The organism is Streptomyces sp. NPDC046862 (genome assembly GCF_040704615.1).
Classification (GTDB): Bacteria; Actinomycetota; Actinomycetes; order Streptomycetales; family Streptomycetaceae; genus Streptomyces.
Map to the genome: position 1 here is coordinate 1 of NZ_JBEYXP010000006.1, position 230,686 is coordinate 230,686.

Genomic DNA, 230,686 nt, shown 5'->3' on the forward strand with positions numbered 1-230,686 from the left:
TCGACGCCGCCCTCCACCCCCTCCTCCACACCACCCTCAACAACCCCAAACCCACCCACACCCCCCTCCCCTTCACCTTCACCGACATCAGCCTGTACCGGGCGGCGCCGTCGAACGGCCTCGTGGAGGCCTGCGTGGACTCCGGCACGGGCAGCGTGACGCTGGTCGACGCGGACGGCGAGGTGTTCGCGCACATCGGGGGCGTGGTGCTGCGCCCGGCGGCCCTGGAAAACCCGGGCCTGCACACGGTGGCGTGGACGCCGGTGACCGTCGACGCGGCCGAACCTGATCACTCCGACTGGGCACTCGTGGAACCCGAGGACGGCGGGGGCCTGCTCGCGGAGCCGTACTCCCTCCACTCAGACCTGACCTCCGTGCCCAGCGCGGACCCGATCACGACCGTGCAGGCCCTCAGCGCGCCGCCGTACGACGAGTCGTTCTCCACCGGTCACCTCCATCGGCTCCTCACCACCGTGCGGAGCTGGCTGACCGGCCCCACCCACCCCGCGAGCCGGCTGGTCCTGGTCACGCGGGAAGCGGTGGCAGCAGGTGAGGGCGAGCACGTGAACCCGGCGCTGGCCGCCGCGCGCGGCCTGGTACGCAGTGCGCAGACGGAGAACCCCGGACGGATCGTCCTCGTGGACACCGACGGCCACGATGACTCCGTGCGGGCGCTGCGGGCGGCCGTCGCCTCGGGCGAGCCGGACGTGGCGCTCCGTGAAGGAGCGGTGCTGGTGCCCCGGATCGTCAGGGCGGCTCTGTCCGAACCCGCGCTGCCGGACGGGACGGAGCCGTGGCGGCTGGTGCCGGGTGCGCACCGGGCCCCGGACGACCTGGAGGTGGTGCCGTGGCCACAGGGTTCGGCGCCGCTGGCCGAGGGGCAGGTGCGGATCGCCGTACGGGCGGCCGGGCTGAACTTCAGAGATGTGCTGATCGCCCTGGGCATGGTTCCCGAACGGAACGTCACCATGGGCGCCGAGGGCGCGGGCGTGGTGGTCGAGACCGGGCCGGGGGTCACGGACCTGGCGGTGGGTGACCGGGTGATGGGCTACTTCGACGGGGCGTTCGGGGCGCGGGCGGTCGCGGATCGCCGGCTGGTGGCACGGATGCCGAAGGGCTGGTCGTTCGCACAGGCCGCGGCCGTTCCCGTGGTGTTCCTGACGGCGTACTACGGGCTGGTGGACCTGGGCCGGGTACGCCCCGGTGAGAAGGTGCTGATCCACGCGGCGGCCGGCGGTGTCGGGATGGCCGCGCTCCAGCTGGCCCGGCATCTGGGCGCCGAGGTGTTCGCGACGGCCGGCCCCGGCAAGTGGGAGACGCTGCGGGCCCTGGGCGTGCCGCGGGAGCGGATCGCCCATTCGCGGACCACCGCTTTCGAGGCGGAGTTCCTTCAGGCCACAGGGGGCGGCGGCGTGGATGTGGTGCTGAACTCGCTGACGGGTGAGTTCATCGACGCATCACTGCGGCTGCTGGGGGCCGGTGGGCGGTTCCTGGAGATGGGCAAGACGGACATCCGCGACAAGGAGCGGGTCGAGGCCGCCCACCCGGGTGTCGGCTACCACGTGTACGACCTGACGACACTCGCGCGCACGGAGCCCGGGGTGCCGGGTGCCGACCCGGAGCGGATGCGGGAGATCCTGGCCGAGGTGCTGGCGCTGTTCGACCGGGGTGTGCTGACGCCGCTGCCGCTGACCGTACGCGACATACGCCGGGCCAAGGAGGCGTTCCGGTTCCTGGCGCAGGCGAGGAACATCGGCAAGGTCGTCCTGACGATTCCCGCGCCGCTGGATCCGGGCGGGACCGTGCTCATCACCGGTGGGACCGGTGCGCTCGGCGCGGAGGCGGCACGTCATCTGGTGCGTGAGCACGGAGCCCGCCATCTGGTACTGGCCAGCCGCCGCGGTGCGCGAGCGCCGTCCGCCGGGGAACTCGCCGGTGAGCTGCGGGCCATGGGGGCCACGGTGACCGTCGCGGCGTGCGACGTGTCGGAGCGGGAGCAGTTGGCCGGACTGCTCGCGGGAGTTCCCGAGGAGCATCCGCTGACGGCCGTGGTGCACACCGCCGGCGTGCTCGACGACGGCGTCATCACGTCGATGACGCCGGAGCAACTGGACCGGGTACTGCGGCCGAAGGTGGACGCGGCCCTGAACCTGCACGAGCTGACGCGGGACCTGGATCTGGCCGAATTCGTCCTGTACTCCTCGTACGCCGGGGTGACCGGTGCGCCGGGGCAGGCGAACTACGCGGCGGCGAACTGCTTCCTCGACGCGCTCGCCCAGGAGCGGACCGCGCTGGGGCTTCCGGCGGTGTCGCTTGCGTGGGGGCTGTGGGAGCAGGAGAGCGGGATGACCGGTCACCTCGGCGCGGCGGACCTGGAGCGGATGGCCCGCAGTGGCCTGGTGCCGCTGAGCACCGAGCGGGGCATGGAGCTCTTCGACAGGGGACGGGCGCTGGCCGAACCTTTGGTGGTCGCGACGCCGTTCGACGAGCGGGCCCTGCGCGACCGGGGCGAGCGGCTGCCGACGCTGCTGCGGGCGCTGGTCCGGGCGCCCGAACGGTCGCAGCGGGAGCCGGTCGCGGCGGCGGTCGAGCAGGCGGGCCCCGAAGAACTGCGCGATCAGCTGGACCCGCTGTCGGAGGAGGATCGGACGCGGATGCTGACGGATCTGGTGCGCACCCATCTCAGCGCGGTGCTGGGGCACGCCGATCCGGGGACGGTCGGCGAGGACCGTGCCTTCGAGCAGCTGGGGCTCGACTCGCTGATGGGGGTGGAGCTGCGCAACCGGCTCAACATGGCGACCGGGCTGCGGCTTCCGTCGACAGCGGTGTTCGACCATCCGACGGCGGCGGAGCTGGCGGTGCGGCTGCGCAGCGATCTGCTGTCGGACGAGCGGGACGGCACCCCGGCGCCGAGCTGACCGACCGCTGGACCGCGTTCGGCCGAGAGGGCGGTGCCTCCCCTTCCGATGGGACCGGGAGCCGTCCCGCCCTCCCTCTCTCCCCCCCCGGGTGACCCGGCCGCTCCCCTCAGGCGGTGGCGAGTTCCTCGGCGACGGCCATGACGTACTGACCGTAGGAGGAGTGGCCGATACGGGCACCCAGCCGGTGGCATTGGCTGCTGGTGATGAAGCCCATCCGCAGCGCGATCTCCTCGATGCAAGCGATACGGACGCCCTGTCGTTCCTGCAGAGCGCACACGTAGGCCCCGGCCTGGAGCAGCGATTCCGGGGTGCCTGCGTCGAGCCACGCGAAGCCGCGGCCCAGGTTCACGAGGTGGGCCCGGTCGCGCTCGACGTACCAGCGGTTGAGGTCGGTGATCTCCAGCTCACCACGGGCGGAGGGGCGCAGGTTCTTGGCTATGTCGACGACGGCGTTGTCGTAGAAGTAGAGCCCGGTGACAGCCTGGTTGGAGCGGGGGTGCTCGGGCTTTTCCTCAAGGGAGAGCAGTCGGCCGGTTTCGTCGACCTCACTGACGGCATAGCGGCTGGGGTCGCCGACCCGGTAACCGAACAGAACGCAGCCGTCGAGGGTGGCGCGGGCATCGGCGAGGACCTGGTAGAAGCTGGGGCCGTGGTAGATGTTGTCACCGAGGACGAGGGCCGCGGTGTCGTCACCGACGTGCGAGGCGCCGATGAGGAACGCCTCTGCGATGCCGTTGGGTTCGGGCTGTTCGCGGTAGGTGAGGTTGAGTCCGTAGTCGGATCCGTCGCCGAGCAGCCGCGGGAACTGCGGCAGGTCGGTGGGGGTCGAGATGATGAGGATGTCGCGGATGTCCGCGAGCATCAGCACACTCAGCGGGTAGTAGATCATCGGCTTGTCGCCGACCGGCAGCAGTTGCTTCGACGTGGCAAGCGTGAGCGGGTGAAGCCGGGTTCCGGATCCGCCCGCAAGAATGATGCCTTTCACAGATTTTCCTGCCCTTACCTCCGGGGGTGGCACGCGACGCCGGAAATCTATCCGGGCCGCTGTCGATCCCCGCTAGACGGTGGGTCGACCGGTGGAGGCTTTTCCAGCGTCCTTCTAGCTTCCTTCGAGAGACGGCGGACAGGATCCTCCGCATGACTGCATGCCGTATCTGCCAGGGCTCGGTGCACCAGTTCTTCGACTTCGGCAGCCAGCCGCTGTCCGACGGTTTTCTCCGTCCCGAGAACACCGAGGGGGAGTTCTTCTACCGGCTCGCGGTGGGCGTGTGCCGGAGCTGCACGATGGTGCAGCTGCTCGACGAGGTGCCGCGCGAGCGGATGTTCCGCGCGGACTACCCCTATCACTCCTCGATGTCGGTGAAGATGCGTGAGCACTTCACCCGCACTGCCCACCACCTGCTGGACACCGAGTGCCGCGACGGCGACCCGCTCGTGGTGGAGATCGGGTGCAACGACGGGGTGATGCTCGGCACGGTGGCCGCGCGGGGCGTGCGGCACCTGGGCGTCGACCCGTCCCGCGACGTCGCCGAGGTGGCCAAGGGGAAGGGCGTCCGGGTACGGGTCGACTTCTTCGAGGAGTCGCTGGCCAGGGAGATCGCCGCCGCGGAGGGTCCGGCTCAGGTGATCTACGCGGCCAACACGATGTGCCACATCCCGTACCTGGACTCGGTGTTCCAGGGTGTGGACGCACTGCTCGCCCCCAACGGCGTGTTCGTCTTCGAGGACCCCTACCTGGGGGACGTGGTGGAGCGGACCAGCTTCGACCAGATCTACGACGAGCACTTCTATCTGTTCTCGGCGACGTCTGTGCGGGCCGCGGCCCGCCGCTACGGCTTCGACCTGGTCGAGGTGGAACATCTGCCGGTGCACGGCGGGGAGGTCCGCTACACGCTGGCCCGCCAGGCTGCGCGGACGCCGTCGAAGCAGGTGGAAGCGCTGGTCCAGGAGGAGGAGCGGCAGCGGATCGCGGAGATCTCGACTCTGGAGCAGTTCGCCACGCAGGTGAAGCGGAACGTCGAGGAACTCGCCTCACTGCTGCGCCGGCTGCGCGAGGAGGGCGCCCGGGTGGCGGCCTACGGGGCGACCGCCAAGAGCGCCACGGTCACCAACTACGGTGGTTTCGGCCCGGACCTGATCCCGGCCGTTTACGACTCCACCCCTGCCAAACAGGGACTGCTGACGCCTGGCGCGCACATTCCGGTACGGCCGCTCGAGGAATTCTCTCAGCCGTATCCCGAGTACGCGGTGCTGTTCGCCTGGAATCACGCGCAGGAAATCATCGAGAAGGAGCGCGCGTTCCGCGAACAGGGCGGGAAATGGATTCTGTACGTCCCCGAACTCCACATCCTGTGACGGCCGTGCGCACCCGCCTTCTGGTGACCGGCGGGGCCGGGTTCATCGGTTCGCACTATGTGCGGTCGGTGCTCGGCGGAACGTCCTCCGGCGAGGTGGCCGGGGTGTCGGTGACCGTCCTGGACAAGCTGACGTACGCCGGCAACCTGGCCAATCTGGCAACGGTCGCGGACCATCCCCGCCTCCGCTTCGTGCCGGGCGACATCTGTGACCCGGATCTGGTCGGCGAACTCGTGAAGGACGCCGACCAGATCGTCCACTTCGCCGCCGAGTCCCACGTGGACCGTTCGATCGCCGGGGGTGACGAGTTCGTCCGCACGAACGTGCTCGGCACCCAGACACTGCTGGCCGCGGCGCTGCGGCACGGGGTGGAACGAGTCGTGCACGTGTCGACGGACGAGGTGTACGGCTCGATCGCCGAGGGATCGTGGCCGGAGAGCCATCCCCTCGCGCCGAACTCCCCTTACGCGGCGTCGAAGGCCGCCTCGGACCTGGTGGCACTGTCGTACCACCGGACCCACGGCCTGGACGTCCGGGTGACGCGCTGCTCGAACAACTACGGCCCTTACCAGTTCCCGGAGAAGGTCATACCGCTGTTCGTGACCCGCCTGCTGAGGGGCGGCACCGTGCCGCTGTACGGCGACGGGTCCCAGGTGCGCGAATGGCTGCACGTCGACGACCACATCCGGGGCGTGGAGCTGGTCCGCACGGCCGGTTCACCGGGCGAGATCTACAACATCGGCGGCGGCACCGAACTCACCAACCGCGAGCTGACCGCCCTGCTGCTGGAGTCGTGCGAGGCCGGCTGGAACCGGGTCGAGCACGTCACCGACCGGCTGGGCCACGATCAGCGGTACTCGGTGGACTGGTCGAAGATCCGCGACCGGCTTGGGTACCGCCCCCAGCAGGACTTCACCGCCGGGCTGGCGCGGACGGTGGGGTGGTACCGGGAGAATCCCGGGTGGTGGCAGTCGGCTTCCCCTGATCTCCCCGTGGGCGGCTAGCGCCGCGACACTAGTGCGCCGGTAGTCCGTCGTCGGATCCCGCATGAGTTCTTCTGCCCGGATGCCCAGCGGAGCGGGCCGACGAAGCACTCCGCCCAGCAGTCACTCGGCGTGCGCTCCGCGGAGCGGGTTGGGCAGGGGCAGGTAGCGGGCGTCCGCGCCGTCCGCGCCCGTCCAGCGCAGCAGCAGGTTGGTCTTGCCGGGGAGGGTGGGCGCGTCGAGCAGGCCGGCGATCTCGGGGATCTCGCGGTGGCGGGCCAGCTCCCGGCGTGCGGCGGGCCAGAGGTCGGCGCCCGGGTGGCGTTCGGCGACGGCGTCCGCGATCTCCATCAGGTTGTTGACCACCAGGCAGTACACCAGGCGCTCCCAGCCCGCGTCGCGCGTCACGTCCGGCAGGAGCTTCACGCCCTCCGCGTCGCGGAACAGTGCCTGGACGGGGGTGCCGGCGGCGTCGACGGCGACCACCGTGTTCTGGAGGTGGGCTTCGAGGACGACGCCGTGGTGGTGGAAGGCGGCCAGGGCCGGGGGCACGACCGCGCGCAGGTACGCCTGCCACCAGGCGCCCGGGTCGGCCGTCCGGTCGAGCGGGTTGCCGTCGAAGTCCTCGGTGAGGGCGGCGGCGAGGAGGGGCGTCGCGCCGGGGACGAGGTGCGGGCGCAGGCCGTCCCGGACGATGACGGCGAGTTCCTCGAAGGCGAAGTCGGCGGTCCGGTAGCCGCGGTCGCTCAGCCAGGCTGCCGGCAGCTCCGCGAACGCCGTGGTGACCGCCGCGTCCGTGCGGCGCAGTTTCAGCAGGTCGTGGCGCCACAGCCGGCGCACGTCGTTGGTGATGCGCACGTCCAGGCTGAACTTGAGGAAGAGGTCGTCCTCAGGGCCGTACTCGGTGGCGTACACCGTGCGGATAGCCGCCGTGGGCGCGACCCGGCCGGGTGTGCGGCCCAGCCGGACGAGCCGGCCGTCCGCGAAGGCGGGCGCCAGTTCCCGTGCGACGAGGTCGAGTTGCCAGGGGTGGGCGGGCAGCAGACGGTAGCCGCGCGGGGCGGTCCCGTACGCGTCCAGGGCCGTGGTGTCGCCCTCCTCCACCACCGCGTCCTCGCGGACACCCAGCAGCGTCAGCGGGAAGGCGGCGTACGCCTCGGGCGCGTACGGCAGCCAGGCCGTGACGGGGCCGCCGCCGCGGGCCTTCGGGGCCGGGTGGTAGGGGTGTCCGGTGACGAGGGACTGTTCGGAGCGCAGGTACGGGTCGGCGGGAGCCGTGGCGTGGGCGCGGGCCGTGAGGAGGGCGGCCACCGCGTCCCGGCTGTCGAGCATGTCGGCGGGCAGCTCGGAGTTGGACAGGCCGGTGTGGCGGCGCAGTTCCTCGGCGGTGAGTTTGACCAGGTCGGTGTGGGTGAGCGGGTACCAGGAGCCGTCCGCGTGGACCTCGGGGGCGGTGGGACGGCGGCTGCCGCGCACCCGCAGCAGACGTCCGCCGGCCCGCAGCCGGTACACGTCCGGCCCGACGCGTATCCCCACCTCCCGCAGCAGACAGTTGAGCAGCGGCGCGACGGCGTAGGCGTCGGCCGCCGCGGCGACGTCGTCCCTGGGATCCTGGGCGTCCACGGGGTCCATTCGTTCCATACGGTGCTCTGGTGATCAGTATGTCGGTCGCCGTACGTCGGCGCGATGCCGTCCCGGCCGTCGTACGCCGCCCCGCACCGTTCCCGTACCCGAGGAGCACGCCCGTGCACCGTCTTCCCCCGCCCGAGGCCGAGGCCGCGCTCGCCGACGAGATCGCCGGCGTGCGCCCCGACCTCACGCCGCCGTACGCGGACGCGCTTCCCGGTGCCCGCGCGGCCGTCCTGACGCGGTTGTGGCGCGCGCTCGTGCACGAGCCGCTGCCGTGGATCACCCGCCGCGAGCCGGGACGCGACGGACTCACGCTGCATCTGACCGACGGGCGCCGGCTGCACGGCCCGTACGCGGACCCGTACGCGACCGCCGCGTACGTCACCGAAGTCCGGCTCGACGGCGCGCCGTACGACCGGCCGGCGCGGCTCATGAGGGACCTGGCCGTCCCGCACGGCCCGTCCTTCGCGGCCGAACTCGACGACAGTGTCGCCTCGTTGGCGCTGTCCCGGGCGAACCAGCCGGCCGACGCCCCCGCGCCGGCCACGAGCTGGGAGTGGGAACAGCGCGTCGTCGACGGTCATCCCTTCCACCCGAACTGCCGTTCCCGGCCCGGCTTCTCGGCGGCCGAGCAGCTCGCGTTCGGGCCGGAGCACCGGCCTGTCGTACGGCTCGGGATGGCGGAGGCGGAGGCGGACGACTGTCTGGTCGTCGGCGCCTGGCCGGAGCGGTTCCGTGCGGGGGGCCGGGTGCTGATTCCCGTGCACCCCTGGCAGGCCGAGCACGTACTCAAGTGCCCGGTGCGGGACGGCGTCCCGGCGCACCCCCTGATGTCGCTGCGCACCCTCGCGCCCGCCGACGGCGGCCCGCACGTCAAGACCGCGCTGAGCGCCCGGCTGACGTCGTCGGTGCGGGACATCTCGGTGTACTCGATCGAGACGTCGGCCACGGTCTCGGCCTTCATGGAGGACGTCGCCGCCCGCACCGGGGGCCTGCTGCACGTCACCCCCACCCTCGGCGCGGTGACCAGCGGCTCACCGGATCTGGCGGCGGTCCTGCGCGAGTCGCCGGACGTGTACGTGGAAGCGGGCAGCGGTGAGCGGGTCGTCCCCGTGGCCGCGCTCGCGGGGACCGGTCTGCCGCGCTCCCCCGCCTGGACGGCCGGCTTCGCCCGGCTCTCGCTGACGGTCTGCCTCCGGTTGCTCGATCTGGGCGTCGCCCTGGAGGCGCACGGCCAGAACCTGCTCGTGATCCTGTCCTCGACGGGCGACCCGCTCCGCCTCGTGTACCGCGATCTCGCCGACATCCGGGTCAGCCCCACGCGACTGGCCCGGCACGGCATCGCGCCTCCGCGGCTCACCGGGCGGATCGTGACGGACGACGTGACCGCGCTGCGGCGCAAGCTGTTCGGGTCGCTGGTGGCGGGCTCGCTGGCGGCCGTGGCGGGGTCGGGCGGAGCCCTGCGAGAGGCGTTGGAGGCGGCGGTGCCGCATCTGCCGCGCACCCCGGATCTTTTCGCCCTGCTCGAAGATCCACTGCCCGTCAAGGCGTTGACGCTGATGAGGCTGTCCCCCGAGCGGCCCGGAGACATCTGGGCCACCCTCGGCAACCCGCTCCACTGAGTGAGCGTCGCCCCGACGCCGCGCAGTGATGGCGACCAGCAGGAGGGTCAAGATCCAGCCCCTGGTCCCGTAGAAGCATCCTGGAGAAGCCACTGGCAGACGCATCGTTTTGTTGCACGCGCACTCCGCTCCATAAGATCCGCTGATGATCACAAGACAACGGCTGGCGGCGGGCGTCTGTGCCCTGCTCGCCGCCCTGGCGGCCGGGATCGCCGTCCCGTCCGTGGCCCTGGCCGACGAGACGACGGCCGCGGACGCGCCCAAGGTCGACCTCGTGCTCGACGTCAGCGGTTCCATGCGGGCGCGGGACATCGACGGCGGCTCGCGGATGGCCGCGGCGAAGCAGGCGTTCAACGAGGTGCTGGACGCGACCCCCGAGGAGGTTCAGCTCGGCATCCGCACCCTGGGCGCCGACTACCCCGGCGACGACCGGAAGACGGGCTGCAAGGACACCGCGCAGCTCTACCCGGTCGGCCCGCTCGACCGCACCGAGGCCAAGACCGCGGTCGCGACGCTCACGCCCACCGGCTGGACCCCGATCGGTCCCGCGCTGCTCAAGGCGGCCGACGACCTGAAGGGCGGCAACGGCTCCAAGCGCATCGTGCTGATCAGCGACGGCGAGGACACCTGCGCCCCGCTCGACCCGTGCGAGGTGGCCCGCGAGATAGCCGCGAAGGGCATCGGCCTCACCATCGACACCCTGGGACTCGTTCCCACGGTCAAGCTGAGCCGGCAGCTGAGCTGTATCGCCGAGGCGACCGGCGGCACCTACACCTCGGTGGAGCACCAGGACGAACTCACCGACCGCGTCAACCAGTTGGTGGACCGCGCGGCGGACCCGGTCGTGACGCCCGTCGCCACCGAGGGCGCCGGGGCGTGCGCGAAGGCGCCGACGCTGAAGTCCGGTCTCTACACCGACCGCGAGGAGTTCGGGCAGCAGCGCTGGTACCGGGTGGACGTCCAGCCCGGTCAGGAACTGCGCGCCTCGGTGAGCGTGTCGGCCGACCGGGCCGTGAACCCCTCCTACGGCGTGCTGCTGCGGGCGGTGACCGTGCACGGGCGGGAGATCGTGCGCGGCGAGGCGGCGGGCAACGGCCGCACGGACGTCGTGTCGGCCGGTCTGCGCTACCCGAAGGCAGAGAGCGACGACGACGAGGAAGACACGGCGACGGCCGAGTCCGTGTGTCTCCAGGTCACCCATTCCTTCTCGGCGTCCTCCGGGGTGAAGACCACTCCAGGTCTGCCGCTTGAGCTGACCGTCGACGTCGTGGACGGGCCGAGCCAGGCGAGCGACGTGGCCGCCTTCGGCCTGGGGCGCGGCTGGTGGCTGCTCGGCGTGCTCATCCTCACCGGCTTCCTCGCCGGTCTCGTCTGGGGCTGGCTGTCACGCTGGCGGGTCGCGGTCTGGAGGACCAACTGATGCGGATCACACGTGTGCTGAGCGCCGGCGCGCTCCTGCTCGGGCTGGCCGTCGCCCCCTCGGTCTCCCCCGCGGTCTCCCCCGCGGTCGCCGACTCCTCGCCGTCGCCGAGCGCGTCGGGGGACGACGGGGCGCCGACCGAGGCGGGCACCTCGTTCCGTACGGCGACCGAGATCGAGCAGGGGCAGAAGGCGACCGCGAGCGGCTCGGCGGGCGACTACCTGTACTGGTCGTTCCCCGCGGACGCCGGTCAGCGTCCCACCGTCAGGGCGACGGTGAAGCTGCCGGACACGCACGCCTCCGAGACCTGGCAGATCGACGTGTACGACGGTCTGCGGCGCCGCCAGTCCTGTCAGTACGGGGCCCAGACGCGCACCGCCGCGGCGGACGCGGCCTCGGTCGAGCTGGCCTGCACCCTGCGCACGGTACGTGCCTGGTCGGAGCAGTGGGCGAACGACCCGCTGCCGGGTACGTACTACGTCCGGCTGACGGTCGTGGACCTGGCGACGTCCGACCTGGGCCTCGCGGTCGACGCCGAGGTGCGGGTGGACTCCAGGGACATCGGCGGTTCGGCGGCGGTGGACGGCTCCCTGGCGAAGCCGCTGGTACCGGGGATCGCCGTGAACGCCGAGGAGAGTGACGGCGACGAGAGCGACGGCGAGTCGGCGACGGCCGTGCTCTCCTCGGTCGAACCCGAGGGCGGCTGGACGTCGGGCTGGTGGTCCGACCGCTGGGTGTGGACCGCGGTCGGGGGCGTGCTCGCCGCGCTCGCTGGTGTGGGCGGGTATGCGCTGACTCGGGGGGCGGGGCGGCCTTCGCGGGTACCGCCGCCGGGAGTCTGACCGTCGGTGTCTTTCTGGGGCTGCGCCCCAGAACCCCGATCAGCATGAGCCCCGTCATGCCGTAGAAGAACTGCGGGTTGCCTGTGGCTGGTCGCGCCCACGCGGAGGAGCCGCACATTGACACAGCCCCGCGCCCCTTTCGGGGCGCGGGTCACGCCTCCCGCAGCTCCTTCGCCAGCGCCCCGTCCCCCCACACCTCGACACGTCCCGCGCGCACCGCGTCCCTGAGGCTCAACTCCCCCCGGCTCACCGCCACGCAGGTCTCCGCGTCGAACGACAGCCGGGCGCCGGGCTCCTCCGGCGCCGGCCCGTCGCCGTACACCGGTCCCTCCTCGGCGCCGGCCCACAGGTGGAACTGCCCCTCCTCCAGCCGGACTTCGACGAGACCCGAACCCGCGCCTCCCTCGCGCAGCGCCCGCGACAGCGGCAGGGCGAACCAGTGTGCCCGTACGGCGTCGGTGGCCCGCCGCTCCTCCAGCAGGGGTGCGCCCCACTCGCCGAGCGCCTGGAGCACGGCCAGCAACTCCCGCCCGCGGGCGGTGAGTTCGTACACGTACGCCGCGCCGGGCGGCGGCAGGCGGCGCCGGGTCGTCAGGCCGTCCCGCTCCATGTCCTTCAGCCGTGAGGCGAGTACGTCCGTGCTGACACCCGGCAGGTCCGCGTGGAGGTCGGTGTAGCGGCGGGGACCGGCCAGCAACTCCCGGACGATCAGGAGGGTCCAGCGGTCACCGACGACGTCGAGCGCCCGGGCGGCGGAACAGTACTGGTCGTAGCTTCGGCGAGGTGACATGCGACGCAGTCTAGACATGTTGTTGGACTTTCCAAGCTGTTACTTGGTAAAACCAAGCAACACCACGTACCGGAGGGCGAGAGCGCATGGAGTTCCGGCAGTCGAGCAAGCTCAGCGAGGTCTGTTACGAGATCCGGGGCACGGTGATCGAGCACGCCAACGCGCTGGAGGAGGCGGGCCACAGCGTGCTGCGCCTCAACACCGGCAATCCCGCGCTGTTCGGCTTCGAGGCGCCGGAGGAGATCATCCAGGACATGGTCCGGATGCTCCCCCAGGCGCACGGCTACACGGACTCGCGCGGCATCCTCTCCGCCCGACGCGCCGTCGCCCAGCGCTACCAGAACCTGGGCCTGGAGGTGGGCGTCGACGACGTCTTCCTCGGCAACGGCGTCTCGGAGCTGGTCTCGATGGCCGTACAGGCGCTGGTCGAGGACGGCGACGAGATCCTGATCCCCGCCCCGGACTTCCCCCTGTGGACCGCCGTGACGACCCTCGCGGGCGGCAGGGCGGTCCACTACCTGTGCGACGAACAGGCCGACTGGTACCCGGACCTGGACGACATGGCGGCGAAGATCACCGACCGGACGAAGGCCGTCGTGATCATCAACCCGAACAACCCCACCGGCGCGGTCTACCCGAAGGAGATCATCGAGGGCATCCTCGACCTGGCCCGCCGCCACGGCCTGATGGTCTTCGCCGACGAGATCTACGACCAGATCCTGTACGACGGCGCCGTCCACCACTCGGTCGCCTCCCTCGCCCCCGACCTGGTGGTCCTCACCTTCTGCGGCCTGTCCAAGACGTACCGGGTGGCGGGTTTCCGCTCCGGCTGGCTGGTCGTCACCGGTCCCCGGCAGCACGCGAAGGACTACCTGGAGGGCCTGACGATGCTGGCCTCCATGAGGCTGTGCGCCAACGCCCCCGCCCAGTACGCCATCCAGGCCGCGCTCGGCGGCCGCCAGTCCATCCGTGACCTCACCGAGCCCGGCGGCCGCCTGCGAGAGCAGCGCGACCGTGCCTGGGAGAAGCTCAACGAGATCCCGGGTGTGTCGTGCGTGAAACCCATGGGCGCGCTGTACGCGTTCCCGCGCATCGACCCCAAGGTGCACCCGATCCACGACGACGAGAAGTTCGTCCTGGACCTGCTGCTGCGGGAGAAGATCCAGGTCGTGCAGGGCACCGGCTTCAACTGGCCGACCCCCGACCACTTCCGCATCCTCACACTCCCCCACGTGGACGACCTGGACGCGGCGATCAGCCGGATCGGGCGGTTCCTGAGCGGGTACCGGCAGTAGACGGCTCGCAGGGAATGCGGGTACCCGGCAACCTGTTGGCGATCATGGGTCGATCACCGACCCGAGTGCGACAGGAAAGGGTGCGACCATGGGTGACCTGCTCCTCGTGCGGCACGGAGAGACCGAGTGGTCACGGTCCGGGCAGCACACCAGCTGGACGGATCTCCCGCTCACCGACAGGGGCCGGGCCCAGGCGCGCGAGGTGGTGCCGCTCCTGCGCGCGGAGCGGATCGACACCGTCTTCGTCAGCCCGTTGAAGCGGGCCCGGGAGACCGCCGAGCTCGCGGGTCTGGCGGAGCGGCACGACGTACGGATCGACGCCGATCTGAGCGAGTGGGACTACGGCGCGTACGAGGGTGTCACGACCGCCGAGATCCACCGCACCCGGCCCGACTGGTTCCTGTTCACGGACGGCGTCGCGCCGGGGCCGCCCGAGCACCCCGGGGAGAGCCCGGAGGAGATCGGGGCACGGGCCGACCGGATGCTGGCCAGGGTGAGGGCCGCGGCGGCGGACGCCGAGGGCGGCGTGGCGCTGGTGGCCCACGGGCACTTCCTGCGGGTGCTGACCGCGCGGTGGCTGGGGCTTCCGGCGTCCGGCGGCGCGTTCTTCCAGCTCGGGACGGGCACGGTCAGCCGGCTCGGCACGGAGCACGAGCGGCCGGTCGTCGCCGCGTGGAATGTCAGAGCCTCCTCGTAGTCTTCGAAGAGGACTGGTCGGAGGGTTCGCAGCCGGTGGGCTCCGACCGTCCGGAAGACCGCTGCCCGGGGAGGAGTGTGCCGTGACACGACCGCCGACCGCGGCCCAGCGCCGGGTCATCGACGCCGCGGACCCCGTGACGGGCCGGCTGACGGGTACTGAGGCGCAGCTCGCCGCGCTGGTCAAGCGGGGCCTCGCCTTCCGGCACCCACGCCCGCCGCACGACCACTTCCTCACTCCGGCCGGGCACCGCGTCCGGGAGGCGCCCTCCGAGCCCGATGCGCCCTTGTCCGCCCCCACCCCGGCGCCCACCGACAGCGGGGTGTTCACGGCGCGGATCGGCGGCGAGGAGACACCCCCGCCCGGCCCGGCTCGCACGCGTGAGGTGCACAGTGCCTGGCAGGGGCTGCTGGAGCTGCGCCGGATGACCAACCCGGGCAGCGCCACGGAACGGCCCTGCGGCTGGGAGCGCACCCATCTGGTGCAGGCCGCCGCGCTCGCGCTGGAGGCGGCGGGCCACAGACCGGCGGCGGGCACGGGCGAGACCGGTTACCGGGTCCGGGCGACTCCGCAACCGGAGGCCGTCGCCGTGCGCGACCCCGACGTCACCGCGCTGCGGGCCTGCGCGGCCACGCTGGAGAAGGCCGGCTGGCAGGTCAGCGAGCACGGGGAGCCACGCGCCTCGGCGCGGTACCTCCTGGCCTCGCCGCGCCGGGCATGAGGCTCCCCCGGCGGTCGGCTCGACGGTGAAAGGGCTTACGGTACTGGGGAGTTGGAGTGGCCTAGTGCAGCACCCGAACCACTCCTGTCCGTCGTAGAAGGGGGCTCAGTGACCGAGCCGTATGCCGTCAAGGTGACCGTCCGCGGGTACGAGACCGATATCCTCGGGCACCTCAACCAGAGCGTCTACCTGCAGTACGCGGAGCACGCCCGCTGGTCGATGCTGCAGGAAGCCGGCCTCGGCCCGGGCGAACTGCTCGCCAAGGGCGTCGGCCCCGTGGTGCTGGAGCAGACCATCCGCTACCGGCGGGAGCTGCGCGCGGGCGACGAGACCGAGGTGACGTGCTCGTTCGCCTGGTCCGAGGGCAAGACGTACCGGATCGAGCAGACGATACGGAAGACGGACGGCACGGTGGCCGCCGAGATCTCGGTGCTGTGCGGGCTGATGGACCTCAAGGAGCGCAGGCTTGTCGCCGACCCACGTGGGGCCTTCGAGGCGATGACGACCGACGCGAAGGCCTTCGGCCTCTGACCCCCGCCGTCCGCGTGGTCCACGCGCTGCGCGGCGGGCGGGTCCTCACCACTGGACAGCTCTGCTCCCTGATCCCGGATGCGTCCAAGGCCACGGTCTGCCGGCACGTCGGCGCGATGCGAGCGGCCATCGCCCCCTCCTCGCCAACGAACCCGAGCCGGAACGGGCCCGCCACCTCCTCAGCCCGATCTTGTTTCCTGCCGAACAGCAAGAGGATCGGATGGCCCACGACATAGTGTTCTTCCTCGCCCCCGACGACGAGACGGCTGCTGCGACGCGCCTGCGGGGACCTGGTGAGGCCTTTGAGTCTGTGACGTGCCGTTTTATTGAGCCGGACAGTGCCATCGTCGAGTGGGACATGTACTTCGAGGAGCCTTCGGCCGAGGCCCCGCCGCTTGAGCAGTTCCTTGGGTGGGCGTGGCCGGAGTGGGTCACCGCCCCCTTGAACGATGGTGCTGAGGTGTTCGCTCTGCCGAAGCGGCTGACTCGAGCGCTGGCCGACGCGAGCTCCGCCGAACTCGAAGAGCTCGCAGGCCGCTGGACCACGCGACTCTGGTCCGAGGACGGGGACGACATGACCGACGATGATCTACTGGCGGTCCTGCGGGGAGTCGCCCGGCTCGCGGCGTCCGCGGTGAACACGGGTGGCGGCCTCTACAGCTGGAGCTTCTGACCGCTCACCTTCGAAGGCGGCTCGCGTTTGACGCCGCTGCACGCCAAGAGCTCGATTCCGGTGGCGTTGAGGTACAGCGTGAAGTGCCACGACCGGTCTGCTGCGTCGATGATGCCGGTGCGCAACCGCTCTTCACGGTGCTGAGCCAGGATCGCAACGGTCTCGTCGAGGCCGAGGGTCGTCAGACCGATTTTCAACGACCGTCTCAGCCTCGCCGCAGCGATGCCGGCGACCATCCAATGGGGCACCTCGTTGTCCCAGACCACCACCCGGCCGCCGGCTGCGATGGCGTCGCGTGCGGCCTTGCAGGCGCCGGTCTGGTCGCTGAGCATCGCGGCGATGTCGGGCTGACCTGGGTTCTCGTCCTCGGTGGCCATGCGGTGACTGTAGGGGGCGAACGCGGGCGTTGCGACAGGATTCGGCGGAGCCTGAAATCCGGATGCGCAGCCCACCGCCCGCGCGCCATCCTCACCCCATGGCACCAACCAGACCGAAGCCCGGCCTCTACATCTCCGTCGACATCGAGGCCGACGGCCCGATCCCCGGCCCGTACTCGATGCTCAGCCTCGGGGCTGCCGTCGCAGGCCGTCAGGACGCCGACGGGTTCACTCCGGCCGACCCGGAAGAGCTGACCTTCTACCGCGAACTCCGCCCCATCAGCGAGGAGTTCGTGCCGGAGGCGCTGGCCGTGAGCGGCCTCGACCGTGCGGGGCTCATCGAGGAGGGCGCCGAACCGGCCGTCGCCCTCGCCGAGTTCAGCGCCTGGGTGCGTGACGTGAGCGTGGGCGCCCAGCCGGTGGTGTGCGGCTATCCGGTGGCGTACGACTGGATGTTCCTCTACTGGTATCTGATCCGCTTCACGGGCGAGAGCCCCTTCGGTCACTCGGGCTGCCTGGACATGAAGACGCTGTACGCGACGAAGGCCGGGGTGCCGCTGCGGGCGGTCGCCAAGCGCACCATGCCGCGCGAGCTGCTCCCCCACCGGCGGCACACCCACCATGCCCTCGACGACGCCATCGAGCAGGCCGAACTGCTGGCGAACCTGATGGCCTGGGAGGGCGCACCCACGTAGCGCGAGGAGAGTTCATGAGGTCGCACATTCAGCCGTTCACGCCAGGTTCTCCCCCTTGTGGCCGTGTGTCCGGACACAGGTGGTGTCTCGCCGGGTACGCCTCCGACGGCGTTCCCCCCACCCGCGACCCCGGAGACACCATGCCGCTCCCCCGCCGTGCCCTTCTGACCGCCCTCACCGCCGGTTCGGCCGGAGCCGCCGTCGCCTGTACCTCGGCCGGTGCGATCCCGGCGGACGACGGCGCGCCCGGGAAGGAGCCCGCCGGGACGGCCGCCGGGGCGTCCGCGGCGACGGCGGCCGCCCGGCGGCTGCTGCCCCGCCACTGGCAGCAGATCACCTTCCGTACGGAGGGGCAGCGCGACACCTTCCGCCTGTCGGGAGACAAGAGCCGCATCACGGTCTCCGGTGACACCCCCGCGACCCAGCTCACCGGCCTCAACTGGTACCTGCGGCACGTCGCGTACGCCGACATCAACTGGGCGGGCGAGCAGACCGACCTCCTCCCCACCGATCTCCCGGGCCTCGACGGCACCGTCACCCGCCGCGCCAACGTCCCGCACCGCTTCGCGCTCAACGACACGAACGACGGCTACACGGGCGCGTACCTCGACTGGACGTACTGGGAACGCGAGCTCGACGTCCTGGCCCTGCACGGCTACAACGAGATCCTCGTCTACGCGGGCGCGGACGCTCTCTACCACCGGCTGTTCCAGCAGTTCGGGTACGAGGACGAGGAGCTGAGAGCCTGGATTCCGGGGCCGGCCCATCAGCCCTGGTGGCTGCTGCAGAACCTCTCCGGTTTCCCGCACCCCGTTTCGCGTCAGCTGCTCGACGCGCGCGCCGCCCTCGGGCGGCGGATCGTGGACCGGGTGCGGGAGCTGGGCATGAGCCCCGTGTTCCCCGGGTACTTCGGGACGGTCCCGCCCGGTTTCGCCAAGCGCAACCAGGGGGCGCGCACGGTTCCGCAGGGGAACTGGATGGGCCTCGCACGCCCCGACTGGCTGGACCCGCGCACCGACCACTTCGCCCGGGTGGCGGACGCCTTCTACCGGATGCAGGGCGAGATGTTCGGCGGTCCGTCGACGCTGTACAAGATGGATCTGCTGCACGAGGGCGGTGACCCCGGTGACGTGCCCGTCGGGGACGCGGCGAAGGGAGTCGAGCGGGCCCTGCAGAAGGCCCGCCCCGGCGCCACCTGGGTGATCATCGGCTGGCAGCGCAATCCCCCGCGCGCGCTCGTCGACGCCGTCGACAAGCGGTACATGCTCGTCGTGGACGGCCTCTCCGACCGCTTCCCCACGGTCACCGACCGGGAGGCGGACTGGGGCGGCACGCCGTACGCCTTCGGCTCGATCTGGAACTTCGGCGGTCACACCGCGCTCGGCGCGAACACCTCCGACTGGGCCTCGCTGTACGAGAAGTGGCGCACGAAGGACGGCAGCCGGCTGCGTGGCGTCGCACTGATGCCGGAGGCCGCGGACAACAACCCGGCCGCCTTCACCCTGTTCTCCGAACTCGCCTGGCGCGAGGGCGAGTTGGATCTGAAGAAGTGGTTCAGCGAATGGGCCCGCGCCCGGTACGGCGCCCGCGATCCGCACGCCGAGGCCGCCTGGGACATCCTGCGCCGCACCGCGTACGGCACCACGCGCGCCGACCGGTGGAGCGAGCCCGCGGACGGTCTGTTCGGCGCCCGTCCGTCGCTGAACGTGGTCAGGGCGGCCCGCTGGTCCCCCAAACAACTCCGGTACGACGCGGCCGACTTCGAGCCCGCGCTCACCGAACTGCTCAAGGTGCGCCCGGAGCTGCGGAAGTCCTCCGCGTACCGCCGCGACCTCCTCGACGTGGCCCGCCAGGCCGTGTCCAACCGCAGCCGCGTCCTCCTCCCCGACATCAAGAAGGCGTACGACACCGGGAACGAGGCGCGCCTCGGCGAGCTGGCCGAGGCATGGCTGTCCCTGATGGACCTCCTCGACCGGCTGCTCGCCACCGACTTCCGCCACCTGCTGGGCCGTTGGGTTGCGGACGCGCGTTCCTGGGGTGCGAGCGCCGAGGAGCGTGAGCAGCTCGCGTACGACAACCTCTCGCTGCTGACCGTGTGGGGCACCCGTGCGGGTGCGGCCGCCGGCCTGCGGGACTACGCCAACCGTGAGTGGGCGGGGCTGGTGGGCGGGCTGTACCGGCTGCGCTGGTCGACGTACTTCACCGAGTTGAAGACCGCCCTGCGGGAGGAGCGGGACCCGAAGGAGACCGACTGGTTCGCGCTGGAGGACCGCTGGATCCGCGACCCGGGCCCGCTCACCACCCGGCCGACCGGCGACACGTACCAGCTCGCCACCCTGGTCCGGGACCGGCTCACAGCACTCTCCTGACTCGCCGCCCCCTGTTCCGGGACCGGCTCACAGCCCTCTCCTGACAGGTCACAGCGACCTGCTACCGCACACCCACGGCATTCCCACCCCGGCACGCGACCCTCGACCACCCCTGAGAACACTCTCCTTGGAGACGTCGTGCCGTTGCTGCCCACCCGACCCGCGTCCCGCCGCCTGCTGCTGGCGGCGCTGGGTGCCTCCCTGTTCGCCGCCCCCTCCCTGGTGGACCAGGCGGCGGACGCGGCGACGACCGCCACCGGGCTCGACGACCCGGAGAAGAAGGACACAGCGATGCGGCTGGTGTCGAGTGCGGAGAACTCGTCGCTGAGCTGGGAGGACCAGTACGCGTACATCGAGGACATCGGCGACGGGCGCGGTTACACGGGTGGGATCATCGGTTTCTGCTCCGGTACGAGCGACATGCTGGCCCTGGTCGAGCTCTACACCGAGCGCGTCCCGGGCAACGCGCTGGCCGGCTACCTTCCCGCCCTGAGCGCGGTGTACGGCTCGGACTCGCACGAGGGCCTGGACCCCGGTCTGCCCACCGCCTGGAAGAAGGCCGCCGCGACCGCCGCCTTCCGCAGAGCCCAGCGCGACGAGCGGGACCGGGTGTACTTCGGCCCGGCGGTCGCCCGCGGCCGGGAGGACGGCGTCGGCGCCCTCGGCCAGTTCATCTACTACGACGCCCTGGTCATGCACGGCCCCGGAACCGACACCCTCAGCTTCGGCGGCATCCGCACCCGCGCCCTGAAGGAGGCCGCCACGCCCGCGCGGGGCGGCGACGAGACGACGTATCTGCGCGCCTTCCTCGACGCCCGGGTGTGGGCCATGGAGCAGGAGCCCGCCCACACGGACACCTCCCGCGTGGACACGGCCCAGCGCGTCTTCCTGGACGAGGGGAACCTCAACCTGGATCTGCCCCTCAAGTGGCAGGTGTACGGGGACAGTTACGAGATCACCTGAGGGAGGAGGCGACTCAGCCCCTCGCGGTGATGCCGGCGATGTCGGCGAGACGCCGTGCCTCGGCGCGGGTGGAGCGGGCGACGGCGTCCTCGTCGACGTACAGCAGCCGGCCGTTCTCCACGATCTGCTCGCCGTTCACGAAGGACGCGGTGACGGGTGCGGCCGCGCCGAGGACGAGCGCGGCCACCGGATCGGCGATCGACGCGTGGGCCAGGGTGTCCATCCGCCACAGCACCAGGTCGGCGAGCTTGCCCGGCTCCAGGGAGCCCAACTCCCGTGCCCGGCCCAGGACCTGGGCTCCGCCGTACGTGCCGAGCCGCAGGGCCTGGCGGGCGGTCAGCGCCGCCTCCCGGTGCGGACCCAGACGGTTGACCAGCAGGGCGTTGCGCAGCTCTGTGTGCAGTTCGCCGGACTCGTTGGACGCGGTGCCGTCCACGCCGAGGCCGACGGGGATGCCGGACGCCAGCATGTCGGGGACCCGCGCGATGCCCGCCGCCAGCCGGGCGTTGGACGAGGGACAGTGGGCCACACCCGTCTTCGTACGGGCGAAGGCGGCGATGTCGGAGTCGTTCATGTGGACGCAGTGCGCCATCCACACGTCCTCGCCGAGCCAGCCGGTGGACTCGAAGTAGTCGGTCGGGCCCATGCCGAACTGCTCGTGGCAGAACTTCTCCTCCTCCACGGTCTCCGAGCCGTGGGTGTGCAGCCGGACGCCGAGTCGACGCGCCAACTCGGCACCCTCACGCATGAGTTCGGTGGAGACGGAGAAGGGCGAGCAGGGGGCGACGGCCACCTGGGTCATGGCGCCGAAGGCGGCGTCGTGGTGTTCGTCAACGGTGGCCTCGGTGGCGGCGAGGGCGTCTTCGAGGGTCTCGACGGCGAAGTCCGGGGGCAGGCCGCCGTCCTTCTCCCCGCGGTCCATCGAGCCCCGGGCGAGGGTGAAGCGGACGCCCGTCTCGCGGGCGGCGCGGATGATGGAGCCCGACAGGTCGCCGGAGCCCTCCGGGAAGACGTAGTGGTGGTCCATCGCGGTGGTGACACCGCCCCGGGCCATCATCGCCAGCGAGCCCTGCGCCGCCGCGTAGGTCATCGGCTCGTCGATGCGCGCCCAGATCGGATACAGCGTGACGAGCCAGTTGAACAGGTTGTGGTCCGTGGCCAGGCCCCGGGTGATCCACTGGTAGAAGTGGTGGTGGGTGTTGACCAGTCCCGGTGTCACCAGGTGACCGGTGGCGTCGATGCGGCGTACGACGTCGTCCAGTCCCTCGGGGGCCCTGCCCTCGCCGAGCGACTCGATCAGGTTGTCCGCCACGACCACGTGGCCCGAGGCGTGCTCGGTGTCGTTCGCGTCCACGGTCGCGATCGCCGCGTTCTCGATGACGATGCGCTGAGCCATCGTTCGTCCGTCCTCTTCTCGCCGAGTGTTCTCTCCGGATCGTGCTGTCCGTGTCCCGCGGGTACCCCGTCAGAGGGTGGTGAGATCGGCCGGGATCCGCGCCTCGCGGCCGTCCCGCAGGACGGTGGCCTCGATCAGGCCGTACGGCCGGTCGGCGGCGAAGTACACCGCTGAGTCGGCGGTGTCGTTCTTCAGGCCGAACGGCTCCAGGTCCACCAGGAAGTGGTGCTTGTTCGGGAGCGAGAAGCGGACCTCGTCGATCTCGGGGCGGTTGTCGATGATCCGCGCGCCCATGGCGTAGAGGGTCTGCTGCAGCGAGAGCGAGTACGTCTCGGCGAAGGCCTGGAGCATGTGGGTCCTGACCTGCTCGTAGGACGCGTTCCAGTCGGGCGCCGGCTCGTCGTCGCCCGCCCAGGCGAAGCGCCAGCGGCCGGAGACGTCGGTGGCGAGGACGCGGTCGTACGCCTCGGGGAGCGTCGTGTACTTGTCCTTGACGTAGCCCCAGAACTCGGAGTTCGTCGAGTTCATCACCGTCAGGTCCTTGAGGCCGGAGACGACCTCCCACGTCTCGCCGTCGTACGTGATCTGGGCGAGCCGGGTCTCCTGGCCCTTGCGGACGAAGGAGTGCGCTCCCTCGCCGCCGTGATCGATGCGCTCCCAGGCGTACTCCTCGATCCGTATACGGGCCCGGTGGATCGCCGGCTGGGAGGTCACGAAGTGGCGGGCGAGGTGGATGCCGAACTGTTCGGCGGATTCGATGCCGTACTGCTTGGCGAAGGCGTACACCGTGTTCTTGGTGGTGTCCGTCGGCAGGACGTGCGCGTTCGAGCCGGAGTAGTGGACCTCGTCCATGTCGCCGCTGAGCGACACCGACACGTTCAGGTCCTTGATGTGGTGGGTGGCGCCGTCCCGCGTGATCCTGACGACCCGGTTCTCGGCCTTGCCGTACTGGTTCTGTCCAAGGACGGGCATGTCAGCTCCCTCGGTACACGGAGTAGCCGAACGGGTTGAGCAGGAGCGGTACGTGGTAATGCTCACCCGGCACGACGGCGAAGGTGACGGTCACCTCCGGGAAGAACGCACCGCTGTCCCGGTGCGCGGAGAGGTACGCCTCGGTGTCGAAAGCGAGCCGTACGTGGGTGGTGCCCTCCGGCGGCTCCGGGAGGTCCCGGCACCGTCCGTCGGAGTCCGTGGCGGAGGTGCCGAGCGCCGTCCACTCGGTGTCTCCGTCGCGTGCTGACAGTGAGACGGGCACGCCCCGTGCGGGACGGCCGACGCTGGTGTCCAGGATGTGGGTGGACACGGAACTCCTCGGCCGGGCAGCGCTGCTGGTGCTCATGCGGAGGTGCCCCCTTCGCCCTCTTCGCCCTCATCGCCCTCATCGCCCTCATCAACGAGTCGGGTGAGCCGGATGCGGTTGATCTTGCCCAGTTCCGCGCGGACGATCTCACGCTCCCGCTCGGGCGGGTTGCCGATCCGTTCCTTGACGGCGTCGCGCATCTGCTCGCCGGTGAGCCCGGTCGCGCAGATCAGGAAGACATGGCCGAACCGGTCCTGGTAGGCCAGGTTCAACTCCAGCATCTCGGCCCTGAGCTCGTCGGAGGCGCCGGCCATGCCGCGCTGTTCCCGGGCCGAGGCCGGGTCGCCGGGCTTGGGACGGCCGATGGGCGGGTGCCCGGACACGGCCTCCTGAAGGTCCTCGGTGCTCAGTTCCGCCATCGCCGCGTCGCTGGCGAGCAGGAGGTCGTCGGTCGTGGCGTACGGCCGCCCCGCGAGCAGTCTGCGCCCCCACTCCGCCGAGGCGCACGCCTCACGCAGCGCCGCGTCGGCCGCGTGCCGCTCCAGGGCGTTGAACCGGCCGAGGCCCGGCGGGGAAGAGCTCGGACTCACGGGGCCTCCGTGGCGTGTCGCTGGACGGGCTGTGCGAACAGCTAACGCTCTCCGGCGACACGACGTCAACAGTTTGTTGAAAAATCGGGCCTCACGCGCGCATGCCCAGCAGACGCAGGGCGTTCTCCCGGTTGATCCCCTGGAGCTGCTGGTCGGAGATGACCGGGTCGTTGTCCAGGGCGGGTGTCGTGACATCGGTGACGACGCGTCCGGGGGTGGGCGGCCAGTCCGTGCCGAAGAGGATGCGGCTGGGGTCCACGGTGGCCATCAGGGTGGGTGTGGCCGAGGGCGACATGGGGCCGGCCGTGTCGTAGTAGAAGCGGTGCAGGTAGTCACGGACCTGGCCCGGCTCGATCTCGGGGGTGAGACGTCCGCCGAAGAGTTCGAGCCGGGTGGCGATGTAGGGAAGGAAGCCTCCGCCGTGAGGGAGGATGAAGGTGAGGTTCGGATAGCGGTCCAGGGTGCCGTTCTTGATGAGGTTGATGGCGGCGCGCGTGGTGTCCACGAGGAAGTCGCAGATGAAGGGCGGCACTCCCGGCAGGCCCATGGTGGGGTCGTTGCCCGCCGGTACTTCCATGGGGTGGGTGCTGACGATCGCGGACCGTTCGTTCAGTTCCTTCAGCAGGCGGTCGTGCGCCTCGTCGCCCAGGTAGACGCCGTTCATGCTCGTTCTCGTGCTCACTCCGACGGCACCGAGTTCGTCGAGGCCGTGGCGGAGGCTCCACGTGGAGAGTTCCAGGTCGTCGAGGAACACGGGCGTGAAGAACCTGAAGCGTGTGGGATGGCTCTCGACGACGTCGGCCGCCGCCCGCAGGGCGACCCGCGCGCTGTCCTGGCGCTCCGCACGCTCCCGAAGCCGGCCGAGCATCGCCACCGTCATGACGGCCGTGCCGATGCCCGCCTTGTCCATGACGTCCAGGGCCGCGCTCAGGTCCCAGCGCGTCCACCAGGGCAGTTTCTCACGGTTGACGATGCCGCGTTCCTCCGCCCAGTCCAGCCAGGCCGGTGCGGTGAAGTGGTGATGGACGTCCACGCGGCCGTCCTCGAACCGGGGTTCTCCCACGAGCGTCATCGCGATGCCCTCTTCTCTGCGCTTTCCCTGCGCGTTCTCTGCGCCTTCTCTGCGTCTTCTCTGCGCCTTCTCTGGGTCTTCTCTGCGTCTTCTCTGCGACGGTGACCCGCGGCGATGCGGCGCTCAGTCGCGGCCGAGCAGCGTCCGCAGCACATGAGTCAGCAGGCGGTCGGCATGCGGCATGTCGGCATGCGCCCGCCATGCGACGTAGCCGTCCGGGCGTACGAGAACGGCGCCGTCCTCGGCCGCGCCGTGCCACTTCGCCCAGTCGGCGTCCGGCTCGGGCACGAGGTCGCAGTCATCGCCGTTCCCCACGACATACGCCTCGAGGGGAACGCCGAGGGCGTCGGAGGCCTTTTCCGCCGCGTTCCGCCACGCCTGGCCCCTGGGCCCGGAGAGGACGACGAAGGAACGCTCGTACAGATCCAGCGTGGAGATCCTGACGCCGTTCCGCGTGACCCACATGTGCGGTGCGCGGGTGCCCGGTTCACCGCCGAGCTCGAAGACGTCCGGGACCACCGGACGCCGCGGGGAGACACCCACGACAGCGTTCGACGCGTACCGGTAGCAGAGCGCGACGGTCATGAGGTCCGCCGGGTCGTCGTTCCGTCCCGCCGCGGGGCTGAATCCCGGGTGCTGTTCCTCGACGGCCTGCAGACAGGCCCGCTCGATGGTCGCGACGGCGGTGGGCCGTCGCTCCTGCTGGTAGCTGTCCAGCAACGGCATGTCCGCCCATCCGCGGAGCACCGCGGCCAGTTTCCAGGCGAGATTGTGCGCGTCCTGAATTCCGGTGTTGGAACCGAACGCCCCGGTGGGAGGCATTTCGTGTGCCGAGTCACCGGCCAGGAAGACCCGGCCTTTTCCGTAGCTGTCCGCGACGCGGCTGGAGGCGTGCCAGGGTGCTCTTCCCGTGATCTCCACGTCGATATCCGGAACGCCGGCGGCGGCGCGGATGTGTGCCGCACACCGCTCGTCGGCGAAGTCCTCCAGGGTTTCGCCGCTGTCGGGAGACCAGGGAACATGGATCACCCACTGTTCCTCGTTGTCCACCGGAAGCAGAGCGCCCTCACCCTGGGGATCGGTGATGTAGCAGACGACGAAGCGTTTCTCTCCGAGGCAGTCCTTCAGCTTCTTGCTGCGGAACGTGACGCTGACATTGTGGAAGAGCTCACCGGGCCCCGACTGACCGATCTCCAGGCTTTTCCGGACGGGGCTCCTGGGCCCGTCGGCGGCCACCAGGAAGTCGGCGTTCACGGTGTACGTCTCACCGGTGTCCCGGTGCCTCATCTCGGCCCGGACTCCGTCCTGGTCCTGTGTGAAGGACAGCATCTCCGTGCCGAAGCGGATGTCGCCGCCCTGGCCGCGGGCGTGGGCCAGCAGTACCGGCTCCAGGTCGTTCTGGCTGCACAGGCACCAGTTCGACGAACTGACCTGGGAGATGTCCATGCCGGCGGAGATGTCCCGGATGATCCAGCGGCGCTGCTGTCCGGACAGGGTGGACACCTGAAGAACGCCTTCGTTTCCGGCGAGCGCTGCAGCGGCCTGACGGATACGCGGCTCCAGTCCGGCGGTCCGGAAGATCTCCATGGTCCGTACGTTGTTCCCGCGGCCGCGCGGGTGCATCGACGTCCCCGCGTGCCGCTCCACGAGCATGTGCTCGATTCCCAGGCGCCCCAGGAACACGGAGGTGGAAAGACCCACCAGAGACCCGCCCACGATGAGAACCGGTACAGATGTCGTCGCGCGTCCGCTCACTGATTTTCCATCCATCGGCGGGCCGGCCCGGAAGTCGAGGACCGGTACGGGCTGTCCATCCGTGTCTACCAATGGGCACCCACGCACGCGACCGGAGCGGTCCCGCGATGGCCCGACCGGGGCAAAGGAGCGGCCCGCGCACCGCGGACGGCCATTCGGCCCATATGGCCCAGCGACGTTTACTTCGCGGTGCCGCACGGGAAACCGTGGCGTTGACCGGTGGAAAAAGCCCCTGCGGTCGGGGGTGTTTCCGGTGGAACACCGGACCTCACAGTCACCGCCGGCACCTCGAACCCTGGGAAAAGCCATGACGGAAGCGTTCGCATCTGAGGAAATGTCGTCCGATGAGGCCGCCGCCGCGGCCTCGTCCTGCGGTCGGGAGTTCCGCGCCAACCCTTATCCCGTCTATGCCACGCTCAGGGAGACGGCACCGGTGTGTCCGCTGTCGCCTCCCCACGGGGTCGACACGTACCTCATCACCCGGTACGACGACGCCCGTGCCGCCCTGGCCGACCCCCGTCTGAGCAAGGACATGTACGGCGCCATCGACGCCTACCACCGCATCTTCGGCGACTCGTCGATCGCCCTCGACGACAACATGCTCTTCTCGGACCCTCCGAAGCACACCAGGCTCCGCAGGATCGTCGGCAGCACCTTCACTCCGAAGAGGGTGGAATCACTGCGGCCACGCGTCCAGGAGATCACCGAGGAACTGCTGGACCGCTGCCCCGCCTCGGAACCCATGGACCTGCTGCCGGAGTTCTGCTTCCCGCTGCCGCTCGTGGTGATCTGCGAGCTTCTGGGCGTCCCCGAGAACGAGCGCAAGCAGGCCCACGCGTGGTCCAGCACCGTCGCCCGGACAGGTTTCGGTCCGGAGGCGAGAAAGGCGCTGGAAGTGGCCGAGGGCAATCTGCGCGACTATCTGGTGGACCTCATCGCGCGGAAGCGGCAGGAGCCGGACGGCGGCCTGCTCAGCGCGCTGGTCACGGCGCAGGACCAGGACGGCGCGCTCACCGACCACGAACTGGTCTCCACCGCATGGGTGTTGCTCTTCGCCGGCCACAAGTCGACGGCGTACCAGATCGGCAACGGCGTCTACCACCTGCTCTCCCAACCGGAGCAGAAGCGCGTGGCGCTCCGGGACGCGAGCGGCATGAACTCGGCCATCGAGGAGATCTTCCGGTTCGAGACCTCCGTGGAGAACTCGACGTTCCGCTACGCGAAGGAAGACGTCGTCATCCGCGACACGCTCATCCCCAAGGGCGCGCTCGTCCAGATCTCGATCGCCGCGGCCAACCGTGACCCCGAGGCCTTCCCCGAGCCGGACCGGATGGACGTCAGGCGCCCGAACGTGCAGGCGGACCACCTGACGTTCGGCGTCGGCCCCCACTACTGCATCGGCGCCCCGCTGGCACGGCTGGAGATGCAGATCGCCCTCACCACGCTGTTCGAGCGGTACCCGCACATGGCCCTCGCCGAGGCACCGGAGGACGCACGCTGGCTGACGGTGCCGTTCCCCGCGTTCCGCGGGCTGGCGGAGCTTCCGGTGGTGCTCGACCCGTCCTGACCGGGCGTGCGGGGCGCCTTCGGTGGTCGCCGCGTTGCCGCGTCGCGTCAGTCGTCCTGCCGCGGCCGCGCGCCGCTCTCCCTGGCCTTGGCCTTGGCGCGCTGCTCGCCCGCGTAGTTGATGTAGTTGTAGACGGTGAAGCGGCTGACGCCCAGCGCGCCGGCCACGGTCTCCACACCGTGCCGCACGAAGAAGGCGCCGCGGGCCTCCAGGGTCTTCACGACCTGCTGCTTGGCCTTGCGGTCCAGCTCGGCCAGCGGCCTGCCCTGCTTGCGCTCCATGGCGGCCAGGATGTGGTCCAGCGAGTCGGCGAGCTGCGGCAGCCGTACGGCGACGACGTCGGTGCCCTCCCAGGAGAGCACCACGTCGTCGGGGCCGGCCTCGCCGGGCGGCAGCAGCTCGCCGCCCATGGCGTCGACCAGCGGCTTCACGGCCGCGACGAAGGGGTCGTCCCCGGTAGCGGTCACCTGCCGCTCTCCTCGGCCTTGTCGACCTCGTCGATCAGGTCGATGACGTTGACCTGCAACGACACACGGGTGGCACCGGCCTCCAGGGCCCTGCGCAGCACGGCGTCGACGGTGCTGAGCACCGCGTCGGACCGGCCCTCCGCCGTGTTGCCGAAGGGCCCGACCTCCACGGCGTCGAGGTCGGCCGTCTCCATCACCTCGCGGGCCACCAGCGCGTGCGCGGGCGCCTCGTCGAGATCGAAGGGCTCGGTGGTGAACTCCACTCTCAGTCGCACTGTGCCCCCATGGCGTCGGTGTGCCCCAGTCGCTCCGGCACGACCTTAACGGACTCTCCAGTGGGACTATTCGGGGCGCACCAGGCCGCTCTGATAGGCGATGACAACGAGCTGGGCGCGGTCGCGGGCGCCGAGCTTGGTCAGGGCCCGCTGCACGTGGGTGCGCACGGTCAGGACGCTCAGGACGAGTTCTTCGGCGATCTCGTCATTGGACTTGCCCCGAGCTGCCAGCACGGTGACTTCCTGCTCGCGGGGAGTGAGGGAGCCCAGGCGTTCCACGGGAGCGAGGGGTGTTCCTGAGGAGGGAGCGGTGAGGAAGCGGGTGATCAAAGCCTGGGTGGCTCCCGGCGACAGAAGGGCCTCGCCGGCGGCGACGGTGCGGATTCCCGCCAGCAGCGCGTCCGTGGTGACGTACTTGCCCAGGAAGCCACTGGCACCCATGCGCAGTGCCTGGGCGACGTACTCCTCGGTCTCGAACATGGTGAGGACGAGGACGCGGGTGCCCGCCAGGTCGGGGTCCTCGCAGATGGCGGCCGTGGCGGTCAGGCCGTCCGTGCCGGGCATGCGGATGTCCATGAGCACGACGTCGGGCTGAAGGGCGCGGGTGAGCTCCACCGCCTCCTGTCCGTCGGCCGCCTCGCCGACCACCTCCATGTCCTCGCAGGAGTCGATCAGCAGCCGGAACGTGCCACGCAGCAGGGCCTGGTCGTCGGCGAGCAGGACACGGGTGGTCAACGGGGTTCCTCTTGTCGTGCGGCCAGGGCTTCCGCCTGGGGCTGGGGTTGGGGCTGGGGTTGGGGTTGGGGCTGGGGCTGGAGGGGCAGGGCGGTGGTGACTTCGAAGCCGCCCTCGGGCCGCGGTCCGGCGCTCAGGTCGCCGCCGACGGAGTGGGCGCGCTCGCGCATGCCCATCAGGCCGTAGCCGCCACCGGGAACCGACGGGGTGACGGCCGTGCCTTCGTTGGTGACGGTGATGAGCAGGCGTGAGTCCGAGTAGGCGAGCCGGACACGGGCCGCGTGGTCGGACGCGTGTTTCGTGGCGTTGGTGAGGGCTTCCTGGATGATCCGGTACGCCGTCAGGTCCACCCCCGGAGACAGGGGCTGGACCTCTCCCTCGGTGGTGACCGTGACGGTGAGACCGGCCGACTCGCAGGACGCCACCAGTTGCGGCAGGCGGTCCAGACCCGGAGTCGGCTCCAGCGGGTCGGTCTCGGGGTCGCCGGTCTGACGCAGCACCCCCACCGTGGCCCGCAGTTCCAGCAACGCGGAGGAGGTGGTGCCGACCAGCTCGGTGAGGATCTTCCGGGCCTGCTCCGGCTGGGTGGGCGCGAGGTGGGCGGCGGTGCCGGCCTGGGCGTTGGCGACGGCCATGTGGTGGGCGACGGCGTCGTGGAGTTCCCGGGCGATGCGCATGCGTTCCTCCGCGACGCGCAGCCGGGCCTCCTCCTCGCGGGTGCGTTCGGCGTGCGCGGCGCGGGCCTGCACGGACTCGATGTAGGCGCGCCTGAAGCGGCTCATGCCGCCCAGGGACAGGGCCAGCAGCAGCCACAGGACCGTACCCGCGGACCGGAGCATGAAGTTGTCCCCGAGCGGGGCGGCGGACAGCGAGGTGGCCACCAGCACGGCAATGGTCGTGTAGCCGTAGATCCCGGTTGTCCGGGAGTCGGTGAGAGCGGCGAGCCAGTAGAGGGCAGCGATGACGGGAGCCAGCAGCAGCGGGCTGGGCAGGTAGTCCAGGCCGGTCATGACGGCGGTGGCCGCCGCGGTCACGGCGAGTGCGGCGCGCGGGTGGCTTCGGGACTTCAGCACGGCGGCGCCGCAGACGACGGCGAGGATCCGGGCGGGCCACACGCTCTCCGGAGGCGTGGATTCGGATGTGCTGATCTGGGCTCCGAAGATCGTGAGGGCACACAGCGCCGCCGCCATCACGAGGTCCGCGGCCCGGGCGTGGCGCTCCGCGTACCGTTCGAGGTTGCTCGTCATCGTGTTTCTCCGGGTGGGAGTGCTGGGTCCATGGTCGCCGATGGTTCAGGTGGACGGCCGTGGGGGCCGCCCGGGACCTTGCCCCGGGCGGCCCTGGGGTGGGCGGAGCCGGTCAGACGCGCACCTCGACCGGCTCGTCCGGGGCCGGGTGGGGGCCCGCCGGGTCAGGGCCAGGGGCCTGGTTCTCGGCCGGTCGGCGGCTGAGGGCCTCGCCCTCCACGTCGACGCGCGGCAGGATCCGGTCCAGCCACTTCGGCACCCACCAGGCCTTGTCGCCGAGCAGGGCGAGGACGGCGGGCACGATCGCCATACGGACGACGAAGGCGTCGAAGAGGACCGCTGCGGCCAGGCCGAACCCGATCATCTTGATCATCGCCGAGTCCTCCATGATGAATCCGGAGAAGACCGCGATCATGATCAGTGCGGCGGCCACCACCACGCGGGCGCTGTGGCGGAACCCGGAGACGACTGCCTGCCCGGCCGCCTCGCCGTGGGTGTACGCCTCCCGCATCCGGGAGACGAGGAAGACCTCGTAGTCCATGGCCAGTCCGAAGACGATGCCCACCATGAAGATCGGCATCAGGCTCATGATCGGCCCGGTCTGCTCCACGCCGAAGAAGCCGGCGGCGTGCCCCTGCTGGAAGACCAGCACCACCACGCCGAGCGCCGCGAGCACCGAGAGCAGGAAGCCGAGCGCCGCCTTGACCGGCACGAGTACGGACCGGAAGACCATCAGCAGCAGCACGACCGCCAGGCCGACCACCACCATCATGTAGGGCACCAGCGCGGACTGGACCTTGGCCGCGACATCGATGTTCAGCGCGGTGGTACCCGTGACCTCGAAGGTCGCGGACGTGTCCGACTCGAGTGCCGGACGTTCGGCGCGGATGGTCTTGACCAGGGTCCTGGTCTTCTCGTCGGTGGGGCTGGTGGACGGGGTGGCCTGGAAGACCGCCGTGTCACCGGCCTTGTTGAAGCTGGCCCGCGAGACCGACACGATCCCCTTCGTGTCGCCGATCTTCTCGCTGATCGTGCTGACGGCGGCCTTGGCGTCGGTCGCTCCCTCGGCGTCCACGACGATGGTCAGCGGGCCGTTGAAGCCCGGGCCGAAGCCCTCCGCGAGGGCGTCGTAGGCGCGCCGCTCGGTGGTGGAGGTGGACTTGGCCTCGTCGCCCGGCATGCCCAGTTGCAGGGACGTCATCGGCACGGCGAGGCCACCGAGGCCGACAACACCGAGGAGCAGTACGGGGAGGGGGTGGCGCAGGACGAAGCGGGCCCAGCGGGTGCCGAGATTGTTCGTGTCGCTCTTCTCTGCCGCGACGTTCTTCTCCGCCTCGACGTTCTTCTCCGCCTCGACGTTCTTCTCCGTCTCGACGTTCTTCACTGGCGTGGCATGGGCATCGAGACTTGTCACGGACGCGCCCTCGGCCTTCACCTCGGCCTTGGCCTCGGCCTTGACCTGCTTTCGGACCAGGAGCTTCCTTCCGGACAGAAGCCGCCTGCTGGACGTGATGCGCCTGGTCACGGGGGCGGAGCCCCTGGATCCCCTGCGCACCCCGCGCGCCAGCACCGCGTTCGGCCAGAACCCGAGGAACGCCGGGACGAAGGTCAGAGCGACCAGGACGGCGACCACGACCGCCCCTGCGGCGGCCAGGCCCATCTTCGTCAGCAGCGGAATCCCGACCACCGACAGGCCGGCCAGCGCGATCACCACGGTGAGCCCGGCGAAGACGACGGCCGAGCCGGCGGTGCCCACAGCCAGACCGACCGCCTCGTCCGGCCCACGGCCCCGCGCGCGCTCCTCGCGATAGCGGGAGACGACGAAGAGGGCGTAGTCGATACCGACCGCCAGGCCCAGCATCATCGCGAGGGTCATGGTGTTCGAGGACAGCCCCAGCGGGTCGGCCAGGAGCAAGATGCCGAACAGGCTCACGGCGACACCGACGATCGCGGTCAGCAGCGGCAGGCCGGCCGCCGCCAGCGACCCGAAGGTGAACAGCAGCACCACAGCCGCAACCGAGAGGGCGATGATCTCGGCGACCCCGCTGGGTCCGCCGCCGCTGTCCATCGCGGAGCCGCCGGTCTCGACGGTCAGGCCGTTCTCGCGCGCCTGGTCGGCGGCCTTCTCCACCGCCGCACGGCTGGCGTCGGTGACGTCGGAGGACTTCACCTTGTAGGTGACGGTCGCGTAAGCCGTCGAGCCGTCCTTGCTGACCGCCTGCGACGCGAACGGGTCCGCGACGCCGACCACCTGCGAGCCGTCGGCCAGGGAGACCACCGTGTCCTCGACGGCCTCCCTGTTGTCGGTCGCGGTCACCTTCTCCCCGTGGGGGGCGACGAAGACGACCTGGGCGGTGGCGCCGTCGGCGGCCGCTCCGGGAAAGCGCTTCTGCATGAGGTCGAACGCCTTCTGCGACTCGATCCCCGGCATCGAGAACCCGTCGTCGGAGGTTCCCGGCGCCTGCACTGCGCTCAGACCCACGGCGGCCACGATGGCCAGCCACATCAGGACGACGTAACGTCGTCGCCGGAAGGCCATGCGGCCCAGTCGACTGAGAAAAGTTGCCATGTCAGGGCACTCCAGATTCGTTCTCGATTGCCCATCAGCCTGGCCGGGGAAGGCCTGTCCCGTCGTCGTGCGGCTACTGGCACTGCCGGCTACCGAAACCGCAGGACCGGCTACTGAAATCGCAGTAGGAGCCGGTGCCGCCGACTCCTACGTCGGTCCGGCGTCGCCCGTGTCAGCGCAGGCGTCATGTCGCCGTGGTGGCAAGCGAGTTGACGGGGCTCAGGTGGACGATCCCGGCTCCGTCCGGCCCTTGCGCAGGAAGCGTCGCAGCCGGGCCTCCGGCCAGGTGTTGATCACGTCGTCCTTGGTGAGCCAGCCGCGTTGCGCCGTTCCCACGCCGTAGCGCATCTCGGCGAGGTGGACGGTGGCGTGGGCGTCGCTGTCGACGGCGAACTTCACACCGTGCCGCCTGGCCCGCAGGATATCCTCGTCGCGCAGGTCGAGCCGGTCGGGATGGGCGTTGATCTCCAGGGCCGTACCCGTGCGCGCGCAGGCGGCGAAGATCGCGTCGAGGTCCGCGTCGAGGCCCGGCCGCTTGCCGATGATGCGGGTGGTGGGGTGGCCGATGAGGGTGACGTACGGGTTCTCGCAGGCCCGTACGATCCGCCGGGTCAGCGCCTCACGCCCCTGGTTGAAGTGCGAGTGCACCGAGGCCACGCACAGGTCGAAGCCGGCCAGGAAGTCGTCCGGCCAGTCCACACCGCCGTCGGGGTCGATGTTCAGCTCGGCGCCGTGCAGCAGCCTCATGCCTCCGCGCCTGCCGTGCGTGTCGTACGTGCGGTCGAGTTCCCGGACGCGCTCGCGCTGGGCGAGCATCCGCTCGTCGGTCATCCGCTGCATGGACAGATCCGGTCCGTGGTCGGTGATCGCGTAGTAGGCGTATCCGCGGTCGGCGGCCACCCGGACCATGTCCTCCAGCGGGGCGAGACCGTCGGTGAGGTCGGTGTGGGTGTGCAGATCGCCCCTGATGTCGCTCTCCTCGACCAGTTCGGGCAGTTCGCCGCGCAGCCCCGCCTCGATCTCGCCGCGGTCCTCGCGCAGCGTCGGCGGGATCCACGGCAGGCCGAGCCGGGCGTATACGTCCTCCTCCGTCTCGGAGACGATCTTCTCTCCCGTCTCGACGTCGAACAGTCCGTACTCGGAGAGCTTCAGGCCCTGGTGGACGGCCCGTTCCCGGGTGCGGATGTTGTGCGCCTTGGAGCCGGTGAAGTACTGCAGCGCCGCTCCCCAGGAGTCCGGCGGTACGACGCGGAGGTCGGCCGAGAGGCCCTTGTCGGTGCGGACGGACGTCTTGGTCCCGCCCCGGGCGATGACCTCCGTGACGTACGGCAGCTCGGTGAACGCCCGCATGAGCGGGCCCGACTCCTCCGCCGCGGCCAGGATGTCGATGTCGCCGATCGTCTCGCGCAGGCGCCGCAGCGACCCGGCGTACGCGCAGCGCCGGCAGCCGGTCACCCGCGACAGCGCGGAGACGATGTCCTCGGCGAGGTCCATGGCGACGTCGAGCAGGACACGGTCTCCGGAGGACTGCAGGAGGCCGATGCCGTGGAGGAGCTTCTCCTCCGTCCTCGGCCCGAAGCCCTTCAGGTCGCGCAACCGCTCCGCGTGGATGGCGCCGACCAGTTCATCGATCGTGGAGATGCCCAGCTCCTCGTACAGCGCATGCGCCTTCTTCGGGCCGAGCGTGGGGATCGCCGTCAGCCGCCGCACACCGGCGGGGATCTTGGACCGCAGCTCCTCGACCGCGGACACCCGGCCGGTGCGGAAGTACTCGAGGACCTTCCCGGCGATGGACTTGCCGACGTTGGGGATCTCCTGGAGGCCCTTGAGGTCGAGCGTGGCCACGTCGGCGTGGTGACCGCCGATCGCCCGGGCGGCCTTCTCGTAGACGCGCACCCTGAACGCGTCTCCTCCGGTGATCGAGATCAGGTCCGCGTACTCCTGGAGCAACGCGGCGACCTCGTCGTTGGACCGAGCCACCTCTCCAGGTTAGGCACGGCGGGCGGGCCTTTCCGAGCCGAGGCGGTCGAGACGGTCGAGACCGCCGCGTCTGTCGCGTCTGCCTCGTCTGCCTCGTCTGCCGATCCGCCGCGACGGACGCGCCGACCCGCCGCGTAGAGCGGATGAGGGGATGAGCGGACACGAGGTCCGCTCGGACGACCGGGGAGGGGCCCACGTGACAGGGCGGAGAAGGGCGACGGGTACGAAGACGGGTACGAAGGGGACGGTGATCGCGGTGGCGGCCATGGTCGCCCTGACCGCGTCGCAGGCGCCGGGGGCGGTGGCGGCGCGGGCCGCCGAACCGGGCCGGACGGCGCCCGCCGAGCGAGGGCCGAGCGTGTCCGGCGACGCTCCCTACCGCACCGTCCTGCCGCCCCTGCCGCCCCTGTCGCCCCTGCGTCCCCGGACCGGCTCGGCGACGGCGGCGGCCACGGTGACGGTCGGCGGCGCGCTGCCGGAGACCGTGTTCGCCGCCTACCGGCGGGCCGAAGCGGAGCTCGCGCGGACCGTGCCCCGGTGCCGGCTGCGCCGGCAGCTGCTGGCCGCGATCGGGCAGGTGGAGTCCGGGCAGGCTCGCGGGGGCCGGGTGGCGCCGGACGGTACGACCGTGACTCCGATCCTCGGGCCACGGCTCGACGGCGGCCCCTTCGCCGTCATCCGCGACAGCGACGGGGGCGCGTACGACGGGGACACCGTGTACGACCGCGTGGTCGGCCCGATGCAGTTCGTCCCGTCGACCTGGGCCGTCTGGGGCGCGGACGGCAACGGCGACGGGCGCGCCGACCCGCACAACGTGTACGACGCGGCACTCGCCGCGGGGCGCTACCTGTGCGCGGGCGGCCGGGACCTGTCCGACCCCGGCGACCTGGACCGGGCGATCCTCGGCTACAACCACTCGCAGGCGTATCTGCGGACGGTCAGGGCGTGGTTCGCGTACTTCCTGGAAGGGCTCCGGGTGGTGCCCGACGCCTTCGCCGCTCCCGGGGCGGCGAGCGGCACGGCGCCGGACAGCTCTCCTCCTGGCCCCCGTCTGTCCCGTGGGCCCCGGCCCGACGCGTCCGCGGGACCGACGGCCGACGCGAACGGTAGCGGTGGCCGTGGCGGATCCGGCTCCCCGTCCCCGTCGTCCACGCCGTCGCCGTCGCCGTCGCCGTCGCCGACACAAGGCAGCGCGGCCCCCACGTCGTCGGCGATCCCCCAACTCCCCCTGCCCGAGCCGGACATCGACCTGCCGGACGAGGGGCTGCCGCCGGCCACGGGCCCGCTGACCGGCGCCGACGCGAGCCCGATGCCGATTCGATAGGCGCCCGCCCCTCCACAACCGCGACTACCGGGCGGTAATGTCGCCACCCGCCGGACGGCACGATTCCGGCCGGTGAACGCGAGGGGGTCCTCGATGGCGACGGACACGCCCGGTCGGGCGGGGGCTGCCGACGACCGTTGGCAGCACATGTGGAGCCACCGCGAGCAGTTGCTCAAGGTGGCGAGGCGCAGGTCGATGAGCCTGGAGGACGCCGAGGACGCCGTGCACGAGGCGATGCTGCGCGCCGCGGAGCGCCCGGACCTCGACGACGAGCGTCTCGGTGCCTGGCTGACGACCGTCACGATGCGGTTGTGCGTCGACCGCTACCGGCAGGTCAACCGCGAGGCCGAGGTGCGCACCAGCCCCACGCTCATCGCCCCCGGACCGGTTCCCGTCGAGGAGGCGGTGTGCGACCGGGCGGAGGCCCGGTGGCTGGCCGTGCGCAGCGGGGAACTGCCCGCGCGGCAGGCGGAGGCACTGCGGCTGAAGTCCGAGGAGCTGGACGTCGGCCAAGTCGCCGTGCGGATGGGGCTGAGCTACCGCACCGTCGAGTCGCTGCTCGCCCGGGCACGGCGGACGCTGCGTGCCTCGCTGGCCGGAACGCTCGGGGGCGTCCTGTTCCTGCTCGGGCGCGGGCGCCCGCGCGGCGGCGGCAAGGCCCACGTCGTGGTGGCCGCGTCCACCGCGGCGACGCTCGCGGTGGCGGTGTTCGTGCTGCCGTACGCACTCGACGGTGGCGGGGGCGGTCCGTCTCCGGCGCCCTCCGTGTCGGGCCCCGCGACGGTCCTCCGGACGGGTGACGATGACCGGGCGAGGGCGTCCGGGGAACCGGGCGCGACACCTCCGGCGGCGGTCGGGCGCGGGGCGGGGGCCTCGCCGGGTGACGGCTCGCTCGTTCCCCTGTCCGTTCCGCCCCTGCCGGAGGTGTCGCTGCCGGCTCCGGGGGTCTCCGACCTGCCGCGGTTGCCGGACGTACCCAACGTGCCCGACGTGCCGGGTGTACCTGACGTGCCGGGTGTACCCGATGTGCCGGGTGTACCCGATGTGCCGCTCGAGTCCGTCCTCCCCACGGTCCTGGAAGTGCCGGACGCCCCGTCGACCGAGGTCGAGTTGCCGACCGGGAGCGCGCTGCCGTAGGCCCGGTCTCGTCTGCCGGGTGCGGCTTCGGTGGGCGGGTGCGGGTCCGTTGTGGCTGGTCGCGCAGTTCCCCGCGCCCCTTAAAAGCGCGGGCGCGTCCGGCGTCACAGCGCAAGGCTTCCAGCGCGCACCGGACGCCTGAGCGTTTGTTCGTGGGTCGGGGGCGCGCCGCGAGGTCTCCGTCCTCGGTCCGGCGGTGCTGTGGGTGAGTGAAGTGCTCGGCGGCGGACGCCGGCCGCTGCGGGCGGACACCTCCCGGCACACCCCCTGCCGCACGTACGCGGGTCCCGGTGCGTGGTGGTGACGGTACGTCGTGATCCCGGGCGCGGGCACGTGTTTTTCAGGGGCGCGGGGAACTGCGCGAACAGCCCCCACGAACCCGCAGCCGCCCACACACAGAACCCGGCAGACGATGCGGGCGGTGCAGCACGGTCGCGGTACGCCATGATCCCGGGCGCGGGCACGTGCTTTTCAGGGGCGCGGGGAACTGCGCGAACAGCCGCGACGCACCCGCAGCCAAGCCCAAGCAGAACCCGCCGAAAAAAATCCGCACTCGCCGCGACGGACCCCCCGCCCCTCCCCGTAGAGCAGATGTCGGGAGCCAGGACGGACGAAGGCGAAGGGTGGGGCGGATGGGTGTGGAGATCTGTGTGGAAGGGCTGACCAAGTCCTTCGGTCACCAGGTCGTCTGGCAGGACGTCTCCTTGACGCTGCCCGCCGGGGAGGTCTCGGTCATGCTCGGCCCCTCGGGCACGGGGAAGTCGGTGTTCCTCAAGACGCTCGTCGGGCTCCTCAAGCCGGACCGGGGTTCCGTGACGGTCGCGGGGCGGGACATCACCAAGCTGCGCGAGCACGAGCTGTACGAGGTGCGGAAGCTCTTCGGCGTGCTGTTCCAGGACGGCGCGCTGTTCGGCTCGATGAACCTGTACGACAACATCGCCTTCCCGCTGCGCGAGCACACCCGCAGGTCCGAGAGCGAGATCCGGCGCGTCGTGCTGGAGAAGATGGACATGGTCGGGCTGATCGGGGCCGAGGGCAAGCTGCCCGGCGAGATCTCCGGCGGGATGCGGAAACGGGCCGGTCTCGCGCGGGCCCTGGTGCTGGACCCCGAGATCATCCTGTTCGACGAGCCCGACTCCGGTCTCGACCCGGTCCGCGTCGCCTACCTCAACCAGCTCATCGTCGACCTCAACGCCCAGATCGACGCGACCTTCCTGATCGTCACGCACGACATCGCCTCGGCGCGCCAGGTCCCGGACAACATCGGGCTGCTGTTCCGCCGTGAGCTGGTCGTGTTCGGGCCCCGCGAGAAGCTCCTGAGCAGCGACGAACCGGTCGTACGGCAGTTCCTGGGCGGCCGGATGCAGGGCCCGATCGGCATGGCGGAGGAGAAGGACGCCGCTCAGGTCCAGCAGGAACTCGCGCAGTTGGACGACCGCCCCTCCCAGACACCCGGCAGTCAGGAACTTCCTCCCCGCCTGCTGCCGGGGCCGGGCATCACCCGCCCGCCCCGCTGGCAGGCGATCGCGAGACGCGAAGCGGAACCCCAGAAGGAGGTGGCCGGCTCGTGAGCCTGTCCCCCACGGGCGCGCTGCGGCAGTCGGGCAACCTGTTCGCGATGGCGCTGGACGTCGTCCGGACCATGCCCCGACGGCCCTTCCAAGCACGGGAGTTCATCCAGCAGGCGTGGTTCGTCGCGAGTGTCACCATCCTGCCGACCGCCCTGGTCTCCATCCCCTTCGGCGCGGTCATCGCCCTGCAGATCGGCAGCCTGACGCGGCAGCTCGGCGCCCAGTCGTTCTCCGGGGCCGCCTCCGTCCTGGCCGTGCTGCGGGAGGCCTCGCCGATCGTCACCGCGCTGCTCATCGCGGGCGCGGGCGGCACGGCGATCTGCGCGGACCTCGGGGCGCGGAAGATCCGGGACGAGATCGACGCGATGCGGGTGCTCGGCATCGATCCCGTCCACCGTCTCGTCGTTCCCCGCGTGCTCGCCTCGATGGTGGTGGCCGTGCTGCTCAACGGCCTGGTGTCGGTGGTCGGTGTCGCGGGCGGCTACTTCTTCAACGTCGTCCTCCAGAACGGCACCCCGGGTGCCTATCTCGCCTCCTTCACCACGCTCGCCCAGCTCTCCGACCTGTGGGCGGCGGAGATCAAGGCGCTGGTGTTCGGGGCGATCTCGGCGATCGTCGCCTCGTACAAGGGGCTTACCGCCGAGGGCGGTCCGAAGGGCGTCGGTGACGCCGTGAACCAGTCGGTGGTGATCACCTTCATGTTGCTGTTCGTGACGAACTTCGTGATGACCGCGGTGTACTTCCAAGTCGTCCCGCAGAGGGGCTGAGGCATGGCACTGTCGAATCGTCTGGAGGAGCTGGGTGCCCAGCTGACCTTCTACGGGCGGTCCCTGGCCTGGACCGGCCGCACCCTGCGCCGCTACAAGAAGGAGATCCTGCGGCTCCTCGCCGAGGTGAGCTTCGGCCGCGGCGCCCTCGCGGTCGTGGGCGGCACGGTCGGCGTGATCGCCTTCCTGTCGTTCTTCACGGGCACCGAGGTCGGCCTCCAGGGCTACGCGGCCCTCAACCAGCTCGGCACCTCGAACTTCGTGGCGTTCCTGTCGGCATACTTCAACACCCGGGAGATCGCGCCACTGGTGGCCGGGCTTGCCCTGTCCGCCACCGTGGGCGCGGGGTTCACCGCGCAGCTCGGCGCGATGCGGATCAGCGAGGAGACCGACGCGCTGGAAGTGATGGGCGTGCCCTCGCTGCCGTTCCTGGTGACGACCCGGATGATCGCCGGTTTCGTCGCCGTGATCCCGCTGTACGTGATCGGGCTGCTCTCCTCGTACCTGGCCGCCCGCACCATCACCACCGTCTACTACGGGCAGTCGACGGGCACTTACGACCACTACTTCCACCAGTACCTGCCGCCGGTCGACGTGCTGTGGTCCTTCGGCAAGGTGATCGTCTTCGCCGTCCTGATCATCCTGGTGCACTGCTACTACGGCTACCACGCGAGCGGCGGCCCGGCCGGCGTCGGTGTCGCGGTGGGCCGCGCCGTGCGCACGTCCATCGTGGCGATCAACGTCCTGGACTTCTTCCTCAGCCTCGCCATCTGGGGCGCCAACACGACCGTACGGATCGCGGGATGAGGCCGGTGCGAAGGATCAGACTGCGGTTGTACGGCGTCGTCTTCCTCGTCGTACTCGCCCTGCTGCTGTCGCTCGCCGTGGCCGTCTACCAGCAGGCGTTCACCTCCGTCGTACGGATCACCCTGGAGGCCGACACCCTCGGCAACCAGCTCGATCCGCGCGCCGACGTCAAGCTGCGCGGGCTCCTGGTCGGCGAGGTGCGCGAGGTGCACGCGGACGGGAGGAAGGCGACGCTCGACATCGCCCTCAAGCCGGAGTACGTCACGTACATCCCGGCGGACGTGCACGCGCGGCTGCTGCCCAAGACGCTGTTCGGTGAGAAGTACGTCGACCTGGTCGCACCGCGCGGGGCTTCGGCCCGGCCCATCCGTGCAGGGGACGTCATCACGCAGGACCGCACCAGGGCCGGCATCGAGGTGCAGCAGCTGATGAACGACCTGCTGCCGCTGCTGCGCGCCGTCAGGCCGGGTGAACTCAACGCCACGCTCTCGGCGTTCGCCACCGCGCTCGAGGGCCGCGGCGACCGGATCGGCGACAACCTCACCCGGGTCGAGGGATATCTGCGCCGCCTCAACCCGCATCTGCCGTCCCTCAAGGAGGACATCTCGCGCTTCGCCGACGTGGCGGAGGTGTACGGGGACGCCGCGCCCGACCTGTTGAGGATCCTGCGGAACACGGTCACCACCAGCCGCACGCTCGTCGAGAAGAAGGACCGGCTGGCCGCCGCCCTCCGCTCCACGACCACCACCGCGGGCACCGCGGAGGACTTCCTCGACGAGAACGGCGACCGGCTGATCACCCTCGGCCGGGTCTCCCGCCCCACGCTGGAGCTCTTCGCCCGCTACTCCCCCGAGTACCCCTGTCTGCTCGACGGACTGGTCCGGCAGGAGCAGGCGTCGGAGGACGCGTTCCGGGGCGGCACGATGCACATCACCCTCGAAGTCGTCCGTCCGCAGGGGGCGTACGAGCCCGGTGAGGAACCGCGCTACGGGGAGCGGTCGGGGCCGGACTGCCGGGGGCTGCCGCATCCGGGGGTGCCCGCTCCGCACACCGACCTCAAGGACGGGACGGCGTCGGGGAGTTCGGGCGGCGGCGGACTGCCCGGCGGGCTCGGTGTGTCCGCCACCGGGGCAGAGCAGCGGGCCGTGGGCTCGCTCGTGGCTCCCGTCATGGGCGTACCCGCGGACGAGGTGCCGCCCGTGGCGACCCTGCTGTTCGGTCCGCTGGTCCGTGGGACGGCGGTGAGCGTGGCATGAGGACGAGGGGAGCGCGCCAAGCGATGGCGCCGTTGGTGAAGTTCAGTCTGTTCGCGCTGGTCACGATGGTGGCTACGGCCCTGCTCGCCGCCACCATCGTCAACGTCGACTTCACTCCGAAGCACACGTACCACGCGGTGTTCAGCGATGTGACCGGGCTGGAGAAGGGCGACGACATCCGTGTCGCCGGAGTGCGGGTCGGCGAGGTCGAGGGCATCCGGATCAAGGACCGGACACTGGCCGAGGTCACGTTCACCGTCACCGCGGACCGGCCGCTGCCGGCCGGCACCGGCGCGGTCGTCCGCTACCGCAACCTGGTGGGACAGCGGTACGTCGCGCTGACCGAGGGCACGGGCGACGGCACCCGGCTCCGGCCCGGCGGCACCATCCCGCTGTCCAGGACCCGGCCCGCGCTGGACCTCAACGCGCTGCTGAACGGCTTCAAGCCGTTGTTCGCCGCGCTCAGCCCGCACGACGTCAACCAGCTGGCCACCGAGATCATCCGGACGCTCCAGGGAGAGGGCGGCACGGTGAACAGCCTGCTCGCGCACACGGCTTCGCTCACGACCACGCTCGCCGACCGCGACGAGCTGATCGGCTCCGTGATCGACAACCTCAACACCGTGCTGGACACGCTCGACCGGCGCGGCGCCCGTTTCTCCGCGCTGCTGACGCAGCTGCGGCGGGTGGTCTCCGGGCTGGCCGCCGACCGCAAGCCCATCGGGGCGTCCCTGGCGGGCATCGCGGACCTCACGGACGCCACGTCGGGGCTGCTGAAGGACGCGCGTCCGCCGCTGAAGGACGACATCGCCGGGCTGAACGAGCTCACCGGAACGCTGAACGACAACGAGAAGACCGTGGAGGGAGTGCTGAAGCGGCTGCCGAACAAGCTGAACGAGCTGACAGGGACGGCGTCCTACGGCTCGTGGTTCAACTTCTACCTCTGCGACTTCGACGGCCGGATCGTGCTGCCGAAGACCAAGCAGGTGCTCACCCCCGAACTCCACGTGGCGCGGGCGAGGTGCGGCGGATGAGCGGGCGACAGATGAACGGGCGACGCATGGTGCCGCGCCGGAAGCGGCGGCCGGAGCCTTTGGTGAAGGTGCGGATCCTGCCACCGAAGCTGCCCCGGCTGCCCAAGCTGCAGCGGCTGCCGCGGCCTTCTCGGCCGCGCCTGCTCCCGCGCGGAAAGCAGCGGCCGGAGCCCCTGGTGAAGGTGCGCATCCTGCCACCGAAGCTGCCTCGGCCGCCCATGCGGCCCAAGCGGCCCGATCTGCCCAAGCCGCCCGGACCGAGCCCGCTCACGCGCCGACGGCAACGGCCCGAGCCGCTCGTCAAGGTGCGCATCCTGCCACCCGAACTGCCCGGTCTGCCCCGGCTGTTGCCCCGCAGGGGACACCGTCCGACGCCTTTCCGTGACCGCAACCCCGTGGTCATCGGCGCCGTCGGTCTCACCGTCCTGGCGCTGCTGGCCGTCGCCGCGTTCAACGCCGACCGGCTGCCGCTCATCGGCGACGGCGAGACGTACAGCGCCGCCTTCTCGGAGGCGGGCGGTCTCAAGCCGGGCGACGAGGTGCGGATCGCCGGGGTCAAGGTCGGCAAGGTCGAGGAGGTCGACCTGGACGGCGACCACGTCAAGGTGACCTTCAAGGTCAAGGGCGAGCCGGAGTTCGGCACCGACACCGGCGCGTCGATCCGGGTGAAGACGATCCTTGGCGCGAAGTACCTGGCACTGCACCCGAAGGGCCCGGGCCGGTTGAAGCCCGGAGTTGAGATCCCGCTGCGGCGGACGGTGTCGGCGTACGACGTCGTGCAGGCGTTCAGCGATCTGACGACCACGACGGAGAAGGTCGACACGGACCGGCTCGCGAGGGCGCTGGACACGATCTCCACCACCTTCCAGGACTCGCCCGCGGAGGTACGGGCGTCCGTCGAGGGACTGTCGAGGATCTCCCGGACGATCGCCTCACGCGACAAGGCGCTGCGCGGGCTCCTCGACCACGCCCAGGGAGTCACCAAGGTGCTGGCCGAGCGCTCGAAGGACTTCTCCGCGCTGGTGAAGGACGGCGACGAACTGTTGCGGGAGATCAGCAGGCGGCGGGAGGCGATCCACCAACTCCTCAAGAGCTCGGCCCTGTTGGGCGTCGAGCTGTCCGGCCTGGTCGAGGACAACCGCAAGCAGATCGGTCCCGCTCTCAAGAACCTCGACACGTTCGTCAGCATGCTCGAACGCAACCAGGCGAGCCTCGACCGGAGTGTCGAGCTGCTCGCTCCGTACGTGCGGGTCTTCACCAACACCCTCGGAAACGGCCACTGGTTCGACTCCTACGTCCAGAACCTGGTCGCGGCTCCGGTGGTTCCCAGGACGGGAGGCACACGATGACTGGACGCTTCCCCGTACGGCGAGGCCTTGGCCTGCTCACGGCGCTCGCCGTCGTCGCCGCGCTCGCCGTCGTGCTGTGGCCGCGCTCCGAGAAGGTCCACGTCACGGCGTACTTCCCGCGCACCGTCGGTATCTACCCCGGCTCGGACGTCCGCGTCCTCGGCGTCCGCGTCGGCGAGGTCGAGGACATCACTCCGGAGGGCGGCCGGGTGCGGGTGGAGCTGGAGTACGACCAGGGCCGCCGGATCCCCGCGGACGCGCAGGCCGCCATCATCAACTCCTCGGTGGTGAGCGACCGTTACGTGCAGCTGCTGCCGGTGTACCGGAAGGGGCCGGTGCTGCGGGACGGCGACGTCATCCCCGAGTCGCGCACGGCCGTCCCCGTCGAGCTGGACCGGATCTTCGACAGCCTGCACACCACCTCCGAGGCACTCGGCCCGAAGGGCGCCAACAAGGACGGCTCCCTGTCGCGCCTGCTGGGCGTGAGCGCGGACAACCTCGACGGGCAGGGCGAGAACCTCAACCGGACGGTGGAGGACCTCTCGCAGGCGGTCACCACGCTGTCCGACGGCCGCGAGGACCTGTTCGGCACCGTACGCAACCTTCAGGTGTTCACCGCCGCGCTGGCGGCCGACGACAAGAGCGTGCGGTCCTTCAACAGCGACCTCGCCGAGGTGGCGGGGCAGCTCGCCGGGGAGCGTGAGGACCTCGCGGCGGCGCTGAAGCACCTGGGCGCGGCCCTCGGAGACGTGTCCGGCTTCGTGAAGGGCAACAAGAAGGAGCTGACCTCCGACGTGCGGTCCCTCAGCAAGGTCACCAAGGTCCTCGTCACCCAACGGGCCGCACTGCAGGAGCTGTTGGAGGTAGCTCCGACGGGGCTGTCGAACCAGCAGAACACGTACAACGCCTCCGCCGGCACCCTCGACACCCGCAACAACGCACAGCAGGCGCAGGATCCGGCCGCCCTGCTCTGCTCCCTCCTGAGGACGACCGGCGACGAGGGCGGCAGGAATCCCGACTGCAAGGAGCTGAAGAAACTGTTCGACTCCCTGCCCGAGGTGCCGTCGGCCCCGGCCGGGACGGGCACGGTCGACCGGACGCTGGGCGGGATCCTGGGGGCCGGCGCATGAGTGTCTCCCGCAGGACGAGGGTGGCCGCGTGGGCGGCGGCCGGTTCGGTGCTGCTGTCGGGGCTGCTGACGGGCTGCGAGTTCAACGGCTGGTACGACGTCCCGCTCCCCGGGGGAGCCGCGGCGGACGGGCACGCCTACCACGTCACGGTCGAGTTCCGGGACGTGCTGGACCTGGTCCCGCAGTCGGCCGTCAAGGTGAACAACGTGACCGTGGGCGCCGTCGAGAAGGTGGAGCTGGACGGCTGGCACGCCCGGGTGCGGCTGCGGGTGGCCGACTCGGTGAGGCTGCCCGGCAACGCGGTCGCGGAGCTGCGGCAGACCAGCATGCTCGGCGAGAAGTACGTGGCCCTGTCCCGGCCGACCGGTGTCGAGCCCGTGGGGCGGCTGCGCGACGGCGACCGGATCCCGCTGTCCCGCAGCGGCCGGGACCCGGAGATCGAGGAGGTGCTGTCCGCCCTCTCCGCGCTCCTCAACGGCGGCGGGGTCGCCCAGCTCAAGACGATCACCGTGGAGCTCGACAAGGCCCTGGACGGCCGGGAGAACCGGGTCAGGTCGCTTCTGAAGGAACTCGACACGTTCCTGGGCGGGCTCGACGACCAACGCGCGGAGATCGTCCGCGCGCTCAAGGGCGTCGACCGGCTGGCGAAGCGGCTGCGGACGGAGAAGAAGACGATCGCCGTGGCCGTCGACACGTTGCCGCCCGCGCTGAAGGTCCTCGCCGACCAGCGCCAGGACCTGACGCGCATGCTCACCGCCCTGTCGAAGCTCGGCGAGACCGGCACCAGGGTCGTCAACGCCTCGCGGGACGACACCGTCGCCAACCTCAGGCACCTGAGGCCGATCCTCGCTCAGTTGAACAAGGCGGGCAGCGATCTGCCCAACTCCCTTGAGTTGCTGACCACTTACCCGTTCCCGCGCAACGCGGCGGATGCCATCAAGGGCGACTACGTCAACCTCCACCTCACGGCCGACCTCGACCTGGCGGGCCTCTACGGCAACCTCACCGACGACGGGAAGGGGTCGGGCGGTGGAGACGGCGACAGCGACTCGGGCGGGAACGGCGCACCGGACGTGCCGGGCCTCCCGGACGTGCCCGGCGTCCCGACGCCGACCTCGCTGCCCGGCACCCCGGACACGCCTGACACGCCTGACGTGCCCGTCGAGCCGTCGGCGCCCGGGGACGGCGGCGACCCGCTGTGCCCGCCGGTGTGCACCGCGAGTTACGGCAGCGCGGGCTACGGCACCACGGGTTACGGCACCACGGGCTCCGGGACCGGAGCCGCCTCCGGCCGTCTCCCACAGGGCGTCGACCTCGCTCTCGCCGAGCTCCTGCTGAAGGGGATGCAGCCGTGATCACACGTACGGTCAAGGCCCAGTTGCTCGCCTTCGCCACGGTCACCGCCGTCGGGGTGTCGTACGTCGGCGCCGAGTACACCGGCCTGGTGGACGACGTGCTCGACCGCGGCTACACCGTGCGGGCCGACTTCGCCGACTCCGGGGGCGTCTTCTCCGGCTCCGAGGTCACCTACCGCGGGGTGCCGGTGGGCCGGGTGGGCGCGCTGCGGCTGACCGGTGACGGCGTGTCCGTGGCCCTGAAGATCGAGGACGACGCGCCGCGCATCCCGGCCGACACGCTGGCGGTGGTGGCCAACCGGTCGGCGGTGGGCGAGCAGTACGTGGACCTGCAACCGCGGCGGCGGGGCGGTCCGTACCTGATCGACGGCAGCCCGATCCCACGCGACCGCACCCGCCTGCCGCTGCCCACCACCGACCTCGTGCTCGGTCTGGACCGGCTGGTGAACTCGGTGGGCAAGGACGATCTGCACACCACCGTCGACGAGTTGGGCAAGGCCTTCTCCGGCACCGGACCGGCGCTGAGCAGGCTGGTGGACTCGGGCAACGAACTCGTCGAGGAGGCCTCGCGGAATCTCCCGGAGACGGTCTCGCTGATAGAGGACTCGCGGACGGTGCTGAGGACGCAGGCCGATCAGGGGTCGGCCATCAGGTCGTTCTCGCGCGATCTGGCCTCGCTCACGGCGCAGTTGAAGTCGAGCGACCCGGACCTGCGCCGGCTGGTCGGCAACGCGGCCCCGGCCGCGCAGGAGGTCGACTCACTGCTGAGGTCCACCCGGCCGGACCTGCCGGTCCTGCTGGCCAACCTGATCAGCGGCGGCCAGGTCACCGTGGCCCGGCTGCCCGGTGTCGAACAGGCCCTGGTCACCTTCCCGGTGGTCGTCGCCGGCAGCTACACCGTGGTCCCCGGCGACGGCACCACCCACTTCGGTCTCGTCCTGAACGCGGACGACCCGCCGCCCTGCACCCGGGGTTACGGCGGAACGCGGCGGCGCGACCCCGACGACACCAGCACGCGGACGGCGAACACCGGCGCCCGCTGCACGGCACCGCGCGGCAGCGGCACGTCCGTGCGCGGCGCGCAGAACGCTCCCGGCGCGTCGGCCGGTTCGGGCGATGCCGACCGGGCCGCGTACGTGACCCCGTACGACCCGGAGACCGGCACCGCCGCCGGCCCGGACGGGACGCCCGTCGAGATCGGCTCGACGGGCGGCCAACAGACCCTGTTCGGAAAGGAGTCGTGGCAATGGCTGCTCGTCGGACCGATGGCATGAGCAGGGCCCGCATCAACAGGACCCCCGTGAGCGGGGCCCGCATGAGCAGGGCCCGCACCGTGGGGCTGGTGGTGGCGACCGTCCTCACCACCGTCCTGGCGATCTGGCTGAGCCTCCAGCTCCACGAACAGCGAGGGGCGGAGCAGCGGCGTCAGGACATCCTCGCCGCGGCCCGCCAGTCGGCGCTGAACTTCACCTCGCTCGACTACCGGCACTACGACCGGGACAGCGGGAACGTGCTGGAGGGCGCCACGGGCGACTTCAAGAAGCAGTTCGCCGCGCAGACCCGGCAGTTGACCGAGCTCGTCGCCCGGAACAAGTCCGTGTCCGAGGGGCAGGTCCTCGACGCGGGCATCGTGCGGTCCGACGGACGCTCGGCCCGGGTCCTGGTCGTCGCCGACAGCGAGGTGACCAACACCGCCGTGCCCAAGGGCGAGGCACGCACGTACCGGCTCCAGCTGGACCTCGTACGCCAGGGCGGTCGCTGGCTGACGTCCGACGTCGAGTTCGTCGGCTGATGTCACCAGAGCTGAGGAGGACGACCATGGCGAGGACGACCACCCGGGGCACCATGACGGCGGCCGCGCGCGCCGCGGCCAAGCGCGCCCGGCGCGCGGAATCCGTGAAAGAGGCGCCCGGGCAGGACCAGGAGGAGCACTCCGGACGCACCGTGCTCATCGAGGTCCCGGACGGCTGGGAGGACCCGCCGGAACCGGCGGCGGAGTCCGAGGAGGAGCCGGCGGCGGAGTCCGAGGAGGAACCGGCGGAGGGCACACCCCGGCGCCTGCCGCTGCTCGCCCTCGCCCTCTGCGGCGTTCTCGTGGCCGGGCTGGTCGCCGTCGGCGTGCTCGGGTGGCAGTACCGGGAGGGGCGGCAGACGCAGCAGGCCCGTGTCGAGGCCCTGGCGGCCGCGCGGAAGGCGGCGCCGGTCGTGCTGTCGTACGACTATCGGCGGCTGGACCGGGACTTCGCCCGGGCCAGCGCCCAGCTGACCGGGAAGTTCCGTGACGAGTACGCGAGGACGACGAAAACGGTCGTCGGGCCGACGGCCAGGAAGTACCACGGGGTGGTGAAGGCGACGGTGGCGGCGCCCGCGGACGGCGGCGTCCCGGCGGCCTCCGTCGTGTCGGCCGCACCGGACCGGGTCGTGGTCCTGCTGTTCGTCAACCAGGTCACCGAGAGCACCCGGGTGGCGGGACCCCGGGTGGATCTGAACCGGGTGCGGATGACGCTCACCCGTACCTCCGGCGGCTGGAAGGTGAGTGCCGTGGACGCGCTCTGAGCGATGCCCTGGAATCCCCGGAAGTGCCCCCGCGCGGCTCGCGCGGGGGCACATTTCGTGCGCGGCTCTTGACAGCCGCCTCCACCTCTCGGCAGTCTTCCATTGAGCAGAAACTAGTTTCCGCGATACGGAATTCGCAACCGGAATGAGGCTCAGCGCCGATGGGATTCGCAGACCAGCGCTTCAACGTCAACCTGTCGATCCTCTTCACGGAACTCCCGCTCCTGGAGCGCCCCGCGGCCGCCGCAGCGGCGGGCTTCACCGCGGTCGAGCTGTGGTGGCCCTGGGTCGACTCCCCCACCCCCGGGCGGTCCGAGCTCGACGCGCTGAGGAAGGCGATCGAGGACGCGGGCGTCCGGCTCACGGGGCTGAACTTCTACGCGGGACAGCTGCCGGGCCCGGACCGCGGCGCCCTCTCGGTCCCCGGTGAGGAGTCGGAGCGGTTCCGCGCGAACATCGACGTGGCCGCCGACTTCGCCGCCTCCCTCGGCTGCACGGCGCTCAACGCCCTGTACGGCAACCGGGTCGAGGGTGTCGACCCCGCCGAGCAGGACGAACTCGCCCTGGAGAACCTGGTGCTCGCGGCCCGGGCCGCCGACCGGATCGGCGCGATCCTGCTGGTGGAGGCCCTCAACGCACCGGAGTCCCCGCGCTACCCGCTGGTGTCGGCACCGGCGGCCGTAGAGGTCGTCGACAAGGTCAACCGGGCGTCGGGCCTCGGCAACGCGCGGTTCCTGATGGACCTCTACCACCTGTCCATGAACGGCGAGGACCTGCGGCGGGTGATCGACACGTACGCGGACAGGACCGGGCACGTCCAGATCGCCGACAACCCCGGCCGTGGCGCACCGGGCACGGGCGCGCTTCCGCTGGAGGAGTTGCTCGACCAGCTCCACAAGGCCGGTTACGCGGGCTGGGTCGGCCTGGAGTACAAGCCGGGCGACCGGCCGAGCGCCGAGGCCTTCGAGTGGCTGCCCCGCTGACCCCCGTACCGAAAGGCACCCCCGACATGAGCAACGCACTCCCCAAGGTCGCCTGGATAGGCCTCGGCATCATGGGCTCCCCCATGTCCGAGAACCTGATCAAGGCGGGTTACGACGTCACCGGGTTCACGCTGGAGCAGGAGAAGCTGGACCGACTGGCCGCCGCCGGAGGCTCCGTGGCCGGGTCCGTCGCCGAGGCCGTGCGGGACGCCGACGTGATCATCACGATGGTGCCCGCCTCCCCGCAGGTCGAGGCGATCGTGTACGGCCCGGACGGCATCCTGGAGAACGCCGGGCGGGGCGCCCTCCTGATCGACATGTCCTCCATCACCCCACAGACCTCCATCGACCTGGCGTCGGCCGCCAAGGCCAAGGGCATCCGCGTCCTGGACGCCCCCGTGTCCGGCGGTGAGGCCGGTGCGATCGAGGCCGTGCTGTCCATCATGGCCGGCGGGGAACAGGCCGACTTCGACGCCGCACGGCCGGTCTTCGAGGCGCTCGGCAGGACGATCGTGCTGTGCGGCCCGCACGGCTCGGGCCAGACCGTGAAGGCCGCGAACCAGCTGATCGTCGCCGTGAACATCCAGGCGTGCGCCGAGGCCGTGGTGTTCCTGGAGAAGTCCGGCGTGGACCTGAGGGCCGCGCTGGACGTGCTGGGCGGCGGCCTGGCCGGGTCCACGGTGCTGACCCGCAAGAAGGACAACTTCCTGAACCGCGACTTCAAGCCCGGCTTCCGCATCGACCTGCACCACAAGGACATGGGCATCGTGACGGACGCGGCCCGCTCCGTGGGCGCCGCCCTCCCCGTGGGCGCCCTGGTCGCCCAGCTCGTCGCCGGCCTCCGCGCCCAGGGCGACGGCGGCCTGGACCACTCGGCCCTGCTGCGCTCGGTGGAACGCCTCTCCGGCGCCCGGGTCTGACCCCCTCGAACCCCGGGCGGCGCCGGTTGCTGACATCTGTCCTGTCGCGCCCAAGCGCCGGCGCCGCCCGGACCCACGTGTCGCGCCTACGTCTCCGTACGTAGGCCGTCTACGGCACCCTCAAATCAAGCTCTGAACCGGCACCAACAGGCTTCAACTCCCCCCGCCCCCGGGCACATTCTCGTCACACGGAGCCCGTCGGCACGGGGGCGGCGGGCCCCGGCACGGGGGTGATGTGATGGGCGACGTGGTGACGGTGCGGCTCGAACCGCACGAGATCGCGCTCCTGCGGGGCGGTCCCCGCGTCGCCGTCACGGTCGCCGTGGTGGGCCTGCACCTGCGGGGCGCGGTGGAAGCCGGTCGGCCGGGGACGCTGCGAACCGTGGAGGCGGTGCCCGAGGACGCGGTCCCGGGGCTCCCGGGGCAGTCCCCGCCTCCGCTCCCGCCGCTGGAGAGCGCTGTGCGCGCGTCCCTCAACGAGCCGTGCGGGCTGCGGAAGTTGGTGAAACGGCCTGACATCCGTCTTGCGGTGGCCCTGATGCGCGTTCCCCTGGCGGAGGCCGGTCTCCTGCGCTACCCACTGCTCGGCCCCACCCGCGCCGCCCGCCGCCATGTGCGGGCCCTGCGGGAGCTGCACCCCTTGCCCACGAGCAGGCGTGACCTGACGGCCCACGACCAACTGCTCGCCGTCGCTCTGCACGGCGAGGCGGCCCTACGGGCGCTCGCGCCGCGCTTCGCCCTTCGGGCGGGACTTCTCCCCCGGGCCGAGGTGGCGGACAAGGGTTTCCACGGCTCTTCCCGGGGCGGCGGCACGGGCGGTGTCGGGCACTACGGCTGCGGCAGCGGGGGCGGCGGCTCGGACTGAGCGACCATCCCCGTGGCCTACGGGATCCCCGGCCACGGCACGGCCCGGATCAGCTACGCCGGGACGGACGGACAGCCGCACACGGTCAGCGCCCAGCTGCCCCGGCGCGGCAGCGCCCCGGCGGCCGCCTCCGTCGTCCTGGGCAAGGAGGGCGGCAAGGCCACCTGCTCGGTCAGCCTGCACGGCGAGGTCGTGCAGCAGGCCACGGCGTACGGCCGTACGGACGCGCCGAATGCCGGGCGGGACGGGGGGCGCTGACGGGGCGCTGACCGGGGGCTGACGCCGCCTCACCCGGTCCCCCGACTCCGCCGGAGGCCGGTCCTCTAGACGATCTCCTCGAACTCGACCACGTCGCTGATGTCGTTGGTCGTCGACATGGAGATGTTGGTGACGCGCTCCAGGATCGCCTCGACGACGACCGGCACCCGGTACTCGGCGGCGAGCTTCTTCGCCTGCTCGAAGGCGGAACGGAGCTCGTTCGGATCGGTCACCCGGATCGCCTTGCAGCCGAGGCCCTCGGCGACCTTGACGTGATCGACGCCGTAGACGCCCAGTTCGGGCGCGTTGATGTTCTCGAACTCCAGGTTGACCTCGAAGTCGATGCCGAAGGCGCGCTGTGCCTGGCGGATCAGCCCCAAGTAGGCGTTGTTGACGAGGACATGGACGTAGGGGATCCGGTGCTGCGCCCCCACGGCGAGTTCCTCGATCATGAACTGGAAGTCGTAGTCGCCGGAGAGCGCGACGACGGATGCCTCGGGGTCGGCCTTGGCGACGCCGAGCGCGGCCGGGACGGTCCAGCCGAGGGGGCCCGCCTGGCCGCAGTTGATCCAGTGACGGGGCCGGTAGACATGCAGCATCTGGGCGCCGGCGATCTGCGAGAGGCCGATGGTGGTGACGTACCGGGTCTCCGGCCCGAACGCCCTGTTCATCTCCTCGTACACGCGCTGCGGTTTGATGGGGATGTCGTCGAAGTGCGTACGGCGCTGGAGGCGGGCCTTCCTCTCCTGTGCGGCGGCGGCCCAGCCGGACCGGTCGGGCAGCCGGCCGGACTCCTTCAACTCCCGTGCCACCTCGACGAACAGCTTGAGCGCGGCCCTGGCGTCGGACGCGATGCCGTAGTCGGGGGCGAAGATCCTGCCGATCTGGGTGGGCTCGATGTCGACGTGCACGAACGTCCGGCCGGCCGTGTAGACGTCGATCCGGCCGGTGTGGCGGTTGGCCCAGCGGTTGCCGATGCCGAGGACGAAGTCGGACTCCAGGAAGGTCGCGTTGCCGTAGCGGTGCGACGTCTGCAGGCCGACCATGCCGGCGTTCAGCTCGTGGTCGTCGGGGATGACGCCCCAGCCCATGAGGGTGGGGACGACCGGAACGCCGGTCAACTCCGCGAATTCCACCAGCAGTTCGGAGGCGTCGGCGTTGATGACGCCTCCGCCGGCGACGATGAGCGGCCGTTCGGAGTCGCAGAGGAGGGTGAGGGCCTTCTCGATCTGGGCCCGGGTTGCGGCCGGCTTGTAGACCGGCAGCGGCTCGTACGTCTCCGGGTCGAACTCGATCTCGGTGAGCTGGACGTCGACGGGCAGGTCGATGAGAACGGGTCCGGGGCGGCCCGAGCGCATGAGGTGGAAGGCCTGCTGGAAGACACCGGGAACCTGCGCCGCCTCCAGCACGGTGACGGCCATCTTGGTGACCGGCCTGGCGATGGACGCGATGTCGACGGCCTGGAAGTCCTCCTTGTGGAGCACGGCGGTGGGGGCCTGGCCGGTGACGCAGAGGATCGGGACGGAGTCACCGGTCGCGGAGTACAGCCCGGTGATCATGTCGGTGCCGGCCGGTCCTGACGTACCGATGCAGACACCGATGTTGCCCGGGTGGGTGCGGGTGTAGCCCTCGGCCATGTGCGAGGCGCCCTCGACGTGGCGGGCGAGGGTGTGGGTGATGCCGCCGGAGGCCTTGAGCGCGGCGTAGAACGGGTTGATCGCCGCGCCAGGGACACCGAACGCGTCACGGACGCCCTCGCGCTTCAGGATCTCGACTGCCGCGCGGGCAGCGGTCATACGAGCCATGGAGTACTCCTGCTTCGGCTGTCGGACTCGCGCCTCCGTCGCGCCCCGCGGAGTCGCTTTCCGCATAACGGAAAGTTTTTTCTGCTATCTGAAAGCAATGTAGAAGGCGAGGTAGGGGCCGTCAAGGGGTGCGGTGCCGAGTGCGACGGGTGGGGGCGGCGGCGGACGCGGTCGGCGAATCAGGGCTGCCTCTCCGGGCGTTCCGGTGTCGGCGCGGCCCTCGCTGGAGGACGATGGAGGGGGTTGCAGGGGCTGTTGCGGCGCCGAGGGCGCAGTGGTGGGGTGAGCGATGGGCGAGAGCGTCGTGGTGCGGTGCCCGGACTGCCGGCGCGATCACCGGTATGCGGCGCCGGCCTATCCGTGCAGGTGCGGGGCGCCCGTCAGTCCGCCGCTGAACCCTTTCGTCACCCCGACCGTCGTCACCCACCGCACCTGGGACGAGGACTGGGTCGCCGTCCGCTGCGGGGCCTGCGGCCGCGAGGACCAGTGGCCACATCCCGAACTGGGCTGCCCCTGCGGGACGGTGGTACGCGTCCCGGTCGCGGGAACCTTACGGCCGCTGCGTCCACGAGAGCGGTACGCCGGGGACGACGGCACCGGTCTCGTCGACGGCCTCCTCGCCCCGCGGACCGAGACCAGACCGCCGGGTGATCCCCACGTCGACGCAGGGGCAACCGCTACGGGCTCCGGCCCGGACGGCACTCCGGAGCAGGACACCGGGGTCGCGCCGGCGGACAACCTCCCCGGCACGGACACCAGGGTCGCCCGCCCGGGCAAGCATCCGGGCCCGGACACCGAGTTCACACCCCCGGGCAACCACCTCGACCCGAACACCGGGACCCCACGCCCAACCAACCACCCGCACCCGAACACCGAGTTCACACCCCCGGGCAACCACCCGGACCCGGACATCGGGACCACCCACCCCGACAACCACCCCAACCCGAACACCGGGACCCCACGCCCAACCAACCACCCGCACCCGAACACCGAGTTCACACCCCCGGGCAACCACCCGGACCCGGACATCGGGACCACCCACCCCGACAACCACCCCAACCCGAACACCGGGACCCCACGCCCAACCAACCACCCGCACCCGAACACCGAGTTCACACCCCCGGGCAACCACCCGGACCCGGACGCCGCGCCCACGGCCGGTGCGTGCGGTTTCCGCACCGACACCGCGCCCGCCCCCGACCGCAACGACACCACACCGGACGCCAGCCGGTCTGGCGCGCACGCCGGCGAAGGCCAAGACGTGGGCCCCGGCCACCGGTCCGCCCATGCTTCGGCCGACCAGTCCGCCGGCCACCGGGGCAGCGGGGCCTCGGACGCCCCCGCCCGGCCCTCCGGTCCTCACGGGCCCGGGTCCCCGGGCGGCTCGCCCGGCCCCGACCACGTGCCGCCGCCCCCTCGCCCCGCCTTCCAGCCCCTCACGATCCGTTCGGCGCGGGATGCCGTCACCACGGCCGCGCTCTACCTCCGGTGGCTCGGATACCGGGACGTGCGCCGGGCGGACCAGCGGCCACCCTCGGGGGTCGGGCTGGCCGCACGCGGGGTCCTCGCCCAGGTTGATCCGACGGTCCACCCCGCGTCGCTGCGCGACGTCGAGTGCCTGTGGCTGACGGCCATGACGGAGTCCGTGGTCTGTGTGTACTTCTCGCTCGCGGGGTTCGCGCCCGAGGCACGCGGCAGGGCCGACGGTCTCGGAATCCCGCTCTTCGTCCTCGACCTCACCGGGACGCCCCGGCCGGTGAACGCCCCCGCGCGTGAACTGGTCGCGACGGGCGCCTGAGAAAGATCGCGGGGGCGCTCAAAGGGCCTGCCCCGCCCTCCCCGCGTACTTCTCCCGCAACTCGACCTTCCGCACCTTCCCGGACACCGTCATGGGAAAGGCGTCCAGCACCTGCAGCCGGCTCGGGATCTTGTAGTGCGCCAACTGGCCGTCACAGAAGGCGTGGAGCTCCTCCAGGGTCAGCGGGTGCGCCGGATCCCGCGGGATCACACACGCGAGCACCTCCTCCCCGTACCGCTCGTGCGGCACCCCCACCACCTGCACGTCGGCGATCTTGGGGTGCGCGTACAGGAACTCCTCGATCTCGCGTGGGTAGATGTTCTCCCCGCCCCGGATGATCATGTCCTTGATGCGGCCGACGATCTCGACGTACCCGTCCTCCCGCATCACGGCCAGATCCCCCGTGTGCATCCAGCGCCCGGAATCGATGGACTCCGCGGTCTTCTCGGGCTCCTCCCAGTAGCCGAGCATCACGCTGTAGCCCCTGGTGCACAGCTCCCCCGCCGTGCCGCGCGGCTGGGTGACACCACTCACCGGGTCGACGACCTTCACCTCGACGTGCGGGAGGACCCGGCCGACCGTGCCCGTGCGGTGCTCCAGGTCGTCGTCGCGCCGGGTCTGCGTGGAGACCGGCGAGGTCTCCGTCATGCCGTAGCAGATCGAGACCTCGGCCATGTTCATCTCGCCGACCACCCGCTTCATCACCTCCACCGGGCAGGGCGAGCCCGCCATGATGCCGGTGCGCAGGGAGGAGAGGTCGTACGACGCGAAGTCGGGGTGGTTCAACTCCGCGATGAACATGGTGGGTACGCCGTACAGGGACGTGCAGCGCTCCTGCTGGACGGCCTCCAGCGTGGCCCCGGGGTCGAAGGACGGGGCCGGGATCACGATGCAGGCGCCGTGGGACGTGGCGGCCAGATTGCCCATGACCATGCCGAAGCAGTGGTAGAAGGGCACGGGAACGCACACCCGGTCCTGCTCACTGTAGGCGATCATCTCGCCCACGAAGTAGCCGTTGTTGAGGATGTTGTGGTGGGAGAGGGTGGCCCCCTTGGGGAAGCCCGTGGTCCCCGACGTGTACTGGATGTTGATCGGGTCGTCGCAGGAGAGGTCCTCGTACGGAACAGGCGTTCCGCGCGCGATCAGCGCCTCCCAGCTCGGGTCCCCGATGAACACGGTCTCCCGGAGCCGCGGGCACTTTCCCCGCACCTGCTCGATCATCGCCCGGTAGTCGCTCGTCTTGTGGCTGACGGAGGCGAAGAGGAAGGAGATGCCGGCCTGGCCCAGGACGTACTGGACCTCGTGGGTGCGGTAGGCCGGGTTGATGTTGACCATGATCGCGCCGATACGGGCCGTGGCGTACTGGACGAGGACCCATTCCGGACAGTTGACCGCCCAGATGCCCACCCGGTCACCCTTGGCGACCCCGCTCGCGAGCAGCGCGTACGCCAGCTCGTCGACGTCGGCGGCGAACCGGGCATAGGTCCAGCGCCGTCCCGACTCCACGTCGACCAGCGCCTCACGGTCCGGCCAGGCCGCGACGGCCCGGTCCAGGTTGGCCCCGATCGTGTCCCCGAGCAGGGCCGTGCCGCTCGTCCCGTGCGTGTACGACAGCGGTGGGGTCACAGTCACCGTCATCGGAAGTCCTCCTCGCGGTACTCGGCGTCGGAGCCCGCGGCCGTGGCCTCGCGGAGCTCGATGCGGCGGATCTTGCCCGACACGGTCTTCGGGAGCGGGGCGAACTCCAGGCGGCGCACGCGCTTGAAGGGCGCGAGGGTCTCGCGCGAGTGCTCGAAGAGGACCTTGGCCGTGTCCGGACCCGGCTCCCAGCCCTCGGCCAGCACGATGTACGCCTTCGGCACCGCGAGCCGTACCTCGTCCGGGGCCGGCACCACGGCCGCCTCCGCCACGGCCTCGTGCTCCAGCAGCGCGCTCTCCAGCTCGAACGGGGAGATCTTGTAGTCGGAGGCCTTGAACACGTCGTCGGCGCGGCCCACGTAGGTGATGTAGCCGTCGGCGTCCCGGGTTCCGATGTCGCCGGTGCGGTAGTAGCCGCCGGCCATCGCCTCGGCCGTACGATCCGGGTCGCCGTGGTAGCCGGTCATCACGCCCACGGGCCGGCCGTGCAGGTCGAGCGCGATCTCGCCCTCGTCGGCTCCCGGCGCCCCCGAGACGGGGTCGAGGAGCACGACCTTGAAGCCGGGGCTGGGCCGTCCCATCGAGCCGATCCTCAGCTCCTGTCCGGGGCTGTTGGAGACCTGCACGGCCGTCTCCGTCTGCCCGAAGCCGTCGCGGATGGTCACGCCCCAGGCGCGGCGCACCTGTTCGATGACCTCGGGGTTGAGGGGTTCGCCGGCGGCGAGGGCCTCGCGGGGCGGGGTGCGCAGCGCGGTGAGGTCGGACTGGATGAGCATGCGCCACACGGTCGGCGGGGCGCAGAAGGTGGTGACGCCGGCGCGGTCCATCTCCGCCATCAGCCGGGCCGCGTCGAAGCGTGTGTAGTTGTGGATGAAGACGGTCGCCTCGGCGTTCCAGGGGGCGAAGAGGTTGGACCAGGCGTGCTTGGCCCAGCCGGGTGAGGAGATGTTCAGGTGGACGTCGCCGGGCTTCAGACCGATCCAGTACATGGTCGCCAGGTGGCCGATGGGGTACGACACATGGGTGTGCTCGACGAGCTTCGGGCGGGCGGTGGTGCCCGAGGTGAAGTAGAGCATCAGCGGGTCGCCGGCGTTGGTGGGTCCGAGAGGGGTGAAGTCGGGCGACGCGTCGTACGCGCCCTCGTACGCCTGCCAGCCGTCCGGTGCTCCGCCGACCGCGATCCGCGTGTACCGGCCGGGCACCTCGGCGAACTTGCCGGTGTCCTCGGAGCGGGCGATGACGTGCCGTACGCGGCCGCGCTCGACCCGGTCGGTGAGGTCGGCCGTGCCGAGCAGGGGTGTGGCGGGGATGACGACGGCGCCCAGCTTCATCGCGGCCAGGGCGGTCTCCCACAGCTCCACCTGGTTGCCGAGCATGACGAGGACGCGGTGGTCGGGGCGTACGCCCCGGGCGCGCAGCCAGGTGGCGGTACGGGAGGAGCGTTCGGACATCTCGGCGAAGGAGACACGGGTCTCGGAGCCGTCCTCCTCGACGATGTGCAGCGCCGTGCGGTCGTTCCCGCGCGCGATCACGTCGAACCAGTCGAGCGCCCAGTTGAAGTAGTCGGGGCGGGGCCAGACGAAGTCCCGGTAGGCCGTGGCGTAGTCCTCGCGGTGCGCCAGCAGGAAGTCCCGTGCTGCCCGGAACCCGTTCGTGGCGCTCGTCTTCGTCGCCATGTGTCCTCCTCATTGCCGGACAGTCCTCTGACATCGTGTAATGCGTGATGCAGGTCTCACTACCCCCGAACGGGGGTGTGGAGCGGCGTTGAAGGGGCGATCGGGTGGTGACGGACGCGGTTGGGGCGCGTGAGATGCGTGGTGCGCTGGTTCGGCTGCGGCACGCGACGGGTGTGCCGGTGGCGTTCGGCGGCCTGGTCGAGTCGGCGCACCGGCAGCTGCGCATCAGCGAACTCAACGGCAACCTGACCACCGCGCTGCAGGCCCTGGCCGTCTCGTCGGGCAACGGCCTCGGCGGCAAGGCGGTGGCGCTCGCCCGGCCGTGCGCGGTGACGGACTACTCGTCGTCGCGCCAGATCAGCCACGAGTACGACGCTGCGGTCGCGGCGGAGGGGATCAAGTCCGTGGTGGCCGTGCCCGTGGTCGTACGGCGCCGGGTGCGGGGCGTTCTCTACGGCGCTCTGCGGACGGCGCAGCCGTTGGGGGACCGCATGCTGACGGCGGCGGTGGACGCGGCGCGGGACGTGGAGCACGCGCTGGTCGTCCAGGACGAGGCGCGGAGCCTGCTGGCCGCGTCCCGGGGGCCGGAGGAGGCCTCGGGGGCTGCCTGCGGTGCGGGCTCCGGTGCCGGCTCCGTCGCGGCCTGGGAGGACGTACGTGAGGCGCACGGGGCGCTGCGGGCGCTGGCGTCGCGGATCGTGGATCCCGGGTTGCGGGAGGAGTTGCTGGCGGCGTGCGGGCGGCTGGCGCGGGCGGTCTCGGCCGAGCCGTCGGCGCGGGAGGTCGGGCTGACGCCTCGCGAGGTGGACGTCCTGGCATGTGTCGCCCTCGGGGCCACCAACGCGGTGGCCGCGGAGCGGTTGGGGCTGCGGCCGGAGACGGTGAAGGGGTATCTGCGATCGGCGATGCGCAAGCTGTGCGCTCATACACGGATGGAGGCGGTGGTGGCTGCGCGTCGGGCGGGTCTGCTGCCGTAGCCTCCGGCGGTTGGGCGGGATACGGCGTCTGCCCCGTGGGGGTGGTGGGTGCGTGCGGGATTGTTGTGGCTGGGCGTGCAGTTCCCCGCGCCCCTTGCAGGGGCGTTGCCGTCGAGGATTATTCATTGGTGATGGCAGTGAATTGGTCTCTGCGTGGGAGGATCTTGGGGCTCTGGTTGCCCTCCTGTTATTTCCCTCACCACGTCTAGGGTCCGAAATTCAAAGATTCGTTGCCTAATATTGGCCCGGACACGACCAGAGGGGAGCGGTGGACCGTGCGACGGGACTTCAAGGAGCCTGGCAGACCGCGCCCCGACCTGGTCGTCGGGCGGGACGAGATACTCGTCGCCGCACGTGAGCAGCTCGCGCGCGGCGGCAGCGTGCTGGTGCACGGGCCCGCGGGGATCGGGAAATCGACCATTCTGCGGACATTGGCCGCGGAATACGCCGAATCGGCACGTACCGTATTGCGCTGCTCGGCCACCGAGTCCGAATCCCATCTGCCCTTCCTCGCGCTGGCCGACCTGCTGGGCCTGGTCATCGACGAGGTGTCCGACCGGCTTCCCGCCCCGCAGCGCGACGCCCTGGAGTCGGCGCTCACCGGCCGCGGTGAGTCCACCCTCCAGCGGGACGGCCTCGCCCTGCGGCTCGCCGTGCTGTCGGTCCTGCGGGCGCTGGCCGCCAAGGGACCCGTCCTGATCGTCGCCGACGACCTCCAGTGGCTGGATTCGGCCAGTGCCGAACTACTCGGGTTCGCGGCCCGCCGACTGGGCGAGATGCCGGTCCGCATGCTGGGAGCGGTGCGAACCGCGACGGACCCGCAGAGCCAGGAGCAGGACCGCCATCTACGCGCGTTGCCACCCGAGACCCTGGCCGTACGCGTCAGCCCGCTCACCAAGGCCCAGGTGGCCGAGCTCCTCGGGCACCGCGGCTACACCGGGCTGCCCCGCTCGACCGTGCGGGACATCCACAGCACCAGTGGCGGCAATCCCCTGTTCGCGCTGGAGCTCGGCCGCGCCCTCGACGAGAGCCCGACCCCGCCGCGCCCCGGGGAGCCGCTGCCCGTGCCGACCTCGCTGCGCGCCCTGGTGCTGAACCGGCTGGAGATGCTCCCCGTCGAGGCCCGCCGCACCCTGCTCGTCGCCAGTGCCGGGGCCCGGCCCACGCTGGCGCTGCTGCACGCCGCCGGGCGCGACAACGCCGAGGCGGAGACCGCGCAGGCCGTGGCACTCGGGCTGCTCGCACCCGAGCGGGAGGGCCCGGGCGTACGGTTCGCGCACCCCCTCGTGTCCGCCGCGCTGTACGCCGAGGCGGGCGCCCAGGAGCGGCGCGCCGCCCACGCCGCGCTGTCCACCGCGGCCTCCGACCCCATCGAGCGCGCCCGCCATCTGGCCCTCGCCACCACCGGCACGGACCCGGCGGTCGCCGAACGCCTCGGTGAGGCCGCGGCCGTGGCCCGGGACCGGGGCGCTCCCTCGGTCGCCGCGGAGCTGGGGCTGCTCGCGGCCCGGCACACCCCGGCCGACGCCGAGCCGGGTCCGGACGAGCGGCGGCTGCGGTCGGCCGAGGACGCGGTGACCGCCGGGGAGAACGACCTCGCCCGAGACATCGCCCGCGAGGTGCTGGGCCGGGTCACCGAGCCCGCCGACCGGGTGCGCGCCTGGATCGTGGTGATCGAGGCGGCCGGGCAGTCCATCGCCGAGGTCGACGCCGCCTACCCGCAGGCGCTGGCCGACGCGGGCGACGCCCCCGGACTCCTCGCCCTGGTCCGCTACCAACTGGCGTGGCGGGCGCTGGTCGTGGAGGGCGACTTCGCCGAGGGCCGCGAGGAGGCGGCCCACGCGGCGCGGCTGGCCGAACGGGCCGGCGACCGGCGCACCGAGCTCCTCGCCCTGGCCTTCCAGGCCCATATCGAGACGCTGATGGGCCACCCGGACGCGCCCGCGACCATCAAGCGCGCCCTGAAGGAGCCGCAGGACCCCCAGGTGGCCTCCCACCACAACGGCGCCGGCGCGGCCCGGTTCCGCTGGCTGCTCATGAGCGACCAGCTCCCCGAGGCCCGCAAGACGGTCACCGCCCTGCTGCGCGAGGCCCGCCGGCGCGGCATGGTCGAGAGCGAGGTGCACTTCCTGCGCTTCCTCGCCGAGACCGAACTGCGCTCCGGCCACTGCGGCCGTGCGCTCGACCTCGCCCGGGAGAGCCTGCGTCTGGCCCGGGACACCGGGATCGGCGAGGGCGCCTCCGCCATGCTCACCGCGCTCGCCGAGGCCTCGGGCGGCGAGGTCGACCGCGGGCTCGCGCTGGCCCGGGAGGCGGCGGAGCACGCCGAGGCGGACGGCGACCTGGTGTACCTCTCCCGCGCCCTGGGCTCCCTCGGGTACGCCCAGCTGGTGGCGGGGGACGCGGCGGGCACGGTTCAGTCCCTGCGGCGCGTACGGGAGTTGGAGGAGAGCCTCGGCGTCACCGATCCCGCGCGCGGGCGCTGGCACGGCGACCTGGCGGAGGCGCTGGTGCGGGTGGGCGAGTACGCCGAGGCGCAGGACTTCATCGTCGCCACGCGGGAACGCGCGCTGCGGCTGGGGCGTGAGAGCGTGCTCGCCGTGCTCGACCGGTCCGAGGCGCTGGTGCGCGCCGCCCGCGGCGACCAGGAGGCGGCCGTACGGCAGTTGACGTCCGTGCAGGACCGGCTGGCCAAGCTGGGCTACGGCCTGGAGGAGGCGCGGGCCGCGTACGCCCTGGCGGGGCTGCGCACCTCCCGGCCCGGGCCGACGTCGTACGACGAGGCGACCCGGCTCTTCCGCCGCTGCCGTGCCCTGCCCTGGCTGCGGCAGGCCGAGCAGGCGACGGCCGCTCCGGCCCCGCAGCCGCCCACCGCCCCGGCTCCCGCTCCGGCCGCGCTGGACGCCCTCGCCGTCCTCGCCACGACGGAGCGTCAGGTCGCCGAACTCGTCATGGAGGGCGCGACGAACCGCGAGATCGCGGGACGGCTGTTCATCAGCGTCAAGACGGTCGAGGCGACGCTCACGCGGGTCTACCGGAAGCTGGGCATCCGGTCGCGCGTGGACATCGTGCGGCTGGCGGCGGGACACCGTACGAACTGACCTCCCCGAGACGTACGAGCAGAGACGTACGAACCGGCATCCACGACCGGGTACCTACGCCCCTGTACCTACGAATCGATACCTACGAACCGATACGTACAAGCTCCCCCCGGGTGCCAGCCTACGTTCCCGCTCGCGTGCGGTCATCGAGGGTTTTCCCTCCCCAACTCCCCTAGGGGGTTCCCCAATTGGGGGCCGATCGCTGCCACTTCTAGCTTGAGGGCGTGCCGCTCGCCAGGGCACACCGAGCCGGTCCGCCGGCCCGGTGCACCTCCCCCCACCCGCGCGTCCCCCACCGGCAACCCCCTCGAAGGAGCCCCCCTTGTTCGGGTTCAAGCGTGCCAACATGCGTGCCAAGAAGACCGCGGCTCTCGGCGCGGCCGCCGCTGCCGCAGCCGCGTCCGCGCTGCTGATCGCCCCCTCCGCCGTCGCCGCCCCCAACCCCATCGTCGGCGGCACGACGACCACCGCGAGCGCGTACCCGTACGTCATGCAGATCACGGACTCGTCGCAGAACCAGTTCTGCGGCGGCACCCTGGTCTCGGCCACCAAGGTGGTCACCGCCGCGCACTGCATGGTCGACGAGACCACGAGCAGCGTGCGTGTCGTGGGCGGCCGCACCTACCTCAACGGCACCAACGGCACCGTCAGCAGAGTCACGGACATCTGGGTCCACCCCGACTACACGGACGCCACCGAGGGCAACGACGTGGCCGTGCTGACCCTGGCGACCTCGATGCCGTACACCACGGCGTCGTACGTCGACTCGTCCGACACCTCCGTGTACGCGACCGGCGCCACGGCCCGCATCCTCGGCTGGGGCACCACGTCCTCGAACGGCTCCTCCTCCAACCAGCTGCGCACCGCCACCGTGCCGATCGTCTCCAACTCCAGCTGCGGCAGTTCCTACGGCTCGTCCTTCATAGCGAGCGACATGGTGTGCGCCGGATACACCTCCGGCGGCGTGGACACCTGCCAGGGCGACAGCGGCGGTCCCCTGATGATCGGGGGCGTCCTGGCAGGTATCACTTCCTGGGGCGAGGGCTGCGCCCAGGCCGGGTATCCGGGTGTCTACACCCGGCTGACGACCTTCTCGGACGAGGTGACCGAGCAGATCGAGTCGTAGACCGCGGCGGTGAACCGCAGCGGTGCGACACCCGATGGACTCCTGAGGCACCCCCTCAGGTGATTGCCGGGGGGCGTTGCGGACCGGCCACGAGCGGTCCGCAACGCCCCCTATCCATGTGCCCCCTATCCATGCGCCCGGGATCCCCGCGCCCTGGAGGGCTGGTTCACCACGGTGCCGAAGCGGATGTCGTACGAGGTGCCTCCGTGCGGCGAGGAGCCGCCGTACAACACCGTGAGCGTGCGCTCGGCCTCCTGGACGAGTTCCTCCCGCTGCGCCGTGCCGAGCGTGCCGAAGGGTTCGAGGGTGAGGACATCGTCGTCGAACTTCCAGACACCCGCGAGGAATCCGTCGACGAGGAACGTGCGGTACGCCTGATTCCCCTGCCAGCTACGGCCCTTGAGTTCCGGGGGCACGACCCGCGAGCGGTCGGCGTGGGAGAGGAGCAGGTTGTCGAACTCCGGCAGGAGGCGCGGCGGGGCCGGGGTGCCGGGGTCTGGCCGAGGCGCGTCGGGGAGGTCGAAGAGCTCGACACCGTTCTCGTCTCGGAAGGTGACCAACTCGGGCCGCAGCCGCTCGAAGGCCTCGCGCAGCCGGGTGAGCCCGGCCCAGGTCTGCATGTCCTTGACGGACGCGGGCCCGAAGGCACCGAGATAGCGGAGCACGGTGGCATCCGGCTGCGAGGGGGGTTCCGCGGTCCGGCCCAGCCAGTGCTCCGCGGTGGTCAGCGCGACCCGGCCGCTCCTCCCCCACAGCCCGCGCGGGGTGACCTGGACGAGCGGCAGCCGGCACCGCGCGGCGATGGACAGGGCCTGAGGGTCGGCGTCGGGCCACTCGGCGAGCAGCGCCTCGCGCAACTGCGCCATGGTGCGCGGCTCGGCCTCGACCAGTTCCCGGCTGATCGCGGCGAGCCGGTCCAGATCCACGCCGACGAGCCCCTCGCGGAAGTACCCGAGCTCCCGTTCGCGGGCCGGCTGCACCAGAGGGCGCAGGGCCAGGCAGTCGTCGGCGGTATGGGTGTGGATGGTGGACCGCAGCGTGACGATGCGTACGACGGCACGGTCCGCCATGAGCCGCGACAGTTCCTCGGGCTCGAAGCCCTCCAGGCGGGCGGCGAGCGCGTGGTAGGGCGGTTTGACGTTCTGCGCCTGGAGCCCGACGAGGTGCTCGACGGCGGCGTACGCGGTGAGGCCGGAGCGGCGCAGGAGAAGCTGGCGGTCGAGGGTGGCGCGGTTGAGGGCGCGGGCGGAGAGGAGGGGAGCCGCGGCTGTCGCCTTGGCCTTCGCCTTGGCCTTGGTGTTGGTCCGGGCCTTGGCTATGGGGGCCGTCTCCTTGGCCGTCCGCGTCGCCTTCGCCGTCCGCCCCGCTGTCGCCGGCGTCGTCGCCTTTGGCGTCTGTGGCGTCTTTGGCGTCTTCGTCATGCGGGCACGCTAACGGGACGAGCGGACACCCTTTGTCCGCAACACTCACCGGCTTCATGCCGTCCCCACACGCTCACGTCGTTTGCCCCGTATATCCTGCCGATCGATCCGGCCGATCACGCACACGCGCCACGCAGACGCGCACGCGCACGCCACATACACAGGGAGGTGCCCCATCGCCTCGAAGGACCCGAAGGGGAGCCGGGGCGCCAGGAGGTCCGTCTGGCGCCGTGCCCTGCCGTCGCCGCCCGCACCACCGGCGCAGCCCTCGCCCGCGCCCGCCGACCCCGCACCGCAACCGGGGGCGCCGGCCAGCGTGGTCCAGGCCGTCCTCTATCAGGACGGCGTACGCGTCTCCTCCCCCGCGACGCTGGCCGACACCTTCCACGAACTGCGTGACACGCCCAACGGCATGGCATGGATCGGCCTGGCCGGCCCGACCGAGGAAGAACTCCTCTCCCTGGCCGCCGAGTTCGACCTCCACCCGCTGGCCGTCGAGGACGCGATGGAGGCCCACCAGCGCCCGAAGCTGGAACGCTACGGCACGACCCTCTTCGTCGTCCTGCGCGCCGCCCGCTATCTCGACGCCCCGGAGGAGGTCGACTTCGGCGAGCTGCACGTCTTCGTGGGCCCGGACTTCGTGATCACGGTGCGCCACGGCGCCGCACCCGACCTCTCCGCCGTCCGTCATCGCATGGAGGAGACCCCGGACCTGTTGAAGCGGGGCCCGGAGGCGGTCCTGTACGCGATCCTGGACGCGGTGGTCGACGGCTACGCCCCGGTGGTCGCGGGCGTCCAGAACGACATCGACGAGATCGAGACCGAGGTCTTCAGCGGCGACCCCGAGGTCTCGCGTCGCATCTACGAACTCTCCCGCGAAATGGTCGAGTTCCAGCGCGCCACCCGCCCTCTCGTCGGCATGCTGCACGGCCTGATGGCGGGCTTCGCCAAGTACGGCACGGACGAGGAACTCCAGCGCTACCTCCGCGACGTCGCCGACCACGTCACCCAGACCAGCGAGCGCGTCGACGGCTTCCGCCAAGCTCTCACCGAGATCCTCACGGTGAACGCCACCCTGGTCACGCAACAGCAGAACGCGGAGATGCGAGCGCTCGCGGAGGCGGGGTTCGAGCAGAACGAGGAGATCAAGAAGATTTCCTCCTGGGCGGCCATTTTGTTCGCTCCGACGCTGGTCGGGACGGTCTACGGGATGAACTTCGATCACATGCCGGAGTTGCACTGGGTATTCGGATACCCCTTCGCGATCACCCTGATGGCTGCGGTTTGTATCAGTTTGTACATCATCTTCAAGCGGCGCGACTGGCTCTGAGCAACCATCGACGGAGCGACCTCTCCAGGGTCGAAGGCGTCCGGTCGCGGGCGTCCGGAGCGCCTCGAAAGGCGCTGGGGAGAATCTGGGGAGAATCAAACGCGCTCCGCGTCGTGACTCTCTCCACCCAGCGGAGCCTCACCCTCGATCACCCTTGCCTCAAGCTCGCCGATCGAGACCACCGATTGTCACGCAGAGTAGGCGCCCTGCCGGGCAGCGGAACGCCAAGGAGGGGCGCAGCAGAGTTGCGCCCCTCCGCCTCGCGGGTTTCGAGGAAATCGCTTCTTCTATGTGCCCGAAGCTGCCTCGGAAGGTCGGCCCAGAAGGGCATCGATGGCGCCACGTCCCTTACCGCCGGCCTCGGGCATGAAGTTGGGCGTAATAGTGCAGAGTGATGGTCGGGCTCGAGTGAACGAGCCAGCGGCCAAGGTGACAACGGACTCGCCCGCTTCGAGGATGATCGAGGCGTACGTATGGCGAAGCGCATGGAAGCCGTCCTTCGGGACTCCTTCCAGCGCTCGTCCTTATTCCGCATGGGGATGACGTCGGCGGCCGCCAGGGCGGGCTTCCACACCTCGACGTTGAAGATGTTCGCGCGGATGGCGTTGCCATACGTCGTGGTGAGGATGAGCGGGAACTTCTTCTTCTCCCGATCCGGCTCCGGGCGGCCCAACTCGACCTCGACAGCCGGGTACTCCATGAAGTACTCGGCCAGCGCCGAGGCAACCGACGGAGGCATGTCGACGACGCGCGTCCTGCCTCCCTTGGGAAGCGTGAAGTACAGGCGGCCATGCGGACTTCCCCTGCCTCAGGCCGCAACCCAGCGCGACCACAGCAGCAATGCGGTAGCGCGCGCTGATTGCGTCGCGCACCCGAAGCGCAGTCTCCAGCGACCGGCCTTCACGCTGATCCTCCGGCGCCTTCGGCCAGCGCACCGACTTGGCCCGCACCGGGTTGCGCACCAGACGCTTGTCGTCGATGGCTGTCTCGAAGATGTTCGAGAGGTACCACGACGTCGTCATCGACGACGCCGAGGTCTTCAACGACAAGCTGCGCGAGTGGGAGGACTACTACAACTACCATCGCCCCCCACGGCGGCCTCGGCGGCCAGACCACCTACGAACGCCTCAAGCAGAAGGCCGCGGCCCAGGCGTCATCAGTGATCGTCAGTGGCACAAGTGGCTATGATCCTGTGTCCTGTCTCGGTTGTTGGTTGGCACTCCGGCTTCACAGCGACAGCAGCTCAGGCACGTGTCCACGCTCCACGAGCGGGGCAGTCTGAGACAGCGCGTTCGGAGTGTACGGATGCTTGGGGGGCTTATGAACGTAGCAGCACTGCTCGTCTCGGTTGTTGCTCTGTTGGTGTCAGGCGCAGCTTCGTATCGTCAAATGAGCCTGGCTAAGCATGCGAATACTCTGCCCGTTTTGGTCGACCTATTTCGGGAGCACAGAAGCGACTATCTGGCGGAAGCCCGCCGATTTGTGCATCAGGAACTGCCTGGTCGCGATGTTTCGGAAGGTCTGGACACTCTGTCTCCTGAAGAGCTCAAGCAGGTACGCGATTTGGCATGGTTCTACGACAATTTGGGAGCTCTGGTAGCTCACGAGATAGTCGATATTGGGCCTGTCTCTGGGTACCTGGGCGGTTCCGTGATCTCTACCTGGGAGAGTATGGCGCCACTTGTGGCTGCCCATCGCGCTCGAAGGCGGGCGCTCGGACGGGACGATGGCACTTTGTGGCAGGGTTACTATGAGAATCTTTATCACCTGGTCAAACAGAATCCACCCGCCACTGTACGCAACCGGCTGGATAGATGGTCCCTGAGCGCGTCAGTTCCCCCTCTGAATTGAGTGCAGAGAAACATCAGGAGTCGACCGACCACAGTGGAGCCGTGCACTGTTCCGGGCGGGTGCTGATGAGCAGTTGGCGCAGGTCCTCGCGCAGGGAGCCGTTCAGGTTCCAGGCCTCGGTGATACGGCGGAACGTCGTGTGGGTGATTCCGCGGCTCCGGACCTCGGCTTCGAACTGGTCGAGTTGGGGCAGCACGGCCTGGGGGTCGAGCTTCACCGGTGGCTGGTCTTTGAGCCATGCGGCCTTGTTGCGCTCGTAGTCGATCTCGGAGTCGCCGCAGACTTCGCGGCTGTGTGCCTCTACCTCGTCCAGGGTGGTGGTCGCCGTGATGGCGCGGGCCAGCTGGTTGCGGCTCTTGGCCGTGAACGTGTGGACAAGCGGGCCAAGCATTCCGCGCAGGCCGGCCGGTTCTACCGGTCGGCGTTGTATCCCTTCCCCAGTTCTTCGGACCGTCCGGGTGTGCGATGCCCTGACACTCCTGCCGAGCCACGGGTGGTGGCTGCCCACGGCCACCGGCCCGGCCACCCGGGCGGCGGAGTGCCGCGGCGCCCCCGGGCACCGCCCCGCGGCTACCCCGCAGCACGCCACTTGCGGGCATTGCCCCGGGGGACGACAGCCATCGCCGCGGCAACCAGCAGGACCACGGCCAGGCCCCCGCCGGCGATCAGCAGCGTACGGAACCGGATCCGAGACGAGGCCGACGGCGCAACGTGCACCGCAGCCGCCCCGGGCTCGGCGGCCCCCGCCGTGGCGAGGACCGCCGTGAGCCCGGCATAGGTGTCCAGCCGGGCAACCGCGTCGGGATACCCGGCCTCCACCAGCCGGCGCGAGACCTCCACCGCCGACAGGTCGGGCTGATACGAGCGGATCAGCGCCGCCGCCCCCGCGACATGCGCGGCCGCCAGCGAGGACCCGGAACCCAGAAAATGGCCCGTCCCCCTGGGCCCGATACCCACCACGGCGTCACCAGGCGCGGCAAGGTCGGGGTCCAACGCGGAGGGCGCACCCTCCGGCCGGCCACCGTCCGGCCCGTAGTCGACCACCGACAACACCTCCGGGACGCGGGCAGGGAAGTACGCGCGGGCGCGCGTGTCAGACGTGCCGTCCGCACCCTCGGGAGCCGTGTCCGGTGCCGCGGGAGCGACGACGAGCACGTCCTTCGCGGACGCGTGCGCGACCGCGCCCGCGATCCGCCCCCCGCTGTCGCCGGCCACGACCTGACCGACATACACCACGTCCGCACCCCCGCCGACGACGGCCTCGATGCCCTGCGCGATCAACTCGGCGCTCGGACTGCCCTGTTGGTCCGTGCCGCGCACGGCGAGGACCCGCGCGGACGGGGCGACCCCGGCGACGACGCCGTACTCCCCGGTGGGCGCACCGGCAATCAGACCGGCCACGAAACTGCCGTGCCCGACACAGTCCTCGCCCGCGCCGCCCACGGCGGTGACCCGGCCGCGGAGCGCGGGTGCCGAGCCGCCGACCCCGGTGTCCACCACGCCCACGGTCACTCCGGCGCCCCGGGACAACTGCCACGACCGGGACAGCTGCAGCGCCTGCCAGGTCCAGGGCCGGGTCTCGGCCGACGTGGCGGAGGCTCCGGTGCATCCGTCGTCGCCCACCCGCAGCCGCAGTACGGGCAGGCTCACCGGGTCGCCCTCGGCGGCGTGGGCGGCGGGGGCCGTCAGCGTGGACAACAACAGGGCAGGAAGTGCGGCGACCGCCGCGAGCTTCGCCGCACGGCGACAACGGCAGCACCGCATACGGCAGACGATATGCATGCGGCTCACGATAGAGGACCCCCAGCCCAGCCCAGCCCTCGCCCAGGCCGTCGCGCTGGGCCGCGAGGCGGCGGCGCTGGACCCGCTACCGCGATGGATCCGTGCCAACGCGGCGGAGACCACGGCACGCCACGAGAAGCGACCGAGCCATCGGACGCCGTAACACACCGCAGCCATCGGCGAGGCACTGGCCCAACTCGCAGTGGGCGAGACCCCCTACACCGACGTGGGCTTTCTCCGCCCCAACCACTTTCTCCGCCGAACGTTCGCTCGGCCATCCGACGCCGGGCAGTCACCCTGAGCCCTTTGAACCCGGGGGCGGGGTGAATGCCGGCGGCGTTGTCCCGATCGCCTCCAGCGGGGGCACCTCCGACTCCGGGTAACGTCGCATGGCCCAGAAGGAGTGCTTGTCGGCGCGTGCCGAGCGAGTTCCGTGCAAGGACGCCAGAAGCTGGAGCCGGTCCGCGTCGGGGCTGCCCGGTTCGACGGTGAAGGCCAGCATGACCGGGCCGGGCTTGCCGGGCAGCGGACAGGTGTCCCAGTCCCGGACGATGTCCCCGACCTCGGGGATCCGGAAGGTCTTGGAGCCGCTGACCGACGCGCGTACGTCGTGCCGGGGCCCACAGCCGGCGGAACTCGGCACTGCGGATGCTCAGCTCACCCACGATCGCGGTGGCGGATCCAGCGGCGTCTCACCACGCAGGACCTCGATCGGTCGGAGTGTGCCATGAGGCGAGGTCTTTTCGTGATGTGAATTCCTTGTGTTCGCCCACCTCTTGGCGTTACCGATAACGGTCGCCGAGGCACCCCCGTACGTACGGTGTGCGCACGAAGTGCCATTCCTCTTGGTGGATGGACGCGCTTCATCCGGAGATCCTTGTGATGGTGGCTGGTCAGGCCTGATACACGCCAGGACCGGAGAGGTCCGGGCAGCTCGTACTCGTCGCAGCCTAGGCAGGGGATGCAGCACACGCTTGAACCAGAGCGTCATCCGTGTGGAATATGAGCGCCACCAGAAAGTCCCGGAGCAACAACTGCAGATGAACTGACGCTGCAGCAGCACCTGGCACAGGACAGGTCCGAAAACGTATGGCTAGACTGCGGCGATGTCGACGGCACTGATGCCGTAGCGCAGTGAATTCCACGGCACCCGACAGGCAGCAGAAGCACGCCATCCACGTATGTGGCGACCGCCCGACGGATAAGACGCCGCACCCCGAAACCCCATGCGGACCCCCCCGAAAACGGCGTGACATCGTTCGCATTCCCAACAGCCGTCAAGAGCCCACATCCTCACCAGTCTTCAGAGAGGCCCTGACCGATGCCGATAGAGGAACTGAGCGGTGCCGTCCAGTACATGATGGATCTCTTGGGTATCTTCGCCTTCGCACTCTCGGGGGCGTTCCTCGCGGTACGCAAGGATTACGACATCTTCGGGACGGTCATCCTCAGCGAGGCTGCGGGCCTTGGCGGCGGCCTTTTCCGCGACCTGGTACTCAGGGTCACGCCAGTCGCCTTCACCGATCTCGGCTACTTCTTCACGCCCTGCGCCGCAGCGGCGATCGTGTACTTCGGGCATCGGCTGCGCCACGACGACAAAGCGGGTCAGAGCAGGCTGTTCGACGTCTCCGACGCTGCGGCGCTCGGGCTCTTCAGCGTCACCGGCACCATCAAAGCGCTCTCCCACGGTCTCAACATCCCCGCCGCGGTCACGCTCGGCAGCGCCAGCGCCGTCGGCGGCGGCGTGCTCGCCCAACTCCTCGCCCTCGAACAGCCGACGTTACTCCGCTGGAACCGCGATCTGTACGCACTGCCCGCCCTCGCAGGCGCCACCTCGGCCGCTCTGCTGTACTACACCGGACGGCTGAACGTCGCCACCGCCATCGGCACCTCACTGTTCGCCTTCGGACTACGGCTCCTGGCCCTGCGCTACAACTGGCGAACCCCGCGTGCCCGCTTCTGGCGCAATCCGTTCGCAGGCTTGCGGCAGCAGCCGCCAACGGTGAAACCGGCCGCGGGCTACGCACCGTCACCATTCACAGAAGCAGATACGGTCATGCTGCCCTCCCCCGAATGGGACACGAGCGCACCGCCCCCCTCAACAACCGAAACAACGGTCAGACTGCCGCACATCGATGCCCGGCAGCTCCCCCAGCGCAGCAACCGCCCCCCTGCTCAGCCCCCGCACCCCGGCCGCGACCCGCGGCTCCTCCTCCGTCAGTCCACGCGACAAGAGCGGAGTGGACAAGACCAGAACACAAGGGGTGACCAGACCGTGTGAGGCACGCGGACTACGAATGCCGCCCCCCCCGTCAGCGAGGAAGACGCGACGTAGGCCAGGAGCTGCGGCACAACAGCCGCCCGCACGACTACGGCCGATACGACGCCGACCTGGCTCATCGCCGCTGCCGTGAGCGAGCCGGACGCACCGGTGCGCGGTCGATTTCACCGCCAGGGCCGCGGCGAGCAAGCCAGTGGGCTGCTCAGACCTGCTGCTCGAACTCCAGGCCTCCGTACCGGCGCCCAACGATGTCCTCGCGGGTGCCGACGATCAGGGTCTGGGTGTAGACGTCGAGGTCGATCGACTGACCGTGTATTTGTGCCAGGAGAACGAGGTCGCCCTCGTCCGGTGCCGACTGCCAAGGGCGGGAGAAACCGCCCAGTTGGACGGAGACTCCGTGTGAGGCGCCGCCCGCTGCCGCTTCCCGTACGGCGTCCTCGAAACGGTCCAGGACGTCGTCCCGGTCGGGGCCGCCATCCCGGAACGCACTGGTCGCGGGTGCGCCGCGCCAATCGGGCGCGACGGTCAGTCCCTTGACCGGATACAGGACGCCTGGTTCGTAGACCGTGGCCTGCCCCGGCTCGCCCCCGAGTTCGTACGTCGCCGTACGCTCCGTGGTCCGCGCGTCGGCGGGGACGTGGAGCACCACCGACGACTCCGGCTCGTACTCGATCTCGGTGAAGAACAACAGGCTTCCTTCGGGCGGCAGTTCGATGTCCAGGACTTCGTGAGGGAGGGCCGCACAGTCGACGGTCAGCACCAGGGGTTCGCGTCCGTCGGGCCAGTCGACGCCGTCCGGCAGGGCGGGGAGGCCGCCCGTGCGCGCGGCGGGACGGGCCTCTTCCCGCTGGGCGAGGGTCAGGTTCCGGAAGGGGACCAGGTGGAGGCACGGCCGGGAGCCGATGAGCATCTCCTGTGCGACCGGCCCGGGGACGCCGTGCCTTTCGGCCGTCCGGAGGACGAGCTCTTCCACTATCGAAGTAGTCATGACCGCGATCATGCCAAGGCCCACTGACACTGAGTGGCGCCCAATTCCTGTTCAGCAGGCAGCAGTTACCACAGCTGCGGTGTGGCCATGGCCGCGTTGTCGCCCGGTGGGCACCGCTTCGGCCCCACCGCGGCGCCTGATCAGAAGGTTGACGATCACGTGGTGCCCGCGCGTTCCGAGCAGTTGACCTCGGTGACCTACCAGATGCTGCTGCTCAGCGCCCCTCCTTTTCGCCCGCACCGAGCGTGGCTCGTCCAGCATCGCCCGGCGCGGCCATCGCCACAGGCCCGCCTTGGTCCGGGCGGTGCTCCGCCGGTGCGCGGTGGCCGACGAGACACCGAACGCCGGCGGCAGATGCCGCCGCGCTCATCGGGTTCGTCGCCCGGCCGGCCGAGCGAGCGCTGCGACTCGTCGACGTCGACGTGCACAATGGCGAACTGCTCGTCGCTGGTCCACGATCACCAGCACGGTGCCGAACTTCGCAGTCAGCTTGTCGAAGACGGCCCGCAGTTTCGGCTCGCTGTTCCTGCGCGGCCATCGCCTGAAGTAGCCCCCGATCCGCAGGTCACTTCGGCCTGCGGGCGTATTCGGCGGGGGTCTGGCCGTACTCCTTCTTGAAGGCGCGGACGAAGTGGCTGCTGTCGGCGAACTGCCAGTGTGCGGCTATTTCCGAGACGTTCGGGCGGGGGCCCGGCGCCGTCAGTTCGAGGCGGGACTGCTCCAGGCGTCTGCGGCGGATGTACGCGGCCACCGAGTCGTCGGTCTCGGCGAAGGCCCGGTGCAGCGTCCGTACGGAGACGTTGAGTTCGCGGGCCAGAGTCGCAGGGGAGAGGCCGGGGTCGGTGAGGCGGCTGTCCGCGATGTCCCTGGCCGCCTGGGCCAACGCGGGGGCCAGCAGGGGTTCGGTGTCGTCGAATGTCTGCGTGAGCACCCCTTTGGCCAGTTCGAGCAGGGAGTTGCGGGCGGCTCGTGCACCGGCGGGGGTCAGGTCGTCGAGCGTCGCCTCGACTATCTCGATGTACGCCATGAGCAGTCGTAGCTCGGGCGAGTCGGCCGGGCCGACGGTCGCCCGGTCGCGGATCAGCGGACTGAGCGGAGTGGCCGGCAGGATCAGTACCTTCGCGGTCGAATGCGGTGCCACCTCGAAGCGGGCCGGAGGACCGTTGTGGCGCACGATGAACTGCCCAGCCGGTACGGCGGTCTCGTCCCGGTTGCGCGGAGAGACGAAGCGCCACTCGCCGCGTCCCATCACATGCACCAGGACCCGGTCCTCAAGGTGGTGGGAGGCGCCCCGGGTGCCGCCGGCCATCAACTCGCCGTAGACGCCCGAGATCACCGTGTCGTGCACCGTGGACGCACGGACCCGGACCCGGAACTCACCCGATCCGACCGGCTCCCAGGGCGGCAGCGGAAGCGCCTCTCCGATCTGCGACTCCCACGCACGCCGGAAGACGTCGAAGCCGTTCCGCACGGTAAACGGTGTAGTCGCGGTAGTCGGGGCCGTCGTGTCGACGAAGAACTTCCTTCCCGGTGCCGGTCCGCCGGGTTGAGGTTCGGTGTGTTCCGTGTCGTTCATCTCAACGCCTCGCCTCGTCCTGCCGACGTCCGCCGCACCCTCGCGGCCTGATTCCACCACGGCATTCCGCCACGGCCCGCATCGCCCGGCGCCGACGTTCCATCAGAGTGACGCTGTCGTACAAGCGCACGCCGCTGCGGTCTCCCTACGGTGAGCAATGCGGACATCGATGTCGCAACGCGCGGAGACAGAGACAGCGCGCTTGCTTGCATGCTTCCGCCTCATGGTGAGTACTGAAGGGTTCTAGCTGTCATGTCTGACACCAATCTCGGCACCGACGTTTCGTCGAGCGATCCGGCTGCCGATGCCGGCGCTGTCTTCGACCTGCTGATCGGCCTCGTCCGCGCCCAGGTGCTGAGGGGCATAGCGGCGCTGCACATCGCCGACCACCTCTCCGACGGAGCGATGACGGCCGAGGAGGTGGCCGAGCGCGAGGGCAGTCATCCGCAGGCCACCTACCGTCTGATGCGCGCGGCCTCCTCGATCGGCCTGCTGAGCTACGAGGGGGACCGTCGCTTCGGTCTCACCGGCCGGGGCCGCCTGCTGCGTTCCGGGGTCCCAGGCTCCATGCGCTCCCTGGTGCTGGCCCAGACCGGCCAGGCGCTCTGGCAGTCCTATGCGACCTTCTCCGAGGCCGTGCGGGAAGGCAGGACCCAGACCAAGAAGGCGCTGGGGATGGAGATCTTCGAGTACTACGCGCAGCCGGAGAACGCCGAGGAAGCGGCCCTCTTCGCCCAGGCGATGGGAGACCTGTCGGGCCTGGTGACGCAGGGCGCCGTGGCCGCCGTGTCCACCGCCGGTGTGTCCACCGTCGTCGACGTCGGCGGTTCGAACGGTGACTTCGTCCTGGCGCTGCTGGAGGCCGACCCCGGGCTGAGCGGGCAGGTCCTCGACCTGCCGCACGTCGTCGAGGCCGCCCGTGGCGAGGCCGACAAGCGCGGTCTGTCCGGCCGTTTCTCCGCAGTGGGCGGCGACTTCTTCGTGGAGGTTCCCCCGGCCGACCTCTACCTGGTGAAGACGATCCTGCACGACTGGGACGACGACCAGTGCACGACCATCCTGCGCAACTGCCGGTCCGCCGTGCACGAGGGAGGACGCGCGGTGGTCGTCGAGATGGTCGTCGGCGAGATCGGCAAGCCCGACCTGGCCACCCTGTCGGACATGGCCATGCTCACCACGACGAACGGCATGGAACGCGACCTGGCCGAGTTCGACGCCCTGTTCGCGGCCTCGGGATGGCGCCGGTCGAAGACGTACCCCGTGGGTAACGGCTACTTCGGCCTGGAACTCGTCGCCGTCTGATCCAGCAGGCGGCTCGATTGCCGGGTCGCTCCCCCGGGGCCGTAGCCCCATTCACACCGCGACTTCACTGCGTGGCACGCGGGTTGGTCACGCCGGCACGGACACTGTGAGGTGCGGCGAGGGGAGCGACCCTGTGGTTCACCCCGGCAGATGATGGCCGCCCAACGGGCGGAGGGGCACTGAGCGGTGTTCCTCGGCGAGGGCGTCCAGTTCGCTCAGGCGAGCGGTGATCCACTGCCGCTCCTGCATCCACCGCGCCCTCCCGCGTTCTCACGGCGCCGACCTGCTGACGGACCGTAGGCGGGGACCGGTCGTGGGCGCAGCCGAACCCGGCATCCCGCCGGAGCCGGACCTGCCCGATGATCTACGCCATGGTCATCGGCCGCCGACCAGCACAAGTACCCAACTCGCCCTTCACACCAGACCCATGACCTGCGACTTCACGACGCACGCCGCTCATTGAGCGCACGATGTCGTGGCTGTCCGGCCATCGCGGGCTCAGAGGGCGGTATGAGACTTGATGCCCGATTCTCTGCTTCGTCCGGGGTGAGTGGGCAGGTCGCGGCGACGCCGGGCGGGCTTACGGCCGCGGCTGGGTGAAAGGCCCTGCTCGGTCTCGACCAGGATCCCGCGCTCGACAAGCCGCTTGAGCTTCAGGCGGGCGTTGTTGACGGTGTTGGGTGCGATCGGCACGTCCGTCGCCTCGCACACCTGCCGGGCCCGCGACGGCCGTCGGCCACGGTTCATCATGGTCGCGGTCTTCGGCGGCTTCGTCTTCAAACACGGCCTGATCATCAAGTCCATCGGCTTCGCCCTCGCCTTCGGCGTCCTCGCCGTCGCCTTCGTGGCCCCATGACCCTCGTACTGGCCGTCATGGTTCTGCTCGGCCGCCGCGCCTGGGGACTGCCCAGCTGGATCGACAGGATCACGCCGGACATCGACAGCAAGAGGGCGAGGCTTCCGGAGCGCACGGTTTCCGAGCAGGAGCGGTCCGCCGAGGCCAGGCAGGAGAAGCGAGGACGAGCAGGCGTCCGAGCCGTACTACCTCCCTTGCGACCCCTACAGGTTCTGCACCTGCCGCCGTGATCCCCGAGCACCCGCGGCACGTGCGGCCGTGATCCAGATCACGGGTCGCAGGTGCATCGCGGGAGTCGGGTCAGAGCCTTTTCCAAGGTGTAGGCAACTGGCGGGAGCGCGGACAGTGAGGACGGATCAGGATCGGGCGGGTGAGTTCGACACCTTCGTGGCGGCCCGCTGGTCGGTGTTGCTCCACCTCGCCCGTCTGCTCGTCGGAGGCGACCGGCATCGAGCTGAGGACCTGGTGCAGGAGTCCCTGGTCAAGCTCTGGTTCGTCTGGCCCAAGGTCGCTCAGGACGCGCCGGAGGCGTACGTCCGCAAGGTGATGGTGCGCGCGGCGGCACGTTCGGGCCGGCGTCGTTGGTGGGGTGAACGCCCTGTCGAGCAGCTGCCCGAGGTGGCGGTGGTCGGCGATGTGTCCGCCGACGTGGCGGAGCGCTCCCGGCTGGAGTCCGCGCTGGCCCAGTTGTCACCGCGGCAGCGCGTGGCCGTCGTACTGCGCTACTACCAGGACCTGCCCGAGGGGCAGGTGGCGGAGGCGCTCGGGTGCCCGGTGGGCACGGCCCGCTCCCATGCCGCGCGCGGCGTGGCACGGCTGCGGCAGATCCTGGCCGATGTCATCGAGCCGGTGCTGTGAAGGAAGACCCCATGGATCACTTTGAGCGGCAGCTGGCGCAGATGATGCGCACAACGCACGAGCCCGCGTCCTTCGAGCCGAGGCATCAGGAACGTCTCCGGGAAGGGGTACGTGCCCGTCGCCGCACCCGGGTCGTGCAGAGGGCCGTCGGCTCCGTCCTGGCCGTCGCCGGCCTGACCCTCGGCCTGTTTCTGCTGCCGGACGGCCCGACCCGGGTCGAGCCCACCGACTCCGGCCCGCAGCCCGCGACGAGCCCGTCGCCCTCTGCCCCGACCACGACGCCGAGCGCGCCCTCCTCCTCGGACACCTCCACTTCCCTGCCCTCCCATGACGACCGGACGTCCGGCAATGCCTCCGCGCCGTCGGCCACCACGGGTGCGGCCACGGCCTCCGAGACCGCGAGAGGGAGCACGGCCTTCACACCACCGCCCACGACCTCGCCACCGCATTCGGAGGCGGCGACCGAGCAGGGCGAGCCGATGTCCGACGCGTCGTCACTCTTCACTTCGCCCGGATCCGGATAACGGCCCCGGTAGGCCCGTAACTCCCGAACTCCCGAGCGCACCGCCGGCCCCGAGTGCCATCGGCATGCCCTGCGCCAGAGCACAGACAAGGACAAATCATGAGAAAAAACGGCTCGCTCGAGCCTGAGGCTCTCAACCGCCTGCCGCGCCGCGCACCGGTGCCGACGCATCACCCGGACCCCGTCGTGGACGTGGTAGTCCCGGTGTTCAACGAGGAGACGGATCTGGAGCCGAGCGTACGGCGGCTCCACGCGCACCTGCGGGGGACCTTCCCCTATCCGTTCCGGATCACCGTCGTCGACAACGCCAGCACGGACCGCACCCCGCAGATCGCCGCCCGGCTGGCCGCCGAACTGCCCGAAACCGAGTGGCTGCGACTGCCCGAGAAGGGCCGAGGCCGGGCGCTGCGTGCCGCCTGGTCGCTGTCGCCGGCCCCGGTGCTCGCGTACCTGGACGTCGACCTGTCCACGGAACTGACGGCACTCTTACCGCTCGTCGCCCCGCTGATCTCCGGGCACTCCGACATCGCCATCGGCACCCGCCTGGCCCCGGCCTCCCGGGTGGTGCGCGGACCCAGACGGGAGATCACCTCCCGCTGCTACAACGCCCTCCTGCGCTCCACTCTCGCCGTCGGCTTCTCCGACGCGCAGTGCGGCTTCAAGGCGGTACGGAGTGATGTGGCCGAGCGGCTGCTGCCCCTGGTGCGGGACACCGGATGGTTCTTCGACACCGAACTGCTGGTCATCGCCGAGCGCGCCGGACTACGCATCCACGAGGTGCCCGTCGACTGGGTCGACGACCCCGACAGCCGGGTCGACCTCCTCGCCACGGCGCTGGCCGACCTGCGCGGCATCGCCCGGATCGGCGGGGCGCTGGCACGCGGCACCCTGCCGCCGGCCCCGCTGCACCGCCGTGATGGTGCGGAACCGCCGGGCGGGCTGGTCACCCAACTCGTGCGATTCGCCGCCGTAGGAGCGGTGAGCACCCTCGGACACCTGCTGCTGTACGCGGCGTTGCGCCCGGCGGCGGGATCACAGGTGGCCAACGCGCTCGCGCTGCTGGTGTGCGCCGTCGCCAACACGGCCGCGAACAGGCGCCTCACCTTCGGGCTGCGCGGCCGCGGCGGTGTACTGCGCCACCAGGGCAGAGGTCTGGTGGTCTTCCTGATCGGACTGGCCCTCACCAGCGGATCGCTAGCCGTCCTGCACCACGCGGTGCCCGCGGCCACGCACGGCACCGAACTCGCCGTACTGCTCGGCGCCAACCTGGTCGCGACCCTGCTGCGATTCCTGCTCTTCCGGGCGTGGGTGTTCCGCGCATGAACACAACCGTCACCGGCGCGAGCGCCTGGAACGCGAGACTGCCGAAACTGCCGGAACAGCCCGTCGCCGAAGACCCCGACCGGCGGCGGCGGTTGGCGCGCACCGCCGAACGTGTCGGTCCAGTGCTGGCCCTGTACGGCGCACTGAAGCTCATAGGCTTCGGCGCCTTCATGTACCTGCTGCACTCCGCAGGGGACTACCGGTCGAAGAACCCGCGCTTTGGCGGAGGCGACCGCCCGTGGGACGTACTGGCCTCTTGGGACGGCTGGTGGTATCAGCAGGTCGCCGCGCACGGGTACCGCCCCGAGCTGGTCCCGCTGCCCGGAGCCAGTGGCCCGATCACGCTCGAAGGGAACTCGGCGGCGTTCTTCCCGCTCTACCCGGCGCTGATGCGGCTGGTCTCGGAGGCCACCGGCCTCGGCCTGTACGGCGCCGGCCTGCTGGTCTCCGTCGTAGCCTCCTTCGTCGCCGCCCTGGGCGTGTACGCCGTCACCGAACGCCTCAGCAGCCGGCGGGCCGGGCTCGCCGCGGCCGGACTGTGGGCCGTGTGGCCCGGTTCCGGCGTGGAGTGGGCGGTCTACTCCGACTCCCTCTACGTGGCCCTGGCCGTCTGGACCTGCCATGCCGTCATGAGCCGTCGCTGGCTGACCGCCGGTCTGCTCGCCTGTGCCGCCGGGCTCAACCGGCCCACCGCCGCGGCGCTGATCGCCGCCGTCGCCGTAGCGGCCCTGCTCGCGCTCCACCGGCGACAGGACGGCGTCCTGCGTCCGGTGACCGCGATGGCCGTCGCCCCACTCGGCCTCATCGCCTACCTCGGCTGGGTGGGCCACCGGATGGGCGACTACGGCGGCTACTTCAAGCTCCAGTCCGGCGCCTGGGCCCACGAGTGGGACTACGGCCGGCAGACCCTCGACATCCTCACCTCCGTCCCGGTGGGCCACTTCGACTACCTCTTCGCCTGGCGCTTCGCGGACATGATCGGCACCGGTGTCGTCCTGCTGACCCTCGCGCTGCTCCCGCTGCTGATCCGGCTGCGGCCCCCGGCCGTCCTGGTGGTCCACACCGTCCTCACCGTCGTGCTCGTCCTGGGCAGCCAGCAGATCTTCAGCAACGTCTCGCGCTATCTGCTCCCCCTCTTCCCGCTCTTCATCCCGCTCGCTCTCGCCCTGCGCCGCCTCAGCCTCGCCCACCAGTTCACGCTGCTCGGCATCGCGGCCCTGGCCTCGGGCTCGTACGCGGGCTACGCCCTCTTCGAACTCGGCGTCCCGTAACCAGCGGACCCAGGATTGGATGGCCATGACCGCGACCCTGCCCACTGCGGGACGGAACGTCGTACGTCCCGAACGGAACGTCGCAAGACCCCCGGGGAAGAAGACCCCTGGTGCCCCGCCACGCCGACGACTGCTCGGCCGGCTGACCCCTGCGGATGTCCGCGTACTGCGGCTCTATCTCTTCACGCGCCTTGGCCTGTGGCTCGTCGCCTACTGCACCGCATGGCTGTCGCCCTCTGACGCCAAGGAGCCCGCATCCTGGTTGTCCCGCTGGGAGCAGTGGGACTGGGCGCACTACCAACACATAGCCCAGTACGGCTACTTCGGCTCCTTCCCCGGAGTCGAGCCCGAGTCCGACACGCGGGCGGCGTTCTTCCCCGGCTTTCCACTCACGCTGCGCGCCGTCCACACCGTCATCCCCGACTGGACCGTGGCCGGCCTGTTGATCTCCCTGGCGAGCGGCGCGGTGGCGGTCGTGGCCATGGCCAGGATCGCCGGACTCGGCCGGCCGGACAGTGCCCTGGCCGGCCGACGGGCCACCGCCTTCCTCCTCCTCTCGCCCGCTGCGGTCTTCCTCGCCGCGGGCTACACCGAATCCCTGTTCCTGGCGTTCGCTCTGCCGGCCTGGCTCGCCGCGAAGAACCGCAACTGGCCCCTCGCCGGACTCCTCACCGCCGCGGCCACCACCACGCGGATCAGCGGCCTGTTCCTGGCCGCCGCGATCATCGTCGAATTCCTGCTGGCCCGCGACGACCACCGAGGACACCGCCGTCTGCGCGCCCTGCCGTGGTGCGCGCTACCCGCGGTGCCTGCCGCCGCCTATACCGTCTACCTGCGCGCGCACACCGGCGACTGGATGGCCTGGAAGCATGCCCAGGAACGTGGCTGGCACCGCACCTTCCACACCCCCGCCGAAGCGTTCCGCAACACCTGGCGGAACGCCTTCGACCATATCCAGAAGACCGGCTACGCCTGGGAGTTCCAGCTGGAACTGGCTGCCATGGCGGTCGGGATCCTGCTCCTGGCCCTCCTGTTGTACCGTCGCCGCTGGCCGGAGGCCCTCTACATCGCGCTCAACCTGTGGGCCCTGGGGACGTCGTACTGGTACCTGTCCATCCCCCGCGCCACCCTGCTCTGGTGGCCCCTGTGGACCGGTCTGGCTCACTGGAGCCTGCGGCGGGGGTGGGTGAAGGAGGCATACGTCGGCGCGGTGGCCCCGCTCATGGTGGTGCTCGCGGTGACCTTCACCTCGGGCCACTGGTCGGGCTGACCTGTACCGAGCCGCCGGTGGCGCGGCCGCCTACCCATGCCCGACAGGGCAAGTCCGCGGGACGGCGTCGACGCGGACGACAACATCCCCGGCCTGCGGGAGTGGGCCGGCCTGGGCCACCGGGTAGGGCGTCAAGATCGTGGCTCAGCTCAATCACGGAGGCCGGCAGGTCGCCCTGCCGGCGCCGGGCGCCGACCGCGTCTCGGCTTCGGACGTGCGGGAGCGCCTGTTCGGGACGAAGTCGTCCCCGCTGAGCATGGACGAGCTAGCGGGGTGGTCGAGTTGTTCGTGGCAGCGGGGAGCGGACCCGCGGGGCGGGTTCGACGGGGTGCAGATCCACGCCGCCCACGGCTTCCTGCTCAGCCAGTTCCTCACCCCGCACACCGACCGTCGTACCGACGCCTATGGCGGCACCCTCGACAACCGCGCCCGGCTGCTGGTCGAGATACTGCGGGGATTGCGCTCGCGGCTGGGCGACGACTACCCGGTCCTCGTAAAGATGAACGGCACCGACGACCTCCCCTTCGGCAAGGGAGCGACGACCGAGGAACTCGTCCGAGTCGCCGTACGGCTGCGGGACGAGGAGAGATCGACGCCGTCGAGATCTCCCGCGGCCCGTACGAATCGTGGCCCGGCATGATCCAGGGCCGGCGGGCCGGGCAGCACGGCTCGGCTCTGCGCAAGGCCGCCACACTGGCCGTCGCATCGGTCGTCGAACGCATCGCGGAGCGCCTCCGCCCGCCGCTGGCGGGCTTCAACCGCCCCAAGCAGAACTGGTCACCCGCCGATAACAGGCGCCGCCCCGCGCGGAAGGGCCAGTGCCACGGCCGACAACTGGCCCTCAAATGCGCCGCCCACCGCGTTGCAGACCGCCCACGTGTTCCGGCCCTCACCGGCATTGGCGCCACTGAACCAAAACGCGTCAAGCGAACCCCAAACCAAAGCCCTGAGTTACCGGTATGGAGGGTAAACAGAATGCGTCCTCTGTAGGGCGGCTCGTACCTTCGCTGCCGATGCGGCGGCGCCTTGGAGTCGCCGCATGCGACGAAGAACAGGGCTGGCGATAGCTGGGGCCGCGGCCCTGGCCTGGGGCGTGGGCGACGACCACCGGCTCGTCGGCACCCTGTGCCCGGACATGAAGTTGACGCTGGAGCGGCCGGACCCGGCCGTCGCCACCGCGATGACCCGGTCGGCGGACCTGCTGCGTGAGGGGCGTGAGCTCCTGCTCGACCTCGTCGACCGCGCGGAGGTCCGCGACGCCGCGGCCGCGTGGACCGGACGGGTCAACACCGTCACCGCCCGCACGGACCTGGTGGACGTCGACGCGTTGCTCATCCGGCCCGACGGCTGTGTCGCCCCGGCCTTGCCCACCGGGCAGGACCTCGACGCCACCACGCTGGTGCGTGCGCCGGGCACATGGTTCGGCCAACCGGCCTGAGCACCGCTTTAACAGTCGTCCAAGGTTCGCTCGGTACGAAGTAGGCGTCCAGAGAAGCGATGCAACCCGTATGTAGGAGGCTAGTGATGGCAGTCAACGCAGCGCCGTCCGGGGAAGCGCCGGCCGGTCGGTTGGCAGGCCGGTGGGTGCCGTGGTTAGTGATTGGCTTGTGGCTGGTGCTGGCGGCGGGCATGGTGCCGCTGAGCGGAAAGTTGAGCTCGGTCACCACCGACAGCGCCGTAGACACCCTGCCGGCCAGTGCCGAGTCCACCAAGGTGGCGGTGCTGGACGACAGTCTCCCCGAGGGTGACAACAACACGTTCGTCTTCGTGTACCACCGCGCCGGCGGCATGACCGACGCCGACCGCGCGACGGTCGAGCGCCACTACAACACCCTTGCCAAGCGTTACCCGCCGAAGGCGACGGCGGCGGCCGGCGAGGACGACGAGGGCTCACCGACGAGCCCCTCCACCGACCGCAAGGCGATGATGTTCACCCTCGAGGTGAGCACGGCCTACGGCGCACCGGAGGACATCGTCGGCCCGTTGCGTGACGCCACGAAGGACCGCCCCTCCGGCCTGGAACTCGACGTGACCGGCCCGGGCGCGATCGACGGCGACATGGATGCCGTCTTCGACGGCATCGACGTACAGGTCCTCCTCACCACCATCGTCGTCGTCACGCTCCTGCTCATCCTCACCTACCGCAGCCCGGTGTTGTGGATCATCCCGCTGGTGGCCGTCGGCGCGGCCGCACTGACCTCGATGGGGACCGTCTACCTGCTCGTCAAGGGCTTCGGCATCGTGGTCAACGACCAGAACTCGGCGCTGCTGACGATCCTGGTGTTCGGCGTCGGCACGGACTACGCGCTGTTGCTCATCGCTCGATATCGGGAGGCACTGCACCACCATGAGAACGTCCGGGTCGCGATGGTCCACGCGTTACGCGGCGCGGCGCCGGCCATCGTCGCGTCCGCGGCCACCGTGGTCGCCGGCCTGCTCTGCCTGCTCGTCGCGGACCTGAACAGCACCAGCGGGTTGGGCCCGATCGGTGCGGCCGGCATCCTGTGCGCGCTGGTGGCCATGCTGACGCTGTTCCCGGCGGTGCTCGTGGTGCTCGGCCGGCGGATCTTCTGGCCGGCCATCCCGCGGTTCAGCACGGCCGTGGAGGAGAAGCCGGGGCTGTGGGGACGGCTCGGCACCGCCATCAGCCGCCGCCGGTGGGTGGCGACGCTCGGCTCGCTCGGAGTCCTCGGCGTGCTCGCCCTCGGGCTGGCGGGCAACACCGGCGCCCTGCGGGAGCAGGACCAGTTCCTGTCCGCGCCTGAGTCGGTCACCGGCTTCAACGTTCTCCGCCAGCACTTCCCGGAGCTCGGCGGCCAGCCGATGACGATCTTCACGCGGCCGGCGCACCAGGAGCGGGTGCTCGACGTCGTCAAGGACACTCGCGGTGTGGCCCTGGCCGTCCCGGAGCAGACCAGCGGTGGCTGGGCCAACATCTCCGTGTTCCCGAAGGACGCGCCGGACACCGTCGCGGAGTACGACACGATCAAGCGGGTGCGCACCGCCGTGCACGCGGTGAGCGGGGCGGAGGCGATCGTCGGCGGGCCGAGTGCGGAGAACCTGGACACCGAGGTGACCACCAAGCGCGACGAGAAGCTGGTGATCCCGCTGGTGCTCGTGGTCGTCCTGATCGTCCTCGGGCTGCTGCTGCGCGCGATCCTGGCCCCGCTGGTCCTGATGACCACCGTGATCGTCTCATTCGCCGCAGCCTTCGGCGGCAGCGTGTTCGTCTTCGACACGATCCTCGGGTTCAAGGGTGTCGACTATTCGGTGCCGCTGCTGGCATTCCTGTTCCTGGTGGCGCTCGGCGTCGACTACAACATCTTCCTGGCCAGCCGGGCCCGGGAGGAGACCGTGCGTCTCGGCACCAGAGAGGGCATGCTCAAAGCCCTCTCGGCCACCGGTGGCGTCATCACCTCGGCAGGCCTGGTCCTGGCGGCCACGTTCGCGGTCCTCGCCACACTTCCGCTGGTGATGCTGATCGAGGTCGGGTTCCTGGTGGCCTTCGGCGTGCTGCTCGACGCCCTGCTGGTGCGGTCGGTCCTGGTGCCCGCCCTCACCTTGCTGATCGGCCGGCGGATGTGGTGGCCGAGCCGGCTGTCCCGGCCGGCGGCGGAGCTGCCGGACGGTCAGCAGCCGCTCGCCGACGACAAGGAGCCCGCGCTGCAACGGTGAGCGCGGCGGCACGGACGAGATCCGGGACGGGCCCCAGGCCCGTCCCGGATTTTTTTCATGGGCCCGACGGCCGCCGCCCTTTGGTCCTGCGCCATACGCCGGGGCTGGGGTCGGCGCATCGCGGTGTCCTGCCCCGACGGTGAGCCGCGCGGGGCCAGGCCCGAGGGCCGCCGTCCCTTGTCCTGCGCCGCGCCGCCGGGGCCGGGTCAGCGCGCCGCGGTGTCCTCCCCGGCGGTGAGCCGCGCGATCGGGGCGGGCGGGGCCGCGGTCGGAAGGTCGACCCGAAGCAGCGCGCCACCGCGTGCGGAGCGGGCGACGGTGGCCCGGCCGCCGTGGGCGTCGGCGACCCGCTGCACGATCGACAGCCCCAGACCGGATCCCGGCAACGCCCGGGCGCTGTCGGCACGGTAGAACCGGTCGAACACCCGCGGTACGTCGGCGGCATCGATGCCCGGCCCGGCGTCGTCGACCTCGAGCACCGCCGACGCGCCCTCGGAACGGAGCCGGACCTGGACCGGCTGGTCCGCGGGGGACCACTTGCCGGCGTTGTCGATGAGGTTGAGCACCGCCCGCTCGAGCGCGGCGGGACGCCCGCTCACCCACACAGAGGTCACGTCGAGCGCGACCTCGATGTCGGGCACGCGGGAACGCGCCCGGGTCGCGGCGGCCCCCACCACATCGGCGAGGTCGAGCACCTCGGTGCTCTCGTCGCTGATGTCACCGCGCGCCAGGTCGGTCAGCTCCGCGGCAAGGGTGCCCAACTCGGCCACCTGGGCGCCGAGATCGTTGAGCAGCCGGGTCCGGCTCTCCGCCGGCAGTGCGCTGTCCAGGGTGCCGCGCCGATCGAGCCGGATCAGCAGCTCGACGTTGAGGCGCAGGCTGGTGAGCGGGGTCTTGAGCTCGTGGGCGGCGTCCTCGGCGAGCAGTCGCTGGGCCCGCCGGGAGTCCCGGAGCGCGGCGAGCATGTCGTTGATCGACCGGATCAGCCGCCGGATCTCCCCACCGCCCTCATCCGGGATGTCGGCGTCGAGATCCCGGGTGTGCGCGACACGTACCGCGGCGGCGGTCAGCCGGTCGACCGGTGCCAGTCCGGTCCGCGCCACGGTCCGCCCGACAAGAGCGCCGCCGACCACGCAGAGCAGCCCGATCAGCAGCATGCCGAACCCGAACCGATTGATCGGGCTGTCGTCGGCGGCCTGGGCCACCTGAACCGCGCCGTCGCCCGCGCGCAGCGTGTAGATGAGGTAGCCCTCCTCGTCGCTGTCGTTCGACTCCATCAGGTCGGCCGACGCGCCCCGCGCCACGCGCTCGGCGTGCTCGCTGACCGGGGGCAGCGCGGGTTGGCCGGCCGGCGTCCGGGTCGAGCCGTCGGGCAGGATGACCCGCACCAGCCGACCGGATCCGGGATACGGCGGTAGCTGGACCTGCGCCAGACCGGCGCGCTCCGCGTTCGTCGCCAGGACGCGGGAGTCGGCGCGCAGCTGGTTCTCGGCGGTGTCCCGCAGCTCCCCGTCCAGGAGTTCGCTGGCCACCTGGAAGGCCACGAACACGCTGACCGCGATGGCCGTCGCCGCGATCACCGTCAGCCTGGTCCGCAGGGACCGCCGACGCCACCATCGGGTCAGACGGCGCGGTTCCCGGCCGGCGGGCCTGCTCACGGAGGAGTCTCCCGCAGCACGTAACCCAGGCCGCGCAGCGTGTAGATCAATCGCGGCTCACCCTCGGCCTCCATCTTGCGGCGCAGGTAACTCACGTACACCTGGAGGTTGTTGGCGGTGGCGCTCATGTCGAAGCCCCAGATCGCCTCGAACAGCGCGTCGCGGGTCAAGACCCGGGTCGCGCTGCACATGAGGACCTGCAGGAGGGAGAACTCGGTCCGGGTCAGGCGCAGCGGCCGCTCGCCCCGCCACGCCTCGAACCTGTCGGGATCGAGCCGGACGTCGGCGAACGACAGGATCTGTGACTCCTCGTCGGTCGGCGTGCGCCGGCGTAGCAGGGCCCGCACCCGGGCCAGTAACTCCTCGGTGGCGAACGGCTTGGGCAGGTAGTCGTCGGCGCCCGCGTCCAGCCCCGTGACCCGGTCGGAGACCTGGTCACGGGCGGTCAGCATCAGCACCGGCAGATCCCGACCCGCGGCCCGTAACCGCCTGCAGGTCTCCAACCCGCCGAGGCGGGGCATCATCACGTCGAGGATCAGCAGATCCAGCGTGTCACCGCCGGCCCCACCGACCCCGTCGAGCACGGCGAAACCGTTGGCGACGGTGCTGGTGTCGTACCCCTCGACCTGGAGCACCCGCTCCAGCGACTCACGGATGGCCGCCTCGTCATCCGCGATCATGATCCGCACGCCGGCCCGCCCCCTTCCAGTCGATGTTTTTGCCGCTCATTGTCCCCGACCAACCTGAGGCCAGGATTAGAGCGTCGCTGGGGACCGCGCTCTGATGGCGGCGGCCGGCCTGGGGCGAACCGCACTCGTGGCATGTGAGGCCGGAGCCCGGTCAGTACAGCAGACGCTACCCGTTCCGGGGTGAGTACACCCCCATCGGTCGGCCCGCCTGCTTGATCGTGGCGCAGGGCCGCAGTTCCTAGCGTGGTGGTCATGTCAGGGCAGTGGCCTGAACGAACGCAAGGAGTCCGTGACTGATGAAGACCAGACCTGTCTCCCGTGTGGTGACCGCGACACTGGCGACCGCGCTGGCCGGTATCGCCCTGGCCGTTCCCGCCGCGGGCGCGACCGCGGCCGTTCCGGTGCGCGGCGCGACGCACCACGCGTCAGACAGCACGGCGCTGAAGAACGCGTGGACGCCGTCATGAAGACGGGTACCGTCGGGGTGGTGGTCCGGTCGAGCGGACCACACGGTACCCGGAACGCCGCCGGCGGGGTGGCCGACAAGGCCACGGGGGACCGTGCACGCCCCGGCGACCGGTTCCGGATCGCCAGTACCGCCAAGACGTTCGTCGCCACGGTGGTGCTGCAACTCGTCGGCGAGGGACGCCTTTCGCTGGACGACACCGTGGAGCACTGGCTGCCCGCAGTGGTCTCCGGCAACGGCAACGACGGCAGCAAGATCACCGTCAGGCAGCTGCTCCAGCACACCAGCGGGCTGTTCGACTACGCGGCGGACTTCCCCGTGCTCACCAGCAAGTCCGGCTACCTGGCCGACCGCTACACCGCCTGGACCGCCGAGCAGCTGGCCGCCATCGGCATGCGGCACGCCCCGAATTTCCAGCCCGGTACGAGCTGGAGCTACTCCAACACCAACTACATCCTCGCCGGAATGATCATCAAGAAGATCACCGGGCGCGACTGGACCCAGGAGGTCACCGCGCGGATCGTCCGCCCGCTGGGCCTGCACGACACCCTCGCCCCGACGACGGACCCGCGGATCCCCGGCCGCCATCTGCGCGGCTACTCCGCCTTCGACGAGACCGGGCCGGAGATCGACGTCACCCCGCTCAACCCGTCCGCCGGGGGTGCGGCGGGCGCCATGATCAGTACCACAGCCGATCTGAGCCGCTTCTACCAGGCGCTCCTGGGCGGCAAGCTGCTGCGCCCCGCGCAACTGGCGGCGATGAAGACGACGGTACGGGCCTCGGAGTTGGATCCCGCGTGGGCCGGCATACGCTACGGCCTTGGCCTGATGGAGGTCCCGCTGTCCTGCGGCGGTTCCTACTACGGTCACGGCGGCGACATCGCCGGCTACACGACCCGCAACGGATTCACCGCTGACGGCCGCCGTGGCGTGGTCCTGAACGCGTCCGGCGACGGCTCCTCGGACTCCTCCAGCCAGCAGACCCAGAACGACCTGATCGACGACGAGCTGTGTGGGTGAGGACCGGCTGACGCGCGAGAACCACCCATGTGAGAACGGCTGATCAGGCTGTGACGGCACCCGCTTGGGAGCCGTCACGGCCATTCCCGCCCGCAACGGGTCCGGTGTGCTGTCGGCACCGTGACCCGAGGCCGGGCCCGGCACACTGCCGGGCCCGGCCTTTCGTCGTCCCCTGTATCCGCTCGTCGTCCACGACCGGCTCGACCAGGCTGCAAGGCCACGGCGTACGGGTGATAGCCCGAGTCCCGGGGTAGCGCCTGCTGCACCGCGGGATGGGCAGCACATGGGTTGGTGACCGACCCTGTGCGCACGGAAATCTATGGGCATGACGCGACGCAAGGCATTAATCATCCCCTCGGTCCTCCTCTCGCTCAGCGCTCTGACGGTCGCCACGCCTGCCATGGGCGCCATGGCACACGGTTCGCCGACTCCGGCCTCGAAGGCATCCGCCTCCTGGCAGCCCGGCGAGAGCGTGGTGGCCGGCATCGACCGCAGCTCCCACCCTCTGCGGAGCACGAACCCCACGGGCAGTCTGCGGGACCTCGACGCGCTGGGCCGCATGCTCAAGGGCGCCGAGGTGGTGGGACTGGGCGAGGCCACCCACGGTTCGCGGGACTTCTTCCGCATGAAGCACCGGGTCTTCCGCTATCTGGTCGAGGAGAAGGGCTTTCGGACCTTCAGCCTGGAACTCCCCTGGAGCAGCGGTGTGCGGATCGACGAGTACGTGGTGCAGGGCAAGGGCAACCTCAAGGACATCGCCCGGGAGGAGTTCCAGGGTTCCTACCGGATCTGGAACAACCAGGACTACATCGACCTCATCACGTGGATGCGCACCTACAACCTCCACCACCCCGGCGACCCGGTCCGTTTCATGGGCAACGACATGGGCTACGCCGGCCCGGAACTGTACGCACGGGTCATCGACCACGTATCCCAGAAGTACCCGCAACTGCTGGAGCAGGTAACCGAGTTGTACCGCGGTCTGGCCCCGACCACCGACGCCGGCACCTTCGCCGAGGAGTACCCCAAGCTGCCGCTCGCCGAGCGCCAGGAGCGGGCGGAGCGGACCCGGAAGGTCTACGACCTCCTGCGCGCACAGCGCCCCGGCCCCGGCCCCGGCCCCGGCGACAAGCAGGACCATCTGTGGATGACACAGCACGCCCTGGCCATCCACCAGATGGCCAGGGGCTTTGCCTTCGACATCACCGACGAGGACCAGATCGCCCAGATGATGAAGCTCCGCGACCAGGTGATGGCCGAGAACGTGGAGTGGTGGCGCCAGTACACCGGGAACAAGATTCTGCTGTCGGGCCACAACACCCACGTGTCCTACGACTCGTTCGACTCGCGGTACCCCAAGACCCAGGGCTCCTTTCTCCGCGACGCGCTGGGCAGCCGCTACGCCAGCATCGGCTTCTCGTTCTACAAGGGTTCCTTCAACGCGTTCGGCACCGACGACGACGTGATGCGCAGCTACCACGTGGACGCCGCGAAGCCGGGCTCCAACGAACAGACCCTGGACAAGGCCCGCCGGGACGACTACATCCTCGACATGCGCACGGCCCCCGAACCGGCGCGCACATGGCTGGACAAGGAGCGTGTCACCTGGAACATCGGCGCCGGATGGCCCGACCCCGTGGAATACACGGCCGCACTCGGCAAGGCCCACGACATCCTCATCCACCTGCACGACATCCAGGCCACCACATACCTTGGCGCACCCTGACACCCCACCAGCACTCCTGGCGGAGGGCCGCAACGGCCCGGTTCGCCAGGACGCGTGTCGAACCGGGCCGTTGCGGCAGCCAGGAACGTCTCCGAGTAGCGTTCACACGGCACGCCAGTACGTCACCGCGCCGTCATACACGCCGGCCCCACGGCAGGAAGCCGCCCTGCACCTGTCGTCCTATGTGACAGCGGTGCCGTCCCCGCGCAGCACAGCTCACGGGTATCGCAGTGCTTGCCCTGCCCGACCCAGTGCGGAAACTTGTCGCGACGGCAGCCGGACATCAACGCTTGGGCGGCACCGAGCCGGGCGGCTGGTCCGCCATCTCCGTGCGCCCGGATGCGCGCCTACGTCCATGGCCTGCTCGGCCCGGTCGGCCGCAAGAATGGCTGGCAACTGGCCGAGTTTGCCGGACACCGCACCCCCGACGGCCTTCAGCGCCTGCTCAACGGGGCCCGCTGGGACGAGAGCTACCTCGCCGGCCTCGAACTCCGTGCCTCGATGATCCGGCTCGAAGATCTATTGCGAGCGGCCGATTGATCACGACATCACACAGGCCCTGGTGAAGAGCACGGTGCCGGGCTTGACCAGGCCGTCGTCGGGGCGCGATTGCACAACTGTCCTGCCGGTTGACCGCTCCCGTTCGAGCAACTACTTTCCTTACAGGAAACTGGTTCTGTTGAAGCACACCCCAAGCTCCTGGAGGTACCCCATGTCCGACCCCGTGACCCCGGCCGCCGAGGCCGCCCGCGCGCTCCGTGACGTCGAGCGGCGCCGCGAACAAGCCGCCCGCACGTCGCAGCAGGAATCCCGCTGGGTCAGTGTCGTGTTCGCCGTCCTCATCTGCGCCCAGCTGTCGGCGCCGGACTTCTTCGGCGACGACGTCCGCCCCTGGTTCTCCTGGATGGTCTTCGCGCTGGTCGCGGTGTACATGGTGATGCTGCGGACCCGCCGCGGCGCCGCCCTGCTGGGCCGGCCCACCCGCGTGCCCACCCGCGAACTCTCCATGCGTTTCGAAGTGGGCGCCCGGCTGGTGCTCATCGCCGCGATGGTGATCGCCCTCATCGCCTCGAGCCTGGTGGACGACGTGTTCCCGTACGCGGGGACGGCCCTGGGGGTGCTGGTAGGCGGCACCCTGATCGTCTTCGGCCCCCGCCTCCAGGAAGCTCTGGGCTCCGTCACCGTGCGCGGTATCGGACGTGGACACAGCGGCGGTCTGGACGGTAGCAGTCGTGGATCCCGCTGACTTCGACTCCGCCCTGCTCGACCCGACGCGGCTGTCCATCGTGTCGCTGCTGACGGGCGTGGACTGGGCCGAGTTCGGCTGGGTGCGCGAGACGGTGGGCCTGTCTCCCTCCGCCCTCTCCAAGCAGGTCGGCACGCTCGAAGCCCGCGGCTACGTCGAGGTGAAGAAGGGGTACGTGGGCAAGCGCCCCCGCACCTGGCTCAACCTCACCCAGGCCGGACGGAACGCCCTCGAAGGGCATGTGGCGGCGCTGCGCCGGGTCGTCGAGGAGTCCCAGCGGGCCGCGGAGCGGCGCGAGGCCCAGAGCGGGGAGTGAGCCCGTGCGGGACCTTGACCCCGATTCCTGGACACGGGTTATGCGGCTGGTGTCAGCGTAGTTGATGTTGTTTCGGACGCCGTCTCGTAGGCGATCGGGCTGCGTTGTCCGAGGCGGGAGTGACGGTGTCGGGTGTTGTAGCGGTTGAGCCGGCGGAACGCGTCGAGGCGGGCCTCGCGTCGCCCCGGACGCGTGACAGTTCCGCGAACGGTTCCTGCCGGACAGCAGAGAGCAACAGACTCATTCCCACGGCCTTCGTGCAGGGTGTGTGGCCACTTCGGGCCGGTCACCATCCTGGTGAACAACGCGGGAGTCCAGAACCCGGCGGCCCCTACCGAGCACACCGAACTCCGCACCTGGGAGCACACCTTCAGCGTCAACGTCACCGGCCAGTTCCTCGGCATCAGGGCCGCGGCTCCGTCGATGCGCAGGGGCGGTGGCGGAACCATCGTCAACATCGCCTCGACCATGGCCCACGTCGGCACGGCCTTCTACGCCCCATACACCCCGGCGTCGTCTCCACACCGCTGACCAACGAACCCACCATCGCAGGCCAGCCGGCCATCGCCGACCTCTACTCGCCCGACCCCTTCACCATCCCCCGCCTCGCCGAACCCTCCGACATCACCCGCCTGTTACTCTTCATCACCTCCCAGGACACATCCTTCGCCACGGGCTCGGAATTCGTCCTGGACGGGGGCCTGCTGCTCGGCCCCGCACTCCAACCCGAAGCCGACATCGCAGCTTGAGTCGGCATCGCAGCGATCGAGCCCGAGCAGGGGTTGTTCACCCAGCCACGGCCGTAGCCGCCCGGAGAGGCCACCACCAGCCCGACAGCTCCAGCCGCAAGCACGAAACGGGCAAAACTTTACATACCGCCCTCTGGCATTGCCCCTCAAAGATCATTACGGGACAGCCCTTATAGAGAGCGACCGCTCATTCTTATTCTCGGAGGACCGCTTTGAAGCTTGGTTTCGGAATCCCCGTCTTAGGACCCGCCGTCGGCAGCGCTCACGGCCTGAGCGCCTTCTGCCGTGGGATCGAAGACCTCGGTTATGACTCGCTGTGGGTGGCCGATCGGCTGGTCGCGCCGGTCGCACCGCACACGCCTTACCCCGGCGAGCAGCAGCCGTTCCCCCCGGAGATGACCCGCTCCCTCGATCCTCTGTTGCTCTGGACCGTGGCCGCGACAGCGACCAGGCGGGTGCGGCTGAACGCCAGCACGCTCAACACGTTCTACTACGAGCCACCACACCTCGCCCGGCTTCTCACCACGCTCGATGTGCTCAGTGAAGGTCGCCTCGAAGTCGGCGTGGGGCTGGGGTGGATGAAGGACGAGCACGATATCGCCCGCAGCGCGGATTGGCATCAGCGCGGCAAGATTCTCGACGACATGCTGGCATTCCTGCAGGCGTGGTGGACGACCAATCCGGTGGCCTGGGAAAGCCCCTTCTTCACTCTGCCGCCGACCCACGCCGATCTGCGCCCGGTCCAGGCCGGCGGGCCGCCCATCTGGATCGGTGGTGCCAGCGCCGCCGCGATGCGCCGGGTCGGCCGCAGTGGCGTCGGCTGGCTCGCGTTCGAAGGGCTGCCGGACGACGTGATGGATGCTTGGTGGTCGATAGCGCGCCGCGCGGCCGAAGACGCGGGCCGCGATCCCGACACGCTGAAGACAGCCATGCGAATCAACCTCGAACCGAACACATCCGTTGACTCGCTCGCCGCCAAGCTCACACGCCATGCCGAGTCCGGTGTGGACGAGGCGTTCGTGGACGCCTTCGCCGCGTTCTCCACCCTCGACCAGACCCTGGACTTCGCCGACCGATTGATTGCGCGCACCGGTCAGCTGTGACCACTGCCACGGGGACGAAGAACGAGATCGTCGTCAATCTGAGGAACCCCGGTTCCAGTACGTGCGGCATGCATGGCCTTGCGGGCGTGCGGCTTGTGGGCCCGGAGGGTCTGGGTGACACCGGGCTGAATGCCGCCCGCACCGATGCCTCGGCGTCCAGCATCCCCATCGGGACCGGTGACGCCCGCTAACGCCCTCGTCCATGCCGTCTGGCTCGTCCGAAATCGGGCGAGCCAGACGGCATCCCCGGACCCATGACCGCCCGATCGCCCAGGCACAGTGCAACAGCAGCACCGACGACGACTTGCAGGGCCCCGGCGGGACGCCCCTCTTCCAGATCCGCAACGTCAAGGACTCCAAGTGCCTGGATCCCGGCGGCTACGGAGGCAGTTCGAGCGGCACGAAGGTGCAGGAGTTCCCGTGCGACGGCACGACCGCGGACAACCGGCTGTGGTGGCTGGACGAGCGGGCGGACGGCACGTACTGGATCCGCAACTTCGCCAGCGACAGCCAGTGCCTGGACACCTACGTAAAGAACGACGACAACAGGCACCTGATCATCTCGCCCTGCACGCCGGAGAACCGCAACAACCACGCGTGGTTCTTCACCCGCAAGTGACACCGTCACCAGCGAGCCCGTGAGCCCTCACCGCGCGGCCCCGGCGGCTTCCCGCCGGGGCCGCCGTCGTGGCATCAGGCCCCTTCCTCGGTTCCCGGGGCCGTCCCGCCCTCGGCCGTCGCGATATCGGGCAGGTCGGTGATGAGGCCCGGCCGGTGCCCGGCGGTTTCGGGCTCGGGCCAGTCACTGAACGTGCCGGGCACGGGCCACTCGTCCGCGGCCTGTGTCTCGTACCACTCCAGATCGGCCTTGCTCTGCCGCAGCGCACTCACCTCGACAAGGTGCGCCACCGGCGCGGAGGAGCTGAGGAACAGCACTTCCTTCCCCTCGGGCATCCGTTCCAGGAGATCGGGCACCGACATGACCTCGTGCGGGGGCAGTTTGTCCTCCTCCAGCTCCGGTGACGCGGAGAAGACCGGCACCGCGGACGTGCCGTCGGACGCCTCGGTCACCGCCGGTTCCCCGCCCTCATCGACGACTACGGCCACTTCGGCGTCCGCGAGGACCAGGGCGAACAGTTCCTCCGATCCATAGCCGGTGGCGACCAGTTGCACGGCGGCGTCCGCGGGGCTGACCGGCCGGCCCCAGCCGAGCGCGTCCGGGGAGGGACGGTACTCGGTGTTCTCCTCCCACTCGACGATCTCCCCCTGTTCGTCGCTGCGCCACCGCCCGAGCATGGCCCAGGAGGGGGGAGCCTCGCCCTCGTCGCCGTTCCAGTGCCGGTCGACGACCGACAGCCAGTGGTTGGGAGCCACTCGGGCCGCCTTTATGAAGTCCTCTGGCGGCTGCCGGAAGCCGTCCTGGCCCTTCAGCACCGCGCCGGGACCACCCTGGGCTCCGGGTGTGCCTGAGCTCCCGCCGCCGGGCCGGCCCTCCGTGTGCTCGTCGGCGGTCTGTGCGGGCCCGTCGCCCGGTATTTCGGATGAACTCGGCATGGGTGCGTACTCCATAGGTGTGCTGCGATGCTGCGTCATGTCACTCGGGTCGGGTTGTCGCCTGGGGTCGTTCAAGATGTGCGGGGCCTTCTCGGCCCGGGAACCGGCGGACTCCAGGCCTGCGCGGATGCAGTCGTCGACCAGGCGCTCCAGCGCGTCAGAGGCCCCGGGAAGCCGCGGCGCGCCGGGGCCCGTCACCCTGCGCGGAGGGCGGCGTGGCCTCGCGGCGGGTCACAGAAGGGCTTGCGCCGTCTCCGAGGACACGTCCTCAACCGCTCCCCTTCGTCCGGAGGAACGGCGCCGGGTGTCGGCCGGGCCGCCCTCGGTCGCGGGGCGCGCGGGGACGTCCTGGACGGCCTCGTCCCCACCTGTCTCGTCCCCACCTGTCGCGGTGGCGGTGTCCGCGGCGAGCGCCTCGCGCAACGCGTCGGTCTCCACGGTCATGCTCACGGGCGCCGACGGGTTGAGGTAGAGAAGGTGACCTTCGGGCAACCGGTCCAGCACGTCGGAGACGGGCATCAGCTCGAACGCCAGGCGGCCCGAGGTGTGCAGATAGACCGGCGAGGTGAACAACGGCACGACGGGGGTCTCGCCGTCCGGGGCGGTGGCGGGCAGCGGGTCGCCGCCGGGGGTGACGAACACCGCCGCCTCCGGCAGCTCCGCCAGCGCCTCGGTCACGGCCTCGCCCGGCCCGTACCCGGTCGCGGCCAGTTGCACCGCCGCGTCCACGTCATCAGCGGGATCGGGCCAGCCGAGCGCCTTGGGGGACGGACGGTACTCCTTGTTGTCCTGCCACTCCACGATCTCGCCGTCCAGACCGGACCGCCACTGACCGACCACGGCCCACGCGGGGGGCGCCCCCTCGCCCTTCCAGGTCGGGTCCACCATGCCGAGCCAGTGGTCGGGGGCCAGCCGGGCCGCCTCGCGGATCTCGTCCGGGATGGCCGGCATGTTCTCGGTGGCGCCCTCGACCTGCTCGGCCCCGGCGGCGTCGCCGTCATCCACGGCCTCGGGCGTCTCCGCGGCCGCGGCGGGCTCGATTGCCGCGGCCTGGGCGTCGATGTCCGACTGCTTGGTCGCGTTGCCGCGCTCTGCCGACTTGCTCACTGAGTTTCCTTACTCGCTGACTTGATGATGACGGGGTAGGTGATGGTGCGGTCATGGGCACCCCTTCAGAGATCACTCCCTGCTCTGAGGCCTGCCGGACGGCACGTCGACAAGGGACATCGGGTTCTCGGCCCGCGGCGGCGAGAGGCGCTCGCCGAGCGCCTGCTACGTGCTCTCGCCCGTGACATCGGGCTCCAGCGGCTGCCCGAGGGGATCCGCTACGCCGGCCAGGTACTTGTCACCGTCGTGAACCAGCAGAACGGGCCGCTCAGCGGACGAGCCGTACACGCTCAGCACACCGTCCGGTCCGACGACGGCGATGGGGACGCTGCCCAGCTCCCGGGCGACAGCCGTGGCGAGGGCCGCGTTCACCGCGACCGAGGTTGCGGCCGGGTCGATGGAGAGGCCGGCCGAACCGGCCAGCAGACGGAAGTGCTCGACCGGCGTGAGCTTGAGCCCACGGGCCGACACCACCCCTTCGCGCAGGGCCGCCTCCAACTCCTGGCTGGGCCTCGGCCGGAGACCCACGGAATCCGCGGTCAGGACCGCGAGCTCGATGTCGCGGGCGGGGTCCAACGGCGGCAGGCCGGCGTCCGGCAGATCGGCCTCGGTCACCCGTCCGACGGCCCAGCCACGCAGGTCCCCTTCGGTCCCCGGCGGCGCCACGCCGGCCTCCTTCAGGGCCCGGCCCAGCGCCTCGCCGAAGGCGTCGCCGGGGCCCTCGACGGCGTGGAGGGTGAAGGCCGTGCCATGGAGCTCGGCGGTGGCCGGTCCGGTGCGCTGGTGAGGTGGCGCGGGCTCCCCCGGAGCGGTGGGCTCGGAGGACGCCCGGGCCTCGCTCCGCGCCACCGGCGTCGTGGGCACCGTCCGCGCGACAAAGGTTGGAGGCTCCTCGGACGTGCCGAGTGCCTGCGGCTCCGAGGCCGGCTCAGGTTCCGCGGGCACCGTGGTCTCGTCATCCCCAGGGTCGCCCGTGCGGACGTCGTGGGCCGAGCCCGCGTTCCCGGACCACGCGTCGTGGCCCGTCGCGGGCTGCGAGCCGCCGGCATCGGGGTGGGTGTGCGGAACGGTGGTGCCGGCCCCCTGCGACGCGGTGCCATCCCACGTGAGGTGGGCGTACCAGTCAATGGGGTCGAACCGGATCAGGGGCTCGCCACCGGGGGCGTGCTTAGCGATGATCTTTCGCTGGACGGACTCACTGAAAGGCGACGGTGGGCTCCAGAACTTGAGGGCGCCATGCATGACGGCCGTGCCCGCCGCCATCATCAACCAGACGATCTCGTCATGGACCTGAAGGGAGACGCGGGTTCCGTCGGGGTGGGTGAGGTCGTAGATGTCCACGTCGCCGGTCATAGGGATGGCCCGGCCGTCCTCGATGCCGTATACGACGCCGTCCCGTACGGAGATGACGCCCGCCTCCGACAGGCGCCGCATCACCGGTGAGAGCTGATCGTACTCGTACCGGCGCTCGTTGTGGCGGGCGAGGATCGCCTCCCACGTGTCGTCGTCCTGGTCGTCCCGGCTGGGCAGTCGGGGTTCGAAGAAGCCGACGAAGCCGTCGGTCTGCGGGTCGGCGCCCAGAAGGACGTCGATCTCGTTGATGGTCTTGGCCTTTACGGCCGACGGCTTGGGCAGGGCCCCCTGAGCGAGCCGCGGCGGGACGGCCGGGTTGCCGGCGCGTAGGGTGATCACCTTGTTCCAGGATTGGGAGATCCGGCGGAACTTGGGGTAGTCCCCCTTGGGGATGCCGTACATGTCCTGCGCGATGTTCGGGTCCACCTGCATCGGCGAGAGAGGCGGCTCGGAGTCCGTCGACGAGCCGCGTGGCGACTGGTCGGGGCGGTGCGGGAGAAGCTCGCCCGCGTCCGTGCCCAGCACCGGCGGGACCCCGATGCCGGCGGTGGTGGCGGGCAGGCCGGAGTTCCAGTCGGCGTCACTGGGGTAACGGGTGCCCTCAGGCACCGCCTTCAGTTCGGCGACCGGCTTGTACACCTGCTTTATGGGGCCTCCGTTGACGCTGTACAGCATGCTCGAGGGATCGCCGTCGGCGTCCTCTCGCAAGTGGATCTGCGCCGAATTGCCATCGGGGGACTTCGTGACGGCCGTCTGATGCGAAGGCCACCACACCGTCTTGCCCAGTTCCTTGGCCACGAGCTGGTTGCGCTTCGCCCGCTCACGGACCGTCGTATCCGCCATGTCCGACGAGCCCACGTTCGTGCCGCACTCCAGCAGAAGGACGTGGTCGACCGAGCCCAACTCCAGGTTCTTGCGCATCATGGCCAGGTCATGCGGCTCGTCGCGTCCGTGGCGTACGGAGAACGCCACAGGGCCGCCGATGACCTTCTCCATGGGCAACTGGCGGGTTGAACGACCCGACTCGTCCGTCCTCCACAAAACGACGCTCGGCGACCCGTCCGCCAACCGTCGGAGGGCCGGCTCCCGTTGTTTCCAGTCGTCCGGCGTGAACTGGGCCAGCACCACTCCGGCACCGCTGGCGTTCTTGACCCGGTACCACTTCACGGACGGCGCGGTGTCCGAGGGAACCGTGTCCGTCGACGGCTTGGAGGGTGTCGCGCCCTCAGGCGCCTTGGACGACGACCCCTCACCCTTCGACGACGGACCCGCACTCGTGGCCGGCGGAGCCGCCTGCTTACTCGTGGACGCGGGCGCCGTACCCGAAGGCGCCGTACCCGTGGCCGTAGTGGCCGGTGCCGTGGGCTCACGACGGTCCCGCCACGGCCGGTCCGCCGGCAGCTCGTCCACCTCGCTCAGGACCACATGCTCGTACAGCGTGCGGTCGCCATCCTCGTTCTCGTACGCGCGAATCTCGCGGGAGCGCACCTCGAGCAGGGTCTCCTGCCTGAAGAACGTCTGCCCCACGGAGGGGTTCCACGCGATCGGCGACACGTCCACCGCGTAACGGGCACTCTCGACCTCGAAGACCCGGATCCGGCCGCTCCCCGTCTCCACTCCGGACATGGCGAAGTCCTGTCGTAGCGACGCTCCGTGAAGTTCCGGCACCCACACCGAGTGCAGCTCTCCCGAGGGTCGCTCGCCCTCCGCCCCGGTCAGCGGCGCGGAATCACGGACCGCCCAGAACACACTCCTGCCCACCGAGGGCAGCCTCTTCAGCCCCTGGGAAGCGACCGCGATGTGCAGCGGCATGTCCTCGTACACCATGTCGACCACATCGTCGACGGCGCTGAGCAGCCTGGCCCTGTGCTGGGCGAGCACACGGCTCCTGTTCGTCAACGGCCTGGGTTCGTCCATCGTGCGGAAGTGGCTCATAGCCGCACGGGCAACGCTCCGGAACCTGGGCGCCCCCATCATCATCCACGGAAAGCTCCCGCGGCCGTCGAACACCGACTCCACGATGGCGCGAAGCCCCTGGCGCAGCTCGGCCCTGGTCAGCGCCCCCGCGTTCCGCCAGAAGTCGAAGACCGGTCCGTCCGGTCCGCTCAGCAGGTGCAGCGCGGTGATGTGCTCGTCTCCCAGCAGGGTCAACAGGTTCTCCCGGTGGCGCCCCCGCCAGTTCGCCAGGGCGTCCATCCGGCCGCTCAGCCCACTACGGGGCACATCGCCGTCGGTCACATCGTCGTGGTCGACCGCCTTGCTCTGGAGCACGCGGACGATGCCTTCCGGGATCCGGCCGTCACCGGTGACCGGCGGCGTCAAGAGGTCCTCGGTGAGGTCGAGGTAGAAGGTGTTCATCGGCAGGGTCGGTCCGACACGCGTCTCGCCGGCGGGCGCGAAGGCATGGTCCGCCCACAGGTACAGGTGCGCTCCGTCGCCTGCCACGGCGATGGTGTCCGCTATGTCATCGAAACCGACCCCGGCCCTCGTCGAGGCGCGCACCACTTCGTGCAGCGAGTACGCGTACCGCATGGGCGTACCGACCAGCCACGCCACCACGGCCTTACGGAAGGCCAGCAACTGCGGGTACGTGGGATTGGCCCGTCCCGCGTACTCCTGGAACAGCAGCCCGGGCAGTTCGTGATCTTTCTCGGTGATCCGCACTCCGCGCAGGAAGTACTCGTCCCTGACCGCGCTCGGGGACGGAAGCTTCTCTTCGAAGTCCCCCAACCGGCGCTTGGGGAACGCCCTCGTGAAGAACTCGATCATCACGTCTCTGAGGGCTGTTGCTGTCGGCCGGGTTCCACCGACGGCCTCCACCGCGTGCCGCGCGGCATCGAGCGCTTCACGATCGGCGGCGAGCTTACGGGCCAGAGCGGCTTCGTAGGCCCGGGCGTGGCTCTTCCACTTCCCCCGGGTGTACAGGCCCTCGGCCCAGGCGCCCTGCTGGGCGAGCGACTCGGGGCCCACCGTTTCGACCAGCGGCCGGGGCGTGAACCGGGTGAACCGAGGCGCCGGGTAGTCGGCGGTGGACTCCAAGAGCAGGTCATCCGTAAGGGGCTTTCCGCTCTCGGACGTCACGGACGCTCCGGTCCTCACGTACCCGAGCGTGGTGGGGCCGGCGAAACCGGTGTTCTTGCTCCAGTCGGCGGCGGACTGTGCCAGCACAGCGCTGACGGCGTGTTGCCGCCCGGCCGAGCAGGAGGCGTACACGATCGGGATGTCCGGTACCCCGAAGGAGCGCAGAAGCTGCTTCGCGTGGACGCCGACCTGGGCGCCGCTCGCCCGCTTCGAGCCGTACCGCGACGCCACGACGAGGCTCTTGCCGGAGCCGTGCGCGGAGTGCCAGCCCACGTGTCCGGGCTTCCAGAGGACCGGATGCTCCTGATCGCTGTACGTCCCACCCTGGAACGTGCGGTATGTGCTCGCCGCCGCGCCCTGGGCGGCGGCGTTCGCGCGGACGAGCTCGTCGCTGGAGCCCATGAGAGTGATGCCGGTCTGTGCGCCGTCCCGCCCACGGATCGTGCGGCTCTGGAACTCCCGGTCCCACACCTCGGGCGACAGCGGCCGGCGAAGCTCCTTCAGGGTGGCCACGACGTAACTCTGGTTGTGCCGCTCGTCCCGCTCGATGCGGTAGCCGATGTACCGGTACGACACCTCACGGGGGTACATCGCCTTGCCCCGGTCGGTGTGAGCGACCTTGGGCAGGAACGGAGCGACCTCACGCGCCGAGGACTTCAGCACCTCGTACAACACCAGGTGCTCACCCTCGCGGTTCTCACCGGAACCGAGCAACTCATCGAGCAGAGCCTGCCTGTCGACCGACACGATGTGCAGCGACCGCGTACGGACGTCTTTCTTCTCGTTCCCGAAGGTGTGGGGGCCGTCCACCGACCCGGCGGCCCACCTGCCGAAATACGCCCGACGATGCACCGGAATGAGCCGCTCGGCCGCCTCCGACGCCAGCTCCGCATACGCGCTCAGGGCCTGATACCCGCTCAGGGCCTGCGCGGTCTCCCCCTTGATCACCTCCACGGCCCGCTCGACCAACTTCTCGACCTGGTCCCACTGTTCGCTCTCGCTCCGATCGTTTGTCCTGGCCCGCTCAGCCCGAGCCAGCCGCCGACGGAACGTCTCATCGATCCGGAACAGCGCCGGGTACTCGTCCTTGCCTTTCCATGCCTGAACGACCAGTTCCTTCGCCGTCTCTTCCAGCGACGGATGCGGGTCCTCGCCCTGGGGGGAATCAGTGCTCTGCGCCGGACGCAGCTGGAGCAGACGCCGGTCGGGACCGGCGGCCAGATACAGACCGAGCACATGCCCGGCCTTGAGGTTGTTCACCCCGTCCAGCATGCCCTGGCGTTCCCACAGCTCCATCAGAGCCATACGACGCCAGAAAGACGGGGTGCCTGCCACCACGGCCGGGGTTCGCGCGCCCTCCAGATCGGCCATCGTGGCGATGCGCTCGAGTTCCGCGCGGGTCTCGGCGTCGAAGGCGTCCCACACCTCATGGAACCACCGCTCATGCGGCTGCCTCAGTGCGTTCCAGACGGGGCTGCCGTATCCGTACTCCTTCCGGAACGACTCGATGATTGATTTGTCGATGGCCCGACGGGGATCGAGCTGGGAGTCGCTCCAGGCGTACAGCCGCGCCGCGTCCACCAGTCGAGAGGGCGCTACTTCATCGCGGACGCCGGCCTTCTGCGTCGCCGCCAGCACCTCGGCCAGCGAGTGGGTCCTGAGGCCCCAAGCGATCAGGGCGTCACGGAAGTACATCAGGTTGCCGCCGGGCACCTTCAGAACGCGCCGCACCCGCATCAGGTGCGTGACCGCCTCGGCCGGCCCCATCGCGAACCGGTAACCGAGCTCACGTGCCCGCTCACGAACCTCAGGAGCGTACGGGACCACGACGTCGGGCACGCCCGACCGCCCCGTCGGATTCAGCTCCTTCTGCTTCAGGGCCCACAGCCTGCCCAGCGCCTTCGGATAGTCCGGATTGTCGAACACCGCATCCGCGATGGCGCTCATCCGGTCATCCAGAGTGGCGTGGGTCTTCTCATCCATGAGCCACTGGAACTGCATCTCCGCGGCCTGCTGACTCTTCCCGCGCGCGAACAGCTTGAACGTGTCGAGGCCGATGTGCTGTTCGTAATACGCGAACAGAGCGTCGAGGGTTTTGATCAGTTCAGAATTCAGCTCCTTGTGGACGGAGAACACCATCCTGAGCGACGTCTCGTACTCCAGGCCCAGCTCTTCGTACCGGCTGGGCACACCAGCGGCCTTACGAGCGTAGAGATGCGGGAAACGCGGCTCCACGCTCCAACTCTGCGGCGTGTTGTTCCAGTACGCGTCGGGCGGGTAGTCGCCGAACGGCAGGGTCTCCTGCCCGACCCGTGCTCCGGGCGCGGAAACGGGGCGGGCGTACGGGCGCAGGCTGACGAAGCCGGCGGGCCCGCCCTGGCTGTCCACGTCAACATGGAGCCGGTCCGGCCGGCCGTCCCGGCCCGGCACGAGCGCGATCCGAGCGGGCACCAGGTGAATCGCCAGCCGCGTGCTGTCCACCAGCGGCTGCAGCTTCCCCACCGAGGTTTCCGGCGCCGACTGCGTGGAGCACGCGACCACCGTGATCGAGGTCAGGCCCGACTCGACCACCCGGTCCGCGAACTTCCCGAACTCGGCCATGTCCTCGGTCGGGTCACCGTGCCCGAACCAGAACGCGCTGCTGCCGTCCGTCACCGGCATGCGGCGCTGAACGCCGGACAGGCCCCCGGAGGGGACCGAATTCCACTGGGTGTACTCCGTGAGGTCCGCGGCCCGGCCCAGCGCCGGGGCACGCAGTTCGTAGTCCGCCCGGTTGAAGGCCGCCTCACCGATCCAGCGGCCGTGCCGGTCGGTGACGGGCCGGGCCACCACACTGGCCCCGTCGGGCGTGGTCCACCGCGCCGGCGGCGCGTCCACCGGATCGGCGTCGCTCCCGCCGTCCACCGGATCCTCAACCGAACCGGCATCCTCCGCGCCGAGGTCCGGTTTGCCCTCCGTCCGGCGAGCGGTGTCCAGCGTGTCGACGAGGCCCGGCAGCCGGCCCCACTCGCGGGCGTGGGTGGACCCGTGGCTCCGCAGCTCCCGCCGGACGGCGTTCAGGTCCTGCTCGATGTCGCGGATCTGGTCCCGGACCGCGTTGTGCGCCCGGGCCCCGCGGGCCAGTTCGCGGGCCGACCGCCGCAGCTCTTCCTGGGCCAGGTCCGCGGCGTCCTGGGCACGTTCGAGTTCCCCGGTGAGGGCGTCCTCCCGCTCGCGTGCCTCCTCGATGTCGCTTCGGATCCCGCTGCTCGCCTCACGCGCGGCCGTCAACGCCTCCAGGTGCCCCTGACGCTGCTGGAGGACGGCGGTCATCGTGGTGTGGGCTTCGTCGGCGTCCTGCCGGGCCTGCCGGGCTTCCGTGAGGGTCAGCTCCCGGGCGGTGGCCTCGGCGGGATCGGTCGCCGGTGACGTGGAGATGAGCCGCTCGAGGCGCTCCGCTTCGTCCTGTGCCGCTCGCCACTGCTCGCGCGCCTGCCGCTCCGCCTCCGGAGCGGCGTCGTACAGCCGCTGCGCCTCACGCACGGCCTGCTCCAGCCGGGCGAGTTCCTGCTCCGCATCCGCTATCCGGGACCGGACTCCTTGGAGCGCCGTGCGTACGGACTCGGCGGTCCGGACGGCATCGCGGTGGGCCTGGTCGGCCGTCCGGTGCGCGGTGGTGGCGGTGTCGAGCGCGCGCTGGGTCGTGTCCAGGGCCTGCGTCGCACCGGGTTGCCGGCGCAAAAGCTCCGCCTCGAAGTGACGCGCCGTCGCCTCACCGTGGACCGCGCGACCGTACGCGGCGATCGCGTCCCGCACCCGTCCCCACGCGCCGTCGGTGGCCGCGGTGGCATCGGCGAGGGTGCCGTCCGCGTCGAAGGACCAGTGGCGCAGCCCCTCTGCGGTCCGCACCACAAGTTCGACCGGCTTGCCGGATACGGCCGCGGTCCGCGACGCGACGAACACGGCACGAGCCAGCCGCGCCCCGTCCGGGTCGTCGCCCAGCGCGAGCCAGAGCTGCGCCGTGTCGTCCTGCTCGTCGATTCCGTCGGCCAGCACGTCCGGCAGGTCGGTGACCGTATGCCGCGCCCAGTCCCGCAGATCGTCCGCGTTCTGGTCGGCGAGCATCGCGGGCAGATCATAGATCCGGGGCGCCGGGCGGGCCAGCGTGACGCCGAAGCCGAGCACGTCGCGTTCCCACAGCCGTACGGTGGAGCTTCCGGTGACGTACCGGGTGCCCTCGGGGCCGCTGACCGTGATGACCGTGTCGACCAGGGTCTCGTAGCTGCGCGTGCCGCGCCGGTCCGCGGGCTCGCTGCTCTGCCCGACCCTGAAGCGGTCGTATCGGGTACCGGTCACACCGGTGCCGGAAGCGGCGGTGTGCGGCTGCTGGGCCGCCAGGGGGAAGCTGAGGGCCAGCAGTTGCACGTTGCCGGTCTGAAGGCTGTGCGTGCCCATAGCGCTGAGAGAGAAGGAGTTGCCCGCCGCCGAGGACGACGACGACGTGCGGGTCAGGGTGCGTATCCGGTCCACGGCCATGTCACTCGTGTCCGTGGCGGACCGCGGGTTGTGCAGGGACACCGCCACGGTGGGTGGGGCACCGGGGGTGTCCAGGGGCCAGCTGCCGGGCATCCGGTCGGTGAGGCCCGCCGCCGCACTCGGCGGGTCCACGCTGATCTCCCCGGACTGGATCAGCTCGCCCAGACGGGTCGCGGCGGCCTCCGCGGAGGCGCTGGCGGGCAGCCCCCATGAGTCGGCCAGGTCCGGGGCGACGGTGTGCAGGGCCCGCGTCAGCTGCGGGAAGGCGTTGAATTCGTAGACCGGGGTCGATCCGGTCGGCACCAGACGGGAGTTCGCCGGGAACGGAGGGACGCCCAGCGCCATCGCCCGCTGCGGCGTCATCGTCAGCGGGTCCTGCTCCAGCAGCGCCGGAGGCCGGGGCCCCGCGTACGCGCGCGGGGTGACGGCCTCGGAGCCGGTGAACCGCAGCAACGTGGCGGCCGGCACCGTGACCGAGCGTTCCGGGCGGGCGGAGAGCATTCGGCGGGCCGCGCCCAGCAGCCGGGCGACCAGGTTTCCGTCCAGCTCCGAGAAGGACAGCAGCCCGGCCTGGATGATTCCGCCGGGGAGGTTCGCCGGCCAGTCCGGCACCAGCTCGGAGCGGACCGAGGCGGTGAAGAGGTAGTCGACACCGTCGAAGTCGGCCGCGCTGTCCGTGCGCTCCTTGTTCCGGTCGTCCGCGGAGCTGCCGGAGCGTACCGCGCGGGACCGCGTGTTGGTGAGCGCGACGGCCAGACCCTCGCGGTCCGTGCGGTCGGTGAAGCCGGGGCGCGGATAGCGCGAGATCACGTTGGCCGCCGCCTGGTGCGTCCAACTGGTGGTGGAGGCGTCCGACCTCGCCAGGGCGGTGTGCGCCTGCTCCTGCTCCAGGCCACTGCCCTGGCCGGCCGGACGGCCGAGCACACCGCGCAGTGCGGGAGTCTGCATGACGGGCTCGGCCCCCAGCGTCACCTCGACCAGCCGCGCACCGCCGGACGCCACATGCAGGAAATGAAACCGCACGAACCCACCCGGACCGCGCCCCGGCAGAGCCCGCAGCGCCGACGGCTCGGTCATGTCAGCGAGCTTGGACTCCACACCGGAAAGGTAGGACGAGTGCCCCGGCCGCACCGCGCCCGGCGCCTCGTTCTCCACCAGCTTGGTCAGCTCCCGGTGCAACCGGTCCCGGATCTCGCGGCGGTTGACCAGGTCATCGAGTTGAGTGACCGACAGCACACTCGCCACAATCAGCTCACGCGTCCGCGCGAACGAGTCCGGCAACGGCACACTCGGCTGAGGCAGCGTCAAGGACGGCAGCCCGGCCATCCCCGCGAACCACCGGCCGTACCGGGCCAGCGCCTCCTCGGGAGACAGGAACGTCGCCGGCAGATCGATCGCCACCGTCACCGGGGCGTGAGCACCCAGCCCGACCATGTTCCCGACCGCGTTGCGCACCCCCCACCTGACCGTCACCAGCAACGTGGCATCGACGCCGATCCAAAAGTGGGCCCCGTCCTGGGTGGGAGTCCGGGTCACCTTCGTACTGGACTTCACCGCGCGCGATGCCTCGGTGCTCCGCGCGAACCTGTACCCCAGGCTCGGATTGAACTGGTGCACCAGCCTCGCGGGGTCGTCCGGGGGCATCTGGAGCCCAGTGAACGCGAAGTTGCCCTGCCGGGTCAGGAGGGTGCCCCACTGCAGGCCCGCCGAGTCCGCCGAGAGCACGTTGTGCTCGGTCGTCATGTTCTCGGTGCCCAGATGCCGGGGATTGCGCAGATAGCCCTCGATCGTCAACACCATGACGCGGTCCGCCGCCATGCCCGGCAGGGTCAGGCCGTCCATCACATACTGGCCCCCGAAAGTCTGCCCGGCCCGGGAGATGAGCGGGGCGGGCCGGATCCCGGCGTGCCGAGCCTGGGCCGCGTGGGTGCCCGGATCGTTCTTGGCCGCGCCCAGGACGGAGGTCGACACGCGCTTGTAGGTGAGGGTCGACCAGGTGAAAGGCAGGCGTACCGCCCGTGCGACGGGGGAGCCCACTCGGCCCGCCAACGTGGCGGCCCGGTTCACGTGACCGGCGAACCGGGCCGGGACCAGGCTCTTCCCGGCGACGGCGGTCTTGTGCGCGGCACTGGTGATCAGGCCCGCGGCGCCGGTGGCCACGCCGGAGACACCGGCGGCGGTCCGCCGCACGGCCCGGGTGAGCACTCCGGCTTCCGGACGGCCCGGGTAGGTCCCCGCGATGATCTGGCGGAGGGCCTCCATCAGCGCGCCGGTGGCGGGGAAGGTGTCCATGACCGCGCCGTGCGGAAGCCGGGTGATGCCGGGCAGCGGGCGGCCGTTCGCGTCGTACATGTCCAGGCGCGCATAGTCGTCGTCCGGGCCGCCGTCGGTGACCGGCTCGCGGATCACATACCCCGGCCGGGGCCCGGCGGGCACGAGACCGGTGCGGGCGCTCGGCGGGCGGGTGCGGTAATGCGGCACCAGCAGCGAGACGGTGCCGGGCACGGTGCCCGGGGTGGCCGTCGGGTTCCGCAGCACTACGGCATCCCGGGCACCGCCGGTGCCCGCCGGAGCCACCGCGTCATCCGTCTCCTCGTCCGGCTCCTCATCGGCGAAGCGCACGCTCGGTACGTCGTCGGATCCCTCGTACAGGTCCAGGGCGTGCCTGGCCGGTATCCGGAAGACCTCGCTGCCGTTCTCCGTCGTGACGGCCTTCTGCTCGAGACCGGTCGCGGTACCGACGCTCGCGGTGGAGGAGATCTGGCCGGCGCCGGTGTAGTCGGGGCCGGTTTTCAGCGTCCAGTCGCCGCCCAGGAGCGGGATGTTGAAACCGCCGCCGAACCCCAGGGCGCCGCCCAGCGCCGTACCGCGCTGACGTCCGCCGCCGGACTCGTACGAGCTGATCCCGACGTGGTGGACATCGGGCAGCCTCCGGGTGTGCTTGATCGGCCGGTCCGCGTCACGGGTGACGGAGAACCGCAGCTGCACCCGGCGGGTCCCGGTGGCGGTGCCGGGCTTCTCGAACCAGCGGGGACTCCCGCCGTCCACCGCCTCCGGCATCGAGGCGGCCAGGCCCAATCGGTTGCGCATCTCCCCCAACCGCACCACATTCGCCAACTGCGCCTGGCGGAGCGGCTCGTCCACCGGGAGGAACGACTGCTGGTGCTCGGCGGGCGGCAGGAAGCCCTCCCGCCTCAGCCATGCCTCCGCCCGGTCGAAGAGCTCATCGGCCCCCTCAACCTTGAAGGGCGTATCGGAAGACCCGATGCTCTCCAGGTTCTCCAGGTGTTCGGGCGGCTCACGGAGCTCGTCGGGGCCGGGCCGGTGCCCCGTCAGCGTGCCGCTTTGAGGCGTCAGCAGCCGCAGGGCGTCGTCCCACGGGCCGAAGGTATCGGTGATCGTGCCGCCCCCAGCGAGGTGGAGCGTCACCTGGTACGTGACCCGGCTGGGCGTGAGCAGGTTGCTGCTCGACGTGTGGACGCCGTGCGTGAGCGTCGCGCTGTTCTCGGTGCTCAGCCCTTCGTTCACCTGCCAGTTCACGTTCGCCTTGCCGACGAGGTTGCCGCCGAACGACCTCGCTGCGTGCGGGTAGCCTCCCGTGCGGTCGGTGGAGAACGTCGGCCCGCCCGTGCCCTCGACGCAGAACCCGCTGCTCCGCCTCCCCGACTGCTCCACGGTGGAGCCGTGCGTGAGGTAGGTCTCCAGGGAGGACTTGCCGTCGCGGCTCTTCGCCGTCGGCCGGCCCGGTTCGATATCGGCGACGGAGAGCTGGAGGACGCCGATCGCGTTGCCGCTGCCGTCCAGCAGGATCGGCGAGTACACGCCCCCGCCGACCTGCATGTGCGCGGTGCCGCGCAGCATCCGCTCGGCCAGGAAGGCCTCCAGCTCCGAGGCGTCGTGCATCTCGTTCAGCGGACCGAAGTGCTCGTGCGCGCGGAGTTCGTCGAGCAGCCGCCGCGGCTCCCCCACGCTCTCCACACCCCACAGCGGGATGTCGTCCACGTCCGCCGGCTCGGGCATGTCCGCCGGGTCGGTACCGTCGTCGAAGGCGCGGTGCTCGGGGATCCATGCGGTGATCGGGCCGTGCGACTGCTGCGGCTGCCAGTTGCCGGTCGTCTCACGCGCGGTGTCCACCCGGACCTGCCACAGCGCGCCGAAGTCCATCGGGTGCGCCGGGTCCTTGGCGATCTGCCTGCTCGTGACCGTGAGCGTGTCACCCACGGTGACGGACTGCGCGAACTGGTTGTGCATCACGGACACCGCGACCGTGACGTCACCCCAGCGCACCGGCCCCGGACCGTTGGCCGGCCGGATCAAGGTCCAGGGCACGGAGGCGCTGCGCACGTTCCCCGAACTCTCGCTGACGGAGGACGACTGGCCTCCCTCGGCGCGGCGCTCCACCTGGACGTCGGGCAGCCCCACGGCGTTCGGGCCGTACTTCGTCGAGAGCACGCCGCCCGCGTGGGCCAGCCGCACGTCGACGGTGTGCTCCAGGCGATCGTGCTGGACGGTGATCCGGTGGCCCTGCGAACTGCGCAGGTCGGGCCGGTTCAGCTCGATCTCCTCGGCGCTCAGCACGTCGCTCAACTGAGTGCGCAGGGTGTAGCCGTCGGGGCTGTCCGGGTCGACCCCGAGCTCCTGGATGATCTGCCGGTACAGCCCGTCGAGGACGGATTCGGGGGTCCGCTCGTGCAGGACCAGGCCGACGTGTCCGTCGTGAAGGGAGCCGTAGCTCCGCACGAACTCCGACAGCTCGCCGGGAACGGACGGCGAGGTCTGCGGTGCGGCGACCACGTCCTGCGGTGCGGTGACCACGTCCTGCGCGGAGCCCTGCGTTCCGCCGGGACCCGCCTCGTCCGGGCTCCGGTCACCGGCCGCCGGCGGCGGCAGGGCGTAGTCCGTCGCGGCAGTGCTCGCCGAGGCGGTCGGAGGCCGTGCGGGTGTCCGGTCCGGGGTGGGCTCCGGATCTGCGGGCGACATGGGAGTCGTGCTACGGCCGTCGTGGGCGTCTGCGGACGCCTTGGGCGCGGGTGTCAGCGCCCGCACGGGGATGTGGACCGCCCACGGGCCGTCGGCCTCCGCAGTCTCCTTCGTCTCGAGGGGCACCAGATACAGCCCCGAGTCGCCCGGCACGAGCCGATAGGGCTCGACTGCCACCTGTTCCGAGCCGATCTTCTCCAGCAGGGTGTCCGGGTCGTCCACACGGCCGATCCACCCGCTGTCCCCATACAGCACCGCACCCGTCGACAGGTGAACGAAGTCGTCGCCCAGACCGGATTCGTCAACGACCCTGAACCAGCCGTCCGGCGACAGCCGTCCCCAGCGCAGCCTGACCTCGCCCGAAGCATCGACCTGATACCCGACCGGCATCGGGCTCTGCGACGCCAGCTGATACGTGAACCTGCCCTTCCGCCGCACCGCGCCAGGCACGCTCCCCACCGCGACACGCGCCAGACCGCGGCCCCGACGCGGACCCTCGACCGGCACCCGCCGGCCGATCTCCCACCCCTCCGGCAACGGATCCTCGACCATGCCCGGCGCACCGCCCGGCAGACCGCCTTCGCGTACCGTCGGCGCGCCGGCGTAGCGCGTGTACGCGGTCCCGGCGGGCCAGGCACGGTCCGCTCCTGTGCCACCGATCCGCAGCCACGAGTCTCCCGGCAACGCCGCCGTGAAGCCGTCGTCTTCGACCGTACCGCCGCCCCGCCGGAACACCTCGGTACCCGCCAGCTGGCCCGACGGCATCTCGATCTCCCCGGAGAGGTACTCATCGGTGACGGTGAGGTGAACCGGCTGCCCGATGACGGCGGCCACACCGGTCGCCCACTTGAACACGGCGGGAGGGATGTCCGCCCCGGGGTAGACGATGACGAGCGGCTTCTCCGGCGACCAGCCCAGATGGGACAGCAGCGCGCTGAACTCCGGAGCACGCAGGGGTTGGTTGCCTTCGAGGCCGAAGACGGCCGGAACACCCCGCGCACCCGGCACGGCCCTGACGACGAAGGCGTCGTCACGCCCGAAGCGTTCGCGAACCCCTGCGGCGTCCCAGTCCGTCGCCGATCCGCCGACATCCTTGAGGAACGCCACAGCGTCCGGCTGCCGCGCCACGAAGATTCGCCCCAGCGACGCCAACGGCTCCAGCTCCGGCACACCGTCCGGAACGGGCCAGCCGACACTCCCGTGGGCGCCCGGCTGCGCGCCCTGGCCACCGAACCATGCCTTGACGGCGAACGCGGCCAGGGCCTGCTCCCGGTCGGCCTTCCGCCAGAAGATCGTGTCCAGCATCGCGCGCGGGCGGGCCGTGTTCCTGGGCGTATCAGCTTCGAACACGACGACGTCGCCGGGCTGTCGCACCCCGTCGGCGGGGTGTCGCACCCGCTGCACCAATTCGGCGTGCGCGTCGATCGGGTCGTAGCTGGGCGGTTGCCAGGCGGGGTCGTCCGCCAGTCGCAGAGCGGCGTGCACCAACCCGAGCGCGGTCTTGACCCCGACCTGGATCTCAGCCTCGTCCAGACTTCCGTCCGGCAGCCGGAACTCGACGTGATCCGAGCCGACGCCCACGACATTCTCGAAGTTGAGGGCGTCGTAGTGCTCGGTGGGGAGCCAGTTGTGTGGAACAGCCCCGTTGGGGGCGGCCCCCTCGGTCCCCTCGGATGTCTTTGGAGGCAGGGCCGCGGCGTAGGTCAGGCCGCGGTGGGCCTGGGCACGCGGGTTCATCGCGAGCCTGCCCAACGCGCTCTGGTAGCCACGGAACAGGTCGGTCAACGCGAGACGCTGTCGCGTACCGGTGCCGAACTGACGCGTGCTCACGTGGACATGCGCCCCCGCAGCCGGCGTGATGATCCCCCCGTGGTCGCGGATGATGCCCAACGCGGTCGCCAGGTCCTCCCATGTCCGCCGGCTGTCGCGCAGCAGCGGAGAGACCAACTCGGCGCCGATCGATGCGTCGCCCTCCAGGACCCAGCCGTTCCTGGTCTCCTGATAGCCCCCTTCCTGTGTCTGGGCGGCGTGGTGACTCCCGAACTCCTGCTGCGTGGTGAGCCCGGCGGTACGGAGTTTGTCGGTGATCGCCCTGAGCGCGGAGAACCTCTGCTCCCGCGTGAGGCTTTCCGGGAAGGTGAACTCGATCTCGACGCCGAACACCAGACCGCCGCGGTCCGGGTCGGCCAGACCGCCGGTGGCGTCCTCCAGCATGTAGGGGATGGGCGACTCATCACGTTCCCGCCGTGCGACGACCTGATCGGTCACCTCGTCGACCAACTCGGGACCCGACGCGGGCGCGACCGGCGTGCGCGACCACCACTCCCGCGCGTGATCCCGAACAACGGAGTCCGGAATCCAGACCGTCGGGGCACTGTCGGTGCCAGGGGCCGGCGTTTCTGCGGGCAGGCGATGGCGTACGACGTCGTACAGCGCCGCGTCGGCTTCCACGAGGGACGGGTGCCCGTCCGGGTGCGGTGCGGCGGCGTTCAGCGAGGGATCGAGCGGAATGCGGATGGCCGGGGCGTCCTCCTGCCCGTCCGGCCGGAGATACATCCCCTCCCATCCCGCGACCAGCGTGTACGGCGTGCTCTCGGAGTCCAGGAAGGCAGCGGACTTCCGCAGCGTGTCCAGGTTGGCGACCTGCCCGATCCACCCGCTGTCCCCCCGCAGGAACGCACCTGTCGGATGGATGAAGTCGTCGCCGAACCGCACCCACCCCTTCGACGAGAGCGCCTGCCCACCAGGCCGGCCGGGGATCTTGATCCGGCCCCGGTCACTGACCTCGTACCTGAAGGGGACGCTGCGGGACGAGGACGGACGTACATACCGGAACCACTGTTCCGGGGTGTCACCCGTACGCGTCGGCACGTCCTGCGCCTGAACCTTGACGACACCACCGCGACGTGGCTCCGACACGGTCACCGCACGGCCGAGCGGCCATCCCAGCTGCGACGGATCCGCACCCGTGTCCGGCGATCCGCCCCTCAGACCGCCGTGGTGACTCACCGCCGCACTCGTCGTGGAGGCCGTGGTGTTCGGCGTGGTGACGGCCGGGGTGGCCCGGGCGTTATCCGTGGCCGGGCCCGATGGGGTGAGAGCGGTGGTGGGCGTGACGGTCGCTGCGGACGGTGCCGTCGGCGTTCTCAGGGGCTCGTGGGGCGCCTCGACCGGATTGATCGGGCCCTGATCCGTCGCCTGTGGACCGTGGGCGTACGGCCGCCGTGCCTCCGCAGCCGCCCGTATTTCGGCGAGGGCCGCCTCTGTCTCCTGCGGGGTCGGCGTCAGCAGAACGGTGTGGTCCGGCTCGGCGGGATCGATGGCGTTGATGTCCACGCCCACGCCCAGGTCCTGAAGGGGGGAGCCGCCTGGAATTCGCGGCAGCAGATCCCAGGGCGAGGTGGACTTCCACAGGGTGGCCGGAGCCGGTAGCGGAGCCGGCGGCAGCGGAGGGGCCTGCATCGTGCCGATCGCATGCATGCCGTTCAGGGGGGCGAGCATGGCGAGACCGGGGAAGGACCAGAACCTCCGGCCGGTCGTCGTCGTGAGGGCGTCCCCGAGTCCGTTCACGTCCCCGCCGACAATCACGGCATCCGCCTTCAGATCCATGCCGCCGAACAGCGGGTCGTGCGACGCCAGGGCGGCGGCGTCCCCAACGGGCACCGTCCGCATGACACCGTCGCCGAAGTCGACGGTGACATGTCCGTGCTGCGAAGAGGGACTCAGGCTCAGGACGAGCGCTCCGCGCCTACCCGGCTGTACCCAGGGGCTCTCGTACACGCCGATGGACCGGAAACTACCCGGTGTGCCGACAACGCCGAGGGCCTGGCCGGTGTGCACGCGCAGCGTCTGCGCGGTGCTCCCGGCCCAGTTCCGGCCCGCCGCCCGAGTTCCGTCCGCATTGGCGATCAGCGTCCGCGGGCCGAACGCGCCCAGCGTCTCCAGATGGAAGGCCGCCAGTTCGACGGGGTTGTGGATGTCGCGCCCCAAGGCAGCGGCCTGATTGACGAGCAGACGGAGGTGAGCCCGGTCGGCCTCTTCGACCTGGTGGTTGGCCGGCAGGTACAGGACCCGCCGCGCTACGGCATCTATGTCGGTAACGCTTGTCTGCCATTCGGCGCCCTTGACCATCGCCCAGAACGCGTCGGAGATCTCGTTCTCGCCCACCACTGGCCGCGGTCCCGAGAGGCGCAGCACACGGGCCACGAGCTCCTCGAACCTGGTCTGCCCCTGCCGCTGCCGGTAGGTGTGCAGATTCTGCCCCAGTGTCCTCAACGGACCAAGACCGGGGTGGTCGGTGAGCGGCCGGGTTACGCCACCCGGCCCGGTCGCCTCGCGGGCCGCCCATCGCAGCAGGTTCCGGTAGTCGTCCCTGTTCGGCGGAGCGTTGTGGTCCATCGCGGCTGACGCGCCCCCGGCGGCCGACCGGGACCGCTCCGCACGGGCCGCCCGCTCGAACAGGTCCATGTGGAAGGGGGTTTGGGCGGCGAGCAGCGGATCGGCCTGCCGCATCCGCTCCAGCGCGCCGGCGCCCTCCAGCAGTTCGTCATAGCCGGGTTTGTGGTCGATGTCGTGTCCGAAGACGTGCCGCAGCGCATGCACCAGCCGCCCGGTGGCCTCGCGCACCTCGGGCGTGGCCCGGCCGGCATCGGTGTGCAGCTTCGCCGTGCGCGCCCGCTTGTCCAGCTCCGCGCCCTCCGGCAGGGCTTCGAGGTCCACCCAGGACTCGGGCCCGGCGCTCCCGCCGTGGATGTCCGTGTTGACGACGTAGAAGTACTTTTTCCGGCCGTTCTCGACGACAAACGACATCCCTATGGGCCGCTTGTTGACGCGTACCTTGGCCGCCCGCACTCGGTTGGCGCTCGACTGGCCCACGGAGAAGGTGCGCAGCACGTCGGGGACGAACGGCGGCCGGGCGCCCTGGTGCAGCGCGTCGAGGCGGGCGGTGGGAGTGCCGCCCCAGCACACGGCCTCGTTGACCGAGGCCTCTTCCGGGTGCTGTTCCCGCAGGTCCTGCCAGCTCCGCCGACGGCCGATCCAGTCCCCGAGCTCCTCACCCGTCCGCTCGTCGGGCGAACCGCTCTCCAGAGGGAAGTCCGCTTGCCCCGGCTGGGCGTGGCCTATGTAGTTGTAGACGGTGTTCGGGGAGCCGAGCGGCGCCAGGGTCTCTTCGGGCCCGACCTCGTCGGTCGCCGGGTTCCGCGCCCGGTACGTCGTGATCTCGTCGAGATGGCCATACTCGTCCTCGCGCCTGCCGGCGAATTCCTGCGGCGTAAACGCCGCCCGGCCGGACGGCCGGCCTTGATTGTTCGTGAGGGGTTGACTGACGATCCGACGGTCCTCGGCTGTCACCGGATCGGCGGGCCGGCTCGCCGGACGGGGGGACGTGTGGATCCAGGTCCCGCGCGGCACGGGCGCGCCTTCGAGGTGGACCAGGGCGACGGTGTGCGGGGCGGAGGCGTTGGTGGCCTTCAGGTGCAGCGTGCCGCTGGTCGAGTGCAGGTGCCGCTGAAGGCGGTCACTCACGTGGCCCGGCAGTTCGACGTAGCCGCCGCCACCGTCGTTGACGAGCAGCAGGACCCGGACGTTCTGCGGCTTACCGGCCAGGAGCGAGTCCAGCGCCAGCAGTTCGGCCAAGACGCCCTTGGACGCCTCATGGACCATGCTGTGGCGGTCCTTGACCTGGACGTTGTTCCGGTCGCCAGTGGCGTGGACGACGTACGGCCGGTGGCCGTTCACCCGGGCCGACCAGGGCGCGGAGCCCCCCATGTCACGCTTCCCCATGACGATGTCACGCTTACCCACGACGCTGACCTGCTTGTACTGAACACCGACCTGGTCCAGATCCAGGTCCTGGATCTGCTCCTCTGTCCAGTTCCACCCGTAGTCCGTGCCGTCCGGGGCGGTGAGCGCGTACCTGGCGTCGAAGACGCCCAGATTCCTGAGGTGGACCGCCCTCAGTGTGTCCAGACCGCCCGTCTGCTCGGCGTGCCCGCCGGCCGGGTCGGTGGCCGCCGCGAACAGCGCGGTGTACTGGTCGGGGCTGACGGCCGCGTCCGGCGCCAGGCCCAGCACCCGTCGCGCCACCGCGGACAGGTCGAACGGCCCGTCACGCAACGCCGGGTCCGCGTCCGCCGAGCGCAGCGCGTCCAGCCGCCGCACCGCGTCCGCCTGCGCCACAGAGCCCGAAGGCGACTGCCCCGGGACAGTGCCCTTCAGCGGGATCCTCACCGCCTTGGCATCCCGCTCCCCGGCCGACGACTCCGGCACCAGGTACATCGCCGAGTCCTCCGCGACCACCACAAGCCGGTACCGCGCGGTCCCGTCAGCCGGGAAATCCGGGTGCGCCCGCAACGTATCCGCATCGGCCACACCACCGAGCCAGCCGTCACCGTAGAGCAACCCGTCCAGCCCGTCCGCCGACTCGTGGACGAAACGCGAACCGAACCTGATCCACCCGTCCGACGACAGAACCTTGCCGGGCGCCGGCTCGACCTCGCCCGCCTCACCGACCCTGTACCCGACCGGCCGCGATGCCTCCCCAACTTTACGCTCATAAGCGAACGACCACTTCAGGGCCACCGGAGCCTTGCCCTTACCCTTGCCCGTACCACCAAGACCGGGCACCTCGGATACGGGCACCTCGTCCAAGTCCCCGACAACATCCGGCCCCCCGACCGTCACCGAACGACCGATCGGCCACCGATTCTCGTACGGAGTCCCGACCGAGTCGGGCGAACCGCCGACCAGACCGCCGGCCCAGGGCTGGCCGGTTCCGACGGCGCCGCGCAGGGCCAACTGGCGCGGGCCGCCGCGGCGGTCGTCGAACACGATCGTCACCGTGTCGCGGACCGCCTCGCTACCGGAGGAGTCCTCGTCGAACTCGATGGTGAAGTTGTCGGCGGTGATGTGCTGCCCCGGCGAACCGAGCTGGAGCTCCTTCAGTTGTGCGTTCAAGAGCTTCCGGAACAAGGCCTCGACCGCCTCAGCACGCTGCCGGCCAGGACCGCGGCGCTTCACCCCGCCAAGACCGCGGCGCTCCCCTCCATGGATGAGCCTGAGTTTGGGCAGCTGCAGCAGATGGTCGGCGTTCCACAGCCCGGTCCTGGCCACGGTCCTGACCAGGCGGGCCTCGAGAATCGTGGCCGCGTCGTCAGGCAGCTCCGTCTCGTTCCTGGTGAACGTGATGGACGTCGGATACGAATGGTGGCCGCTGAGCACGACGCTGGTGAGCGGGTTGACCACTCGCGCGGGGTCCTCGCTCAGCAACTTCGCGTTGACGTCGTGCACCGACTCGCCGGGACGCTGCGAGTACATCCGCATGTACCACAGGTGCTTGCCCGGGATAACCGATTCGATCTTCTTGAGCACGGATATCGCCGCTTTGACAGCACCTTCCAGCTGCCGCTCCGCACCCTCGCGTTCCTCTGAGCCCTCGGGCGACGCGAGTATCTCCTGGGCCGACTTCGCCTTGATCAGGAGCACCACCAGGTCACGGTAGACGCGCGCCTCCTCCAGGAGCTCATCGCTTCCGGCCTCCTCCCGCCGCTCGATCTCCCGGTCCAGCTCCGACGCCATCTCCCGCAGCCGGTCAAGGCCGTAGAAGAACAGGTTCGCCAGCACGGTCCCGCGCCGCCGGGCCGTCCGCGGGATTTCCCGCGCCTCGTTCTCCAAAGAAATCTGATGAGTACCGTCCTCGCTTGCGAGGACGACGGTCAGGAGGTGGTAGCCGAAAGACGAACCTCCTGACTCGACGTCAGGTTTGGCGTAGTTGCGTTCCAGACTCGGCTGTCCCTGCGCTCCGGGTGCGGCAATGGACTGCACCAGGTATCCCTCGCCGATGTCGGCCAACGCGTACTCGTTGATCCGCAGACGACGAGCCGCGTCCGACAGGGCGTCACGCCGCGAAGCGTCGGGTTCGGAAAGACTCAGCGCACTGCCGTACGACTGGCCGGGCAGGGGACCACCCTCGCCCGTGAGCCGGTCGTTCTGACGAACACCCGTGAGCCGGTCGTCCTGACGAACAAAGGAGGCCGCCCACTTCGGAGTCACGTCATCCAGTGAGATGTCACCGTTCGCCACATCGGCCAGGGCAGCGGCGAGGTAGTGCGTCCCGGTTACCTCCACGCTGTCGGAGACATTGACCGGCGCGGTGACCGCCTGACCCTCCGGGGAAGCGGAGAAGACCAAATGCGAGGCACGGTTGATGCCGGACACCATATTGGCGAAGTCTCGGGACGCCTCCTCTTCGGAGGCTCCCGAACGGGTCAGGAACACGGGAGTAACCCGGAAAAGCTGCCTGGTCCCCCCGTCAGCGGTGGGCAGGGTGACACTCAGGTCCTCATCGATCTCCAGCCGCACCCCACTGCCGGCGCGTACCAGCTTGACCGACGCCCTGTCGACAGCCTCGGCCGTCGCGAAGACCTGCTGTCCCAGAACACCGTTCTCCACGGCGAGCGTACGGTCCGAGGAGATTTGAAGTCTGGGACGATCGGCGATGAGTGTCTCGGCATAATCCAGCGTCGACAGCAGAAACTTCGGGGCGTTCTGGTTCCCCGCCATCGCGCGGGGAGAGTACTCCTCACCCCGCGGGGCACTCCATGGCCGGCGGAACAGCACACCGTCGCCGCGGTTGTCCACGACGCCGTAGTTCACCGTCGCCAGCGGCCTGGCACGCCGCGCCTCGATGTCCTGACGGCCGGTCTCCGGGACGGCCCCTTCGCCGACCGACTCATCGTCTTCCGGCCCGACGGAAATATCGCCGTCACCGCCCGCGGCATCCCCGACAGCAGCACCATCAATTTCGTTGTCCGAATCCGAATCCGACTCGAATTCAGTTTCAGTGTCTCCCCCATACCTATCAGCGTAGCCCGGCCGAGGGGACGTGAGCCTCGCCAGGAGATCAGCATCACCAACTCTACCACCCGAATCCGAATCCGAATCGGACTCGAATTCAGTTTCAGTGTCACCCCCATACCTATCAGCGTAGCCCGGCCGAGGGGACGTGAGCCTCGCCAGGAGATCAGCATCACCAACTCCACCACCCGAATCCGAATCGGACTCGAATTCAGTTTCAGTGTCACCCCCATACCTATCAGCGTAGCCCGGCCGAGGGGACGTGAGCCTCGCCAGCAGGGCCGACTGATAGGACATGAGAGCCGCTTCGGTCGCCAACTCCTCCGGAGACGCGGAAAGAGCCAGCGCACCCAGACGACGAACATCCCCGCGGCTCACCTCACCGGGACCCAGGCCCAAGACCCGCCGAGCCAGATCTTGAATGCCCTCAGGTATCCCCTCGAACGTGACCGGCTCCTCCGCCCTCAGCCGAGCAAGCCGCCGCAACGCCTCGGCCTTCCCCAAAAGCACATCCGCCCCATAGGCGTCACTCGCCTGGGGACTTGACGGCCGGCCGGGGGGACCAAAGAACAACTGCTGCAACGCATCAGCCTCGAAACCCGGCCGCGGCCGCGCCCCAGTACCGGTCCCCGGGGAGCTCGCATACAATTCATAAATTCCGTCGACCGAATCAGTGTCTTCCAGCCCAACGGGAATATCACCGTAAGTCTCACCCGGCGCGTCACCCGCGGCATCCAGGCGGCTGACCACATCCGAGGGCGCGTTCTCAGCCATCCGCTGCAGAGCCGACAGCATCACGACGTAGGCCTCGGCAGTCATCACCCCCGGGTCCCGCCGCACAGCAGACTTCCCGGAAACCTCCGGCAGCACACCCCCCGGCTCCGCAACCCCCCACCTGACAGCCGCCGCCTCCGCCTCCAGCCCCGGCGCAACAGACTCGCCCGGCTGCGTGCCGACCACAGCCACACCCGTCTCAGGCAACCGGAAAATCCCGGACAGACCATCAAAGGTCCAGCCCGCCAGACCGGTCTCCCTCGCCAGCGCGGCCTTGAACCGCTTCGCCTCCTCAACCCCCACACCAGAGGCCACGACACCCGCCCACGGACCCCCGCCACCCAGCAACGGATCACGCGAGACCAGCAGCACAGCCTCCGCAGAAGTCACCTCCCGCAGAACACTCCCACCGAAATGGCCGGCCACATACCCGAGCCGCGGAGAGGGAGACAGGCCCACCACATACGCTCCAGGCCCGCCCTTCTGCACCCAGGGCCCCCCGTACACACCGATCTGATACGAATCCAAAGGCACAACAACCTGATACGTGTTCAGGCGCGTCCGCTCCCCAGCCGGCTCCCCCCAGTTCCGGCCCACCACCGCCCCGCCCGACAGACCGACAAACTCCGTCCTTGAGTCGTACGCACCCAGCTCCTGCAGATGAAGAACCCCCAGCTCAGTCAGATCACCCGGATCACGCCCCACTGAGACAGCCTTGACGACCAACCCGACAAGCTCATCCCGCTCCCTCTGCGAAACCGGATAACCCTCCGGCAGATGCAGAACTTGCCTCACAGCAGAGTCAAACCCGACACCCCGAAGCCTCCACTCAGACGCGGCACCGGACGTCACCCAGAAATCGTCAGAAACCCCAGGCTCGTCCACCACACGCGCGAACAACTCCTGGTACTCATACGCACGGACGGCACGCTCCGCCACCACCCCCAGCATCACCCGCGCCAGCACAGCCAGATCAAACGCCCCACCACGCAACCGCGGATCCAGCTCACGCATCTCATCCAGCCGCCGCGCCGCACCCTTAAGAACCGCATACTCATCCTCAAACGCCCTCAGCAAACCCTCCCCGAACGCGTCCACCAACGCCTCATGCAAAACATCAACATCCGAACCGTCCATCACCTCCTCCCAGAACCCGTCAGAAACCGGATCCTGATCGTCCTGCACCGTCCTGAACAACCTCCTGTAATCACCCACACTCACATCCCGCCCCGGCGCCACATCCAGCAACTTCCGCGCCAGCACGGACAAATCAAACACCCCACCACGCAATCGCGGATCCAGCTGACGCATCAAATCCAGCCGCCGCGCCGCACGATGAAGAGCCCCATAACCCGCCGGATCCGACCGCTCGACATCTCCGACAACATCCCCGAACGCACGAACCAGCGCCCCACGATAAACATCCCCACGAGCCGCCCCCGCCGCCGACGACTCACCAGCATTCAAAGGACCAGCCGACTCCTCATCCCCAGAACCGCCACGCGCCCCACCCGACAGACCACCACTCCACGTACGTCCTCCGGTGCCAGAGCTGTCGGCTTCCTCGGCCTCCGAGGCGGAACTGGCGATGGATGACGAACTGCTGGCAGTGGGGGACAATGGCTCGGTGGGATACCACCGCGGGGCCCCCGGCTGCGACCTTCCGTCCATCGGCTCCGCACCGATCACGATCGTGTCGCCCTGCCGGACGAACTCAGACGGACCGGGATACGTCCAGCTCCTCAGGCCAGTCGCGTCGGCCAGCTCGTTCCCGAACCCCACGGCCTGCCTGCCCGAACCGACGGCCACGACGCCCGATGGCCGGCTCCCGTTGGCCAACAGCGGGTCGAACGAGGCCAGTGCGGCAACCTCCTCGGTAAACACCGCCCGCAGCACGCCGTCGCCGAAGTCGCCGACGACTCGGGCATCCTGCGAGGAGGGAAGCAGGCCATAGACATGCGGTTTGAGGCCGTCCCGCTGTACCCAGGGGCTGTCGTACCAGCGAGGGAACTCGTGAACGCCCTGAGAAGACGTACTGGCGAAGCCCAGAACCCGATCGGTGTTCAGGATCATCGGCGCTTCGGTGGCCCCCGTCCAGTTCCACCCCGCCACATTGCCTGACGGATCCCTGATCTCCGACTGCGGGCCGAAAGCACCGAGCGACTTCAGATGGAGAGCCGCCAGCCTCGTGGGGTCGCCGACGTCGAGGCCCATGGAGTCGGCCTCACTGACAAGATCTGCGAGACGAAGCCAGTCAGCCTGCGTGACCTGGTGATCCGCCGGCAGGTGCAGGAGCCGCCGGGCTGCGGCGGCAAGGTCAGTGGCACCGTCCCTCTCCCACGACGGAGCGGCCGCGGCAGCCGCCCAGAACGTGTTGGAGATCTGGTTCGTATCGACCACCAAGCCGAACAGCTCTCGGTACCTGTCCGCACCCTGAGCGTCGCTCACCTTCAGGCTCAGCAGGTCGAACTCCCCATCAGCCAGCTGCGGAACGTTCGAACGCATCACGTCCAGCCCCTGCGCCGCAGAGTAAATGACCGGATAGTCCGGATGCGTCAGTACGCTCTCCCCGAACGCACGCACCAGCTCCGCATGGTGAATATCCTCGCGACCGGCCACAGCCGCCGACGACTCACCAGCATCCGATTCGTCAGGCTCCTCACTGGCCAAAGGCGCCTGCACGTCCTTCGGCTCCGTGGACGGCCACAGAGCCGCCTCCGACGCCGGCCGGCCAGGGGGCACGGTCTCCACCGTGACGATCACGTTCTTCTCGCCCAGTTGGATAAGCCCGGACAGGCCGTCAGAAGCCCAGCTCTTCAGGCGGGTCGCCTTCGTCATCGCGGTCCTGACCGGGTCCGCGGCACTGCCCGTACCGACAGCCAGGACACCCGCCTTCGGGTTCCCGTCGGCCATCAGCGGGTCGCGCGAGGTCAGTAGCGCAACCTCTTCGGAAGGCACCGTCCACTGGCGGCCGTTGCCGAACTCGACGACGACATGGTTGGGCCGCGGGGAGGGAAGCAGGCTCAAGACATGCAGCCGCCCGTCCTGTTGCGCCTGTTGTGCCCAGGGGCCGTCGTACCAGCCCTCGAGCAGAGGAAGCAGGGCCTCGTCCGTGTAGCCGAGAACCTGATCGGTGTCCAGGCGCAAGGGTTTCGCCCCCGCCCAGTTCCGGCCCACCACATTGCCCGAGAGATCCCTGATCTCCGTCTCCGGGCCAAAGGCACCCTGCGTCTCCAGATGGAAAAGGGCCAGCCCGGTAATGTCGCGGAGGCCATGCCCCGCCGAAATGGCCCGAGTGATCAGGTCTACAAGATCATCCCAGTCCTTCGACGTGAGCCGGTGGCCCTCCGGCAGGTGCAGAACCCGCCGGACGACAGAGCCAAGGTCACTACCAGCAGGAACCTGCCACTCAGCCCGGGCCTTGGCTACCACCCAGAACGCGTCAGAAAAGTCCTCGTCCATCACCGCCGAGAACAACGCCTTGTAATCTTCCACGCCGATCGGCCGCGTCCACGACGGGTCCAGCATCTCGCGCGCCATCACGGACAAGTTCAGCATTCGGCGATCCGGCCCGCGCCACGCGTTCAGCTTCTGCGCCGCACGATAAAGCGCTGGGAAGTGCGGGTGCGCGCTCACACCCTCCCCGAACACATCCGCCAACGCCTGGCCGTAAACATCATGCGCTGGGATCGCTGGATCGGAGGACCTGTCTGACGCCCGAGTGGCCAAACTGTCAGCCCGCTGCTGCACGGCTTGGGAAGCTGAAGCCGTGGGAACCGTCACCCGGAGGGGGATCCTTACCGCCTTGGGGTTCTCCGCATCGTCCGGGGCGACATCCGGCACCAGGTACATCGCGGACTCGTCCGGTACCAGCGTGTACGACACGGCGTCAGTCGCCGTCACGGCGCGTTCCAGCGCCTCCGGATCGGTGATCCGGCCGATCCACCCGCTGTCCCCGAACAGCCGCGCACCCGTCTCCGCCTGGACGAAGTCGTCGCCGTAACGCACCCAGCCCGTCGGCCGCAGATCACCCCACGGCATCGGCATCCTCAGCACGCCGTCCGGCCTCACGTCGTAACCCAGCACCTCCGGTTCCGAACCGGACGAGACAACCTTCCGCTCGTACCTGTAAGGCTGCTGCGGCGCCTTACCCTTGCCCGCCGCGCCTTCAACGGAGGCCGTCGAAGGAATGTCCCCGAGCGGTATCTCGTCCAGCCCGCCGTCCGCCAAGCGCGGCGCCCCGAGGTCCACCTCCCGCCCGATCGGCCATCCTGCCCGCACAGGTTCGGCCTCCGCACCGGGTCCGGCGCCGAGCAGACCGCCGGCCCATTGGCCACCGCCGGACTGTTCCACCGACTGGTCGTTGTAATGCGCCGCGACATATGCGTTCGCGTTCTGGATTTCCGCGATCTCTTGCGCCGTCGGCTCGTGGAGCCGCCAGGCGAGCGGCCTCAGGTGATGCACCTGAGAAATGAGCCTATCGTGATCTTGTCGCACAATCACGGCAGGGGCGGGAACTCGACCGTAGTAACGGACCTCGGCGACGTGTCCGGGAAGACTGATCCCCACATCCGGATCCAGGAACAAGTTGATGCTCGTGACATCGTTGAGCCCGGTCCGCGGGGCATATCCGACGATCAGACCGCTGGAAAGAAAATCACGGATCCGATAGCCGTTCTCCAGCCGATCCACATCCAATATCGGCATTAGTGATCCCTGGTGCCACTCCATGACCTCGCTGTAAAGATCATCCAGATCCGGAATCCGCGCACGAATCCGCTGCTCAGCCATCGCCATGAAAACAGAGGCATCGGTGCCCAGGAAATCGCGCGCGTCTCCCGGAAGGGAGGCGAGCAGATCGTGGGGATCACGCCGCACCAACGCCGCCGCATGAGCCTTGTCCGGACCGGCGACAACTTCGGCGGTGGCCAGAGTGGCGAACACGGTGTAAAGGGTGGCGGCATGGTCCCGCAGGCTCTGAACCGCCAGGTCGCGTATGTCGAGGAAGGGACGCACGGGCCCGAGATCGTCCGGGAAATATCCCAGGGCACGCCAAGCAATGAACCGGGCCGCGACGTCATCGGCGAAATCCAGGGCGTCGCTCAGGTGATCACGGGCGTAACGGTGGTTCTGGTCGCTCCAGGTACCCTCAAGCACGTGCCTCAGGAAGGGATGAAGCACGCCCACGGGCACACGAACGTTGTGCTGCAGGCTCCGCGCGCCTGGCACATCGCCCACCGGCGGGGGCCCGATCTTCCAGCCTTCCGCTTCCTCCGTCAGATGCCAACCGCGCTCCGGCGTCAGCACATGTTCAATCGGAATGGACGGGGCGCTGCCCGACTCCCCCGGAATCTGCTGGAAAGCATGCTCAGCAGACTCATAAAGAGCGAAAACACTGTCGGGATGAGGACGTTGCTCACCCTGTTCGTTCGCCATTACCCCGGGAATTACCTCGGGAACCAGAAGCGTCACCGCGTCGCCGGTACCGCCCGCGTCCATGGCGTCCTTCTGCACACGGTAATAACGGCCGCCCGGCCCGAGGTAGTACTCCTTGGACTCGAAAACGATCGCGGCGCCATTAGGACCGAGCGCCAGCGCCACGCCTTCCATCTCTTCGGGATCAGGATCGTCGTCGTGCGCCAGAGGATACGGGAACTCCCCCTCCACGCTCGATCCCCCACCAAGGAGCCCGGCAACGGACATCGGCCCAGGAGTCCCAGCGGCCTGTGACGCCGGCCGAGGCGTGCCGAAGGAAGCGTCGAGGGCCGTCTGACGTCCGGCCTGCCCGGAAGATGCCGGGTAGGCGGGGGGCTCGGGCCGGTCGGTGACGGTCGTGACGGAGGCCGGTTCCGTGTGCGGGTGCGGTTCCGTGTGCGGGTACGGGATGTACGCCGCGACGGTGTTCGGTCCGGTGTCCACCAGGCTGTTGTCGGGTACGAGGTACAGGCCGGTCTCGCCCGACAGCAGCGTGTACGGCTGTGTCGTCGCCGGGCCCATCGCGTCCAGGCGGCGCTCCAACGCGCCCTTGTCTGCGACCAGGCCGACCCAGCCGGTGTCGCCGCGCAGGAAGGCGCCCGTTCGCGGGTGGACGAAGTCGTATCCGTGCCTGACCCATCCCTCCGCGGAGATCACGGCACCGGACGGCAGCTCGATCCAGCCCGCCCGGCCCACGGTGTACGTGTCGGAGTTGGTGCCCACGTGGATGTCCCGGTCGGCGGGGCGTACCTTGTGCGGCGGAACCGTGCTCGGCCCCCGGCCGACCCGGCGCGGTTCCTCGACCGCCACTGGGCTGCCGACGGGCCGTCCCTCGGCGTACGGCTCGCTGTCGGTGCCGGGGAACTCGGCCAGTCTGTCACCGCTCACGATCATCAGCGCGATGCGCTCGCCGCGCGCCTTGGCGGTCTCCCTCCGCTTCCACACCCCAGGAAGCAGATCGTGCATCCGTGCCACCGTGGCATCGTCCACAGGCCGGTCCACATGCCACGCCCTCAACTGCTCCACGGCAGCCGCACGAACGAACTGCAACTCCTCCAACGACAGGCCACCGGACGGACCGGCAGACGAAACAGGCCGCTCGGACGACGCAGGGGCCGTGGTGTTGGTGAGCGCCGTGGCATCCGTGGCCGACTCGGCCTCGAGGTCCGACACGTCGGCATTCGTAAGCGTCTGCTCGGCCTCCGCGACCTCCGAGACCTCCGAGACTTCCGCTGCCTCAGCGGTCTCCTCAGCCGAGGTGGTCGGGGTGCCCGGGTCCGTCGTGACGGGGGCGGTGTCCACAGGAACGGGGGTCGGCTGGTCGGTCGAAGTGGGCTGGGGGCGGTGGCGTCGCGGCTCCCCCACGCCCTCCACACCCCACAGCGGGATGTCGTCCACGTCCACCGGCTCGGGCAGGTCCGCCGGGTCGGTGCCGTCGTCGTGCGGCTGCGGACTGCGGGCGTCGGCGGCCTGCGTATCGCGAGCGCCGTCCACGGGGCTGCTCGATGTGGTCACCACGGGGCTGGGCGACGCCCCGGGCGGGGTGGTCAGCGCGTGGTCGGCGACGACCGGGCCGGAGTCGGTCAGGTCCTCGACGGTCTGAAGGTACGCCAGCGGTACGGCAGGGCCGGGGGGCAGCGTCGCCGGGTCCACGTCGATACCGGCGTAGCGCAGGATCTGGCGGAGGGCTGTCGCGTTGTTCTGGGCCTGGCGGCGGGCGCGCTCGGCGGTGCTGAGCGACGGGTCTTCGGAGGACAGCCGGATGTGGAACTGGTCGGAAGGGGCCGGGATGTCCGCCGCCGTCAGCTCGATGGCCTCGGGATGCCGGGCGTCCTGGACCAGGTTGAGGTCGATGTTGAGCTGGTCGCCGGAGCGCGGCAGTTGGAGCCCGGTGTTGACCTGGTCCTCCAGCAGCCCGCGCATCCGCTCCTGGAACTGCTGGAACTGGTCGTTGGAGAACCCGTCGCCGAGCCGGACCGGGAGGTCCAGCGTCAGGTTGCGGACGACGCGGCCGTCCTCGGCCTCGACACGCTGGACCGTCGTGCGGACGGCCGTCTCCTCCTCGGGCGAAGTCGCGGGGTCGAGGGACGGGTCCGCCGCCTGGTCCTGGGCGGCCGGGGCCGCGATCTGCGTGTGCACCTGCGTGACGGGGGCCTGGTACTGCTTCGGCCGCCACTGCTCGGGGCGTACGGGATCCCGGGCCGGCTCCACCGTCGCCGGGTGGTGCGCCGGGACGGGCTGCGCCATCTCGTCGACGGGGGAAACGGTGGTGTCCTGAGCGGCCGGAGCTGCCTCGGGGGCGGTGGCCGTCGTCTCGGGGGTGGCGGCGCGGTCGACGCCGGTCGGCGCGGACGACGACGCGGCGCCGGCGGGGGCGTGGGGCGTCGCGGCACCGGTCGAGGTGGCCGTCGGGGTCTGCCCCTGTGCGCCCTCCGGTTGCGGCTGCCCGTCGGGGACGTTCGGCAGCTCTTCCTGGACGGGCGACGAGTCCGCCCGGGCCGAAGTGACGGGCTGCTCGTTCTCGTCCGGGACGGTGATCTCCGTCCCCGCGACGCTGTCCGAGGCATCGGTCGGGTCCGCGTACGAACTCGTGCTGGACGAGGGCAGGTTCGCGTTCCCAGGCGTTCCCACCGTGCCGGGCTCGGTGACCTCGCCGGAGGGTGCGGGCATGGCCGTCCCGCCTGCCGAAGTGTCCTGCCACGTTCCCGTCTCCACCGGAAGCGGGTCCTGGAGGGGCGGCGCACCGTCGGGGACGTTCTGCAGCCAGTCCGTGATGGACAGCGGGTCGGTGGTGTCCGGCAGCGGCTTGGGGATGTCGAGGACGCGGTCCGTCGTCGGCACGGGGTTCAGGGCGTCGGCGACGCGTTCCTCGTTCACCGTCGGCGGGGTGGCCACCGAGTCAGCGTCGCCCCCCGCGTTGTCGAACACCGGGTCCACGTCCGTGCTCACGCTGGACGAGTCCGGGTCTGCGGGCATGTCGACGGACGAGGTCGTCTGGGTGAGGGTGACGTCGGGTATCCGGTCGGTGGTCTCCGGCGACGGGGGCGGAGTGAGGTCCGTGGTGGTCGGGACGGGCCTGGGCGACAACTTCGTGGTCGGGTCGGGCGTGGACGTCGTGTTGTCGGAACCACCGCCGCCGCCCAGAACGGAGTTGGGGCCCGGCAGGACGTTCAGGTTGGTGAATTTGTCGACGTCGAAGAACTTGTTGCCCAGCTTGTTCGCGATGTTTTCGAGAGCGGTGCTGAGGACGACCTCCGAGACGGCGCTGACGGAGCCGCCCGCGAAGGACATCGGATCGAACCTCCACTTGTCGTAGAAGATTCCGTTGGTCAGCACGTCCGCCACGCTCTCGGCGGGACCCTCGCTCGCCGCCCCCGTGAATATGTTGGTGTAGAAATTCCCCCACTTGTTGTCGTGGAAGTCCTTGAAGTTGCTCTTGAAGAAACTCGTGAGGTTCTTGGCGACCACGTCTCCGACAACGCCTGCCACGAAGCCGGCGAAGCTACTGATGAGGACCTCGTCCCAGTTGATACTGGTGGGACGGCGGTCGCCGCGGGTGATCGCGATCGTCATGAGCTGCGCGGCGAAGTTGGTGAGCGCTTCCTGGAGCGCCTCCAGAAGCGGAGAGAACGGCCCAGGGACCCCACCCAGCAGGTTCGTGAGAATCGTCAGAAGAGAAACAGTGGTACGGGCCTTCGCTATCGCGGTGTCGAGTAACGACAACCCGCCCGTGAACCATGACAGCCCGGCGATGGCGGCAAGTTCGAACACCAATGCGGCAAGTTCGATCTGCAGCTCGATCTTGGACGTCATGATGTTGTTCGACTGCCTGGTGAGTTCGTCCCCCTGCCCTCCCGCCTGCTCGGAGAGCTGGTCCACCATGTCCAGCAGTTTCGACGTCGCCCCCCTGAACTCCTCCACCACGTCGGGCGGCAGAGCACCCTCCGCCATGGACGACAACTTTGCGATGCGTGAGCGATACCCCTGCAGACGCCGCGCCAGCGCGTCGTGCGGCGCCTTGTTCTCGTACGCCATGTCGGAGGACGCCTCGAGGGGTTGCTCACCGATCAGGACGAAATACCACCACCTCTCCGCTGCCGTGAAGTCCATGAAATCTCTGAGCATGATTCAGCGCCTGCCGCCGGCCCCGAAGTCGAAGTTCTCCGTGGCATCCAGACCCTGCGCGATCTCGCCGTTGGCCCAGCCCTGGGCATCCGTGACCTCGTACTGCGCCTCTCCAAGGGCCGCCTTGATCGCGTTGAAGGCGGCCGCAGCGGCCAGCAGCGCTTCCGTGAACTGCTCCTGGGCACGCCGGAAGCCAGGTCCGGTCTCGCGGGCGTATGAATCCGTGAATCCGAACCAGTTCCAGATTCCCTCCATTTCATCTTGATACGCCTTCAGCGTGCCCCTCATGCCATCCGCGATTTCTTCCGCCAAATCCGCGAGGGCTTTGATCCCGGCGAGGTCAGCCTCAAAATTGTTTCCGGAAACCATCCGCCCCTACCCCTTCCTCTCCGGGTCCTCGGTGATCTCGTCGCGCAAGTGGTCGCTGGCCCCGCCCCGTGCGGCTGCCCCGCGCCTCACCGTGTCCATGAGCGGGCCGAAGATGCCCTCCCAGTCCGTGTCCACTCCCTCGCTGCGGGGCAGGAGATCCCGAGGGGTGTCGGAGAACGGCCGGAAGGCGTCCATCACCGTTCGCGCCATCTGGGCGTGGGCCTCCCGGGATGCCTCCAGGACAGAGGCCGCCAGTTGCGTTGCGCCCATGTTCCGGTACTTGCCGTCCAGGAACTTCACCTCGCCGAGGTGCCCCTGGGCATTCACGGTGACCTCGACGCTGCGGTCCCGCGACCGCACCGTGGCCGATGCCGTGCTCAGGTGTGCCTTCGCGTCGGCCACGGCCTTCTGGGTCTGCTCCAGATGTGCCCTGGCCCTGTCCAACCGCTCCTGCATCGACTCTGTCATCGCTCGCTCCTTCCTCGGCCGCTCATCGCCCGATGACGGCCGGCGCGCCGCCCTGGTCCGTGCCCCAGACGTCCTCGTCCTCGTCCAGCCACGCGGTCCTCTCCCGGTCGGTGCTCTCGGTCTGCGGCTGACCGCCGCCCATGCCGCCCATCGGCGGGGCGAAGGGCATGCCGCCCGCCGTGGCCATACCGCCGCGCTGCGCCGCGACCTCCTCCTGGTCCTGGCCGGAGCGGTTCACGCGGGAGCCGCCGCGTGTGATGGGCTGGCTGCTGTCGTCCATCACGGCGCGGACCCGCTCGCCCCCGGAGCCACCGCTGACGTTGCCGTTGATGCTCGTGCCCATGGGCAGCATCGGCATCCCGCCCGGCATGCCGCCGGACAAGCCGCTTCCCGAGCCTGATTCCGCGTCGTAACCGTTGCCGGGCGGGGCGTCGTTGTACGGCGTGTCGTCGTACAACGCCTCCTCATAACCGGAGTCGTACGAGCCATAGGAACCACTCGGGCTGTCCGAGCCGCCTCCGTACGACGGCGAGGGGAGGTCCTGCCCGCCGCCGAGGTTGCTGGGCAGCGTCTGGCCCGACTCGATCTCGGTGGTGGTGGTCGACCCATCGGGCTGGCGGCTGGTGACCGTGCCCGTGTCCGGGTCGATCCGGCTGCTGCTGCCGTCGGGGAATTCGGTGGTGAGGGTGCCGTCGCGGTTGAGGGTGGTGGTGCTGCCGTCGCTGTTGGTGATCGACTCCCCGGCGGGGAGGGAGCCGACGTCCGTCGAGCCGTCCGACTCGACTGTGGTGAAGTCGCCGCTCTGCGGGTCGAAGGTCCGCGTCGTCCCGTCCGGGAACTCCATGGTGACCGACTGGTCGGGGTTGAGCGTCGTGGTGGCGCCACTGGTGTCGAGCGAGGATCCGCCGGGGAGGTCCGCGCCGGAGGGCCACGGGCTTTCCGCGCTGCCGTTTCCGCCGCCGAGTGCTTGGGTCTGTTCCTCGTAGCGCTTCTCGGCCTCGGCCTGCTTTGCCTCCTGCTCCTTCTGCAGTTGCTCCTGCCTGGCCTCCTGCTCCGCCTGCTTCTGCTCGGCCTTCTGCTCCTGCGCCGCCTGCTTCTGCTCGGCCTCCTTCTCCTTCTCCTCCTGCTTCTGTTCCTGCTCGGCCTGCTTCTGTTCAGCCTTCTGTTCCTGCTCGGCCTGCTTCTGCTCCTGTTCCTGCTGCAGCTGCTCCTGCTTGGCCTCAGCCTCCTGCTGTTTCTTCTCCTGCTCCGCCTCCTGCTCCGCCTGCTTGGCCTCGAACTCGCTCTCGGTCTGGATGCGTTGCTGTTCCTGGTCCTTCTGGAGCTCCTCCTGTTTCCTCTCCTGTTCGGCCTGCTTCTGCTCGGCCTCCTGCTCCTGCTCGGCCTGCTTCTGCTCCTGCTCCTGCTCCTTCTTCTCTTGTTGCTTCTTCTGCTCCTCCCGATCCGCGCGGGCCAAATTAGTGGCAGCCAGTTGCTGTTCTTCCTGTCGTTTGAGCTGCTCCTCCTGCTTCTGTTCCTGCTCGGCCTGCTTCTGCTCGGCCTTCTGCTCCTGCTCGTCCTGCTTCCGCTCCTGCTCTGCCTCCTTCTCCGCCTGCTTCCGCTCCTGCTCCGCCTGCTTCTGCTCGGCCTTCTGTTCCTGCTCGTCCTGCTTCTGTTCTTGCTCTGCCTGCTTCTCGTCCGCCTTCTGCTGGGCCTCGTCCTGCTTCCTGTCCTGCTCCGCCTGCCTCTCGTCCGCCTTCTTCTCCTGGTCCGCCTGCTTCTCGTCCGCCTTCCGCTGGGCCTCGTCCTGCTTCCTGTCCTGCTCCGCCTGCCTCTCGTCCGCCTTCCGCTCGGCCTCGTCCTGCTTCCTGTCCTGCTCCGCCTGCCTCTCGTCCTGCTTCTTCTCCTGGTCCGCCTGCCTCTCGTCCGCCTTCCGCTCGGCCTCGTCCTGCTTCCTGTCCTGCTCCGCCTGCCTCTCGTCCTGCTTCTTCTCCTGGTCCGCCTGCCTCTCGTCCGCCTTCCGCTCGGCCTCGTCCTGCTTCTTCTCCTGGTCCGCCTTCTCCTTCTCTCCCTGGTCCTGGGTGAACTCCTGGCTCAGACTGGTGGTCTTGGTCTCGATCTTCTCCGGCAGTTTCTGGTCATTGACGGTGTTCTGGATGTCGAGGACAGCCTGCATCCCCGCCGTCCCGAGCGTGTCCACAACAGATTGCTGCCAGCGCTTGATCGCCTCCTCGCCGATCTTCTTCCACGTCGACTTCTCCTCCAGCAGCCCGAAATCCTTGTAGTCGGCACTGAAGCCCTTGTACTTCACCTTGTGGTGGTCGTCTAGGGAGCTGCCATCGGTGCTGCCGAGGACGTAGCGGACCTTGGTGATGTTGTTGTCCCAGATCCAATTCGTAACCTCCAGGAGAACGTCATGCAGGTGACGCAGGGGGTTCCCTTCCGTCCCGTGCCACAGGTTCCATACTTGATGAAGGCGGTCTGCTGCGTCGTAGATATCCTTCTGATACCGGCGGAGTTGATTGCCGTACGTCGAACCGAGGCCTTCGAGCGGGATCTGTTCGCTGTACGACTCGTAATTGCGGGTGATCCCATGGATCATGTCCCGGAAGACGCCGGCGGCCATGCCCTTCCAGGCCGCTTCCTCGGTCCCCAGGTCGAACTCCCAGTCCTTGAGCGCCTCGTGCCCGCTCGCGAAGAAGCGCGCGACCCGGTCAACGGCCTCGGCCGCCCTGCCGAACGATTCGAGGTCGACCGCGTCATCCTCATTGACTGTGAGGCCGTGCCAGTTGAAACCGGGGGTCTTGTACGTGGTCAGCAACTGCTCCAGGGCTTTACCACCGCCGTAGCTGTAGTGCGCCACACCGACGTTGTTCCACTGGGTGTCCTTGGGCTGGTTCTGGAAGTCCTTGCCGAGGTGACTTCCCCAGCTGCCACCCACGAAAAGCTCGTCCTCCGTCAGGCTCATCGGGCCGAGCATGGTGATACGAGCCTGCTTCATCACGACCTTCGTGGGGGGATCGGCCTTACCGATCGGTCCGTGTTTCCCTGAGTAGAAGGGGACGACGAAGTCCGTGTTGTTGATGCGATACCCGGAGTTCTCAGTGCGCCAGGACATGGCGTCCACCGCGTCCAGGATCGCGTTGGAGGGCTCGCCGTCGAAGTCGGAGAACTCCAGGCGCATCAGCGGGATGCCGTCGTTCCCGATGAGCGCGTCGAACAAGTCCGCCCGCTCCGGAATCTTGACCCCGGTGAACACGCGAACCGCCCGGGACCACCAGTCGTCGTCGGAGGTCGCGACGGGGACGTTTTTGGACATGGCGGAGGACCTCCGGCGAGCTGTGGATCAGTAGAGGTGGGACGGTGGTGGTGTGGCGAGGCGGCAACGGGTGGTCAGTCGCTAGTCATCGCCCTCGCCGGCGCCCTGACCGCCACCCATGTCCTCGTCCACGTCCTCGAAGATGTCCAGGAACTTCTGGCCGTCGATCGATGTCAGGTTGGTGTTCTGCGTCGCGAATAGGGACTTCAAGGTGGCGTCCAGGTTGCTCTCGATGTCCTCGAAGAGCGTGATCTGCTCGCCGAAGATGGTCTGGAGCTCGTCGAACATCTTCGCGAGGCCCGTATTGAGCTTCCCCACCTGACCGTCGACCTCGTCGTTCCGCATCATCCAGCCGAGCGCCAGTGGCTTCCCCGCCAGGTAGGAGTCGAAGTCCTCGAACTTGATGTCCTCTTTGCCGATGAGCGTGCCCACGGCCGGGCCGAAATTGGGGTCGTCCACCAGCATCTTGCCGATCTCCTCCCGGAACGGCCGCACGCGGTCGTCGCGGAAGCTCTCGAGCCCCGCCTTGTCCAGGGCGAGCTTGGTGGTGTCGGAGTTCGGGTCGGTCTGTTCGGTCTGGTCCACGGCGGGTCCTTTACGCTCAGGAGTCTGAAAACGGGCCGCCCGCCGCTCTCGTCGGCGACGGTGAGCGAGACCTGCCGATCGAAGGCGGGCGGCCCCGGGCACGCGGACGCGGCGGCCGCGGGGGTGTACGGCCGCCGTGGAGCGTCAGCGGCCGATCTTCACCGAGCCCCACCTCTCCGCCAGCACATTCCCGCTGGCCTTGTAGTTCTCGGAGACCGACTCCAGCAGGCGGGAGTGCTGGGTCAGCAGGTGCGCCATCGCATCGACCGCCTTGTTCCAGATCTCCTGCTTCTGGGCGTAGATGTCCTTGTCGTCACCGATCCACGAGTTCATGAGCCCCTGGATCTGCATCTCCAGCTCGGAGAGTATGGTCCTGATGGCGTTCGTCTGCGCGTTCAGCTCCTCCGAGGCGTTGCTCATCTGCGAGTGGTCGACGTAGATGTGGCCGTCGGTGAAGTCGCTCATAACTGTCCTCGTCTCGCTCCGGGTACGGCGGGGGCACTGGGGTGGAACGTGGGGCGTACCGCTCGGTGTGTGTCAGCCCTGCAGGGCGTCGAAGATCCGGTCCGACTCCTGGTACTCCCGCTCGATCTGCTCGTTCGCGGAACCCTGCTGCTTGCCGTTCTCCCTGAGCGTTTCGTTGAGCTCATCGATCACGGCCTGCAGGTTGGTCATGATGACCTCCGCCTTGTCATCCCAGGCGTCGACCAGCCCCTTGAATCCCCCACCGTCACTGCCCCTGTAGTGGGTCATCAGGTTGATCTTGATGCCCTCGACATCCTCACGGCGCTTCAAGATGCCGTTGAAGGCCACCTCCAGGGCCTGGATGCCGTTCCGTGTCGCTGACTCCTCGAACTCCCGCATGCCGTTCTGAAACACACTCACCGATGCCCCTCTCGTCGTTCGGTCCGTGGCGTGGCGATGTTACGAGCGGCTGTTTGATTCCCCGGAGATCTGATGTGTCGTCAGTTTGATTCTGGTGTGTCGCGCTGTTCCCGCCAGGTGCACCGCGGTGCCGTGACGTCGGTGCGGCCGGTCTCCGCGGCCCCCGGGGACAGGTCGGGGCCGGACGGCAGCATCGCCAGCATCAACGCGGGCATCTCCTCCGGTGACATGTCCTGGTAGCCCAGCGCCGCGACGGCGTCCTGGGTGGAGAGGCGGTACTTCACACCGGCCTCGGTGACCAGGTAGAGCGTGGAGCCGACCTTGCCTCCGCCCGCGCCCACGGCCCGGACCAGGGCGCCGCGGCCCGGTGGCACGGTGATCCGGTCCACAGGCAGACACGGCGCGGCGGCCGCTGGGGAGGAGTGCTGGGCCACCGGACCGAGGTCGCCGTTGGCCGCCAGCGCCACGCCCACGCGGGTGCCCTTGGACTGCGGGGTGACTCGCGCGCAGAGCGTCTGGTCCTGCGGGACCGTCACCGGCTTCGGTGGGTTCTCCGGCGACTCTCCGGGGCCCTTGGTCTTCCCCGCACCGGGCGCCAGATGGCTCTTGAGTGCCTCGGAGGTCAGCGTGACGGGGGCCGGGGAGGTGCCACCGTATGCCTTCTGGCGAGTGTGCGGATCGCCGAGGACCAAGGCCACCTCGGTGGCGGTGAGCGGGGTCAGGCCGTCCTCGCGCAGCAGGTAGTAGCGCGCGCTGGAGCCCGGCACGGCCAGCTGGAAGATCTGCCCGACCCTCGTCGACCGGTCCCCCAACCGGGGCCCGGGGTCACCGAGGCCGGGGATGTCGGGCGGAGCCAGGTCGGGGCCGGTGGGCAGGGCGTTGAGGAACGCCGCCGAGACCGGCACGGGGGTGACGGAGGCGTAGCCGAGGGCCTCCTGGGCGGCGGAGCCGCGGTCCAGCCGCAGGCGGCTGCCCTGCCAGAGGAGGTATTCGGTACCCCCGGGCCCCACCACCAGAACCCCCTGCCCCTTGCCGAGGGGGTCACCACCGGCGCCGTTGCCCACCGCCAGTGTGGTGAGGGAACCGGTCCTGGCCGTGGCGTCCTTCGTGGGTGTGGCGCACACCTGCCAGGGGTCGCCGGACAGGTCACCGGCGCCGGGAACCTCGTCCGGCGCCCCCTCGATGCCGACCGGGGTCCCGTGCGGTGTGCCCATGAGGGACTTCGCTCCCACGGTGGTCGTGGCCAGGTCTCCTCCGGTGAGGAGCTTGGCGGACGCGTAGTTGCGCACGGGGCGGAGCCGGCCGTCGAGGAAGAGGTAGCGGGCCCCGGTGTTCTTGTCGACGATGAGATCGCCGGAGGAGCGCCAGGAGTCCGTCGTACCGGGGCTGACGAGGCCGAGGACGAAGGCTCCGGCGGCCAGCAGGATGGCGACGATGACGCCGACGGCTATGCCTCGGTTGGTGCGGCCCTGCGGGCTTTCCGGCGCGTCCGGATCGGAGCGCAGCATGCTGGAGGTGAGCCGGCCCATGAGGAACATGTGGGCCTGGACCTGGTCGCGTTTGTTCTGCATGAGGAACTCGTCCTTGGGGGTTATCCGTTGAGGGCGCGCAGCCAGCCGTAGACGCCGAGCACCCACAGCGACAGGGGCAGCAGGCTGATGGCCATGGCGAAGTGCAGGATCTCGGCGAAGCGGCCCCAGTAGGGGACCAGTCGCCGGCCGGGCACCGTCCAGGAGGCGATGGCGAGGGCGGCCGCGGCCGCCAGCACCCCCGCGACCAGCAGCAGCCGCCCGCCCGGAGTGGTGGAGAGGGCGACGTCGTAGGCCAGCAGTCCGGCACCCCACACGCCCGCGGCGACCAGTGACAGGCGCTGGAGCGAGTTGCCCAGGCTGCGGCTGTGCAGCAGCAGGAGCAGCGACAGGGCCACGACGGTGAGCGTGGTGGGAAGCGTGGGGCCGTGGGCGAGACCGTACAGGCAGGTGGCGCAGATGGCGGCGGTGGCGCCGTACAGGCCGGTCATCCAACCGTCGGCGACGACCGCGCGAGCGGCCACGGTGGACGGCAGGTGCGGCTCGATGCCCTCCTGGAGCTGCTGGGCGTTGGTCGGCAGGGGCGGCATCCGCAGTCCGGCGAGCCGGAATGACATCGAGGGTACGAAGGCTCCGAAGATGACCGCGGCCAGGGCGAGGAGCCCGGCCGTGTGGCCCGGGCCCAGGTCGGCGGTCATCATCAACGCCCCTGCCAGGACCGCGGCCACGGCGACCGCGACCAGGGCCAGGAACAGCGCGGCGAACGCGACCACCACCGCGACCGCGAGCATCGCACCGCCCGCCGCCGCGGCACCGGCGGCCAGGAGCCGGCTGCCCAGCGTCTCGTAGTGGTGCGGACCGCTGAGGGCGCCGCCGGGGAGCAGCCAGCCGGCCAGGCCGAAGTACGGTACGGCGGCCAGGCCCAGCACCGCGCCGGCCTCCGCGTCGCCGACGGCGCGACTGGCCGAGCCGGCTCCCCCGAGCAGCAGCATCCCGGCGACGGCGGCGGCCAGTGCCCGCAGCTCGCCGGAGGCCCCCGGCAGGGCGAGGGTGGCCAGTCCGGCCGCGAGGGTGAGCAGGAGAACACCCAGGAGCGTTCTGCGGCTGGTCTTCGCGGCCCACCCGAAGGGGCGGTCCTGCATGGTCTCGGCGATGCCGTCCACCAGGTCGTCCAGCACCACTTCGGGCAGGACGTCGGTGCGCGGGCGCAGGTAGAGGGTCTCGCCGTCGTGCAATCCGATGGATTCCAGGCTGCGTTCCTCCTCCAGCGGCTGCCCGCCCAGCCGCTGGAGGACCCAGCCGCTGTGTTCCAGCCCCTTTTCGGCGAGATCTTCGCCGGCGTAACTCGCCAGGGTGGGGAGCAGATCCGCCACGGGTACGTCGGCGGGCACCGCCAGGTCGATGGATACGGCGGGCGTGCGCACGGTGACGCGGCACAGGCCTGCCGTTGTGCTCTCAGGCATGGGAAAACTCACGCTTCGTCGGGAGACCTGGAGTCTCCGGGAGGGACGTACGGTGGACTCGCGCGTGGGATGTGCGCGGGGGTGCGTGGTGAACGCACGTGTCGGGCCTACGCGTTGGACGTACGCGTGGTTGCCCTGCACACTACTGAGCTGAACCGCCTACTCGTCTGCGTCCCGCTCAGTGAACCGTAGAGACGGATCGTAGACTCTTCCCGTCCGGCCGGGGTTCCTGCCCCCGGACCGGCCGCGAACTCAGCGCGCTGCCTGCCGCGCCTTCACGCGTTCCTCTCGCGTCGCCGTTGCCCTGCTCGTCCGGGGCGGCGTCCACACCATCCCGCGTCGCCACCGAGTCGTCCTCGGGTGCGGCCGCCTGGGCAGCACCCTCCGAAGGAGACCAACCGCTTGAGTACCGTCCTGTTCCGCAGGCCCGCGCGTCGGCGCGGACCGGACATGCCCGAAGGAGAGTTGAGCCTCCAGGAGCCGCCCACGCTCCCCGAGGTCACCGCCGACTCCTCGGCCATCTGGAACTACCTCCCCATGGCGCTGATGTCGGTGTCCATGATGCTCATGTACATGCGGCCCGGAGGCTCCAGGAGCGGCGCCTTCATCTACCTGGCCCTGGGCATGATGGTCGTCTCCGCCGCCGCCATGATCCTGGGACAGTTCATGCGCCGGGCCAGCGAACGCAAGCAGAAACTCAAGGGCGAGCGCCGGGACTACCTGCGCTACCTGCGCCAGATCCGGCGCAAGGTGCGCGCCGCGGTGGCCGACCAGCAGCGGGCCCTGGCGTGGCGCCACCCGGAGCCGGCCGGCCTGTCGTGGCTTGTGGGCACCACCCGGCTGTGGGAACGCCGCCCCTCGGATCACGACTTCGGCGAGGTGCGGGTCGCGGTCGGCGACCAGAAGCTGGGGCTACGGCTGGCGCCGCTGTCCACCAAGCCGGTCGAGGACCTGGAACCGCTCAGCGCGCACGCGCTGCGCAGCTTCATCCGTGCCTATTCCACCGTGCCCGAGCAGCCCATCGCCGTCTACCTGCGGACCTGGGCCCGGGTACTGTTCCGCGGCGACGAGGAACGCGTCCGCGCGCTGGGGCGGGCGATGGTGGCCCAGCTGGCCGTCTCCCACTCCCCCGAGGATCTGTGGATCGCCGTCTGCGTGTCGGACGAGCGGCGGGGCGCGTGGGAATGGGTGAAGTGGCTCCCCCACAGCCTGCACCAGCAGGACTCCGACGGCGCCGGCCCCGTGCGCAGGGTGGTCTGCTCCGTCAACGAGCTCGACGAAGTCCTCGGCGCCGAGTTCACCGAACGCCCCTCGTTCGACGCCGACGCCGTGGCCGGGCGCGAGGAGCCGTACACGCTCGTCGTCCTGGACGGGGCCACCGTCCCGGGCGGCCATCGGATGGACGGTTCCGGCTTCCGTAACGCGGTCGTCCTCGACCTGGACGGCTCGCTCACCTGGCGGCCCGGCCGGGCCACGCTCCGGCTCGACCTCGCCGAGGAGGTCATGCGGCTGGTGCGCACCGACCGGGAGCGCAAGGAGCAGCACACTGCGCTGGGGCTGCCGGACCGGATGGGTGTCGTCACGGCGACGGCGCTGGCCAAGCAGCTCGCCCCGTACCGCATGGGCGTGGCCACGGACTCCGCCCAGCCCCTGGCCACCGACGTCGAGCTGACGTCCCTGCTGGGCATCCCCGACCTGCACCGGCATGAGCCGGCCACACTGTGGCAGCGGCATACGGGGGCGCGGCGGTTGCGGGTGCCGATCGCGGTGGGACCTGACGGGGCCCCGGTGGAGCTGGACATCAAGGAGTCCGCGCAAGGAGGCACCGGCCCGCACGGAATGCTGATCGGCGCGACTGGGTCGGGCAAGAGTGAGCTGCTGCGTACGCTGGTGCTGGGGCTGGCGCTGGCCAACTCCTCGGAGACGCTGAACTTCGTGCTGGTGGACTTCAAGGGTGGCGCCACGTTCCTGGGGCTGGACGAGCTGCCGCACACCTCCGCGGTCATCACCAACCTCGCGGACGAGGTGGCGCTCGTCTCCCGTATGCAGGACGCCCTGCACGGTGAGCTCATCCGCCGCCAGGAACTCCTGCGTGCCGCCGGCAACTACACCTCCGCCCTCGACTACGAGAAGGCACGGGCCGACGGGACACCGCTCGCGCCGCTGCCGAGCCTGTTCGTCGTGGTCGACGAGTTCAGCGAACTGCTCGCCGCACACCGGGAGTTCATGGAGCTGTTCGTCATGATCGGCCGGCTCGGACGCAGCCTCGGGGTGCACCTGCTGCTCGCCTCGCAGCGCCTCGACGAAGGCCGGATGCACCAGCTGGAGTCCCACCTGTCCTACCGCATCGGTCTGCGGACGTTCTCCGCGATGGAGAGCCGGGGCGTGCTGGGGGTGCCGGACGCCTACGAGCTGCCGCCGACACCGGGCAGTGGCTTCATCAAGACGGGTGTGGAGGCGCTGACCCGGTTCCGGGCCGCGTACGTCTCCGGACCGTACCGCCGGCGGAGCGGGTCGGCCCATCAGGCCCGCGTCGCCAGCCAGGTGGTGCCGTGGACCGCGGGCTGGGTCGTGCCCCGGCAGCTGCCGGACTCGCCGGAGAACGAGCCGGAGCAGCCGGACGAGGAGGAGGACGGTGACTCGCTGCTGTCGGTCGCCGTGGAGCGGCTGCGCGACGCCGGGCCGCCCGCCCATCAGGTGTGGCTGCCGCCGCTGAACGAGCCGTCCACGGTGGATGAACTGCTGGGGCCGCTGGCGCCGGACGTCACGTACGGGCTGACTTGCGACCGCGCCCGGCGGGGGCGGCTCACCGCGCCGGTGGGCATCATCGACCGGCCCTTCGACCAGCGCCGGGACAAGATGATGGTCGACCTGTCCGCTGCCGGTGGCCACGTGGCCATCGCGGGCGGGCCGCAGAGCGGCAAGTCCACTCTGATCCGCACCCTGATCGTCTCCCTCGCGCTCACCCACACCCCCCGCGAGGTGCAGTTCTACTGCCTCGACTTCGGCGGCGGAACCCTGGCCGGGCTCGCCCAGCTCCCCCACGTCGGCGGCGTCGCCGCCCGCATGGACAAGGAGCGCGTCGGCCGCGTCATCGCCGAGATCACCTCGCTCCTCGCCCACCGGGAGAAGTTCTTCCTCGAACACGGCATCGACTCCATGGCCGCCTACCGTCGCCGCCGCGCGGCGGGTGAGTTCCCGGAGGAGACGCATGGCGACGCCTTCCTCGTCATCGACGGCTGGCCCACCGTCCGCCAGGACTACGACCAGCACATCCAGACCTTCAACGCCATCGCCCAACGCGGCCTCAACTACGGAATCCACCTCGTCACCAGCACCGCCCGCTGGGTCGAGCTCGCCGCCGCCATCCGCGACCAGTCCGGCACCCGCCTGGAACTGCGGATGGGTGACCCGATGGACTCCGGCATCGACCCCCGCAAAGCCGCCGGCGTCCCCCGCGTCCCCGGCCGCGGCCTGACCCGCGAATCCAAGCTCCACTACCTCGCCGCCCTGCCCCGCATCGACGGAAAGCCGGAAGCCGACGATCTCTCCGAGGGCGTCGCGGACCTGGTGGCCCGCGTGCGCGAGCACTGGACAGGCCCGCCCGCTCCCCAGGTGCGGATGCTGCCCACGCTTCTGCCCGCCGCCGAACTCCCGCCCGCCGAAGGCGACCTGCGTGTGCCGCTGGGCGTGGAGGAAGACCGGATGGAGCCCCTCTGGCACGACTTCGCGGCCAATCCCCACCTCGTCGTCGTCGGCGACACCGAGAGCGGCAAGACCAACCTGCTGCGCCTGATGGCCAAGGCCATCACCGACCGGTACACGCCCGCCGAGGCCCAGATCATCGTCGTGGACTACCGCCGCGAACTCGTCGAAGCCGTCCCCGACGACCACCGTCTCGGCCACGCCGTCTCCACCGACGCCCTCAAGGAACTCGTCGAGGGAGCGGCACGCGCCATCCGCTCCCGGCTCCCGGGCCCCGACATCGCCCCCTCCCGTATGCGGCTGTGCGACTGGTGGACCGGCCCCCGCCTGTTCATCCTGGTCGACGACTACGACATGGTCGGCGGTGGCGGGCCGCTCAACCAGCCCTTCTCCGCCCTGATGGACCACCTCGCCCTCGGCTACGAGGTCGGTGCCCACCTCATCGTGGCCCGCGCGGCGGCCGGCGCGGGGCGTGGACTCAACGACCCCCTGCTGCGGCGCCTGCTGGAGGTCAACTCCCCCGGCATTCTGCTGTCCTGCCCGCCCACCGAGGGCTATGTCTTCGGCAACGTGAAGGGCCGCAACCTCGTTCCGGGGCGCGGTACACACATCACCCGCCGCAAGAAGACGGAGCTCCAGACCGCCCTCCTCGGCCCCGAGTCGGCGTAGTGGACGGGCGGCCGGAGGGCCGGACAGGCCGTCCGGCCTGCGGCACATGACATGGGATGGCAGAGGGGGAACGGGCCTGGCCCCGTTCCGCCACACAATCAGGAGGGCGTGGCGTGGCACGGCAGGTACTGACGGTCGGTCCGGAAGGGCCGGACGGGTTCCGGACGATCGGTGAGGCGCTGGCCGCGGCACGTACGGGCGCGGTCCTCCACGTCCGTCCCGGCCGGTATGCCGAGAACCTCACGGTCCGGACCCGGGTGACGATCGTCGCCGAGGGCGAACCGGGAAGTGTGGAGATCTGTCCGCGGCGGGGCACGGCGCTCACGCTGGTGGGGGAAGCGGTGATGCTGACCGACCTCGTGCTGCGCGGCGGCAGCGAGGACGTGGCCGTGGTGGACGCGCCGCGCGGCCAGGTGGCGCTGGAGCGGTGCACGGTCGTCGGGTCGGGATGGACGGCGGTACTGGTACGGCAGACGGGATCGCTGGCGATGCGTGGCTGCCGGGTCACCAACCGCGAGGGCGCCGGAATCGTGGACACGTCCGAGACCGGCAGCGTCATCGAGGACTGCGTACTGGAGAACCTGGGCAGTTCCGCGATCGTGCTCAGCGAGAACGCCCGCTCCACCGTCCGTGACTGCCGCATGCGCGACGCGCGCGGCAACGGTGTCCTGGCCAACGGCGAGGCCCAGGGGTCGATCGAGTCGTGTGACATCACCGGGACGGACAAACCCGCGATCGCGTTGGAGGGCAACAGTACGACGCGGGTCCTGCGCACGACCGTCCGTGACTCCGCCATCGGTGTCTACCTGACCAGTTCCTCACGTCCCACGCTGGAGCAGGTGTCGGTGTCCGGTACGACCGGACCGGGGATCGCCCTGTCGGCCGGCGCCGATCCCCTGCTGCGGCGGTGTGACACGTCCCGGACGAAGGGTCAGGGGCTGGTGGTCACGGAACGTTCGCGCGGCACCTTCGAGGACTGCGAGTTCCGTTCCGCCGGCGGGGCGGCGATCCGGGTGGCCGACTCCAGTTCGCCGTCGTTCTTCCGCACGGTGGTGCGTGACTGTGCCGACCCCGAAGCCGCGGTGCTTCTCGTGGAGGAGTCGACCGCGGAGTTCGACCGGCTGGAGGTGGCGGACGCCAAGGGCAGCGCCATCGCGATCCGCTCGCACGCCAACCCGTTGATCCGGCACGCCCACATCACGGCACCTGGCCGGTTCGGCGTCGAGGTGGGTGAGCAGGGACGCGGCCGACTGGAGTTCTGCATCGTCGAACGGGCGACCGGGCACGGCGTACGCATCGCCGACGGCGGCAACGCCCAACTGGACGACTGTGTACTGCGCGCCTCCGGTGAAGCCGCCGTCTCCGTCGGCCGCGAGGGCTACGCCACCGTGCGCGACGTCGAGTTCGACGGCAGCGGCGCGTCCGGCGTCGTAGTGGAGGACGATGGCGAACTCTCCCTGACGCGCGGCCAGGTCAGGGGCGCGGGTGCACATGGCGTGCTGCTGTCGGCGGGGGCCCGCGCCGAACTCCACTCCTGCGAGATCAGGGGCAGCGTCGGCGACGGCGTCCGCGTCGACACCGCCGAGCCGGTCAGCGTCACCGGGTGCACGGTGCGCGACAACCGGGGCGCCGGGCTGAACCAGGTCCGGGCAGGCGAGCGGCTGGAGGTGCTGGAACTGACCAGCGCCGACAACGGCGTGCCCGACAGCTGGGGCTCCGAGGTGTCGACGAAGGCCGGGCCGGGCGGCGGCAAGGACTCCGGACGCAACGAACCGAAGGACCCGCTGGAGGAGTTGGAGACCCTGATCGGCCTCGAAGGCGTCAAGCACCAGGTGCGCACCCTGGTCAACCTCAACCAACTCGCCCAGCGGCGCCAACGTCTCGGCATGCCCGTGCCGTCGATGAGCCGCCACCTGGTCTTCGCGGGCCCGCCCGGCACCGGCAAGACGACCGTGGCGCGGCTCTACGGCTCCATCCTGTCGCAGCTCGGGGTGCTGCCGCAGGGGCACCTGGTGGAGGTGTCGCGGGCGGATCTGGTGGCACAGGTGATCGGTGGCACGGCGATCAAGACGACGGAGGCGTTCACCAAGGCGATCGGCGGTGTGCTGTTCATCGACGAGGCGTACACGCTGACCTCCGGAGGTTCGTCGAACGACTTCGGGCGGGAGGCGGTCGACACCCTGCTGAAGCTGATGGAGGACCACCGTGAGGATGTGGTGGTGATCGCGGCCGGCTACTCCGAGGAGATGGGTTCGTTCCTCTCCTCCAACCCTGGCCTGGCCTCCCGCTTCACGCGCACCATCGAGTTCGGGAACTACTCGGTCGAGGACCTGGTGACGATCACCGAAAGCATGTGCGCCTCCCACCGGTACGAGCTCGGGCCGGGCACGGCGGAGGCGTTGGCCGCACACTTCGAGAGGATGGACCGGGGCGCCACGTTCGGCAACGGCCGGGCGGCGCGCGGGGTCTTCGAGGAGATGGTGGACCGCCAGGCGGTCCGGCTCGCCACGATGGCCGAACCCGCCGAGCGCGACCTCACGCAGCTGCTGCCGGAGGACGTCAGCGACACGGCATCGGCGGAGCGGGAGACGGCCGAGGACCGGGAGACCATGCTGGCCAGGCTGAACTCCATGATCGGACTCGATGCCGTCAAACGCGAGGTGGGCGACCTGGTCAGCCTGCTGTCGACGGCCAAGCAGCGCGAGGCCGCGGGACTGCCCGCCCCCTGCATCAGCCAGCACCTGGTCTTCTCCGGGCCACCCGGCACCGGCAAGACCACCGTGGCCCGCCTCTACGCCCAACTCCTCCATTCACTAGGAGTACTGACGAAGGGGCAACTCATCGAAGTGGCCCGCGCCGACCTCGTCGGCCGCTACGTCGGCCACACCGCGCAGCTCACCAAAGAGGTCTTCGAAAGCGCCATGGGCGGCGTGCTCTTCATCGACGAGGCCTACACCCTCACCCCCGAGGGCTCGTCCTCCGACTTCGGCCGGGAGGCGGTGGACACGCTGCTGAAGCTGATGGAGGACCACCGTGACGAGGTGGTGGTCATCGTCGCGGGCTACACGGAGGAGATGGGCCGGTTCCTGGCCTCCAACCCGGGCCTCGCCTCCCGCTTCTCCCGCTCGGTGGAGTTCGAGAGCTACACCACCGACGAACTCCTCACCATCGTCGGACACAGCGCTGAGGACTCCGGATACACCTGCTCGGACAACACTCTTCAGACGCTGCGCGACCACATCGACGCCATCCCCCGCGACCGTTCCTTCGGCAACGCACGCCTGGCACGCCAACTCCTGGAAACCATGGTCACCCAACAGGCCCGCCGCCTGGCCTCCGTACGCCAACCCAGCATCGACGACCTGCGCACCCTCCTCCCCGAGGACCTGCCGACAACCGGGCAGCGCCGATCCTGACGGGTCGGCCGATGACGGTCGCGGGCGGCCCAGCTCCCCGCCGAGCCGTGTCTCCCCATCCCGCGGGAAGACGTCGAATCCCCCGAACACGGCGTCCGGGTGCGTGGAGTCCCAGGAGAACCTCGCGCGCGACGCGTCAACCCCGGCTCTGCTGTTGTCCATTGCCTTCCGATCCACCTCCTGCGTCACTCCGACCCCACCCCGTGGCGCGCTCCTTCTATTCATATGTCGCCGTGGTTCATGTGCGCGCCGCGCCGATCTTCCTAGGCTTCGACGCAGAAACGCTCCCCGGCTGTTCCCTGCCGGAAGCATATGAAAGGCGAGGAACCCAGGAGCGCTTCGGCCGCGTGGTCGTCATCGCGCGCGCCGGTACCGTCACCGGACCACCGGCGCCATGACAGGGCACTGCAGCCCTTTGGCCGGCCACCGCCTCCGTATGTTCACCAGACCGGCCCCCCATGGACAGCATGATCGACAACGTACGCATCTCCTCGGCGCGGCCAAGCCCCGAGAAAGAGAGTGCGCGCCCACCATTGGTGGCGAGCACACGTGACGGCCACCATCGCAGGGGTGCCCGGTCTCCCATCCCGCCCCCGCGCGATGCCGTCAGAAGGTGCCGAACATGGTGAACACACACACCGATGAGACCCTGCGGTACGGCGTGCTCGGCCCGGTCCACGTGCTGCGCGGTGACACCGCGCTGGACTTGGGGCCACGCCAGCGCCGGGTGCTCCTCACCCGCCTCCTCATCGAGGACGGCCGCCCCGTCTCCCTGGACGAACTCTGCCGGGACCTCGGGCGGGACGACCAGCCGGCTGCGGTGTCCTCCGTCCGCGCTCACATCAGCCGACTGCGCTCGGTGCTCGACCCGGCACGACGGGGGCCGTCCGCCGTGCTGGCCCACGGCCCGTCCGGGTACAGCCTGAAGGTGCCACGCGCAGCACGCGACACCGTCCTCTTCGAGGAATCCACCGCCATGGCCCGTATCGCCCTGAGTCAGGGTCAGCCGGCGTTGGCGCGCGAAGAGGCGGAGACAGCGCTCGGACTCTGGCGTGGCAAGGCCTTCGGTGAAGCCGCCGAGTACGCCTTCACAGCACGTGAGGCGGCCCGGCTCACCGCCGCCCACCAGGATGCCAAGGAACTGCAGGCCACCATCCTCATCGAACTGGGCGATCTGGAGCAGGCCGTCGGCATCGCCGAGGGGCTCACCATCACCGCCCCGCTCCGCGAGGCGTCCTGGGCGCTGCTGATGCGCTCGCTGTACGAGGCGGGCCGCTCGGTCGAGGCGCTCCAGCAGTACGAGCGGTTCCGCATCATGCTGGCCGGCGATCTCGGCCTGGACCCCAGCCCCGGGCTGGCCGATCTGCACACCGCCATCCTGCGCCACGACACCGCCGTCCTCGGCGACCCCCGGCCCTCCCGCTCCACCACCGCTCTGGCCTGCACCACCCCGGCCACCACCCCCCGCACCACCGGCGAACCGCTGGTGGGCCGGGAGGAGGAGACCGCCCAACTGGCCGCCATCCTGGAAGAGGCCGCCGCGGGGCGCACCCAGTGGGCCGTGCTCTCCGGTGAGCCGGGGTCGGGAAAGACCCGGCTGCTGGACGAGATCTCCGCCCGGGCCCAGGCCGCCGGGTTCACCATCACCCGGGCCAGTAGCGGCCAGGCCCTGAGCGAGAGCCAGGAGATCTCACTGGTGTGCCCCACCACCCAACTCCTGAACGGCTTACGCCAAGAGGAGGTGGGCGCACCCGTTCAGGAATCCACCAGTGAGGGGCGGCTCGCCGCGCTGCTGCGAGAGCTGGGCAGGGAACCCACCCTGTGTGTGATCGACGACATCGACTGGGCCCCACCGGACTTCCACGCCCTGCTGCTCCAGCTCGCCACCATGCTGCGGGACGCTCGTGTCGCCGTCGTCTGCGCCCTGAGAGACGCCGACGACCCCGCGGTCAGGGGGCTGCTCGCGGAGCTGGCCCGTCATGGCGCCGCCTGGCTGCATCTGGAACCGCTGTCGGCCACCGATGTGGCCGAACTGCTCACCGCCCGCGGTGAGCACGCGCCGCCCGAAACGGTCTCGGCGTTGCACCAGCGCAGCGAGGGCAATCCCTTCACTCTCAGCGAGCTGCTGAAACTCCCGCCCGACCGGCGCATCGGACGCACGGCCCGCCTACCGGCCTCGGTACGCAGCGTCATCCAGGCGCGACTGGCCGAACTGCCCGTAGCGGCACGGACGATGCTCACCTATGCCGCCGCCGACGGCGCACGGCTGGACGTCGGCCTGCTCGCCGACGTCCAGGGCATGACGCGGGACCGGCTGCTGCCGCTCGTCGACGCCGCCGTCGCCGCCCGTCTGCTGGTCTGGGACCCGACTCCCGACGAGCGCTCCCCGGGGCACTACCGCTTCCCCGAACTGCCCCGGGAGGTGGTGCTGTCCACCCTCACCCCCACCTCCCGGCACCTGCTGCACGCCGCGCTCGCCCGTGAGCTGACCCACAGGACCAGCGCCACCCCCGCGCGGCTGTCCCGCCATCTCCGCGCGGCGGGCCCGATGGCCCCGTCCGCGGAATCCGGCCAGGCCCGCGGCCGGGTGACGGAACCAGGGCTCTGACCTGCCCCCTCAGCTCGTGTCACCACCCCACAGCCACCGGACCGCCAGAGGAGAAGTACATGTCCGATCAGCACAAGGCCACCGGCGAAGGGGCCGCCGGTTTCCCCGACGCCGCAACCGTCGCCGCGCACCTCATCGGCGAGAGCCCTCCCGCCGCCCCTGCCGCCGCTTCCGGGCGCGCACCGTTGCGGCGGACGCCCGGCGCTTCCGGGCACGCGCCGTCGCGGACGCCCGGCGCTTCCGGCCGGGACGCGTCGGCCGGCGGCCCGGAAACAGGACCGAATGCCGAGACCACCGTCATCCGGACGGCCGCGCACGGCGGTTCGACCTCGGCTCCCGCCTCCCAGCGGGAGGCCGCCGGCACCAGCGAACGTGCGACCACGCCGAAGCCATCGGAAACATCGGCCACCCGAGGTGAGCGCGAGGCCGAGGCGACGGCCGGCGGACAGCCGACAGGCGACGGCCGGGCCACGGTCGGTATCCGCGGCTGGGTCTCCCGCCGTGGCTGGGGCGCGACGACGACCGCGTCCGCGGAGGGGCACGCGGACGGCACCGGCACGGCGGCCACCGCCGCGGCGGGTTCCGGTGGCGACTCCCCCGACTCGGGCGACGGCTCCCCCGGCCGCCCCACGAAGCCCATCCTCGCGGGCGCCGCCATGGCAGGGGCCATCCTCATCGCCGTACCGCTGCTGGTCATGGCCATGAGCGACGACGAGGACGACAAGAGCGCGACCTCTTCCAGCTCCAGTGACACCATCCTGGACGATGACGGTTCGAAGTGGGGATCGTTCGTCGGCGAGTCGCCGTCCGCGAAGAAGCCGAAGGAGAAGGCGGACAAGGAAAAGAGCAAGGACAAGGGCAAGGAGGAGGAGAAAGGCCAGGGCACGAAGGGGGCCGCGAACTCCCCCGCCCGGAAGCAGGCGAAGGGGTCCTCGGCGGGGGCCGGTTCCTCGAAGGCGACGAATCCGAAGACCGGGGAGCGCAAGCGCGCGACCAGCGGTTCCAACACGCTGCCGACGGTCCTGACCCGGGTCCTGATCAAGAACAGCAAGAACGGCACCTGCGCCGACATCCCCGGCTTCACCAGCGGCCCCAATGACGGCCCGATCACCCAGGCGACGTGCAACAGCAACACCGACGACAACCAGTTGTGGAACCTGGAGAAGAAGTACGACAGCGCCGGTCCCGGCGGCGCGCCCCTCTTCCAGATCCGCAACGTCATGGACTCCAAGTGCCTGGATCTCGGCGGATACGGAGGCAGTTCGAGCGGCACGGAGGTGCAGGAGTTCCCGTGCAACGGCACGACCGCGGACAACCAGCTGTGGTGGCTGGACGAGCGGACGGACGGCAAGTTCTGGATCCGCAACTTCGCCAGCGACAGCCAGTGCCTGGACACCTTCGCGAAGAACGACGACAACAGGCACCTGATCATCTGGCCCTGTGCACCGGAGAACCGCAACAACCACGCGTGGATCTTCACCCGCAAGTGACACCGTCACCAGCTAGCCCGTGAAGACGTGGCCCTGAAGGCATTCACCTCCTGCGGCCCCGGCGGCTTCCGCCGGAGCCGCAGCCATACCGCTCCCATCCGCCGTACCGTCGAGCCCCCGGTTCCGCGTGCCCGCGCGTCGGCACGGACCCGGATACGGAGAACCGGTGTCCGAGCGCCCGGGCGGCGGAGTGCCGCGGCGCCCCCGGGCACCGCCCCACGGCTACCCCGCAGCACGCCACTTGCGGGCATTGCCCCGGGGGACGACAGCCATCGCCGCGGCAACCAGCAGGACCACGGCCAGGCCCCCGCCGGCGATCAGCAGCGTACGGAACCGGATCCCAGGCGAGGCCGACGGCGCAACGTGCACCGGGGCCGCCTCGGGCTCGGCGTCACCAGGCGCGGCAAGGTCGGGGTCCAACGCGGAGGGCGCACCCTCCGGCCGGCCACCGTCCGGCCCGTAGTCGACCACCGACAACACCTCCGGGACGCGGGCAGGGAAGTACGCACGGGCCCGGGTGTCAGACGTGCCGTCCGCACCCTCGGGAGCCGTGTCCGGTGCCGCGGGAGCGACGACGAGCACGTCCTTCGCGAACGCGTGCGCGACCGCGCCCCGCGATCCGCCCCCCGCTGTCGCCGGCCACGACCTGACCGACATACACCACGTCCGCACCCCCGCCGACGACGGCCTCGATACCCTGCGCGATCAACTCGGCGCTCGGACTGCCCTGTTGGTCCGTGCCGCGCGCGGCGAGGACCCGCGCGGACGGGGCGACCCCGGTGACAACGCCGTACTCCCCGGCCGCGGCGCGGCGGACGCACCGGATCCGCCCGAGCAGACCACCGCCTACCAGGCCATCGTGAACACCTTCAACCAGCACCCCGACCCGGCATTCCGCGTCCGCGCACTGCACGAACTCCTCGGCATGCCCACCGGCGACCCGACCTTGAACGTCACCCGGAGCCGTCTCGGACGCCGCAGCCGCCAAGGCTTCCTCTCAGCACCGCCGGACGAGGCACCTAGCAGAAACGGACTTAACGCCCTCTCAAGCGTGGCGGTCGCTTCGTGGCGACCGACCGCGTCCAAGTCAAGCCCTCGACGTCGGCCGAGTATGGCAGCGCTGAGGCGTACCGGCGCATGTCGTTCAACGCGCCGTTCCTGCCAGGACGGCTCGGACGCCGTGATCACAACCGCCACAGCCCGTCGTCATCGCAGGGCAAGATCGCGTCGCCTTGAGCAAGTTGAGCGCCCGCGACTGCCCGCTCCGTACTGCGATGCCGGCTCAAGCTGCGATGTCGGCTTCGGGTTGGAGTGCGGGGCCGAGCAGCAGGCCCCCGTCCAGGACGAATTCCGAGCCCGTGGCGAATGATGCGTCCTGGGAGGTGATGAAGAGCAGCAGGCGGGTGATGTCGGAGGGTTCGGCGAGGCGGGGGATGGCGAAGGGGTCGGGCGAGTAGAAGTCGGCGATGGCCGGCTGGCCTGCGACGGTGGGTTCGTTGATCAGCGGTGTGGAGACGACGCCGGGGTGGAGGGAGTTGACCCGGATGTTGTCCCGTCCCAGCTCCAGCGCGGCCGTCTTGGTCAGCCCGCGCACGGCCCACTTGCTGGCGGTGTAGGGGGCGTAGAAGGCCGTGCCGACGTGGGCCATGGTCGAGGCGATGTTGACGATGGTTCCGCCGCCGCCCCTGCGCATCGACGGAGCCACGGCCCTGATGCCGAGGAACTGGCCGGTGACGTTGACGCTGAAGGTGTGCTCCCAGGTGCGGAGTTCGGTGTGCTCGATGGGGGCCGCCGGGTTCTGGACTCCCGCGTTGTTCACCAGGATGGTGACCGGCCCGAAGTGGCCTTCGACTTCTCGTACCACCGCCGCCCAGTGGTCCTCGCTGGCGACATCCAGGTGGACGGACAGAGCCCGATGACCGAGCTGAGCGGCGAGATCGCGGCCGGCGTCGTCGGCGCGGCCGGCGATGACGACGTTCGCCCCCTCGGCGTGGTAGCCCCGCACATGACTGCTGCCCATGCCCCCGCTGCCGCCCGTGACGATGACGGTCTGGCCCTCAAAGCGTCCCATGATGCTTCCTTCCAGGCTCACATAGTGGTGAGCCAAGTGACTCACCTTCTCGCTCAAGGTAGGAGCGGACTAGAGGTGAGTCAAGTGACTCACCTCGTAGCGAGAGGCATACTGGAGCACATGACGGCACAGCCTTCGGAATACCACCGGCGCGTGGCAGCGCAGAAGCGGACGTCCATCATCGAGGCAGCGACGAAGCTGTTCCTCGACTCCGGCTACGACGGCACCTCGCTGGCCCGCATCGCCGAGGCGGCCGGAGTCTCGAGGGCGACTCTGTTCAAGCAGTTCACCACCAAGGCGGCCCTGTTCGAGGCGATCGTCACCGAATACTGGAAGGTCGACGACGGGGAGGCACCCCTCCCCGAGCCAGGGAACCTCCGCGCAGGGCTTGAGACCATCGGACGCCGATACGTGGCCCTTCTCACCCAGCCCGGCATGGCCGCCCTCTTCCGCATCGTCATCGCCGAGGTACCGCGCTTCCCCGAGCTCGGCGAGACCCAGTTCAAGCTCGGCAAGATGCCCTACTTCGAATCGGTCCGCCGCTACCTGGAAGCGGAGAACGCCGCCGGTACAGCCCAGCTTGACGATGCGGAGATGGCGGCGACCCAATTCCTCGGGATGATCTCCAACTACGTGTTCTGGCCGCGGATGCTGCTCGCACGCTGGGAGCCCGACGACTCCGCCATCACCAACGCGGTCGACCAAGCGGTGCTGACCATGCTCGCCCGATACGGCGCGGAGGGGACCCACGGCACCTGAGACACCAGGTGCCCCACCGCGCTGCGCAACCACCCGACAGCTTCCGCACAGGCAGCCTCGCCCTCGTCGAGTACGCCTTCGCTCACACAAGTTCCGGACCCCTCGGAACTGCCGCCGTCGCGATGGAGGCGCGCTCGACAGCCCGCGGCCCTGCAGTCGATCGAAGCCGAAGGCCGATTGCGGGACAGCCCTCAAAGCGTGTTGCAGAAGGCTGCGATCAGGGCATGTCCCTTGTATGCGTGGGGCGTTGAGGGCTGATCACAACGACCCGGTCGAGCAGGAGAAGGCGATGAAGTTCAACACCCTGCTCACCAACGCGGTGATCTTCCACAACGCCCTGGACATCGCCGAGATCGTGCGCCAGCTGCTGGAAGAGGGCTGGGAGATCGACCCCGAGGACCTGGCCTCATCTCGCCCTACCTGACCGAGCGCATCAACCGGTTCGGCGAGTACTCCACCCACGAACTCGGCATCCAGCCAGACGCTTACGCCCCGAAGCTCGACGTCGACTTCACCCCGCTGCGCGAACAGGACCTGACCGCCGCCGGCCTCGGCCAGGCCGCCTGATGCCGGGCGTGGCCGAAGCGAGCGGCGAAGACGGCGAACGCACCCGTACGGCGGGCCGGTGCCTGTACCGCGCCGAGCGTGTCCACGTCGACGACACGCGCATCGGGCATGAGGTCCTGCATGCGGTGTCGGTGCTCTGCGGGGCAGGACTCATGGGAAGGACGGCGGGTTGATGCGAGGGCTCGCGGGTGCGGCGAGCACCGGCCATGTCCCGAGGCGCGCCTTCCATCGCTCCCGGCAGCGCGAACGGACATGTGTCGGCGGCTGCGAGGCATCACAACGCCTTGGTCAGAGCGGCTATGCCGGACACGGCAAGCACGATGCTCACCCACACGTGAAAGCTCGCCGATGACAGTCGACGATGGAGTTGCTCTCCGAACAACGCCCCGACGAACGCGGGCAGAAGCAGCACGGCCGCCACGGAGAGGGTACGCACGTCCATGAGCGTTGCCCCGGACCCCAGGCGCGGGACGAGGGTGTAGCAGTACATCAGGTAGCCGTCGATGAGGAGGAAATAGCCGAGGATCGTCCCCCTCATCCGGGACTTTTCCAGCTGGTAGTCGCTGAGGAAGACAACGAACGGCGGGCCGCCTGCCCCGAACATCCCCTCCATCGCCCCGCTCAGCGCCCCGGCACGGTGTGCGGCGGCCTTCCCCGGAATTCTGGGCGTCCTGACGGCGGTGCGCCGCGCTCGCAGGGTACGCAGCGCATACCAGAGGGTGCAGAGGCCCACGAGGCAGAGCAGGGCACGGATCGGCAGGTACGTCAGGAGGGCGGCGCCTGCTAACCCGCCTGCCATGCCCGGCAGGGCGGCTCGCAGGATCACCCGACGGTCCATCGCCGCGCGGGCCCGGTAGACCATGTGGCAGCCGACGACGAACTGCAGGAAGACCGATACGGCGATCACCGTTCTGAGGTCCAGGACCAGTGCGAGGAGCGGCGCGACGATGGGGCCCGAGCCGAAACCTGTGAGGCCCCGCACGGTGTAAGCCGTGAAGACCACAGCGACGACGAAGGCGGCGATGGCCCACGGGCTGTCGGTCAAGCGCATGCCGCCGCCCGGGGTACGAGCACGAGCGTATGACCGTCGTGCACCGGCGGCGCTAAGACGGAGTGGCCGCTTTCCTCTGTGGCCAGGTACCACCACCCGGGCCCTCTTCGACAGAGACCCGGCCACGTTCTCCGCAAGCTGCCGCCAGCAGCTGCAGTCCATGAACGTCGGCTCCCCGTCCCGCCAGGTATTCGCATCCCGGTCGAACGTCCGGGGAGTCGACGCCACCGTGAACCGGGCCACCGCCACCCGGCAGCGGTGAACCGCAGTTCCGTATCGTCCACGAGATTCCCGATCACTGTCAGAGGAAGGTCGTCAGGCATGGCAGGAAGCCTCGCACAAACCACGGACACACCACCGGCCGTCTTGTCGCCGGCCTCGCTGACAAGCCCGACACCGGACCGCCCCAGGCTGATCAGCCGCGACGGCGCTCGCCCCACAGCGGCAGATCGACGGCAGATCGCTGAGCCCGCGGGCCGGGCGCTTCGGCATCGGCGACTCGCCGTCCCAGCGCCGCGCGTACTGGTCCGGAAGGCCGCCCCAACCCCCGTACGGAACAGGACGGTCAGGTGTCCCGCCCAGCTCATCGGCGGGATCGATCCGCTTCTCCGCAACCGTGCAGCCTGAATGATGGTTTCGAGATGACTTGCAGTACGCTTTGCGTGCCGCAGTAACCGTCAAGCCTTGAACAGCAGTCGCCGTTTGACTCACCCTTCTGGCCGAGTTTCACCTCCTTGACCGATCGGTGAATTATTAGACCTTGCATATTCAGTTGGGGTTTGACTGTAGCGCTTCCTGAAAGCACGGATGAAGTGGCTACTGTCCGCGAATTGCCAGCGTGCGGCGATTTCAGAAATACTCAGTTGAGCGTGCGGTTTAGTGAGTTCAAGTCTAGCCCCTTCCAGCCGCCGGTTGCGAATGTAGGAGCTAATTGAATCTCCCGATGACGCAAATGACCGTTGCAGGGTCCTGACAGACACATTGAGTTCACGTGCCAACATCGCCACAGAGAGTCCAGGATCGTTAAGGAGTCTGTTTGCAAGATTTTTTGCAGCCTCGGCGAGCGCGGGAGCAAACCGGGGCTCTGTATCGTCAAGCCGACCCAGCACTACCGCCCTGGTCAACTCGGTCAGCGTACTTTTAGCAGCTTGAACACCAAATGGACCAAGATTGGCAATATTCGCGCGAATCATTTCCGAGTGAGCTAGTAGTATGCGCATCTCGGCCGTGCTCATAGACCCGATGATGATCTTGTTCTGCAGCAGCGGTTTGAACATGGAGGCAGGGAGAAGGATTATCTTCACGGTAGTGGATGGCGCCGTCTCAAATCGAGGCGGTGACCCAAAGTGCTGAAGATGGAACCGTCCGGACGATACGGCATGCTCTTTTCGGTCGCGACAGCCGCGTAAATCGTATGTCCCGCGCCGGACAACATACATCCGAACCTGATTCTCAATTCCCTGCGGAGTACCCTCGGTTCGCGTGAAGCCGTGAACGTCGACCATTACAACGTCGTCCAGTTTGGCACCCCGACTCACGACCCGAAAGTGACTCACCGTGCCCTGGCTAAAGTGCGGCAACCGAAAGGTGCTGCCGAACTTGGACTCCCATTCACGCCGAAAATTTTCGAATCCCTGCGATGCTGCGTTCGGGTTGGTGGAGTCAAACGCGCATGCACCGGGCGGTTCACTTTCTTGCTGGCCAGCGCTGCTCATTACTTACACCCCTTTCTGAATGGTCAGTTGGCTTTGTCTTTCTTCTGTCGGCGCAGGAGATGTCGGCCGCCGCTCCTTCAATGCCGGACGATCAGCTCGGTCCCCAGACAGTCATCCTGCACCGCCGCAGAGGGCGGGTCCCACTCGCGCCAGATGTGGGCGTCGGCCTTGTCGGCCGCCACGGTCGATGTCCAATCGCGCGGAGTGAAGACAGAAGCCGTCAGTTCACCGGCTGGACCAGGCACGGTGACGGCCTCCTGATCATCCGCGCGAGTCGCCAGGGCTTCTTCGATCGGTGGCGGTGAAGGGGGTAGTCCGCAGTAACGCAATCATGTCCGGCGTGAGCGTGGCCCGACACGTTGTGGCAGTTGTTCCAGCGCGTCGTGCCGGTGGCGCCAACCCGACCGCAGGGTGGCGGTCGGCGTCGAAGCCATGGCGACCGCGAGGTCTTGGCCGCGATCGTGTTCGTGGCGACGTCAGGCTGTACCTGGGATCAGCCCCCTCCCGGCTCCCGTCCGGCGTGACCGCGTTCAGGCGTTTCATGGTCTGAGGCACGCGTCTGGGCCAAACTTCACCGCCTGGTTCTGGATGAGCTCGGCGGCCAGGGCGAGTTGGGCTGGTCCCGGTGCGCGATCGACTCCGTCAGCATCCGCGCTGTGGAAGGGAGGCGCTGACAGGACCGAATCCGACCGATCGCGGCAAGAGGTGAAGTGTGAAAGGCGAAGTCCGTTGCAGAACAGTACGTACGGTGCCCACGCCTCTCAACTCAGGAGGTAGACGAGCGAGAAGAACCAGATGAGGGGGCCTGCGGTGGATGCCACCCCGCGGACCGGAAGTGTGCTTCGTCCAGAAGTCCGCTGCCTGAGCAGCCATCAGGGGCGTAACGATGACGGGTACTTCGGAGTTCACCACGGTATTCCTTCAAGGGTGGCTGATGCGCTGGGTAAAGTACATCAGCCACAGCCCCGGGCGGTCGTTGCCGCCCACACCCAGAGAAGCGGTATAGCAGGCTGTACCTCTTGGCCCCAGGCTGCCTGGGCTATCAACCGGCTGCGTGAACAACTCCTGGAAGTCTTCCCGGCTTTGGAGCCTGCCCTGACCCGCAAGGGTCGGGGACAGCACCAGCGGCACGTCGTACATCAAGCTCAAGAACAATGCGAGCGGGCTGTACGTCGACGGAGCGGGACTGACGGCCAACGGTTCGTCCGCCCAGCAGTGGATGGAGGTGACGGCGGGCGCCTACGTCCGCTTCGAGAACCGCGCGACGGGCCTGTACGTCGACGGCATGGACCGCATTGCCAGCGGCTCCGACCTTGCCCAGTGGAGCGGCAGCACCAGCGCGAACCAGCAGTTCCGCATCATCCCGCAGTAGCGGTCTCCAATCGATCGGTCCGGTGCCGGACTACGCCCCGGCAACGGACCGATCCCGCGTTACCGACATCGGCGCAATGAGTGCAACTCCCCCTACCCGCCGCCTTGTGGGGACGTCTGCGAGAACGTCAGGACTCGGCGGGCTTCGCGCCGGTCGGCATCGGGGGGCGGCGCTCGCGGACCGGACTCACCGACTCCAAGAGCGAAGCCAGGCGGAGAAGCGCGTCCTCGGCATACCAGGTGGTCACGAGTTGCACGCCGATCGGCATACCGTCCGCTGTCGTACCGAACGGGAGTGACAGCGCCGGCAGACCGGTGAGATTGAACGGCACGGTGGCCCGCATGACGTCCCGCGCCGGGACTTCGACGCCGTCGACGAGGTGCTTGGGCTGGGCCGGCAGCGGAGCCGGGATCGTCACCACGGGGCACAGCAGCGCGTCGTAGTGGCCGAAGTGGGCCGCGAACTCGTCTCGCATGCGTTCGACGACCTGCTGGGCGTTGATCACGTCGTCCGCCGACGGCTCGTTCGCTCGCAGGGTGGCGCGCGCGACCCAGTGCAGGCTCTCCGCCTGCCCTTCGGTCAACTCCCGCAGGAACGGGAGCACTTCGGCCGTGTAGAGGGTGTTGCTGAGGTGAGTGGCGTTGTACTCCTCAAGGACAGGTATCCGCACCGTCTCGACGATGAGGCCCGCTTCGGTGAGGGCTGCGGCGGCGGCACTGACGGTGGCCGCGACCTCGGTGTCGACGGGGCCGAACGCCGTCGACAGCAGCACGCCGACCCGCTGCGGCGTCGCGTCGGCCGAGCCGCGCGGGAGGTCACGCGGAGCGGTCGCATATCCGTCGATGCCGTCGGGGCCGGCGAGGACCGGATAGGCGGCCGCGATGTCCCGGACGGTGCGGGCCATGGGGCCGACGTGCCAGTAGCGCCGCAGCACGGGCGGCCAGTGGCCCGTGTACGGGATGCGGCCGTGTGTGGCCTTCAGGGCGACGATGCCCGTGAAATGCGCGGGACCGCGGACCGAGATGGCCACGTCGCTGCCCAGGCCCAGCGGTGACATACCAGCCGCGATCACCGCCGCCTCACCCCCGCTCGACCCGCCCGGAGTCCGCCGCAGGTCCCAGGGATTTCTGGTACGGCCCACCAGGAGGTTGTCCGTCTCCGTCCAATACGAGAACTCCGGCAGGCTCGTCTTCGCGAGCGGAATCGCTCCCGCGGCGCGCATCCGCGCCACGACCGTCGCGTCGGCCTCCGGAACGTGGTCCGCGAAGAGGCGCGATCCCCGTGTGGTCACCGCTCCCGCGGTGTCGAGCGCATCTTTGATCGTAAACGGGACGCCGTGCAGCGGACCGAGGTCGTCCCCGCGCGCCACGGCGGAATCCGCCTCGTCCGCGGCGGCCAGAGCCTGCTCGTCGAGGAGAGTGATCACGCCGCGTATGTGCGGATCCACGGCCGCGATGCGTTCGAGATGAGCCCGCACCACCTCACGGCAGGAAACCTCGCGGGTGCGTATGCATCGTGCCAGTTCCGTCGCATCCAGAGCGTTCAGCACCGACACCCCACACCTCCACGCCGGTTCACCGCCGTAACACCCGCCACCCTACGGGTCTCTCCAGCACCACGAATGGCTCGGTGGCCTGGTCGTGCCGGTGCCAGAATCGGTCGGCGATGGTGTCCGGCCCGTGTTTCTGTCCGGCCCCACCGCTCCGACGACCACGAGGTGGGCGACGTGCAGCGGGGTGCCGGATAGCGCCTGGGACAGCAGGGCGATGTAGCTCTGCGGCCCGGACCCGATGATCGCGCTCGCACCCACGACTATGTGCGCAACAGCCTGACGAGAAGAAACAGAACGCCATGGGCAGCGGCTGGGGCCGGAGCCGTTGCGGGTGCTGTTCACCACAACTGCGGGCCGATGGCCACCGAGACGACGCCGGGTGCGTTCTGGCGGGGTCTGCGGCTGCTGGCCGTGGACGGGACCTGCTGGGACGTCGCCGACAGTGAAGCCAACGAGGCTGCCTTCGGCCGTCCGGGCAACGGCCGCGGGACGGGCCGCAGCGCGTATCCCCAGGTGCGGATGGCCGCCCTGGTGGAAGTGGGCACGCATGCGGTGCTGGACGCGGAACTGGCCGGCTGCCGCACCGGGGAAGTCACCTGGTCGGCCGCCTGCCCCGCTCCTGCGGCCCGGGCCGGCTCGTCCTGGCCGACCTCGAATTCCGCGGTGCGCCGTTGTGGCAGGCGTTTGCCGGCACCGGCACCGAACTGCTGTGGAGGGTGCCTGCCAACCGCGTCCTGCCAGTCACCAGGCAGCTGCGTGACGGCTCATGGCTCTCCGAAATCCGCAATCCGCGCGAGAAGCGGCCCCGCCCGGCATGAGCCGGTCACCGTCCGGGTCCTGGCCTACCAGCTGAAAGACCGGGCCGGGGCTGGTCCACCATGCGTTGCGCGAGCTCATGGTGCGAACCGCTGCCTGCCGTGGCCTGGATCCCGACCGCCTCTCCTTCACCGAGACCCTGCGTTCCGCCCGGCGCAGCGTGACCGTCACGCCGGGCAGCTCTTCCCCCTGACCCCCTGGTCAGAACCCTGGTACTGCTCCAGCAGGACCTCCTGGAACGGCTCCTGCCCGCCAGACGCCTGCGCAGCCAGCCCCGCGCCGTGAAACGCAAGATGTCCAGTCCTCTATTCGCGGCGCGGACGTTCGGACCGGACGTCGGATGTGGCGGGAGCGCTGGCTGGCGCACGTCCGAGACGTACGCCGGCAGCGTGACCTATTCGGTGAACGCGGTGTGGGACAGCGCCTGGTCGAACCGCCCGGCGGCGAGATCGTCACGGCGGATCAGGAACCGCGCCCGATAAACTTCCTCCGGCGCGAACTGGGCCAGCGTCACCCACTCCCGCATAACCCGCAGAGTTTCCCGTTCCAGATGCCCGTCCTTCTCACCCCGTCCGATGACCAGTTCCCCGGCCTGCCTCCGCGCATCGAGGTTCCGCTCGGCCATCTCGACCTCCGGGGTGTGCCACATGTGATCGGTGGCCAGCGCGCCGATGCCCCTGGTGTATCCGCCGAGTTGGAAAGAGGGCCAGTTCTCCGGCCACAGCTTCCCGGCGAGATCGCGAAGTTGCGCTTTGTGCGGCAACCGGAGGCCCAAGTGGTCGTCGTCCGACATGGACGCGCTCGGCGTACCCATCTCGTCGTCCTCGAGCCAGCTCGGCAACTCCGCCATCACTGCGGCGGCGAGTTGGTACTCCTCGCCGATGAAGGGCAGCGTCGTGTTGTAGAAGACCTCATCGGGGTGATCGGGTTTCTGGGCGGTCACCATCGGGGTGCCGGCCGGCACGTACACGACCCGCGCGTACTCCATCTCATCGTCTTTGTCGAATTCCTCGCGCTCGTCGTACGCCCGGTCGTGGTGCAGGAAGAAGAGTAACGAGCCGTCGGCCGGCAGCGGCAGGTCGTCGACCCGGGGAAGAGCCGCACAGTCGAAGGAGGCGATGAACGGCAGCGGCATCGAGTCGCAGGCCGGCCACGGCATCCCCTCGGGCAGCCGGGGGAGTCCGCCCATCTGCCCAACGGGCACACCGTCGTAGCCGGGGCTCGTCCCGATCGCGAACCGCAGGAATCCGGCGAACGTCGTGATCTCATCCTCCGGGATGCCCTGCTCGACGGCCGCACTGTGGAATCGTTCTCGATGGATCATGGCCGCGCATTGTGCCATATAGATGCAACCGGGGCGGGACCCCGTCTGCGGTCCTAGACGCGTAAGACGGTGTCCTACGTGGTGAGGCGGACGTTGGCCACGGTGTGGGGCGGGGTACGTGGAGTTGGATTGTTCCGGACGGGCTGTGGGAGATCGCGAAGCCACTGATCCCAGCATCGAGGGTGCGCCCGCCGGGCGGCGGAACGCAGGACACACCTGATGAGACGCTGTTCGCAGCCGTCATCTACGTCCTGGTCAGCGGCTGCGCCTGGCGCCAACTGCCGCCCTGCTTCGGGATATCGAAGCGACCGCTCACCGCCGATTCCTGATCTGGTCGAGAGCCGGCGTCTGGGGCCGCCTGCACGAAGCCGTGCTCCACCGGCTCGACGATGCCGGCCTCATCGACGTCACCCGCGTCGTCCTCGACACCGCCGACGTCCGGGCGAAAAAAGGGATCGCTGATGAGACGTCTGGCCGACCGCGCCTACGGGTGCGTGTCCGTGATCGCGATGACCTCGTCGAGGTGGTCCAGGGTGGCCTGCAGGTCGTCGATCTTGGCCTGGATGCGCTCGCGCTCGGCTCGCAGCATGGCTCGTTGCTCGGCGTCGGTGTGCCCGGCGTCCCAGCACGGAAGGAGTTCGGTGATCCTTCGGCTGGTGAGGCCGGCGGCGAACATCTCCTGGAAGAAGCGGACCCGGAGGATGGCGTCCTGCCGGTACAGGCGCTGGCCGGACGGGCTGCGCTCCGCGATGAGCAGCCCTTGCTGCTCGTAGTAGCGCACGGCGCGCACCGAGACGCCTGCACCCCGTGCCACCTCGCCGATGCGGATCAACCGCTCGGCCGCGGCCTCTGTGACAGTCATGGTGATTCCTCTCACCCCTGGCCCTGACGGCCAGCGCTTGCCTCTGACGCCAGCGTCAGGTTTTAGCGTACCGGCCATGGATATCAACAACGCCGTCGCCCTTGTCACCGGAGCCAACCGCGGCCTGGGCCGCGCCTTCGCCCAGCGCCTGCTCGAACGGGGCGCCCGCACGGTCTACGCTACGGCCCGCCGACCGGAGACCGTGGACCTGCCCGGAGTCGAGGTGCTGCCCCTCGACATCGCCGATCCCGCATCCGTGAGGGCCGCCGCCGAGGCCGCCCCGGACGTCTCGCTACTCATCAACAACGCGGGAATCAGTACGGGGACCGACCTGGTGACCGGTTCGCTGGACGCGGTGCGGCACGAGCTGGAGACCAACATGTTCGGCCACCTGGGAATGATCCGGGAGTTCGCGCCGGCGCTCGCCAGGAACGGCGGGGGCGCGATCGTCAACGTCCTCTCCGCCATGTCGTGGTTCGGGGGCAAGGGCGCGGGTGCCTACCACCTGACCAAGGCCGCCGCCTGGGCCATGACCAACGGCGTCCGCCTGGAGCTCGCCGAGCAGGGCACGCTCGTCACAGCGGTACACCTCGGCATGGCCGACACCGACATGGCCGCGGGCTGGCCCGTGGCCAAGATCGCTCCGTCGGACCTGGCCGACGCGGCGCTCGACGGTGTCGAGGCGGGCTCCGCCGAGGTCCTCGCCGACCAGTGGAGTCGGGACGTCAAGTCCCGTCTGCCGCTGACGCCGGAAGAGTTCAACGCCGCGATGGACCGCGCCCTGGCGGCGCTGATGGCGGCCTGAGGGGCCCCTCGGGCCGCACGGACTTCGGGCGGCTGCTTCTCCATCGGCCGCTCGAACTCCTCTACTTGAGGTTGAACTCGTGGTGTCGTGTCGCTGATCAGGCGGGTCCGATGGTCAGGCCGGTCCCGGCGAGGCAGCCGTCTATGAGGTGACTGCGGTAGTGGATGAGGCGTAAGCCGCGTCGGATGCGCTGGTCGAGGTGTTCGGGGGGTACTGAAAGCGACGTTGGAGAGCCATCCGCGTCGTAGGAGAGACCAGATGCCTTCGACGAGGTTGAGGTCGGGTGCGTAGGGCGGCAGGTAGTTGCGCTCCTCAGCCTCCGCGAGCAGGCCGACCAGGCAGCTCATGCCGCTGTTGCGCAACCGCCGATGGGCAAGGCCGCTGTCACTGGTTGGAGCTGTCCGCCACCGAGGCTTGTCAGGTCCCGCAGTGCCAGCCGGGTTCAGCCGCCAGTCCCAGACCGGAGTTTCGGCCGCGCTGGACCACATCGCCGCAGGTCAGCGCCACCAGGTAGACGACTTCAAGAAGATCTCTTCTTGGGCGGCCATTTTGTTCGCTCCGACGCTGGTCGGAACGATCCACGGGATGAACTTCAGGGAGATGCCGGAGTGGGTGCCAGGTCGGTGGGTTGAGTCCGAGGGGCGCGGGTGGGTGTGGTGCGGCTGGGCCGGGGGTTCGGGACGCCGCCGGGAGAGATGCCGCCGTGACGCCTTGGGTCCGGACGGGTGACCTTGGCTGGCTCTCTTGGAGCGCTGGGGAGAATCCGCGGAGAATGAGATGCGCTCCGCGTCGCCCGGTTCTCCCCGCCACCCCGCCACAAGTCGAACGGTCTTGTCGGACCTTCGGGCATCAGGAGTGCGTCGACAGCACCGCGCCCCGCGACGGCCACCCGCAGACGGCTCGGCGCCCGGTCCTCGACGGTCACCGGGCAGCCATGTTCCTCAGCGCCTCGACCTCGGCGTCGAGCGCCGCCTCGCGCGCGACGATCTCCTCGACGGCCGTGAGCGCTTCCTTGGCGCGGTGCGGCGGGATGACGATGACGCCGTCGCCGTCGGCGGCGACGATGTCGCCCGGGTTCACCACGACGCCGCCGAGGGCCACGGCTTCGCCGATCGTGCCCGGGCCGTTCTTGAAGGGGCCGGCGGGCGTCAGGCCGCGGGCGAAGACCGGGACGCCGAGCCGTTCGATGATCGCGGCGTCGCGTACATAGCCGTCGACCACCGCGCCGGCGGCACCGTGCACGGCGAACCTCTGGGCGAGGTTGTCGCCGATGATCGCGCGGCCGTCGTAGCCGAAGGCGTTGATGACGAGGATGTCGCCGGGGCGGATGTGTTCGAGCGCGGCGATCACGGCCTTGTTGTCACCCGCGACGGTGAGGACCGGGAGGGCCGTGCCGACGGCCCTCGCGCCGTTCCAGACGGGGGCGATGCCTCCGTCGACGACGTTGAGCCGGTCGAGGGCGTCGCCGAGGTTGGCCACGGAATGGCCACGGAACTGCTCCAGCACCTGTTCCTCGACGCGGTCCCACGCGGTGTTCACGCGCACGTTGTCCTGGGTCATCGCGGGTTCCTTCGGGTGGTGGGTGTGTGGGGGGACGTCGGATGAGGGGAGGGGATGGGAGCCGCCGAGTCGCCCGGGGACGTACGCCGGGACAGCGGGCGGCGGGCGGCGGGCGGCGGGTACAGGGCGCCTCACCTCGGGTACCGGCCCGCGTGCACAGAGGCCCCGGCTACCCCGGTGGGGGCTTCGGACAAATCTCTGCGGCGGTCACGTTCTCGCGGCGGACGCACTCTCGGCCACTGGTGGTGTGCCGCACCGTCACATCCGGCACATCCGGTTCTGTGGGCCGGCCGGGGGCGAGGGATCAGGCGGTGCCGCGGTTGCGGCGGCGGGGATCACGGTTCATCACGTCCCATTCAGGAAGTGCGAAAGATTTCGCGTTTCGCGAGAGTCAGTGTGCATCCATCCGAGGTGCCGTGCAAGAGGCGCTGTGCACGGAGCTGCCGCGCCACGTATCGCCGGTGTCGGCACCCAAGATGCGACCGGGCGGGGTCGAGGCGTGAAGGATCGACTGCACCATGTGGCCGAATCTCGCCCCACCGAAAAGCCGCCGACCATGGAATCCATCGCCACGCCGCCGCGAGAGGCATCAAGTCCAAGGCGGAAGCAGGACGGAAGCGGAAGGTTAACGTGAGGGCAACACGCATCCTTGACCGGCGCCGGAATGCGAATCTATTCTCATTCGCGATTCAAGTCGCAACTTGGCTCTGAGCTGTTCCGCTGCCTTCCACGGTGACCGTCCCCAGTGACCTCACTCGTGTGAGCCGACATCTGAACAGCACCGTAGCCACGCAACTCCCCTGAGGCGCCGTCACCGGCTTCCCCTCATGACCCACAACGTATGGGTACACCTCGACCCAGGAGCGATCGTCGCAAGCGGCCACGCTCAGGGCGCGATCCTCAGGACACCGTCCCCGGAGTCCGCGACATCGAAAGCGAACGCGTATGGCAGCGTCAGATCGGCTCGACATCCCATCAGACCGTCACGAAGCATCGCCCCAGACCCCCGACGCGGCTGCTGCCGGCGTCGTCTCCGCCGATGACAAGGTCGTCCGGAAGGCCACCGTCGCCGGCACGGTGGGCTCGTTCGTCGAGTGGTACGACTACGGCATCTACGGCCTTCTCGTCACCTATCTCGCGGTCAACATCATGGGGAACGCCGACAGCGGAGGGCTCTTCCTCACCAACCTCGGTTTCCTCATCAGCTTCCTCGCCCGCCCCTTCGGCAGCGTGATCTGCGGCTATCTCGGGGACAAGCTCGGCCGCAAGCGGCTGCTGGCCACCCTCCTGGTGCTCATCTCCGCCGCGACGGCCGCGCTCGGCCTCATCCCCTCCCGCGCCACCATCGGGATCGCCGCACCCGTCCTGCTGGTCCTGCTCCGGATACTCCAGGGCTTCTCGGCCGGGGGCGAGGTGGCGGGCGCCATGTCGTTCGTCGGCGAGTACGCGCCGGACAAGCGCCGCAACTTCATGATGAGCTTCATCGCCGTCGGCTCGTTCGTGGCTCTCCTGTTCGGCAGCACCCTCTCCGCCGTCCTCATCACGGCGCTCGGCGACGACGCGATGACCTCCTGGGCCTGGCGGGTGCCGTTCCTGGTCGCCGTACCGCTCGGCTACGTCGGCTTCTACATCCGCAGCCGTCTTGAGGAAACCCCGCACTTCGTGGCCCTGCGCGAGCAGAAGACCGTCGCCCGCAACCCGCTCAGGGAGGCACTGACGTCCAAGCGGCACCTGAAGGCGATCGCGCTCACCATCTTCCTGCCCGCCCTCAACGGCCCCGGTTACTACCTGCTGTTCGTCTACATGCCGACGTACCTGAAGACCTCGCTCGGCGACCACAACTTCTCGATGGTCCGGGCGCTCCTGGTCACCGCGTCCAGCCTGGTCGCCATCGTGATCTGCATTCCGCTCATGGCGAGGTTGTCGGACCGCATCGGCCGCAAGCCCGTACTCGCCGTCTCGGCGGTCGCGATGGCCGTGGTCTCCTACCCCATGTTCCTGCTCATCACCACCGGCAGGTTCGGCCTCGCGTGCCTCGGCACGGTCGTGCTCGCCATAGCGTTCTCCGGTCACGCCGCGGTGGTGCACACCATGCTCGCCGAGATGTTCCCGACCAGCGTGCGCTACTCCGCGTACAGCATCGGGTTCAGCATCTCGACGGTCATCTTCGGCGGCAGCGCCCCGCTCGTGATGACCGATCTCATCGAATCGACGGGGTCCAACCTGATCCCCGCCTTCGCCTCGATCATCACCGCCGTGATCACCCTGGTCACCGTGGCCTTCCTGCGCGAGACCAAGGGCCGGCCGCTAGAGGCCCACTGAACCGAACCGCACTTCGGGAGAAGACACCATGTCATCCGGAAACAACTCGGTAGCCGTCGTCGCCGACCTCGGCGAGAGCTTCGGCAACTACACGATCGGCGACGACGGAGCCCTGCTCGGCCTCGTCACCTCGTCGAACATCGCCTGCGGCTTCCACGCCGGCGACCCGCGCATCATGGACCGGACCGTCGCCGACTGCGTCGAGCGCGGCATCGAACTCGGCGCCCACCCGGGATACCCCGACCTGGTCGGCTTCGGCCGCCGGCTCATCGAGGCGACCGAGGAGGAGATCCGCACCGACGTCCTCTACCAGCTCGGCGCCCTCGACGCCTTCGCCCGGGTGCACGGCGGCACCATCAGCCACGTCGCCCCGCACGGGCGCATGGGCTCGATCGCCCAGACCGACGCCAAGCACGCGCGGGCCATCACGGACGCCGTCGCCGCGTACAACAAGGACTACGTCGTCATCTGCCAGCGCGGCCTGCTCGCCGAGGAGTCCCGCAAGCGCGGCCTGGAGGTCGGCTACGTCTTCCTGGCCGACCGCGGCTACGGCGACGACGGCATGCCCGTCCCGCGCTCCCACGAGGGCGGCCTGATCCACGACCCCGAGCTGATCGGCGAGCGGTCCGCGCAGGTCGTGCAGGAGGGCACCGTGCGCTCGGTCGACGGCAACGTGGTCCCGCTCGGCCACGACGCCGACGTCCTGCTCCTGCACGGCGACCACCCGAACGTCCTCGCGAACGGCACGGCGCTGCGCGCCGCGCTGGACGTCGCGGGCGTCCGCGTGACCGGCCTGCGCGAGGTCCTGGAGGACAAGGCGAAGAAGGCGGAGGCCGCGCTGGCCGGCTGAGGGCCGAGCGCACCAGGCGATGACCACTGCACAGTACGGTGCCATCACCGTCGAGCCCTTCGGGGACTCGGCGGCGATGGTGACCCTCCCCCACACCGGGCAGGCCGCCCGCAGGGCGGGGATCGTAGCGTTCCGCGACCGGTTCCTGGCGCACCGCCCGCATGGTGTGCTCGACGTCGTCTCCGGTCTCGAATCCCTGCTCGTCGAGTTCGATCCGTTGGAGACCGCGTTCGAGCACGTGGAGTACGCGGCCCGGCTGGTGGCTCGGTGGGCGCCGTCGCCCACGGACGATCCGGCCGGCCCGCGACAGGTGCGGACGTTCGCCATCCCCGTCGTCTTCGACGACGAGCACGGTCCCGATCTGGCGTCCGTCGCCGAAGAACTGGACCTGTCCCCCACCGATGTCGTCGAGGCGATGGCCGAGTCCATCTTCACCATCTGCCTCCTCGGCGCGGCGATGGCCCCGATGATGGACGGGCTCAAGGTGCCCCGGCCGGTGCGCCGAAGGGCAGAGCCCCGCACGGACGTCGTCCCCGGCGCCGTCATGATCGCCGGGACCAACGCGATCATCCAGCCGTTTCCCGGCCCGACCGGCTGGCGGGTGGTCGGGCGCACCCCGCACACCATCGTCGACATCTCCCGGCCGGATCCGGTCTCCTTCGGCCCCGGCGACGTCGTGCGTTTCGTCCCCGTCACACCGGACGAGGCCGCGTTGCTGGACACCGGGTTCCTGCTGCCGACGGCGGAGGTGACCGCATGAAGACCGTGGCGTTGGACGTCACCAGCACCGGATGGATCACCACGTTCCAGGATCTCGGCCGGTGCGGCACCGAACAGCGCGGCGTTCCCACCGGTGGCGCCGCCGACCAGCACTCGGCGGCCGTGGCCAACCTCCTCGCGGGCAACCCTCGCGGCGCGGCCCTCATCGAGAATCTCGGCGGTGAGCTGGCCCTGGTGCCGGACACCGACGTCCTGCTCGCGGTGACCGGTGCGCCCTCCCGGGTCACCGTCGCGGGTTCGACGGCCGACAGCTGGGCACCGCTGGTCGTACCAGCCGGGCACGAGGTGCGCGTCCGCGGGGACATGAGCCGGGGACTGCGCACCTATGTGGCGGTCAACGGCACGCTGAGCACCGAAAGACTGCTGGGCAGCGCGGCCCCGGACCCCCGCATGGGCTTCGGACAGCGCGTCGCCCCCGGCGCGCGCGTCCTGCTGGAGACGGCGTTCCGGGGCTTCGGGCGCCGGCCCTTCGAGGCGGCGCTGTTCCGGCTCCCCGTCCCCGTGCCGCGTTTCGACGACGGCCCCTGGGTCGTCGACGTCGTCGCCACCCACGGAGCCCGATCGCTCCCCGGTATCCGCGAGGTGATCGAGGAGTCGGTCTACGTCGTCACCCCCCGCTCCGATCACGTCGGGCTGCGGCTCGACGGACCGGTACTCCACCCGGACACCGACACCGAGATCGTCTCGCACGGCGTGCCCGTCGGGGCGCTGCAGATCCCGCACGCGGACGAGCTGATCGTCCTCGGCCGCTACCGCAGCCTGACTGCGGGCTACCCCATCGTCGGCGTCGCCTCGCGGGCGTCCCTGTCCCTGCTCGGACAGGCAGGACCGGGACGGGAAGTCCGGTTCCGCTGGATCGACCGAGAGACCTCACTGCGTCGCCTCGCCCGCTGCGAGACCGAGGTACGCGCCCTGGCGCGGGCGGTGGCCGGGGCCTTCGGCGCACTCGGATTCACGGCGGCCTTGGCCTTGCCAGCCGCAAATTGAGAATATATTCTCATATGCAAGACGTATGTCATATCGTTCGTCATGTCGTCGATGAAGGAGAAGACGGTGACCACGTCGCCCGGCACAACCGCGCTCATCACGGGAGCGGGCAGCGGGATGGGGCGCGAGACCGCGCTGCTGCTCGCCCGTGACGGTGCCGCCGTCGCCCTGTTCGGCCGCAGGCAGAACGCCCTCGACGAGGTCGCCGCCGCGATCCGCGCCGAGGGCGGGACCGCGCTCCCCCTCGCCGTCGACATCACCCGCGCGGACGAGGTGACACGCGCCCTCGACCAGGTGCGCGCCGAACTCGGCCCGGTGGACGTGCTCGTCAACAACGCGGGCAGTTCCTCGTCGGTGCTCAACCCGCAGTGGCTCCCGCACGAGGAGTGGCGCGAGGTCCTGGAGGTCAACCTGACGGCGGTCTTCCAGCTCACCCAGGCCGTCCTGCCCGACATGCTCGACCGGGGCACCGGAACCATCGTCACCGTCTCCTCTCTCGCCGCTGTCAACCCCAACCTGCTCGGCGGCGCCGCCTACGGCGCGGCCAAGGCGGGCGTCCGCAACTTCATGACCTTCCTGCACAACACGTTCCGCAACCAGGGCCTGCGGGCGATCACCGTGCTGCCCGGTGAGGCGGACACGCCCATCCTCGACAACCGCGCCCGGCCTCCGGAGCCTGAGGAGCGTGCCGCCATGGTGCAGCCCGAGGACGTGGCCGAGGCCGTCCGCCTGGCCGTCACCCTTCCCCAGCGCGTCGTGCTCCAGGAGATCGTCGTCGCCCCCACCCGGCAGCGCGACGTGGCCGCCGACCTTGAGATCAGCCGCTGGGCGGGGGCGCCCGCAGACGCCGCACCGCAGGTCTGACCACCCGCTACCAGGAGGAGGAGCGCATGCCGCCCACCATCACCACGCAGCCGCCCCTGTTCGACACCGCAGACGCCGTCGCCCGGATCGCGGCCGCCTCCCGCCGGACGCAGCAGCCACAGTCCCGGGCCGACCTCGTCTCCCTCGCGATGGGCGAACCCGACTTCGACACACCCCAGCGGGTGACCGAGGCGGCCCATGCCTCCCTGCGCGCCGGACGCAGCCACTACTCGCCGCTGCTCGGCGAACCGGCCCTGCGCGAGGCCCTCGCCGCGAGGCTGGCCAAAATCGCCCAGGCGCCGGTGTCCGCCGCGGATGTCCTGATCACTCAGGGCGGCACCGCCGGGCTCGCCGCGTCGATCCTCGCCATCGTCGACCCCGGCGACAAGGTGGTCGTCCCCGACCCCACCTACTCCCTCTACGGCGACCTGGTCGCCATGGCCGGCGGCACCGTGGTCCCCGTACCGCTCGCCCCGGACCTGCACTGGGACCTCGACCGGCTCGCCGACGCCCTCACGGACGCCAAGCTCTTCGTCTTCTGCAACCCCGTCAACCCGACCGGCATCGTGCACGGCCGCGAGGAGCTCGAGGCCCTGGCCGGCCTGCTCGACGGCACGCCCACCATCGTCATCTCCGACGAGGCGTACGCCGACCTCGACTACACCGGCCGGCCCTTCACCTCGGCGATCTCCGTCGACGGCCTGCGCGAGCGGACCCTCTACTGCCAGACCTTCTCCAAGAGTTACGCCATGACCGGCTGGCGCGTGGGCTACCTGTGGGGGCCGTCGCCGCTCATCCAGGCGTCCGCGCGCGTCCACAACACCTTCAACGGCTCGGTCAACACGGTCGTCCAGGACGCCGCGCTGGTCGCGGTGGAGAGCTGCGCCGAGGACGTCGCGAGCATGCGCGCCGCGTACGAACAGCGCCGCGAGATCATGCGCACCGAACTCGCCAAGATCCCGGGCCTCACCCTCAGCGCACCGGAGGGCGCCTTCTACCAGTTCCCGCGCTACGACCTCGACCTGCCGTCCGTGGAGGTCGTGGCGGCGCTGCGGACGGCGCACGGTGTCGCCGTGCGGCCAGGCAGCGAGTTCGGGGCCCAGGGCGAACATCACCTGCGGCTGTCGTACGCTGCCGGCCCGGAGGCCATCGTCGAGGGCGTCCGCCGACTGGCCGACGGTCTCGCAGCCCTGCGATGAAAGCAGACCCGCGCGCACCGAGGAGCCGCCCCATGCGCAGTGACACCGAGCGCAACCGCAGGCATCTCATCAAGGCGGCGGCACGGCTGTTCGAGAACTCGCCCACGCCGGTCAGCATCGCCGAGATCGCCAAGCACGCCGAGGTGTCCACCGCGACGGCCTACCGCCACTTCTCCTCCGTCGAGGAGATCCTGTACGCCTTCCGCGCCCAAGTGGGCAACGAACTGAGGGACTTCAGCGCACAGCAGACCACCAGGGGCCCGGCGAAGCTCGAAGCGGTGTCGAGGAAGTGGGTGTCCCTCGTCCTGGAGCACGGCGGCGCCATGGCACAGATCCGCTCGCACCGCGGCTATCTCGAGCGACTGCGAGAAGCCACCGGCTACCTCGTCCCGCAGGCCGAGGCGCTCGCCGAGCCACTGCGGCAGACCACCGAGGAACTCGGCCTGGGAGACCTCGGCGACGAGGCGCTCTACCTGTGGAACGCGCTGTTCGACCCGCGCGACATCCTCGACCTCATCAAGAGCGGACGCACCGAGGACGAGGCCGCGACCCGCCTGGTGGCCGCACTGCGCGGCGCCCTGATCGGCTGGGCGGCAGCGGACCGGACGAAGTCCGACTGACAGCCGGCCGGGCCGGCGGCCGGCTCGACACTCTTTTCCTGCCGGGCCGCCCTTCCCACCGCAGGCATGCCCGCCTCTCCCAGCCCCGCACCTGAACCGAAGGACAGCCCCATGGATGTCAGCGCCCAGATCGAGGCGGTGTACGACAACCTCCGTGCCCGGGACCCCGGCGAAACGGAGTTCCTGCAGGCCGCACGTGAAGTCCTGCACGCGGTGGGCCCGGTGCTCCAGGCGCACCCGGAGTACGCGCAGGCACGGATCGTCGAACGGGTCTGCGAGCCCGAGCGCCAGCTGATCTTCCGGGTCCCCTGGGTGGACGATCAGGGCACGGTGCAGGTCAACCGCGGTTTCCGGGTGGAGTTCAACAGCGCCCTCGGACCGTACAAGGGGGGTCTGCGGTTCCATCCCAGCGTCAACCTCGGCATCGTGAAGTTCCTCGGTTTCGAGCAGATCTTCAAGAACGCGCTGACCGGCATGTCCATCGGCGGCGGCAAGGGCGGCTCGGACTTCGACCCCAAGGGACGCTCGGACGGCGAGGTCATGCGCTTCTGCCAGGCGTTCATGACAGAGCTGTACCGCCACCTGGGCGAGCACACGGACGTCCCCGCGGGGGACATCGGGGTGGGCGCCCGCGAGATCGGCTACCTCTTCGGCCAGTACAAGCGGATCACCAACCGCTACGACGCCGGTGTCCTGACCGGCAAGCCGGTGGGCTGGGGCGGTTCACACGCCCGCACCGAGGCCACCGGGTACGGCGCGGTGTACTTCGCCCAGGAGATGCTCGCCACGCGCGGCCAGGGCTTCGACGGACGCCGCGTGGTGGTCTCCGGTTCGGGCAATGTCGCCGTCTACGCCGCGGAGAAGGTCCACGCTCTGGGCGGACGCGTGGTGGCCTGTTCCGACTCCTCCGGTTACCTGGTCGACGAGGACGGTCTCGACCTGAACCTGCTCAAGGAGGTCAAGGAGGTGCGCCGCGCCCGGATCTCCGCCTATGCCGAGGCGAAGCCGACTGCACGGTTCTCCGCCCGCGGGTCGGTGTTCGACGTCCGTTGCGAGATCGTCCTGCCGTGCGCCACACAGAACGAGCTGGGCCGGCAGGACGCTGTCGCGCTGGTGAAGAACGGCGTGCTCGCCGTCGCCGAAGGTGCCAACATGCCCTGCACGCCCGAGGCGGTCGAGGTGTTCCGCGAAGCTCAGGTCCTCTTCGGCCCGGGCAAGGCGGCCAACGCGGGCGGGGTCGCGACCTCGGCGCTGGAGATGCAGCAGAACGCCTCCCGCGACAGCTGGTCCTTCGAACAGACGGAAGACCGGCTTGCCGCGATCATGAGACGGGTGCACGCCCGGTGCCGTGGCACCGCCGAGACCTACGGAGGCACTGCCGACGACTACGTGCTCGGCGCCAACGCAGCGGGTTTCCTCCGCGTCGCCGAGGCGATGACGGCCCAGGGAGTCGTCTGAGCCGATGCCTCACACCGGTGTGGTCGCCTGAGCGCGGGCCGGGCCGCCCACGCGCGACGGCCCTTTCTCACGCCGTGTGGTCGGCTGTCGGCAAGGTGATACATCCGCATCCACCCCCTATGACAACGCCGGCCTTCACGACCACAACCGGGTCCTGAAGGCCGACGTCCCGCCAGCCCCCGGACTGACCAACAGGATGTCCTTGGCCTGGGCGTGCACGATGCGGTGGGCGTACGGGGCGATGGTCGCGACCGGGTCGATGCCGATCCATGTCAGGTGCGAGGGATCCCAGTTGAGCTAGAGGCCCAGGTCGAACATCCACTCCCAGAGCTCCGGCGAGTAGGCCAGGTTGCCGGGGTAACGCAACAGGACCGTGGCCACGTCCTCGGTCCGCACCGCGGGCCGTGGACGGTGGTCGAGAAACTTGCCACCCACTCGACCAGATCACACCAGTGCGAGCCGATGTCCGCGAACGCCCGCGACGGCCCGCCCTCGCCCGGATCCGCCCGCCACGAGGAGACGTCCTCCGACAGCATCCAGTCCCGCAGATTGCTGCCGTGGAGCAACTGCCAGGCGCCGAACTCGCCGCGCAGCCGACGGTCCCGGATCTCCCGCGCAAGCGGGTGCTCGTCCTGGGCGGCGATCCTGTTCGCCCCGACCCTTGTCGGGACGATCCACGGGATGGACTTCCAGCACATGCCGGAGCTGCACTGGGTGTTCGGGTATCCCTTCGCGATCCTCCTGATGGCGATCGTGTGCACCAGTTTGTACGTCAGCTTCAAGCGGCGGGACCGGCTCTAGGCCACCGCGTTCACAAGGTCGGCCAGTACATCGGGCCGTTCCAGGGCGATGAAGTGGCCGGCCCTCGGCACCTGCGTGAACTCGGCGGCCGGCAGCAGTTCCTTGTTGGCTTCCCGGTCCGAGGGCCGGGACCAGTCCTTCTCGCCGTAGACGAGGTGGACGGGGGCCTTGACCTCGGGATAGCGCGAGCGGGCCGCGATGAGGCTGGGCAGATTCTGGTACACGGCCCGGGCGACGGTCGGGTAGCCGGGGCGGCCGCCCACCTGGAGGAGCTCGTCCACGTAGTCCTCCCGCAGCGCGCTCTTGTCGCCCAGGCCGCCCTGCAGGATCCTGCGGAGGGCTGCCCTGGGCTCCACCCCGGCGACCACCGGGCCCACTCCCGGCGTGAGGACACCGCTGACCACCACGCGGGCGAGGAGACCGGACCGGGCGATTCCGCCGCGGAAGTCGTAGGTGTTCACCGCGACGACGCGCCGTACCCGCTCCGGCAGATCGGCCGCGACGGTCAGGGCGAGCACCGCCCCCATGGACTCCCCGACCAACGTCACGTCATGGAGGTCCAGTTCGGTGAGGAGCCGCTTGACGCCCGCGCGCATGGCCGGCTCGTCGTACGACGCACCGGGCACGATCTCGGAGTAGCCCATCCCCGGCAGGTCGAGGGCGTGGACGGTGTAGTGGTCCGCGATCAACGGGATGAGGAGGCGGAAGTGCTCGGCCTGCGTGCGCACGGTGTGCAGCAGGACCAGGGGAGCACCGCTGCCCGCCTTGAGGTAGCGCAGCGTTCCCTCGCGGCTGTGGCGTCCTGCGCGCGGGGCGATGGCGTGGCTGGTGGCCCCCGGAATGTGCATCGTGGGACGTGGTCCATGACTGGGCATGTCGTCGGCTCCTTGTGCGTGAAGGACTACTTCGCCAACTGGGCGTACAGCCCTGCCAGGTCGCCGGACAGGCCCGCCTTGACCTGCCGCGAGATGTCGTCGGCGAGCACCTCGTACGCGCCCGTCTCGACCCCGTCGAGGGCGAGTACGGCGACGTCACGAGGGTCGGACTTGGGCGCGTCGACGTCCGCCGCCAGGTCCGTGTCCACGTACCCCACGTGCAGTCCGGTGACAGCGATGCCGCGCGGCCGCAGCTCCAGGCGCAGGGAGTTGGTCTGCGACCACAGAGCGGCCTTCGAGGCACTGTAGGAACCGCCCAGGGCCAGCCAGGACAGCACGGAGTGCACGTTCAGGAGGTGGCCGCCGCCGTTGCGCTCGATGACCGGCACGAAGGCCCGGGTGAGATGCAGCGGGCCGTAGAAGTTGGTCTCGAACTCCCGGCGTACGTCGTCGACCGGGGAGTCGAGGAAGGACGCGCTGACCGCGGCACCGGCGTTGTTGACCAGTACGGTGACGTCTTCGGCCTGTGCGGCGGCCGCCGCCACGGAGGCCGGGTCGGTGACCTCCAGCGCCACCGGGATCGCATCGGGGTGCGTCACGCCGCGCGGGTCACGGGCCGTGGCGTAGACCTTGCCGGCACCGCGCGCGTACAGCTCCTCCACCAGCGCCTTGCCTATGCCCCGGCTGCCGCCGGTGACGAAGACGTTCGCGCCCTTCAATACGGTCATGACTGCCTCCACAACGAGAAACCGATCGGTTTCCACCACGGTAAACCGATCGGTTTTCAGGCGCAAGCTCTTGCACGAGCGCGTCGGCAGCGGGGCGTCAGCGCTGAGCGGCGCGGTTCATCTCGACGACCTGCTCCAGCGCGGGCTCGGACGAGAGGGCGGCGAAGCACTCCGGCACGCTGTCACGGATCCGCGCACCCCTGACCCGGTCGGCCGCGGCCAGGGCCGGTCCGAGCTCGTCCAGGGTGAGCGCGGTGCAGTAGGCGGGACCCATCGACCGCCGCCGGAACGCCCTTCGTCCCACATGAAACGGAGGCAGCGTCCGGCCAACTCGCCATCGCCCGAACCCTTCGACCGGAAGCCGCTCGGCTTGGGCTTGCATGCCGAAACCGATCGGTTTACGTTGGTGAAACTGATCGGTTTCTCGCCGTGGAGGCGAGTCTCGAACCCCCATCACCAGGAGCACGGATGACTGCCGCGCGCGACACCGACGGACACCCGACGGATCCCAGGCTTCCGGCGAAGCTGGCCGCCCACCCGTCGGTACAGGCCGTACTCGCCCGGCGCGGGGCCGGTGACGCCGTGAGCCCGCCGGCGGTGATCGACGCGGACTGGCTGCGCGAGCTGTGCCTGGCGGCCGGCGCGGACGACGCCGCCGCGGTCAGCCTGGACCACCCCGACCTGGCCGGAGAGCGCGAGCACGCCCAGTCCGCGCTGCCCGGCACCCGCACCCTGATCGCGATGGCGGTCCGGATGAACCGCGACAACTGCCGCTCCCCGGCCCGCAGCGTGGCCAACCAGGAGTTCCACCAGGCCGACGAACAGGCCAACCACGCCGCCCGCAGCGTCACCCAGGCGCTGCAGGACGCCGGCTACCGTGCGCTCAATCCGTCCGTCGGCTTCCCTCAGGAGATGGACCGCTTCCCCAGTGAGCGGATCTGGGTGGTGGCGCACAAGACGGTCGCGGTGGCCGCCGGACTCGGCGTGATGGGCCTGCACCGCAACGTCATCCATCCGAAGTTCGGCAGCTTCGTCCTGCTGGTCACCGTCCTGGTGGACGCTGAGGTGAGCGCGTACGGGCAGACGCTGGACTACAACCCCTGCATCGACTGCAAGTTGTGCGTCGCCGCCTGCCCGGTCGGCGCCATCGCCAAGGACGGCGCCTTCGACGCGCTGGCCTGCACCACGCACAACTACCGCGAGTTCATGAGCGGGTTCACCGACTGGGCGCAGACCCTGGCCGACAGCGAGGACGCCGCCGACTACCGCTCCCGGGTCACCGATTCCGAGAGCGCCTCCATGTGGCAGAGCCTGAGCTCGCCCCCCGGCTACAAGTCCGGCTACTGCCTTGCCGTCTGCCCCGCCGGCGAGGACGTTCTGGGCCCCTACCTGGATGACCGCACGACGTTCATGGACACCGTGCTGCGGCCACTCCAGGACAAGAAGGAAACGCTGTACGTCCTGCCGGGCTCCCACGCCCAGGAGTACGCCCGGCGCCGTTTCCCCCACAAGCCCGTCAAGGAAGTCACCGGCGGCTGGCATCCCCCGGCGAAACGCTCCTGAAGTGCGGCGACCGAGGCCGGAGCAAGTCACCCCCAGGCCGTCGCCGAGCCTCCGTCCGGACTCCACCGCGGAAACCGATCAGTTTTCATTCTGTGTGAGTCGAGTTAACCTCGCAGTATGACCACCGAGGCGAAGCCAAGCCCCCGAGAGCGGCTGCTGAATGCGGCGGCCACCCTCACCTACCGAGACGGTGTCGGTATCGGCGTCGAGGCCCTGTGCAGGGCGGCAGGGGTGTCGAAGCGCTCCATGTACCAGCTGTTCGAGAGCAAGGACGAACTGCTGGCGGCGAGTCTCGAGCAGCGCACTTCCGCCTTCGTGGCGACACTCCTGCCCGCGGCGGACGACGGCCGGTCACCCCGCGAGCGGATCCTGCACGTCTTCGAGCAGGTGGAACTGCAGGCGGGTGCGCCCGAGTTCCGAGGCTGCCAATATCTGGCCGTCCAGATCGAGCTCAAGGATCAGAGCCATCCTGCGAGCCGGGTCGCCCATCGGGTCAAGGAGAACCTGACCGCCTTCTTCCGCGCCGAGGCCGAGCAAGGCGGGGCGAGCGATCCCTCCCTGCTGGCGCGGCAGCTCAGCCTGGTCTTCGACGGTGCCAGCGCACGCGCGGGAGTCGGAGCCGACAAACTGACGGGGCTCATCGCGCCCACGGTGATCACCCTGCTCGACGCAGCAGGCATGCGCTGACTTCGAGAGTCGGCTCCATGGGTGCGGCCGAGGAAACCTTTGCTACGCCAGTGCGCCGCCGCCTGAAGGCGGGGGCGCACTGGCGTACTTCACTTCATCTCGTTGTGCACCCGGCCACGCCGACTACGCGGACCTGTTACGCGTGGACGTGCCCCCGCCGGTGTCCGCGCCCGTGTCCGCGGCCGGTGAACAGCCGATACAGTGCGAGAAGGATGACGGACCCGACGATGGCCGCGATCCAGGTGGACAGATCGAAGAAGCCGTCGATCGAGTCGACTCCGAATATCACCTTGCCGAGGAAGCCACCGAGCAGGCCTCCGGCGATACCGATGAGCATGGTGACAATGATCCCGCCCGGATCCTTGCCCGGCATGAGCGCTTTGGCAATGGCTCCCGCGAGCAGACCGATGACTATCCACGCGATGATGCCCATGGCAGAGATTCTCCTTGCTTCCGGTTCGCCGAACGGGTGTCCCATGGACACGTCACCAAACAGCAGTTGGCGCCCGAGCCCTCGGATGCACGGCCTGACAATCCGTACCCGCCCCGCTGCCAGGGCCGGCAGGCGGTCTTCGGCGCGCACGGCGTGGTACCTGACGACCGACCACAGGGAGACGTCGAGGTTGTCGAACTGCGAGTGGGCCCCCATGACTTCCGCCTCGTGGAACCACACCGCGACCCGGCCGTTGGTGAGCACGACGTAGTAGTTGCCTCCCCCGCCGGCGCCGATGGACCACACATCGTCGTCGGAAAGCGCCGTCTCGTAGTCGGAGTCGAGGATCGGGCAGTCGTTGGCCTCGAAGAAAGCCCTCAGGTCGCCGGGGCCCCTCCTGGGCCGTCGGTGCGGAGGATGGCCTGGGCGGCTTGCCCGTTCAGCCATTGCTCGGCCTGGTCGAACGTCCAGCCCCGCTCGCCGACCAGGCTGAACCAGGCGTTCTGCCCGAAGTGGAACCACAGGACGTCGGCGGTACCGGCGAGATCGAGTGGAGGTCGCACGGCGTCCAGTTCGACGAGCCGCTCGGCGATGCCGTGCAGCCCGGCGAAGCACCGCGCGACGGCGGAGTCGATGACCCGCTGCGCCGCCTCCTCGCCCGGGGCACGGCGTACGAGCCCGAAGATGATGTCCCAGTAGCGCTCGTGGACGCGCCGCGTCCCGTTCGCCGCGATCTCCACGACCCGCACCGGGTCCCGCGTCGCGCGGACGGCCGCGTTGGCCTGTGCCGGCTCAGGATCCTCGACCGCCGGACTGATCAGGCTCGCGAAGATCGCCGACTTGCCGCCCGTGCTGGCGTACACCGTCTGCACCGCCACCCGCGCGGCCCGCGCGATCTCCGGCACGGTGACTTCGGCGTAGCCGCGCTCGAGGAACAACGCCTGGGCTTCCCGCAGGATCGCGGCCCGGGTCGCCGCAGCGGCATCGGCCCGTCGCGGGGAGTGGTAGCGGCTCGTGGTCACGGCGGCATTTTAGGCCGGGAGCGGATGGGGGTTAAGTTGACTAGAGGGTCCTCTATTCATAGTGTCCGCCTATGACAAGTGAATCACCTGTGATCATCGCCGGTGCCGGGCCGGTCGGTTTATGGCTCGCGGCCGAGCTTCGGCTGGCCGGGGTCCCTGTGACCGTGCTGGAGAAGACGACCGAGCGGCCCGCCTACACCCGCGGGGTCGGCATGCACGCCCGGACGCTCGAGGTGCTCGCCATGCGGGGAATGGCCGGCCGGCCGCTCGCCGAGGGCCGGCGGATGCCCGCGTGGCACTTCGGGATGCTGCCCAGCCTGCTGGACTTCGGACGGCTCGACACCGAGTTCCCGTTCGTGCTCGCCTACCCGCAGCAGTTCCTTGAGGACATGCTGGAGCAGCACGTCATCGAGCGGGGGGCCACGGTCGTCCGCGGCCGCACCGTCACCGGATTGACCCGTGGCCCGTCCTCGGTCTCGGTCCACACCGACGGGCCGGACGGGCCACGCACGTTCGACGGCTCGTACGTCGTGGGCTGTGACGGCGCCGGAAGCACGGTGCGCAAAGCGGCCGGCATCGCGTTCCCCGGCAGTGACGCCACCCTTTACGGATACCTCGGCGACGTCGTGCTGGACGATCCGCCGCCGCAGGGATCCGGCACCTTCGCCGGACCGGGCGGCGCACTGATCATGGCGCCGCTGCCCGGCGGCCGGTATCGCGTGGCCGGCTTCGATCCGTGTGACCAAAGCCCGGACGCTCCCCTCGACTTCGAGGCGCTGCGCGCATCCGTCGTACGCGCCGCGGGCCGAGACTTCGGGATGCGGGACGCCACCTGGCTGTCCCGGTTCGGCAACGCCACGCGGCAGGCCGAGCACTACCGCTCCGGGCGGGTACTGCTCGCGGGGGACGCGGCCCACATGCACATGCCGGCCGGCGGCGTGGGCATGAACGTCGGCATCCAGGACGCGATGAACCTGGGCTGGAAACTCGCCGCGGTCGCCCGCGGGAGGGCCGACGGGGAACTGCTCGACACCTACGAGCACGAGCGGCACCCGATCGGAGCCGCGCTGCTGAGGAACACACTCGCCCAGACCGCCCTCATCGCCACCTTCAGCCCCGAAGGTCTCGCCCTGCGTGAGGTCCTCTCCGAGGCCATCGCCGCCCATCCGGCCCTGTCCCACGACCTCGCCCGAGGTCTGTCCGGCATCGACGTGACGTACCCGGCCGCCGACACCGCGAGCCATCCCCTCACCGGGCAGCGCGTGCCCAACCTGCCCATCGGTGACAGCGACCTGTTCACCGTGCTGTTTGACGGGCGGCCCGTGCTGCTGGGCTTCGAGGAGAGCGCGGCAGGCACGAAGGCGGCCGCGTGTGCGGCCGAGGTCGGCGTGACCGTGTGCCGGGCGGAGCCATGGCCCGGCCAGGACCGTCTGCGCGGTGTCCTCGTCCGCCCCGACGGCCACGTCTGGGGGGCGACCGACGATCCCGCACTCGATGAGATGACCGGGATCATCGAGACACTCTGGTCCTAGCGCCGTCGGCCACACCTCTGCGCCCCCGAGGCAGCACGATATATTTCGTCGCTCGATATATACTCGGCGCATGGCACGCCAGAATCCGTCCTTGACGGAACCGCAGTACTTCATCCTTGCCGCGCTCATGGATGGGCCGTTGCACGGTTACGGCATCATCAAGGCCGCCGAGCAGGCCACCGACGGACGGCTCCGCATCGCTGTCGGCACGCTCTACGGTGCGCTGGAGCGGCTGGAGCGGGCCGGGCTGGTGGCCGCAGGCGGCGAGGAGGTCGTGGACGGGCGGGCGCGGCGCTACTACCACCTCACCGAGGAGGGCACCGAGGCGCTCGGCCGGGAGGCGCTGCGGATGCAGCAGGCGGCGGCCGTCGTCATCGGGCGCTCGCGGGGTGCCGGGGTGGCCCAGGCATGAACCGTCTGCTGCTCACCGCCTACCCAAGGTCCTACCGTTCCCGACAGGGTGAGGAGTTGCTGGCCTGCCTGGCCGAGGCGTATCCCGGCCGCTCCTGGCCCCCGCCTCGGGAGGTCGTCGCCTTGGCGCGTGCCGGGGTGCAGGCCCGCGCCCGTGCCGTCGTCGACGACACGGCCCGGCCGTGGTGGCTGGACGGCATCCATCTGACCGCCCTCGTCCTCGCCGCGCTGGCGCTGGTCCCGTACCTGCAGGATGTGTGGCACTGGGCACTGCACATCGATCCCGGCGGGCATGCCATCGCCTTCCACTTCTCCGGCTGGTACCCGTGGGCGGACGGGCCCGGGCGGACACGGCTCCTGCCCTACGGGTTGCTTCCGCTCCTCTGCCTGATCGCCCTGCTGCGCGGCAAGCCGTGGATCGCGCTGCCGGCCGCAGCCGTGATGATCTACGCCGGTGCCACGTTCAACAGCAATCCGTTCTTCGGCGACGAGGGCAAGGCGGGCCTGGGCTACTACGGCCTTGGCGCCCCGATAACGGCCCGTGACCTGGTGCTGTCCGGGACACTGTGCACCGCGTGTGCCGTGCTGGCGGCCTGCCGCCCTGGCCGGCTGCGGCGCCACTCGTACCGCTGGCTGGTCCCCGTCGTGCTCGCCATGTTCGTGGCCGGGGGCCTGCACGTCATCTCCGTCAGTCCGACCTTCCAACGCGGCCTGTTCGTCCTCGAAGTCGCCGCGCTGATCGCGGCGTGGGTGGCGACGGCCGCCACCGGCGACCACCGGTGGCTGATCCCCGTCGCGGCGTTCGCGTTCGTCCGCACGCAGGCGATCGTCGCCCAGCCGGACGCGTTCATGCAGTCCTTTCCGGACCTGGTCGTCCTCATCCTGCTGATCGCGCCCCTCCCCGCCCTGGCGTTCACCGCCCAGCGCCGACAGGGGCAGGCACTCGCCGAATAGGAGCGGACCCCCTGGGCCGCCGGCCGAGCCCGGCGGCCCCGTCGTGCCGCACGACGCGCGTGGCCGAACTCCCCTCAACGGAAGAAACAGAACGATGACTCAGCACGACTCCCCGTCCCTGCCCGCGCACCGTCCGGGGGCCTCAAGGCGGGCCCCCGAGGCCCCCGAAGCCCCCGGCGACGCCAGCCCGACACGTACGACACGGCCGTGGATGCCGGCTCTGCTGTACACCCTGGGGTTCCTGACGGTCTACCTGCTCGCCATCTGCACCCCGTGGGGGCAACGAGCTGAGAACGCCCTGTTCGACCTCGGCAAACAGGGCAGCGAAGAAGCATGGATCTACCCCCTGTCAGGAGCGGCCTACGGCTCGACGCCCCTGCCGCCGATGGAATTGAGCGCCAAGCCCACCGTGATGGCGGGCCTGGCCGTCATCGTGGTCCTCACCCTGGTGCGGCGGTGCTGGCGGCAGGGGTGCGCGGCGCTCGGGGTCGTCGTTCTCACGACCGGAGGCAAGGAGGTGCTCAAATCGACCATCCTGCCCCGCCCCGATCTGGTGGGCGCGCCCGAGAATCTCCTTGATCAGGGTTTCCCCAGCGGGCACACGGCCATCCCCGCCGCGCTGACCCTCGCCGCCGTCCTCGTGGTTTCCCCCCGCATCCGCCCCTACGTCGCCACGGCCGGTGTGCTGTGGCTCGCCTGCATCGCCGCCGCCAGCGCGACCATGGGCGGCCACCGGCCCAGCGAAGTACTGGGAGCCACACTGTTGGCCTGCGCCTGTTACGGCCTCGCAACCTGGCCGCTGCCGCCGGCCGCCGCGCCAGGCGCCACGCGGAGCCCCCGAGCGCTGCACGTCATCACCCTGACGTCGGCACTGGCCGTCGCCCTCGTTTCCGGCGCACGGAACGACACCCTCACAAGGTCACTGGTCTCCGCGGCGACGGCCTTCATATGTGCGGCCCTGGTCTGGTACGCCGCAGTCGGGCGGCCCGCACACACCGCACGCCGCACACGCCCCGCACTGGGCTGACCACCCGCCCAGCTCCCGGCGTGCCGCCAGCATTGCCTTCGCCGCCATTCATTGCAACGCAGCGTTGCATTCAATTCTCGCGCCATTGCATCAATTTACCGCCTCTCACCTGGGGATACGGTTTTCAAGTGATTGACGCAATCATGAACGCAACGTAGCTTTCAAGTCGCGTTAAACACGTACTATCGCGAGATGAGGAAATGGTCATGGGTGAATCCCCCCACACCGTCACGGCACTACCGACGGCGCGTCGGTCCGGCTGTCCCTTCGACCCGCCGGCAGAGCTGCTCGACGCCCGCCGGCACGGTCCCATCAGCCGCTTCACCCACCCCGGCGGACGGCCCGGCTGGCTGATCACCGGATACGACCTCGTCAGATCGGTCCTGGCCGACTCGCGGTTCAGCTCGCGCAAAGAGCTCCTGAACGTGGGCGACTTCGAGGTTCCTCCGGCGCCGCCCGGCGAGTTCCTCCTCACGGACGAGCCGCAGCACGGGCGCTACCGCAAGCCGCTGGCGGGCAAGTTCACCGTACGGCGGATGCGGCTTCTCACCGAGCGCATCGAGCAGATCACCGCCGACTGCCTGGACGCCATGGAGAAGGCCGGGCCACCCACCGACCTGGTGACCGCGTTCGCCAAGCCCATCCCCACCATCATCATCTGTGAGCTCCTGGGCGTGCCGTACGAGGACCGGGGCTCCTTCCAGGAACAGATCGACACGTTCATGGGAGGGGAGACGAGCGACGAGGAGCTGATAGCCGCCTACACCGCGACCCAGGAATACCTCGCGGAGCTGGTGGCCGCGAAGCGCGCGAACCCCACCGACGACGTGCTCAGCGAACTCACCGCCAGCGACCTGACCGATGAGGAGCTGAAGGGGATCAGCCTGGTTCTGCTGGCCGCCGGATTCGACACCACCGCGAACATGCTGTCCCTCGGCACCTTCGCCCTGTTGCAGAACCCGGCGCAACTGGCCGCGCTGCGCGCCGACCCCTCGCTCACCGACGGGGCCGTGGAGGAGCTGCTGCGATACCTGAGCGTCGCCAAGACGTTCATGAGGACGACTCTTGAGGACGTCGAGCTGGGCGGCCAGACCATCGAGGCCGGCACGACCGTCGTCCTGTCGTACCACACCGCCAACCGCGACCCCGAGCGCTTCGCCGACCCCCATGTGCTCGACCTCCAAAGGCAGGGCACGCGCGGGCACCTGGCCTTCAGCCACGGCATCCACCAGTGTCTGGGGCAGCAGCTGGCCCGCGTCGAGATGCGGGTCGCGTTCCGCGCGCTGATCGACCGGTTCCCCACGCTGCGCCTGGCCGTACCGGCTGAAGAGGTGGTCCTGCGCCCGGAGACCGCGGACATCTACGGAGTGAAGAGCCTGCCGGTCACCTGGGACGGGGCGGAGTCATGAGGCCGACACGCCTGCGCGTCGACGTCGACCGTGAGCGCTGCATCGGCGCCGGGATGTGCGCCCTGACCGCGCCCGAGGTCTTCGACCAGGATCCCGACGACGGCCGCGTGCTCCTGCTGCACGCCGAGCCGCCCACCGCCCATCGCGCGGCCGCACAGATGGCCGCCGGTGTCTGCCCCTCCGGGGCGGTCACTTTCCACGAGCCGGACCCCGGCGGCGCCTAGCGCAGGAGAGTGGTGTGGTGCCGGCCCGTCCGATCGCCGTGCTGGCAAGATGGCGGCATGGAACGTGTGCTGGGGATCGGTGGGTACTTCATGCGGGCCGCCGACACGGCGGCCCTGAGCGCGTGGTATCGCGACTGCCTGGGCCTCGACGCCGACGAGAACGGGCTGTGGCGTCAGGAAACCGGGCCGACGGTGTTCGCGACGTTCGAGTCCGAGACCGACTACTTCGGGTCCCGCGCCCAGCGAACCATGCTCAACTTCCGTGTCCGCGACCTGGATGCGATGCTCGCGCAGTTGCGCGCCAAGGGAGCGGACGTGGCCGAGGAAACGCAGGACATGGAGGGCGTCGGCCGATTCGGCTGGGTCACCGATCCCGAGGGCAATCGGATCGAGCTGTGGCAGCCCGCCTGACCGTGGTGTCATGCGGGGCAGTCGTGCTCGTCGCGAAACGCTATGTAGCGCGGGACTTCGAAGAGTAGAAGTGCGGTGACGCCTCACGCGGGACAGTCGTCGGAGCCGGACGCACCGGTGGCGTCGCCTGCCGTGTCTTTGGCGCCTCCCCCATCGCCGCAGCGGCGGGGGTATGGGTGTGCGTGGGGCGGAGGTGTACGACGGCGTCGAGGCCGCCGACCGGGGCGGGTTCCAGGGTGACGTGGCCGCCCCCGGCACGGGTGAGTTGTTCGACGATGGGCAGGCCGAGGCCGGTGCCGTCGTGGTGGGTGTCGGAGGCGCGCCAGAACCGGTCGAAGGCGCGTTGGCGTTCGGTCTCGCTCATGCCGGGGCCCTGGTCGATGACATGCAGTTCGGTGATCGTGGGCGCGACGTGGGTGGCCAGGGTGATGGTGGTGCCGGGGGGTGAGGCGCGCAGGGCGTTGGCGAGCAGGTTGTCGATGATCTGTTCCAGGGCGCCGGGAATGGCCCAGACATGGCCGGCCGGGTGGCCGGAGGTGGTGATGTGGACGTGGTGTTCGGCGGCGAAGGGGGCCCACGTGGCGGCCCGGTCGGCGACCACGGCGTCGAGGTCGGCGGCTTCGGGGGTGGTGGCGGTGGATTCGAGGCGGGCCAGGGAGAGCAGTCCCTGGATCATGCGGCCGAGGCGTTCGGTCTCGCCGATGGCTTCGTCCAGGCTGTCGTGGACGGCGGGGTCGAGGTGGGGTTCGAAGTTCTCCAGCCGGATCCGCAGCGCGGTCAGGGGGGTCTTCAGCTGGTGGGAGGCTTCGGCGGCGAAGGCGCGCTGGGCTTTGAGAAGGTGTTGCAGCCGGGTGGCGGTGTGGGTGAAGGAGGCGGCCAGACGGCGCAGTTCGGGCGGGCCGAGGTGCGTGGCGGGCGGGTTGGTGAGGGTGCCGTCGGCGAGCTGGGCGGTGGCGCGTTCGAGGGCGTGGACGGGGCGGATGATCCAGCGGGCCAGGGCGAGCGCGATCAGCGTCACGACTGCCAGTACGCCCAGGCCGATCAGGGCGAGGGTGAGCCAGATGTCGTGGACTTGGCCGTTGAGGATGTCTGTCGGGTAACTGAGCCGCAGGGCGCCGCGGATGGTGTCGCCGGAGGCACCGGGGACGGTGGCGTAGCGGGTCTCGGTGCCGCGGTCCGGGTCGGGCGCGGTGCCGACGGTCGTCCGGTTGCGCAGGGCGGTGGCGATGTCCGGCTGCGCCGACAGGTCGGTGCCCACGGGTGTGGTGGAGGCGGAGTCGGTCAGGACGGCGCCGGTGCGGTCCACGACGACCACCCGGGCTCCGGTCCGTTCCGCGTAGTCGGTGGCCAGCTCGGGCAGTTCGTCGGTGTTGTTCTCCTCGATACGCTCCTCGGCGAGTTCGGCGAGCGTTCCGGCGTCCCGCTCGATGCTGTTGGACAGGCGGGACGTTTCGGCGCTGGCGTACAGCAGGCCGAAGGGGATCTCCAGGCCGAGCAGGACGAGCAGGACCAGTCCGAGGTATCCGGCCAGCAGACGCCGGGTCACGTACCGGCCTCCAGGTGCGCGCTCCCGGGTGGTGCCGCGGTGTCGGGGGTGTGGAGGCGGAAGCCGACCCGGCGGACGGTCTCGATCCAGGCGGGATCGCCGAGTTTGCGGCGCAGGGCGGCCACGTGCACGTCCAGGGTCTTGGTGGGGCCGAAGAAGTGCGGGTCCCACACCTGGTCGACGATCTGCTGACGCGAGCAGACGGCGCCCGGGTCCGACGCGAGGTAGGCCAGCAGATCGAACTCTTTCGGAGCCAGGGCGACAGGGACTTCATGGAGGTGGACCTGGCGGGTGCGGCGGTCGATGACCAGCGGCCCCACTGCCTGCGGGGCGTCCGCGGGAGCGGGGCCGGTGGTGCCGGGCGGCTGGACGGGCCGACCAGGGTCGGCCGCGTGGCCGGGGGCGCCGGCACTCGCCGTGACGTACGGGCGGGTGCGACGGGTGACCGCGCGGATGCGGGCGACCAGTTCGCGGACGCCGAACGGCTTGGCCATGTAGTCGTCGGCGCCCAGTTCGAGGCCCAGGACCCGGTCGATCTCCTCACCCCGGGCGGTGATCATGATGATCGGGACGTCCGAACGCCGGCGCAGGGCCCGGCAGACGTCGATGCCGTCCATGTCCGGCAGGCCCAGGTCGAGCAACACCATCTCCGGCTCGGGCGCGGCCAGCGCCGCGGAGCCGGTGCGTGCCCGCTCCACGGCGTACCCGTAGCGGGCCAGGCCCTCGGCCAGCGGCCCGGCGATCCGTTCGTCGTCTTCAATGAGCAGCACCTGCATGGCGTCAGGCTCACTCCCCCACCGCTCCGCGGCCATGATCACACCAACTCGTCCCGGTCGTCCGGACAGCCTCTGTTACGCGTTCGGGGACGTGCCCGCTCAATGAAGGCGCGGTCGGCTCGCCGGACCCTGTCGTCCGGCGGGACCGGCGGTCTCAGTCGTCGTCGCCCGCCTCGTCCTTGGTCTTGAGGACCTTGTACGTCTTCGGGTCGAGGTAGACCTCCACCTCGCTGCCGTCGGCCTTCTTGATCTCCACCGCGTACGTGCCGGGGTTCTCGGCGTCCTCCTCGGACTTGACCACCGTGCCGGGGAAGGCGGCCAGCGCCGCGGCCTCGGCCTTCTTCTTGGCCTCGCCGGTCAGCGGGGTCTCCACCGGGTCTCCGCCCTCCTTGCCCTCCTTGCCCTCGGCCTGCGCATCACCGCCGGCGGCCTGGGTGTCGCCTCCGGCCTGGCCGGCCGCGGCGCTGTTCGAGGACGAGGCGGAATCGCCGGAGTCCGAGCCGCCGCAGGCGACCAGGCCGACCAGCAGAGCGGCGGTGGAAACAGCGGCGGCCAGGGCACGCTGGGGAGTGTTCATGGTGAGGATCTCCACGTGAGTCGGGGACGTACGGCACCCGGCTGCGGAAGAACACCGCAGGTCCGGGCCGTGTCGAGTACGTCATCGACCCTAGGAACAGGCACTCAAGCAAGAGGCTAGAGAGCGGCCAGGAAACCGATAAGAAACGCCCAACCTTCAGGCCCGACCCCGTCGCACGGAAACGGTTCTGCCTCGGGCGGAATCCCGGGCAGAGTCCGGTCATACGGGCAGCCTTTGCAGGAACGACCGCCCAGGACGACCAAGCTCCGGACGGCCGGCGACCCGGGCAAGGGGAGAGAACATGGCATCGACAGCGGCATACGACGAGATCGCCGACTGGTACGAGACCGAGTTCCTGAACCGCCCGCGCGCTGAAACAGGAGACGGGCATCCCCTGGGCCTGGGCGCTCTCCTGGACGATCTCCTCGGTGAAGGCAGCGGCACCTGCCTGGAAATCGGCTGCGGCACCGGCATCCACGCAGACCGGCTCCGCACGCTGGGATGGACCCCGGTCGGCATGGACCTGTCCGGAGGGATGCTGCGCCATGCGCGTGAGCGGCTGCCGGTCGCGCGGGCCGACGCCGCGCGGTTGCCGGTCGGCACCGGGTCTCTGTCAGCCGTCGTCTCAGTGATGGCTCACACGGACATGCCCCGGTATCCGGAGGTACTGCAGGAGGTTTCCCGGGTCCTGCGTCCGGGCGGCGCGTTCGTGCACATCGGGGTCCATCCCTGCTTCTCCGGCGGGTTCGCGGACCGAGGCGACCTGGAAGCGGTGGTCATCCGCCCCGGCTATCTCGACGGCCGCTGGACCAAGGCGTCGTGGACGAACAAAGGCGTGCGCGACAAGGTCGGCGCCACCCATTATCCCCTGCCTGAACTGCTGCACGCCTTTCTCCAGGCGGGTCTGACGCTCGACCGGTTCACCGAGGGCGGGGCCCCCACGCCGGCCGTGCTGGCGATCAAGGCCGTCACATCCCGGCGATCCGGCTGAACACCGGGAAGAGGAAGCGACGACGCACCGCGGGGACCTCCCACGACCTCTTGGGAAGTCCCCGCAGTGGCATCACCACCGGTCCCGGCTCAGCGCAGCTTGTCCTTCGCCCTGTAGTACGCGCCGCCGAACGGCAGGAACCAGGCGGTGCCGTTGTAGAAGGGCACGGGGACCTTCGGGAAGCCGAGGCCACGCAGGGGGTTGGCCTCCGGCTTGCCGTCCATCATCTCGGCCACGGCCCGGCCCATGTACGTGGCCATCTGGACACCGTGACCGCAGTAACCCATGGAGTAGTACAGGCCGTTGACCTCCCCCGCGTGCGGGACGCGGTCCCAGGAGAAGCCGACCGTGCCGCCCCACACGTAGTCGATCCGCACCCCCGCGAGCTGCGGGAAGATCTCGGTCATCTCCCGCTTGAGGATGTCGCCGCTCTTGATGTCGGAGGCCGGGTTGGAGGGGGCGAAGCGAGCCCGGCCGCCGAAGGCGAGGCGGTTGTCGGGGGTGAGGCGGATGTAGTGGCCGATGTTCTTGGAGTCGACCACCAGGCGCGCGTTCGGGATCAGCTCCTTGGCGCGGGTCTCCCCCAGCGACTCGGTGACGATGATGAAGCTGCCGACGTTGATCAGCCGCTTGCGGAACCAGGGCATCGACTTGTCGGTGTAGGCGTCGGTGGCGGCCATGACCTGCCGGGCGCGGATCGTGCCGTGCAGGGTCTCCACCAGGAAACCGCCTCCGGGGAGGCGGGTGAGGCCGGTGGCCGCGTTGCGCTCGTGGATCTCCGCGCCGGCGTGTTCGGCGGCGCCGGCCAGGCCGTGGACGAACTTGCCCACGTGCAGGCCCGCGCTGAGCGGGTCCAACAGGGCACCGTGGTAGTAGTCCGTGCCGAGTTCGGCACGCAGTTCGCTCCTGCTCAGCACGACCGTGTCGTGGCCGAAGTTCTCGGCCAGGTCGCGCTGTTTGGCCCGCATGCCGTCGAAGTGCTGGGGCTTGAAGGCGACTCCGAGGCGACCGGCACGGCGGAAGTCGCAGTCGATCCGCTCCTTTCGCGTCAGCTCCTCGACGACGTCGACCGCCTCGCGGAAGGCGTCGTACAGCTCGCGGGCCCGCTCCTGGCCGTAGCGCTTGCGGGCCTCGGCGGGGCTGATGGTGATGCCCTGGGTGCACATGCTGCCGTTGCGCCCGGAGGCGCCCGAGCCGACCTTGTCCTTCTCGACGAGGACGACCCGGGCGCCCTTGCGGGCGGTGTGGTAGGCCGTCGACAAGCCGGTGAGGCCGCCGCCGATCACCACCACGTCCGCCTCGTCCGGGAGGTCCTTTCCGGACCGGTCGGGCAGGGGCGGGGCGGTGTCGAGCCAGTACGGGATCTGTTTCATCGCGGGCTCCCGGTCAGCAGCCGAGCAGCGCCGGCAGGCCCGACAGGTCGGGCAGTTCGTCGTACGGCTGGTAGTCGGCGCTGCCGGGCCGGCCGTAGCGGTTGATCCACACCCGGCGCCGCAGGCCGAGGTCGCGGGTCGGGATGTGGTCGTACTCCCATCCCTGGGCGGTGTGGATGACCTGGGACGGCTCGGCGCCGATGGTCCTGAGGGCGTGCTCGAAGGTCTGCCGGTCCGGCTTGTACGCACCGGCCTGCTGGGCGGTGATGACGTGGTCGAACTCGACGCCGATGTTCTCGACGTTCCGCGCGATCAGGTTGTCGTCGGTGTTGGAGATGATGGCGATCTCGTAGCGGGACTTCAGCGCGCGCAGGGCGTCCGGGACCTCCGGGAAGGGGCCGAAGGTGGGGACGGCCTCCACGAGGGCGTCGCCGTCGGACTCGCGGTACTCCAGGCCGTGCAGGCGCATGGCGTTGCGCAGGCTGGAGTGCAGGATCTCGTGGTACGGGCGGTAGGCCTCGAGGACGGCCTGGAAGCGCATGACGCGGAAGTCGTCGAGGAACTCGTCGACGTCCAGGTTGTCCAGACCCAGCCGGTCGGAGAGGACCTTCAGGGTGGTGGGGCCGAGCTGGAAGTCGACCAGGGTTCCGTAGGCGTCGAAGGTGACGATCTCTCGCATGGTGTTCAGCCTCGATCTCGCGGTCTTGTCAAGGGAGTTGGGGAGTTGGGGATTCAGACGACGCGTTGGCCGGGGGTGACGATCGCGTCGAGTGCGGCCAGGTCGGACGCGTCGGGGATCCAGCCGGCCGCCGCCGCGTTCGCGGTGACCTGCTCGGGAGTCATGGCGCCGCAGATGACGGAGCCGACGGCGGGAAGGGCGGCCAGCGCGCCCACCGCGACCTGCAGGAGGGTCAGGCCGCGTGCGGCGCCGTACGCGGTGAGCGCCTCGACGCGGTCCAGGGCGGCGTCGGTGAGCCAGCCCTGCCGCCAGGACAGGCGGCTGCCGGGCGGGGGCGCCTCCCCGCGCCGGTACTTGCCGCTGAGCAGGCCGTTGGCGAGCGGGTAGTACGGCAGCAGGCCGACGCCGTGGCGCACGCAGGCGGGGATCAGGTCGTTCTCCGCGCCGCGGTCGAGCAGGTGGTAGCGGGCCTGGGTGGAGACGAAGGCGTCGGTGACGTCCTCGGCCGGCAGGTTGGAGCAGCCGATGTGGCCGACCTTGCCCTCGTCCACCAGCTCCAGCAGGGCGGCGACCGTCTCGTCGAGCGGGGTGACGCCGTCCGGCTCGTGGTACTGGTACAGGTCGATCCGGTCGGTGCCCAGGCGGCGCAGGGATGCCTCGACCGCGTACCGGAGGTAGGGGCGGGCGCCCCGCCGACCGTACGCGTCGGCCTCGGGCCCCATCTCCATGCCGAACTTGGTGGCCAGGACGACGTCGTCGCGGTGGCCCTTGAGGGCGGCGCCCAGGAGCCGTTCGCCGTCGCCGCGCGCGCCGCCCCGGTCGCCGGACCCGCCGTACATGTCGGCGGTGTCGAACAGGGTGATCCCGGCGTCGAGGGCCGCGTGGACGACCGCCTTCGTGCCCTCCTCGTCGAGGCGGGAGCCGAAGTTGTTGCCGCCGACACCGACGACGGAGACGGCCGGTCCGCGTGCGCCCAGGGTGCGGTACCTCATGGCCGGCTCCCGAAGCCGATGCAGACGTTCTTGGTCTGCGTGTAGCTGTCGAGGGCTTCGAGGCCCTTCTCCCGGCTCCAGCCGCTGTGCTTGTAGCCGCCGAAGGGCAGCTCGACGCCGGTGCCGACGCCGGTGGCGTTGACGTAGACCTGGCCGGCCCGGATGCCCTCCGCCAGACGCATCGCCTTGTCGATGTCGCGGGTCCAGACGTAGGAGGACAGGCCGTACGGGCTGTCGTTCGCGATCTCCAGGGCCTGGTCCGCGTCGTCGAAGTCGAGGACCGTGACGACGGGGCCGAAGATCTCCTCGCGGGCGCACCGGGCGTCGTTCGTCAGTCCGGTGAGGACGGTCGGCTCGATGTAGTAGCCGTCGGCGAGTTCGGGGGCCGGCGGCGCTCCTCCCCCGATCCGGGCGACAGCGCCCTCCTGCCGGGCCAGCTCCAGGTAGCCCAGCACCCGGTCGCGCTGCCGGGCGGCGACCAGCGGGCCGATGTCCGGGTCCGACAGGCCGGGGCCGACGCGCAGGGCGGCGACGGTCTCGACCAGCCGGTCGAGGAATGCCTCGGCGCCGCGCTGGAGCAGCAGCCGTGTCCCCGCCGAGCACATCTGCCCGGCGTTGCTGAACGAGGCGCCCATGATCGCCTTCAGCGCCAGGTCGAAGTCCGCGTCGGCGAAGACGACGAAGGGCGACTTGCCGCCCAACTCCGTGACGGACGGCACCACGTTGGCGGCGGCCGCCTGGGCGACCTTGATGCCGGTGGGCACCGAGCCGGTGAAGGTGACCTGGTCGATGTCCGGGTGGCCGGCGAGGGCCGCGCCGGTCTCGCCGTCGCCGGGGACGACGTTCAGCACGCCCGGCGGGAGACCGCACTCCAGGGCGATCCTGCCGATCTCCAGCGGGGTGAGCGGCGCCTCGGGCGACGGCTTGAGCACCACCGTGCATCCTGCCGCCAGTGCTGGGGCGGAGCCCCTCGCGGTGTTCTGCAGCGGGTAGTTGAACGGGATGATCTGGCCGGAGACGCCGATCGGCTCGCGGACGGTGTAGTCGACCAGACCGGGGCCGAGGGGGATGGTGGTGCCGCCGAGCTTGTCCGCGGCGCCCGCGTAGAACTCGAAGTAGCGGGCGGCGGCCTCGACATCGGCCTTGGCCTGGCTGAGCGGCTTGCCCACGTCCCTCGACTCCAGGCGGGCCAGCCGTTCGCCCTCGTGGCGGATGGCCTCGGCGATCCGGTACAGGAGCCTGCTGCGGTCGGCGGCCCGCATCCGGGCCCACTCGGGCGCCGTGAACGCCGCTCGCGCGGCGGCCACCGCCTGGTCCACGTCCGCCTTTCCGGCCAGCGCCACCTGGGCGACGGCCGTCCCGTCGGACGGGTCGAGGACGGTGAAGGAGCGTCCGTCGGCGGCGGGCACCGGCTTGCCGTCGATCAGCAGCTCGGTCAGCCGCTCGGTCAGCGGGAGTTCGGCGGTCACGGCCGGATCTCCCCCTGCACCTCGCCGAAGATGACGACCTCGTCGCCCGGGCGGACCGTACGGATCCGTCGCACCCAGAGCACGATGCCGTCCTGCGGGGCGCGGACCTCCTCCAGCGTGGTGCCGTAGTGGTCGACGACGGTGGCGATCAGGTCGCCCTCCTTGCAGGTCTCCCCCGGCTCGGCGTGGCCGACGAAGAAGCCGCCCGCGTCGGAGCGGGCGAAGGTGCCGGAGACGGTGGTGTAGGTGTCCCGCAGCTCCACCTCGCCGTCGGTCATGCCGAGTTGCCGGATGATGTTGCGGATGGAGCGCATGTGCAGGGCGACGTTCTCCTCGCGGTAGGTGCCGCCGCCGACCTCGATGGTGATGGCCGGCTTGCCCGCCGCCAGGGTGGGGTGGCGGACCGTGCCGCCCCACTTGCCGCCCTTCCAGACCAGCTCGTGCCCGGCGGCGAGAGCGAGGTCCGTCGCCAGTTCCTCGTAGCCGCCCTGGAGGATGACCAGCGGGGCGATCTCGCCGAAGGTGCCGCCGGTGTGGAGGTCGACGAGGGCGTCGATGGCGGGGACGACCTGCTCGACGAAGGTGGCGGCCAGGCGCAGCGAGTACGAGCCGTCCGCGTCACCGGGGAAGATCCTGTTGAGGTTCAGGTGGTCCAGGCCGCTCGTGCGGGCCGCCGCCTCGAACGCCGGGGTGTTCATGCAGGGGATGGCGACGAGCGTGCCGCGCAGGGTGGCCGGGTCGATCTCCGCGAGGACGCGCCGGACGGCCTCCTGACCGTCGTACTCGTCTCCGTGCACGCCCGCGTCCACGCACAGGACCGGGCCGTCCTGGGCGCCGTTGACGACGACCAGCGGGATGCCGAGCTCCACGCCGTAGCTGCTGGTGCCGACGGGGATGAGGCCCTGGGCGCGCTCGCCGGGGGCGACGGTCAGCGGACCTATGGAGTACATGTCGTTCCTTTCAGAGAACACGGACGGATGTCACAGGCGGGCGGACGCCTCGGCGAGGGTCTCCGCGAGGATGTCGGCGACCCGGTCGAGGAGGTGGCGGTCGCTGATCAGCGGGGGCGCGATCTGGACCAGCGGCGCGGACCGGTTGTAGACACGGGCGAGGAGGCCGGCTTCCCTGAGCCGGCGCGGGATCAGGCCGGCGATCAGCTCGGTGCGGACGGTGTCGGTGAAGCCGCCGCCGTCGAGGTCGCCGACGAGCTCGCAGGCGTAGAAGAAGCCCGCGCCCCGGACGTCGCCCACGATCGGCAGGTCCGCGAGGGAGGTCATCCGGTGCGCCAGGTGGTCCTGGAGGCCGCGGACGTTGTCCAGGATCCGGTCCCGCTCCATGATCTCAAGGCTGCGCAGGGCGATGGCCGCGCTCAGCGGGTGCCCGGCGAACGTGTAGCCGTGGTTGAGGACGGCACCGGGCCGGTTGATGACCTCGACGACGCGGTTGCTGACCATGGTCGCGCCCATGGGGGCGTATCCGGCGGTGATGCCCTTGGCGACGGTGACGATGTCCGGGCGGGCGCCGTAGCGCTCACCGCCGAACCACTCCCCCAGCCGTCCGAAGGCGGTGATCACCTCGTCGGCGACGAGCAGGAAGCCGTAGCGGTCGGCCAGCGCGCGCAGCCCCGGCCAGTAGCCCTCGGGCGGGGTGATGCAGCCGCCCCGGTTCTGCACCGGCTCGGCGATGAGCATCGCGATCGTCTCCGGGCCCTCCGCCAGGATCGCGTCCTCCAACTCGGCGAGCAGCCGGGCCGTGTACAGGTCGTCGTCCGCGTACTCCGGGGCAAGGCCGAAGCGGTTGGTGTTGGACACGAACCGCGTCTCGAACGCGCCGGGGCCGTACGGCTCCCGCAGTCCGGGGTCGTCGGTCAGGGAGAGGGCGCCGATGGTCAGCCCGTGGTAGGCGCCACGCCGGGAGATGGCCTTCACCCGTCCCGCCTCGCCGCGCAGGGCGTGGTAGCGGCGGGCGATCTTCCAGGCGGTCTCGACGGCTTCGGCGCCGCCGCCCGAGAAGAAGGTGTGCTCGACGCCGGCGGGGGCGATCCGGGCGAGCCGCTCGGCGAGTTCGATCGCCGTGGGGTGTGCGGAGGCGGACCACAGCGGGCTGAAGCACAGCTCACGCAGCTGCTTGTCCGCCGCCTCGGCGAACTCGGGGGCGTAGGAGTAGCCGAGCTGGCAGCAGTACAGGCCGGACAGTCCGTCGATGTGGCGCCTGCCGTCGGCGTCGTCGACGTACGGCCCCTCGCCGCGCCGGACGACGAAGAGTTCCTGGCCGCCCGGGCCGAGCGAACCGTTGGGGGTCATGTTGAGGAGCAGGTGTCTGGCCGCGGTGGCCGACAGGTGTTCCCCGGCGGGGGTGTGGGTGCGGGTGGTCATGACGCGGTCTCACTTCCGGCGGCCAGGCCCACGCCGGGGTCGGTCGGCAGCAGGCCGTCCTGCTTGCCGGAGCCGCTGAGCTTGCGCACCACGGCGACCACGGTGAGGGCCACGACGGCGACGGCGATGAGGATCGCGCTGACGGCCGTCACCGACGGGTCGACGTCGTACTGGAGGACGTTGAACACCTGGACCGGCAGGGTCACGGTGTCCACGGAGGACAGGAACTGCGAGATGAAGAACTCGTCGAAGCTGGTGATGAAGGAGAAGATCGCGGCGGCCACCAGTCCGGGCATGGCCAGCGGGAAGGTGATGCGCCGCGCGACGGTGAGGCGGCTCGCGCCCATGCTGGCGGCCGCGTCCTCCAGCCGTTCGTCGATGCCCTTCAGCGTGGCCATGAGGATCATCACCGCGATCGGCGAGGCCAGCACGGTGTGGCCGAGGGCGATGGCGATGGGGCTGCCGAGCATCGCGGCCGGTTCGAAGAGCAGGAACAGGCCGAGCGCGATGACGACCTGGGGGATCACCAGCGGGGCGAGGACCAGTCCGTAGACCGCCGTGCGCAGCGGCAGGTCGCTGCGGACCAGGGCCGTGGCCGCCGTCATGCCGAGGACCAGGGAGAAGACGGTGGTCAGGGAGGCGACCAGGACGCTGAGTGACAGCGCGGCCGGCCATTTGCTGCCGTCGGCGAACAGCACCTTGTACCAGTCGAGCGTCCAGGAGGACGGCGGGAAGGAGCCGAAGGCGTCCTTGCCGAAGGAGGTGATGACGATGACGACGATCGGCAGTACCAGGAACAGCAGGATCAGGGTGGACAGGACGGTCAGGGTGATGCGTCCGGCGAGGGTGGAGCGGAGCTCGGTCATGACGCCGTACCTCGGTTCCGGTACGCCTCGCCCGCCGACTTCAGCAGCCTGAGCAGCAGCAGTCCGGCGAACGTGAGCAGCAGCAGGATGATGCCGAGCGCCGAGGCGCCGTTCCACTGGTCCTGTTTCATGACCTGCTCGTCGATGAGCGAGGCGACCATGGTCTGCTTCTCGCCGCCCATGAGGGCCGGGGTGAGGTAGTAGCCCAGGCAGAGGATGAAGCACAGGATGCCCGCGTTGACCACGCCGGGAGCGACCAGGGGAAGGTAGACACGGCGGAAGATCGTCACCCGTCCCGCGCCCATGCTGGCGGCGGCGGCCATCAGCCGGCGGTCGATGCCCTTCATGACGGCGTACAGCAGCAGCACGGTGTACGGCAGCATCACGGAGGTGGTGCCGATGACGACGCCCAGCTCGTTGTAGAGCAACTGGAAGGGCGCGCCTGGGATGTGAAGGGTCGTCAGGGCGTTGTTGATGACGCCGTGTTCACCGAGCAGGATGATCCAGCCGTAGGTCCGCACCAGCGCGCTGATGAAGTGCGGGACGACCACGACCACCATCACCAGCCCCGCCCACAGGGGCTTGAGGCGGGACACCGCGGCGGCCAGGACGAAGCCGATGACCAGGCTGAGCAGCGAGGTCTCGGCGGAGATCCGCAGGGTGGTGAGGAGGATCTCCAGGTTGGCGCCCTTGAAGGCGTCGGTGTACCAGTGGAGGGTGAAGCCTCCGCCGGCGTCCTTGAGGCTCAGCATCAGGGTGCTGAAGATGGGATAGATGAAGAGGACCAGGAGGTACGCGACGACGGGTGCGGCGTTGAACAGTCCGAAGCGGGTGCGGCGGTCGGACAGCGCGCGGCCCAGTCGTTTCCTGCGGGGCACCGGCGCTACGGAGCCCGGTGCCGGAGCGAGCGCGGCCACTGGCGTCACCCCCCGTCTTCCGCGCCGGCGAACACGCTGACGTCTCCGGGGTCCGCGGCGAGGTCGACGCGCTCGCCGAGGGCGGGAGCGCGGCCCGCGGGCAGTTCCAGTCGTACGAGGTCGGTGTCCGTGCCGCCGACGGGGCGGACGGTGACCCGGACGAGGGTGCCGACGTAGGTGACCGTCTCGACGGTCCCGGTACAGAAGCCGTCGCCGGCGGGACACAGGAAGAGCCGGCCGGGCTGGACCGCGGCGCGTACGGGTGCGCTGTCCGGGGCGGCCTGGGGGCGGGCCCTGAGCAGGCCGCCGGTGTCGAGCCGTACGAGCGTGTGTTCCGCCGTCTGTTCCTCGACGCGGCCGGGGAGGAAGTTGGCCGCGCCGAGGAAGTCGGCGACGAAGGGGGTGCGGGGGCGCTCGAAGAGCTCCTGCGGGGTGTCGAACTGGTCGATCCGCCCGTCCTGCATGACGGCGATGCGGTCGGAGAGGACGAGGGCCTCTTCCTGGTCGTGCGTCACATAGATGACGGTGAGGCCGAGTTCCTGCTGGATGCGCTTGATCTCGGTCTGGAGCTGGTCGCGCAGCTTCTTGTCGAGGGCGCCGAGCGGCTCGTCCATCAGGATCACCGGCGGCCGGTAGACCAGGGCCCGGCACAGCGCGACGCGCTGCTGCTGGCCGCCGGACAGCTCACGCGGCCGGCGACGGGCCATGGACGTCAGGCCCGCCATCTCCAGCGTCTCGCCGACCCGGCGGCGCAGCTCCGCCTTCGGCACGCCGCGCAGTTGCAGCGGGAAGGCGACGTTCTCCCACACCGTCATGTGCGGGAAGAGCAGGTACTGCTGGAAGACGAAACCCAGCCCGCGCTTCTGCGGGGCGAGGCGGGTCACGTCGTTGCCGCCGACGACGACGCTGCCGGAGTCGGGCTCGCAGAACCCGGCGATCATCATCAGGGTGGTGGTCTTGCCGGAGCCGGAGGACCCCAGGAAGGTGACGAACTCGCCCGCCGCGATCTCCATGGAGACCTCGTCGACGGCCGTCACTCCCCCGTACGTCTTGCGCAGTCGCGTCACCGACAGGGGTTTTCCGCTGCCGGCCAGCGCCGCCGGGGCGGCGAGCGACGGCTCGGACATGACGTCGGTCTCAGGCATGCGTCCACTCCTGCCAGCGCTTGGCCACCGCGTCCTGGTTGTCGTGCCACCACTGGACGTCCAGGTCGAAGCCGGTCTTGAGGTGCTCCGGGGAGCTGCCCAGGTTCGCTGCGGTGGCGGAGGAGAGCTTCTTGTAGGCGGCGGGCACCGAGGGGGCCATCGGGTACAGCTCGGCGTAGGCGGCCTGGACGTCGGGCCGGAGCGCGAAGTCGATGAGCTGGTAGGCGGCGTCCGGGTTGGGGGCGCCCTTGGGGATGCCGAAGGCGTTGCTCTGCCGGCGGGCGCCGTTCCACTGGTAGGCGAGCGGAGAGCCCTGCTTGATCAGGGCGTCGAGGCGGCCGTGCCAGACGTCGGTGGCGACGACCTCCTTGCGGCCGAGCAGCACGCCGGGGAGGGCTCCGGTGTCCCAGAACTTCTTGACCGATCCCTTGATGTGGTCCAGGGACTTGAAGGCGCGGTCCACGTCGAGGGGGTACAGCTTGTCCAGCGGTACGCCGTCGGCGAGGAGAGCGAACTCCAGCACGGGCAGGTCCGCGTCCAGGCCCTGGAGGGCACGGTCGCCGGGGAACGCCTTGGTGTCCCAGAAGTCGGCCCAGGTGGAAGGTTTCTTCCCGTCCCAGACGTCGGTGCGGTATGCCATGACGCTGGCCCAGTAGTTCTTGCCGACGGCGTTGGAGGTGACCAGGGTCTTGGCGATGCCGGCGTTCTTGAAGTTCTTCAGCCGGTCGTAGTCCAGGTTCTCGGTCGCGTCCGCCTTCTTAAAGCGCAGGAAGTCGGCCATCGAGTCGTCGATGACGTCGAACTGGGGTCGGCCCTGCTGGATCTGGGCGAGCATCTGCGCGTACTGGATGTTCACCACCTCGATCCGGATACCGGTCTCCTTGGTGAACGGGTCGTAGATGGCCTTCTTGTTGGCGTCGCCGTACGTGCCGCCGCTGTCGCGGACGACCAGCGTCTTGGAGCTCTTGCCACCGCTGCCGGCGGCGGACCGGCTGGTGCCGGTGCCGCAGCCGCTGAGCGCGGTCGCGGCGGCGACACCCGCCGTGACCCCGCCGATTCCGCGCAGGAACAGTCTGCGGTCGATCCGGGCGCCACGCGGCAGAGCCGCATCGTGATTCGTCATCGTGTGCCTCCTGGTGGTGCTGGCCGTGAGAAGGGGGGCGGCTGGACTGGGAGGTCTAGGAGGGGGGATCCGCCTCGTCGGGTGCGGTGCCCACGCCGGGGGTCCGGAGGGTGTCGGGACGCGGGGCGGTGTCGGGGTCGTACGGGACGGCTATGGCGGCCAGTTCCTCGCCGGGGGCGACGGTGAGGCCGTGCATGCCGTAGAAGATCCGCCCGCCGGCCGGGGCGTGCACGGTGTGTTCCCGGCCGTCGGCCGGGTCGACGATGCGGCCGAGTACGTCGCCCTCGGCCACGTCGCCGATGACGTCACCGTCGAAGGAGAACTCCGGGTACCACAGGCCGGTCGCCTCGGCCGTGACACCGGCGGCCCAGACCCATTCCCGGATCGGCGCCGGGGCCGAGCCGTCCGGGTCCAGCACGCCCAGGTGGCGCAGCGCCCGGTACAGGCCGTCGACGCGGCGGCGGGCCGTGGCTCCGTCACGCTGCCCCAGTTGGCCGACCTCGACGAGGACCGCCGAGATGCCCCGGCGGGCGGCGGCCGCGTGGCTGTTGCCGCCCTCGGCCTTCATTCCGAGGATGACGTCCTCGACACCGAAGGACCCGGCCAGCTCGGCCGTCGCCTTGTCGAGGTCCGGGTCGCCGGTGAGGCGGTAGCCGACGAAGTCCCGCAGGACCTGGTCGATGCCGCCGCAGTGCAGGTCGATGTAGACGTCGGCGCCGTCGATCAGGTGGGCGAAGAGCCAGGCGGCCAGACGCTCGGTGGGGCCGCCGTCCGGGTCGCCGGGGAAGACACGGTTGATGTTCACGCCGTCGACCGGGGAGACGTTGAGACGGCCCTCGTAGACGGCGGGAGGGTTGGCGACCGGGCAGACGATCACCTGCCCGCGTACCTCATCGGGTTCCAGCAGGGTCGCTAGGCGTGCGGCGGCGTCGACGGGCGTGAACTCGCCGCCGTGCACACCCGCGGTGATGACGACCCGGGGGCCGGGGCGGGTGCCGTTGACCAGGGTCAGCGGGATGTCCACGGAGCGGGTGCCGAGGTCGGACCGGACGGTGCCGCGCGCCCTGGTGCCGGGCCGGGCCTGGAGGGAGCCGACGGAGAGGACGGTGTCGTTCATGGTCATGCCTCCGTACGGCCGACGGTGGAGACGAAGTCGATGGGCTGCGCGGAGGTGCCGTCCAGCGCGAGGTCGGCGGCGATGTCGCCGAAGGCGGGTGAGAGCTTGAAGCCGTGGCCGGAGAAGCCGGCGAGCAGGACGACGTTGTCGGCGCCGGGCAGCGGGCCCACCAGCGGGCGGCTGCTTTCCGTGTAGCCCTCCATGTAGACGGAGAGACGGACCGGGTCGGGGTTCAGGTCCGGCATGTGGCGGCCGATGAGTTCGGTGAAGATGTCCAGCTCCTCGGGCCGCACGTTGCGGTCCAGCTGGTTCGGGTCGCCCGCCGGCCGGTGCAGGGCGCGGGACAGGCCGAGCTTGACCGAGACGCCGTCCGGGGAGGGCAGGCCGTAGCAGTGGGTGGGCGCCGTACGGATGAAGGCGGGGCGCTCCTCGCCGAACCAGGCGTCGGTGGTGGGCACGTACCAGGCGCTGACCAGGCGGCGGATGTCGACCTCCCACGGCAGCTCGGGCAGCAGGTCGTTGACCCAGGGACCGGGGGTGACGACGGCCGCGTCGAAGCGCTCGCTGCCGGCGTCGGTGCGGATCTCCACGCCGCCGCCGACGGGGACGATCTCGCGGACCGTGGTGTAACGGTGGATCACCGCGCCCAGCTGTTCGGCCCGGCGGGCCGCGGTCTGGATCGTCAGCTCGGGCCGGATGAAGCCGGCGCGGCGGTCGAGCACGGCCGCGTCGCCGTCCTCGATCCGGAACTGCGGGAACCGCTTGGCGAGGGACTCCGCGTCGAGCGCCTCGTGGTCGAGGCCGTGCTCCGCGATGGACTTCAGGACCGTCGCCATCTGCTGGTGCCCGGTCGGGCCCATCAGGAGGCAGCCGGTCAGGCGGCGCAGCTCGCGGCCGGTCTCCCGCTGGAGCTCCTCCCACAGGGCGTCGGCGTGCTTGAGCAGCGGGACGTAACGGGAGTCCTCGAAGTGCGCGCTGCGGAAGATCCTGGTCTCGCCTCCGGCGGCGCCGCGGTCGTGGCCGGGGGCGAAGCGGTCGTAGCCGACCACCTCGGCTCCACGGGCCGCCAGGCGCCAGGCGGCCTGGCTGCCCATCGTTCCGACGCCGACAACGGCGACGCGCTTGCTGGCTGACACGAGGGTTCCTTTCGTCTCCCGGGGCGAGGATGCTGGGCGCCCGGTGAGCGGATTCTGTGATTCCGGATGCGAGGAGGGCCAGAGGTTTGCCGACTCGGGACTTTCCGGGGGCGGGGAGGGGCTTCAGGTCACTTCGTCGAGTGCTGAGCGTTGCCGTGCCACAATGTGGAACGCTGTGCTAGAATCTGGCACGAGAATGGCAGTGGTGTAGAAGGGAGTCAAGGGGTGTCCGCCAGGAAATCTGAGAGTTAACGGGGGAAATCAGATGGAAATGAAGAGCGTGACCAGGTCCTTGCGGATCCTGGAGGCGGTCGCACAGCATCAGCCGGTGACGGTGGGGGAACTGACCAAGCTCTTCGGCCTGCCCAAGTCGACCGTGCAGCGCACGCTGGTCACCCTGAACGAGGCGGGGTGGCTGCGGGCCAACCGCAAGGACACCACCCGGTGGGAGATCGGCGCCCGCGTACTCGCCGTACGGCCGGCGGCGCTTCAGGGATCGAGCCTCTTCGCGGCCGCGCGGGAGCCGATGATCCGGCTCCGGGACGCGCTGAACGAGACGATCCACCTGTCGGTGCCGGACGCGCTGCAGTGCATGGTCGTCGTGGACCGCGTGGACTGCCATCACGCCGTACGGACGTTCCACGCGATCGGCGACACCTCGCCGCTGCACGCCACCGCCACGGGGCGCGCCATTCTCGCGCATCTGCCGAAGGCGGACGTGGCGGAACTCGCCGGCCGTGGGCTGGAGAGCTACACCGAGGCCACTCCGACCGATCCGGCCGAGTTGCTCGCGGCGTTGGAGCGCGTACGCGCCGACGGCTATTCGGTCAACCGGAACCAGTACCGGCCGGACGTGTGCGCCGTGGCGGCGCCGATCCTGGACGAGGACGGGACGCCGCTCGCCGCGGTGGCCGTGTCCATGCCGGACTCGCGCTACGACGAGGAGAGGCTGCCGGAGCTGGGACGTGTCGTCTCGGAAACGGCGAAGGAGATCACCGCCCGGCGCAACGGAGCGTGAGTTCCATCGGGCTGGCCGGGAGTGTCGGGGAACTCCGTTCGTGACAGTGCGGGTTGTGCGGGAACGCGCGGCCGGTGTCCCAGTGCCCGGTCAGGCGAAGTGACCGGGCACTGGGCGGCCCGTCGCGGTGCGCGATGCGGGGAGTCAGGGCAGGACCGCCGTCATCGCACGGGCACCGCCAGGTACTGGTACTCCAGGAACTCGTCGATGCCGACCCTGCCGCCCTCCCGGCCGAGCCCGGACTGCTTGACGCCGCCGAACGGCGCGGCCGGGTTGGACACGAGACCGGTGTTGAGGCCGACCATGCCCACCTCCAGCCGTTCGCTGACGCGCAGGGCACGGTCGAGGCCCTCGGTGAAGAGGTAGCCGACCAGGCCCCAGGGGGTGTCGTTGGCCCGGCGGACGACCTCGTCCTCGTCGTCGAAGGTCAGGATCGCCGCGACGGGCCCGAAGATCTCCGTCTCCATCAGACGGCTTTCGGGAGCCACATCGGTCAGCACGGTCGGTGGGTAGAAGCAGCCCGGCCCTTCGGGGGCGCTGCCGCCGACGAGCACCCTGGCCCCCCGCTCCACCGCGTCGGCGACCAGTTCCTCGACCTTGGCCCGCCCGGCGGTGTCGATCAGCGGGCCGACGTCGACACCGTCCCGCGTTCCGGGGCCGACCACGAGCGCGCCCATGCGTGCGGCGAGCCGCCGCCCGAACTCCTCCGCCACCGACCGGTGGACGAAGAAGCGGTTCGCGGCCGTGCACGCCTCCCCCATGTTGCGCATCTTGGCCGTCATCGCGCCGTCCACGGCCACGTCCAGGTCGGCGTCCTCGAAGACGATGAACGGGGCGTTCCCGCCCAGCTCCATGGAGGTGCGCACGACGGTGTCGGCGCACTGCGCGAGCAGCAGCCGCCCGACGGCGGTGGAGCCGGTGAAGGACAGCTTGCGGACGCGCCCGCCGCGCAGCAGCGGTTCGCACACCTCGCCCGCACGGGAGGTCGTGACGACGTTGAGCACGCCGTCGGGCAGCCCGGCCTCCTTCAGGATCCCGGCGAGGGCCAGGCTGGACAGCGGCGTCTGCGGGGCGGGCTTGAGCACCATCGTGCAGCCCGCCGCGATGGCCGGGCCGATCTTGCGCGTGCCCATGGCCAGCGGGAAGTTCCATGGGGTGATCAGCAGACACGGCCCGACCGGACGGCGCGTCAGCAGCATGCGGTGGCGGCCGTCGGGCAGGGTGCCGTAGCCGCCGTCGACGCGTACGGCCTCCTCGGAGAACCAGCGGAAGAACTCGGCCGCGTACGCCACCTCGCCCCGCGCCTCGGCCAGCGGCTTGCCCATCTCGGACGTCATCAGGTGGGCGAGCTCATCGGTGCGTTCCAGGATGATCTCGTGGGCGCGGCGCAGGATCTCACTGCGTGCCCGGGGTGCCGTGCGGGCCCACTCCTGCTGCGCCTGGACCGCCGCCTCCTCCGCGAGACGGGCGTCCTTGGGCCCCGCGTCGGCGACATGGCACAGGATCTCGCCGGTCGCCGGGTCGTCCACGGGCATGGTGGCGCCGTCGGCGGCGTCCACCCAGGCACCGCCGATGAACAACTGCGTGGGTGTGTCGGTCATGACGTCTCTCCTGGTCGAGCGGCTTGGTCGGCGGCGGGGTCGAGCAGTTCCGCGAGGTGCAGGGCGCGGATGCTGCCCCGGTCCTCGGCGAGGTGGTCGATCTGGGTGGCGCAGCTGAAGCCGTCGGCGACGACGACGGTCGGGTCGTCCTCGTCGATGTCGTCGAGGCGGGGCTTCAGGGCCAGGCCGGCGACGGCCATCGAGGTGTCGTGGTGCTGCTGCTCGAAGCCGAAGTTGCCCGCGAGTCCGCAGCAGCCCTCGGCCTCGTCGACCTCGCGCACGCCGAGGCGGCGCAGCAGGTCGCGCGGGCGGCGGCTTCCGAAGGTGGCGTACTCGTGGCAGTGGGTCTGCAGGACGACGCTCTCCGGCAGTTCCGGTGGGGTCCAGTCCTCCGCGGCGAGGTCGGTCAGGGCGCCGGTGAACGTGTGGACGCGGTCCGCGACGCGGCGGGCGGCAGGGGTGCCGAGGAGTTCGGGCAGGTCGCTCTTGAGGGCGGCGGCGCAGCTGGGTTCGGCCACGACGATGGGCCGGTCGTCGCCGTTGTCGAGGTGGGCGACCGTGCGAGCCATGACGCGGCGCGCGACGGACAGCTGGCCGGTGCTGACCCAGGTCAGACCGCAGCACAGGGTGTCCGTGGCCGTGCAGGGGATTCCGGCGTCGGCGAGGACGCGGCTCGCGGCTCCGGCCACCTCGGGGCGGAAGGCGCGCGTGAAGCTGTCGACGAAGAGCAGTGCCTTCGCCGGTTCGCCGGTCCGCGCCGCGCGGAGGGCCTCGCGCAGGGTGCGCCGGGAGGCGAAGGCCGGGATCCTTCGCTTCGTGGTCACACCGCCGAGGCGGGCGAGCAGTGTGCCGAGCGGTCCGCGCAGCAGGGCGTTGAGGGGGCGGGCGGCGTATCCGGCGAGCACGGAGGTCAGCGGCAGCCAGCCCAGCGAGTAGTGGGAGCGGGGCCGGAGTCTGCCCTTGTAGTGCTGGTGCAGGAACTCGGACTTGTAGGTGGCCATGTCGACGCCGACCGGACAGTCGCTGGAGCACGCCTTGCAGGACAGACACAGGTCGAGGGCGTCCCTGACCTCGGTCGAGCGCCAGCCGTCCTGGACGGTTCCGCCGCGCACCATCTCCTGGAGGAGACGGGCCCGGCCCCGCGTGGAGTCGTTCTCCTCTCCCGTCGCCCGGTAGCTGGGGCACATCACACCGCCCGCCTCGCCGCGGCAGCGGCCGACGCCCACGCAGCGGCGCACCGCGCCCGCGAAGCCGTCCTCGTCGTGCGGGAAGGAGAAGAGGGTCTCGACGGGCAGCACCTCGGGCGTGTGCAGCGCGAGATCGGCGTCGAGCCGGGCCGGGGCCACGATGACCCCGGGGTTCAGCAGCCCTTCGGGATCGAACACCTCCTTGAAGGCGGCGAACGTCCGGATCAGCCGGTGGCTGTACATGACCTCCAGCAGCTCACCGCGCGCCCGCCCGTCCCCGTGCTCGCCCGACAGGGTTCCACCGTGCCCGACGACCAGAGCGGCGGCCTCGGACAGGAACCGGCGGGTGGCGGCCCGGCCGGTGTCCGTGGCCAGGTCGAAGTCGACGCGTACGTGCACGCACCCGGCGCCGAAGTGCCCGTACAGCACGCCGGTCAGCCCGTGCCGGGTCAGCAGCTCGCGGAAGTCCCGCAGGTAGGCGGCCAGGTTCTCCGGCGCGACCGCCGCGTCCTCCCAACCGGGCCACGACTCCCCGCCGTCGACCAGACGGGCGGCGAGCCCCGCCCCGTCCTCGCGGACCCGCCACAGCGAGCGCCGCTCGGCGGCGCTCTGCACGACCCGTCCGCCGGTCGTCCGGCCCCGGGCCTTGAGCACGTCCAGCAACTCGGCGGCCCGGCGGTGCACTTCCGCCTCGTCGTCACCGTCGAGTTCGACGTACAGCCAGGCCCGGCCGTCCGGCAGTCCGGTGACGGAGTCCGGTCCGCGCCGGGCCCGCATGGTGGCGACGATCGCTTCGTCCATGCCCTCCACGGCGGTGGGCGACCAGCGCAGCAGCTCGGGGACGTCCTCGGCCGCGTCGACGACGTCGTCGTAGCCGAGGGTCAGCAGCGCCGAAGCCCGTGCGGTCGCCACCAGGCGGACCGTCGCGGCGGTGACGACCGCACAGGTGCCCTCGGTGCCGACCAGCGCGCGAGCCATGTCGAAGCCGTTCTCCGGCAGCAGGTGGTGCAGCTGGTAGCCGGAGACCTGTCGCGGGATACGGCCGAGTCCGGTGCGGATCGCCGCCAGCTCGCCGTCGATCAGACGTCGTACGTCCGCTTCGAGCCGGGCGACGAGGTGGGCGTCGTCCGGGTCGACCGGGTGCAGGCCGGTGCGGTCGGCGACGGCCCGCACGCCGTCGGCCGTCACGATCTCCAGCGCCTCGATGTGGGAGCTGGTCCGCCCGTGCCGCACGGACCGGTTCCCGCACGCGTCGTTGCCGATCATCCCGCCGAGGGTGCAGCGGCTGTGCGAGGACGGGTCGGGGCCGAAGGCGAGCCCGTACGGGGCGGTCGCGTCGCGCAGCGCGTCCAGCACCACGCCCGCCTCGACCCGCGCTGTTCCCGCCTCGGGATCGATGTCCAGGATCCGGTTCATGTACCGGGAGAAGTCCAGGACGACGCCCGGTCCGACCGCGTTGCCGGCCATGCTGGTGCCGCCGCCCCGCGCGGTGACCGGGACGCCCGTCTCCCGGCAGGCCCGCACCACCGCGACCACGTCGTCGGCGCCGCGCGGGAAGACCACGGCCCGCGGCGGGACCCGGTAGTTGGAGGCGTCGTACGCGTAACTGCCCGTGGCACCCGGGCCGGTCTCCACCCGCAGACCCGGAGCGGCCCGGGCGAGCCGGGCGACCAGCCGCTCCGGGCTCGCGGTGGTGTCCGTCGTCACCGGGAAACTCCGGAGGTGCCGGCTTCCACCGCGGCCGCCCACGCCTCGAGGCCCGCGTCCACCGCCGTCTCGTCGATCACGAGGGCCGGGATCATCCGCACGACCTGGTTCCACGCCCCGCACAGCAGCAGGAGCAGGCCCTCGTCGACGGCGGCCCGCTGGACACGGGCGGCGGTCTCGGGGTCGGGGTCGCCGTCCTCGGTGACGAACTCGCTGGCCAGCATCAGCCCCAGCCCGCGTACGTCACCGATGCCGGGGGTCCGCTCGGCCACCTTCTCCAGTCCGGCGCGCAGCCGCGCGCCCATCGCCTCGGCGTTGTCGACGAGTTTCTCGTCGCGGACGACGTCGAGGGTCGCGCAGGCCGCGGCGCAGGCCACGGCGTTGGCGCCGTACGTCCCGCCCTGCGAACCCGGCCACGCCCTGCTCATCAGCTCCTCGGAGGCCGCGATGGCGGACAGCGGGAAGCCACTGGCCAGCCCCTTGGCGGTGACCAGGATGTCGGGGGTGACCCCGAAGTGGTCGTGCCCCCAGAACCGGCCCGTACGGCCCACACCGGTCTGCACCTCGTCCAGGATCAGCAGGAAACCGTGGCGGTCCGCCCGCTCCCGCAGCCCCTCCATGAACGCGCGGTTCGCGGGCACGTACCCGCCCTCGCCGAGCACGGGTTCGACGATGACCGCGGCGGTGTCGGCGGGCGAGGAGATCGTCTGGAGCGTGTAGTCGAGCTCCTTCAGGGCGAAGCGGGTGGCGGTCTCCTCGTCCCAGCCGTACCGGTAGGCCGTCGGGAAGGGGGTGACGACGACGCCGCTCATCAGCGGGGAGAAGCCGGACCGGAAGCGGGTGCCGGAGGTGGTCATCGAGGCGGCGGCCACGGTCCGGCCGTGGAAACCGCCGTGGCAGACCAGGACGTTGGGACGGCCCGTGGCCTGGCGGGCCAGGCGCAGCGCGGCCTCCACGGCCTCGCTGCCGGAGTTGGTGAAGAACAGACTGTCCAGCCCGGCCGGCAGCACCTCGCCCAGCTTGTCGACCAGCCGCCTGAGCGGAGGGTGCATGACGGTCGTGTACTGGCCGTGGACCAGCGTGCCCACCTGCTCCTGGGCGGCCGCGACGACCGTGGGGTGGCAGTGTCCGGTGCTGGTGACGCCGATCCCCGCGGTGAAGTCCAGGTAGCGGCGGCCGTCCTCGCCGTAGAGGTGGACGCCCTCGCCCCGGACCGCCACCACGGGTGTGGCCTGACGAAGGTGCGGCGACAGTGCGGTCATGTTCGTCTCCCGGCCCGGGTCGTCAGTCACTGTGGTCTTCTGAGCGTCCCCGGCGCCCCGGCCCGTGCCAACGCCCGATCTGTCCAGCCGGAACGCGGTATCCGGACGTTGTGTCAACCATGTCGGGCCGTACGGTCTCCGCGTGCTCCCCCTGACCGCCGGCTTGCGCCCCTTGCGCAGGTCAGCGGCGCTTGTCAGAGTGACGCAGCACTCCCCCGAGTTCTCGGCCCCGCTCGGGCGGGCAGTACCCCCAGGGAGGCACCGTGAGCGAGAACCACGTGAGCGAGCACCACCGCACGGCGCCAGGGCCCGGTACCGACGGGCTCGCGGCCCCCGTGCCGGACCGTGACGTGGACGCCGGCGGCCGTCCGCCCACCGTCGCCGACGTGCTGGCCCTCCCCGTCCTGGCCGCGGGGCAGCCGCAGGTCGTCACCGGCGTGGCCGGGCTCGACCGGCCGGTGCGCTGGGTCCACATCACCGAACTGACCGACCCCGCGTCCTTCCTCAAGGGCGGCGAGCTCGTCCTGACCACCGGCATGCCCCTGCCCGAGGAGCCCACCGGAGTACGCCGCTACGTCGACGAACTCGCCGACATCGGCGCGGCGGCCCTCGTCATCGAACTGGTCCGCCGCTACCACCGTCCGCCCGACGCGCTGGTCCACGCCTGCCGGGCCCGCGGCCTCCCCCTCGTGACCCTGGCCAAGGACGTCAACTTCCTGGAGGTCACCCAGGTCGTCCACGCCCTCCTCCTCGGCAACCAGGCGGACGCGATGCGCCGCACACAGCGCGTCCACGAGGCGTTCACCGCGCTGACGCTGCGCGGCGCGGGTCCCGAGGACGTCGTACGGGCCGCGGCGGAGATGAGCGGCCGCACGGTCGTCCTGGAGAACCTGGCCCACCAGGCGCTGATCTGCGAGCCGTCGCGCGGTACGACGGAGAGCGTCCTCACGGCCTGGGAACAGCGGTCCAGGTCGACACCACCCGTCGACCACACGGCAGTGTCCGGTCCCGAGGGCTGGCTCGTGGCGCCGGTGGAGTACCAGGGCGAACGCTGGGGCCGCGTGGCCATGCTCCCCGCCCCGACGGCACCCCGTGCCCCCGGCCCCGAGGACGTCACGGTCCTGGAGAGAACCGCGATGGCCCTCACCATCGCCCGCCTCATCCACCCCACGCCCTGGGAACTCACCGCACACCGCAACGCCCTGCGCGACCTCGTCGAACAACGCCATCGCTTCCCCGCGGACGCCGAGGCCCGGGTCGCCGCCCTGGGCCTGCCCACGAAGGACTCCCACTTCGTCGCGGTGCTGGCCGACCTCCCTCACGAGGACGACACGGCGAAGGCCGAGGGCCTGCTCTCCGAGGAACTCAGGGCGAAGGGAACACCGGCCCTCGTCGGACTCCTCGGGCCGACACGCCTCGGCGCCCTGCTCTCCCTGCGCCCCGACCAGCCGTGGCAGCCCGTGGTCGAGCACCTGAGCCGAACCGCCCTGAACCTGGTCCCGGGCGCGACGGTGAGCATCGGCAGCGAGGCCACGGACCTCCCGGGCATCGCCCGCTCCTTCCGCGAAGCCGTCCGGGTCGCCGAAGCCACCGAGCCCGGGGCGCCGCTCCCCGCGGGACGTTCCTACCACGAACGGTCCGACGTCGGCCTGCGCCGGCTCCTCTTCGCGCTCCGCGAGGACACCCGTATCCAGGAGTACGCCGAGCAGCGGCTCAGCCGGCTCGTCGACCACGACGCCCGGCACGGCACCGACCTGCTCACCACCCTGCGCCACTACCTCGACGCGGCCGGCAACAAGACGGTGGCCGCCCGGCACGGCGGCCTGTCCCGGGAAACCGTCTACCAGCGCCTGCGCACCATCGAGCGGATACTCGACCGCGACCTCGAGTCCGGCGAACAGCGCACGGAGATCCATGTGGCACTGACGGCGCTCGACGTCCTGCGGGCGCTGAAGTGACCTCGCGGCGGACAACAGCCGAGGCGCACCGCGTGTGCCACCGCTGAAGACCGCGCAGGGGATGCCATGCGAACGAAAGGGCGTGCTCCTGCGAACGGTTGTGCAAGGGATCGGTATCGTCCGCCGCAAGAGACCTGGTCTGCGGCAAGCAGCCGTGCGGAGGAGGACTTCATGGCCGGTCGCCGGCAAGGGATGGCAGAGGACGGCGGATCGGTCTCGCGGCCACCGGAGGCTCACGGTCCGGGCGCGCGGGACACGGTGCGCCTCGCTCTGGTGATCGGTGCTCTGGGCGTGGTCTTCGGCGACATCGGGACCAGCCCGATCTACACCCTCCAGACCGTGTTCAACCCGAGCGATCCGCACCCCGTCCCGGTCAGCACACAGAACGTGTACGGCGTGGTGTCGCTCGTGTTCTGGTCCGTGATGATCATCGTGACCGTCACGTACGTACTGCTGGCCATGCGCGCCGACAACGACGGCGAGGGCGGCATCATGGCGCTGATCACCCTGCTGCGGGGGTGGAACTCACAACGGCGCCGGAAAGCCGCCGTCGTACTGGCCGCGCTGGGCATCTTCGGCGCGTCGCTGTTCTTCGGCGACAGCATGATCACCCCGGCGATCTCGGTGTTGTCCGCGGTCGAGGGACTCAAGGTCGTCGAGCCGTCGCTGGACAGCGCGGTCGTGCCCATCACCGCGGTGATCATCGTGATCCTGTTCCTGGTACAGCGCAGGGGAACCGCCGCAGTGGGCCGGGTGTTCGGACCTGTCATGATCGCCTGGTTCACGGCGATCGGCGCGTGCGGCGTCGCCGGCATCGCCGACCACCCGGACATCCTCAAGGCGCTGTCGCCCGCCTACGCCCTGGACTTCCTCGTCGGCCACTTCGGCACCGCCTTCTTCGCACTCGCCGCCATCGTCCTCGCGGTCACCGGCGCCGAGGCCCTCTACGCCGACATGGGGCACTTCGGCCGCCGGGCCATCACCCGCGCCTGGTTGATCCTCGTCTTCCCGGCCTGCGTCCTGAGCTACCTCGGCCAGGGCGCGCTGATCCTCGACGATCCGGACAACATCAGCAGCCCGTTCTTCCTGCTCGTGCCCGACTGGGGACGTTGGCCGATGGTCCTGCTGGCCACGGCGGCCACCGTGATCGCCTCCCAGGCCGTGATCACCGGCGCGTACTCGGTCGCCTCCCAGGCCGCCCAGCTCGGCTACCTGCCGAGGCTGAGGATCGCGCACACCTCCGAGTCCACCATCGGCCAGATCTACGTCCCCTGGATCAACTGGCTGCTGATGGTCTCCGTCCTCACCCTGGTCTTCGCCTTCCGCAGCTCCACGGCGCTGGCGTTCGCGTTCGGCATGGCGGTCACCGGCACCATCACCATCACCACCCTGCTGTTCTTCTACGTCGCCCGCGCGAAATGGGGCACGCCCGTATGGCTGCTCACCACCGGCGCGGCCGTACTGCTGCTCGTGGACCTGCTGTTCGTCGCGGCCAACCTGACCAAGCTCGTCCACGGCGCGTGGCTGCCGCTGCTGATCGGCCTCACCGCGTTCACCGTGATGACGACGTGGCAACGCGGCCGCGCGCTCGTCACCACCGAGCGGGCACAGCGCGAAGGCCCGCTGCCCGAGTTCGTCGACCAGCTCCGCAGTGGCAGGACACGGGCACTCAGGGCCCCCGGCACCGCCGTCTTCCTCAACCGGGGCAAGCAGACCGCCCCCCTGGCCATGCGAGCCAACGTCGAGCACAACCACGTCCGCCACGACCAGGTCGTGATCCTGTCCATCGAGACCGAGCCGGTACCCCACGTCCCGGCCGACCGGCGGATCGTGGTCGACGACCTCGGCTACGCCGACGACGGCATCATCCACGTCACCGCACGGTACGGGTACATGGAGACACCCGACGTGCCCGGCACCCTGGCAACGCTCGACCCGGCCGCAACCGAAGGGCCCCTGCGACTCGACCAGGCGACCTACTACCTGTCGAAGATCGAGCTCCGGCGCGGCAAGGAACCGACGATGGCCCCCTGGCGCAAGCGGCTGTTCATCGCCACCTCGTACATCACGGCCGACGCCGCCGAGTACTTCGGCCTCCCCCGCGACCGCACGGTCATCATGGGCGCGCAGATCGAGGTGTAGGCACGACGGCCGCGAAGGTGTGGCGCCCTACTTCACAAAAGTGGCGATCAAGCGGGTCGCCCTGCGCCACGACGTGGACGAGCACAGCGGAACCCCTTGTCGATCTCTCAGGGTGCCCAGGGTCTGAGGCCCCCGTACCGGCTGCGGATGTCGTCCAGGTTGTACCGCTGTGCCGGAGGCATCTGTCGCCGTCGGTCAACATACTGCCTCGCCCACGCTTCCTGGCCCGTCCTCGCGGTGCCGCCGTAACGCCTGGCGGCTGCGATGGGGCACCGGCCACGTGGGGGATTTCCCCACCGTGCCGCCCGAGATCCCAAGCGCGAGGTGGTGCCCGTCCTCAGGACATGACCGCAGCGGGAAGGTCCTCCGGCCGCTCCGGCCGCCGCTGCGGTGCCGTCCGTACGGCGAGCACCATGGTGAGGCCGCCGCCGGGCGTGTCCTCGGCATCGAGGGTGCCGCCGATGGCCTCGGTGAAGCCGCGCGCCACCGCCAGGCCGAGACCGACTCCGACACCGCGGGGCGAGTCCCCGTACCGCTGGAAGGGTTCGAAGATACGGCTCCTGGCTTCGTCCGGGACACCGGGCCCGCGGTCCACCACTCGCACCTCGACCCGGTCGCCAAGGGCACTCGCGGAGACCAGGACCTTCTCGCCGGGAGGGCTGTACTTGACGGCGTTCTCGACCACGTTGGCGACGGCTCGCTCCAGCAGCCCCCGGTCGACGTGGACCATGGGCAGCGTCTCGGGGATGTCCAGTTCCACGCTGTCCTCGGGCACCCCGCCGAGCGCCATGGGGACGACTTCGTCGAGATCGGTCTCCCGGATGATGGGGGTGACGGTGCCGGTCTGCAGACGGGACATGTCCAGCAGGTTGCCGACAAGGTGGTCCAGGCGGTCGGCACCTTCCTCAATCGCCTCCAGCAGCTCCGCCTGGTCCTCCTCCGACCACTCGACGTCGTCGGAGCGCAGCGAGGACACGGCGGCCTTGATGCCTGCGAGCGGGGTGCGCAGATCGTGGCTCACGGCGGCGAGCAGGGCGGTCCGGATGCGGTTGCCCTCGGCCAGTTCCTTGGCCCGGTCGGCCTCGCGCCGCAGGCGCTGGCGGTCCAGGACGACGGCGGCCTGCGCGGCGAAGGCGGCCAGCACCCGGCGGTCGGCTGCCGGCAGCACCCGGCCGCGCAGCGACAGGGCCATGTGGTCGCCGACCGGTACGTCGACGTCCGCGTCGTCCGGGATCCGGGCAGGCTCGGACCCCACACTGCCGGCGCAGGTCCAGGGATCCGTCTCACCGGACCGCTCCAGCAGGGCCACCGACTCCATGCCGAAGGTCTCCCGGACCCGCTCCAGCAGTGCCTCCAACGTGGTCTCGCCACGCAGGACGTTCCCCGCGAGGAAGGAGAGGATCTCCGACTCGGCGCGCAGCCGTGCCGCCTGATGGGTGCGCCGGGCCGCGAGGTCCACCACGGACGCCACGGACACGGCGACCCCGACGAAGATCGCGATGGCGACGATGTTCTTCGGGTCGGCGATCGTCAGGGTGTGGACGGGCGGCGTGAAGAACCAGTTGAGCAGCAGGGAGCCCACGACGGCGGAGGCCAGTGCCGGGAAGAGCCCACCCAGCAGGGCGGCGGCCACCGTCAGGGTCAGGAACAGCAGCATGTCGTTGGCAAGGCCGACGTCCGGTGTGACGCCGGCGAGGAGCCAGGTGAGCAGGGCGGGACCGAGCACCCCGACGAGCCAGCCCCAGATGACCCGGGAGCGTCCGAGCCGTGCGCTCCGGGCCGCGGGCAGTCGCCCCTTGCCCGCCTCGTCGTGCGTGATGAGGTGGACGTCGAGGTCGGGTCCCGACTCCCGGGCGACCGTGGCGCCGACGCCGGGGCCGAAGACGTACTGCCAGCTCCTGCGGCGGGAGACGCCCAGCACGATCTGGGTGGCGTTCACACCCCGGGCGAAGTCGAGCAGGGCGACCGGGATGTCGTCGCCGACGACGTGGTGGAAGCTGCCGCCCAGGTCCTCGACCAGCGTGCGCTGGTCGGCGAGTTCCTTCGGGGAGGCGGCGGTGAGGCCGTCGCTGCGGGATATGTAGACGGCGAGCACCTCGCCGCCGGCGCCCTTCTCGGCCAGCCGCGCGGCGCGCCGTATCAGGGTGCTCCCCTCGGGGCCGCCGGTCAGGCCGACGACGATCCGCTCGCGGGAGCCCCAGATCGCCGACACCTGGTGTTCGTTGCGGTACTCGGTCAGGTACTCGTCGACCCGGTCAGCCACCCACAGCAGCGCCAGTTCGCGCAGGGCGGTGAGGTTGCCCGGCCGGAAGTAGTTGGAGAGGGCCGCGTCGACCTTGTCGGGCTTGTAGATGTTGCCGTGCGCCATACGGCGGCGCAGCGCCTCCGGAGACATGTCGACCAGCTCGATCTGGTCGGCCCGCCGTACGACCTCGTCGGGGACAGTCTCGCGCTGCCGCACTCCCGTGATCGACTCGACCACGTCGCCGAGGGACTCCAGGTGCTGGATGTTGACGGTCGAGACCACGTCGACGCCGGCCGCGAGCAGTTCCTCCACGTCCTGCCAGCGCTTGGTGTTGCGGGAGCCGGGGATGTTGGAGTGGGCGAGCTCGTCGACGAGGGCGACGGCCGGGGCGCGCCGCAGGACGGCGTCGACGTCCATCTCGGTGAAGGTGCCGCCCCGGTACTCGATCTCCGTACGCGCGATCTGTTCCAGGCCGTGCAGCATCACCTCGGTGCGCGGGCGGTGGTGGTGTTCCACGAAGGCGACCACGCAGTCGGTGCCCCGCTCGATACGGCGGTGCGCCTCGGAGAGCATGGCGTAGGTCTTGCCGACGCCGGGTGCCGCGCCGAGATAGATCCGGAGCTTTCCGCGTGCCATGTCGTCCCTCGGTCAGGCTTCGAAGCGGTAGCCCATGCCGGGCTCGGTGATCAGATGGCGCGGGTGGGAGGGATCGTTCTCCAGTTTGCGGCGCAGCTGGGCCATGTAGACGCGCAGGTAGTTGGTCTTGTTGCTCTGCGAGACGCCCCACACCTCCTGGAGAAGCTGCTTCTGCGTGACCAGTCGGCGCGGGTTGCTGACCAGGATCTCCAGCAGATGCCACTCGGTGGGCGTCAGCCGCACGTCCCGCCCGCCCCGGACGACCTTCTTGGCGAGCAGGTCGATGCTGAAGTCCGCCGTCGCCACCAGGGTCGTCTCGGGGGCCAGCGGCGCGTCTTCGGTTCGGCGGACGGCGGCCCGCAGCCGGGCGAGGAGTTCGTCCATGCTGAACGGCTTGGTGATGTAGTCGTCGGCACCCGCGTCGAGCGCGGCGACCTTCTCGTCGGAGCCCTGACGGGCCGACAGCACCAGGATCGGCGTCCGGGTCCAGCCGCGCAGCGCCTTGATGACGTCGACGCCGTCCATGTCGGGCAGTCCGAGGTCGAGCATCACCACGTCGGGCCGCTGCGCGGCCGCGAGCCGGAGTGCCGTGGCGCCGTCGGGGGCGGCGTCCACTCCGTAATGGCGTGCCTGCATGTTGATCACGAGAGCCCGTACGAGCTGCGGGTCGTCCTCCACCACCAGCACCCGTGTCATGGGGGTGTGCCTTTCGAGTCGTTCGGGCCGGCCACGGCGGCGCAACCGGCTGCTCGGCGGCGGGAGTCGGCGGACGCGGAGAGGTCCCCGGCCGCCGACTCCTTGTCCGGTCACGTCATTCGCCCCTCAGCTTTTGGCCACGAGGTCCTTGAGCGCGATGTTGAGTTCCAGGACGTTCACGCGGGGTTCGCCGACGAAGCCGAGGGTGCGGCCCTCGGTGTGGGCCTTCACCAGCTTCTCCACCTGGGCGACGGAGAGGTCGTTGCGTTCGGCGACCCGGTGGACCTGGAGGTCGGCGTACCGCGGGGAGATGTCGGGGTCGAGGCCGGAGCCGGAGGAGGTGACGGCGTCGGCGGGGACGTCGGCGGGGTTCACCGTGTAGTCGGCGGTCGAGTTCTCCTTCACCACCTTGGCCTTGGCCTCCCGCACCGACTTGACCAGGTTCTCGTTGTCGGCGGAGAGGTTGGTGGCGCCGGACAGGATCAGCTTGTACCGCGTGTTGACGGAGTTCTCGCCCAGGCCGTTCGCGGGGCGGGGCTGGAAGTAGTCCAGGCTGTAGCCCTGTTGACCGATCAGGGACGACCCGACGACCCTGCCGTCCGACGTGATCTGAGAGCCGTTGGCCTTGCCGGGGAAGAGTCCCTGGGCGATGCCGGTGATGACCAGCGGGTAGATGACGCCCGTCACCAGGGTCAGCACGAGCAGGGCCCGCAGGCCCGCCCCGAGCAACCGGGCCGTGTTCGTAAGGGAGTTGTTCATGTCCTTCATCCGATCCCGGGGATCAGCGAGATGAGCAGGTCGATGAGCTTGATGCCGATGAAGGGCGCGATCAGTCCGCCGAGGCCGTAGATCCCGAGGTTGCGCCGCAGCAGCTTGTCCGCGCTGACGGGCCGGTACTGCACGCCCTTCAGGGAGAGCGGCACCAGCGCGATGATGATCAGCGCGTTGAAGACGACGGCCGACAGGATCGCGGAGTCGGGCGAGGACAGCTGCATGATGTTCAGCTTGTCCAGGCCCGGGTAGACCGCGGCGAACAGCGCCGGGATGATCGCGAAGTACTTCGCCACGTCGTTGGCGATGGAGAACGTCGTCAAGGCCCCCCGGGTGATGAGGAGTTGCTTGCCGATCTCGACGATCTCGATGAGCTTGGTCGGGTTGGAGTCGAGGTCGACCATGTTGCCGGCCTCCTTGGCGGCCGACGTCCCCGTGTTCATCGCCACGCCGACGTCCGCCTGGGCGAGGGCCGGCGCGTCGTTGGTGCCGTCGCCGGTCATCGCGACCAGCTTGCCGCCCGCCTGCTCCCGTTTGATCAGGGCCATCTTGTCCTCGGGGGTGGCCTCGGCGAGGAAGTCGTCGACGCCGGCCTCCTCGGCGATCGCCTTCGCCGTCAGCGGGTTGTCACCGGTGATCATGACGGTCTTGATGCCCATGCGGCGCAGTTCGTCGAACCGCTCCCGCATGCCGTCCTTGACGACGTCCTTGAGGTGGATGACACCCAGAACGCGGGCGCCCCGCTCGTCGTCCACCGCGACCAGCAGCGGGGTGCCGCCCGCCTCGGAGATCCGGGCCGCGACGGTGTCCGCGTCCTCGGTGACCGTGCCGCCTCGCTCCTGGACCCAGGCGATGACCGAGGCCGTGGCGCCCTTGCGGACCTTGCGTCCGTCGACGTCCACGCCCGACATCCGGGTCTGGGCGGTGAAGGCGATCCACTCGGCGTGGGCCAGCTCGCCCTGGTGGCGTTCGCGCAGGCCGTACTTCTCCTTGGCGAGGACGACGATGGAGCGGCCCTCGGGCGTCTCGTCGGCCAGCGACGACAGCTGCGCGGCGTCGGCGACCTCGGCGTCCGTGGTCCCGCTCACCGGCACGAACTCGGCGGCCTGGCGGTTGCCGAGGGTGATGGTGCCGGTCTTGTCGAGCAGCAGGGTGGAGACGTCTCCGGCGGCCTCGACCGCGCGGCCCGACATGGCCAGCACATTGCGCTGGACGAGGCGGTCCATGCCGGCGATGCCGATCGCCGACAGCAGCGCGCCGATGGTGGTGGGAATCAGGCAGACCAGCAGGGCCACAAGGACGACCATCGTCAGGTGGGTGCCCGCGTAGTCGGCGAACGGCGGCAGCGTGGCCACCGCGAGCAGGAAGACGATGGTCAGCGAGGCGAGCAGGATGTTCAGCGCGATCTCGTTCGGCGTCTTCTGCCGCGCGGCGCCCTCGACCAGGTTGATCATCCGGTCGATGAAGGTCTCGCCCGGCTTCGTCGTGATCTTGATGACGATCCGGTCGGAGAGGACCTTGGTCCCGCCGGTGACGGCGCTGCGGTCACCGCCGGACTCCCGGATGACCGGAGCCGACTCACCGGTGATCGCCGACTCGTCGACGGACGCGACGCCCTCGACGACGTCACCGTCGCCGGGGATGACGTCGCCGGCCTCGCAGACCACGAGGTCGCCGATCCTCAGACCGGTGCCGGGGACCTGTTCCTCCGAGCCGTCGCTGAGCAGCCGGCGGGCGACCGTGTCGGTCTTGGCCTTGCGCAGGGTGTCGGCCTGCGCCTTGCCGCGCCCCTCCGCGACCGCCTCCGCCAGGTTGGCGAAGACGACGGTCAGCCACAGCCAGGCGCTGATGGTCCAGCCGAACCAGTCGCCGGGGTCCTTGAAGGAGAAGACGGTGGTCAGGACGGAGCCGATCCACACCACGAACATCACGGGCGACTTGACCATCACCCGCGGGTCGAGCTTGCGGAAGGCGTCCGGCAGGGACCTGACGAGCTGCTTGGGGTCGAAGAGGCCCGCGCCGACACGGCCCTCGGCGGACTTGTGCCCTGTGGGGGCGTCGCTGTGCGGCGCCCGGGTCGGAGTGGCTGCGGACATGGGGTCCTCTGGCTTCTCTGTGCGGGTGGTCATGACGCCAGCCCCTCGGCCAGCGGCCCGAGCGCGAGGGCCGGGAAGTAGGTCAGACCGGTGATGACGAGGATGGCGCCCACCAACAGGCCCGTGAACAGCGGCTTCTCGGTGCGCAGAGTGCCCGCGGTGACCGGGACCGGCTTCTGCTCGGCGAGCGAACCGGCGAGCGCCAGGACGAAGATCATCGGCAGGAAGCGGCCGAGCACCATCGCGAGCCCGGTCATCGTGTTGTACCAGTCGGTGTTCGCGTTCAGGCCCGCGAAGGCCGAGCCGTTGTTGTTAGAGGCGGACGTGAAGGCGTACAGCACCTCGGAGAAGCCGTGCGCGCCGGAGTTGAGCATCGAGTGCGGTGGCGTCGGCAGGGCCATGGAGGCCCCGGTGAAGATCAGGACCAGCGCCGGGGTGATGAGGATGTAGCAGGCAGCCAGCTTGATCTCGCGGGTGCCGATCTTCTTGCTCAGGTACTCGGGCGTACGGCCGACCATCAGACCGGCGATGAACACCGCGATGACCGCCATGATCAGCATGCCGTACAGGCCGGAGCCGGTGCCGCCGGGCGCGATCTCGCCCAGCATCATCCCCAGCATGGTGATGCCGCCGCCGAGTCCGGTGAAGGAGGAGTGGAAGGAGTCCACCGCACCGGTCGAGGTGAGCGTCGTCGACACCGCGAAGATCGACGAGGAACCGACGCCGAAGCGTACCTCCTTGCCCTCCATCGCAGCGCCCGCGATCTGCAACGCCGGGCCGTGGTGGGCGAATTCGGTCCACATCATCAGGGCCACGAAGCCGACCCAGATGCTCGCCATGGTCGCGAGGATCGCGTAGCCCTGCTTGACCGAGCCGACCATGACGCCGAAGGTGCGGGTCAGGGCGAACGGGATCACCAGCAGCAGGAAGATCTCGAAGAGGTTGGTGAACGGGGTCGGGTTCTCGAACGGGTGGGCGGAGTTGGCGTTGAAGTAGCCGCCGCCGTTGGTGCCGAGCTCCTTGATGGCCTCCTGCGAGGCGACGGCGCCGCCGTTCCACTGCTGCGAGCCGCCCATGCTGTGCCCGTTGAAGAATTGCCCGACCTCGTGGATGCCGGAGAAGTTCTGTATCGCACCGCAGGCGACCAGCACGATGGCGGCGATGGCCGCGCCCGGCAGCAGGACGCGGGTGACACCGCGCACCATGTCGGCCCAGAAGTTGCCGAGTTCACCGGTGCGCGACCGGGCGAAGCCTCGTACGAGGGCCACCGCGACGGCGATCCCGACGGCCGCCGAGACGAAGTTCTGGACGGCGAGCCCGGCCGTCTGTACGACGTGGCCCATGGCCTGCTCGCCGTAGTACGACTGCCAGTTGGTGTTGGTCACGAAGGACGCGGCGGTGTTGAACGCCTGCGCCGGGGTGATCGAGGAGAACCCGAGCGAACCGGGCAGGACGCCCTGCACCCGCTGCAGCAGGTACAGGAAGAGGACGCTCACGACCGAGAAGGCGAGCACACCGCGCAGGTACGCCGGCCAGCGCATCTCGGTGTCCGGGTCGGCTCCGATGCCCTTGTAGATCCACTTCTCGACGCGCCAGTGCTTGGCGGAGGAGTAGACCTTGGCCATGTAGGTGCCGAGGGGGACGTAGGCGAGTGCCAGCGCCGCGATGAGGGCGAGCAATTGGAGCACGCCGGCGAGTACGGGACCCATGTGCGCTCTCAGAACCTCTCCGGGAAGATCAGGGCGAGGACGAGATAGCCCAGCAGGGCGACGGCCACGACCAGGCCGACGACGTTCTCGGCGGTCACAGCTTCGTCACCCCCTTGGCGACGAAAGCCACCAGCGCGAACACCGCGACAATGGTGAGGACGAAGGCCACGTCGGCCATCGCGAGCTCCTGGATGAGAGGGGGGAACCATCCGCGCTTGCGGATCGGACGGTTCGCGGATCGGACGCTTAGAGGAAACCTCGCCCGTGACCGGATTCGAGCGCCGTTGACGGGTCCCTTACGGCCGCCACCGCCCCCTTGACGAACCTCTTACGGCGCCCGTGACCACGGTGGCGAGGAGCGACCGGACGTGATCCTCAGGACAGCCGCAAGCGCAGTCGGCAGACGGCGGCTGAACCGCCGACGCCCGTCAGGATCCCGTCAAGATTCCCCGGCGCGACGTCAGAGGGCCGTCAGCACCGCTCGCCGGAGCTCGCACAGGCGCCTAGCGTCGGCGTCATGCGACCGAGCGGACCGCCGAGCCCGGCCGGTGACCGCCACTGGCGTGGCAGTGCCCGGCTGGCGGTCGCTTGCGCCCTCGTCTTCTGTGCGCTGACCTTCCTGGTCGACTGGGACGCCGGCACCCTGACGGCACCGCGCGCCCTGCTGTGGCTCGCCCTGTCCGCGGCCGTCCTCGCCGTCCTGCTGCCGCAGCGGGTCACGGCGGGCCATGGCTGGCTGCTGGTGCGCGGTCCGCTGCGTCGGCGGGCCGTACGGACGGATGCCCTCGTGTCCGTACGGCAGTACGACGGCGTCACCGCCCACCTGGTCCTGCGCGACGTGCACGGTCACCGCCTCGAACTCGATCCCCGTGTCCTGGCCGCCAACCCCCTTCTGTGGCACGAACTGGACACCGGCGTCCGCCGCTCCCTGGAGCAGGGCACCCTGATCCAGGGCACGGACGTGCTCCACCGGCTGGGCGAACAGATCGACGGCGAGACGGCACGAGAGGTGCTCCGGGCCTCCGGGCTGTCGTAGTGCCTGGTCTCTTGGCACACAGTGGTGGACGACGGGGCCGGGCTCCCCGCGGGTGGCGCCGAGCCCTGCTCGTCAGGCCCGCACCGCAAGGGAGGGTGCGGGGAAGGTGATGCCGGTCAGTTCCTCGGAGACGGTCCACAGGCGTCGGGCAGTGGCCGGGTCGCCGGCCGCCGCTGAGCGGCCGACCAGGGTCGGGGCTCCGCGCACTTCGAGCAGGCCGTCGGGGCCCACGAAGCACGCGCCGGGCAGGTCCTGGACGGCGGCGTACAGGGTGGGCAGCGCGCCGGACCGGCTGTCCTGGGCGAAGACGCGGTTGCCCAGGCGCATGACGAGGCGACGCAGGGGACTGGCGTCGTGTCCCTGCAGGTTGGTTGCGGCCCAGCCGGGGTGCGCGGCCAGCGCGCGCACCGCCCGGCATGGACGGCATCGAGGCCACCCGCCGCATCGCCGAGTCCGGCGGCCGCTCCCGCGTGCTGGTCCTGACCACCTTCGACCTCGACGAGTACGCCTACGAGGCGCTGCGCGCCGGAGCCAGCGGCTTCTTCCTCAAGGACGCCCGCCCCGACGAACTCGTCGTCGGCATCCGCGCCGTCGCCGCCGGGGACTCCGTCATCTCCCCCGGCATCACCCGCAAGCTCATCGACACCTACACCAGCGAGCACGCCCGCCGCGCCCCCGGTCAGGAAGGCCGGCTCACCGACCTGACCGACCGCGAACGCGAGGTGCTCACCGCCCTCGCCACCGGCGCCACCAACGCCGAGATCGCCGAACGCCTCCACCTCGCCGAGTCCACGGTCAAGTCCCACGTCAGTCGCATCCTCACCAAGATCGGAGCCCGCGACCGCGTCCAGGCCGTGATCTTCGCCTACGAGGTCGGCCTGGTCCGCCCCGCCTGACCTCGACCGACGCCCTACGGTCCCGGCTTGATGGTCTTCATCGTGAAGTGCGAGGTGACGTTCCTGATCCTGGGGATCGTCATGACCCGCCGGCTGAGGAAGGTCTCGTAGGCGGGCAGGTCGGCGACGGCCACGCGCACGAAATAGTCGGGGCTCCCGAACAGCCGGCGCAGTTCCAGAACCTCCTCGGCCCGGCTCAGGGTCTCCTCGAAGTGCTCGACCGTCTCCGCGTCCTGCGCTTCGAGACTGAGGTCGATCAGGACCTCGAAGGAACGGCCGACGGAAGCGGGGTCGACGACCGCCCGGTAGCCCCGGATGACCCCGTCGGCCTCCAGCCGCTGCACGCGCCGCAGACACGGCCCGGTGGTCAGCCCGACCCGCTGGGCCAGCTCCACGTTGGTCAGCCGCCCGTCACGCTCCAGCTCGGCGATGATTGCCCTGTCGATCGCGTCCACAGTGAGAATATTGCCCATACGAGGCCGGGACGAGCAATATTCGCAACCATGTGTCACGGCTTCTACGAGACGATGGTGCCGTGCCACATGACGTACTCACCCCCTCGGCCGCCCCCGCCGGGGCCACCCGCCGGATACGGATCGCCCAGGGCGTGCGCGACTCGTTCTCGGCCGGCCTGGGCATCTTTCCCCTCGGCATCGCTCTCGGCCTGCTGATCATCCAGGCCGGACTGCCCTGGTGGCTCGCCCCCGCCCTGTCCCTGGCCGCGTTCGCCGGCTCCCTCGAACTGCTGCTGGTCGGCATGGTGGCCACCGTCACGCCACTCGCCGCGGTCGCCCTGACCGTGCTCGTGGTCAACTTCCGGCACGTCTTCTACGCCTTCTCCTTCCCGCTCCACCTGGTCAGGCACCCGGTGGCGAAGGCGTACGCCGTGTACGCGATGATCGACGAGGTGTACGCCGTCAACGCCTCGCTTCCCGAGCACGAGCGCTCGGCACCCCGGCTGCTGGCCATGCAGATCGCGTGCGAGGCGTACTGGGTCGGCGGAGGCCTGGCCGGCGTCGCCCTGGGTGCGGCGCTGCCCGCCCCGGTCAAGGGCCTGGAGTTCGCGCTGTGCGCCCTGTTCACCGTGCTCACCCTGGACGCGTTCCGCTCCCGCGCGGAGCTGCCGTCCCTGCTGCTCGCAGGCGGCTCGGTCGCCGTGGCCCTCGTCCTGACGCCGGGCCTGGCCATGTTCACCGCGCTGCTGCTGTTCGTCGGCCTGCTGCTGGTCCGCCACGCCGTCACGGCCCGCCGCGGTACAGCCGAGGAGGCCTCCGGTGCCTAGCCCGTCGTACCTTATCGCCGTCCTGGCGATCGTCTTCGGCATCACCCTCGCCCTGCGCGCCGTCCCCTTCGCCGTGCTCGGCCGGCTGAGCGACTCGGCGATCGTGCGGCGGCTGGCGGTGTGGATGCCGGTCGGCATCCTCGCCGTCCTCGCCGTGACCGCCCTGCACGGCACGATCACGGCCGACCCGCACGGTGCCTGGTACGCGCTGCTCGCCGTCGCCGTCACCATCGGCGTCCACCTGGCCTGCGGCCGCCGCACCATTCTCAGTGTCGGCGCGGGTACTGCCGTGTACGTCGTCCTGCTCAACGTCCTCTGAACACCGCCGGGAGAAGCACCCCTTGACCCCCGACAGCTACTTCGAAGCCATCGACGATCACCGCTACAAACCGACGCCCCACGCGAGCGGGGCCTGGAACACCGACGAGCAGCACTTCAGCCCGCTGGGCGGACTCGTCGTCCACGCCATCGACCGCCATCGGGCCGCAGGCCGGGACAACGGCCCGGACAACGGCCTGGTTCTGTCCCGCGTCAGCTACGACATCCTCGGCCGCCTCGCCCTCGACGAGTGCGAGATCGAGGTGGAGACCGTCCGCCCCGGGCGGACCATCGAGCTCGTCGAGGCGGTCGTACGGATCGCCGGCCGCCCGGTGGTCCGGGCCCGGGCCTGGTTCCTGGCCCACGTCGACACCGCCGCGGTCGCGGGCGGCCCCGACGACCGCCTCACCCCGCCCAAGGCGCTCTCCGCGTGGCCGATGTCCGACGTCTGGCCGGGCGGGTACATAGCCTCGCTGGACGTCCGCCCCGTCGCACCGCCCCGGCCGGGCCGCGCGACCGTCTGGGTCTCCACGCCGCTGGACCTGGTCGCCGGTGTTCCCGTCAGCCCGCTCGCGTCGTATCTCGCCCTCGTCGACACCGCCAACGGCATCGCTGTCCGGCAGCCGCCCACCGCGTGGATGTTCCCCAACGTCGACCTGACCGTCCACCTCCACCGGCAACCACGGGACGGCTGGACGGGACTGGACACCACGGTCACCTTCGGCCCCTCCGGACAGGGCGTCACCAGCACCGTCCTGCACGACGTCGACGGCCCGGTCGGCCACGCCCAGCAGATCCTCACGGTCCGGCCCCTGCCGGGAACGTGAGGAGCCCCTCCCTCCAGCGGCCTGTACCGGGCGATCTCCCGGGGGCACAATCACTCGGGCGAAGACGGGTCGGAGGTCGGGGGCGGCAATGGGCGCGACGAGAACGGTGGCTGTCTACTCCCTGGGCGGCACCATCGCCATGACCACCGATCCGGTGACCGGCGGGGTGGTCCCGGCCCTCTCCGCGCACGACCTGCTGGCCGCCGTCCCGCAGCTGGAGGGGCACGGGGTCGAGGTGCGCGTGCACGACTTCCGCCGTGTCCCCAGTGCCTCACTCGGCTTCGACGACCTCACGGAGCTCGGGGCGGAGATCGACAAGACCCTCGCGGGCGGCGACGTCGACGGAGTCGTGATCACGCAGGGCACCGACTCGATCGAGGAGACGGCGTTCGTCCTGGACCTTCGTCACGGTCACGAGCAGCCGGTCGTCGTCACCGGCGCCATGCGCAACCCCACCATGGCCGGCCCCGACGGGCCCGCCAACCTGTACGCGGCCGTCCTCGCCGCGGCCGATCCCCAACTGCACGGCGCCGGTGTGCTGGTGGTCCTCAACGAGGAGATCCACGCCGCACGCCATGTCCGCAAGTCGCACACCACCAGCCCCGCCGCCTTCACCTCACCCGGTGCCGGGCCGATCGGCCGGATCGCCGAGGACGTCGTACGGCTGACCGCGACGCCGCCGTCCCGCCGGTTCGCTCCCCTGAAGCCGTTGGAGCCGCCGCGGGGGCACGACGTGCGCGTCGGCCTGTACACGGTGAGCCTCGGGGACGACGGCGAGCTGCTCTCGGCCTGGGACGGCCGGTGCGACGGGCTCGTCGTCGCCGCCTTCGGAGCCGGCCACGTGCCCGGGCGACTCGTCGGGAACCTCGAACGGCTCGCCGCGCGGGTCCCGGTGATCCTCTCCTCGCGTATCGACAACGGCCCCGTCCTGACCGGAACGTACGGCTATCCGGGGTCCGAGATCGACCTGATCGGCCGCGGCCTGATCCCGGCCGGCACGCTCGGCCCGTACCAGGCGCGCCTCCTGCTCCGTGAACTGCTGGCGCGGGACGCGGACCGCACGGCGATCGCCGAGGCGTTCGCCGCCTTCGCCCACTGACCCTGCCCCGGGATCAGCCGTGCGCCATCACCGGGTGTGCCCGGCCGGCCGGTCCATCGCGGCGGACCAGCCGCTGAGGGCTCCGCGCAGTGCGGCCACCAGGCGGGTGGCGGCCTCCTCCTCGGTCCGGCCGGACTTGATGAGGTCGAGGATGTCGCGCGGGTCGAACAGGGCGTTCCACAGGTACAGGGCCTCGTCGCCCAGGTCACCGAGGCCGAGTTCCTCGGTGGTCTGCCGCAGGGGTTCGGCGAGCGCGTCGGCCTGCGGGGCGAGGTAGCCGGTGCCCTCGCGAAGGCGTTCGAGGTAGCCGCGGTGCGAGCGCATCTGCGCCATCGCCCCGCCGTGTTCGAGGACGAGCGACACCCAGTAACGGGACACCGCGTCGAGCCTGGCCATGCCGCGGGTGGTCTGCCGCTCGCTGAAGTCCCGCAGTTCTGAGCCCACCTGGGACCGGAAGGCGTGCAGGATCTCCTCGACGGAGGAGAAGTGCCGGTACGCCGTCGCGGTGGACACCTCGGCGTGCTTGGCGATCTCGGCCAGGCTGACCGGGGTCGGCGAGTTCTCGAACAGCATCGCGGCGGCCTTGATCAGCTGCCTGCGGTTGCGCTCCGTGTCACTGCGCATGGGGCGGCTTCCCCGTTGCATGCGAATCA

At 70.2% G+C, this 230,686-nt stretch carries 170 protein-coding genes and 12 pseudogenes; 99 read left to right on the plus strand and 83 right to left on the minus strand.

All coding sequences use genetic code 11. From position 1 onward, the window contains the following. On the plus strand, positions 1-2,918 hold a 2,918-nt coding region (locus AB0959_RS08200), incomplete at its 5' end, for an SDR family NAD(P)-dependent oxidoreductase (protein WP_366825502.1). Between the two features lie 109 nt (positions 2,919-3,027). Here AB0959_RS08200 and rfbA read toward each other — a convergent pair. Then, positions 3,028-3,906, minus strand: coding sequence for a glucose-1-phosphate thymidylyltransferase RfbA (gene rfbA, locus AB0959_RS08205; protein ID WP_366825503.1), 879 nt, complete (start codon positions 3,904-3,906; stop codon positions 3,028-3,030). Between the two features lie 152 nt (positions 3,907-4,058). On the opposite strand from rfbA, the gene AB0959_RS08210 reads away from it, so the two are divergent. Continuing rightward, positions 4,059-5,276 (plus strand): class I SAM-dependent methyltransferase, encoded by a 1,218-nt coding sequence (locus AB0959_RS08210; protein ID WP_366825504.1) that lies wholly within the window; start codon positions 4,059-4,061, stop codon positions 5,274-5,276. Between the two features lie 5 nt (positions 5,277-5,281). Then, a complete protein-coding gene (rfbB, locus tag AB0959_RS08215; RefSeq protein WP_366825505.1) occupies positions 5,282-6,280 on the plus strand; it encodes a dTDP-glucose 4,6-dehydratase in 999 nt (332 codons plus the stop codon). A gap of 102 nt (positions 6,281-6,382) precedes the next feature. Here rfbB and AB0959_RS08220 read toward each other — a convergent pair whose 3' ends face one another. After that, positions 6,383-7,891, minus strand: coding sequence for an IucA/IucC family protein (locus tag AB0959_RS08220; RefSeq protein ID WP_366825715.1), 1,509 nt, complete (start codon positions 7,889-7,891; stop codon positions 6,383-6,385). Positions 7,892-8,004: 113 nt separating this feature from the next. Here AB0959_RS08220 and AB0959_RS08225 point away from each other — a divergent pair, with 113 nt between their 5' ends. The 3 genes from AB0959_RS08225 (at position 8,005) to AB0959_RS08235 (ending at position 11,772) form a co-directional block, all read left to right on the plus strand. After that, positions 8,005-9,510 carry an IucA/IucC family protein gene (locus AB0959_RS08225; protein ID WP_366825716.1) on the plus strand — a complete coding sequence of 502 codons (1,506 nt, stop codon included), beginning with the start codon at positions 8,005-8,007 and terminating at the stop codon, positions 9,508-9,510. A gap of 145 nt (positions 9,511-9,655) precedes the next feature. After that, a complete protein-coding gene (locus AB0959_RS08230; RefSeq protein WP_366825506.1) occupies positions 9,656-10,930 on the plus strand; it encodes a VWA domain-containing protein in 1,275 nt (424 codons plus the stop codon). Further along, positions 10,930-11,772: a hypothetical protein gene (locus tag AB0959_RS08235; protein WP_366825507.1), complete on the plus strand. Its 843-nt coding sequence runs from the start codon at positions 10,930-10,932 to the stop codon at positions 11,770-11,772. The genes AB0959_RS08230 and AB0959_RS08235 overlap by 1 nt, the downstream gene beginning before the upstream one ends. Before the next feature lie 151 nt (positions 11,773-11,923). Here AB0959_RS08235 and AB0959_RS08240 read toward each other — a convergent pair whose 3' ends face one another. Beyond that, on the minus strand, positions 11,924-12,562 hold the full coding sequence (locus tag AB0959_RS08240; protein ID WP_366825508.1) for a helix-turn-helix domain-containing protein: 639 nt from the start codon (positions 12,560-12,562) through the stop codon (positions 11,924-11,926). 86 nt (positions 12,563-12,648) lie between these two features. On the opposite strand from AB0959_RS08240, the gene AB0959_RS08245 reads away from it, so the two are divergent. From AB0959_RS08245 to AB0959_RS08265, 5 genes are all read left to right on the plus strand, one after another. Beyond that, entirely contained in the window at positions 12,649-13,857 is a 1,209-nt protein-coding gene (locus AB0959_RS08245) for a pyridoxal phosphate-dependent aminotransferase (protein WP_366825509.1), read from the plus strand. 88 nt (positions 13,858-13,945) lie between these two features. Beyond that, positions 13,946-14,554 carry a histidine phosphatase family protein gene (locus AB0959_RS08250; RefSeq protein WP_366825510.1) on the plus strand — a complete coding sequence of 203 codons (609 nt, stop codon included), beginning with the start codon at positions 13,946-13,948 and terminating at the stop codon, positions 14,552-14,554. Positions 14,555-14,636: 82 nt separating this feature from the next. Beyond that, positions 14,637-15,275: a hypothetical protein gene (locus tag AB0959_RS08255; RefSeq protein ID WP_366825511.1), complete on the plus strand. Its 639-nt coding sequence runs from the start codon at positions 14,637-14,639 to the stop codon at positions 15,273-15,275. A 108-nt stretch (positions 15,276-15,383) separates the two neighbouring features. Further along, positions 15,384-15,806, plus strand: a complete 423-nt coding sequence (locus AB0959_RS08260) for an acyl-CoA thioesterase (RefSeq protein WP_366825512.1) — start codon at positions 15,384-15,386, stop codon at positions 15,804-15,806. 220 nt (positions 15,807-16,026) lie between these two features. Beyond that, on the plus strand, positions 16,027-16,479 hold the full coding sequence (locus AB0959_RS08265; RefSeq protein WP_366825513.1) for a hypothetical protein: 453 nt from the start codon (positions 16,027-16,029) through the stop codon (positions 16,477-16,479). Here AB0959_RS08265 and AB0959_RS08270 read toward each other — a convergent pair. Beyond that, positions 16,461-16,856, minus strand: a complete 396-nt coding sequence (locus AB0959_RS08270) for a hypothetical protein (protein ID WP_366825514.1) — start codon at positions 16,854-16,856, stop codon at positions 16,461-16,463. The genes AB0959_RS08265 and AB0959_RS08270 overlap by 19 nt on opposite strands. A 98-nt stretch (positions 16,857-16,954) precedes the next feature. On the opposite strand from AB0959_RS08270, the gene AB0959_RS08275 reads away from it, so the two are divergent. The 3 genes from AB0959_RS08275 (at position 16,955) to AB0959_RS08285 (ending at position 20,883) form a co-directional block, all read left to right on the plus strand. Further along, a complete protein-coding gene (locus tag AB0959_RS08275; RefSeq protein ID WP_366825515.1) occupies positions 16,955-17,551 on the plus strand; it encodes a 3'-5' exoribonuclease in 597 nt (198 codons plus the stop codon). A 140-nt stretch (positions 17,552-17,691) separates the two neighbouring features. Next, entirely contained in the window at positions 17,692-19,920 is a 2,229-nt protein-coding gene (locus tag AB0959_RS08280) for an alpha-N-acetylglucosaminidase (RefSeq protein ID WP_366825516.1), read from the plus strand. Positions 19,921-20,058: 138 nt separating this feature from the next. Further along, the gene (locus AB0959_RS08285) at positions 20,059-20,883 is read left to right on the plus strand and encodes a chitosanase (protein WP_366825517.1); all 825 of its coding nucleotides are present in this window, start codon (positions 20,059-20,061) and stop codon (positions 20,881-20,883) included. 13 nt (positions 20,884-20,896) lie between these two features. Here AB0959_RS08285 and AB0959_RS08290 read toward each other — a convergent pair whose 3' ends face one another. From AB0959_RS08290 to AB0959_RS08315, 6 genes are all read right to left on the minus strand, one after another. Further along, positions 20,897-22,279, minus strand: coding sequence for an 8-oxoguanine deaminase (locus AB0959_RS08290; RefSeq protein ID WP_366825518.1), 1,383 nt, complete (start codon positions 22,277-22,279; stop codon positions 20,897-20,899). Between the two features lie 69 nt (positions 22,280-22,348). Further along, complete coding sequence (pucL, locus tag AB0959_RS08295) at positions 22,349-23,251, minus strand: factor-independent urate hydroxylase (RefSeq protein WP_366825519.1); 903 nt, start codon at positions 23,249-23,251, stop codon at positions 22,349-22,351. A 1-nt stretch (position 23,252) separates the two neighbouring features. Further along, positions 23,253-23,618, minus strand: a complete 366-nt coding sequence (uraH, locus tag AB0959_RS08300; protein WP_366825520.1) for a hydroxyisourate hydrolase — start codon at positions 23,616-23,618, stop codon at positions 23,253-23,255. Then, the gene (gene uraD / locus AB0959_RS08305; protein ID WP_366825521.1) at positions 23,615-24,169 is read right to left on the minus strand and encodes a 2-oxo-4-hydroxy-4-carboxy-5-ureidoimidazoline decarboxylase; all 555 of its coding nucleotides are present in this window, start codon (positions 24,167-24,169) and stop codon (positions 23,615-23,617) included. The genes uraH and uraD overlap by 4 nt, the downstream gene beginning before the upstream one ends. A 91-nt stretch (positions 24,170-24,260) precedes the next feature. Next, on the minus strand, positions 24,261-25,241 hold the full coding sequence (locus AB0959_RS08310; RefSeq protein ID WP_366825522.1) for an amidohydrolase family protein: 981 nt from the start codon (positions 25,239-25,241) through the stop codon (positions 24,261-24,263). A gap of 123 nt (positions 25,242-25,364) precedes the next feature. Next, positions 25,365-27,011 carry an FAD-dependent monooxygenase gene (locus AB0959_RS08315; RefSeq protein WP_366825523.1) on the minus strand — a complete coding sequence of 549 codons (1,647 nt, stop codon included), beginning with the start codon at positions 27,009-27,011 and terminating at the stop codon, positions 25,365-25,367. 292 nt (positions 27,012-27,303) lie between these two features. On the opposite strand from AB0959_RS08315, the gene AB0959_RS08320 reads away from it, so the two are divergent. Further along, complete coding sequence (locus AB0959_RS08320) at positions 27,304-28,563, plus strand: cytochrome P450 (protein ID WP_366825524.1); 1,260 nt, start codon at positions 27,304-27,306, stop codon at positions 28,561-28,563. A gap of 47 nt (positions 28,564-28,610) precedes the next feature. On the opposite strand, the gene AB0959_RS08325 is transcribed toward AB0959_RS08320, so the two are convergent. The 6 genes from AB0959_RS08325 to polX form a co-directional block, all read right to left on the minus strand. Further along, positions 28,611-29,030, minus strand: coding sequence for a helix-turn-helix domain-containing protein (locus AB0959_RS08325; RefSeq protein WP_366825525.1), 420 nt, complete (start codon positions 29,028-29,030; stop codon positions 28,611-28,613). Further along, the gene (locus tag AB0959_RS08330) at positions 29,027-29,305 is read right to left on the minus strand and encodes a hypothetical protein (protein WP_366825526.1); all 279 of its coding nucleotides are present in this window, start codon (positions 29,303-29,305) and stop codon (positions 29,027-29,029) included. The genes AB0959_RS08325 and AB0959_RS08330 overlap by 4 nt, the downstream gene beginning before the upstream one ends. Positions 29,306-29,371: 66 nt before the next feature. Further along, positions 29,372-30,040, minus strand: coding sequence for a response regulator transcription factor (locus AB0959_RS08335; RefSeq protein ID WP_366825527.1), 669 nt, complete (start codon positions 30,038-30,040; stop codon positions 29,372-29,374). Continuing rightward, positions 30,037-31,287 (minus strand): sensor histidine kinase, encoded by a 1,251-nt coding sequence (locus AB0959_RS08340; protein ID WP_366825528.1) that lies wholly within the window; start codon positions 31,285-31,287, stop codon positions 30,037-30,039. Before AB0959_RS08340 ends, AB0959_RS08335 begins: the two co-directional genes overlap by 4 nt. Positions 31,288-31,399: 112 nt before the next feature. Next, on the minus strand, positions 31,400-33,856 hold the full coding sequence (locus AB0959_RS08345) for an MMPL family transporter (RefSeq protein WP_366825529.1): 2,457 nt from the start codon (positions 33,854-33,856) through the stop codon (positions 31,400-31,402). 219 nt (positions 33,857-34,075) lie between these two features. Continuing rightward, positions 34,076-35,836, minus strand: a complete 1,761-nt coding sequence (gene polX, locus AB0959_RS08350; protein ID WP_366825530.1) for a DNA polymerase/3'-5' exonuclease PolX — start codon at positions 35,834-35,836, stop codon at positions 34,076-34,078. 196 nt (positions 35,837-36,032) lie between these two features. Here polX and AB0959_RS08355 point away from each other — a divergent pair, with 196 nt between their 5' ends. The 17 genes from AB0959_RS08355 (at position 36,033) to AB0959_RS08435 (ending at position 53,148) form a co-directional block, all read left to right on the plus strand. Beyond that, positions 36,033-37,160 (plus strand): lytic transglycosylase domain-containing protein, encoded by a 1,128-nt coding sequence (locus AB0959_RS08355; protein WP_366825531.1) that lies wholly within the window; start codon positions 36,033-36,035, stop codon positions 37,158-37,160. A 93-nt stretch (positions 37,161-37,253) separates the two neighbouring features. Beyond that, positions 37,254-38,297 carry a sigma-70 family RNA polymerase sigma factor gene (locus AB0959_RS08360; RefSeq protein WP_366825532.1) on the plus strand — a complete coding sequence of 348 codons (1,044 nt, stop codon included), beginning with the start codon at positions 37,254-37,256 and terminating at the stop codon, positions 38,295-38,297. A gap of 632 nt (positions 38,298-38,929) precedes the next feature. Beyond that, positions 38,930-39,868 (plus strand): ABC transporter ATP-binding protein, encoded by a 939-nt coding sequence (locus tag AB0959_RS08365; RefSeq protein WP_366825533.1) that lies wholly within the window; start codon positions 38,930-38,932, stop codon positions 39,866-39,868. After that, complete coding sequence (locus AB0959_RS08370; RefSeq protein WP_366825534.1) at positions 39,865-40,635, plus strand: ABC transporter permease; 771 nt, start codon at positions 39,865-39,867, stop codon at positions 40,633-40,635. The genes AB0959_RS08365 and AB0959_RS08370 overlap by 4 nt, the downstream gene beginning before the upstream one ends. Before the next feature lie 3 nt (positions 40,636-40,638). After that, a complete protein-coding gene (locus AB0959_RS08375; RefSeq protein WP_366825535.1) occupies positions 40,639-41,442 on the plus strand; it encodes an ABC transporter permease in 804 nt (267 codons plus the stop codon). Next, positions 41,439-42,698, plus strand: coding sequence for an MCE family protein (locus AB0959_RS08380; RefSeq protein WP_366825536.1), 1,260 nt, complete (start codon positions 41,439-41,441; stop codon positions 42,696-42,698). Before AB0959_RS08375 ends, AB0959_RS08380 begins: the two co-directional genes overlap by 4 nt. Then, complete coding sequence (locus AB0959_RS08385) at positions 42,695-43,732, plus strand: MlaD family protein (RefSeq protein WP_366825537.1); 1,038 nt, start codon at positions 42,695-42,697, stop codon at positions 43,730-43,732. Before AB0959_RS08380 ends, AB0959_RS08385 begins: the two co-directional genes overlap by 4 nt. Before the next feature lie 311 nt (positions 43,733-44,043). Beyond that, positions 44,044-45,081 carry an MCE family protein gene (locus AB0959_RS08390; protein WP_366825717.1) on the plus strand — a complete coding sequence of 346 codons (1,038 nt, stop codon included), beginning with the start codon at positions 44,044-44,046 and terminating at the stop codon, positions 45,079-45,081. Beyond that, positions 45,078-46,211, plus strand: a complete 1,134-nt coding sequence (locus AB0959_RS08395; RefSeq protein WP_366825538.1) for an MCE family protein — start codon at positions 45,078-45,080, stop codon at positions 46,209-46,211. The genes AB0959_RS08390 and AB0959_RS08395 overlap by 4 nt, the downstream gene beginning before the upstream one ends. Then, positions 46,208-47,566, plus strand: coding sequence for an MCE family protein (locus AB0959_RS08400; protein ID WP_366825539.1), 1,359 nt, complete (start codon positions 46,208-46,210; stop codon positions 47,564-47,566). Before AB0959_RS08395 ends, AB0959_RS08400 begins: the two co-directional genes overlap by 4 nt. Beyond that, a complete protein-coding gene (locus tag AB0959_RS08405; RefSeq protein WP_366825540.1) occupies positions 47,563-48,840 on the plus strand; it encodes an MlaD family protein in 1,278 nt (425 codons plus the stop codon). Before AB0959_RS08400 ends, AB0959_RS08405 begins: the two co-directional genes overlap by 4 nt. Further along, a complete protein-coding gene (locus AB0959_RS08410) occupies positions 48,813-49,358 on the plus strand; it encodes a hypothetical protein (RefSeq protein ID WP_366825541.1) in 546 nt (181 codons plus the stop codon). The genes AB0959_RS08405 and AB0959_RS08410 overlap by 28 nt, the downstream gene beginning before the upstream one ends. Positions 49,359-49,384: 26 nt before the next feature. Beyond that, positions 49,385-50,122 carry a hypothetical protein gene (locus AB0959_RS08415; RefSeq protein WP_366825542.1) on the plus strand — a complete coding sequence of 246 codons (738 nt, stop codon included), beginning with the start codon at positions 49,385-49,387 and terminating at the stop codon, positions 50,120-50,122. Between the two features lie 161 nt (positions 50,123-50,283). Then, positions 50,284-51,105 carry a TIM barrel protein gene (locus AB0959_RS08420; protein ID WP_366825543.1) on the plus strand — a complete coding sequence of 274 codons (822 nt, stop codon included), beginning with the start codon at positions 50,284-50,286 and terminating at the stop codon, positions 51,103-51,105. Between the two features lie 26 nt (positions 51,106-51,131). Further along, entirely contained in the window at positions 51,132-52,025 is an 894-nt protein-coding gene (locus AB0959_RS08425; RefSeq protein ID WP_366825544.1) for a 2-hydroxy-3-oxopropionate reductase, read from the plus strand. Between the two features lie 238 nt (positions 52,026-52,263). After that, a complete protein-coding gene (locus AB0959_RS08430; RefSeq protein WP_366825545.1) occupies positions 52,264-52,890 on the plus strand; it encodes a TIGR04222 domain-containing membrane protein in 627 nt (208 codons plus the stop codon). A gap of 12 nt (positions 52,891-52,902) precedes the next feature. Further along, positions 52,903-53,148 (plus strand): hypothetical protein, encoded by a 246-nt coding sequence (locus AB0959_RS08435; protein ID WP_366825546.1) that lies wholly within the window; start codon positions 52,903-52,905, stop codon positions 53,146-53,148. A 65-nt stretch (positions 53,149-53,213) separates the two neighbouring features. Here AB0959_RS08435 and gcl read toward each other — a convergent pair whose 3' ends face one another. Beyond that, positions 53,214-54,953 carry a glyoxylate carboligase gene (gcl, locus tag AB0959_RS08440; protein ID WP_366825547.1) on the minus strand — a complete coding sequence of 580 codons (1,740 nt, stop codon included), beginning with the start codon at positions 54,951-54,953 and terminating at the stop codon, positions 53,214-53,216. 289 nt (positions 54,954-55,242) lie between these two features. Between gcl and AB0959_RS08445 the strand changes: the two are divergent. Both AB0959_RS08445 and AB0959_RS08450 read left to right on the plus strand, forming a co-directional pair. Further along, positions 55,243-55,500, plus strand: a pseudogene (locus tag AB0959_RS08445) (hypothetical protein); the annotation flags it as partial. Between the two features lie 870 nt (positions 55,501-56,370). Then, positions 56,371-56,751, plus strand: a pseudogene (locus tag AB0959_RS08450) (hypothetical protein); the annotation flags it as partial. A gap of 18 nt (positions 56,752-56,769) precedes the next feature. Here the strand turns inward: AB0959_RS08450 and AB0959_RS08455 are convergent. Both AB0959_RS08455 and AB0959_RS08460 read right to left on the minus strand, forming a co-directional pair. Then, on the minus strand, positions 56,770-58,389 hold the full coding sequence (locus AB0959_RS08455) for an AMP-binding protein (protein WP_366825548.1): 1,620 nt from the start codon (positions 58,387-58,389) through the stop codon (positions 56,770-56,772). Beyond that, a complete protein-coding gene (locus AB0959_RS08460) occupies positions 58,386-60,065 on the minus strand; it encodes an AMP-binding protein (RefSeq protein ID WP_366825549.1) in 1,680 nt (559 codons plus the stop codon). The genes AB0959_RS08455 and AB0959_RS08460 overlap by 4 nt, the downstream gene beginning before the upstream one ends. 104 nt (positions 60,066-60,169) lie before the next feature. On the opposite strand from AB0959_RS08460, the gene AB0959_RS08465 reads away from it, so the two are divergent. The 3 genes from AB0959_RS08465 to AB0959_RS08475 all read left to right on the plus strand — a co-directional run bounded on the left by AB0959_RS08465 (position 60,170) and on the right by AB0959_RS08475 (position 65,269). Then, complete coding sequence (locus tag AB0959_RS08465) at positions 60,170-61,042, plus strand: LuxR C-terminal-related transcriptional regulator (RefSeq protein WP_366825550.1); 873 nt, start codon at positions 60,170-60,172, stop codon at positions 61,040-61,042. Between the two features lie 275 nt (positions 61,043-61,317). Next, complete coding sequence (locus AB0959_RS08470; protein WP_366825551.1) at positions 61,318-64,143, plus strand: AAA family ATPase; 2,826 nt, start codon at positions 61,318-61,320, stop codon at positions 64,141-64,143. A 346-nt stretch (positions 64,144-64,489) separates the two neighbouring features. Beyond that, positions 64,490-65,269: a serine protease gene (locus tag AB0959_RS08475; protein WP_366825718.1), complete on the plus strand. Its 780-nt coding sequence runs from the start codon at positions 64,490-64,492 to the stop codon at positions 65,267-65,269. A gap of 125 nt (positions 65,270-65,394) precedes the next feature. Here the strand turns inward: AB0959_RS08475 and AB0959_RS08480 are convergent, their stop codons facing one another. Then, entirely contained in the window at positions 65,395-66,690 is a 1,296-nt protein-coding gene (locus AB0959_RS08480; RefSeq protein ID WP_366825552.1) for a winged helix DNA-binding domain-containing protein, read from the minus strand. Between the two features lie 235 nt (positions 66,691-66,925). Here AB0959_RS08480 and AB0959_RS08485 point away from each other — a divergent pair, with 235 nt between their 5' ends. Next, positions 66,926-68,020 (plus strand): magnesium and cobalt transport protein CorA, encoded by a 1,095-nt coding sequence (locus AB0959_RS08485; RefSeq protein WP_366825719.1) that lies wholly within the window; start codon positions 66,926-66,928, stop codon positions 68,018-68,020. Between the two features lie 1,864 nt (positions 68,021-69,884). On the opposite strand, the pseudogene AB0959_RS08490 reads toward AB0959_RS08485, so the two are convergent. After that, positions 69,885-70,232: pseudogene (locus AB0959_RS08490) on the minus strand (hypothetical protein); the annotation flags it as partial. Positions 70,233-70,441: 209 nt separating this feature from the next. Beyond that, entirely contained in the window at positions 70,442-71,653 is a 1,212-nt protein-coding gene (locus AB0959_RS08495; RefSeq protein WP_366825553.1) for a S8 family serine peptidase, read from the minus strand. On the opposite strand from AB0959_RS08495, the gene AB0959_RS08500 reads away from it, so the two are divergent. Next, entirely contained in the window at positions 71,652-71,816 is a 165-nt protein-coding gene (locus AB0959_RS08500) for a hypothetical protein (RefSeq protein WP_366825554.1), read from the plus strand. The two genes, AB0959_RS08495 and AB0959_RS08500, sit on opposite strands and share 2 nt — an antisense overlap. Positions 71,817-71,945: 129 nt before the next feature. Here the strand turns inward: AB0959_RS08500 and AB0959_RS08505 are convergent, their stop codons facing one another. After that, positions 71,946-72,296 (minus strand): hypothetical protein, encoded by a 351-nt coding sequence (locus AB0959_RS08505; RefSeq protein WP_366825555.1) that lies wholly within the window; start codon positions 72,294-72,296, stop codon positions 71,946-71,948. A gap of 678 nt (positions 72,297-72,974) precedes the next feature. On the opposite strand from AB0959_RS08505, the gene AB0959_RS08510 reads away from it, so the two are divergent. Then, a complete protein-coding gene (locus AB0959_RS08510) occupies positions 72,975-73,934 on the plus strand; it encodes a TRIC cation channel family protein (RefSeq protein ID WP_366825556.1) in 960 nt (319 codons plus the stop codon). Between the two features lie 202 nt (positions 73,935-74,136). On the opposite strand, the gene AB0959_RS08515 is transcribed toward AB0959_RS08510, so the two are convergent. Continuing rightward, positions 74,137-74,922 (minus strand): DUF1963 domain-containing protein, encoded by a 786-nt coding sequence (locus AB0959_RS08515; RefSeq protein WP_366825557.1) that lies wholly within the window; start codon positions 74,920-74,922, stop codon positions 74,137-74,139. A gap of 565 nt (positions 74,923-75,487) precedes the next feature. Further along, the gene (locus AB0959_RS08520; protein ID WP_366825558.1) at positions 75,488-76,393 is read right to left on the minus strand and encodes a helix-turn-helix domain-containing protein; all 906 of its coding nucleotides are present in this window, start codon (positions 76,391-76,393) and stop codon (positions 75,488-75,490) included. A 357-nt stretch (positions 76,394-76,750) separates the two neighbouring features. Between AB0959_RS08520 and AB0959_RS08525 the strand changes: the two genes are divergently transcribed. From AB0959_RS08525 to AB0959_RS08575, 11 genes are all read left to right on the plus strand, one after another. Further along, positions 76,751-77,800, plus strand: coding sequence for a methyltransferase (locus tag AB0959_RS08525; protein WP_366825559.1), 1,050 nt, complete (start codon positions 76,751-76,753; stop codon positions 77,798-77,800). Between the two features lie 646 nt (positions 77,801-78,446). Next, positions 78,447-78,656 carry a hypothetical protein gene (locus AB0959_RS08530; RefSeq protein WP_366825560.1) on the plus strand — a complete coding sequence of 70 codons (210 nt, stop codon included), beginning with the start codon at positions 78,447-78,449 and terminating at the stop codon, positions 78,654-78,656. Continuing rightward, positions 78,653-78,886 carry a hypothetical protein gene (locus AB0959_RS08535; protein WP_366825561.1) on the plus strand — a complete coding sequence of 78 codons (234 nt, stop codon included), beginning with the start codon at positions 78,653-78,655 and terminating at the stop codon, positions 78,884-78,886. The genes AB0959_RS08530 and AB0959_RS08535 overlap by 4 nt, the downstream gene beginning before the upstream one ends. A gap of 115 nt (positions 78,887-79,001) precedes the next feature. Next, positions 79,002-79,514, plus strand: coding sequence for a SigE family RNA polymerase sigma factor (locus tag AB0959_RS08540; protein WP_366825562.1), 513 nt, complete (start codon positions 79,002-79,004; stop codon positions 79,512-79,514). A gap of 11 nt (positions 79,515-79,525) precedes the next feature. Continuing rightward, the gene (locus tag AB0959_RS08545) at positions 79,526-80,038 is read left to right on the plus strand and encodes a hypothetical protein (RefSeq protein WP_366825563.1); all 513 of its coding nucleotides are present in this window, start codon (positions 79,526-79,528) and stop codon (positions 80,036-80,038) included. Positions 80,039-80,136: 98 nt separating this feature from the next. Further along, positions 80,137-81,360, plus strand: coding sequence for a bifunctional glycosyltransferase family 2/GtrA family protein (locus AB0959_RS08550; protein WP_366825564.1), 1,224 nt, complete (start codon positions 80,137-80,139; stop codon positions 81,358-81,360). After that, a complete protein-coding gene (locus AB0959_RS08555) occupies positions 81,357-82,631 on the plus strand; it encodes a glycosyltransferase family 39 protein (protein ID WP_366825565.1) in 1,275 nt (424 codons plus the stop codon). Before AB0959_RS08550 ends, AB0959_RS08555 begins: the two co-directional genes overlap by 4 nt. Positions 82,632-82,656: 25 nt before the next feature. After that, positions 82,657-83,901 (plus strand): hypothetical protein, encoded by a 1,245-nt coding sequence (locus AB0959_RS08560; RefSeq protein WP_366825566.1) that lies wholly within the window; start codon positions 82,657-82,659, stop codon positions 83,899-83,901. A 139-nt stretch (positions 83,902-84,040) separates the two neighbouring features. Beyond that, positions 84,041-84,541, plus strand: coding sequence for a hypothetical protein (locus AB0959_RS08565; RefSeq protein WP_366825567.1), 501 nt, complete (start codon positions 84,041-84,043; stop codon positions 84,539-84,541). Positions 84,542-84,940: 399 nt separating this feature from the next. Next, on the plus strand, positions 84,941-85,339 hold the full coding sequence (locus AB0959_RS08570) for a hypothetical protein (RefSeq protein WP_366825568.1): 399 nt from the start codon (positions 84,941-84,943) through the stop codon (positions 85,337-85,339). An 86-nt stretch (positions 85,340-85,425) separates the two neighbouring features. Continuing rightward, a complete protein-coding gene (locus AB0959_RS08575; protein WP_366825569.1) occupies positions 85,426-87,576 on the plus strand; it encodes an MMPL family transporter in 2,151 nt (716 codons plus the stop codon). Positions 87,577-87,782: 206 nt separating this feature from the next. On the opposite strand, the gene AB0959_RS08580 is transcribed toward AB0959_RS08575, so the two are convergent. Both AB0959_RS08580 and AB0959_RS08585 read right to left on the minus strand, forming a co-directional pair. After that, positions 87,783-89,234 carry a HAMP domain-containing sensor histidine kinase gene (locus AB0959_RS08580; RefSeq protein WP_366825570.1) on the minus strand — a complete coding sequence of 484 codons (1,452 nt, stop codon included), beginning with the start codon at positions 89,232-89,234 and terminating at the stop codon, positions 87,783-87,785. Then, a complete protein-coding gene (locus AB0959_RS08585; protein ID WP_366825571.1) occupies positions 89,231-89,923 on the minus strand; it encodes a response regulator transcription factor in 693 nt (230 codons plus the stop codon). Before AB0959_RS08585 ends, AB0959_RS08580 begins: the two co-directional genes overlap by 4 nt. 296 nt (positions 89,924-90,219) lie before the next feature. On the opposite strand from AB0959_RS08585, the gene AB0959_RS08590 reads away from it, so the two are divergent. The 9 genes from AB0959_RS08590 (at position 90,220) to AB0959_RS08630 (ending at position 97,168) form a co-directional block, all read left to right on the plus strand. After that, the gene (locus AB0959_RS08590; protein WP_366825572.1) at positions 90,220-90,390 is read left to right on the plus strand and encodes a hypothetical protein; all 171 of its coding nucleotides are present in this window, start codon (positions 90,220-90,222) and stop codon (positions 90,388-90,390) included. Next, on the plus strand, positions 90,387-91,409 hold the full coding sequence (locus AB0959_RS08595) for a serine hydrolase domain-containing protein (RefSeq protein WP_366825573.1): 1,023 nt from the start codon (positions 90,387-90,389) through the stop codon (positions 91,407-91,409). Before AB0959_RS08590 ends, AB0959_RS08595 begins: the two co-directional genes overlap by 4 nt. A 325-nt stretch (positions 91,410-91,734) precedes the next feature. Then, positions 91,735-93,135 carry an erythromycin esterase family protein gene (locus tag AB0959_RS08600; protein ID WP_366825574.1) on the plus strand — a complete coding sequence of 467 codons (1,401 nt, stop codon included), beginning with the start codon at positions 91,735-91,737 and terminating at the stop codon, positions 93,133-93,135. Positions 93,136-93,474: 339 nt separating this feature from the next. Further along, positions 93,475-93,675 carry a hypothetical protein gene (locus AB0959_RS08605; protein ID WP_366825730.1) on the plus strand — a complete coding sequence of 67 codons (201 nt, stop codon included), beginning with the start codon at positions 93,475-93,477 and terminating at the stop codon, positions 93,673-93,675. A 172-nt stretch (positions 93,676-93,847) separates the two neighbouring features. After that, a complete protein-coding gene (locus AB0959_RS08610) occupies positions 93,848-94,381 on the plus strand; it encodes a hypothetical protein (protein WP_366825575.1) in 534 nt (177 codons plus the stop codon). After that, positions 94,368-94,697: a transcriptional regulator gene (locus AB0959_RS08615; RefSeq protein WP_366825576.1), complete on the plus strand. Its 330-nt coding sequence runs from the start codon at positions 94,368-94,370 to the stop codon at positions 94,695-94,697. Before AB0959_RS08610 ends, AB0959_RS08615 begins: the two co-directional genes overlap by 14 nt. Positions 94,698-94,994: 297 nt before the next feature. Continuing rightward, positions 94,995-95,228 carry an SDR family oxidoreductase gene (locus AB0959_RS08620; protein ID WP_366825577.1) on the plus strand — a complete coding sequence of 78 codons (234 nt, stop codon included), beginning with the start codon at positions 94,995-94,997 and terminating at the stop codon, positions 95,226-95,228. 430 nt (positions 95,229-95,658) lie between these two features. Beyond that, positions 95,659-96,549, plus strand: coding sequence for a TIGR03619 family F420-dependent LLM class oxidoreductase (locus AB0959_RS08625; protein ID WP_366825578.1), 891 nt, complete (start codon positions 95,659-95,661; stop codon positions 96,547-96,549). Positions 96,550-96,853: 304 nt separating this feature from the next. Further along, on the plus strand, positions 96,854-97,168 hold the full coding sequence (locus AB0959_RS08630; RefSeq protein WP_366825579.1) for an RICIN domain-containing protein: 315 nt from the start codon (positions 96,854-96,856) through the stop codon (positions 97,166-97,168). Positions 97,169-97,242: 74 nt separating this feature from the next. Here AB0959_RS08630 and AB0959_RS08635 read toward each other — a convergent pair whose 3' ends face one another. The 11 genes from AB0959_RS08635 to eccD form a co-directional block, all read right to left on the minus strand. Continuing rightward, positions 97,243-98,103: a type VII secretion system-associated protein gene (locus AB0959_RS08635; protein WP_366825580.1), complete on the minus strand. Its 861-nt coding sequence runs from the start codon at positions 98,101-98,103 to the stop codon at positions 97,243-97,245. A gap of 231 nt (positions 98,104-98,334) precedes the next feature. Continuing rightward, positions 98,335-99,054: a type VII secretion system-associated protein gene (locus tag AB0959_RS08640; RefSeq protein ID WP_366825720.1), complete on the minus strand. Its 720-nt coding sequence runs from the start codon at positions 99,052-99,054 to the stop codon at positions 98,335-98,337. Between the two features lie 321 nt (positions 99,055-99,375). Then, entirely contained in the window at positions 99,376-132,354 is a 32,979-nt protein-coding gene (locus AB0959_RS08645) for a lonely Cys domain-containing protein (RefSeq protein ID WP_366825581.1), read from the minus strand. Positions 132,355-132,372: 18 nt separating this feature from the next. Continuing rightward, positions 132,373-132,738, minus strand: a complete 366-nt coding sequence (locus AB0959_RS08650) for a hypothetical protein (RefSeq protein WP_366825582.1) — start codon at positions 132,736-132,738, stop codon at positions 132,373-132,375. A 6-nt stretch (positions 132,739-132,744) separates the two neighbouring features. After that, positions 132,745-133,206, minus strand: coding sequence for a YbaB/EbfC family nucleoid-associated protein (locus AB0959_RS08655; RefSeq protein WP_366825583.1), 462 nt, complete (start codon positions 133,204-133,206; stop codon positions 132,745-132,747). 22 nt (positions 133,207-133,228) lie between these two features. Continuing rightward, positions 133,229-136,504, minus strand: a complete 3,276-nt coding sequence (locus AB0959_RS08660; protein ID WP_366825584.1) for an AAWKG family protein — start codon at positions 136,502-136,504, stop codon at positions 133,229-133,231. An 81-nt stretch (positions 136,505-136,585) separates the two neighbouring features. Next, positions 136,586-137,089: a type VII secretion system-associated protein gene (locus AB0959_RS08665; RefSeq protein ID WP_366825585.1), complete on the minus strand. Its 504-nt coding sequence runs from the start codon at positions 137,087-137,089 to the stop codon at positions 136,586-136,588. A gap of 144 nt (positions 137,090-137,233) precedes the next feature. Continuing rightward, entirely contained in the window at positions 137,234-137,554 is a 321-nt protein-coding gene (locus AB0959_RS08670) for a WXG100 family type VII secretion target (protein ID WP_366825586.1), read from the minus strand. A 72-nt stretch (positions 137,555-137,626) separates the two neighbouring features. Next, positions 137,627-137,974 (minus strand): hypothetical protein, encoded by a 348-nt coding sequence (locus AB0959_RS08675; RefSeq protein ID WP_366825587.1) that lies wholly within the window; start codon positions 137,972-137,974, stop codon positions 137,627-137,629. A gap of 80 nt (positions 137,975-138,054) precedes the next feature. Further along, positions 138,055-139,545, minus strand: coding sequence for a type VII secretion protein EccB (eccB, locus tag AB0959_RS08680; RefSeq protein ID WP_366825588.1), 1,491 nt, complete (start codon positions 139,543-139,545; stop codon positions 138,055-138,057). 20 nt (positions 139,546-139,565) lie between these two features. After that, positions 139,566-140,966: a type VII secretion integral membrane protein EccD gene (eccD, locus tag AB0959_RS08685; RefSeq protein ID WP_366825589.1), complete on the minus strand. Its 1,401-nt coding sequence runs from the start codon at positions 140,964-140,966 to the stop codon at positions 139,566-139,568. Between the two features lie 402 nt (positions 140,967-141,368). Here eccD and eccCa point away from each other — a divergent pair, with 402 nt between their 5' ends. From eccCa to AB0959_RS08705, 4 genes are all read left to right on the plus strand, one after another. Beyond that, positions 141,369-145,340 (plus strand): type VII secretion protein EccCa, encoded by a 3,972-nt coding sequence (gene eccCa / locus AB0959_RS08690; protein ID WP_366825590.1) that lies wholly within the window; start codon positions 141,369-141,371, stop codon positions 145,338-145,340. Between the two features lie 113 nt (positions 145,341-145,453). Beyond that, positions 145,454-148,756, plus strand: coding sequence for a right-handed parallel beta-helix repeat-containing protein (locus tag AB0959_RS08695; RefSeq protein ID WP_366825591.1), 3,303 nt, complete (start codon positions 145,454-145,456; stop codon positions 148,754-148,756). A gap of 622 nt (positions 148,757-149,378) precedes the next feature. Next, positions 149,379-151,364 carry a BREX system ATP-binding domain-containing protein gene (locus AB0959_RS08700; RefSeq protein WP_366825592.1) on the plus strand — a complete coding sequence of 662 codons (1,986 nt, stop codon included), beginning with the start codon at positions 149,379-149,381 and terminating at the stop codon, positions 151,362-151,364. A gap of 59 nt (positions 151,365-151,423) precedes the next feature. Further along, on the plus strand, positions 151,424-152,854 hold the full coding sequence (locus AB0959_RS08705) for an RICIN domain-containing protein (protein WP_366825593.1): 1,431 nt from the start codon (positions 151,424-151,426) through the stop codon (positions 152,852-152,854). Between the two features lie 222 nt (positions 152,855-153,076). Here the strand turns inward: AB0959_RS08705 and AB0959_RS08710 are convergent, their stop codons facing one another. Together AB0959_RS08710 and AB0959_RS08715 are read right to left on the minus strand one after the other, a co-directional pair. Then, on the minus strand, positions 153,077-153,511 hold the full coding sequence (locus AB0959_RS08710) for a hypothetical protein (RefSeq protein ID WP_366825594.1): 435 nt from the start codon (positions 153,509-153,511) through the stop codon (positions 153,077-153,079). A gap of 625 nt (positions 153,512-154,136) precedes the next feature. Further along, positions 154,137-154,925: an SDR family NAD(P)-dependent oxidoreductase gene (locus AB0959_RS08715; RefSeq protein ID WP_366825595.1), complete on the minus strand. Its 789-nt coding sequence runs from the start codon at positions 154,923-154,925 to the stop codon at positions 154,137-154,139. 120 nt (positions 154,926-155,045) lie between these two features. Between AB0959_RS08715 and AB0959_RS08720 the strand changes: the two genes are divergently transcribed. Both AB0959_RS08720 and AB0959_RS08725 read left to right on the plus strand, forming a co-directional pair. Continuing rightward, the gene (locus tag AB0959_RS08720; RefSeq protein WP_366825596.1) at positions 155,046-155,684 is read left to right on the plus strand and encodes a TetR/AcrR family transcriptional regulator; all 639 of its coding nucleotides are present in this window, start codon (positions 155,046-155,048) and stop codon (positions 155,682-155,684) included. 247 nt (positions 155,685-155,931) lie between these two features. Further along, a complete protein-coding gene (locus tag AB0959_RS08725; RefSeq protein ID WP_366825597.1) occupies positions 155,932-156,108 on the plus strand; it encodes a Tn3 family transposase in 177 nt (58 codons plus the stop codon). 61 nt (positions 156,109-156,169) lie between these two features. Here the strand turns inward: AB0959_RS08725 and AB0959_RS08730 are convergent, their stop codons facing one another. From AB0959_RS08730 to AB0959_RS08745, 4 genes and pseudogenes are all read right to left on the minus strand, one after another. Then, positions 156,170-156,361: a hypothetical protein gene (locus tag AB0959_RS08730; RefSeq protein ID WP_366825598.1), complete on the minus strand. Its 192-nt coding sequence runs from the start codon at positions 156,359-156,361 to the stop codon at positions 156,170-156,172. A 164-nt stretch (positions 156,362-156,525) separates the two neighbouring features. Then, positions 156,526-157,302, minus strand: coding sequence for a sulfite exporter TauE/SafE family protein (locus AB0959_RS08735; RefSeq protein ID WP_366825721.1), 777 nt, complete (start codon positions 157,300-157,302; stop codon positions 156,526-156,528). A gap of 81 nt (positions 157,303-157,383) precedes the next feature. Then, positions 157,384-157,625: pseudogene (locus AB0959_RS08740) on the minus strand (single-stranded DNA-binding protein); the annotation flags it as partial. Between the two features lie 384 nt (positions 157,626-158,009). Next, the gene (locus AB0959_RS08745; RefSeq protein WP_366825599.1) at positions 158,010-158,579 is read right to left on the minus strand and encodes a helix-turn-helix domain-containing protein; all 570 of its coding nucleotides are present in this window, start codon (positions 158,577-158,579) and stop codon (positions 158,010-158,012) included. A 797-nt stretch (positions 158,580-159,376) separates the two neighbouring features. On the opposite strand from AB0959_RS08745, the pseudogene AB0959_RS08750 reads away from it, so the two are divergent. Both AB0959_RS08750 and AB0959_RS08755 read left to right on the plus strand, forming a co-directional pair. Beyond that, positions 159,377-159,720, plus strand: a pseudogene (locus AB0959_RS08750) (transposase); the annotation flags it as partial. Between the two features lie 429 nt (positions 159,721-160,149). After that, positions 160,150-160,389, plus strand: a pseudogene (locus tag AB0959_RS08755) (RICIN domain-containing protein); the annotation flags it as partial. 127 nt (positions 160,390-160,516) lie between these two features. Here the strand turns inward: AB0959_RS08755 and AB0959_RS08760 are convergent. The 3 genes from AB0959_RS08760 to AB0959_RS08770 all read right to left on the minus strand — a co-directional run bounded on the left by AB0959_RS08760 (position 160,517) and on the right by AB0959_RS08770 (position 164,081). Further along, entirely contained in the window at positions 160,517-161,944 is a 1,428-nt protein-coding gene (locus tag AB0959_RS08760; protein ID WP_366825600.1) for an amidase, read from the minus strand. Positions 161,945-162,279: 335 nt separating this feature from the next. Continuing rightward, complete coding sequence (locus tag AB0959_RS08765; RefSeq protein WP_366825601.1) at positions 162,280-162,486, minus strand: hypothetical protein; 207 nt, start codon at positions 162,484-162,486, stop codon at positions 162,280-162,282. 665 nt (positions 162,487-163,151) lie between these two features. Beyond that, a complete protein-coding gene (locus tag AB0959_RS08770) occupies positions 163,152-164,081 on the minus strand; it encodes a DUF1963 domain-containing protein (protein WP_366825602.1) in 930 nt (309 codons plus the stop codon). Between the two features lie 104 nt (positions 164,082-164,185). Here AB0959_RS08770 and AB0959_RS08775 point away from each other — a divergent pair. Then, positions 164,186-164,535 (plus strand): annotated as a pseudogene (locus AB0959_RS08775) (transposase); the annotation flags it as partial. A 30-nt stretch (positions 164,536-164,565) separates the two neighbouring features. Here the strand turns inward: AB0959_RS08775 and AB0959_RS08780 are convergent. Further along, complete coding sequence (locus AB0959_RS08780) at positions 164,566-164,943, minus strand: MerR family transcriptional regulator (RefSeq protein WP_366825603.1); 378 nt, start codon at positions 164,941-164,943, stop codon at positions 164,566-164,568. Positions 164,944-165,019: 76 nt separating this feature from the next. On the opposite strand from AB0959_RS08780, the gene AB0959_RS08785 reads away from it, so the two are divergent. Further along, positions 165,020-165,748 (plus strand): SDR family oxidoreductase, encoded by a 729-nt coding sequence (locus AB0959_RS08785; protein ID WP_366825604.1) that lies wholly within the window; start codon positions 165,020-165,022, stop codon positions 165,746-165,748. A gap of 97 nt (positions 165,749-165,845) precedes the next feature. Here the strand turns inward: AB0959_RS08785 and AB0959_RS08790 are convergent. Beyond that, a pseudogene (locus tag AB0959_RS08790) lies at positions 165,846-166,050 on the minus strand (transposase); the annotation flags it as partial. A gap of 205 nt (positions 166,051-166,255) precedes the next feature. Between AB0959_RS08790 and AB0959_RS08795 the strand changes: the two are divergent. Beyond that, positions 166,256-166,369 (plus strand): annotated as a pseudogene (locus AB0959_RS08795) (CorA family divalent cation transporter); the annotation flags it as partial. A gap of 300 nt (positions 166,370-166,669) precedes the next feature. Here AB0959_RS08795 and AB0959_RS08800 read toward each other — a convergent pair. Next, on the minus strand, positions 166,670-167,308 hold the full coding sequence (locus AB0959_RS08800) for an RraA family protein (protein ID WP_366825605.1): 639 nt from the start codon (positions 167,306-167,308) through the stop codon (positions 166,670-166,672). Between the two features lie 945 nt (positions 167,309-168,253). Here AB0959_RS08800 and AB0959_RS08805 point away from each other — a divergent pair. From AB0959_RS08805 to gdhA, 8 genes are all read left to right on the plus strand, one after another. Beyond that, positions 168,254-169,630 carry an MFS transporter gene (locus tag AB0959_RS08805; protein WP_366825606.1) on the plus strand — a complete coding sequence of 459 codons (1,377 nt, stop codon included), beginning with the start codon at positions 168,254-168,256 and terminating at the stop codon, positions 169,628-169,630. A 28-nt stretch (positions 169,631-169,658) separates the two neighbouring features. Then, positions 169,659-170,480, plus strand: coding sequence for a 5-oxoprolinase subunit PxpA (locus AB0959_RS08810; protein WP_366825607.1), 822 nt, complete (start codon positions 169,659-169,661; stop codon positions 170,478-170,480). A 19-nt stretch (positions 170,481-170,499) separates the two neighbouring features. Continuing rightward, positions 170,500-171,240: a carboxyltransferase domain-containing protein gene (locus tag AB0959_RS08815; RefSeq protein ID WP_366825608.1), complete on the plus strand. Its 741-nt coding sequence runs from the start codon at positions 170,500-170,502 to the stop codon at positions 171,238-171,240. Beyond that, positions 171,237-172,247 (plus strand): biotin-dependent carboxyltransferase family protein, encoded by a 1,011-nt coding sequence (locus AB0959_RS08820; protein ID WP_366825609.1) that lies wholly within the window; start codon positions 171,237-171,239, stop codon positions 172,245-172,247. Before AB0959_RS08815 ends, AB0959_RS08820 begins: the two co-directional genes overlap by 4 nt. A gap of 66 nt (positions 172,248-172,313) precedes the next feature. After that, positions 172,314-173,111 (plus strand): SDR family oxidoreductase, encoded by a 798-nt coding sequence (locus AB0959_RS08825; RefSeq protein WP_366825610.1) that lies wholly within the window; start codon positions 172,314-172,316, stop codon positions 173,109-173,111. Between the two features lie 26 nt (positions 173,112-173,137). Next, positions 173,138-174,310 (plus strand): aminotransferase class I/II-fold pyridoxal phosphate-dependent enzyme, encoded by a 1,173-nt coding sequence (locus AB0959_RS08830; RefSeq protein ID WP_366825611.1) that lies wholly within the window; start codon positions 173,138-173,140, stop codon positions 174,308-174,310. A gap of 32 nt (positions 174,311-174,342) precedes the next feature. Beyond that, entirely contained in the window at positions 174,343-174,930 is a 588-nt protein-coding gene (locus AB0959_RS08835; RefSeq protein WP_366825612.1) for a helix-turn-helix domain-containing protein, read from the plus strand. Between the two features lie 111 nt (positions 174,931-175,041). Then, complete coding sequence (gdhA, locus tag AB0959_RS08840; RefSeq protein WP_366825613.1) at positions 175,042-176,388, plus strand: NADP-specific glutamate dehydrogenase; 1,347 nt, start codon at positions 175,042-175,044, stop codon at positions 176,386-176,388. A gap of 297 nt (positions 176,389-176,685) precedes the next feature. On the opposite strand, the gene AB0959_RS08845 is transcribed toward gdhA, so the two are convergent. Beyond that, positions 176,686-176,823, minus strand: a complete 138-nt coding sequence (locus tag AB0959_RS08845) for a hypothetical protein (protein WP_366825614.1) — start codon at positions 176,821-176,823, stop codon at positions 176,686-176,688. A 192-nt stretch (positions 176,824-177,015) separates the two neighbouring features. Here AB0959_RS08845 and AB0959_RS08850 point away from each other — a divergent pair. Further along, positions 177,016-177,189: pseudogene (locus tag AB0959_RS08850) on the plus strand (CorA family divalent cation transporter); the annotation flags it as partial. Here AB0959_RS08850 and AB0959_RS08855 read toward each other — a convergent pair. The 3 genes from AB0959_RS08855 to AB0959_RS08865 all read right to left on the minus strand — a co-directional run bounded on the left by AB0959_RS08855 (position 177,186) and on the right by AB0959_RS08865 (position 179,096). Then, entirely contained in the window at positions 177,186-178,064 is an 879-nt protein-coding gene (locus AB0959_RS08855) for an alpha/beta hydrolase (protein WP_366825615.1), read from the minus strand. The pseudogene AB0959_RS08850 and the gene AB0959_RS08855 overlap by 4 nt on opposite strands. 26 nt (positions 178,065-178,090) lie before the next feature. Next, positions 178,091-178,792, minus strand: a complete 702-nt coding sequence (locus tag AB0959_RS08860; protein ID WP_366825616.1) for an SDR family oxidoreductase — start codon at positions 178,790-178,792, stop codon at positions 178,091-178,093. A gap of 97 nt (positions 178,793-178,889) precedes the next feature. Then, complete coding sequence (locus AB0959_RS08865; RefSeq protein ID WP_366825617.1) at positions 178,890-179,096, minus strand: hypothetical protein; 207 nt, start codon at positions 179,094-179,096, stop codon at positions 178,890-178,892. Positions 179,097-179,260: 164 nt separating this feature from the next. On the opposite strand from AB0959_RS08865, the gene AB0959_RS08870 reads away from it, so the two are divergent. Both AB0959_RS08870 and AB0959_RS08875 read left to right on the plus strand, forming a co-directional pair. Beyond that, entirely contained in the window at positions 179,261-180,355 is a 1,095-nt protein-coding gene (locus AB0959_RS08870; RefSeq protein ID WP_366825618.1) for a 4Fe-4S binding protein, read from the plus strand. Positions 180,356-180,472: 117 nt separating this feature from the next. Further along, positions 180,473-181,042: a TetR/AcrR family transcriptional regulator gene (locus AB0959_RS08875; protein WP_366825619.1), complete on the plus strand. Its 570-nt coding sequence runs from the start codon at positions 180,473-180,475 to the stop codon at positions 181,040-181,042. Between the two features lie 136 nt (positions 181,043-181,178). Here the strand turns inward: AB0959_RS08875 and AB0959_RS08880 are convergent, their stop codons facing one another. Together AB0959_RS08880 and AB0959_RS08885 are read right to left on the minus strand one after the other, a co-directional pair. Further along, positions 181,179-181,475: a GlsB/YeaQ/YmgE family stress response membrane protein gene (locus AB0959_RS08880; RefSeq protein ID WP_366825722.1), complete on the minus strand. Its 297-nt coding sequence runs from the start codon at positions 181,473-181,475 to the stop codon at positions 181,179-181,181. A 377-nt stretch (positions 181,476-181,852) separates the two neighbouring features. Next, on the minus strand, positions 181,853-182,497 hold the full coding sequence (locus AB0959_RS08885; protein ID WP_366825620.1) for a helix-turn-helix domain-containing protein: 645 nt from the start codon (positions 182,495-182,497) through the stop codon (positions 181,853-181,855). A gap of 71 nt (positions 182,498-182,568) precedes the next feature. Here AB0959_RS08885 and AB0959_RS08890 point away from each other — a divergent pair, with 71 nt between their 5' ends. The 7 genes from AB0959_RS08890 to AB0959_RS08920 all read left to right on the plus strand — a co-directional run bounded on the left by AB0959_RS08890 (position 182,569) and on the right by AB0959_RS08920 (position 188,465). Beyond that, a complete protein-coding gene (locus tag AB0959_RS08890) occupies positions 182,569-184,029 on the plus strand; it encodes an FAD-dependent monooxygenase (RefSeq protein WP_366825621.1) in 1,461 nt (486 codons plus the stop codon). A 70-nt stretch (positions 184,030-184,099) separates the two neighbouring features. Continuing rightward, on the plus strand, positions 184,100-184,441 hold the full coding sequence (locus AB0959_RS08895) for a PadR family transcriptional regulator (RefSeq protein WP_366825622.1): 342 nt from the start codon (positions 184,100-184,102) through the stop codon (positions 184,439-184,441). Further along, the gene (locus tag AB0959_RS08900) at positions 184,438-185,394 is read left to right on the plus strand and encodes a hypothetical protein (protein ID WP_366825623.1); all 957 of its coding nucleotides are present in this window, start codon (positions 184,438-184,440) and stop codon (positions 185,392-185,394) included. Before AB0959_RS08895 ends, AB0959_RS08900 begins: the two co-directional genes overlap by 4 nt. 94 nt (positions 185,395-185,488) lie before the next feature. Then, on the plus strand, positions 185,489-186,421 hold the full coding sequence (locus AB0959_RS08905) for a phosphatase PAP2 family protein (RefSeq protein ID WP_366825624.1): 933 nt from the start codon (positions 185,489-185,491) through the stop codon (positions 186,419-186,421). Positions 186,422-186,627: 206 nt separating this feature from the next. Next, positions 186,628-187,830, plus strand: a complete 1,203-nt coding sequence (locus tag AB0959_RS08910; protein WP_366825625.1) for a cytochrome P450 — start codon at positions 186,628-186,630, stop codon at positions 187,828-187,830. Beyond that, on the plus strand, positions 187,827-188,054 hold the full coding sequence (locus AB0959_RS08915; protein WP_366825626.1) for a ferredoxin: 228 nt from the start codon (positions 187,827-187,829) through the stop codon (positions 188,052-188,054). Before AB0959_RS08910 ends, AB0959_RS08915 begins: the two co-directional genes overlap by 4 nt. A gap of 57 nt (positions 188,055-188,111) precedes the next feature. Continuing rightward, positions 188,112-188,465, plus strand: a complete 354-nt coding sequence (locus AB0959_RS08920; RefSeq protein ID WP_366825627.1) for a VOC family protein — start codon at positions 188,112-188,114, stop codon at positions 188,463-188,465. 40 nt (positions 188,466-188,505) lie between these two features. On the opposite strand, the gene AB0959_RS08925 is transcribed toward AB0959_RS08920, so the two are convergent. The 3 genes from AB0959_RS08925 to AB0959_RS08935 all read right to left on the minus strand — a co-directional run bounded on the left by AB0959_RS08925 (position 188,506) and on the right by AB0959_RS08935 (position 191,364). Next, positions 188,506-190,011, minus strand: a complete 1,506-nt coding sequence (locus tag AB0959_RS08925; protein WP_366825628.1) for a HAMP domain-containing sensor histidine kinase — start codon at positions 190,009-190,011, stop codon at positions 188,506-188,508. Then, on the minus strand, positions 190,008-190,787 hold the full coding sequence (locus tag AB0959_RS08930) for a response regulator transcription factor (protein WP_366825629.1): 780 nt from the start codon (positions 190,785-190,787) through the stop codon (positions 190,008-190,010). The genes AB0959_RS08925 and AB0959_RS08930 overlap by 4 nt, the downstream gene beginning before the upstream one ends. A gap of 154 nt (positions 190,788-190,941) precedes the next feature. Beyond that, on the minus strand, positions 190,942-191,364 hold the full coding sequence (locus tag AB0959_RS08935; RefSeq protein ID WP_366825630.1) for a PepSY domain-containing protein: 423 nt from the start codon (positions 191,362-191,364) through the stop codon (positions 190,942-190,944). A gap of 301 nt (positions 191,365-191,665) precedes the next feature. Here AB0959_RS08935 and AB0959_RS08940 point away from each other — a divergent pair, with 301 nt between their 5' ends. Continuing rightward, positions 191,666-192,355: a class I SAM-dependent methyltransferase gene (locus AB0959_RS08940; RefSeq protein ID WP_366825631.1), complete on the plus strand. Its 690-nt coding sequence runs from the start codon at positions 191,666-191,668 to the stop codon at positions 192,353-192,355. A gap of 89 nt (positions 192,356-192,444) precedes the next feature. Here AB0959_RS08940 and AB0959_RS08945 read toward each other — a convergent pair whose 3' ends face one another. From AB0959_RS08945 to solA, 12 genes are read right to left on the minus strand one after another with little or no spacing between them, the layout of a single operon-like run. After that, entirely contained in the window at positions 192,445-193,728 is a 1,284-nt protein-coding gene (locus tag AB0959_RS08945; protein ID WP_366825632.1) for an FAD-binding oxidoreductase, read from the minus strand. Positions 193,729-193,741: 13 nt separating this feature from the next. After that, positions 193,742-194,407, minus strand: a complete 666-nt coding sequence (locus AB0959_RS08950; RefSeq protein WP_366825633.1) for a haloacid dehalogenase type II — start codon at positions 194,405-194,407, stop codon at positions 193,742-193,744. Between the two features lie 53 nt (positions 194,408-194,460). Then, positions 194,461-195,399, minus strand: a complete 939-nt coding sequence (locus AB0959_RS08955; protein ID WP_366825634.1) for an aldo/keto reductase — start codon at positions 195,397-195,399, stop codon at positions 194,461-194,463. Continuing rightward, on the minus strand, positions 195,396-196,868 hold the full coding sequence (locus AB0959_RS08960) for an aldehyde dehydrogenase family protein (protein WP_366825635.1): 1,473 nt from the start codon (positions 196,866-196,868) through the stop codon (positions 195,396-195,398). The genes AB0959_RS08955 and AB0959_RS08960 overlap by 4 nt, the downstream gene beginning before the upstream one ends. Further along, on the minus strand, positions 196,865-197,818 hold the full coding sequence (locus AB0959_RS08965; RefSeq protein ID WP_366825636.1) for a M14 family metallopeptidase: 954 nt from the start codon (positions 197,816-197,818) through the stop codon (positions 196,865-196,867). Before AB0959_RS08965 ends, AB0959_RS08960 begins: the two co-directional genes overlap by 4 nt. Before the next feature lie 30 nt (positions 197,819-197,848). Further along, entirely contained in the window at positions 197,849-199,243 is a 1,395-nt protein-coding gene (locus AB0959_RS08970; RefSeq protein ID WP_366825637.1) for an aminotransferase class III-fold pyridoxal phosphate-dependent enzyme, read from the minus strand. Beyond that, positions 199,240-200,109, minus strand: a complete 870-nt coding sequence (locus AB0959_RS08975) for an ABC transporter permease (protein ID WP_366825638.1) — start codon at positions 200,107-200,109, stop codon at positions 199,240-199,242. The genes AB0959_RS08970 and AB0959_RS08975 overlap by 4 nt, the downstream gene beginning before the upstream one ends. Further along, positions 200,106-200,987, minus strand: a complete 882-nt coding sequence (locus tag AB0959_RS08980; protein WP_366825639.1) for an ABC transporter permease — start codon at positions 200,985-200,987, stop codon at positions 200,106-200,108. The genes AB0959_RS08975 and AB0959_RS08980 overlap by 4 nt, the downstream gene beginning before the upstream one ends. 44 nt (positions 200,988-201,031) lie before the next feature. Further along, a complete protein-coding gene (locus AB0959_RS08985) occupies positions 201,032-202,171 on the minus strand; it encodes an ABC transporter ATP-binding protein (RefSeq protein WP_366825640.1) in 1,140 nt (379 codons plus the stop codon). After that, entirely contained in the window at positions 202,164-203,294 is a 1,131-nt protein-coding gene (locus AB0959_RS08990) for an ABC transporter substrate-binding protein (RefSeq protein WP_366825641.1), read from the minus strand. The genes AB0959_RS08985 and AB0959_RS08990 overlap by 8 nt, the downstream gene beginning before the upstream one ends. Positions 203,295-203,349: 55 nt before the next feature. Further along, complete coding sequence (locus tag AB0959_RS08995; protein ID WP_366825642.1) at positions 203,350-204,411, minus strand: succinylglutamate desuccinylase/aspartoacylase family protein; 1,062 nt, start codon at positions 204,409-204,411, stop codon at positions 203,350-203,352. A 2-nt stretch (positions 204,412-204,413) separates the two neighbouring features. Beyond that, positions 204,414-205,547, minus strand: a complete 1,134-nt coding sequence (gene solA / locus AB0959_RS09000; RefSeq protein ID WP_366825643.1) for an N-methyl-L-tryptophan oxidase — start codon at positions 205,545-205,547, stop codon at positions 204,414-204,416. A 271-nt stretch (positions 205,548-205,818) separates the two neighbouring features. On the opposite strand from solA, the gene AB0959_RS09005 reads away from it, so the two are divergent. Continuing rightward, complete coding sequence (locus tag AB0959_RS09005; RefSeq protein ID WP_366825723.1) at positions 205,819-206,565, plus strand: IclR family transcriptional regulator; 747 nt, start codon at positions 205,819-205,821, stop codon at positions 206,563-206,565. Positions 206,566-206,726: 161 nt separating this feature from the next. On the opposite strand, the gene AB0959_RS09010 is transcribed toward AB0959_RS09005, so the two are convergent. From AB0959_RS09010 to AB0959_RS09020, 3 genes are read right to left on the minus strand one after another with little or no spacing between them, the layout of a single operon-like run. Further along, entirely contained in the window at positions 206,727-208,166 is a 1,440-nt protein-coding gene (locus AB0959_RS09010; protein ID WP_366825644.1) for an NAD-dependent succinate-semialdehyde dehydrogenase, read from the minus strand. Continuing rightward, positions 208,163-211,060, minus strand: a complete 2,898-nt coding sequence (locus AB0959_RS09015) for an FAD-binding and (Fe-S)-binding domain-containing protein (protein WP_366825645.1) — start codon at positions 211,058-211,060, stop codon at positions 208,163-208,165. Before AB0959_RS09015 ends, AB0959_RS09010 begins: the two co-directional genes overlap by 4 nt. Continuing rightward, positions 211,057-212,322: an aminotransferase class III-fold pyridoxal phosphate-dependent enzyme gene (locus AB0959_RS09020; protein ID WP_366825646.1), complete on the minus strand. Its 1,266-nt coding sequence runs from the start codon at positions 212,320-212,322 to the stop codon at positions 211,057-211,059. Before AB0959_RS09020 ends, AB0959_RS09015 begins: the two co-directional genes overlap by 4 nt. A 335-nt stretch (positions 212,323-212,657) precedes the next feature. Between AB0959_RS09020 and AB0959_RS09025 the strand changes: the two genes are divergently transcribed. Further along, positions 212,658-214,280, plus strand: a complete 1,623-nt coding sequence (locus tag AB0959_RS09025) for a PucR family transcriptional regulator ligand-binding domain-containing protein (RefSeq protein WP_366825724.1) — start codon at positions 212,658-212,660, stop codon at positions 214,278-214,280. 171 nt (positions 214,281-214,451) lie between these two features. Further along, complete coding sequence (locus tag AB0959_RS09030; protein WP_366825647.1) at positions 214,452-216,422, plus strand: potassium transporter Kup; 1,971 nt, start codon at positions 214,452-214,454, stop codon at positions 216,420-216,422. Positions 216,423-216,759: 337 nt separating this feature from the next. Here AB0959_RS09030 and AB0959_RS09035 read toward each other — a convergent pair whose 3' ends face one another. The 6 genes from AB0959_RS09035 to kdpF all read right to left on the minus strand — a co-directional run bounded on the left by AB0959_RS09035 (position 216,760) and on the right by kdpF (position 224,673). Beyond that, positions 216,760-219,303, minus strand: coding sequence for a sensor histidine kinase KdpD (locus tag AB0959_RS09035; RefSeq protein ID WP_366825648.1), 2,544 nt, complete (start codon positions 219,301-219,303; stop codon positions 216,760-216,762). Between the two features lie 12 nt (positions 219,304-219,315). Continuing rightward, on the minus strand, positions 219,316-219,999 hold the full coding sequence (locus tag AB0959_RS09040; RefSeq protein ID WP_366825649.1) for a response regulator transcription factor: 684 nt from the start codon (positions 219,997-219,999) through the stop codon (positions 219,316-219,318). A 126-nt stretch (positions 220,000-220,125) separates the two neighbouring features. Continuing rightward, on the minus strand, positions 220,126-220,758 hold the full coding sequence (locus AB0959_RS09045) for a potassium-transporting ATPase subunit C (protein WP_366825650.1): 633 nt from the start codon (positions 220,756-220,758) through the stop codon (positions 220,126-220,128). Between the two features lie 5 nt (positions 220,759-220,763). Beyond that, positions 220,764-222,899 (minus strand): potassium-transporting ATPase subunit KdpB, encoded by a 2,136-nt coding sequence (gene kdpB, locus AB0959_RS09050; protein ID WP_366825651.1) that lies wholly within the window; start codon positions 222,897-222,899, stop codon positions 220,764-220,766. Next, positions 222,896-224,575: a potassium-transporting ATPase subunit KdpA gene (gene kdpA / locus AB0959_RS09055; protein WP_366825652.1), complete on the minus strand. Its 1,680-nt coding sequence runs from the start codon at positions 224,573-224,575 to the stop codon at positions 222,896-222,898. The genes kdpB and kdpA overlap by 4 nt, the downstream gene beginning before the upstream one ends. Positions 224,576-224,583: 8 nt before the next feature. After that, positions 224,584-224,673: a K(+)-transporting ATPase subunit F gene (kdpF, locus tag AB0959_RS09060; protein WP_009326374.1), complete on the minus strand. Its 90-nt coding sequence runs from the start codon at positions 224,671-224,673 to the stop codon at positions 224,584-224,586. A gap of 419 nt (positions 224,674-225,092) precedes the next feature. On the opposite strand from kdpF, the gene AB0959_RS09065 reads away from it, so the two are divergent. Beyond that, positions 225,093-225,611 carry a hypothetical protein gene (locus AB0959_RS09065; RefSeq protein WP_366825653.1) on the plus strand — a complete coding sequence of 173 codons (519 nt, stop codon included), beginning with the start codon at positions 225,093-225,095 and terminating at the stop codon, positions 225,609-225,611. Positions 225,612-225,683: 72 nt separating this feature from the next. On the opposite strand, the pseudogene AB0959_RS09070 reads toward AB0959_RS09065, so the two are convergent. Continuing rightward, positions 225,684-226,019, minus strand: a pseudogene (locus tag AB0959_RS09070) (oxidoreductase); the annotation flags it as partial. Between the two features lie 2 nt (positions 226,020-226,021). On the opposite strand from AB0959_RS09070, the pseudogene AB0959_RS09075 reads away from it, so the two are divergent. Beyond that, positions 226,022-226,507: pseudogene (locus AB0959_RS09075) on the plus strand (response regulator transcription factor); the annotation flags it as partial. A 14-nt stretch (positions 226,508-226,521) separates the two neighbouring features. On the opposite strand, the gene AB0959_RS09080 reads toward AB0959_RS09075, so the two are convergent. Then, positions 226,522-226,962, minus strand: coding sequence for an Lrp/AsnC family transcriptional regulator (locus AB0959_RS09080; RefSeq protein ID WP_366825654.1), 441 nt, complete (start codon positions 226,960-226,962; stop codon positions 226,522-226,524). An 80-nt stretch (positions 226,963-227,042) separates the two neighbouring features. Here AB0959_RS09080 and AB0959_RS09085 point away from each other — a divergent pair, with 80 nt between their 5' ends. From AB0959_RS09085 to AB0959_RS09100, 4 genes are all read left to right on the plus strand, one after another. Then, the gene (locus tag AB0959_RS09085) at positions 227,043-227,789 is read left to right on the plus strand and encodes an AzlC family ABC transporter permease (protein WP_366825655.1); all 747 of its coding nucleotides are present in this window, start codon (positions 227,043-227,045) and stop codon (positions 227,787-227,789) included. Beyond that, a complete protein-coding gene (locus AB0959_RS09090) occupies positions 227,782-228,108 on the plus strand; it encodes an AzlD domain-containing protein (protein ID WP_366825656.1) in 327 nt (108 codons plus the stop codon). Before AB0959_RS09085 ends, AB0959_RS09090 begins: the two co-directional genes overlap by 8 nt. A gap of 22 nt (positions 228,109-228,130) precedes the next feature. Then, the gene (locus AB0959_RS09095) at positions 228,131-228,934 is read left to right on the plus strand and encodes a thioesterase family protein (RefSeq protein ID WP_366825657.1); all 804 of its coding nucleotides are present in this window, start codon (positions 228,131-228,133) and stop codon (positions 228,932-228,934) included. Positions 228,935-229,022: 88 nt separating this feature from the next. Beyond that, a complete protein-coding gene (locus tag AB0959_RS09100; RefSeq protein ID WP_366825658.1) occupies positions 229,023-230,033 on the plus strand; it encodes an asparaginase in 1,011 nt (336 codons plus the stop codon). A 27-nt stretch (positions 230,034-230,060) separates the two neighbouring features. Here the strand turns inward: AB0959_RS09100 and AB0959_RS09105 are convergent, their stop codons facing one another. Then, entirely contained in the window at positions 230,061-230,657 is a 597-nt protein-coding gene (locus AB0959_RS09105) for a helix-turn-helix domain-containing protein (protein ID WP_366825659.1), read from the minus strand. Between the last annotated feature and the right edge of the window lie 29 nt (positions 230,658-230,686).

Excerpts from the sequence above, each read along its gene's own strand:
- AB0959_RS08385 (WP_366825537.1), top strand. The coding sequence starts at position 42,695 with ATGAGGACGAGGGGAGCGCGCCAAGCGATGGCGCCGTTGGTGAAGTTC.
- AB0959_RS09045 (WP_366825650.1), bottom strand. The coding sequence starts at position 220,758 with ATGAACAACTCCCTTACGAACACGGCCCGGTTGCTCGGGGCGGGCCTG.
- AB0959_RS08930 (WP_366825629.1), bottom strand. The coding sequence starts at position 190,787 with ATGCAGGTGCTGCTCATTGAAGACGACGAACGGATCGCCGGGCCGCTG.
- gcl (WP_366825547.1), bottom strand. The coding sequence starts at position 54,953 with ATGGCTCGTATGACCGCTGCCCGCGCGGCAGTCGAGATCCTGAAGCGC.
- AB0959_RS08880 (WP_366825722.1), bottom strand. The coding sequence starts at position 181,475 with ATGGGCATCATCGCGTGGATAGTCATCGGTCTGCTCGCGGGAGCCATT.
- AB0959_RS08720 (WP_366825596.1), top strand. The coding sequence starts at position 155,046 with ATGACGGCACAGCCTTCGGAATACCACCGGCGCGTGGCAGCGCAGAAG.
- AB0959_RS08410 (WP_366825541.1), top strand. The coding sequence starts at position 48,813 with ATGGCTGCTCGTCGGACCGATGGCATGAGCAGGGCCCGCATCAACAGG.
- kdpB (WP_366825651.1), bottom strand. The coding sequence starts at position 222,899 with ATGACCACCCGCACAGAGAAGCCAGAGGACCCCATGTCCGCAGCCACT.
- gdhA (WP_366825613.1), top strand. The coding sequence starts at position 175,042 with ATGGATGTCAGCGCCCAGATCGAGGCGGTGTACGACAACCTCCGTGCC.
- AB0959_RS08550 (WP_366825564.1), top strand. The coding sequence starts at position 80,137 with ATGAGAAAAAACGGCTCGCTCGAGCCTGAGGCTCTCAACCGCCTGCCG.
- AB0959_RS08455 (WP_366825548.1), bottom strand. The coding sequence starts at position 58,389 with ATGACGGTGACTGTGACCCCACCGCTGTCGTACACGCACGGGACGAGC.
- AB0959_RS08670 (WP_366825586.1), bottom strand. The coding sequence starts at position 137,554 with ATGAGCGACTTCACCGACGGCCACATCTACGTCGACCACTCGCAGATG.
- AB0959_RS08320 (WP_366825524.1), top strand. The coding sequence starts at position 27,304 with ATGACGGAAGCGTTCGCATCTGAGGAAATGTCGTCCGATGAGGCCGCC.
- AB0959_RS08940 (WP_366825631.1), top strand. The coding sequence starts at position 191,666 with ATGGCATCGACAGCGGCATACGACGAGATCGCCGACTGGTACGAGACC.
- AB0959_RS08240 (WP_366825508.1), bottom strand. The coding sequence starts at position 12,562 with ATGTCACCTCGCCGAAGCTACGACCAGTACTGTTCCGCCGCCCGGGCG.
- AB0959_RS08545 (WP_366825563.1), top strand. The coding sequence starts at position 79,526 with ATGGATCACTTTGAGCGGCAGCTGGCGCAGATGATGCGCACAACGCAC.
- AB0959_RS08895 (WP_366825622.1), top strand. The coding sequence starts at position 184,100 with ATGGCACGCCAGAATCCGTCCTTGACGGAACCGCAGTACTTCATCCTT.
- AB0959_RS08905 (WP_366825624.1), top strand. The coding sequence starts at position 185,489 with ATGACTCAGCACGACTCCCCGTCCCTGCCCGCGCACCGTCCGGGGGCC.
- AB0959_RS08860 (WP_366825616.1), bottom strand. The coding sequence starts at position 178,792 with ATGACCGTATTGAAGGGCGCGAACGTCTTCGTCACCGGCGGCAGCCGG.
- AB0959_RS08640 (WP_366825720.1), bottom strand. The coding sequence starts at position 99,054 with ATGCCGGCCATCCCGGACGAGATCCGCGAGGCGGCCCGGCTGGCCCCC.
- AB0959_RS08900 (WP_366825623.1), top strand. The coding sequence starts at position 184,438 with ATGAACCGTCTGCTGCTCACCGCCTACCCAAGGTCCTACCGTTCCCGA.
- AB0959_RS08510 (WP_366825556.1), top strand. The coding sequence starts at position 72,975 with ATGCCGATAGAGGAACTGAGCGGTGCCGTCCAGTACATGATGGATCTC.
- AB0959_RS09040 (WP_366825649.1), bottom strand. The coding sequence starts at position 219,999 with ATGACACGGGTGCTGGTGGTGGAGGACGACCCGCAGCTCGTACGGGCT.
- AB0959_RS08970 (WP_366825637.1), bottom strand. The coding sequence starts at position 199,243 with ATGACCACCCGCACCCACACCCCCGCCGGGGAACACCTGTCGGCCACC.
- AB0959_RS08645 (WP_366825581.1), bottom strand. The coding sequence starts at position 132,354 with ATGGACTTCACGGCAGCGGAGAGGTGGTGGTATTTCGTCCTGATCGGT.
- AB0959_RS08395 (WP_366825538.1), top strand. The coding sequence starts at position 45,078 with ATGACTGGACGCTTCCCCGTACGGCGAGGCCTTGGCCTGCTCACGGCG.
- AB0959_RS08595 (WP_366825573.1), top strand. The coding sequence starts at position 90,387 with ATGAAGACGGGTACCGTCGGGGTGGTGGTCCGGTCGAGCGGACCACAC.
- AB0959_RS08730 (WP_366825598.1), bottom strand. The coding sequence starts at position 156,361 with ATGCCCGATGCGCGTGTCGTCGACGTGGACACGCTCGGCGCGGTACAG.
- eccB (WP_366825588.1), bottom strand. The coding sequence starts at position 139,545 with ATGCAGAACAAACGCGACCAGGTCCAGGCCCACATGTTCCTCATGGGC.
- AB0959_RS08480 (WP_366825552.1), bottom strand. The coding sequence starts at position 66,690 with ATGACGAAGACGCCAAAGACGCCACAGACGCCAAAGGCGACGACGCCG.
- AB0959_RS08535 (WP_366825561.1), top strand. The coding sequence starts at position 78,653 with ATGACCCTCGTACTGGCCGTCATGGTTCTGCTCGGCCGCCGCGCCTGG.
- AB0959_RS08515 (WP_366825557.1), bottom strand. The coding sequence starts at position 74,922 with ATGACTACTTCGATAGTGGAAGAGCTCGTCCTCCGGACGGCCGAAAGG.
- AB0959_RS08400 (WP_366825539.1), top strand. The coding sequence starts at position 46,208 with ATGAGTGTCTCCCGCAGGACGAGGGTGGCCGCGTGGGCGGCGGCCGGT.
- AB0959_RS08855 (WP_366825615.1), bottom strand. The coding sequence starts at position 178,064 with ATGCCCAGTCATGGACCACGTCCCACGATGCACATTCCGGGGGCCACC.
- uraH (WP_366825520.1), bottom strand. The coding sequence starts at position 23,618 with ATGAGCACCAGCAGCGCTGCCCGGCCGAGGAGTTCCGTGTCCACCCAC.
- AB0959_RS08380 (WP_366825536.1), top strand. The coding sequence starts at position 41,439 with ATGAGGCCGGTGCGAAGGATCAGACTGCGGTTGTACGGCGTCGTCTTC.
- pucL (WP_366825519.1), bottom strand. The coding sequence starts at position 23,251 with ATGCCCGTCCTTGGACAGAACCAGTACGGCAAGGCCGAGAACCGGGTC.
- AB0959_RS08430 (WP_366825545.1), top strand. The coding sequence starts at position 52,264 with ATGGGCGACGTGGTGACGGTGCGGCTCGAACCGCACGAGATCGCGCTC.
- AB0959_RS08950 (WP_366825633.1), bottom strand. The coding sequence starts at position 194,407 with ATGCGAGAGATCGTCACCTTCGACGCCTACGGAACCCTGGTCGACTTC.
- AB0959_RS08735 (WP_366825721.1), bottom strand. The coding sequence starts at position 157,302 with ATGCGCTTGACCGACAGCCCGTGGGCCATCGCCGCCTTCGTCGTCGCT.
- AB0959_RS08290 (WP_366825518.1), bottom strand. The coding sequence starts at position 22,279 with ATGGCTCAGCGCATCGTCATCGAGAACGCGGCGATCGCGACCGTGGAC.
- AB0959_RS08875 (WP_366825619.1), top strand. The coding sequence starts at position 180,473 with ATGACCACCGAGGCGAAGCCAAGCCCCCGAGAGCGGCTGCTGAATGCG.
- AB0959_RS08275 (WP_366825515.1), top strand. The coding sequence starts at position 16,955 with ATGGCACCAACCAGACCGAAGCCCGGCCTCTACATCTCCGTCGACATC.
- AB0959_RS08635 (WP_366825580.1), bottom strand. The coding sequence starts at position 98,103 with ATGCCGAGTTCATCCGAAATACCGGGCGACGGGCCCGCACAGACCGCC.
- AB0959_RS09100 (WP_366825658.1), top strand. The coding sequence starts at position 229,023 with ATGGGCGCGACGAGAACGGTGGCTGTCTACTCCCTGGGCGGCACCATC.
- AB0959_RS08655 (WP_366825583.1), bottom strand. The coding sequence starts at position 133,206 with ATGACAGAGTCGATGCAGGAGCGGTTGGACAGGGCCAGGGCACATCTG.
- AB0959_RS08245 (WP_366825509.1), top strand. The coding sequence starts at position 12,649 with ATGGAGTTCCGGCAGTCGAGCAAGCTCAGCGAGGTCTGTTACGAGATC.
- AB0959_RS08265 (WP_366825513.1), top strand. The coding sequence starts at position 16,027 with ATGGCCCACGACATAGTGTTCTTCCTCGCCCCCGACGACGAGACGGCT.
- AB0959_RS08715 (WP_366825595.1), bottom strand. The coding sequence starts at position 154,925 with ATGGGACGCTTTGAGGGCCAGACCGTCATCGTCACGGGCGGCAGCGGG.
- AB0959_RS08575 (WP_366825569.1), top strand. The coding sequence starts at position 85,426 with ATGGCAGTCAACGCAGCGCCGTCCGGGGAAGCGCCGGCCGGTCGGTTG.
- AB0959_RS08650 (WP_366825582.1), bottom strand. The coding sequence starts at position 132,738 with ATGGTTTCCGGAAACAATTTTGAGGCTGACCTCGCCGGGATCAAAGCC.
- AB0959_RS09010 (WP_366825644.1), bottom strand. The coding sequence starts at position 208,166 with ATGACCGACACACCCACGCAGTTGTTCATCGGCGGTGCCTGGGTGGAC.
- AB0959_RS08990 (WP_366825641.1), bottom strand. The coding sequence starts at position 203,294 with ATGACGAATCACGATGCGGCTCTGCCGCGTGGCGCCCGGATCGACCGC.
- AB0959_RS08770 (WP_366825602.1), bottom strand. The coding sequence starts at position 164,081 with ATGATCCATCGAGAACGATTCCACAGTGCGGCCGTCGAGCAGGGCATC.
- AB0959_RS08800 (WP_366825605.1), bottom strand. The coding sequence starts at position 167,308 with ATGACCCAGGACAACGTGCGCGTGAACACCGCGTGGGACCGCGTCGAG.
- AB0959_RS08340 (WP_366825528.1), bottom strand. The coding sequence starts at position 31,287 with ATGACGAGCAACCTCGAACGGTACGCGGAGCGCCACGCCCGGGCCGCG.
- AB0959_RS08820 (WP_366825609.1), top strand. The coding sequence starts at position 171,237 with ATGAAGACCGTGGCGTTGGACGTCACCAGCACCGGATGGATCACCACG.
- AB0959_RS08700 (WP_366825592.1), top strand. The coding sequence starts at position 149,379 with ATGGTGAACACACACACCGATGAGACCCTGCGGTACGGCGTGCTCGGC.
- AB0959_RS08910 (WP_366825625.1), top strand. The coding sequence starts at position 186,628 with ATGGGTGAATCCCCCCACACCGTCACGGCACTACCGACGGCGCGTCGG.
- AB0959_RS08995 (WP_366825642.1), bottom strand. The coding sequence starts at position 204,411 with ATGAACGACACCGTCCTCTCCGTCGGCTCCCTCCAGGCCCGGCCCGGC.
- AB0959_RS08315 (WP_366825523.1), bottom strand. The coding sequence starts at position 27,011 with ATGGATGGAAAATCAGTGAGCGGACGCGCGACGACATCTGTACCGGTT.
- AB0959_RS08360 (WP_366825532.1), top strand. The coding sequence starts at position 37,254 with ATGGCGACGGACACGCCCGGTCGGGCGGGGGCTGCCGACGACCGTTGG.
- AB0959_RS08785 (WP_366825604.1), top strand. The coding sequence starts at position 165,020 with ATGGATATCAACAACGCCGTCGCCCTTGTCACCGGAGCCAACCGCGGC.
- AB0959_RS09020 (WP_366825646.1), bottom strand. The coding sequence starts at position 212,322 with ATGACCGCACTGTCGCCGCACCTTCGTCAGGCCACACCCGTGGTGGCG.
- AB0959_RS08815 (WP_366825608.1), top strand. The coding sequence starts at position 170,500 with ATGACCACTGCACAGTACGGTGCCATCACCGTCGAGCCCTTCGGGGAC.
- AB0959_RS08920 (WP_366825627.1), top strand. The coding sequence starts at position 188,112 with ATGGAACGTGTGCTGGGGATCGGTGGGTACTTCATGCGGGCCGCCGAC.
- AB0959_RS08210 (WP_366825504.1), top strand. The coding sequence starts at position 4,059 with ATGACTGCATGCCGTATCTGCCAGGGCTCGGTGCACCAGTTCTTCGAC.
- AB0959_RS08965 (WP_366825636.1), bottom strand. The coding sequence starts at position 197,818 with ATGTACTCCATAGGTCCGCTGACCGTCGCCCCCGGCGAGCGCGCCCAG.
- kdpA (WP_366825652.1), bottom strand. The coding sequence starts at position 224,575 with ATGGGTCCCGTACTCGCCGGCGTGCTCCAATTGCTCGCCCTCATCGCG.
- AB0959_RS08415 (WP_366825542.1), top strand. The coding sequence starts at position 49,385 with ATGGCGAGGACGACCACCCGGGGCACCATGACGGCGGCCGCGCGCGCC.
- AB0959_RS08705 (WP_366825593.1), top strand. The coding sequence starts at position 151,424 with ATGTCCGATCAGCACAAGGCCACCGGCGAAGGGGCCGCCGGTTTCCCC.
- AB0959_RS08420 (WP_366825543.1), top strand. The coding sequence starts at position 50,284 with ATGGGATTCGCAGACCAGCGCTTCAACGTCAACCTGTCGATCCTCTTC.
- AB0959_RS08975 (WP_366825638.1), bottom strand. The coding sequence starts at position 200,109 with ATGACCGAGCTCCGCTCCACCCTCGCCGGACGCATCACCCTGACCGTC.
- AB0959_RS08955 (WP_366825634.1), bottom strand. The coding sequence starts at position 195,399 with ATGAGGTACCGCACCCTGGGCGCACGCGGACCGGCCGTCTCCGTCGTC.
- AB0959_RS08280 (WP_366825516.1), top strand. The coding sequence starts at position 17,692 with ATGCCGCTCCCCCGCCGTGCCCTTCTGACCGCCCTCACCGCCGGTTCG.
- AB0959_RS08915 (WP_366825626.1), top strand. The coding sequence starts at position 187,827 with ATGAGGCCGACACGCCTGCGCGTCGACGTCGACCGTGAGCGCTGCATC.
- AB0959_RS08610 (WP_366825575.1), top strand. The coding sequence starts at position 93,848 with ATGTCCGACCCCGTGACCCCGGCCGCCGAGGCCGCCCGCGCGCTCCGT.
- AB0959_RS09030 (WP_366825647.1), top strand. The coding sequence starts at position 214,452 with ATGGCCGGTCGCCGGCAAGGGATGGCAGAGGACGGCGGATCGGTCTCG.
- AB0959_RS08460 (WP_366825549.1), bottom strand. The coding sequence starts at position 60,065 with ATGGCGACGAAGACGAGCGCCACGAACGGGTTCCGGGCAGCACGGGAC.
- AB0959_RS08710 (WP_366825594.1), bottom strand. The coding sequence starts at position 153,511 with ATGTCGGTCAGGTCGTGGCCGGCGACAGCGGGGGGCGGATCGCGGGGC.
- AB0959_RS08230 (WP_366825506.1), top strand. The coding sequence starts at position 9,656 with ATGATCACAAGACAACGGCTGGCGGCGGGCGTCTGTGCCCTGCTCGCC.
- AB0959_RS08235 (WP_366825507.1), top strand. The coding sequence starts at position 10,930 with ATGCGGATCACACGTGTGCTGAGCGCCGGCGCGCTCCTGCTCGGGCTG.
- AB0959_RS09105 (WP_366825659.1), bottom strand. The coding sequence starts at position 230,657 with ATGCGCAGTGACACGGAGCGCAACCGCAGGCAGCTGATCAAGGCCGCC.
- AB0959_RS08870 (WP_366825618.1), top strand. The coding sequence starts at position 179,261 with ATGACTGCCGCGCGCGACACCGACGGACACCCGACGGATCCCAGGCTT.
- AB0959_RS08830 (WP_366825611.1), top strand. The coding sequence starts at position 173,138 with ATGCCGCCCACCATCACCACGCAGCCGCCCCTGTTCGACACCGCAGAC.
- AB0959_RS08600 (WP_366825574.1), top strand. The coding sequence starts at position 91,735 with ATGACGCGACGCAAGGCATTAATCATCCCCTCGGTCCTCCTCTCGCTC.
- AB0959_RS08425 (WP_366825544.1), top strand. The coding sequence starts at position 51,132 with ATGAGCAACGCACTCCCCAAGGTCGCCTGGATAGGCCTCGGCATCATG.
- AB0959_RS08570 (WP_366825568.1), top strand. The coding sequence starts at position 84,941 with ATGCGACGAAGAACAGGGCTGGCGATAGCTGGGGCCGCGGCCCTGGCC.
- AB0959_RS08890 (WP_366825621.1), top strand. The coding sequence starts at position 182,569 with ATGACAAGTGAATCACCTGTGATCATCGCCGGTGCCGGGCCGGTCGGT.
- AB0959_RS08810 (WP_366825607.1), top strand. The coding sequence starts at position 169,659 with ATGTCATCCGGAAACAACTCGGTAGCCGTCGTCGCCGACCTCGGCGAG.
- AB0959_RS08935 (WP_366825630.1), bottom strand. The coding sequence starts at position 191,364 with ATGAACACTCCCCAGCGTGCCCTGGCCGCCGCTGTTTCCACCGCCGCT.
- AB0959_RS09035 (WP_366825648.1), bottom strand. The coding sequence starts at position 219,303 with ATGGCACGCGGAAAGCTCCGGATCTATCTCGGCGCGGCACCCGGCGTC.
- AB0959_RS08250 (WP_366825510.1), top strand. The coding sequence starts at position 13,946 with ATGGGTGACCTGCTCCTCGTGCGGCACGGAGAGACCGAGTGGTCACGG.
- AB0959_RS08985 (WP_366825640.1), bottom strand. The coding sequence starts at position 202,171 with ATGCCTGAGACCGACGTCATGTCCGAGCCGTCGCTCGCCGCCCCGGCG.
- AB0959_RS09005 (WP_366825723.1), top strand. The coding sequence starts at position 205,819 with ATGAAGAGCGTGACCAGGTCCTTGCGGATCCTGGAGGCGGTCGCACAG.
- AB0959_RS08310 (WP_366825522.1), bottom strand. The coding sequence starts at position 25,241 with ATGACGCTCGTGGGAGAACCCCGGTTCGAGGACGGCCGCGTGGACGTC.
- AB0959_RS08495 (WP_366825553.1), bottom strand. The coding sequence starts at position 71,653 with ATGCATATCGTCTGCCGTATGCGGTGCTGCCGTTGTCGCCGTGCGGCG.
- AB0959_RS09065 (WP_366825653.1), top strand. The coding sequence starts at position 225,093 with ATGCGACCGAGCGGACCGCCGAGCCCGGCCGGTGACCGCCACTGGCGT.
- AB0959_RS08745 (WP_366825599.1), bottom strand. The coding sequence starts at position 158,579 with ATGTTCAAACCGCTGCTGCAGAACAAGATCATCATCGGGTCTATGAGC.
- AB0959_RS08525 (WP_366825559.1), top strand. The coding sequence starts at position 76,751 with ATGTCTGACACCAATCTCGGCACCGACGTTTCGTCGAGCGATCCGGCT.
- AB0959_RS08270 (WP_366825514.1), bottom strand. The coding sequence starts at position 16,856 with ATGGCCACCGAGGACGAGAACCCAGGTCAGCCCGACATCGCCGCGATG.
- AB0959_RS08560 (WP_366825566.1), top strand. The coding sequence starts at position 82,657 with ATGACCGCGACCCTGCCCACTGCGGGACGGAACGTCGTACGTCCCGAA.
- AB0959_RS08780 (WP_366825603.1), bottom strand. The coding sequence starts at position 164,943 with ATGACTGTCACAGAGGCCGCGGCCGAGCGGTTGATCCGCATCGGCGAG.
- AB0959_RS08555 (WP_366825565.1), top strand. The coding sequence starts at position 81,357 with ATGAACACAACCGTCACCGGCGCGAGCGCCTGGAACGCGAGACTGCCG.
- AB0959_RS08945 (WP_366825632.1), bottom strand. The coding sequence starts at position 193,728 with ATGAAACAGATCCCGTACTGGCTCGACACCGCCCCGCCCCTGCCCGAC.
- eccD (WP_366825589.1), bottom strand. The coding sequence starts at position 140,966 with ATGCCTGAGAGCACAACGGCAGGCCTGTGCCGCGTCACCGTGCGCACG.
- AB0959_RS08345 (WP_366825529.1), bottom strand. The coding sequence starts at position 33,856 with ATGGCAACTTTTCTCAGTCGACTGGGCCGCATGGCCTTCCGGCGACGA.
- AB0959_RS08475 (WP_366825718.1), top strand. The coding sequence starts at position 64,490 with ATGCGTGCCAAGAAGACCGCGGCTCTCGGCGCGGCCGCCGCTGCCGCA.
- AB0959_RS08590 (WP_366825572.1), top strand. The coding sequence starts at position 90,220 with ATGAAGACCAGACCTGTCTCCCGTGTGGTGACCGCGACACTGGCGACC.
- AB0959_RS08365 (WP_366825533.1), top strand. The coding sequence starts at position 38,930 with ATGGGTGTGGAGATCTGTGTGGAAGGGCTGACCAAGTCCTTCGGTCAC.
- AB0959_RS08805 (WP_366825606.1), top strand. The coding sequence starts at position 168,254 with ATGGCAGCGTCAGATCGGCTCGACATCCCATCAGACCGTCACGAAGCA.
- AB0959_RS08660 (WP_366825584.1), bottom strand. The coding sequence starts at position 136,504 with ATGTCCAAAAACGTCCCCGTCGCGACCTCCGACGACGACTGGTGGTCC.
- AB0959_RS08605 (WP_366825730.1), top strand. The coding sequence starts at position 93,475 with ATGCGCGCCTACGTCCATGGCCTGCTCGGCCCGGTCGGCCGCAAGAAT.
- AB0959_RS08835 (WP_366825612.1), top strand. The coding sequence starts at position 174,343 with ATGCGCAGTGACACCGAGCGCAACCGCAGGCATCTCATCAAGGCGGCG.
- AB0959_RS08375 (WP_366825535.1), top strand. The coding sequence starts at position 40,639 with ATGGCACTGTCGAATCGTCTGGAGGAGCTGGGTGCCCAGCTGACCTTC.
- AB0959_RS08500 (WP_366825554.1), top strand. The coding sequence starts at position 71,652 with ATGCGGCTCACGATAGAGGACCCCCAGCCCAGCCCAGCCCTCGCCCAG.
- AB0959_RS08220 (WP_366825715.1), bottom strand. The coding sequence starts at position 7,891 with ATGGACCCCGTGGACGCCCAGGATCCCAGGGACGACGTCGCCGCGGCG.